The organism is Pseudomonas sp. AC083, assembly GCF_979253165.1.
The window spans coordinates 228,814-458,441 of record NZ_CEEDDH010000001.1 but is presented as its reverse complement, the minus strand read 5'-3'; the positions used below and the strand labels follow the sequence as shown (position 1 = coordinate 458,441).

195 protein-coding genes and 4 pseudogenes (1 of these 199 running past the window's edge) are annotated in these 229,628 nt (G+C 60.1%); 106 read left to right on the top strand and 93 right to left on the bottom strand.

Annotated features, from left to right (window positions below):
• Positions 1-13, bottom strand: partial view of a response regulator transcription factor gene (locus AC0IXA_RS01955; RefSeq protein WP_323165275.1) — the 5' portion only. 389 nt of this gene lie to the left of the window's left edge; the window shows 13 of its 402 coding nt (coding positions 1-13); the start codon lies at positions 11-13; its stop codon lies off the left edge, out of view.
• On the bottom strand, positions 10-999 hold the full coding sequence (locus AC0IXA_RS01950; protein WP_130909862.1) for a response regulator: 990 nt from the start codon (positions 997-999) through the stop codon (positions 10-12). Before AC0IXA_RS01950 ends, AC0IXA_RS01955 begins: the two co-directional genes overlap by 4 nt.
• 352 nt (positions 1,000-1,351) lie before the next feature.
• Between AC0IXA_RS01950 and AC0IXA_RS01945 the strand changes: the two genes are divergently transcribed.
• Positions 1,352-6,511 (top strand): trifunctional serine/threonine-protein kinase/ATP-binding protein/sensor histidine kinase, encoded by a 5,160-nt coding sequence (locus tag AC0IXA_RS01945; protein WP_471811624.1) that lies wholly within the window; start codon positions 1,352-1,354, stop codon positions 6,509-6,511.
• A gap of 110 nt (positions 6,512-6,621) precedes the next feature.
• Here the strand turns inward: AC0IXA_RS01945 and AC0IXA_RS01940 are convergent, their stop codons facing one another.
• The 5 genes from AC0IXA_RS01940 to AC0IXA_RS01920 all read right to left on the bottom strand — a co-directional run bounded on the left by AC0IXA_RS01940 (position 6,622) and on the right by AC0IXA_RS01920 (position 12,650).
• Positions 6,622-7,098 (bottom strand): helix-turn-helix domain-containing protein, encoded by a 477-nt coding sequence (locus AC0IXA_RS01940; RefSeq protein ID WP_016774798.1) that lies wholly within the window; start codon positions 7,096-7,098, stop codon positions 6,622-6,624.
• Positions 7,099-7,186: 88 nt separating this feature from the next.
• Positions 7,187-8,299: an alkene reductase gene (locus tag AC0IXA_RS01935; protein ID WP_341637442.1), complete on the bottom strand. Its 1,113-nt coding sequence runs from the start codon at positions 8,297-8,299 to the stop codon at positions 7,187-7,189.
• A 171-nt stretch (positions 8,300-8,470) separates the two neighbouring features.
• Complete coding sequence (locus AC0IXA_RS01930; protein WP_471811411.1) at positions 8,471-10,705, bottom strand: xanthine dehydrogenase family protein molybdopterin-binding subunit; 2,235 nt, start codon at positions 10,703-10,705, stop codon at positions 8,471-8,473.
• Positions 10,702-11,175, bottom strand: a complete 474-nt coding sequence (locus AC0IXA_RS01925) for a (2Fe-2S)-binding protein (RefSeq protein WP_336352619.1) — start codon at positions 11,173-11,175, stop codon at positions 10,702-10,704. Before AC0IXA_RS01925 ends, AC0IXA_RS01930 begins: the two co-directional genes overlap by 4 nt.
• The gene (locus AC0IXA_RS01920) at positions 11,172-12,650 is read right to left on the bottom strand and encodes a c-type cytochrome (RefSeq protein WP_471811409.1); all 1,479 of its coding nucleotides are present in this window, start codon (positions 12,648-12,650) and stop codon (positions 11,172-11,174) included. The genes AC0IXA_RS01925 and AC0IXA_RS01920 overlap by 4 nt, the downstream gene beginning before the upstream one ends.
• Positions 12,651-12,737: 87 nt before the next feature.
• On the opposite strand from AC0IXA_RS01920, the gene AC0IXA_RS01915 reads away from it, so the two are divergent.
• From AC0IXA_RS01915 to AC0IXA_RS01905, 3 genes are all read left to right on the top strand, one after another.
• Positions 12,738-13,940, top strand: a complete 1,203-nt coding sequence (locus AC0IXA_RS01915) for an MFS transporter (RefSeq protein WP_471811407.1) — start codon at positions 12,738-12,740, stop codon at positions 13,938-13,940.
• Between the two features lie 287 nt (positions 13,941-14,227).
• On the top strand, positions 14,228-15,142 hold the full coding sequence (locus AC0IXA_RS01910) for a LysR family transcriptional regulator (protein ID WP_024013018.1): 915 nt from the start codon (positions 14,228-14,230) through the stop codon (positions 15,140-15,142).
• A 130-nt stretch (positions 15,143-15,272) separates the two neighbouring features.
• On the top strand, positions 15,273-16,775 hold the full coding sequence (locus AC0IXA_RS01905; protein ID WP_471811405.1) for a sensor domain-containing diguanylate cyclase: 1,503 nt from the start codon (positions 15,273-15,275) through the stop codon (positions 16,773-16,775).
• A 6-nt stretch (positions 16,776-16,781) separates the two neighbouring features.
• Here AC0IXA_RS01905 and AC0IXA_RS01900 read toward each other — a convergent pair whose 3' ends face one another.
• The 3 genes from AC0IXA_RS01900 to AC0IXA_RS01890 all read right to left on the bottom strand — a co-directional run bounded on the left by AC0IXA_RS01900 (position 16,782) and on the right by AC0IXA_RS01890 (position 20,417).
• On the bottom strand, positions 16,782-18,320 hold the full coding sequence (locus AC0IXA_RS01900) for a cryptochrome/photolyase family protein (protein WP_471811403.1): 1,539 nt from the start codon (positions 18,318-18,320) through the stop codon (positions 16,782-16,784).
• Positions 18,321-18,515: 195 nt separating this feature from the next.
• Positions 18,516-19,637: an alkene reductase gene (locus tag AC0IXA_RS01895; RefSeq protein ID WP_471811401.1), complete on the bottom strand. Its 1,122-nt coding sequence runs from the start codon at positions 19,635-19,637 to the stop codon at positions 18,516-18,518.
• 102 nt (positions 19,638-19,739) lie between these two features.
• Positions 19,740-20,417, bottom strand: coding sequence for a type 1 glutamine amidotransferase domain-containing protein (locus AC0IXA_RS01890; protein WP_073476243.1), 678 nt, complete (start codon positions 20,415-20,417; stop codon positions 19,740-19,742).
• Positions 20,418-20,629: 212 nt separating this feature from the next.
• Here AC0IXA_RS01890 and AC0IXA_RS01885 point away from each other — a divergent pair, with 212 nt between their 5' ends.
• On the top strand, positions 20,630-21,214 hold the full coding sequence (locus AC0IXA_RS01885; protein ID WP_016770670.1) for a TetR/AcrR family transcriptional regulator: 585 nt from the start codon (positions 20,630-20,632) through the stop codon (positions 21,212-21,214).
• Positions 21,215-21,372: 158 nt separating this feature from the next.
• Here AC0IXA_RS01885 and AC0IXA_RS01880 read toward each other — a convergent pair whose 3' ends face one another.
• Both AC0IXA_RS01880 and paoC read right to left on the bottom strand, forming a co-directional pair.
• Positions 21,373-21,705 (bottom strand): hypothetical protein, encoded by a 333-nt coding sequence (locus tag AC0IXA_RS01880; RefSeq protein ID WP_460095364.1) that lies wholly within the window; start codon positions 21,703-21,705, stop codon positions 21,373-21,375.
• Between the two features lie 25 nt (positions 21,706-21,730).
• The gene (paoC, locus tag AC0IXA_RS01875; protein WP_471811398.1) at positions 21,731-23,941 is read right to left on the bottom strand and encodes an aldehyde oxidoreductase molybdenum-binding subunit PaoC; all 2,211 of its coding nucleotides are present in this window, start codon (positions 23,939-23,941) and stop codon (positions 21,731-21,733) included.
• 265 nt (positions 23,942-24,206) lie between these two features.
• Between paoC and AC0IXA_RS01870 the strand changes: the two genes are divergently transcribed.
• Together AC0IXA_RS01870 and gabP are read left to right on the top strand one after the other, a co-directional pair.
• Positions 24,207-26,333 carry a TonB-dependent siderophore receptor gene (locus AC0IXA_RS01870; protein WP_457263100.1) on the top strand — a complete coding sequence of 709 codons (2,127 nt, stop codon included), beginning with the start codon at positions 24,207-24,209 and terminating at the stop codon, positions 26,331-26,333.
• 235 nt (positions 26,334-26,568) lie between these two features.
• Positions 26,569-27,975: a GABA permease gene (gabP, locus tag AC0IXA_RS01865; RefSeq protein WP_471811396.1), complete on the top strand. Its 1,407-nt coding sequence runs from the start codon at positions 26,569-26,571 to the stop codon at positions 27,973-27,975.
• On the opposite strand, the gene AC0IXA_RS01860 is transcribed toward gabP, so the two are convergent.
• Together AC0IXA_RS01860 and AC0IXA_RS01855 are read right to left on the bottom strand one after the other, a co-directional pair.
• Positions 27,972-28,184, bottom strand: coding sequence for a hypothetical protein (locus AC0IXA_RS01860; RefSeq protein ID WP_471811394.1), 213 nt, complete (start codon positions 28,182-28,184; stop codon positions 27,972-27,974). The two genes, gabP and AC0IXA_RS01860, sit on opposite strands and share 4 nt — an antisense overlap.
• Before the next feature lie 18 nt (positions 28,185-28,202).
• Entirely contained in the window at positions 28,203-30,254 is a 2,052-nt protein-coding gene (locus AC0IXA_RS01855) for a 2Fe-2S iron-sulfur cluster-binding protein (RefSeq protein WP_471811392.1), read from the bottom strand.
• Between the two features lie 285 nt (positions 30,255-30,539).
• On the opposite strand from AC0IXA_RS01855, the gene AC0IXA_RS01850 reads away from it, so the two are divergent.
• Together AC0IXA_RS01850 and AC0IXA_RS01845 are read left to right on the top strand one after the other, a co-directional pair.
• A complete protein-coding gene (locus AC0IXA_RS01850) occupies positions 30,540-31,169 on the top strand; it encodes a glutathione S-transferase family protein (protein WP_024013009.1) in 630 nt (209 codons plus the stop codon).
• A 153-nt stretch (positions 31,170-31,322) separates the two neighbouring features.
• On the top strand, positions 31,323-32,243 hold the full coding sequence (locus tag AC0IXA_RS01845; RefSeq protein WP_016774781.1) for a LysR family transcriptional regulator: 921 nt from the start codon (positions 31,323-31,325) through the stop codon (positions 32,241-32,243).
• 27 nt (positions 32,244-32,270) lie between these two features.
• Here the strand turns inward: AC0IXA_RS01845 and AC0IXA_RS01840 are convergent, their stop codons facing one another.
• The 3 genes from AC0IXA_RS01840 to AC0IXA_RS01830 all read right to left on the bottom strand — a co-directional run bounded on the left by AC0IXA_RS01840 (position 32,271) and on the right by AC0IXA_RS01830 (position 35,687).
• Complete coding sequence (locus AC0IXA_RS01840; RefSeq protein WP_122880600.1) at positions 32,271-33,047, bottom strand: alpha/beta fold hydrolase; 777 nt, start codon at positions 33,045-33,047, stop codon at positions 32,271-32,273.
• Between the two features lie 146 nt (positions 33,048-33,193).
• The gene (locus AC0IXA_RS01835; protein WP_471811389.1) at positions 33,194-34,435 is read right to left on the bottom strand and encodes an MFS transporter; all 1,242 of its coding nucleotides are present in this window, start codon (positions 34,433-34,435) and stop codon (positions 33,194-33,196) included.
• Between the two features lie 118 nt (positions 34,436-34,553).
• The gene (locus tag AC0IXA_RS01830; RefSeq protein WP_471811622.1) at positions 34,554-35,687 is read right to left on the bottom strand and encodes a lactonase family protein; all 1,134 of its coding nucleotides are present in this window, start codon (positions 35,685-35,687) and stop codon (positions 34,554-34,556) included.
• A gap of 274 nt (positions 35,688-35,961) precedes the next feature.
• Here AC0IXA_RS01830 and AC0IXA_RS01825 point away from each other — a divergent pair, with 274 nt between their 5' ends.
• Positions 35,962-37,254 carry an Nramp family divalent metal transporter gene (locus AC0IXA_RS01825; protein WP_371699886.1) on the top strand — a complete coding sequence of 431 codons (1,293 nt, stop codon included), beginning with the start codon at positions 35,962-35,964 and terminating at the stop codon, positions 37,252-37,254.
• A 42-nt stretch (positions 37,255-37,296) separates the two neighbouring features.
• Here the strand turns inward: AC0IXA_RS01825 and AC0IXA_RS01820 are convergent, their stop codons facing one another.
• From AC0IXA_RS01820 to folE, 5 genes are all read right to left on the bottom strand, one after another.
• Positions 37,297-38,100, bottom strand: coding sequence for a DUF1206 domain-containing protein (locus AC0IXA_RS01820; protein WP_110600551.1), 804 nt, complete (start codon positions 38,098-38,100; stop codon positions 37,297-37,299).
• A gap of 126 nt (positions 38,101-38,226) precedes the next feature.
• Entirely contained in the window at positions 38,227-38,532 is a 306-nt protein-coding gene (locus AC0IXA_RS01815; protein ID WP_016774774.1) for a DUF6482 family protein, read from the bottom strand.
• A gap of 14 nt (positions 38,533-38,546) precedes the next feature.
• Positions 38,547-39,257: an SDR family oxidoreductase gene (locus AC0IXA_RS01810; protein WP_471811387.1), complete on the bottom strand. Its 711-nt coding sequence runs from the start codon at positions 39,255-39,257 to the stop codon at positions 38,547-38,549.
• A complete protein-coding gene (locus tag AC0IXA_RS01805) occupies positions 39,254-39,796 on the bottom strand; it encodes a DUF3833 domain-containing protein (protein WP_471811385.1) in 543 nt (180 codons plus the stop codon). Before AC0IXA_RS01805 ends, AC0IXA_RS01810 begins: the two co-directional genes overlap by 4 nt.
• A 45-nt stretch (positions 39,797-39,841) precedes the next feature.
• Positions 39,842-40,399 (bottom strand): GTP cyclohydrolase I FolE, encoded by a 558-nt coding sequence (folE, locus tag AC0IXA_RS01800; protein ID WP_136493318.1) that lies wholly within the window; start codon positions 40,397-40,399, stop codon positions 39,842-39,844.
• 638 nt (positions 40,400-41,037) lie between these two features.
• On the opposite strand from folE, the gene AC0IXA_RS01795 reads away from it, so the two are divergent.
• The gene (locus AC0IXA_RS01795; protein WP_471811383.1) at positions 41,038-41,973 is read left to right on the top strand and encodes a LysR family transcriptional regulator; all 936 of its coding nucleotides are present in this window, start codon (positions 41,038-41,040) and stop codon (positions 41,971-41,973) included.
• Here the strand turns inward: AC0IXA_RS01795 and AC0IXA_RS01790 are convergent.
• The 4 genes from AC0IXA_RS01790 to AC0IXA_RS01775 form a co-directional block, all read right to left on the bottom strand.
• On the bottom strand, positions 41,958-42,404 hold the full coding sequence (locus tag AC0IXA_RS01790) for a GlcG/HbpS family heme-binding protein (protein WP_471811381.1): 447 nt from the start codon (positions 42,402-42,404) through the stop codon (positions 41,958-41,960). The two genes, AC0IXA_RS01795 and AC0IXA_RS01790, sit on opposite strands and share 16 nt — an antisense overlap.
• Positions 42,405-42,415: 11 nt before the next feature.
• On the bottom strand, positions 42,416-43,765 hold the full coding sequence (locus AC0IXA_RS01785) for a metal-dependent hydrolase family protein (protein WP_471811379.1): 1,350 nt from the start codon (positions 43,763-43,765) through the stop codon (positions 42,416-42,418).
• A gap of 188 nt (positions 43,766-43,953) precedes the next feature.
• The gene (locus AC0IXA_RS01780; protein ID WP_471811377.1) at positions 43,954-45,111 is read right to left on the bottom strand and encodes an alpha/beta hydrolase family protein; all 1,158 of its coding nucleotides are present in this window, start codon (positions 45,109-45,111) and stop codon (positions 43,954-43,956) included.
• A 59-nt stretch (positions 45,112-45,170) separates the two neighbouring features.
• Entirely contained in the window at positions 45,171-46,133 is a 963-nt protein-coding gene (locus AC0IXA_RS01775; RefSeq protein WP_122507406.1) for a LysR family transcriptional regulator, read from the bottom strand.
• A gap of 257 nt (positions 46,134-46,390) precedes the next feature.
• Between AC0IXA_RS01775 and AC0IXA_RS01770 the strand changes: the two genes are divergently transcribed.
• The 13 genes from AC0IXA_RS01770 (at position 46,391) to AC0IXA_RS01710 (ending at position 62,043) form a co-directional block, all read left to right on the top strand.
• Entirely contained in the window at positions 46,391-47,332 is a 942-nt protein-coding gene (locus AC0IXA_RS01770; protein WP_471811375.1) for a VOC family protein, read from the top strand.
• Between the two features lie 14 nt (positions 47,333-47,346).
• Positions 47,347-47,709 carry a Rieske (2Fe-2S) protein gene (locus AC0IXA_RS01765; RefSeq protein WP_122746190.1) on the top strand — a complete coding sequence of 121 codons (363 nt, stop codon included), beginning with the start codon at positions 47,347-47,349 and terminating at the stop codon, positions 47,707-47,709.
• Positions 47,710-47,843: 134 nt separating this feature from the next.
• Entirely contained in the window at positions 47,844-48,980 is a 1,137-nt protein-coding gene (locus AC0IXA_RS01760) for an FAD-dependent oxidoreductase (protein WP_471811373.1), read from the top strand.
• Positions 48,981-49,036: 56 nt separating this feature from the next.
• A complete protein-coding gene (locus AC0IXA_RS01755) occupies positions 49,037-50,734 on the top strand; it encodes a DUF1302 domain-containing protein (protein WP_471811371.1) in 1,698 nt (565 codons plus the stop codon).
• A 12-nt stretch (positions 50,735-50,746) separates the two neighbouring features.
• A complete protein-coding gene (locus AC0IXA_RS01750) occupies positions 50,747-52,135 on the top strand; it encodes a DUF1329 domain-containing protein (protein WP_471811369.1) in 1,389 nt (462 codons plus the stop codon).
• Between the two features lie 60 nt (positions 52,136-52,195).
• The gene (locus AC0IXA_RS01745; protein WP_471811367.1) at positions 52,196-53,299 is read left to right on the top strand and encodes a WD40/YVTN/BNR-like repeat-containing protein; all 1,104 of its coding nucleotides are present in this window, start codon (positions 52,196-52,198) and stop codon (positions 53,297-53,299) included.
• A 4-nt stretch (positions 53,300-53,303) separates the two neighbouring features.
• Positions 53,304-55,778, top strand: a complete 2,475-nt coding sequence (locus tag AC0IXA_RS01740; RefSeq protein WP_471811365.1) for an efflux RND transporter permease subunit — start codon at positions 53,304-53,306, stop codon at positions 55,776-55,778.
• Positions 55,768-57,015 carry an MFS transporter gene (locus tag AC0IXA_RS01735; RefSeq protein WP_471811363.1) on the top strand — a complete coding sequence of 416 codons (1,248 nt, stop codon included), beginning with the start codon at positions 55,768-55,770 and terminating at the stop codon, positions 57,013-57,015. Before AC0IXA_RS01740 ends, AC0IXA_RS01735 begins: the two co-directional genes overlap by 11 nt.
• 13 nt (positions 57,016-57,028) lie before the next feature.
• Complete coding sequence (locus tag AC0IXA_RS01730; protein ID WP_471811361.1) at positions 57,029-57,610, top strand: cupin domain-containing protein; 582 nt, start codon at positions 57,029-57,031, stop codon at positions 57,608-57,610.
• Complete coding sequence (locus AC0IXA_RS01725; RefSeq protein WP_471811359.1) at positions 57,607-58,590, top strand: fumarylacetoacetate hydrolase family protein; 984 nt, start codon at positions 57,607-57,609, stop codon at positions 58,588-58,590. Before AC0IXA_RS01730 ends, AC0IXA_RS01725 begins: the two co-directional genes overlap by 4 nt.
• Before the next feature lie 9 nt (positions 58,591-58,599).
• The gene (locus AC0IXA_RS01720; protein ID WP_471811357.1) at positions 58,600-59,601 is read left to right on the top strand and encodes an NAD-dependent epimerase/dehydratase family protein; all 1,002 of its coding nucleotides are present in this window, start codon (positions 58,600-58,602) and stop codon (positions 59,599-59,601) included.
• Positions 59,579-60,373 carry a cyclase family protein gene (locus tag AC0IXA_RS01715; RefSeq protein WP_341637468.1) on the top strand — a complete coding sequence of 265 codons (795 nt, stop codon included), beginning with the start codon at positions 59,579-59,581 and terminating at the stop codon, positions 60,371-60,373. The genes AC0IXA_RS01720 and AC0IXA_RS01715 overlap by 23 nt, the downstream gene beginning before the upstream one ends.
• Positions 60,374-60,411: 38 nt before the next feature.
• Positions 60,412-62,043 (top strand): arylsulfatase, encoded by a 1,632-nt coding sequence (locus tag AC0IXA_RS01710; protein WP_471811355.1) that lies wholly within the window; start codon positions 60,412-60,414, stop codon positions 62,041-62,043.
• A 59-nt stretch (positions 62,044-62,102) separates the two neighbouring features.
• On the opposite strand, the gene AC0IXA_RS01705 is transcribed toward AC0IXA_RS01710, so the two are convergent.
• Together AC0IXA_RS01705 and AC0IXA_RS01700 are read right to left on the bottom strand one after the other, a co-directional pair.
• Positions 62,103-63,176, bottom strand: coding sequence for a Rieske 2Fe-2S domain-containing protein (locus AC0IXA_RS01705; protein ID WP_471811353.1), 1,074 nt, complete (start codon positions 63,174-63,176; stop codon positions 62,103-62,105).
• A 36-nt stretch (positions 63,177-63,212) separates the two neighbouring features.
• Complete coding sequence (locus tag AC0IXA_RS01700) at positions 63,213-64,166, bottom strand: PDR/VanB family oxidoreductase (RefSeq protein WP_471811351.1); 954 nt, start codon at positions 64,164-64,166, stop codon at positions 63,213-63,215.
• A gap of 293 nt (positions 64,167-64,459) precedes the next feature.
• Here AC0IXA_RS01700 and AC0IXA_RS01695 point away from each other — a divergent pair, with 293 nt between their 5' ends.
• Positions 64,460-64,930, top strand: a complete 471-nt coding sequence (locus AC0IXA_RS01695; RefSeq protein WP_122692564.1) for a MarR family winged helix-turn-helix transcriptional regulator — start codon at positions 64,460-64,462, stop codon at positions 64,928-64,930.
• Between the two features lie 182 nt (positions 64,931-65,112).
• On the opposite strand, the gene AC0IXA_RS01690 is transcribed toward AC0IXA_RS01695, so the two are convergent.
• Positions 65,113-65,505 (bottom strand): MerR family transcriptional regulator, encoded by a 393-nt coding sequence (locus AC0IXA_RS01690; protein ID WP_471811349.1) that lies wholly within the window; start codon positions 65,503-65,505, stop codon positions 65,113-65,115.
• Positions 65,506-65,579: 74 nt separating this feature from the next.
• Here AC0IXA_RS01690 and AC0IXA_RS01685 point away from each other — a divergent pair, with 74 nt between their 5' ends.
• On the top strand, positions 65,580-66,659 hold the full coding sequence (locus AC0IXA_RS01685; protein WP_122692566.1) for an SDR family oxidoreductase: 1,080 nt from the start codon (positions 65,580-65,582) through the stop codon (positions 66,657-66,659).
• A gap of 226 nt (positions 66,660-66,885) precedes the next feature.
• Entirely contained in the window at positions 66,886-68,340 is a 1,455-nt protein-coding gene (locus AC0IXA_RS01680) for a TrkH family potassium uptake protein (protein WP_212616354.1), read from the top strand.
• Positions 68,341-68,398: 58 nt separating this feature from the next.
• Here the strand turns inward: AC0IXA_RS01680 and AC0IXA_RS01675 are convergent, their stop codons facing one another.
• The 4 genes from AC0IXA_RS01675 to AC0IXA_RS01660 all read right to left on the bottom strand — a co-directional run bounded on the left by AC0IXA_RS01675 (position 68,399) and on the right by AC0IXA_RS01660 (position 73,004).
• A complete protein-coding gene (locus AC0IXA_RS01675) occupies positions 68,399-68,884 on the bottom strand; it encodes a DUF6130 family protein (protein ID WP_471811619.1) in 486 nt (161 codons plus the stop codon).
• A gap of 122 nt (positions 68,885-69,006) precedes the next feature.
• Positions 69,007-71,397 carry a TonB-dependent siderophore receptor gene (locus tag AC0IXA_RS01670; protein WP_471811346.1) on the bottom strand — a complete coding sequence of 797 codons (2,391 nt, stop codon included), beginning with the start codon at positions 71,395-71,397 and terminating at the stop codon, positions 69,007-69,009.
• Positions 71,398-71,518: 121 nt separating this feature from the next.
• Complete coding sequence (locus AC0IXA_RS01665; protein WP_471811344.1) at positions 71,519-72,499, bottom strand: FecR domain-containing protein; 981 nt, start codon at positions 72,497-72,499, stop codon at positions 71,519-71,521.
• Positions 72,486-73,004, bottom strand: coding sequence for a sigma-70 family RNA polymerase sigma factor (locus tag AC0IXA_RS01660; RefSeq protein ID WP_038862146.1), 519 nt, complete (start codon positions 73,002-73,004; stop codon positions 72,486-72,488). The genes AC0IXA_RS01665 and AC0IXA_RS01660 overlap by 14 nt, the downstream gene beginning before the upstream one ends.
• 282 nt (positions 73,005-73,286) lie before the next feature.
• Between AC0IXA_RS01660 and AC0IXA_RS01655 the strand changes: the two genes are divergently transcribed.
• The 5 genes and pseudogenes from AC0IXA_RS01655 (at position 73,287) to leuD (ending at position 77,068) form a co-directional block, all read left to right on the top strand.
• Positions 73,287-74,162 (top strand): alpha/beta fold hydrolase, encoded by an 876-nt coding sequence (locus AC0IXA_RS01655; RefSeq protein WP_471811342.1) that lies wholly within the window; start codon positions 73,287-73,289, stop codon positions 74,160-74,162.
• Between the two features lie 67 nt (positions 74,163-74,229).
• Positions 74,230-74,448: a cation:dicarboxylate symporter family transporter gene (locus tag AC0IXA_RS01650; RefSeq protein ID WP_471811340.1), complete on the top strand. Its 219-nt coding sequence runs from the start codon at positions 74,230-74,232 to the stop codon at positions 74,446-74,448.
• Positions 74,421-74,777 (top strand): annotated as a pseudogene (locus AC0IXA_RS01645) (cation:dicarboxylate symporter family transporter); the annotation flags it as partial. The gene AC0IXA_RS01650 and the pseudogene AC0IXA_RS01645, both read left to right, overlap by 28 nt.
• A gap of 261 nt (positions 74,778-75,038) precedes the next feature.
• Positions 75,039-76,460, top strand: a complete 1,422-nt coding sequence (gene leuC, locus AC0IXA_RS01640; protein ID WP_341637480.1) for a 3-isopropylmalate dehydratase large subunit — start codon at positions 75,039-75,041, stop codon at positions 76,458-76,460.
• 2 nt (positions 76,461-76,462) lie between these two features.
• Entirely contained in the window at positions 76,463-77,068 is a 606-nt protein-coding gene (leuD, locus tag AC0IXA_RS01635) for a 3-isopropylmalate dehydratase small subunit (protein WP_471811338.1), read from the top strand.
• 56 nt (positions 77,069-77,124) lie between these two features.
• On the opposite strand, the gene AC0IXA_RS01630 is transcribed toward leuD, so the two are convergent.
• Complete coding sequence (locus tag AC0IXA_RS01630) at positions 77,125-78,042, bottom strand: LysR substrate-binding domain-containing protein (RefSeq protein WP_110645311.1); 918 nt, start codon at positions 78,040-78,042, stop codon at positions 77,125-77,127.
• A 130-nt stretch (positions 78,043-78,172) separates the two neighbouring features.
• On the bottom strand, positions 78,173-79,174 hold the full coding sequence (locus AC0IXA_RS01625) for a zinc-dependent alcohol dehydrogenase family protein (protein WP_471811336.1): 1,002 nt from the start codon (positions 79,172-79,174) through the stop codon (positions 78,173-78,175).
• A gap of 108 nt (positions 79,175-79,282) precedes the next feature.
• Between AC0IXA_RS01625 and AC0IXA_RS01620 the strand changes: the two genes are divergently transcribed.
• Positions 79,283-80,164 carry a LysR family transcriptional regulator gene (locus tag AC0IXA_RS01620; protein WP_282382907.1) on the top strand — a complete coding sequence of 294 codons (882 nt, stop codon included), beginning with the start codon at positions 79,283-79,285 and terminating at the stop codon, positions 80,162-80,164.
• 154 nt (positions 80,165-80,318) lie between these two features.
• On the opposite strand, the gene AC0IXA_RS01615 is transcribed toward AC0IXA_RS01620, so the two are convergent.
• The 5 genes from AC0IXA_RS01615 to AC0IXA_RS01595 all read right to left on the bottom strand — a co-directional run bounded on the left by AC0IXA_RS01615 (position 80,319) and on the right by AC0IXA_RS01595 (position 85,638).
• Entirely contained in the window at positions 80,319-81,749 is a 1,431-nt protein-coding gene (locus AC0IXA_RS01615) for an amidohydrolase family protein (protein ID WP_471811334.1), read from the bottom strand.
• 40 nt (positions 81,750-81,789) lie between these two features.
• On the bottom strand, positions 81,790-82,593 hold the full coding sequence (locus tag AC0IXA_RS01610; protein ID WP_471811332.1) for an ABC transporter permease: 804 nt from the start codon (positions 82,591-82,593) through the stop codon (positions 81,790-81,792).
• A gap of 19 nt (positions 82,594-82,612) precedes the next feature.
• Positions 82,613-83,455 carry an ABC transporter ATP-binding protein gene (locus AC0IXA_RS01605; protein ID WP_471811330.1) on the bottom strand — a complete coding sequence of 281 codons (843 nt, stop codon included), beginning with the start codon at positions 83,453-83,455 and terminating at the stop codon, positions 82,613-82,615.
• Between the two features lie 60 nt (positions 83,456-83,515).
• Positions 83,516-84,541: an aromatic ring-hydroxylating dioxygenase subunit alpha gene (locus tag AC0IXA_RS01600; RefSeq protein WP_016774747.1), complete on the bottom strand. Its 1,026-nt coding sequence runs from the start codon at positions 84,539-84,541 to the stop codon at positions 83,516-83,518.
• A gap of 74 nt (positions 84,542-84,615) precedes the next feature.
• A complete protein-coding gene (locus AC0IXA_RS01595) occupies positions 84,616-85,638 on the bottom strand; it encodes an ABC transporter substrate-binding protein (RefSeq protein WP_122881104.1) in 1,023 nt (340 codons plus the stop codon).
• A gap of 667 nt (positions 85,639-86,305) precedes the next feature.
• Between AC0IXA_RS01595 and AC0IXA_RS01590 the strand changes: the two genes are divergently transcribed.
• The gene (locus tag AC0IXA_RS01590) at positions 86,306-87,127 is read left to right on the top strand and encodes an outer membrane protein OmpK (RefSeq protein WP_471811327.1); all 822 of its coding nucleotides are present in this window, start codon (positions 86,306-86,308) and stop codon (positions 87,125-87,127) included.
• A gap of 81 nt (positions 87,128-87,208) precedes the next feature.
• On the opposite strand, the gene AC0IXA_RS01585 is transcribed toward AC0IXA_RS01590, so the two are convergent.
• From AC0IXA_RS01585 to AC0IXA_RS01545, 9 genes are all read right to left on the bottom strand, one after another.
• On the bottom strand, positions 87,209-87,838 hold the full coding sequence (locus AC0IXA_RS01585; protein WP_471811326.1) for a cysteine hydrolase family protein: 630 nt from the start codon (positions 87,836-87,838) through the stop codon (positions 87,209-87,211).
• A gap of 74 nt (positions 87,839-87,912) precedes the next feature.
• Positions 87,913-88,569: a DsbA family oxidoreductase gene (locus AC0IXA_RS01580; RefSeq protein WP_471811324.1), complete on the bottom strand. Its 657-nt coding sequence runs from the start codon at positions 88,567-88,569 to the stop codon at positions 87,913-87,915.
• Positions 88,566-88,781, bottom strand: coding sequence for a tautomerase family protein (locus tag AC0IXA_RS01575; RefSeq protein WP_471811322.1), 216 nt, complete (start codon positions 88,779-88,781; stop codon positions 88,566-88,568). The genes AC0IXA_RS01580 and AC0IXA_RS01575 overlap by 4 nt, the downstream gene beginning before the upstream one ends.
• Before the next feature lie 204 nt (positions 88,782-88,985).
• A complete protein-coding gene (locus AC0IXA_RS01570; RefSeq protein WP_471811321.1) occupies positions 88,986-89,468 on the bottom strand; it encodes an HvfA family oxazolone/thioamide-modified RiPP metallophore in 483 nt (160 codons plus the stop codon).
• A gap of 251 nt (positions 89,469-89,719) precedes the next feature.
• Positions 89,720-90,511, bottom strand: coding sequence for an HvfC family RiPP maturation protein (locus tag AC0IXA_RS01565; RefSeq protein WP_471811319.1), 792 nt, complete (start codon positions 90,509-90,511; stop codon positions 89,720-89,722).
• Positions 90,504-91,388: an HvfB family MNIO-type RiPP peptide maturase gene (locus tag AC0IXA_RS01560; protein WP_471811317.1), complete on the bottom strand. Its 885-nt coding sequence runs from the start codon at positions 91,386-91,388 to the stop codon at positions 90,504-90,506. The genes AC0IXA_RS01565 and AC0IXA_RS01560 overlap by 8 nt, the downstream gene beginning before the upstream one ends.
• A 112-nt stretch (positions 91,389-91,500) precedes the next feature.
• Positions 91,501-91,920, bottom strand: a complete 420-nt coding sequence (locus AC0IXA_RS01555) for an organic hydroperoxide resistance protein (RefSeq protein ID WP_024012970.1) — start codon at positions 91,918-91,920, stop codon at positions 91,501-91,503.
• A 61-nt stretch (positions 91,921-91,981) separates the two neighbouring features.
• The gene (locus AC0IXA_RS01550; protein ID WP_471811315.1) at positions 91,982-92,497 is read right to left on the bottom strand and encodes an HvfX family Cu-binding RiPP maturation protein; all 516 of its coding nucleotides are present in this window, start codon (positions 92,495-92,497) and stop codon (positions 91,982-91,984) included.
• A gap of 377 nt (positions 92,498-92,874) precedes the next feature.
• Positions 92,875-93,936, bottom strand: a complete 1,062-nt coding sequence (locus AC0IXA_RS01545) for an SDR family oxidoreductase (protein ID WP_471811313.1) — start codon at positions 93,934-93,936, stop codon at positions 92,875-92,877.
• 104 nt (positions 93,937-94,040) lie between these two features.
• Here AC0IXA_RS01545 and AC0IXA_RS01540 point away from each other — a divergent pair, with 104 nt between their 5' ends.
• Both AC0IXA_RS01540 and AC0IXA_RS01535 read left to right on the top strand, forming a co-directional pair.
• Complete coding sequence (locus AC0IXA_RS01540; RefSeq protein WP_471811311.1) at positions 94,041-94,673, top strand: dTMP kinase; 633 nt, start codon at positions 94,041-94,043, stop codon at positions 94,671-94,673.
• A 108-nt stretch (positions 94,674-94,781) separates the two neighbouring features.
• Positions 94,782-95,147: a low affinity iron permease family protein gene (locus AC0IXA_RS01535; protein ID WP_150742172.1), complete on the top strand. Its 366-nt coding sequence runs from the start codon at positions 94,782-94,784 to the stop codon at positions 95,145-95,147.
• 74 nt (positions 95,148-95,221) lie between these two features.
• On the opposite strand, the gene AC0IXA_RS01530 is transcribed toward AC0IXA_RS01535, so the two are convergent.
• From AC0IXA_RS01530 to AC0IXA_RS01500, 7 genes and pseudogenes are all read right to left on the bottom strand, one after another.
• Positions 95,222-96,334 carry a hypothetical protein gene (locus AC0IXA_RS01530; protein WP_252867610.1) on the bottom strand — a complete coding sequence of 371 codons (1,113 nt, stop codon included), beginning with the start codon at positions 96,332-96,334 and terminating at the stop codon, positions 95,222-95,224.
• A gap of 126 nt (positions 96,335-96,460) precedes the next feature.
• Positions 96,461-96,808 carry a helix-turn-helix domain-containing protein gene (locus tag AC0IXA_RS01525; RefSeq protein ID WP_095180026.1) on the bottom strand — a complete coding sequence of 116 codons (348 nt, stop codon included), beginning with the start codon at positions 96,806-96,808 and terminating at the stop codon, positions 96,461-96,463.
• A gap of 417 nt (positions 96,809-97,225) precedes the next feature.
• Positions 97,226-97,741: pseudogene (locus tag AC0IXA_RS01520) on the bottom strand (cupin domain-containing protein).
• A 104-nt stretch (positions 97,742-97,845) separates the two neighbouring features.
• Complete coding sequence (locus tag AC0IXA_RS01515) at positions 97,846-100,248, bottom strand: TonB-dependent receptor (protein ID WP_471811308.1); 2,403 nt, start codon at positions 100,246-100,248, stop codon at positions 97,846-97,848.
• A gap of 67 nt (positions 100,249-100,315) precedes the next feature.
• Positions 100,316-101,266 carry a FecR domain-containing protein gene (locus tag AC0IXA_RS01510; RefSeq protein ID WP_471811306.1) on the bottom strand — a complete coding sequence of 317 codons (951 nt, stop codon included), beginning with the start codon at positions 101,264-101,266 and terminating at the stop codon, positions 100,316-100,318.
• On the bottom strand, positions 101,266-101,775 hold the full coding sequence (locus AC0IXA_RS01505; protein WP_471811304.1) for a sigma-70 family RNA polymerase sigma factor: 510 nt from the start codon (positions 101,773-101,775) through the stop codon (positions 101,266-101,268). The genes AC0IXA_RS01510 and AC0IXA_RS01505 overlap by 1 nt, the downstream gene beginning before the upstream one ends.
• A gap of 81 nt (positions 101,776-101,856) precedes the next feature.
• Positions 101,857-102,753: a helix-turn-helix domain-containing protein gene (locus AC0IXA_RS01500; protein WP_471811302.1), complete on the bottom strand. Its 897-nt coding sequence runs from the start codon at positions 102,751-102,753 to the stop codon at positions 101,857-101,859.
• 162 nt (positions 102,754-102,915) lie between these two features.
• Between AC0IXA_RS01500 and AC0IXA_RS01495 the strand changes: the two genes are divergently transcribed.
• From AC0IXA_RS01495 to AC0IXA_RS01475, 5 genes are all read left to right on the top strand, one after another.
• Positions 102,916-104,274 carry a glutamine synthetase family protein gene (locus AC0IXA_RS01495; RefSeq protein ID WP_016774729.1) on the top strand — a complete coding sequence of 453 codons (1,359 nt, stop codon included), beginning with the start codon at positions 102,916-102,918 and terminating at the stop codon, positions 104,272-104,274.
• Between the two features lie 190 nt (positions 104,275-104,464).
• Positions 104,465-105,553, top strand: coding sequence for a polyamine ABC transporter substrate-binding protein (locus tag AC0IXA_RS01490; RefSeq protein WP_471811300.1), 1,089 nt, complete (start codon positions 104,465-104,467; stop codon positions 105,551-105,553).
• Complete coding sequence (locus tag AC0IXA_RS01485) at positions 105,550-106,851, top strand: NAD(P)/FAD-dependent oxidoreductase (protein ID WP_471811298.1); 1,302 nt, start codon at positions 105,550-105,552, stop codon at positions 106,849-106,851. Before AC0IXA_RS01490 ends, AC0IXA_RS01485 begins: the two co-directional genes overlap by 4 nt.
• 245 nt (positions 106,852-107,096) lie before the next feature.
• Positions 107,097-108,752 (top strand): PqiB family protein, encoded by a 1,656-nt coding sequence (locus AC0IXA_RS01480; RefSeq protein WP_016774726.1) that lies wholly within the window; start codon positions 107,097-107,099, stop codon positions 108,750-108,752.
• Positions 108,753-108,769: 17 nt separating this feature from the next.
• Positions 108,770-109,321, top strand: coding sequence for a PqiC family protein (locus AC0IXA_RS01475; RefSeq protein WP_471811296.1), 552 nt, complete (start codon positions 108,770-108,772; stop codon positions 109,319-109,321).
• A gap of 5 nt (positions 109,322-109,326) precedes the next feature.
• Here the strand turns inward: AC0IXA_RS01475 and AC0IXA_RS01470 are convergent, their stop codons facing one another.
• Positions 109,327-110,265 (bottom strand): site-specific integrase, encoded by a 939-nt coding sequence (locus AC0IXA_RS01470; RefSeq protein ID WP_307845070.1) that lies wholly within the window; start codon positions 110,263-110,265, stop codon positions 109,327-109,329.
• Positions 110,266-110,508: 243 nt separating this feature from the next.
• Here AC0IXA_RS01470 and AC0IXA_RS01465 point away from each other — a divergent pair, with 243 nt between their 5' ends.
• The 5 genes from AC0IXA_RS01465 (at position 110,509) to AC0IXA_RS01445 (ending at position 116,654) form a co-directional block, all read left to right on the top strand.
• Positions 110,509-111,888 (top strand): UDP-glucose dehydrogenase family protein, encoded by a 1,380-nt coding sequence (locus AC0IXA_RS01465; RefSeq protein ID WP_471811294.1) that lies wholly within the window; start codon positions 110,509-110,511, stop codon positions 111,886-111,888.
• A 242-nt stretch (positions 111,889-112,130) separates the two neighbouring features.
• Positions 112,131-113,309 (top strand): MFS transporter, encoded by a 1,179-nt coding sequence (locus AC0IXA_RS01460; RefSeq protein ID WP_471811292.1) that lies wholly within the window; start codon positions 112,131-112,133, stop codon positions 113,307-113,309.
• A 156-nt stretch (positions 113,310-113,465) separates the two neighbouring features.
• Complete coding sequence (locus AC0IXA_RS01455; RefSeq protein WP_471811290.1) at positions 113,466-114,152, top strand: HPP family protein; 687 nt, start codon at positions 113,466-113,468, stop codon at positions 114,150-114,152.
• 240 nt (positions 114,153-114,392) lie between these two features.
• The gene (locus AC0IXA_RS01450) at positions 114,393-115,499 is read left to right on the top strand and encodes an enoyl-CoA hydratase/isomerase family protein (RefSeq protein WP_110600601.1); all 1,107 of its coding nucleotides are present in this window, start codon (positions 114,393-114,395) and stop codon (positions 115,497-115,499) included.
• Positions 115,500-115,502: 3 nt separating this feature from the next.
• Entirely contained in the window at positions 115,503-116,654 is a 1,152-nt protein-coding gene (locus AC0IXA_RS01445; protein ID WP_471811288.1) for an acyl-CoA dehydrogenase family protein, read from the top strand.
• Positions 116,655-116,827: 173 nt separating this feature from the next.
• Here AC0IXA_RS01445 and AC0IXA_RS01440 read toward each other — a convergent pair whose 3' ends face one another.
• The 6 genes from AC0IXA_RS01440 to AC0IXA_RS01415 form a co-directional block, all read right to left on the bottom strand.
• The gene (locus tag AC0IXA_RS01440; RefSeq protein ID WP_471811286.1) at positions 116,828-117,601 is read right to left on the bottom strand and encodes an enoyl-CoA hydratase; all 774 of its coding nucleotides are present in this window, start codon (positions 117,599-117,601) and stop codon (positions 116,828-116,830) included.
• A 15-nt stretch (positions 117,602-117,616) separates the two neighbouring features.
• Entirely contained in the window at positions 117,617-118,744 is a 1,128-nt protein-coding gene (locus AC0IXA_RS01435; protein ID WP_024012949.1) for an acyl-CoA dehydrogenase, read from the bottom strand.
• 142 nt (positions 118,745-118,886) lie between these two features.
• Positions 118,887-120,080, bottom strand: a complete 1,194-nt coding sequence (locus AC0IXA_RS01430) for an acetyl-CoA C-acyltransferase (RefSeq protein WP_281121235.1) — start codon at positions 120,078-120,080, stop codon at positions 118,887-118,889.
• A gap of 12 nt (positions 120,081-120,092) precedes the next feature.
• Positions 120,093-120,854, bottom strand: a complete 762-nt coding sequence (locus AC0IXA_RS01425) for an SDR family NAD(P)-dependent oxidoreductase (protein ID WP_471811284.1) — start codon at positions 120,852-120,854, stop codon at positions 120,093-120,095.
• Positions 120,855-120,872: 18 nt separating this feature from the next.
• Positions 120,873-122,537 (bottom strand): AMP-binding protein, encoded by a 1,665-nt coding sequence (locus AC0IXA_RS01420; protein ID WP_471811282.1) that lies wholly within the window; start codon positions 122,535-122,537, stop codon positions 120,873-120,875.
• A gap of 291 nt (positions 122,538-122,828) precedes the next feature.
• Positions 122,829-123,845 (bottom strand): AraC family transcriptional regulator, encoded by a 1,017-nt coding sequence (locus tag AC0IXA_RS01415; protein ID WP_471811280.1) that lies wholly within the window; start codon positions 123,843-123,845, stop codon positions 122,829-122,831.
• A gap of 259 nt (positions 123,846-124,104) precedes the next feature.
• Here AC0IXA_RS01415 and efeU point away from each other — a divergent pair, with 259 nt between their 5' ends.
• The 4 genes from efeU to efeO (AC0IXA_RS01395) are packed head-to-tail and all read left to right on the top strand — an operon-like array spanning position 124,105 to position 128,304.
• The gene (efeU, locus tag AC0IXA_RS01410; protein ID WP_041480384.1) at positions 124,105-124,944 is read left to right on the top strand and encodes an iron uptake transporter permease EfeU; all 840 of its coding nucleotides are present in this window, start codon (positions 124,105-124,107) and stop codon (positions 124,942-124,944) included.
• 8 nt (positions 124,945-124,952) lie between these two features.
• Positions 124,953-126,137 (top strand): iron uptake system protein EfeO, encoded by a 1,185-nt coding sequence (gene efeO / locus AC0IXA_RS01405; RefSeq protein WP_471811278.1) that lies wholly within the window; start codon positions 124,953-124,955, stop codon positions 126,135-126,137.
• Between the two features lie 17 nt (positions 126,138-126,154).
• Positions 126,155-127,453, top strand: a complete 1,299-nt coding sequence (efeB, locus tag AC0IXA_RS01400) for an iron uptake transporter deferrochelatase/peroxidase subunit (protein WP_471811276.1) — start codon at positions 126,155-126,157, stop codon at positions 127,451-127,453.
• 26 nt (positions 127,454-127,479) lie between these two features.
• Positions 127,480-128,304: an iron uptake system protein EfeO gene (gene efeO / locus AC0IXA_RS01395; protein WP_471811274.1), complete on the top strand. Its 825-nt coding sequence runs from the start codon at positions 127,480-127,482 to the stop codon at positions 128,302-128,304.
• A gap of 105 nt (positions 128,305-128,409) precedes the next feature.
• Here efeO (AC0IXA_RS01395) and pssA read toward each other — a convergent pair whose 3' ends face one another.
• Complete coding sequence (pssA, locus tag AC0IXA_RS01390) at positions 128,410-129,753, bottom strand: CDP-diacylglycerol--serine O-phosphatidyltransferase (protein WP_471811272.1); 1,344 nt, start codon at positions 129,751-129,753, stop codon at positions 128,410-128,412.
• A gap of 215 nt (positions 129,754-129,968) precedes the next feature.
• On the opposite strand from pssA, the gene AC0IXA_RS01385 reads away from it, so the two are divergent.
• The 3 genes from AC0IXA_RS01385 to AC0IXA_RS01375 all read left to right on the top strand — a co-directional run bounded on the left by AC0IXA_RS01385 (position 129,969) and on the right by AC0IXA_RS01375 (position 132,098).
• Positions 129,969-130,532, top strand: a complete 564-nt coding sequence (locus AC0IXA_RS01385) for a TetR/AcrR family transcriptional regulator (RefSeq protein WP_471811270.1) — start codon at positions 129,969-129,971, stop codon at positions 130,530-130,532.
• Between the two features lie 54 nt (positions 130,533-130,586).
• Positions 130,587-131,066 (top strand): nuclear transport factor 2 family protein, encoded by a 480-nt coding sequence (locus tag AC0IXA_RS01380; protein WP_305380774.1) that lies wholly within the window; start codon positions 130,587-130,589, stop codon positions 131,064-131,066.
• Positions 131,067-131,318: 252 nt separating this feature from the next.
• A complete protein-coding gene (locus tag AC0IXA_RS01375; protein ID WP_016774706.1) occupies positions 131,319-132,098 on the top strand; it encodes a TSUP family transporter in 780 nt (259 codons plus the stop codon).
• Here AC0IXA_RS01375 and nudC read toward each other — a convergent pair.
• The 4 genes from nudC to AC0IXA_RS01355 all read right to left on the bottom strand — a co-directional run bounded on the left by nudC (position 132,066) and on the right by AC0IXA_RS01355 (position 135,422).
• Positions 132,066-132,896 carry an NAD(+) diphosphatase gene (gene nudC, locus AC0IXA_RS01370; RefSeq protein ID WP_471811268.1) on the bottom strand — a complete coding sequence of 277 codons (831 nt, stop codon included), beginning with the start codon at positions 132,894-132,896 and terminating at the stop codon, positions 132,066-132,068. The two genes, AC0IXA_RS01375 and nudC, sit on opposite strands and share 33 nt — an antisense overlap.
• 7 nt (positions 132,897-132,903) lie before the next feature.
• Positions 132,904-133,716: a crotonase/enoyl-CoA hydratase family protein gene (locus tag AC0IXA_RS01365; protein ID WP_122612736.1), complete on the bottom strand. Its 813-nt coding sequence runs from the start codon at positions 133,714-133,716 to the stop codon at positions 132,904-132,906.
• A gap of 187 nt (positions 133,717-133,903) precedes the next feature.
• Entirely contained in the window at positions 133,904-135,049 is a 1,146-nt protein-coding gene (locus AC0IXA_RS01360) for a PQQ-dependent sugar dehydrogenase (RefSeq protein ID WP_133337823.1), read from the bottom strand.
• A 52-nt stretch (positions 135,050-135,101) separates the two neighbouring features.
• A complete protein-coding gene (locus AC0IXA_RS01355) occupies positions 135,102-135,422 on the bottom strand; it encodes a hypothetical protein (protein ID WP_471811266.1) in 321 nt (106 codons plus the stop codon).
• Between the two features lie 189 nt (positions 135,423-135,611).
• On the opposite strand from AC0IXA_RS01355, the gene ku reads away from it, so the two are divergent.
• Positions 135,612-136,478 (top strand): non-homologous end joining protein Ku, encoded by an 867-nt coding sequence (ku, locus tag AC0IXA_RS01350; RefSeq protein ID WP_039762960.1) that lies wholly within the window; start codon positions 135,612-135,614, stop codon positions 136,476-136,478.
• Between the two features lie 132 nt (positions 136,479-136,610).
• Here the strand turns inward: ku and lpxO are convergent, their stop codons facing one another.
• On the bottom strand, positions 136,611-137,510 hold the full coding sequence (gene lpxO, locus AC0IXA_RS01345; RefSeq protein WP_471811264.1) for a lipid A hydroxylase LpxO: 900 nt from the start codon (positions 137,508-137,510) through the stop codon (positions 136,611-136,613).
• A gap of 309 nt (positions 137,511-137,819) precedes the next feature.
• Here lpxO and AC0IXA_RS01340 point away from each other — a divergent pair, with 309 nt between their 5' ends.
• Positions 137,820-138,254, top strand: coding sequence for a short chain dehydrogenase (locus AC0IXA_RS01340; RefSeq protein WP_206420296.1), 435 nt, complete (start codon positions 137,820-137,822; stop codon positions 138,252-138,254).
• Positions 138,255-138,287: 33 nt separating this feature from the next.
• On the opposite strand, the gene AC0IXA_RS01335 is transcribed toward AC0IXA_RS01340, so the two are convergent.
• The 4 genes from AC0IXA_RS01335 to AC0IXA_RS01320 all read right to left on the bottom strand — a co-directional run bounded on the left by AC0IXA_RS01335 (position 138,288) and on the right by AC0IXA_RS01320 (position 142,896).
• Positions 138,288-139,232 carry a methyltransferase gene (locus tag AC0IXA_RS01335; RefSeq protein WP_122507330.1) on the bottom strand — a complete coding sequence of 315 codons (945 nt, stop codon included), beginning with the start codon at positions 139,230-139,232 and terminating at the stop codon, positions 138,288-138,290.
• A 14-nt stretch (positions 139,233-139,246) separates the two neighbouring features.
• Complete coding sequence (locus AC0IXA_RS01330) at positions 139,247-140,614, bottom strand: iron-containing redox enzyme family protein (protein ID WP_471811262.1); 1,368 nt, start codon at positions 140,612-140,614, stop codon at positions 139,247-139,249.
• A gap of 110 nt (positions 140,615-140,724) precedes the next feature.
• The gene (locus AC0IXA_RS01325) at positions 140,725-141,654 is read right to left on the bottom strand and encodes a ZIP family metal transporter (protein ID WP_122698304.1); all 930 of its coding nucleotides are present in this window, start codon (positions 141,652-141,654) and stop codon (positions 140,725-140,727) included.
• Between the two features lie 15 nt (positions 141,655-141,669).
• Positions 141,670-142,896 carry a zinc-dependent alcohol dehydrogenase gene (locus AC0IXA_RS01320; RefSeq protein ID WP_471811260.1) on the bottom strand — a complete coding sequence of 409 codons (1,227 nt, stop codon included), beginning with the start codon at positions 142,894-142,896 and terminating at the stop codon, positions 141,670-141,672.
• 375 nt (positions 142,897-143,271) lie between these two features.
• Here AC0IXA_RS01320 and AC0IXA_RS01315 point away from each other — a divergent pair, with 375 nt between their 5' ends.
• Both AC0IXA_RS01315 and AC0IXA_RS01310 read left to right on the top strand, forming a co-directional pair.
• The gene (locus tag AC0IXA_RS01315) at positions 143,272-144,858 is read left to right on the top strand and encodes an ABC-F family ATPase (RefSeq protein ID WP_016774693.1); all 1,587 of its coding nucleotides are present in this window, start codon (positions 143,272-143,274) and stop codon (positions 144,856-144,858) included.
• Positions 144,859-145,140: 282 nt separating this feature from the next.
• Positions 145,141-146,328: an MFS transporter gene (locus tag AC0IXA_RS01310; RefSeq protein WP_471811258.1), complete on the top strand. Its 1,188-nt coding sequence runs from the start codon at positions 145,141-145,143 to the stop codon at positions 146,326-146,328.
• A gap of 130 nt (positions 146,329-146,458) precedes the next feature.
• Here AC0IXA_RS01310 and AC0IXA_RS01305 read toward each other — a convergent pair whose 3' ends face one another.
• Positions 146,459-147,496: an alpha/beta hydrolase family protein gene (locus AC0IXA_RS01305; RefSeq protein ID WP_341637566.1), complete on the bottom strand. Its 1,038-nt coding sequence runs from the start codon at positions 147,494-147,496 to the stop codon at positions 146,459-146,461.
• A gap of 167 nt (positions 147,497-147,663) precedes the next feature.
• Positions 147,664-148,275: an FMN-dependent NADH-azoreductase gene (locus tag AC0IXA_RS01300; protein ID WP_016774691.1), complete on the bottom strand. Its 612-nt coding sequence runs from the start codon at positions 148,273-148,275 to the stop codon at positions 147,664-147,666.
• A 126-nt stretch (positions 148,276-148,401) separates the two neighbouring features.
• Here AC0IXA_RS01300 and AC0IXA_RS01295 point away from each other — a divergent pair, with 126 nt between their 5' ends.
• Positions 148,402-149,310 carry a LysR substrate-binding domain-containing protein gene (locus tag AC0IXA_RS01295; protein WP_122507325.1) on the top strand — a complete coding sequence of 303 codons (909 nt, stop codon included), beginning with the start codon at positions 148,402-148,404 and terminating at the stop codon, positions 149,308-149,310.
• Positions 149,307-149,666, top strand: coding sequence for an MmcQ/YjbR family DNA-binding protein (locus tag AC0IXA_RS01290; RefSeq protein ID WP_471811256.1), 360 nt, complete (start codon positions 149,307-149,309; stop codon positions 149,664-149,666). The genes AC0IXA_RS01295 and AC0IXA_RS01290 overlap by 4 nt, the downstream gene beginning before the upstream one ends.
• Positions 149,667-149,784: 118 nt before the next feature.
• On the opposite strand, the gene AC0IXA_RS01285 is transcribed toward AC0IXA_RS01290, so the two are convergent.
• Positions 149,785-150,213 carry a DUF1294 domain-containing protein gene (locus AC0IXA_RS01285; protein ID WP_217863418.1) on the bottom strand — a complete coding sequence of 143 codons (429 nt, stop codon included), beginning with the start codon at positions 150,211-150,213 and terminating at the stop codon, positions 149,785-149,787.
• Positions 150,210-151,040, bottom strand: coding sequence for an undecaprenyl-diphosphate phosphatase (locus AC0IXA_RS01280; RefSeq protein WP_471811254.1), 831 nt, complete (start codon positions 151,038-151,040; stop codon positions 150,210-150,212). Before AC0IXA_RS01280 ends, AC0IXA_RS01285 begins: the two co-directional genes overlap by 4 nt.
• Positions 151,041-151,342: 302 nt before the next feature.
• Between AC0IXA_RS01280 and AC0IXA_RS01275 the strand changes: the two genes are divergently transcribed.
• The 10 genes from AC0IXA_RS01275 (at position 151,343) to AC0IXA_RS01230 (ending at position 162,034) form a co-directional block, all read left to right on the top strand.
• Positions 151,343-152,977 (top strand): methyl-accepting chemotaxis protein, encoded by a 1,635-nt coding sequence (locus AC0IXA_RS01275; RefSeq protein ID WP_471811252.1) that lies wholly within the window; start codon positions 151,343-151,345, stop codon positions 152,975-152,977.
• Positions 152,978-153,207: 230 nt separating this feature from the next.
• Positions 153,208-153,771 (top strand): nicotinamide riboside transporter PnuC, encoded by a 564-nt coding sequence (gene pnuC, locus AC0IXA_RS01270; protein ID WP_471811250.1) that lies wholly within the window; start codon positions 153,208-153,210, stop codon positions 153,769-153,771.
• A complete protein-coding gene (locus AC0IXA_RS01265) occupies positions 153,768-154,292 on the top strand; it encodes an AAA family ATPase (RefSeq protein WP_471811248.1) in 525 nt (174 codons plus the stop codon). The genes pnuC and AC0IXA_RS01265 overlap by 4 nt, the downstream gene beginning before the upstream one ends.
• A gap of 322 nt (positions 154,293-154,614) precedes the next feature.
• Positions 154,615-155,064 carry a hypothetical protein gene (locus tag AC0IXA_RS01260; protein WP_024012918.1) on the top strand — a complete coding sequence of 150 codons (450 nt, stop codon included), beginning with the start codon at positions 154,615-154,617 and terminating at the stop codon, positions 155,062-155,064.
• 1 nt (position 155,065) lies between these two features.
• Positions 155,066-155,638, top strand: a complete 573-nt coding sequence (locus AC0IXA_RS01255; protein WP_073474513.1) for an adhesin — start codon at positions 155,066-155,068, stop codon at positions 155,636-155,638.
• A 73-nt stretch (positions 155,639-155,711) separates the two neighbouring features.
• Positions 155,712-156,695, top strand: coding sequence for a heme utilization protein (locus AC0IXA_RS01250; protein ID WP_341637572.1), 984 nt, complete (start codon positions 155,712-155,714; stop codon positions 156,693-156,695).
• A 66-nt stretch (positions 156,696-156,761) separates the two neighbouring features.
• On the top strand, positions 156,762-157,442 hold the full coding sequence (locus AC0IXA_RS01245; RefSeq protein ID WP_024012915.1) for a C39 family peptidase: 681 nt from the start codon (positions 156,762-156,764) through the stop codon (positions 157,440-157,442).
• Between the two features lie 43 nt (positions 157,443-157,485).
• Positions 157,486-158,232, top strand: a complete 747-nt coding sequence (locus AC0IXA_RS01240; protein ID WP_073474520.1) for a hypothetical protein — start codon at positions 157,486-157,488, stop codon at positions 158,230-158,232.
• A 45-nt stretch (positions 158,233-158,277) separates the two neighbouring features.
• The gene (locus AC0IXA_RS01235; protein ID WP_471811245.1) at positions 158,278-159,594 is read left to right on the top strand and encodes a hypothetical protein; all 1,317 of its coding nucleotides are present in this window, start codon (positions 158,278-158,280) and stop codon (positions 159,592-159,594) included.
• 232 nt (positions 159,595-159,826) lie between these two features.
• The gene (locus AC0IXA_RS01230) at positions 159,827-162,034 is read left to right on the top strand and encodes a hypothetical protein (RefSeq protein WP_471811243.1); all 2,208 of its coding nucleotides are present in this window, start codon (positions 159,827-159,829) and stop codon (positions 162,032-162,034) included.
• 99 nt (positions 162,035-162,133) lie between these two features.
• Here AC0IXA_RS01230 and AC0IXA_RS01225 read toward each other — a convergent pair whose 3' ends face one another.
• A complete protein-coding gene (locus AC0IXA_RS01225) occupies positions 162,134-163,459 on the bottom strand; it encodes a sigma-54 dependent transcriptional regulator (protein WP_016774678.1) in 1,326 nt (441 codons plus the stop codon).
• A 523-nt stretch (positions 163,460-163,982) separates the two neighbouring features.
• On the opposite strand from AC0IXA_RS01225, the gene AC0IXA_RS01220 reads away from it, so the two are divergent.
• From AC0IXA_RS01220 to nhaB, 3 genes are all read left to right on the top strand, one after another.
• Positions 163,983-164,249, top strand: a complete 267-nt coding sequence (locus AC0IXA_RS01220; protein WP_016774677.1) for a hypothetical protein — start codon at positions 163,983-163,985, stop codon at positions 164,247-164,249.
• 264 nt (positions 164,250-164,513) lie between these two features.
• Positions 164,514-165,803 carry a hypothetical protein gene (locus AC0IXA_RS01215; RefSeq protein WP_471811240.1) on the top strand — a complete coding sequence of 430 codons (1,290 nt, stop codon included), beginning with the start codon at positions 164,514-164,516 and terminating at the stop codon, positions 165,801-165,803.
• 88 nt (positions 165,804-165,891) lie between these two features.
• Positions 165,892-167,394, top strand: a complete 1,503-nt coding sequence (nhaB, locus tag AC0IXA_RS01210) for a sodium/proton antiporter NhaB (protein WP_341637577.1) — start codon at positions 165,892-165,894, stop codon at positions 167,392-167,394.
• Between the two features lie 160 nt (positions 167,395-167,554).
• On the opposite strand, the gene AC0IXA_RS01205 is transcribed toward nhaB, so the two are convergent.
• Genes AC0IXA_RS01205 through gnd form a run of 3 tightly spaced genes read right to left on the bottom strand, consistent with a single transcriptional unit; the run spans position 167,555 to position 170,870 of the window.
• Positions 167,555-168,376, bottom strand: coding sequence for an HAD family hydrolase (locus AC0IXA_RS01205; RefSeq protein WP_471811238.1), 822 nt, complete (start codon positions 168,374-168,376; stop codon positions 167,555-167,557).
• The gene (gene zwf, locus AC0IXA_RS01200) at positions 168,373-169,893 is read right to left on the bottom strand and encodes a glucose-6-phosphate dehydrogenase (RefSeq protein WP_341637579.1); all 1,521 of its coding nucleotides are present in this window, start codon (positions 169,891-169,893) and stop codon (positions 168,373-168,375) included. The genes AC0IXA_RS01205 and zwf overlap by 4 nt, the downstream gene beginning before the upstream one ends.
• Positions 169,890-170,870, bottom strand: coding sequence for a phosphogluconate dehydrogenase (NAD(+)-dependent, decarboxylating) (gene gnd, locus AC0IXA_RS01195; RefSeq protein WP_042609899.1), 981 nt, complete (start codon positions 170,868-170,870; stop codon positions 169,890-169,892). The genes zwf and gnd overlap by 4 nt, the downstream gene beginning before the upstream one ends.
• A gap of 275 nt (positions 170,871-171,145) precedes the next feature.
• Between gnd and AC0IXA_RS01190 the strand changes: the two genes are divergently transcribed.
• From AC0IXA_RS01190 to AC0IXA_RS01180, 3 genes are all read left to right on the top strand, one after another.
• A complete protein-coding gene (locus AC0IXA_RS01190) occupies positions 171,146-171,328 on the top strand; it encodes a DUF6026 family protein (protein WP_341637580.1) in 183 nt (60 codons plus the stop codon).
• A 210-nt stretch (positions 171,329-171,538) separates the two neighbouring features.
• Positions 171,539-173,281 carry a phosphoethanolamine transferase CptA gene (locus tag AC0IXA_RS01185; protein WP_341637581.1) on the top strand — a complete coding sequence of 581 codons (1,743 nt, stop codon included), beginning with the start codon at positions 171,539-171,541 and terminating at the stop codon, positions 173,279-173,281.
• A 193-nt stretch (positions 173,282-173,474) separates the two neighbouring features.
• Entirely contained in the window at positions 173,475-173,684 is a 210-nt protein-coding gene (locus AC0IXA_RS01180; protein ID WP_122507310.1) for a hypothetical protein, read from the top strand.
• A 115-nt stretch (positions 173,685-173,799) separates the two neighbouring features.
• Here AC0IXA_RS01180 and AC0IXA_RS01175 read toward each other — a convergent pair whose 3' ends face one another.
• The 3 genes from AC0IXA_RS01175 to zapE all read right to left on the bottom strand — a co-directional run bounded on the left by AC0IXA_RS01175 (position 173,800) and on the right by zapE (position 176,212).
• Positions 173,800-174,297 (bottom strand): GNAT family N-acetyltransferase, encoded by a 498-nt coding sequence (locus tag AC0IXA_RS01175; RefSeq protein ID WP_341637582.1) that lies wholly within the window; start codon positions 174,295-174,297, stop codon positions 173,800-173,802.
• Between the two features lie 197 nt (positions 174,298-174,494).
• On the bottom strand, positions 174,495-175,076 hold the full coding sequence (locus tag AC0IXA_RS01170; protein WP_341637583.1) for a DinB family protein: 582 nt from the start codon (positions 175,074-175,076) through the stop codon (positions 174,495-174,497).
• A gap of 17 nt (positions 175,077-175,093) precedes the next feature.
• On the bottom strand, positions 175,094-176,212 hold the full coding sequence (gene zapE, locus AC0IXA_RS01165; protein WP_471811235.1) for a cell division protein ZapE: 1,119 nt from the start codon (positions 176,210-176,212) through the stop codon (positions 175,094-175,096).
• A gap of 262 nt (positions 176,213-176,474) precedes the next feature.
• Here zapE and AC0IXA_RS01160 point away from each other — a divergent pair, with 262 nt between their 5' ends.
• Positions 176,475-177,941 (top strand): nucleobase:cation symporter-2 family protein, encoded by a 1,467-nt coding sequence (locus AC0IXA_RS01160; protein ID WP_341637585.1) that lies wholly within the window; start codon positions 176,475-176,477, stop codon positions 177,939-177,941.
• 66 nt (positions 177,942-178,007) lie between these two features.
• Positions 178,008-178,481 carry an LEA/WHy family protein gene (locus tag AC0IXA_RS01155; protein ID WP_073474543.1) on the top strand — a complete coding sequence of 158 codons (474 nt, stop codon included), beginning with the start codon at positions 178,008-178,010 and terminating at the stop codon, positions 178,479-178,481.
• A gap of 147 nt (positions 178,482-178,628) precedes the next feature.
• Here the strand turns inward: AC0IXA_RS01155 and AC0IXA_RS01150 are convergent, their stop codons facing one another.
• On the bottom strand, positions 178,629-179,552 hold the full coding sequence (locus AC0IXA_RS01150; protein WP_471811233.1) for a carbon-nitrogen hydrolase family protein: 924 nt from the start codon (positions 179,550-179,552) through the stop codon (positions 178,629-178,631).
• Positions 179,553-179,636: 84 nt separating this feature from the next.
• On the opposite strand from AC0IXA_RS01150, the gene AC0IXA_RS01145 reads away from it, so the two are divergent.
• The gene (locus AC0IXA_RS01145) at positions 179,637-180,551 is read left to right on the top strand and encodes a LysR family transcriptional regulator (protein ID WP_471811231.1); all 915 of its coding nucleotides are present in this window, start codon (positions 179,637-179,639) and stop codon (positions 180,549-180,551) included.
• A gap of 6 nt (positions 180,552-180,557) precedes the next feature.
• On the opposite strand, the gene AC0IXA_RS01140 is transcribed toward AC0IXA_RS01145, so the two are convergent.
• Positions 180,558-180,812 (bottom strand): hypothetical protein, encoded by a 255-nt coding sequence (locus AC0IXA_RS01140; protein ID WP_003224595.1) that lies wholly within the window; start codon positions 180,810-180,812, stop codon positions 180,558-180,560.
• A 154-nt stretch (positions 180,813-180,966) separates the two neighbouring features.
• On the opposite strand from AC0IXA_RS01140, the gene AC0IXA_RS01135 reads away from it, so the two are divergent.
• Positions 180,967-181,284 (top strand): ElaB/YgaM/YqjD family protein, encoded by a 318-nt coding sequence (locus tag AC0IXA_RS01135; RefSeq protein ID WP_024012897.1) that lies wholly within the window; start codon positions 180,967-180,969, stop codon positions 181,282-181,284.
• A gap of 201 nt (positions 181,285-181,485) precedes the next feature.
• On the opposite strand, the gene AC0IXA_RS01130 is transcribed toward AC0IXA_RS01135, so the two are convergent.
• Positions 181,486-182,514 carry an Ldh family oxidoreductase gene (locus AC0IXA_RS01130; protein WP_471811229.1) on the bottom strand — a complete coding sequence of 343 codons (1,029 nt, stop codon included), beginning with the start codon at positions 182,512-182,514 and terminating at the stop codon, positions 181,486-181,488.
• Positions 182,515-182,746: 232 nt separating this feature from the next.
• Here AC0IXA_RS01130 and AC0IXA_RS01125 point away from each other — a divergent pair, with 232 nt between their 5' ends.
• Positions 182,747-187,585, top strand: coding sequence for a dermonecrotic toxin domain-containing protein (locus AC0IXA_RS01125; protein WP_471811227.1), 4,839 nt, complete (start codon positions 182,747-182,749; stop codon positions 187,583-187,585).
• 71 nt (positions 187,586-187,656) lie between these two features.
• Here AC0IXA_RS01125 and AC0IXA_RS01120 read toward each other — a convergent pair whose 3' ends face one another.
• Positions 187,657-187,926 (bottom strand): PepSY domain-containing protein, encoded by a 270-nt coding sequence (locus tag AC0IXA_RS01120; protein WP_341637590.1) that lies wholly within the window; start codon positions 187,924-187,926, stop codon positions 187,657-187,659.
• Positions 187,927-188,079: 153 nt separating this feature from the next.
• On the opposite strand from AC0IXA_RS01120, the gene AC0IXA_RS01115 reads away from it, so the two are divergent.
• Positions 188,080-189,081, top strand: coding sequence for a FecR family protein (locus tag AC0IXA_RS01115; protein WP_281881338.1), 1,002 nt, complete (start codon positions 188,080-188,082; stop codon positions 189,079-189,081).
• A gap of 52 nt (positions 189,082-189,133) precedes the next feature.
• On the opposite strand, the gene pvdQ is transcribed toward AC0IXA_RS01115, so the two are convergent.
• Positions 189,134-191,473: a bifunctional acylase PvdQ gene (gene pvdQ, locus AC0IXA_RS01110; protein WP_471811225.1), complete on the bottom strand. Its 2,340-nt coding sequence runs from the start codon at positions 191,471-191,473 to the stop codon at positions 189,134-189,136.
• Positions 191,474-191,716: 243 nt separating this feature from the next.
• Here pvdQ and AC0IXA_RS01105 point away from each other — a divergent pair, with 243 nt between their 5' ends.
• The gene (locus tag AC0IXA_RS01105) at positions 191,717-192,094 is read left to right on the top strand and encodes a fe2+ zn2+ uptake regulation protein (protein WP_341637593.1); all 378 of its coding nucleotides are present in this window, start codon (positions 191,717-191,719) and stop codon (positions 192,092-192,094) included.
• A gap of 18 nt (positions 192,095-192,112) precedes the next feature.
• On the opposite strand, the gene AC0IXA_RS01100 is transcribed toward AC0IXA_RS01105, so the two are convergent.
• Positions 192,113-192,301 (bottom strand): hypothetical protein, encoded by a 189-nt coding sequence (locus tag AC0IXA_RS01100; RefSeq protein WP_016770563.1) that lies wholly within the window; start codon positions 192,299-192,301, stop codon positions 192,113-192,115.
• Positions 192,302-192,658: 357 nt separating this feature from the next.
• Here AC0IXA_RS01100 and AC0IXA_RS01095 point away from each other — a divergent pair, with 357 nt between their 5' ends.
• The 5 genes from AC0IXA_RS01095 to AC0IXA_RS01075 are packed head-to-tail and all read left to right on the top strand — an operon-like array spanning position 192,659 to position 199,708.
• Positions 192,659-193,906: an MFS transporter gene (locus AC0IXA_RS01095; RefSeq protein WP_471811223.1), complete on the top strand. Its 1,248-nt coding sequence runs from the start codon at positions 192,659-192,661 to the stop codon at positions 193,904-193,906.
• Between the two features lie 9 nt (positions 193,907-193,915).
• Entirely contained in the window at positions 193,916-195,046 is a 1,131-nt protein-coding gene (locus AC0IXA_RS01090) for a LuxE/PaaK family acyltransferase (RefSeq protein WP_471811221.1), read from the top strand.
• A 1-nt stretch (position 195,047) separates the two neighbouring features.
• Positions 195,048-197,450, top strand: coding sequence for an acyl-CoA reductase (locus AC0IXA_RS01085; protein WP_471811219.1), 2,403 nt, complete (start codon positions 195,048-195,050; stop codon positions 197,448-197,450).
• 43 nt (positions 197,451-197,493) lie between these two features.
• The gene (locus tag AC0IXA_RS01080) at positions 197,494-198,804 is read left to right on the top strand and encodes a phenylacetate--CoA ligase family protein (protein WP_471811217.1); all 1,311 of its coding nucleotides are present in this window, start codon (positions 197,494-197,496) and stop codon (positions 198,802-198,804) included.
• On the top strand, positions 198,773-199,708 hold the full coding sequence (locus tag AC0IXA_RS01075) for a GNAT family N-acetyltransferase (protein WP_341637598.1): 936 nt from the start codon (positions 198,773-198,775) through the stop codon (positions 199,706-199,708). Before AC0IXA_RS01080 ends, AC0IXA_RS01075 begins: the two co-directional genes overlap by 32 nt.
• Before the next feature lie 45 nt (positions 199,709-199,753).
• On the opposite strand, the gene AC0IXA_RS01070 is transcribed toward AC0IXA_RS01075, so the two are convergent.
• Positions 199,754-200,281: a hypothetical protein gene (locus AC0IXA_RS01070; RefSeq protein ID WP_024012886.1), complete on the bottom strand. Its 528-nt coding sequence runs from the start codon at positions 200,279-200,281 to the stop codon at positions 199,754-199,756.
• A gap of 353 nt (positions 200,282-200,634) precedes the next feature.
• On the opposite strand from AC0IXA_RS01070, the pseudogene AC0IXA_RS01065 reads away from it, so the two are divergent.
• The 19 genes and pseudogenes from AC0IXA_RS01065 to AC0IXA_RS00975 form a co-directional block, all read left to right on the top strand.
• Positions 200,635-201,765, top strand: a pseudogene (locus tag AC0IXA_RS01065) (HAMP domain-containing protein); the annotation flags it as partial.
• A 333-nt stretch (positions 201,766-202,098) separates the two neighbouring features.
• A pseudogene (locus AC0IXA_RS01060) lies at positions 202,099-202,626 on the top strand (methyl-accepting chemotaxis protein); the annotation flags it as partial.
• Positions 202,627-202,867: 241 nt separating this feature from the next.
• Positions 202,868-203,314: a DUF411 domain-containing protein gene (locus tag AC0IXA_RS01055; RefSeq protein ID WP_041480975.1), complete on the top strand. Its 447-nt coding sequence runs from the start codon at positions 202,868-202,870 to the stop codon at positions 203,312-203,314.
• The gene (locus AC0IXA_RS01050; RefSeq protein ID WP_471811215.1) at positions 203,314-203,748 is read left to right on the top strand and encodes a YqaA family protein; all 435 of its coding nucleotides are present in this window, start codon (positions 203,314-203,316) and stop codon (positions 203,746-203,748) included. Before AC0IXA_RS01055 ends, AC0IXA_RS01050 begins: the two co-directional genes overlap by 1 nt.
• A gap of 86 nt (positions 203,749-203,834) precedes the next feature.
• On the top strand, positions 203,835-204,881 hold the full coding sequence (locus tag AC0IXA_RS01045; RefSeq protein WP_122612246.1) for an alpha/beta fold hydrolase: 1,047 nt from the start codon (positions 203,835-203,837) through the stop codon (positions 204,879-204,881).
• 12 nt (positions 204,882-204,893) lie between these two features.
• Positions 204,894-205,847: a D-2-hydroxyacid dehydrogenase family protein gene (locus AC0IXA_RS01040; RefSeq protein WP_471811213.1), complete on the top strand. Its 954-nt coding sequence runs from the start codon at positions 204,894-204,896 to the stop codon at positions 205,845-205,847.
• A gap of 590 nt (positions 205,848-206,437) precedes the next feature.
• Positions 206,438-208,024, top strand: coding sequence for a glycogen synthase GlgA (glgA, locus tag AC0IXA_RS01035; protein ID WP_016774645.1), 1,587 nt, complete (start codon positions 206,438-206,440; stop codon positions 208,022-208,024).
• Between the two features lie 17 nt (positions 208,025-208,041).
• Positions 208,042-209,844 (top strand): malto-oligosyltrehalose trehalohydrolase, encoded by a 1,803-nt coding sequence (treZ, locus tag AC0IXA_RS01030; RefSeq protein ID WP_471811211.1) that lies wholly within the window; start codon positions 208,042-208,044, stop codon positions 209,842-209,844.
• A complete protein-coding gene (gene malQ, locus AC0IXA_RS01025; RefSeq protein ID WP_341637603.1) occupies positions 209,841-211,919 on the top strand; it encodes a 4-alpha-glucanotransferase in 2,079 nt (692 codons plus the stop codon). The genes treZ and malQ overlap by 4 nt, the downstream gene beginning before the upstream one ends.
• Complete coding sequence (locus tag AC0IXA_RS01020) at positions 211,916-214,690, top strand: malto-oligosyltrehalose synthase (protein WP_471811209.1); 2,775 nt, start codon at positions 211,916-211,918, stop codon at positions 214,688-214,690. Before malQ ends, AC0IXA_RS01020 begins: the two co-directional genes overlap by 4 nt.
• Before the next feature lie 21 nt (positions 214,691-214,711).
• Positions 214,712-215,050: a DUF2934 domain-containing protein gene (locus tag AC0IXA_RS01015; protein WP_471811207.1), complete on the top strand. Its 339-nt coding sequence runs from the start codon at positions 214,712-214,714 to the stop codon at positions 215,048-215,050.
• 237 nt (positions 215,051-215,287) lie between these two features.
• Positions 215,288-217,447, top strand: coding sequence for a glycogen debranching protein GlgX (glgX, locus tag AC0IXA_RS01010; protein WP_471811205.1), 2,160 nt, complete (start codon positions 215,288-215,290; stop codon positions 217,445-217,447).
• 1 nt (position 217,448) lies between these two features.
• The gene (locus AC0IXA_RS01005) at positions 217,449-218,447 is read left to right on the top strand and encodes an acyl-CoA dehydrogenase family protein (RefSeq protein ID WP_136493399.1); all 999 of its coding nucleotides are present in this window, start codon (positions 217,449-217,451) and stop codon (positions 218,445-218,447) included.
• Complete coding sequence (locus tag AC0IXA_RS01000; RefSeq protein ID WP_016774641.1) at positions 218,444-219,202, top strand: PIG-L deacetylase family protein; 759 nt, start codon at positions 218,444-218,446, stop codon at positions 219,200-219,202. The genes AC0IXA_RS01005 and AC0IXA_RS01000 overlap by 4 nt, the downstream gene beginning before the upstream one ends.
• A complete protein-coding gene (locus tag AC0IXA_RS00995) occupies positions 219,199-219,798 on the top strand; it encodes a class I SAM-dependent DNA methyltransferase (RefSeq protein ID WP_123442546.1) in 600 nt (199 codons plus the stop codon). Before AC0IXA_RS01000 ends, AC0IXA_RS00995 begins: the two co-directional genes overlap by 4 nt.
• Positions 219,795-220,454: a glycosyltransferase family 2 protein gene (locus tag AC0IXA_RS00990; RefSeq protein ID WP_016774639.1), complete on the top strand. Its 660-nt coding sequence runs from the start codon at positions 219,795-219,797 to the stop codon at positions 220,452-220,454. Before AC0IXA_RS00995 ends, AC0IXA_RS00990 begins: the two co-directional genes overlap by 4 nt.
• A 178-nt stretch (positions 220,455-220,632) precedes the next feature.
• Complete coding sequence (locus AC0IXA_RS00985; RefSeq protein ID WP_122601767.1) at positions 220,633-221,391, top strand: PIG-L deacetylase family protein; 759 nt, start codon at positions 220,633-220,635, stop codon at positions 221,389-221,391.
• 198 nt (positions 221,392-221,589) lie between these two features.
• A complete protein-coding gene (locus AC0IXA_RS00980) occupies positions 221,590-222,372 on the top strand; it encodes an endonuclease/exonuclease/phosphatase family protein (protein ID WP_471811202.1) in 783 nt (260 codons plus the stop codon).
• A 379-nt stretch (positions 222,373-222,751) separates the two neighbouring features.
• A complete protein-coding gene (locus AC0IXA_RS00975) occupies positions 222,752-223,804 on the top strand; it encodes an autotransporter domain-containing protein (protein ID WP_471811200.1) in 1,053 nt (350 codons plus the stop codon).
• Between the two features lie 129 nt (positions 223,805-223,933).
• Here the strand turns inward: AC0IXA_RS00975 and glgB are convergent, their stop codons facing one another.
• Both glgB and treS read right to left on the bottom strand, forming a co-directional pair.
• Positions 223,934-226,165: a 1,4-alpha-glucan branching protein GlgB gene (glgB, locus tag AC0IXA_RS00970; protein WP_016774635.1), complete on the bottom strand. Its 2,232-nt coding sequence runs from the start codon at positions 226,163-226,165 to the stop codon at positions 223,934-223,936.
• A gap of 2 nt (positions 226,166-226,167) precedes the next feature.
• Positions 226,168-229,509: a maltose alpha-D-glucosyltransferase gene (gene treS / locus AC0IXA_RS00965; RefSeq protein ID WP_471811198.1), complete on the bottom strand. Its 3,342-nt coding sequence runs from the start codon at positions 229,507-229,509 to the stop codon at positions 226,168-226,170.
• Positions 229,510-229,628: the final 119 nt, after the last annotated feature.

Genomic DNA, 229,628 nt, shown 5'->3' with positions numbered 1-229,628 from the left:
CCGGGGCGCTCACGACAGGCTCGATGGGCCAGGCGAAGGCGCAGCGCTGATCAGTCCGTAGAGTTCGACGAGGTTGACCAGCGAGCGGGTCTGCATCTTCGCCATGATGTGTTTGCGATGAACCTTGGCGGTCACTTCACTGGTGCCCAACTGGTTGGCGATCTGTTTGTTCGACAGACCGCCGACGATCAGCGGCAGCACCTCGCGCTCACGCGGTGTCAGTTGCGCCGCCAGCTGCCGCACGTGCTGAACCCGTTGCCATTGATTGAACGCAGTCGCGGCGTGTTGACGGGTGCTGCGCAGAATGCCGAGCAGTTCATCGTCATTGAATGGCTTGGTCAGGAACTCCACCGCGCCGGCCTTCATCGCCTGCACCGACATCGGAATCGTGCCGTGGCCGGTCATGAAGATCACCGGCCACGGCAAGCCGCGCTCGTTCAGCGCTGCCTGCAATTGCAGGCCTGTGGTTTCGGGCAGGCTGACGTCGAGCAACAGGCACGCCGGGCCGCTGGCGATGTCGGCCTCGAGCAGTTCTTCGGCGGACTGGAAAATCCGGTGTTCGATGCCTTCGGCGCGCAACAAACGGCTCAAGGCGCTGCGCACGCAGGCCTCATCGTCGACGATAAATACCGGCACCGAGTGCGCATCGACCGCCGGCGGCTGCGCCACCATCGGCGCCGAGGCCAGTGCGTTGAACACGGGCAGTTTGGGTTCGCGGTCTTTCAATAATCGGTAACCTCGACGGGCAACCGTCTGGATGATTTCTTTTTCCCCGAGCAGTTTGCGCAGCGAGGAAATCTGCACTTGCAGATTGTTCTCTTCGACGACGATGTCCGGCCACACCTGATTGATCAGCTCGTCCTTGCTGACGATGCGCCCATCGGCCTGCATCAGTACCGAAAGTATTTCGAACGCCCGCCCGCCCATGCGCAAGGGCCGGCCATCGAGAAAGGCTTCGCGCCGTTCCAAAGAAATCGTGGCTTGGCCGAGTCGGATCATGCGGGCCTCTGCGTTGCGGTGAGAAGGACAGGGCGCGGGCGCCGGGTTATCAGGTTCGTACGCTAGGGGACGGCCTGGCATAAAGCAATTATCCCGAGGGATAAGACGTGCGCTTCTATAGCGCAAGAAACAGCAGCGCAAGGCTCTGGACGGCCATCTTGAGGCTGCGGACGGACATCAGCGCAGCGGCTGGCCCTCTGGCAAAAAAACGCTGGGTATACTTCGCCACCAGCCTGAATCCCATTTCCAGCGGTGAATGCGTATGCCCGGCCAGCCATCTTCATCTGCAATTTCCTGCGCGGCCGATGCGCCGATACTCGATGAAGCATGGCTGGAGAACTGTCGGTTCAGTTTGCTGCGCCGTGACCATGAACTGACCTGGTTCAGCCTTGAAGACGGCCGCTCGGGCCAGAGCTGGTTCGCTGTGCGTGCGCCGATCCAGCGTCCGGCGCTGTGCCAGCGGCTGGAGCGCGATTTCCATATGCAGTTGCCTTCGCAGTGGGCGCTCAACCCGCTCGCGCTGATTCGCTCGGCGGACGGGCCGGTGTTGGTCTACCCGCAACGGGGCGCGCCGCTGGCTGGACTGATCGACGCCGCCGGCTTACCACTCGGACGGGTGCTGAATATCGCCGTCGCCGCTGCCAATGCGCTGGTCCACTCTCGCCATCCGGAAACAGCGCAAAACCCTGTGGGAGCGAGCCTGCTCGCGAAAGCGTCACTCCAGCCGACATCACCCTTGACTGACCCACCGCTTTCGCGAGCAGGCTCGCTCCCACAGTGTTCTTTATTGCCTTGGCATCTGCTGGTCGATGCTGACGACAGCGTCAGGCTGATGGGCTTCCACACCCACGCGCAGGAAACGCCGGCGACTGAACTGCCGAGCCTGGAACACTGGCCTTATCTGGCGCCGGAACAGCTGCAGCACGACGGCGTCGATTCCGATGAGCGCAGCGACGTCTATGCGCTGTCGGCAATCATCTATGAGGCGCTGACCGGGCGCCCGCCGCTGATCGCTCGCGACGCCTCGCAATGGTTGCATGTGCACGCCGCCGTCCAGCCTTTGTCGCCAGCGCAATACCAACCCGACCTGCCGCAAGGCATTTGCCATGTGCTGCTCAAGGGCCTGGCCAAGGAGCCGGACGCGCGCTATCAAAGCATCGAATCGCTGGCCGCCGATCTGACCTGGTGCCTGCGCCAATGGCAGAAAAAAGGCCAGATCGAAGCGTTCCGCCTCGGTGCATTCGATGCTCGCGCAACGGCCACGCGCGGCGATGTGCTGTTTGGTCGTGACGACGAACGTCAGCAACTGCTTGAACAGATCCAGCGCGTGCGCAGCGACGGCATCGCTCGCGTGCTGCTGGTTGCCGGCGCACCGGGAGCGGGGAAGTCGACGCTGATCCAGCAAGTCCTGCGTAGCCAGGCACCCGGTTATTGGGCCAGCGGCAAGATCGAACTGCTGAACAATGACCGGCCCTTCGCGCCGTTGGCGCAGATTTTTCAGTCTCTGATCAGCCAAGTGTTGACCAAGCCCACGCTGGCCTTGCAGGCCTTGGCCGAGCAACTGCGCGAAACCCTAAAGGGCCGTGGCCGCTTGCTGCTGGACCTGGCACCGGAAGCCGAACTGCTGATCGGCGCCACCGCCGAACTGCCGAACATGCCGGCGCGCCACGCCCTGGATCGGGTCAATCGGGCGCTGCTCGATGTGCTCGAAGTCTTTGCGCAACCGGGGCATCCGCTGCTGCTGTTTATCGACGACTTGCAGTGGGCTGACGACTCGACGCAGGCGTTTCTCAAAGCCTTTATCGCCCGACCGACGCGGCACCTGCTGCTGGTCCTGGCCTATCGCGAGGGCGAGTTGACGGAGCATCCGGGCGCCTGGCTCGATGAGATGCGCAGAGCACCCGCGCTGCCAGTCAGTGACCTTCGACTAGGGCCGCTGTCGGAGCAGGCCGTTGCGCAACTGGTGGCGGTCGAACTCGATGCTGACGTCGACAACCTCGAGGCGCTGGCCCGCGTCGTGCACTTCAAAACCGCCGGCAATCCGTTGTTCGTCAGCCAGGTGGCGCGCGCGCTGGTGGACGAGCGTCTGCTGCGTTTCGACGCGACGACGCGGCGCTGGGTGTGGAATCAGGCCGAAGTGAACGGCTATCGCTACGCCGACAACGTGGCCGAATTGATGGTGCAACGCTTGCAGCGTCTGCCGGCCGGTGCCCGTGAAGTGTTGCGTACCGCGGGTTACGTCGGTGGCCGCTGTGACGAAACGCTGTTGGGCGATTTGCTGGGGGACGATCCGGCGCAATTGCTGCGGGACGTGGATTATCTGGTCAGCGCCGGATTTCTTCTGCGCGAGCCGGGCCAACTGGTGTTTCCCCACGATCGGGTGTTGGAAGCCGCCGCTGCGCTGACCGCACCGGCCGGGCGTTCCGCTGAGCATGCGCGCATCGCTGCCGCCATGCTCGATCAATGCGGCGAGCAGCGGCAGGCGCGGGTCTTCGACATCGCCAGTCAGATTCAGCGCAGCGCCGGCAATGCGCTGCAAGCGCCTCGACGCGCTGAATTCATCCAGTTATTGCTCGAAGCTGCCGAGCGCGCCCGCGATAGCGCCGCTGTCGAGCAGGCCGTGGATTATCTGCGCAGCGCCGAGGTATTACTCGGCGACAACGGCTGGACGCAGCTCTACCCGCAAGCCTTCGCGGCGCGCTGGCTGGCAGCCGACTGCGCGATGTTGCTGGCGGATCTGCCCGGCGCGCAACAGCGTCTCGACGATTGCCTGGAACACGCTGCCACCGTGCTGGACCGTGCGAAAACCTACCGCCTGCGCGCCAGCCTGCGCACCTTGCATTCCGATTACCACGGCGCGATCGGCGAAGCGCTGGCCGGTCTTGCGTTGCTCGACATCGACCTGCAGCGACAACCCTCGAAGGCGCAACTGGGCGAAGCGTTCGAACGGGTTCGGCAATTGGTCGGTGCGCGACGGATTGCTGAGTTGACGGCATTGCCCAAAACCAACGAGCCGCGAATCGAAGTGGCCATGGAACTGCTGAGCACGCTGATCGCCTCGTTCTTCGTACAGGACGACATTGCTTTTCTGCACCTGGCGAAGATGGTCGAACTGACTTTGCTCCATGGCACCACGCCGAGCAGCGGCTACGGTTTCGCCTGGTACGGCGTGATGATTGCCGACCGTTATGGCGAATATCTGGACGGTGTTGCTTTCGCCGAACTGGCGCTGGAACTGACTGATCTGCACGGCTATGAGGCGGGGCGCACCGGCACGCTGGTGGCGCTGGATCAGGTCAGCGCGTGGACCCGGCCGATGGCTTACGCGCGGCAGAAGGCTTTCGCCGCGTTTGAGTGCGGTCAGGCCGGCGGCGATCTGGGCATGTCGTGTTACGCCTGCAACCACATCGGCTCCGATCTGCTGTTCATGGGCGAGCCGCTGCCAAACGTGTTGAACGAGCTGGACGTCGGCCTGAGTTGGGTGCGGCAGTTTCACTACATCGACATCGAGCGCATTCTGCTGGCGCAACAGGCGTTTGCCAGCGATTTGCGCAATGGGCCTGAGCCTCGTTCGATCGCAATGCTGGATGCTTTGGAACATGACCGTTTTGGCCCGCTGCATCGCGACCGTGTTTCACAGCCGACGCTGTTGTGGATGTGGTTGTATTCGGGCATGTCGGCGTTGTATTTCGGCGAAGTGCGTTACGCGTTGCGCCGTTTCGAAGACGCCGAGGCGTTGACCTGGTCGCTGCCGGCGCACATTGATCTGGCGCATTACTACCTGTTCTACAGCTTGGCACTGGCCAGTCCCGAGGCGCCGGGCTCTGTTGCCGAAAAACTGCAGAAACTGGAGCAGCAACGGCAGCGTTTTCTGCCATGGGTCGAGCTCAATCCTTCGACCTTCAGCAACAAACTGCTGCTGATCGAAGGCGCGATGGCCCGCGTGCGCGGCGAAGGGCTGGCCGCCATTCGCTGCTTCGACCAAGCGCAAATCGCGGCGGCCGCTGCCGGATTTATCCATGAGCAAGCACTGGCACATGAACAACTGGCCGAGGTCTGTCTGGCCAACGGCCTGGTCTCCGGCACGCATCATCACCTGCGTGTTGCGCGCGACTGCTATGTGCTGTGGGGCGCTGAAGCCAAGGCGCGCCAGCTCGAAGCGCAGCATCCGTTTCTCGCCCACGAGCATTCCCTGGAAGCGGGAACGCCGGTGACGCGGGTGCGCCTTGATCTGGAAGTCGGCATTGAAGCGGCACGCGCGGTCTCGCAAGAGGTGTTGCTTGATCGGCTGGTGGAGACCTTGATGAATCACTTGATGATTCAGGCGGGTGCCGATCGCGGCGCGCTGCTGTTGGTCGCCGAGGGTGAGTTGCAATTGGCCGCTGCCGCGCATGTCGAGGCGGGCAACGTGCGGGTCAGTCAGGACAACGATCGCTCGCTGGAGCAGATCGCGCCGGTTTCAGTACTCAATTCGACCATGCGCACGCGCACGCCGCTGGTGCTCGACGATGCCCGCGCCGACTGCCCGCAAGCCTACAGCGCCGACCTGCGCGAGCGGCAGACGCGCTCGCTGATGTGCCTGCCGTTGCTCAAGCAGGGCGCGCTGATCGGTCTGGTGTATCTGGAAAACAGCCTGGTACCGAAGCTGTTCAGCGCCGAACGCCTGACCATGCTGGAAATCCTCGCCTCGCAGGCAGCGGTGTCGCTGCAGACCGCGCGGCTGTATGCGCAACTGGTCGAAGACAACCGCTTGCGCGCGCAGATGGAAGCCGACTTGCGTAGTTCGCGGGCGGAACTGGCGCGCAACTCGCACCTGAAAATGATGGGTGAACTGTCGGCCTCGATCGCCCACGAAATCAGCCAGCCATTGCTGGGGATTTCATCGAACGCCTCGGCCAGTCTGCGCTGGCTCAAGCGCGACACGCCTGATCTCGACGAGGCTATTCAGGGACTGGAAGACATTCGCTCCGACAGCGCCCGTGCCACCGAGATCGTCCAGGCCTTGCGCGCATTGGCCAGGCAGGCGCCGTTGCAACGATTGCCGGTGTCGATTGACGCGTTGATCGGTGAGGTCGTGCAACTGACGGCCAGCGATATGCACAATCGCGGGGTGAGCTTGCGCACGCAACTCAACGCTGCTGACCCGGTGCTGGGGGATCGGGTGCAGATCCAGCAGGTGATCTACAACCTGATCGTCAACGCGCTGGAAGCAATGGCTGGGCAGGGCGTGACTGACGGGCGCCTGGTGATTGAGTCGACGCTGTCCGATGGGCAGGTCTGCGTGGCTTTTCAAGACAACGGGCCGGGGATCGCCGAGCATCAGCGTGAAGAAATTTTCGATGCGTTCTTCACCACCAAGGGCAGCGGCATGGGCATGGGCCTGGCGATTTGCCGAACGGTGATAGGCGCCCATGGTGGGACTTTGCGCGTGGAAGACAGCGAAGAGGGCGCGCGGATCTGCTTCAGACTGCCGCTGGCGCCGGACGCCAGGATCAAAAGCCCCTCACCCTAACCCTCTCCCGGAGGGAGAGGGGACTGACCGAGGTGTTTGGTCGAGCTAAAAAAAGCCGCGAAAAATCGCGGCCAAAAGGGAGGAGTGAACAAAACCCTTTGAAATTCCACTCAGGGCCGCAGTTCCGTCAAGCGCTGGCCCATCGTCGAATTCAGCAACCCATCGCTGAGCCGCCAGACATCCGCATCCACCAGCGCCACCCGCGCTCCGCACATCAGTTGGCGCCAGACCTTCGGCGGCATGCCCACCATGCGCCCGAACGTGCGGGTGAAGTGCGAGTGATCGGAAAATCCGCATTCATAAACAATCTCGGTAATCGCCATCGAGGTCAGCAACAGCCCTTTGGCCTTGTCGATCTTCATCTTCAGCATCCATTCCTGAGGCGAGCAGCCGGTGACGATCTTGAACGCCCGGGAAAAGTGGCTGCGTGACAGATTGCAATGTTCGGCAATCTCGCTGACGCGCAGGCTGCGGCTCAGATCGTGCAGCATGTAGGCCTTGGCGCGGCGTTCCTGCCAGCCGGACAGTGCGCCCAGTGGGCGAGCCAGGTGGCAGGAAGGGTCTGACTTCACCGATTGCGGGTTCATGGCGGCTCTCCTGATCGATGGGCAAAGTCTGGCCGCAGGCTTTATTTAAAGTCCTTAAACAAACCTTAAAAGTTATGAAGCCCAAGCCTCAGGCGTGAAACGGATAATCGACGTAACCACGCTGATCGCCGCCGAAGAAACTGCTCGGATCCGGCGCGTTCAGTTCAAGCCCGTCGTGCAGCCGACGCGGCAGATCCGGGTTGGCCAAAAATGGCCGGCCAAAGGCAATGATGTCGGCGCGATCGGCGTTCAGCGCCTGTTCGGCGGACTCGGCGTCGTAACCGCCAGCGAGGATCAGCACGCCGTTCCAGGTCTGGCGCAACTGGGCGATGATCGCGTCCCAGCGCGGGTCGAAGTTTTCGTCCTTGACCGTGCCGACCATGGCCGGCTCGACCAGGTGCAGGTAGGCCAGATTCCACTGGTTGAGCGCCTCGACCAGATAACCGAAGGTCGCTTCAGGCGTGTCATCGCCCATGCCCATGAAGCGGCCCATTGGCGTCAGCCGCACGCCAACGCGCTCGGCACCGACTTCATCAGCGACGGCGGCGACCACTTCGAGCAGAAACCGCGCACGGTTTTCCACACTGCCGCCATAGGCGTCATCACGCTGGTTGCTGTTGCTGTTGAGGAACTGGTCGAGCAGATAACCGTTGCCGGCATGGATCTCCACGCCGTCCATGCCAGCGTCCAACGCGTTGCGCGCGGCGCGGCGATAGTCTTCGACGATGTCGGCGATCTCCGCCGTTTCGAGGGCGCGCGGCACTGGCACATCACCCCACACGCCATTGCCTTGTTCATCGACGATAAAGGTCTTGCCCGGCACTGGCAGGGCGCTTGGCGCCACTGGCAAACCGGCGTCAGGCTGAAAGCTCGGATGCGAGACCCGGCCGACGTGCCACAGCTGCATGAAGATCAGACCGTCGGCCTCGTGCACCGCCGTGCTGACTTCGCGCCAGGCCTGCACTTGCGCATCGGTGTAGATCCCCGGCGTCCACGCATAGCCCTGGCCTTGCTGAGAAATCTGCGTGGCCTCGGTGATGATCAGCGCGGCACTGGCGCGTTGGCGGTAGTACTCGGCGTTCATTGCGGTCGGCACGTCGCCCGGCTGGCCAGCGCGCGAGCGGGTCAGGGGCGCCATCGCCACGCGATGGGCAAGGGTGTAAGGGCCGAGTGCGATAGGTTGGAACAGGCGACGGGTCATGGGTAGCTCCGGATTTCGATGAGTAGGGTTCAAGCGCGGCAGCCAGGTGCCGCGCGCTGTGCAGGTAACTTAACCGGGGGTGGCGGGGCTGATAATCCGTGGCCGGCGCTACGCAGTTTTGCGCGCAACGCAACGGCGCCCGCGCTCATCGCTGATGAACGCGGGCGTGGTTCAGGCGGGTTGGCTCGAGCGAGTCAGCGGCAGATTCAGCCAGCGCCGGCCGGTGGCATTGCTGACCGCGTCGCCGAGGGCGGCTGCCATTGGCCCTTGGACGATTTCGGCAGCACCGAGGAAGGGTTCGCCCGGTTGATCAAGCAAATGCACGTCGACTTTTTTTGGCAATTGCGTAAAGCGCAGAATCGGATAACCGCTCCAGTCATAGCTGCGAATGCCGCCGGCGTCGTAGGCGACTTTTTCGTAGAGCGTCCAGCTTGTCGACTGGACGATGCCGCCCTCGACCTGATTGCGCAGGCCATCGGGGCTGACAATCTGGCCAACATCGACTGCCGTCACCACATGATCGACACGGATTTCGCCGGTCTGCGGATGCACCCGCAGTTTCACCGCAAGGGCGCAGTAACCCATGATGTTTTTGTAGCGGGCGAAGGCAAAACCGATCCCCACGCCGGGTTCGCTGCTCTTGTGCGGCCAGCCGATTTCGTCACGCACGCGCTCAATCACAGCCCGGGCACGTGGGTCGCTCAGATGCGCCAGGCGCAACGCCAGCGGATCGAGCCCGGCCTTGATCGCCAACTCATCGATACTCGCCTCGATGGCGAAGATGTTGATGTGCGCACCCAGCGAGCGCATGGCCGAAGTGCGGAACGGCATGGTGGTGACGAAATTCATGTTGATCCGCGTCGCGCCCAGCTCGTACAGCGGCACCGCGTTGCGATCGCCATCACCTTCGGGCTGGGCGATTGGCACCGACGGCGCCGAGGCGAAGGGTTTCGCCAACAGGCGTGCCGGCAGCAGGCGCCCGGCATTGACGATGCGTTCGTTGTGCGGCGTGGTCCACAGCTCGTAGTTCCAGTCCTGCAAACGGCCCTGACTGAGGCCGGCATCGACTTCGGTGACCATCGCCGAACTGTACGGCTCCCAGAGATTTTCCTGCTCGCGCATCCATTGCACCCTGACCGGCGAGCCCGGCAGGCGCATGGCGATCAGCGCGGCATCGGCGGCGGCATCATCGGCGCCGTTGTGGCCGTAGCAACCCGAGCCTTCGGTATGAATGCAGCGCACGCGGTCCGGCGGCAGACGCAGCATTTCGGCGATGCCTGCGCGCAGCGGATAGACGCCCTGAGTGTGGGTCCACACCGTGAGCACGCCATCGTTGAACCAGGCCACCGCACAGGACGGGCCGATCGAACCGTGCATCAAGTACTGCTTGGTCACCCGCGCCTTGAAGCGCGTTTCGGTCGAGCCGCCGGGATTGCCGTTGTTGCTGATCGGATAGCGCTTGGAGGGCAATTGCTTGAGCAAATCGTGAATCCCGGCGGCTTCGGGAATCGCCTCGCCGCCACTCCACTTGGCACTCTCAATGCCGCTGCGCATGGCCTTGATCGCTTGCCACTCATCACCGGCGACCACGGCCAGATAGTTGCCGTCGCGAATCACTTTGACCACGCCGCTCAACGCCTCGATGGACGCGGCATCGAACGCCTGAAGCGTGCAGCCGGGACGCGGCGGGCGAATCACCCGCGCGTGCAGCATGCCCGGCAGGCGTATGTCCTGGACGAATGCCGCGCCGCCGCTGACCTTGGCCGGAATGTCCAGGCGCGGGAGGTTGTGGCCGATCAGTTTGAAGTCGGCCGCCGCCATCGCCGGTGATTGCGCCTTGGCGTACTGGTGCACATCGACATGCTTGACCGCGTCGGCATATGCCATGCGCTGACCATTCGGCCCTTCGATGATGCCGTCGCGAGTGCTCAGTTGCGCAGCATCGACTTGCCAACTGCGCGCGGCGGCATCGACGAGCATTTCCCGCACTTGCGCGGCGGCGTTGTACAGCGCGGTGCCGCTGTCGAAAATGCTGTGGCTGCCGGCGGTGTAGCCTTCGTTGGGCGTCAGCGCGGTGTCGGCGGTGAGCAAGTTGATCGCGCTGGCCGGCACCTGCAAACGCTCGGCAGCGATTTGCAGTAACGCGGTTTTCACCCCGGTGCCCAGCTCGACTTTGCCGGTGTACACGGTGATGCCGTCGGCGCCGATGCGAATCCACGCGTCCAGGTAAGGGTTGGTGCGCAGGCTGCCGGGCAGATCGGGGGCCAGCACTACGGTGCCGAGGGTGTCGACTTCGGTGTCGGCCAAGACACGCCGCGCTACCGGCATCAGCGTAAAAGCCATGAGCAACGCGCCGCCACGCAGGAAGGCCCGGCGGCTGGGGTTCAAGCCGTTTGCTTCGCTCATGTCAGGCTCCCGTTGTGCCCAGCCACCTGTTTGATCGCCTCGATAATGCGCAAGTGCGTGCCGCAACGGCACAGATTGCCGGCCATGTGTTCGCGGATGGTTTGTTCGTCCGGGTGCGGATCGCGTTCGAGCAACGCCTGCGCGCGCATCAGCATGCCGGCGATGCAGTAACCGCATTGCGCGGCCTGCTTGTCGATGAATGCCGCTTGCAACGGGCCGGGTTTGTCTGCGCTGCCGAGGCTTTCCACGGTGCGGATTTTTTTCCCTTCAAGGCCTGCGCACGGCGTGAGGCAGGCGAACACCGGTTGGTCGTCGACGATCACCGTGCACGCGCCGCACTGGCCCAGGCCGCAGCCGTACTTGGCGCCGTTGAGGTTCAAGTGGTTGCGCAGCGCATACAGCAGCGGCATGTCCGCTTCCAGCTCCAGCGCTTGGGCGGCTCCATTGACGGTGAGAGTGATCTGGCTCATTTCGGCTCCTGACGTAACGCTTCAATAGTGGAAGAAAGGTCGGTCCATGGCTGCTCGGGTTTGGCTTGCTCGCGCAGATACGCGGCGAGTGCGCCGAGTTGGGCGTTGTCGAGGCTGGCGGCGAACGGCGGCATCACCGGGCCGGGGGCGCCGGGAATGGCGGGCACGCCTTCGAGCACGGTCTTGAGAAAGTTGCGCGGGCTGGCCGCTTGCAGCGCCGAAGTGCTTTGCAGGCCTGGGCGGCCGTCGATTTCGCGCATCGGCGCGGCGGGTGCGTGACATCCGGCGCAGGCGCTGCTGAAGAGCAGGGCGCCGGTTGTGTGATCCGCTGGAATACCTGGCTGCTTTTTCGCGGTGGTTTCGCTCACCGCGTGCGGGTTTTGCAGGCTCAGCAGGTAGTCGGCAATCGCCTCGGCTTCGCTGGCCGGCAAGCGCGCCAGACTCAGGCTGACCGGGCGCATCGGGCCGGCGGGTGTGCCGTGACCATCGACCACGTCAGCGCGCAGGTAGCCGACCAATTGCTCGCGATTCCATGGATTGGCGCGCTGCCCGAGGCCGACCAGGGCCGGCGCTTCCCAGCCATCGACGCTGCCGCCCTTCAAATACTCGGAGGATTTCTCCGCGCCGATCAGGTTCAGCGGTGAATGGCAGCCGGCGCAATGGCCCGGGCCGTCGACCAGATAGCGTCCGCGATTCCATGCCGCGCTGTGTTCGGCCAGCGGCGTCAGTGACTCGCCATGCAGAAACAGCAGATTCCAGAACGACACCAGCGGGCGGATGTTCATCGGGAAGTTCATCTGGTTCTGCCGCGCCGGGGCGTGTACGGCGGGGCCGCTCATCAAGTAGGCATAGGCGTCGGCGATATCTTCGGAGCTCATGCGCCGGTAGTGCACGTAGGGAAAGGCCGGGTAGAGAAAGTGGCCGTCGCGGGCAATGCCTTCACGCATCGCCCGCTCGAAGGCCGGCAGTGACCATTCGCCGATGCCGGTCTGCGCATCCGGGGTGATGTTGGTGCTGTACAGCGTGCCGAACGGCGTCACCAGCGGCAGCCCGCCGGCCAGGTATTCGCCGCCGGGGCGGGTATGGCACACCGCGCAGTCGCCGGCCTCGACCACCCGTGCGCCGCGTTGCAACTGCGCAGTATCGAATGACGTCGGCCGTTTGATTGGTGCGATCGCTGGGCGCCACATCAGCGCGACGGCGACGATCAGACCGATCACCGCGAGCACGCCGACGCTGATCCACAGGGTTCTGGATTTGAGCAAATGGCTGTTCATGGTCGGCAGAAAAACGCGGCGGACAGTGGCAGGACGAGTGCAGTGCGGGTCATGGAAACGCTCCTTGTAGCAGCCGGGGAAGGGCGCCGATGCGGACGTCAGCGCCAGGGCCAAAGCGTAGAGAAGACCCTTGCAGCGGAGAATCACCGGCCCGCGCAACAGCGCGTTGCGCCACAAGCAACGTTGCGCACGGCGCATCAGTGCGTTGCCAGTGGCACGGATTCTCGCGGCCGCCGGCTGACCGTAGCCTTGGCACAACTTTCCCGAACTCAACGAGGTGTCACCATGCTTACGGGCAACCCTGCCGTTGCGGCCCCGGCCGAACAGCCTGCTTCACTCTCCGGCCTGATGGTCGCGTTTCTGGCATTTTGCTGCGGCGCGGTCGTCGCCAACCTGTATTACGCGCAGCCCATCGTCGAACTGATCGCGCCGCAGATCGGCCTGTCCAGCGCCAATGCCAGCCTGATCGTGTCGCTGACGCAGTTCGGTTACGCGCTGGGTTTGTTGCTGCTGGTGCCGCTGGCTGACCTGATGGAAAACCGCCGTCTGGTGGTGGGCTTCACCCTCGCTGCGAGTGTCACGCTGCTGTGTGCTGGCCTGACTCATTCGCCGTCGCTGTTCCTGCTGCTCTCTTTGCTGATCGGCCTGACCTCGGTGGCGGTGCAGATTCTCGTGCCGCTGGCCGCGCACCTGGCGCCGGAAGCCAGCCGGGGGCGCGTGGTCGGCAATATCATGAGCGGCCTGCTCTTGGGGATTCTGCTGTCGCGGCCGCTGTCGAGTCTGTTGGTTGAAGTGTTCGGCTGGCGCGGGGTGTTTTACAGCGCGGCGGCACTGATGGCGGTGATCGCGCTGATTACCGCTGTGGCACTGCCGCGCCGGGTACCGACGCACAAAGCCACTTATGTCGCGTTGATCGGTTCGGTGTTTGCCCTGGCCCGGCGCTTTCCTGTGTTGCGCCAGCGTTCGCTGTATCAGGGTTTGCTGTTCGCCAGTTTCAGCCTGTTCTGGACCCTCGCGCCGATTGAGTTGATGCGTCACCACGGTTTCAGCCAGGCGCAAGTGGCGATCTTCGCCCTGGTCGGTGCGGTGGGTGCGATTGCCGCGCCAATTGCCGGGCGTCTGGCCGATGCCGGCCACGGTCGTCGCGGTACCTTGGTGGCGTTGTTGCTGGCGCCGCTGTCGCTGTTGATCGCCGCGTTGCCGGGCAGTGGTTACGTGTGGCTGGTGGTGTGTGCGGTGCTGCTGGATTTTGCCGTGCAACTGAACATGGTCCTCGGCCAGCGTGAGGTCTACGCCCTCGACCCGCACAGCCGCGCCCGCCTGAATGCGGTGTACATGACCAGCATCTTCGTCGGTGGCGCCCTCGGTTCACTGGTCGCCAGCCCGCTGTACGAACACTTCGGCTGGAACCTCTCGGCCGTCGCCGTGGCGGTGTTGCCGGCGCTGGCGCTGGCGTTGTTCCTGAGTCGCAAGGCTGAGCGCAGCTGAATCAAAAGAACCCCACAAATCCCCCCTGTGGGAGTGAGCCTGCTCACGAAAGCGGTGGGTCAGCCTGCCCATCAATCGCCTGATCCGACGCCTTCGCGAGCAGGCTCGCTCCCACAGGGTCTTGGGTATACAGGCCGAGCGCTGACCCGTCATAAAGCCATTGTGGCAACGAGGTACTCGAGATGGACTTGTTTCCCGCACCAGGCGCCCTCAAGCACGACGATACAAGACGTGTGGCGAGCGCTGATGCACAATCAGCGGCGTTCCCTCACCACCGGACCCCGCTTATGGACAAGTTGCTGGCATTGAAGATGTTTGTTGAAACCGTGCGCTGCGGGGGCTATTCCTCGGCGGCGCGCAAGCTTGGGATTTCGACGTCTTCGGTGACACGGCAAGTGGCGGGGCTGGAAAACGAGTTGGGCGCCAGCCTGCTCAATCGCACCACGCGCAATACCAGCGTGACCGTCGCCGGCCAGACCTATTTCGAGAAGGCCGTGGCCATTCTCGATGCCATCGACGAAGCCGATGCGGTGGTCGCCGATCGTGGCAGTGATGCCCAAGGCCGCTTGCGCATCAGCGTGCCGGTGGAGTTTGGCCGGCGGCTGATCGCGCCGCACCTGAGCCGCCTGCTTGAACGCCATCCCGGGCTAGAGATCAGCCTGTCGCTGAGCGATCAGGTCAGCGATTTGCTCAGCGAGCAGATCGACGTTTCAGTGCGGCTCGGCTCGACGGTGGTCAGCGAGGACATCGTCAGCAAACGCGTCGGCCACTTTCAGCGTTGGATTGTCGCCAGCCCGGATTATCTGGCGCGCAGCGGCGTGCTGGAGCATCCGCGGGATCTGCTCGAGCACCAGTGCCTGCGCTTCGACTACGGCGGCAGCCATCACCACTGGACCTTTCAGGGCGACGAAGAGCCGATTCAGCTCAACGTCCAGGGTCGCCTGCAAAGCAACAACGCCGACATCCTGCGCGAAGCGGCGATTGGCGGTGGCGGGGTGGCGCTGCTGGCCGACTGGCTGGTGCGCGACGACGTCGCCGCCGGACGCCTGACGCGCTTGCTTGAGCACTACGAGGTCAATCCCGGCAGTGCCAGCAGTTGCATCAACGCGCTGTACCTGCCCAACCACCGTGGATCGAGCCGGATCAACGTGTTCATCGATTTTCTCGTGGAAATCCTCAAACCCGCCGCACCTGCCGCTTAGCGCTGCACACTCTGTTGCTGCAGCCGCTGCACACTGCTTGTATGCTTGCGCCCCGGAACACGTGGCCGCCGTGAGTGCCGACGTTCGAATGATGGCTGGAATGGATACCGGACTTCCTTAAGGTACTGACGTGAAGCGTGATACTCGCCTTGTAATGCTCCTGCTGCTGGTGATCGGCTGTTCCCTGACTTCGCTGACGATCTGGAAAGTCTGGTCTTCGCGCGAGCGTGCGCTGGCGGAAGTCGACGTGCATGGCCTGAACCTGACCCAGGCGCTCAACACCTACACCGAAGGCATCGTCCGGCAAAGCTCGCTGCTCTTGCTCGGGCTGGTCGAACGTCTGGAAACCGAGGGCAACGGCCCAGCGCAGATTCAGCGCATCCAGAGCCTGATCGACCGCCAGCAGGCGTTGATGCCCCAGCTCAGCGGCATCATCATCTATGACCGGAACGGGCATTGGCTGATGTCCTCCAACCGGCCGATTCCGGAGGGCGCCAACAGCAGCGACCGCGCCTATTTCATTCACCACCGTGACAGCCCGAGCCGCGAGCCGTTCATTGGCCCGCCGATCCAGAGCCGTGCCAATCACGAATGGGTGGTGACTATCAGTCGGCGCTTCAACGACGACGGTGGTCAGTTCGCTGGCGTGGTAGCGGTGACGCTGGGGGTGGAGAACTTCCTGCGCGTGTTCGGCAAACTCGACGTTGGCCAGGATGGCGCGATCGGTCTGTCTTACACCGATGGCACGCTGCTGGTGCGCTACCCGTTTCGCGAGCAGGACATGGGCCGCAACTTCTCCAAATCGCCGATCTACGCCAAATACCTCGTCGACCGTTCGGTCGGCACTGCCTCCTACACCTCCAGCCTCGACGGTGTCGAGCGGCTGTACGCGTTCCGCAAAAGCGAAACGCTGCCGCTGATCACCACGGTGGCCCTGGGCAAGGATGAAGCGCTAGCGGCGTGGCGCATCGAAGCGGCATTGTCGGCGGTGGTAGTGATCGGGCTGCTGGGGCTGACCGGATTGATCGGCTGGTTCCTGATTCTCGATATCCGCCGCCGCACTGCGGCTGAAGAGGCGTTGCGCGATGCCCAACAGCAGTTGCTTGCGTCCAATCGGCAGCTGGAATTACTGGCGCTGAAGGACGCGCTGACCGGCCTGGCCAACCGCCGCTGCTTCGATGAAACGCTGACGGTGGAAGCGCGGCGCGCGCAGCGTGACGGGACCTCGCTGGCCTTGCTGATGATCGATATCGATCACTTCAAATTGTTCAACGATGCCTTGGGCCACGTCGCCGGCGATGCCTGCCTGCAAGCGGTCAGCAAGATTCTTGAAGGCTGCGTGCGACGCCCCTCGGATCTGGTCGCGCGCTACGGTGGCGAGGAAATGGCGGTGATCATGCCGGCCACCGACAGCGCCGGTGCGACCGTGGTGGCGCAACTGATGCTCGAGCGTTTGCAGCAGGCGAACATCGCCCACCCGGGCAGTCCGTTTGCTCGGATTACGGTGAGTATCGGTATGGCGGTGGGGACGGGCGCGCAGCTGGATTCGCTGCCGGCGTTGATCCAGACCGCCGATCAGGCGCTGTACCGCGCGAAAGCGGCGGGGCGCAACGGGATGGCCGGGCAGGCCTGAGGCGCGCTAGAAAGCTTCGCCCTTATCCAGTTTGGCCAACAGCGTCTGCCCGCGTTGCCACAGTGCATCCTGCTTGGCCAGCGGCATGCGGTCGAGGTTCTTGTACATCATGCCCATGCGCTGATTGCCGCGCAGGATGTCGCCGTGGCGCATGAGGAAATGCCAGTACAGCGCATTGAACGGGCAGGCATCGTCCGCGCTGCTTTCCTTGACCTTGTAGGCGCAGTCGCCGCAGTAATCCGACATTCGATTGATGTACTGGCCGCTGGCGCAGTAAGGCTTGGAGCCGAGATAACCGCCGTCGGCATGCATGACCATGCCCAGGGTGTTGGGTAGTTCGACCCAGTCGAAGGCGTCCATGTAGATCGCCAGATACCACTCACAGATTTCCTTCGGCGCAATCCCGGCGAGCAAGGCAAAGTTGCCGGTGACCATCAGACGCTGGATGTGGTGCGCGTAGGCATGTTGCAGACTTTGGCCGATGGCCTGGCGCATGCAGTTCATCTGTGTCTGCCCGGTCCAGTAGAACTCCGGCAGCGGACGCGAGTTGCCGAACACGTTGCCCTCGGCGTAACCCGGCATCTTCAGCCAATACACACCGCGCACGTATTCGCGCCAGCCGATCAGCTGCCGAATGAAGCCTTCGGCAGCGTTGAGGCCGATGCTCCCTGACCAGTAAGCCGCCTCGACATCGCTGCACAGCTGACGCAGATCGAGCAGGCCGATGTTCAGCGCCGCGCTGATCCGCGCGTGAAACAGGAACGGCTCGTCGCTGGCCATGGCGTCCTGGTAATCACCGAAGCCGGCCAGCGCATAGTCGAGAAAGTATTGCCACAGGGCCTGGGCATCGGCGTGCGTCACCGGGTAATTGAAGTCATCCAGCGTGCCGTAATGGCTGGCGAAGCGCTCGCCGACCAATGCCAGCACCTCTTGGGTGATTGCGTCATTGGCGAAACGTGCCGGGTAGGGCGGTTTGGCGTGTTTGGGCAGGGCCTTGCGATTCTCCGCATCGAAATTCCACGCACCGCCGACCGGCGTGCCGTCGCCATTGAGCAGCAGCCGACTCTTGCGCCGCATCTCGCGGTAGAAGAACTCCATGCGCAGCTGTTTTTTGCCGCTGGCCCAATTGGAGAACTCTTCGCGGGAGCAGAGGAAACGGCGGTCTGAGTGCCAATGCACGGGCAAGCCCGAATCTTTGATTGACTGCTCAAGACGCCAGTCGCCGCATTCGGTGATATGAATCTCTTCGGCCCCGGTGAGGGTTTGCCAGCGCTGTAGTTCGCCGGGAATTGAGCCGCTGTTGTCCGGGTCGTCGAGGCTGACGTACTGGACGCGGTAGCCTTTATCGCGCAACGCCTCGGCAAAGTGGCGCATTGCGCTGAAGATCAGAGCGATCTTTTGCGGATGATGGGCGACGTGGGTCGCTTCCTCCATGACCTCGACCATCAGCAGCAGGTCGTGCTGGGGATCGAGTGGCTGCAGGGAGGCCAGGTCGAATGACAGCTGGTCGCCGAGAATCAGGAGCAAGCGGTGGGCAGGGGGCATGGAGCGAAGTCCGGTCAGAGATTCGAACTCCAATAGTTATACAGATTGTTTGTTATGTATAGGTTTTAGCGGCCACTGACATCCGGTAGTGGGAGCGAGCCTGCTCGCGAAAGCGTCCTGTCAGTCAATACAAATGCTGACTGACCCACCGCCTTCGCGAGCAGGCTCGCTCCCACAGGGATTTGGGTGGGGTTCTTAGGCGGGGTAGGTCGGATAGTCGATATAACCCTCGGCACCGCCGCCATACACTGTCGCCGGATTCAACTGATTCAACGGCCAGTCATGGGCAATCCGCGCCGGCAGGTCCGGGTTGGCCATGAACGGTCTGCCAAACGCAACGAGATCGGCCAGCCCCGACTCAAGCAATTGCGCGCCGGTTTTGGCGGTGTAGCGGCCGGCATAAATGATCGCGCCGCTGAACGTGTCGCGCACGGCCTGGCGAAAGGTCTGCGGCATGGCTGGCGCGTTGTCCCAGTCGGCTTCGGCGATCGACAGGTAGGCGATGCCGACGTCTTGGAGAATCTTGATCGCGGCAATGTAAGTTGTGTGCGGATCTTCCTCGACCAGGCCCAGATACGTCCGCGCTTCATCGGTGGTAGTGAACAACGGCGCGAAACGCACACCGACCTTGTCCTTGCCGATGCATTCGGCAACACCGGCCACCACTTCGCGCAAAAAGCGCAAGCGATTGTCCAGCGAGCCGCCGTACTGGTCGGTGCGCAGGTTGCTGTGGGCGGAGATGAACTGGTTGACCAGATAACCGTTGGCGCAGTGCAGTTCGATGCCATCGAAACCCGCATCCATCGCGTTGCGCGCGGCCTGGATGTACAGCTGAATCAGTTCCTGCACTTCATCGGTGCTCAGCGCGCGCGGAGCGGACGGCGGCACCAGTTCACCGACACCGGGCGCGGTTTCGATGAACACGCTGACGCGGTCCGTCGCCACCGCAGAGGCCGACACGGGCGCATCACCATTAGGCTGCAACGCCGTGTGCGAGACCCGACCGACATGCCAGAGCTGGGCGAAGATCACGCCATCCACGGCGTGCACCGCCTCGGTGACTTTGCGCCAACCGGCGATCTGCTCCGGCGTGTGAATGCCCGGCGTCCACGCATAACCCTGGCCGCGCGGTTCGATCTGCGTGCCTTCGGTGACCAGCAAACCGGCACCGGCGCGCTGCTGGTAATACTCGACCATCAACTCGTTGGCGACATTGCCCGGCTGCGTGCTGCGCTGGCGGGTGAGAGGCGGCAGGACGATGCGGTTTTTCAGGGTGTGGTTGCCCAATTTAGCGGGCGTGAAAAAAGCGTTATTCATGGAGTAAGCCTGGAATCTGATTAGACCAGTCGACTAGTGACTGGGCAAAAAAACAACGCCGGGCGGTACGCACACGGCGTTGATCGGGTTGGAGCGATGGATTCAGCCGAGCATCTTCAACAGCTTTTCGGCAACGGCGGCGGAGCTGGCCGGGTTCTGGCCGGTGACCAGTTGACCGTCAGCCACCACGTGAACCTGCCAGTCGGCGACTTTCGAGTAACGCCCGCCAAGGCGCTGAAACTCGTCTTCGATGAGGAACGGTACCACGTCAGTCAGGCCGACTGCAGCCTCTTCGGCATTGGTGAAACCGGTGACATCACGGCCCTTGACGATCGGCTGGCCGTCAGCGCGGACCACATGACGCAACACACCCGGTGCGTGGCAGACAAAACCGTGAGGTTTGTTGGCGCGGTCGAAGGCTTCGATCAGTGCAATAGAGGCCTTGTCTTCGGCCAGATCCCACAGCGGGCCGTGGCCACCTGGGTAGAACACTGCGTCGAAATCTTCGGCCTTCACGTCAGCCAAACGGCCAGTGGTGGCGAGTGCCTGTTGTGCGGCCGGATCGGCGCGGAAGCGATCGGTTTCGGCAGTCTGCGCGCTTGGCTCATCGCTTTTCGGATCGAGCGGCGGCTGGCCGCCGGCAGGCGATACCAGGGTGACGTCGGCGCCGGCGTCCTTGAAGGCAAAGTAGGGCGCGGCGAACTCTTCCAGCCAGAAGCCGGTTTTCTTGCCGGTGTTGCCGAGTTGATCGTGGGAAGTCAGAACCATCAAGATTTTCATAGAGCACCCTTGGGTTGGTCTGGCATCGGCAGGAGGCGAGGGATTCGCTTGTTGTCGGTGCCGCATGAATTTGTGTGTCGGGGCGCAGCATAGTTTCCAATTAGACCAGTCGTCTAGTAATTTTTTCAGAAAATGTTTTTGCCCGTCGGTTATGGCAAACTCCCGGTCCTGAAAACTATACGACTGGTCTATTGTCTGGAATTTTGCGCACCATGAAGCCGACCTTTGACGACACCCGCCAACACTTGCTCGACACCGGCCACCGGATGATGGCCGAGAAGGGCTTCACCAGCGTCGGCCTCAACGAGATCCTGCAGACCGCCGGCGTGCCCAAGGGCTCGTTTTATCACTACTTCAAATCCAAGGAGTTGTACGGCCAGGCGCTGCTCGAGGATTACTTCGTCGACTACCTCGCCGACATGGAGCGCCGCTTGACGCTGCCGGGGCTGACTGCTTTCGAGCGTTTGATGGATTACTGGCAGGGCTGGCAGAACCGCTGCACCCTCGAAGGCCACGGCGATGAATGCCTGGTGGTGAAACTCAGCGCCGAAGTCGCCGACCTGTCCGAATCAATGCGCCTGACCCTGCGCGACGGCGCCGAACGCATCGTCGCGCGCATCACCGAGTGCATCGAACAAGGCCAGACCGACAAAAGCCTGCCGGAGGGCGATGCGCGGAAGTTGGCGGAGACGCTGTATCAGCTCTGGCTCGGCGCGAGTCTGCTGAACAAACTGCAGCGCACCGGGCAGTCGCTGGAGACCTCAATGGCGATGACCCGGCAGTTGTTGCAAGTCTGAGCCTCGCCGCAGATCCCTTGTAGGAGCGAGCCTGCTCGCGAAGACGGCGGCACATTCAACATCTTCATCGCCTGACCCAACGCCTTCGCGAGCAGGCTCGCTCCCACAGGAGATCTGTGTTGATTGGTGGGATTGGAGATCAGCAGGCCATTCAAAACTCAGGCAGAACTGCTGTCCTCTTCAGGCAGTTGGGCAAACCACTGCGCATACGGTGTATTGCTCACTTTGAAACGGTTGAAATCCGGGCTGCCGTCATCCCACCACACCGGCCCGCGCTCACCCAGCGCGACTTTGGCGTCGTTGACGCGAGCTCTCGCTGACTTCAACGCCTGTGCATCCTCCGCTCGTTTCGCCTCTTTGACCGCACGCCGCGCTGACATGAGTTCGGCTACAAATGCCTCACGCTCGGCGGCTGGCAGCGATGGATTGCTGCAACGCCATAGCTGTTGCTTGACCACAAAATAGCGGCCATCGGGGGTGGTGGGGTACATGGGCGATATCCTGCGTGATCCAGTCTCAGACCGGGTAGGACAACTCGCCGATGAGTTTATCCAGCGTAATCGGATAATCGCGCACCCGCACGCCGCAAGCGTTATAGATCGCATTGGCGATCGCCGCCGCCGCGCCGCTGATACCCAACTCGCCAACGCCTTTGGCCTTCAGCGGGGTGGCATACGGGTCGACTTCATCGAGAAAGATCACTTCCTGATGGGGAATGTCGGCGTGCACCGGCACCTCGTATCCGGCCAGATCGTGATTGACGAAAAAACCGATTCGATGATCCACCGCCAGCTCTTCCATCAATGCCGCGCCGGCGCCCATGGTCATGCCGCCGATGATCTGGCTGCGCGCAGTTTTCGGGTTGAGGATGCGCCCGGCGGCGCACACGGCCAGTTGCCGACGCAGGCGAATTTCGCCGGTCGCCGCATTGACCGCGACCTCGGCGAAATGCGCGCCGAAGGTCTGCTGGGCGAAGCGCTGGGCAAGGTCACCGTATTCCATGCGGTCCTCGCCCGTCAGCTCGCCATTGGCTGCGGCCTGAGCCAAGCCAACCTGCTGCGAGCCTGCGCGAATTTGCCCGTCGACAAACTCGGCTTGCTGCGGGTCAATCCCGACGGCGCGAGCGGCGGCCTCACGCAGTTTCACGCACGCGGCATACACGCCGGCAGTGGAGGAGGCGGCGCCCCACTGGCCGCCGGAGCCCGACGATTCCGGAAACCGCGAATCGCCCAAGTGCACCACGACACGGTCCAGCGGCACGCCCATCATTTCGGCAGCGGTCTGGGCGATGATGGTGTAACTGCCGGTGCCGATGTCGGTCATGTCGGTTTCCACGGTGATGACGCCTTGACGATCGAGACGCACCCGCGCCGCCGAAGCGGTCGTCGGTGCGCCGCGAATCGCCGAGGCCAGCCCGATGCCGATCAGCCAACCGCCCTCACGGCGCTGACCGGGTTGAGGGTTGCGCTGACGCCAGCCAAAGCGTTCGGCGCCAGTGTTCAGGCATTCCACCAACTGTCGTTTGGAGAACGGCCGCGCCGGTTGCTCCGGATCGACCTGCGAGTCGTTGAGGATGCGCAACTGCAGCGGATCCATCTGCAGCTTTTCGGCCAGTTCATCCATGGCGATTTCCAGCGCCATCATCCCCGGTGCCTCGCCCGGCGCGCGCATCGCCGAACCCTCGGCGAGATCGAGCACGGCGAGATTCAAACGGGTCATGCGATTGGCTCCGGCGTAAAGCAAGCGGGTTGACGCGGTAGCCGCTTCGGCGCGTCCGCCGCGCAGATTGCCCGACCAGCTCTCGTGGCCGATCGCCGTGATCACGCCGTCATGGTTGGCACCGATGCGCAGGCGCTGAAGCGTCGCCGGACGATGGGTCAGGTTGTTGAACATCAGCGGCCGCGGCAGCGCGACTTTCACCGGTCGCCCGGCATGTCGAGCGGCCAGGGATGCCAACACTGCGTCGCAAAGAATCGTGCCCTTACCGCCGAAACCACCGCCGATATACGGTGAGATCAGGCGCACATCTTCCTTGGCGATGCCGAGGGTTTTCGCCAGATCGCGCACGCCCCAGTTGATCTGTTGGATCGATGTCCACAAGGTCAACTGCGTGCCGCTCCAGCGGGCAATGGTTGCGTGCGGTTCCATCATCGCGTGGGCCTGGTCAGGCGTGCTGTAGTGCTGATCGACTTGCACGGGCGCAGCGTTGAAGGCGCCTTCGAAGTCACCGACGCTGGTCTGCGGCGGCGGGCCGAAGCCGGCCGGTGGCGGTGGGGTTGCGGAGTCTTTCGCAGCCGCCAGATCGAAGGAACCTGGTTCGGCCACGTAGCGGATGTCGAGCAAGCCGGCGGCCGCGCGGGCCTGTTCGAAGGTGTCCGCGACGACAATCGCCACGGCCTGGTGATAGTGATCGACCTGCGGCCCGGCCAAGGCCCTGGCTACGTAAAACTCGCCTTTGGCCAATGGCCCGGCGTTTTCGTAAGTGACTATGGCAATCACCCCGGACGCCTCCCGCGCTTGCGTCGAATCGATCGAGGCAATGCGCCCCTTGCCGATCCCGGCGCCGACGATATAGCCATAGGCGGCGTCCGGCACCGCTGCGTTTTGCTCGTAGGCATAGGGGGCGGTGCCGGTGGTTTTCAGCTTGCCGTCGATGCGGTCGGCAGGTTGGCCGATGACGTTCAGCTGGTCGATCGGATTGGAGCCGGCCGGGGTGTCGAATTTCATCTGCAAATTCCTTTCAGACAGGCTGGCGGCGCCCACGTAGCGCGGCGCAGCCATCGATTGACGTCGGATCTCTACGAGCCTAGGCCATCGACGCGCTGCTGATAATGCGCGGTTTCAGGATGGAGTGATGAATCCCGCTCACCAATCCTGATCAACATGACAAATAGGAATACGTTTCAATTACTAATGCGACCGTATACCATGCGCCGCGTTTTATTGGCGGTTTTGCCCTTCGTTCTGGCCTATTCGTAAAGGTTTTCACCTCATGCGTCGAACTCTGCTTTCCATTTGTGTGCTGCAGGCGTTGTCTTCTTCCTCGTGGGCTGAGTCAGCCGAACCGACTTCTTCAACGCTTGAGCTGGAAGCCACCGATGTGGTCGGCACAGCGGATTACGAAAGGGCAGACGGCCCGGTGCAAGGCTACCGCGCGACGCGTTCGGCCAGCGCCACGCGCACCGACACTTCGATTCATGAAACCCCGCAGTCGATCAGCGTGGTGACCAAGGATGCCGTCGAAGACCTCGGCGCGACGCGTTTGCAGGATGCGCTGGATTACGCCGGTGGCGTCGGTCGGGCGAACAATTTCGGGGGGCAGGGCCTGACCACCTTCACCGTGCGCGGTTTTACCACCGGTGAGTTCTACCGCAACGGTTTCCCGATCAACCGTGGCTACCCGAACATGCCTGACGCCAATACCATCGAGCGTCTGGAAGTGCTGCGCGGTCCGGCGACCATGCTCTATGGCCGTGGCGATCCCGGCGGTACCTTCAACGTAGTGTCGAAACAGCCATTGCCCGAGCGCACCGTCACCTTGGGCAGTCAGTTGAATGACCAAGGCATGAAGCGCGGCACCCTCGACGCTTCCGGGCCACTCGATGAAGAAGGGCGTTTGGCCTATCGCTTGAATGTGGTGGGCGAGGGCGGTGACACCTTCCGCGATCATGTCGAGAACGAGCGCTACGGCATCACGCCGGTACTGACCTGGCAGGCCACCGACGCGACCAAGCTGATTTTCGAAGGCGATTTCATGCGCAACAACGCGCCGCTCGATCGCGGCGTGACGCGCTACCCGGCGCAGATCGGCACTGCCTCGCGCGATACCTTCTTTGGCGAGAAGGACGTCGGCAAGCTGCACAACGACAACAACATGGCGCAGTTGCGTTTCGAGCACATGCTCAACGACGACTGGACCTTGGGCGGAGGTTTCCAGTGGCTCGACGGCTCGCTCAAGGGCAACGCGATCGAGGCCAACGGCATTGCCGCTGACGGCCGCACGCTGGGGCGCAACTTCAACTACCGCAAGCTGGAATGGACCGACAAGGACACCCAGCTCAACCTCACCGGGCATTTCGACACTGGCGGTCTGCAGCACACCTTGCTCACCGGCATCGAGTACGAAGATTACGACTACAAGTCGATCATCCAGCGCTCCAGCGGCGCGGTCAGTGCCTACCCGATCGACATCTTCAATCCGGTTTACGGCCAACCACGCCCGGCGCTGACCCGCACACCGACCCACGACAAAGAAAACCTCAAGACCTACGCCGCGTTCGTGCAGGATCAGGTCGCCCTGACCGACAAGCTCAAAGTCCTGGCCGGCGCGCGTTTCGAGCGCTTTGAGCACGACTATGAAACCTACGTGCCGGGCGGCAAGAGCTGGCAGGCCAGCGACAATGCCGTCACCCCGCGTATCGGCGTGACCTACGATTTGACCGAAACCCTGGCGGTGTACGCCAACACCGCGCGCTCGTTCAAGCCCAACACCGGCGCCAGCCGCGAAGGCGGCGGTTTCGCCCCGGAGAAAGGCAAGTCCTACGAGATGGGCGTGAAGTGGGAAGCGCTGGATCAGCAGTTGAGCGTCGACGCGGCGATCTACCAGATCGAAAAACGCAACGTGCTGACCACCGACCCGGTGGATTCGACCTTCAGCGTCGCCGCCGGTGAAGTACGCAGCCGTGGTTTCGACGTCAACGTCACCGGCAACCTCACCCCGGAGTGGCGAGTGGTCGGCGGTTACGCTTACGTCGACGCCGAGGTGACCAAGGACAACACGCTGCGCTCCGGCACGCGCCTGCTGAACATCCCGAAGAACAGCTTCAGCCTGCTCAATATGTACGAATTCCAGGACGGCACGCTCAAAGGCCTTGGCCTTGGCACCGGCCTGAAATACGTCGACGAGCGCGCCGGGCAGACCGCCAACACCGCGTTTTCCATGGGCAGTTACACCGTGGTCGACCTGCTGAGCTTCTACAAGGTGAACGACAAAGTGCGCCTCAATCTCGATGTGAAAAACATCTTTGATCGCGACTACGAAGAAGGCGCCTTCGGCAACGTTTACGCCTACCCGGGGGCGCCGCGAACCGTGCAGGTGGGGATTTCCTACACGCTGTAAATCGCCGCAGCGGTTGCCGCCGACCCATGCTGGCCTGAGAGTGGCATGTCGAAATCAGACATCGGCATGCCGCACTCAGGCTAGTTGTGCGGCGGTCGGGCCACGTAAGGTGAAGCATCATTTCGTCGGCAAAGCGTCTGCGTCGCAGCTTTCGCCTGATGCCGACACCGGAAATGATGATCGCCTGACGCTCAGTCAGTGGCCCAAACGTCGATCATGAGAACAATAAGAACCCATGACTAGCCTGAACCCCAAGGACTCCAACGGTCAGTTGGCGCAAGGTTTCAAACCGCGTCACGTCACCATGCTTTCCATTGCCGGCATCATCGGCGCAGGACTTTTCGTTGGCTCAGGCCACGCCATCGCCGCCGCAGGACCTGCGGTGCTGCTCGCTTATCTGTTCTCCGGTCTGCTGGTCGTGCTGGTCATGCGCATGCTCGGCGAAATGGCCGTGGCGCATCCCGACACCGGCTCGTTTTCCACCTACGCCGATCAAGCCATTGGCCGCTGGGCCGGCTTCACCATCGGCTGGCTCTACTGGTGGTTCTGGGTGCTGGTGATTCCGATCGAAGCGCTGGCCGCCGGGCACGTGCTCAACCAGTGGTTTCCCCAGGTCGATGCGTGGTTGTTCGCCTTGCTGTCGATCGTGCTGCTGGTGATCACCAACCTGTTCAGCGTGTCGAAATACGGCGAGTTCGAATTTTGGTTCGCCATGGCCAAGGTCATCGCGATCATCGGTTTCATCGGCCTGGGTTTTGCGGTGCTGATGGGCTGGATTCCCGAGCGTGAAGCCAGTGGCTTGAGCACGCTGATGGCCGAGCACGGCGGCTTTGCGCCGAACGGTATGTCGGCGGTGGTCGGCGCGTTCATCACCATCATGTTCAGTTTCATCGGCACCGAAGCGGTGACCATCGCCGCTGCGGAATCGAACAATCCGGCGCAGAACATCGCCAAGGCCACGCGCTCGGTGATCTGGCGCATCGGCATTTTCTATCTGCTGTCGATCTTCGTGGTGATTTCCGTGGTGCCGTGGAACGACCCGCAACTCGCCTCGGTCGGTTCCTACCAGCGCGCACTGGAACTGATGAACATCCCCAACGCTAAATTCTTTGTTGACGTGGTGGTGTTGATCGCGGTGGCCAGTTGCATGAACTCGTCGATCTACATTTCCTCGCGCATGCTCTATTCGCTGGGCCGACGCGGCGATGCGCCGCCGGCATTGAAGGTGACTTCGGCGGCCGGCGTGCCACGCGCGGCGGTCATTGCCAGCACGGTGATCGGCGCAGGCGTGACGTTACTCAGCTATTTCATGCCGGCCGGGCTGTTCCAGTTCCTGCTCGCCAGCTCCGGCGCAATTGCCTTGCTGGTGTATCTGGTGATCGCCATTTCGCAGTTGCGCATGCGCCGCCGACTGGAACGGGAAAAGGTCGAAATGACCTTGCGCATGTGGCTGTTTCCCTGGCTCACCTGGCTGGTTATTGCCTTCATCTGCGCGGCGTTGGCAGTGATGATGATCACCCCTGAACATCGCCTGGAAGTGACCTCGACCATTGGCCTGGCGCTGCTGATCTCGTTCATTGGCCTGGTCACCAGCCGCCAGCACCGGCCGGCGGGCAGGGTGGCGGCTGTCAGCAAAGCCTAAGCAAACAACGCCTTGAGCCCGCGGGAAAACCAGCCGTTCGGGCTTGAAGGCAGATGCTCACGTTGATTGAATGAGCCCGTCAACGCGCAGGTTTCACCGGCGAGCGAGCCCATCAGTTGCGGCAGTAAATAACTGCGTTCGCATTCACTGGCGGACAGTCCGGTGTTCTCTTGCGGCCAAACCACGTTGGTTTCTGCATACGGCTTCATGGCGCACCTCCTCAACATTCAAACGTCCAGCACCAGGGTTTCGCTGCCCTGCGCCGGGGCGGCGCAGCAGATCAGCACTTCGTCGTCCGCCAGGCGCATGGCCGGCGGGGTGAGGTAATGCACCTGGCCGCTGGTAAGGCGGGTTTTGCAGGTGCCGCACGAGCCGCCGCGACAGCTGAACTCCGGATTCAAGCCACGCGCCTCGGCCAGTTCCAGCAAGGTGCCGCTGCCCGGTTCCCAGCGTGCTTCCTTGCCGGACGTGGCGAACAACACCTTGACCGGTTCTTCGGCGACCGGCACCTGCGGCGGCGCCGGGGTACTGATTTCGACATCGCGGATCAGCGTCGACGGGCCGAAGGTTTCGGCGTGGATGCGATCGTCGGGAATACGCATTTTGCGCAGGCCGTCGTACAGCGCCTGGGTAAAACTGCCCGGGCCGCACAGGTAGAAATCGTAGTCATCCAGCGGCAGCAGGCTCTTCAGCAAGGCAATGTCGATGCGCCCGGCATGATCGTAACCCTGCGCTGTTGCTTCCAGCGGCGGCTGGCTGACCACGCGCAGCACCTTGACCTTGTCACCGGCGCGCGCAGCCAAGGCGTCGACTTCTTCGCGAAAGGCCAGATCCTCGACGGTGCGACTGCTTTGCACCACCCAGGTCGGGCGCATGCGGCTGATGCGTCTGCCCTGATAGACCACCTCGCGCAGCATCGACAGCAGCGGCGTTACCCCAACCCCTGCGGCCAACAGCACCAGTGGCCGGCGTTCGGTGGCGTCGACGGTGAAATCGCCTTGCGGCGCGCGGGCTTCGATCAAGTCCAATGCCTGAACCCGATCATGCAGATGCGAAGACACCGAGCCGTCGCGTTTGACGCTGATGCGCAGGAACTCGTCCGACGGCGCGCTGGACACGCTGTAGGTGCGGATCGACGCGGCATCCTGACCGTCGAGCAAGACCTTGATCGGCAAGTGCTGGCCCGGTTCGAAGCGCGGCAGGCCGAAGCCATCGTTGGCTTGCAGGTAAAAAGAACGGATCTGCGGACTCTCATCGACCACCCGCGTGACGTGCAGCGCGCGCCATTGATTGCGCAGCGCCTCGGCCTGCAAACGCTCGCGGGTCTGTTCCCAGCTGCCGGTCATTTGCGAATTGGGTGAATCGCCTTCCGGTTGCTCGGCCCAGCGCAGTGGCAGCGCGGCCTGACGGTAAACGATGCGCTGCGGCTTGAAGCGCCACAGGCGCTCGGCGCCTTGAAACGCGGCGATTTGCGGATCGTCGAGCAGCACTTCCGCGCTGCCGGTCATCTGCAACAGATCGCCGCTTTCAAAATCGATGAAGGTCAGCCCGGCGCGCGGGTTGAGCAGGATGTTGCCCAGGGTGTTGAAGAACAGATTGCCGGAGAAATCCGGGATGGTCAGGGTGCCGTCTTCGTCCATATGCACGAAACCGGATTTGCCGCCGCGATGGGACACATCGACTTGGCGCTCACCGTCGCGCACCACGTAAGTGGCCACGTAGAACGAGTCAGCGGCGGTGATCATGTCGCGCACCAAGGGTTCGCTGACCGGCAAGTCGAGCGCGTTGTCGGTGGTCTCATCGACGAAGGCGTAATGGCGCAGGTTGATATAGCGCGGGCAGTTGCCGTAAGCCTGGGTCACGCTGATCTCGAGGCTGTCGTCCTCGCGGCGGCTGATATTGCCATTCATGCGATTGCGCCGACGGGTGTGCAGCTCGATGCCGAGCATGCCGATCGCATCGCCGGGTTGCAGGCCTTGATTGGCCGGGTCGTTGGGCTGCGCGTCGAGTTTGATCTTCAGAACCTGTGGTGACGGCGAATCCATGAACCCCGGTTGACCGGTGCGCAGCGTCGCCCACGGATCGCCCTGGCTGTCGACAGCGCCGAGTACGACAAAGGGCAGTTGCGCATAGAACTCGCGGTGCTGGTCCGGCATCCAGTCGCGGGCCAGTTGCCGCTGGCCGACACCGACCATCATCTCCACCGCGCCGACGGCACGTTGCAGGGTCAGCTCACCTTCATGCCAGGGCGAGGGCTGCGGTTTCGACGCTGTGTCCATTTCGATTCTCCTCGGGTACAAACGGGCCGGTGAGCCGCCAGGGGCTGAAGCTCAAGTGGGCTCATGTTCGCCCTCGGCCGGTTGCGAGGGAATGGCCAGAAACTGCAATCCACTGTTTCACTCGGTGAAATGATCCCTGCGCGCGCCTAAGGAGGCGGGTGATTATTTCACTGGCTGAAATGCTCGATTGTATTTGCTGAGGATTCCGCGATTTGCGGCAGGGGAGCAGGATGAGCCCCATCGACACGATCAGCGGGTCGACCTCAAATAATCCAGGAGCACGTCATGTCCCAGTCAGCCGTCAAACTGTACCGCCATCCGTTGTCCGGCCACTCGCATCGCGTCGAGTTGATGTTGTCCCTGCTGGATGTGCCGACCGAACTGGTGTTCGTCGACCTGATGAAGGGCGCCCACAAAACCCCTGAATTCCTCGCCCTCAACCGTTTCGGCCAGGTGCCGGTGATTGATGACAACGGCACGGTGCTCGCGGATTCCAACGGCATTCTGGTTTATCTGGCGAGCAAATACGGCAACGGCCAGTGGCTGCCGAGCGATCCGGTCGAGCAAGCCAAGGTGCAGCGCTGGTTATCGGTGGCCGCCGGGCAGATCAGCTCCGGCCCGGCCACGGCGCGCTTGATCACTGTATTCGGCGCCGGTTACGACGCGGCTGATGCGATCAAGCGTTCCCATGCGTTGTTGCAGGTGATGGAGGACGAGTTGGCCAACAGCGCATTCCTTGCCGGCGACAAGGCAACCGTTGCCGATGTGGCCGCCTACACTTACGTCGCCCACGCGCCGGAAGGCAACGTCTCGCTGGAGGATTATCCGAATGTGCGGGCGTGGCTGGCGCGGGTCGAGGCGCTGCCGAAATTCGTCGGCATGCAGCGCACAGCGGTGGGCCTGCAAACAGCTTGACTCACAACGATGCACATCCCCTGTGGGAGCGAGCCTGCTCGCGAAAGCGGTGTGTCATTCAACGGTGATGTTGACTGACAGAATGCCTTCGCGAGCAGGCTCGCTCCCACATGATTTCACTGTGTTTTCGAGGTTTTTTACAGGTTCCCGCCTATGGATCGTTTTCAGGAAATGCGCATGTTCCTGGCCGTGGCCGAGGAGGGTGGCTTTGCGGCGGCGGCCCGGCGTTTGAACACCTCGCCCCCCAGCGTCACCCGCGCCATTGCGGCGCTGGAACAACGCATCGGCACGCGCCTGTTGTCGCGCACCACGCGCAGCCTGCACCTGACCGAAGCCGGGCATCGTTATCTGGACGATTGCCGAAGAATTCTGTGCGACGTCGACGAAGCCGAAGAGGCGGCCGCCGGCAGTTATCGGGTGCCGTGCGGGCACTTGAGCGTGACCGCGTCGGTGTTGTTTGGCGAGCTGTTCATCGCGCCGTTGCTGGCGCAATACGTCGACGCGTTTCCTTCAGTGCATCTGAAGGCGTTGCTGGTCGATCGCGTGGTGAACATGGCGGAAGAGGGTATCGATGTCGCCGTGCGCATCGGCCATTTGCACGAGAACAATCAGCATGCAATCAAGGTCGGCGAGGTCCGGCAGGTCATCTGCGGCACGCCGGATTACTTCGCCCGCTATGGCCGACCGCAACATCCGAACGAGTTGAGCCGCGCCAATATCGTCATGTCGTCCGCCAGTCATTTGCTCAGCGATTGGCAATTCGCCCATGCCGACGGGCCGTTGAGCTTTCGCTTCGAACCGCGTCTGGTGGTCACCGCGAATCAGGCGGCAATCAACATCGCCAGTTCCGGTTGGGGCATTACCCGGGTGCTGTCTTATCAAGTCGCCAGCCAGGTTGCGGCCGGTGAACTGGAATTGGTGTTGCAGGCCTTTGAGCCACCGGCGTTACCGGTGCAACTGGTCTATCTGAAACATCCGCGCGTACCGGCGAAGGTGCGCACGTTTGTCGATTTCCTCAGCGAACGTCTACAACATCATCCAGCGCTGAAAGCCGTGAACAGGGTTCACGGCTAAGGCTTCAAGGTTCAACTCAGCAATGGATCACTTCCCGGTCGCAGCGGTTTCGATCAGGCTGGCAACGGCTTTCGGGTTGGACACCATCACCACGTGCGACGCGCCTTTGACCACGACGGTCTGCTTGGAGTGCGCGCGCTCGGCCATGAACGCCAGGGCTTGCGCCGGGATGTTCTTGTCCTGGTCACCGTAGACGAAGTACGACGGCACGGTTTTCCATGCAGGCTCGGTGGCGGCTTCGTTGAGCGCGGCGACGGTCACCGGGCGCTGGGTGGCGGCCATCAACTTCGCATCTGCCGGGGAAACATCAGCTGCGAACTGCTCATGGAATTTGTCCTGCTGAATGTACAAATCCTTGCCACCATCGGCCAGCTCAACCGGGGCCGACAGGGTCGGGCCAAGGGTGCTGCCAGGGAAGCGGCCGGACAATTCGGCTGCGGTTTCACCCTTTTCCGGGGCGAACGCGGCGACGTACACCAGCGCTTTGACATTGGCATTGCCGTAAGCGGCTTCGCTGATCACCGGGCCACCGTAAGAGTGGCCGACCAGGACCACCGGAGTTTTCACGCTGGCCAGCACATCCGCCACCGATTGCGCATCACTCTTGACCGAGCGCAGCGGGTTGGCCGCAGCGATCACCGGATAGCCATCCTTCTCGAGAATCTTGACCACGCCGTTCCAGCTGCTCGAATCGGCGAATGCGCCGTGTACCAGCACCACGGTAGGTTTGACCGGCGCGGCGAACGCAGCGGTGGCGCCGAACATGGCAGCGGTGAGGGCGAGGGTAGCGAAGACTTTGTTCATGGTGATGTCCTGTCGATTGGTTAAGGTAGGAATTGAAGCGACAGTGGTATTTAGCGCGCTAAATGTGTCAGTTGTGTGTGCGCACGGCCGAACTTCGCATGCGTATGTATCTGTGTCGGCAAAAGCTACATGCTGATACAAACCGATCAGTTTTGGCTGAGCAGTGCAGCGGAATCGAACTTTTCAGTCCGCTGCAGCGTTTCCGGAACAGCGATCAACAGCAGCAGGAATGCTGCCGCTGCAACTCCGGCGAGAGTCAGGAATGCCGCGCTGTAACCGGCGGCCTCGACGACAAATCCGGCCAGCCCATTGCTCAGCGCCGCGCCCAGACCAAACGCTGTGGTCAGCGCGCCGAGGCTGACATTGAAATGCCCGGAGCCGAGGGTCAGATCCTTGACCATCACCGGGAACAGCGCGCCGAACAGCCCAGCGCCGACGCCGTCGAGCAGCTGCACGGCGACCAGCCAGTACGGATCATCCGAGAAGGTGTAGAGCAAGCCACGCAGCGGCAGGATCAGAAAACCCGCCAGCAATAACGGTTTGCGCCCCCAGACATCCGCTTTCGCGCCGGCCAGCAGCGCCATCGGCACCATCACCAGTTGCGCGGCGACGATGCACGCCGACGTCAGCGGTGTGGCCATGTGCAAGTTGGCTTGGGCGAGTTTCTGGCTCACCAGCGGCAGCATCGCCGCGTTGGCCAAGTGAAACAGCGCGCAGCACAGGGCAAACATCAGTAACGGGCGATTGCTCAGCAGTACCTTGAATCCGGACGGCTGATGGCTTTGATCGCCAGGCTGCAAACCGCGCGCGACGTCGTGATCTATCGCTTCGGCCGAAACGAACAGCACGGCAATCACACTGGCCAGCGCCATGACCGCCATCAGATAAAACACCGCCACCGGACCGAACAGATACGCAAACAAACCGGCCAACAACGCTGCGCACGCGTTGCCGGCGTGGTTGAACGTCTCGTTGCGACCGGTACGCCGGGTGAATGCTCGCGGGCCGGTGATGCCCAGGGTGATCGCGGAAATCGCCGGGGCGAAAATTGACGCTGCCGCCGCGCTCAAGGCTTGAGTCAATGCCACCAGACTGAATGACGAAATGAACGGCAGGAGCAGACAACTCACCGTGACCAACAGCGCGGCGATGATGACCAGCGCCCGTTTCGCCCGGCTGCTGTCAACCAGCGCACCAGCGGGCGTCTGCGTGACCAGCGCGGCAATGCCGGCGAGGGTCATGACCACGCCGATGCTCGCCGGGTCCCAGTGGTGCACGGCGAGCAAGTAGATGGCGAGGTACGGCCCGAGGCCGTCGCGGACATCGGCGAGAAAGAAATTCAGACTGTCCAGCGAGCGGTTGTTGCGGCGATCGAGATGGCTGATCACGGGGGGCAGTCTCTTGAAAGTGAGGTCTGCGTAAATGTATCAACCTCGGCAAACCTAATGACCGAAGCGGCGGGGGATTAGTTGCAGAACGGCGGAGCAGTTGCTGCTCCGCAGATATTCAAGCGTCAGGCGTTTGCAGTATCTCGATCCACAATGCGCCTTTGCCGGAGGCCGCTTCACCGACACGCTTCAGCGCGCCATCCTTGCTCACCGCATACGTACCGACCTTGGCGCTTTTCTCGCCCGTCACCAGCAGCCAGTGGCCATCGGGGGAGAAGGCGATATTGCGTGGTTGTTGTTCTTGCACCGGGTAGTTATCGAGGAACTTCAGTCCTCCGGTTGCCGGATCCACGGCAAATGCCGAAACGCTGCTGCTGGTGCGCTCACTCATCAGCAGCAGTTTTCCATCCGGCGACATGCGTAGGTCGGCAGCCCAGATGCGCGGGGTCGGGTCGTCTTTCAAATCGTTGTTGCGCGCATCACGGACTTCGCCGTGGGCCAGTTGCAAGCGTTCGGGAATGCCGTTGGCCACAGCGATTTGCGTTAACGCGCCGCTGGCGTCGTTGATTGAAAACGCAGTCACGGTGCCGCTCATTTCACCGACGACGTAAAGGAATTTGCCGTTGGGCGAGAACGCCAGGTGCCGAGGCCCGGTTTTCGCCGGAACACTGACCGAGCCGCTGCCGATCGGGCTGAGCTCGCCAGTCTCGGCATCCAGGCGATATTGCAGCACCTTGTCGGTGCCCAGGTTGCCGGCGTAGGCAAAACGATTGCTCGGCTCGGTGCGAATCGAATGCGCGTGCAGGCCGGTCGGGTAACGCAGGATGTTGGCGGAAGGCTGATGATCCTCGCCGATCTTTTGAACGCTGAGTGCATCGGCGCCGTAGGACGCGGCGAGCAGGTAGCGACCTTTTCGATCGGTCGACAGATAAGCCATGCTCTCTGCCAGGGGCGCTTGGGTGAATTTTGTCAGGTGCCCGCTTTTGGAGTCGATCTGATAGCCCAAAACCTGGAAAGGCTTGACCCGCAACGCTGCAAACAGCACTTTGCCGTCCGGGGTGAGCGCCATGGGATTGACCTGGTCGCCGGCCTGGATTTGTTCAATGAGGGTGAGCGCGCCGTTGCTCTGATCAAGGCGGTATTGCGAGATCAGACCGTCGCCGGGGCTTGAGATGTAAGCGTAAGTAGCGGCGTTAGCCGTCACGCTCAATGTGGAGGCGAGCGCAGCGATCAAGAGGGTTCTTTTCATTATTCCCAGCCTTATTGTTGTTGTGATCAGTCATCCTATGAGTGATTGGCTGGGCCATCAATGGCTATTTCGTCGGCCTGTAACGTCGCTACGCTTATTTCACATGCTTGTTCTAGATGATGTTGATCAGCAGAAATGACCGGAGAGGGTCGTCGTCATTGAGGTTTGACACATTTCTACATACTCTCCCGTTAGCGTTGTTGTACGACATCCTACCTAATGTGCGCAGTGCAACAACTCTCACAAAAACAATAACGGAGATACCCCTATGACGAGCATGGCTCCACTCGATCATCAGGCCGCTGCGAAACCGCAAAACCTGTTCCTGCGTACGCTGAAACTGCTCGGCCCCGGCATTATCGCCGTGCTGTCGTGGCTCGGTGCGGGCGATCTCATCACGTCTTCAGTGGCCGGTGCGAACTACGGCTACGCCATGATGTGGGTGCTGGCGGTCTCTTTGCTGTTGAGATACTTGATCGTCAACATCATTGCCCGGTTCCAGCTGTGCAATAACCAGGGCATGACCATCCTGCAGGGCTACGCCCAGCTCAACCCGGTGTTTGCCTGGTTCATGCTGGTTTATGCCCTGTTGATGGGGCACTTGATGAACGCCTACATGATCAAGGGGGCAGGGGAGTCGCTGGCGATGCTGTTCAAGATCGATCAGCCATTGCTGTGCTCGGTGGCGGTGGTGCTGGCGGTCTGGATGCTGGTCGGGCGCAACATCTACACGATGATCGAAGGCGTGATGAAGCTGCTGCTGGCGATCATGACCCTGGCGTTCATCGCCCTGGCAGTGATGTCCGGTCCGGATGTCAGCGGCATCATCAAAGGCACCATCGGCTTCAGCATTCCACCGGACGAAGGCGTGCATGGCGCGTTGCTGGTGGCGGTTTCAGTGATCGGCGCGGTTGCCGGCTCGATCGCCAACTTCGTGCACCCCTATGTCATGCGCCAGAAAGGCTGGACCGGGCCGCAGCACAAGCGCATTCAGCGTAACGATCTGCTGTTTGCGGTGTTCGTCGGGATCATCATCAACCTGGCGATCTGGATCGTCGGTGCGGAAATCCTCCGTCCCAACGGCATCGAGGTGAAAACCTTGGGCGATCTGGGCAAGGCGCTGGAAATCTTCTTCGGCCCGATCGGCTGGTACGTGTTCTTCATCGGCGTGTTCGCAACGCTGTTCGCCAGCATTTCAGGCAAGACCACGGCGTTTCCGATGCTGATTACCGATGCCTTCCAGCATGTTCGCCCTGAGCGTCGCGAGAAGTACGGCAAAGAGTTCCATCATGACCCGATGCACAAGTGGTTCATGCTGTTCATCCTGGTCACGCCGCTGATCTGGTCGATGCCGGGCATGCCGGATTTCGTGACTCTGACCATTGGTGTCAGCGCATTGAACATCATTGGTTTGCCGGTGATTTCCCTGGGCTTGCTGATCATGTCCAACCAGAAATCGCTGCTGGACAAGCAGTACCGCAACAACCTGTTTGAAAACATCGCGCTGATGTTTGCTACAGGTCTGGCGCTATGGGTAGCGTTCCAGTTGGGCGTTGATCTGTTTACTTGACGGGAAGCAGTCGAGGGGGCACACGCCCCCTCGAATCGCCGCTTACAGCGGCACATCCATTTCGATCCGGCGCCAGGCCGCTTCGGAAAAGCTGTACACCGAAAATGCTATCAGCCCCAACGCCATCAGCATCAACAGCACGCCACCTGCCGGCAGATTCTGCAAAGCATCCAGCGCTTCCTTCATGCCGGGTGGATTGGTTGCCTGGTAAACCGAGCCGCTGACCGCCATCAACACTGCAATCTCGATAAACACCACGCCTCGGGCGATCAGGCCAAAGCGCGACACCGGGCGCACGTAGCGCATCACTTCGTCATCCGCTTCGAAGTATTTCTCGAACGTGGCCTTCCAGCCTTTGATGATGTGGGCGATACCGACACCCAGCGGGATCAGCGCAATCAGGTAGATCAACAGGTTCGAGTGCTCGAATGACAGCAGCTGCGCGAGCAGATCCTTGGTCTTGCCATCGCCGGAACCCCCCGAACTCCTGAGGCCACTCACCAACAGGCCCAAGGCAAAGAAGGCCAGCGCCGCGTTGACCAGACCGCCGGCGAGCAGACCTGCGCGAATGACCAGGCCTTTGAACTCGGTGCCGTGGTGGTCGACATCGCGGATCGCTTGCAGCGCACGCCAGGCGGCGAAGGCCAGCAGGCCGGCGACCACAACACCGATCAGCACGTAGCCGAACGGCTGGCTGAGCAATGCTTCAAGGCTCTTGTGGCTGTCTTTCGGTTTGGTGGAATCGTGCGCTGCCAACAGCGCGAAGATGCCGATGATCAGATACAGAACGCCGCGCGCGGCGTATCCGCCTCGGGCAAGCAGGACAAGCGTATGTTGAGTGGACATGGGTTTTACTTCCAGGGAATCGATGTGAAGCAGACCCGTGGACGGGGCAGGGGTTCGATAAATGCGTCGCCCTTGGGCGACGCGCGCCTTATCAGCCTGCCATGCAGCGCTTGCCTCGCTTCGGCGTCATAACGGCGTGGTCAGCGAAAATGGAATGCGCAGCTCTTCGACCGGCCCTGAATCCCGGCCGCACATTTCGTCGTGCACGCATTGTTGCACCAGTACGCAGGGAAACGCCGGCACGGTCTGCAGCAAGTCGCGCAGGTGGGTGATTGAACGCAGATGCATTGGCTTGGCCGCATCATCGAGCAAGGTGAACTGGCCCTGATCTACGCGAATTCTCGCCAGATAAAATCCACCTTCGAGTGACAGCAGCTCCAGTTCGCGAACTTCACTGTTGGCCGCACGTTCGGTGAGGGTTTGCAGATTCATGCTTCACTCCTTGCCTACCAGGGCAGGCGTTCTCCATCGTAGGCGAAGAAATGGCCGCTATCGGCCGGCGTCAGCGTGTCAATCAGACTCAGTAATTGCGCAGCGGCAATGTCTGCCGGGCGGGCGCTTGCGGCTCCGCGAAAAGGTTGCGACAACGGCGAGACCACCGTGCCCGGGTGCAGGCTGAGCAAGCGACTCTGCGGTCGCGTGCGCGAAAGCTCGATGGCGGCGGTCTTGATCAGCATGTTCAGCGCAGCCTTGGAGGCGCGATAGGCGTACCAGCCACCCAGACGGTTGTCGCCGATGCTGCCGACTTTCGCCGACAGCATTGCCATCGCGCCTTGAGGCGCAAGCAATGGCAGAAAGTCGCGCAGCAGCAATGCCGGCCCCAGCGTGTTGACCTGGAACACGGCCTGCAGCGACTCGGCTTCGATCGCGCTGTAACTTTTTTCCGGCTTGATCTGGTCGCGATGGAGCAGGCCGGCCGCGTGGATGATCAGGTGAAAGGGCGCTTCGCCTGCCAGTTCGGCGGCGGCGCTGGCGATCGTTTCGGGCTGCTCGAGGTCGAGCTTCGGCACAGTTTTGCGTCCCAGCGTACGGACGCTGGCGCAGCGTGGATCCTGGTTCAAATGTTGGCAGAACGCCGTGCCGAGGGCGCCACTGGCGCCGATCACCAGAGCGCGATAACCGTCGCCGAACGAGGCCAGGGTCAACCCACTGCTCATGGGTTCGCTCCAGCGTTCTGGCGCCGGAAGAACACCGTCACCTGACCGACTTGGAAACCCCACTTGGACATACGGGTGCGGTTGATCAACGTGTCTTCGTCGACCAGGTACATCCAGTCGTCCATGCTCATCTCGTAGGTCGAGTCGTCGACTGGCAGGTTCAGGCGATAACGCCAGTGGAAGGTGTTGCCTGCGATCTGGCCCTGCGCAACCCCGACCACATCGTGCGCGCGACCGCTCCACTGACCATTGCCCCCGGGAGTGAGGGTCCAGACCCGACGCTCACGGGTGCCGTCGCTGTAACGGAAGCGCTCGTCGAGGATCAGGTTTTCACCCTCACGACGGCTGGCGATATCGACCTCGAAACGCTTGACCACTTCGCCGTTGCGCTTCTGAAACATCCCCCAGGCTTTGACGGGCTGACTGAAAAACTGCTCCAGATTCAAAGCCGGTTGCTGATCCGCGTAACGAGCAACATCGACACTGCCGCAGCTTGCAATGCTGAGCGCCAGTCCTAACAGCAGCAGAAATCGGGTCATCTTCCTACTCCTTGAGCTTGTACAGTTAACAGGCTGTGTATAGGCCTAGCGCCGGCCGATCAGCTGGAGAAATTCCTGCCGCGTAGTCGAGCTGTCGCGAAAGGCACCGAGCATCACCGAGGAGGTCATGATCGAATTCTGCTTCTCGACGCCGCGCATCATCATGCACATGTGCCTGGCTTCAATAACCACCGCGACACCGGCAGCATCGGTGATCTGCTGGATCGCCTGAGCAATCTGCCGAGTAAGGTTTTCCTGGATCTGCAGGCGCCGCGCGAACATGTCGACCACCCGCGCCACCTTCGAAAGCCCCAACACCCGGCCAGTGGGGATATACGCCACATGCGCCTTGCCGATAAACGGCAGCATATGGTGCTCACACAGCGAATAGAGCTCGATGTCGCTGACGATCACCATCTCATCGCCCTGCGACTCGAACAGCGCACCGTTGGTGACGTCTTCCAGGCTCATCGCGTAACCGTTGCACAGGTATTGCATCGCCTTGGCGGCGCGCTGGGGCGTGTCCAGCAAACCCTCGCGTTCCGGGTTCTCACCGACGCCAACGAGGATTTCACGGTAATGGCTGGCTAGTAGTGGGCTCATTCGGGTTACTCGTGGCGGTGCGGGTTAAGGACACAGTCGGGTGAAAAGGTTGTACGCATACAGGTTGGCTGTATAGGTTTTATTCAAGATAGGCCGAAAAAAATCAACTGACAATGAATCGGTGATTTTTTTGTGCGGGTTTGGGATTTCAGGCAGGACAAACCTGCGGACAGGTGTTGTGAGTGGCTTGCTTGGGCCAGATGTAAGGGCGTCTCAGCTGATAGCTGCCGGTGGCGGATGGCAGCTATCGGCCAGAAGTTACCAGACCAGGTTTTCATGTTTTCGAGCGGCCACCTGCCTTGGTCGGAAGCTAGCGCTCACGAGCGACCGCTAGTGGCCGATTACCGTCCACGAGCATCAATTTTCGAGCAACCTATAAGTTACTTTCGATCAAAAGTGATCGCAGGGCTTTTGCTTACCTGCTGGATCCTCGATGGCGCGTGTTGACCTTTCTGCTAGTGGCGTCCCTTGAGTAACTAATTCACGCGCAGTGGCGCCTGGTATCTGCGTAAACGATACCTTCCCACCAAACACGCGATTGGTGCATTGCGACACAGCTCGCTAAGGTCATGATTCGTTTTTGATCCTGCCCGCAACCCGGGCGCAAAGACGTCACCATCACCTGCAGCGGAACCCACATGCGATATCGACGCCTTGACCTTAATTTGTTGGTTGCGCTGGACGCCTTGTTAAGCGAATGCAGCGTCAGCCGGGCGGCCGAGCGTCTGTGCCTGGGGCAGTCAGCAGCCAGTTCGGCACTGGGCCGCTTGCGTGAATATTTCAACGACCCGTTACTGGTGCAAGTCGGGCGCCGCCTGGAACCCACAGCGCTGGGTCTGGAGTTGCTGCCAAAGGTACGTGCTGCGTTGGCACTGACCCGGGAGATCGTCGATGCACCCCTGAATTTTGACCCGGCGAACTGCGACCGACACATCACTCTGGTAGCCTCCGATTATGTCGCCGATGTGCTGCTCCCTGCGGTCAGCCATGCATTGGCGCGTATCGCTCCGGGTATTCGCTTGAGCCTGCGCGACATGCCTGTCCCGCGCGACGGTGATGTCGTCAGCGAAGCGCTCGATTATCGGCGCAGTGATTGCGTAATCGTGCCGCAGCGACGGGTGAACCCGGCCTATCCCCATGTGCCGCTCATGACGGACCAGCTCTGTTGTATCGTCTGCGCCCAGCAGCCAGAGTTTACCGAGCAACTGAGCATGGCCGACTATCGCGCCGCAGCGCACGTGGTGCGCGAGTTTGCCGACGGGCACAACCTGGCGATGGATGCCATGCACCTGCATGAACTCGGCATTGAGCGGCGAGTGGCGGTGACCGTTGAAAGCTTTGTGCTGATGCCGCAGTTCATTGTCGGCACCGCGCGCATTGCCACGGTGTTTCAACGACAGGCGCAACGCTTCGCCCAGTGTTATCCAATACGCGTCCACCCCGCGCCGCTGGAATTCCCAGAGGCCGTTCAAGTCTTGCAATGGCATCCCTATCAAGAACATGACCCGGTCATGCAGTGGTTTCGCGGCCTGCTTCTGGAACAGGCCGCGTTACTCGATCAGCCCTCTGTCTGATCGCCGCTGTCGGCGACCAATCCAGCCTTGGCGATGGCCAGCAATGCGCAACGTTCGTCGTTGTCCGAGGTATCGCCGCTGATGCCGATTGCCCCGAGCACCACGCCCTCGGCATTTCGAATCAGCACGCCGCCCGCCACCGGAATCACCTCGCCGCCGGTCAAACTGTTGATCGCATCGAAAAACGCCGGCATGGCCTGCGCGCGCCGCGCCAGCTCACGTCCGCCAAAACCCATGCTCAGGCAGCCACGCGCCTTGCCGGTGGCGATTTGCGTGCGCAGGAAAGTGGCGTGTTCGTCGCGCAATATCGCCAAGGGATGACCGGCGGCGTCCAGTACTGCGACGCCCAAGGGTTTGATCCCGGTTTTCCGAGCGATGCGGATGGCATCGCTCGCCATGTTCGTGGCGGTCAGCAAGTCGAGTCGTTGCATGATCTCAGTCCTCATACGGCCCACTTGCCCAGTTGGGCCACGCGGTCGCGGGTGTAAAGATCGGTCCATTTCAGCGAGTTGAAATCGGACACTTGCTTGGGGTTGTAGGGGCAGCGATCCATGCGTACCGGATGGCCGGCCTTGTACACCGCTTTGAGGCGCGAACGATCTTGGAGGATGCGAATGTCGTTCAGCGGTGAACCCTCGAGCAGCAGAAAATCCGCCTGCTTGCCCACTTGCAGCGAGCCGAGTGTTTCACCGCGCGGCATACAGCGCGCACCAACAGCGGTCGCGGCGTATAACGCTTCGGCCGGTGTGAATCCAAGCCGAGTCACCAGCAACTCCAGCTCACGAGCATGCCACTCTCCGTAAGGCGTCACCGCGAAGCCGCTGTCGCTGCCGCAGGCAAAGGGTACGCCAGCCGCTTTGGCCCGTTTGAGTACCGCCGAACCGACCTCCAATGTGCGAGCACAATAACCGGCATAACCCGTGCTGATCGCCGGGTCATGGGGCTGACAGAAATCCACGGTGTTCTGCGGGAATGTCATGGTCGGGGCAAGGATGCTGCCGGCCTCAAGCAACGCTTCGATGCACGCGTCGTCCATGTAAAAGGCATGGAAAACCAGATCAACCCCCGCGCGCGCCGCGTACATCACCGCTTCGCGACCGTAGGCATGCGTGGCGACCTTGCAGCCCAGACGATGCGCTTCCTCAACCATTTCGAAGGTTTCGTCGGCGGTAAAGGCCGCAATGATTTCGCCGTTGGGGCGACGGTGCGTGCCGTCCATGGCGATCTTGATCAGATCAACGCCGTCCTTGGCCTGCTTGCGGATCTCCGCGAGGGCGTCGCTACGGCTGGTGACCAACTGCGCCGTGAAGTATTCCGGGGCGCCGACCCGACTCGGGAACCAGTCATTAAGACTCTGGCGATTGGTGATGACGCGGCTGCTCGCCGCGATCCTCGGCCCTTCGAATAAACCTGCGGTGACGGCATTGCGCACGGCGATGCTGAGCTGGCCGCTGTCGCCGGGGCAGACCATGCTGGTGACGCCGGCGGCCAGCACGTGTTGCGCGAAGAACATCCCGCGCAACGCGCGAAATTCGTCACTGGTCCATAGATCTATGTCTTCTTCGCTCTGCGCGTTACCGAAGGCCAGATGCGTGTGCACATCCACCAGCCCCGGCATGACGAAATCATCCTCTGCATCCACTAGGGTATCGCCGGGTTTGGGAGCAGGTGCCAGCGCGGTGGGCCCGACGTAACTGAGCAGGCCGTTTTCAACGATCAATGTCTGTTGTTGGCGGGTTTGCAGTCCGGTGCCGTCAAACAGGGTCTGGCATTTCAGGTGCAGGGCAGTCATGGCGTCTTCGCTCTGTGATTGTTATGCAAAGAGAGGCTAGAGAGCAGGCGAGGGGACGACCAACAGATTGCATCGATGCCTGCGTATTGACGGCGTCAATAGGTGCGCCAGCGCTTGAATCCGTTAATGCAAAACGCCGGACAATCGAAAGATTATCCGGCGTTTTTTTGGCGTGTTTTTTCAGTGGATCAAGCGGTGTGGCCGCCCAGAGTTTCGGCGACCCAGTCGGCAATGTAATGCCCGGCATTGATGCTGTTGTCGAAGCTCGAATGCTGCACGCCGCCTTCACGTTCGGTGAATATTTTCAGTTCACACTTTGGACTGTTGACCAGTTGTTCGTAGGTGCGATGCGCCCACTTCAACGGAATCTGCGAATCCTGCTCACCATGGGTCACCAGGAACGGCACCTTGATCCGGTCGAGCACGCCATCGAGGTGGACGTTTTCGGCGATGGTCATGAACTCTTCGACGTCCTTGGCGCCCCAGACCCAGCACACGTGCGCCCAATAATGCGGCACCGGGAAGCTGCCTTCCTTTTCCAGTCGACGCTTTTGCACATCACGCCAGTCATGGTTGGCGCCCCACACGACGCCGCAAGCGAAGCGTGGTTCGAAGGCAACCGCGCGCGGGCAGTAATAACCGCCCAACGAGACACCTTCGAGTCCAATGCGTGCAGCATCAACGTCGCTTCGGGTTTCCAGCCAGTCAACTACGCGACTGGCCCAGTGCTCACTGTCGAATCGTGCGGTCAGGCCATGCAGGCGCAGCGCTTCGCCGGTGCCGGGCTGGTCGATGATCAGCGAAGAGATGCCGCGTTTCGCCAGCCAGGCTGGCAGACCCACGCGGTATTTCATTTCTTTGGTCGAGTCCAGACCGTTGACTTGCACCAGTATCGGCGCAGGCCCCTCGACGCCTTCGGCGCGTATGAGCAAGCCGGAAAGATGTTTGCCCTCGTAGGGGATTTCTACCCGCTCACAGTTTTCACGCGACAGTTCGATGCCGCGCTTGAAGGTTTGCAGGAAGCGTTGATAGAGCTCGGTACGGCCCGGCGCGCCGTGCGCTTGCAGGCGCTCGCAGGTCAGATAATAGGTGGCGGCGCGGTTGTATTTTTCGCCAGCTGAGAGCATCCGGCCGTTGCCTTCGTCTTCTTCGGCCAGACCGCAGAGCTTGTCAGCCATTTTCGCCCACGTTTCGCGAAAGGCGCGGGTGCCGGCCGCGTCCGGCTGCTTGGCCGCCTCTTGCAGCGGGGCGCACATCTCTTCGATTTCGCCCATGCGGGCGCCCATTTCAATGGCCAGGTCGACAGAGAGATTCCAAACGTAGTTGGTCGGGAAATAGCGAAACATGATTATTGTTGTCCTTATGGTTGCCTTGGCATTTCCAAGGCACGTTAAGGATCACCCGACTAATTGGCCAATCGTGACGGCGGATACGAGGTATCGCGAGATACGATGGGCACGTGTTGCAGGTGCTGGATGGATTCGCTGATGCGTTCGCGCAGCCAGCGGTGCATCGGGTCGCCGTCAACGCTGCGGTGCCACAACATGTACTCGCGCATGACCGGAATTTTCACCGGCGGTGGCAGGATGCGCAGTGGCAGATAGTGCGCGTAGAGGTTCGCCAGACGTTGGTGCATCGTGGCGATGCGCTGCGTGCCGACAATCAGTTGCGGCAGGGTATTGAAGTCGCTGGTGATCACTTCAATGCGCCGATTGAAGCCGTATTGATTCATGAACCATTCTTCGATGCTCATATGCCGGGTACGGCCGAAGCCCACGGAGACATGGCCCATCTCCATGTATTGCTCAAGGGTCAGGGTGTCGCCGACTTGCGTATTGCCTTGCCACACCACGCACACATGTTCTTCCTCGAACAGCAGGCGCGAAGGGTGGCCGTCAATGATATAGCGCTCGGGAACAATCATCAGATCGACCTCGCCACGCACCAGCAACTCGCCGGAATTGTCGCTGGGGCCAAGCATTTCGAAGGTGATGTTGGGCGCTTGCTGATGAATGTTCTGGATCACCTGGGCGAACAGCACGCTGATCAGATAGTCCGAGGTCACCAAGCGAAAATGTCGCTTGCTGGTGGCCGGGTCGAACACCGGTTTGGCGGTAATCGAGGACTGAATCGTCAAAAGGACTTCACGCACCGGTTTGGCCAGTTCCGTGGCGTAGGGCGTGGGCTGCATCTTGCGCCCCACCTGAACCAGCAACTCATCCTCAAAGTAGGTGCGCAAACGCGCGAGCACGCCGCTGGTGGCCGATTGGGTCATGTGCAGGCGTTCGGCAGCGCGGGTGATGTTCTGCTCTTCGAGCAATACATCGAGCGCGACCAGCAGGTTCAGGTCCAGATGGTTGAAACGCATGGGCAGGTCCGTTCTTGTATTTATTTTCGCAATACATTCGAACGAATCCATCGGCGCGTCAACCTTCGTCGCAGGTATCGCGTTTGCCGATAGGTCGCATCCCGACTCGCGATTAGTCAGCTGCCAGCCCTTGCGCCAATCTTCGCCGCAGTCGGCCCTGCTGCCGACACCACCACCGGTTTCCAGTCAGGCCCGGCGCGCTGCAAGGCGTCCATGGCGGCAGTCACCGGATCATAATTTCAATGGAGTGGTAAGCCATGAACATCATTGGCCTTGATGCCCTGATTTTTGGCGTCGATGACATTCAAGCCTGCACCGATTGCCTGAGCGACTACGGCCTTGCGCCCGTCGGCGTTGACAGCAACGGCGGGCGTTTCGAAGCGCTGGACGGCACCGCCGTGATTATCCGTCGAGCCGACGATCCTGACTTGCCGGCGGCAATCGGCCCGGCGCCGTCGATTCGCGAGACGGTCTACGGGGTCGGCGCGATCAGCGATCTGGATGCCATCGAAGATGAGCTGGCCCGTGATCGTAGTGTCAGTCGTGATCAACACGGCGTGCTGCACAGCGTTGACGACATGGGTTTCGCGATCGCGTTTCAGGTTAGCGTACGCAAGCCGTACAGCGCACCGGAAGACCTGACCAACGCCGCCGGCCATGCGCCACAGCGGCCGCTCAACCAGCCGGGCATTACCCTCGATATGGGGGCTGTTCCGCGCACTTTGTCGCACGTGGTGTATTTCGTACCCGACGCAGCCAAAGCAGAAGCTTTCTACGCCGAGCGCCTCGGCTTTCGCACCACAGACACCTTCATTGGCGCCGGGCCGTTCATGCGTCCGGCAGGCTCTGATGATCACCATTGCCTGTTCATGATCCAGACCCCGCCGCACATGAAGGGCTGCGAACACTTCACCTTCCACATGGGCAGTGGCACCGAAGTGCTGCTGGCCGGGACGCGATTCGAGCAAAAGGGCTGGACCAGTTTCTGGGGCCCGGGCCGTCACCTGTTTGGCTCCAACTGGTTCTGGTACTTCAACAGTCCGCTGGGCTGCCACATCGAATACGACGCCGACATGGACAGGCATGATGACGCCTGGGAGGCCCGTCGCGCGCCGCTGTCGGCGGATAATTCGCAGCTGTTCCTGTTCAGCGCCAAAGAAAAATGGGCCCCGGGCGGACCACCGCCAAAACTCGGTTGAGGCCGGCGCTGATCATGAGCGGTATTGCGCAGCCACTGTGTCGGCTGGACGAACTGGAGGAGGGCCGGGCGCGCGGGTTCGACCCGTTGGCGCAGGGACGCGACAGCGTGTTTGCCTTGCGTCATGACAATCAGGTGCGGGTCTATCGCAACCGTTGTCCGCATCTGGACGTGCGCTTGGAGTATCGCAAGGACCGCTTCATGTCCGCCGATGGCCAGTTGATCGTCTGCTACGCCCACGGTGCGCAATTTCTGCCGGCAACGGGCGAGTGCATCTACGGCCCTTGCCTGGGCCAGACGCTGGAGGCGCTGCCGAGTTGCGAGAAGGACGGCTGGCTGCTGGTGCAAATGCCTGAAGAGTTGCCGCTGCCGGGATAAATCGAGGTATCGCGTACGGCGATACATCGCATCCTTACTCGCGATTAGTCAAATCCCTGCATTGCCGGGAAGCTTCACCCAACGATGCCGTGCCCGACGCAGCATCGATCACAAGAATAAAAAGAGAGAACACCATGAGTGCAGTGAACAACGTTCTGATCGTGGGCGGTGGTATCGGCGGCTTGTGTGCGGCCATCGCCTTGCGGCGTAAAGGTATCGAGGTCGATCTGATCGAGCTCAAGTCCGAATGGACAGTCTACGGCGTCGGGATTATTCAACAGAGCAACGTCGTCCGAGAAATGGCCAAGCTGGGCGTTCTCGACGGCTATCTCGATGCTGCTTATGCCTTCGAAGACGTCGCCATCTACGGGCCCGGCGGACAGCAACTGGCGCGCATTCCGGGTCAGCGACTGGCCGGCCCGCAATACCCTGCCAACGTCGGCATTTCCCGCTTGGCGCTGCACAAAGTCCTCAGCGAAACCGCCCTGCAACTCGGTGCCAACGTGCGTTTGGGCCTGAGTGTGGAAACGCTGCACGACGACGGCACAGAGGTGGACGTGTTGTTTACCGATGGCAGTCAAGGCAGCTACGACCTGGTGGTCGGCGCCGATGGTCTGTTCTCGAAAGTCCGCAGCCTGGTTTTTGGCGATGCCTACACCCCGCGTTTCACTGGTCAGTCGGTGTGGCGCTACAACTTTCCCCGCGCACCACAAATCGATCATCTGGCCAACTATCAAAGCGCTGACGGCAACGCCGGGCTGGTGCCGCTGGCCGGTAATTTGATGTACCTGTTTCTGACGTCCCACGAACCGTCCAATCCGTGGATGGATCCTGCCGAGCTGGCTGCGCAGATGCGCCAGCGCCTGCAAGGCTTTACCGGGCTGATCGGCGAACTGCGCGAGCAAATCACCGACAACAGCCAGGTCGTCTACAAGCCGATGGAAGTGGTGTTCGTCGATGAGCCGTGGCATCGCGGACGCGTCCTGCTGATCGGCGATGCGGCCCATGCCACCACGCCGCACCTCGGTCAAGGCGCCGGCATGGCCATCGAAGACGCGATTGTGCTCAGCGAAGAACTGACTCGCGAGCAGTCCGCCTCCACCAGCGTCGGACAGCAGCTGCAGCGCTTCATGGCGCGGCGCTTCGAACGTTGCAAATACATCAGCGAAAGCTCGGTGCTGGCCGGCGACAAGGAAATGCAACACGACCGCGCCTTCGATCGCATTGGTCTGGTCAAGCAAATGCTCGCGCGCACTGCCGAGCCAATCTAAGCCCATCTGCAACGCATCCACAGCAGTTACCACTATAAAAACAAGAGGTTAACGCGATGGTTAGTTCTACGACTGCGGCGCTCGCGCGTCGCCCGGTCTGCTCGTCTGCACCCTTTGGTTTGAGCGTTGCTGCGCTGCTGGTGCTGTGCAGCCAGGCCGCTCAGGCTTTCGACATCGATACCGGCAACCCGGATTTCAAGCTGCGCTGGGACAACACGATCAAGTACAGCGCTGCCTGGCGCACGCAGAATCCGAGCAGCAAGTTGACCGAGGGTCAGGTGGCGCTCAATCAGGACGATGGCGATCGTGCCTTTAAAAAGGGCCTGATCTCCAATCGCACCGACATCCTCTCGGAGCTGGATCTGTCGTTTCAGGATTTCGGCGCACGTTTGAGCGGCGCAGCGTGGTACGACAGCGAGTACCAGGGCAACAACGACAATAACGATCCCTCCCGCGCCAACGCACGTTCGGAGGGCTACGACGAGTTCACCGACGACACCCGTCATTTGCACGGTGGTGACGGCGAAATCCTCGACGCGTTCGTCTACTGGAACGGTGAACTGGCCGACCGCGCAACGTCGGTGCGCGCCGGCCGTCATGGTCTGATCTGGGGCGAGAGCCTGTTCTTCGGCGCCAACGGCATTGCCGGTGGCATGGCCCCGGTGGACGTGGTCAAGGCGCAGTCGGTGCCGAACACGCAGTTCAAGGAAATCACCCGTCCGGTCAATCAACTGTCGGGCACCTTCCAACTGACTGACGACGTATCGCTCGGCGCGTACTACCAACTCGAATGGGAAGAAACCCGCCTGCCTGCCGCTGGCAGTTATTTCTCCACTAGCGACACCATTGGCGAAGGCAATGAGCGCTTGATCGTCGGTGCGCCGTTTCCGGCATTCCTTGGCGGCAACCCGGCCAGTCCCGCCGCGTTTTTCCACGGTAATGACAAGGAAGCGCGCAGTTCGGGGCAGGGCGGTTTGCAGCTGAAATACAGCGCTGAGACCGTCGAGTACGGTCTCTATGCCATCCAGTACCACGACAAGACGCCGAAGCTGTATCTGAAACCGTCGACGGCGGCGCCGAACTTCAGCACCGGCCAGATCGGCGAGTACTACTGGGTTTACCCCGAAGATATTCGCGCGCTGGGCGCGAGTTTTTCCACCACCGTGGACGAATACAGCTTCGCCGGTGAAGCGTCGATGCGCTGGAACATGCCGCTGGTTTCGAACGGTCAGACCGTGCTGCCCGGCGTCATTGCCGACAACGATGATGACGCGCTCTACGCCGTGGGTCGCACCGCTCACGTCAACTTGAACGTGTTGGCATCGTTTGGTCCCAACTTCATCGCCCGTGAGTCCGGACTGGTTGGCGAAGTGGCGTGGAACCGCCTGCTCAGCGTCACCAAAAATCGCGCCGCGCTGGACCCGAACGCCACCGATGATGGCCTGGGTTTCAAAGTCGTCTACACGCCGACGTACCGCCAGTTGTTCTCCGGCATCGATATCAGCATTCCGGTCGGCGTCAGTTATTTCCCGCTGGGCAAATCAGCGGTGGTCAGCTCGTTCGGCCCGGACAACGGTGGCGACATCAACATCGGCATCACCGCCACTTACCTCGATCGCGTCACGGCCGGCCTGACCTACACGCATTACTACGGCGCCGAGGACACCAATCTCAACGGCCTCAGCCAGTTCAATTACAAGCAATCGCTGAAGGATCGGGATTACCTCGCCTTCTCCGTCAAGACCACGTTTTAAGAGGACTTGCGCATGACTTCTCACCACCACAATCGCTTCCCACGGATGAAGGCCCTGTGCTTTGCCTTGCTCGGAACGCTGACTGTCCTGAGTCAGGTTGCAACTGCGGCCACCGCAGAAGAGGCGGCCAAACTGTCGAGCAGTCTCACGCCAATGGGTGCCGAGCGCGCAGGCAATGCCGACGGCAGCATTCCAGCCTGGCAGGGCGGTTACACCAAGGTCGACCCCGCGTACAAACCGGGCGGCAAACGCAGCGATCCGTTTGCGGCCGACAAGCCGCTGTTCAGCATCACCTCGAAAAACCTGGCGCAATACGCTGGCAAGCTCAGCGATGGCACCAAGGAAATGTTCAAGCGTTTTCCCGACACCTATCGCATCGACGTCTATCCGACTCGTCGCTCGGCCGCCGCGCCGCAATGGGTGTACGACAACACTCTGAAAAACGCGACCCGCGCCAAACTGGTCGACAGCAGCGCTGGACCGGTGCCCGAAGGTGCGTTTGGCGGTATTCCATTCCCGATTCCGCATAACGGCGCCGAAGCCATGTGGAACCACATCCTCAACTGGCGCGGCACGTCACTGGCCATGCACTTTCGCCATTACCTGATGACTGCAGACGGCAAACAGGTGATGACCACCGACGGCCAGGCGATCCAGGACATGCCGTATTACTACCAGGACGGCACGCCGGAAAGCTTCGCCGGTGATTACTGGCTGTTCCGCCTGCTGAACGTCGGCCCGCCGTTGCGTGCCGGGGAGCAAATCATGGGGCGCACCAATATCAACGGCGACAAGTCCCAGGCCCACGTCTATCTGACCGGCCAGCGCCGCGTGCGCAAGTTGCCGAATGCCTGCTGCGACACACCGACACCGGCAACCGCCGGGGTGATGTCGTTCGACGAGTTGAGCGTGTTCCAGGGGCGCATCGATCGCTTCGACTGGAAACTGGTCGGCAAGCAGGAAATGTATATCCCCTACAACACCAACAAAGTCCTGACCGCCGGCAAACCGGAAGACCTGTTTCTGGCCCATCACATGAATCCCGATTACGTGCGCTGGGAATTGCACCGCGTGTGGGTAGTAGACGCCGAACTCGCGCCGGGCAAACGTCACCAACTGCCGAAGGGCCGTTACTACCTCGACGAAGATACCTGGCAAGCCATGCTCGGCGATCGCTGGGACGCCAACGGCCAACTCGCCAAAACCTTGTGGTCGCTACCGGCCGTGCTGCCGGATCTGCCAGCGCAGGCGCAGCTGTCTTCGGGTTTCTACGACCTGACCTCCGGCGCCTGGTTTATCCAGAACGTCTACACCGGCCTGCCTGAGCAGTACGGCGTGGTCGATCGCTACAAAGCGTCTGAATTCTCGCCGGCGGCGATGGCGGGTGCCGGGGTTCGTTGAATCGGGCCGGATCGCGACACGCGGTGGCGATCCGGTTTCACAGGTGGTTTCGAGGTCGGTATGAACAGAATCTGTCAGGTGCTCGGGCGGTTGTTAGCGTTACTGGCGCTGTCTTGCGTATTACCCGTGAGCCAGGCTCAGGCTGCTGTTGTCGGTGATGTATTGCACACCCCGGCGATGCGCGCGCCGCAGGCCCGGCAAGCGGTCTTGCTTGATCTGGCGCGGGCAGGTGCGCGGTTGGTGGCGGTCGGCGAGCGAGGCATCGTCTTGCTCTCCGATGACAACGGTATCAATTGGCGGCAGGCGCAGGTGCCGGTCTCCGTCAGCCTTACGGCGGTGCAATTTGTCGATGCGAACACGGGCTGGGCGGTCGGCCATGCCGGTGCGGTGCTGGTCTCCCATGACGGTGGCGAAAACTGGGCTGTGCAGATGGACGGTAACCACGCTGCGCAACTGGAGTTGGACGCCGCACAAGAGCAACTGCCGACAGCCACTGACCCCGACGCAGCGGCGGCGCGCGTGCAAACCGCCGAACGGATGGTCAGCGAAGGCGCGGACAAACCGTTTCTGAGTCTCAAGTTCACCGATGCGCGTCACGGCCTGATCGTCGGCGCCTACGGCCTCGCGTTTACCACCGAGGACGGCGGGGTGAGCTGGCAGTCGCTGATGGGCCATATCGACAATCCGATGGGCGCGCACCTGTATGCCATCGCGCAACAAGGCGAGCGTTGGTTCATCGCCGGCGAGCAAGGCTACGTGGCGCGTTCCGAGGACGGTGGACAATCTTTCGTCGCGCTCGACAGCCCGTACAGCGGCAGTTTCTTCGCCCTGCAAGTACGCGATGACGGCGCGCTGCTGGCGGCAGGACTGAAAGGCAACGCGTTCATTTCCACCGACGACGGCAACAGCTTCGTGCCCGCGCCCGTACCGATGCCGGTGTCCTTCAGTGAAGCGATTCGCACCGCCGACGGCCAGCTGTTGTTGGTCAATCAGGCGGGCGCAATGTTTCGCACCTCGGGTGATGCACCCACCCTGCAGCCTTTCGGCAAACCGCTGGGCAAACCGATTGCCAGTGTCGTGCAGGCCGCCGATGGCAGCCTGGTGCTGGCCGGTTTCACCGGGTTGACGCGGCTTGCATCGCCCACTGCTACAGCTTCGGAGTGAGGTTATGAAACCATTCGACAACGCCACGGCCAGCCTGGCGAGTTTCGACCCGCGCTCCGGCTCGGTCGTGGAACGCACTTTGTTCAATCACCGGTTGTGGGTGTTGCTGGTGTGCCTGGTGACCACGCTGTTCTTGGGCTATCAGGCCACGCGTGTCGAGCTGAACGCCAGTTTCGAAAAGATGATTCCCACGCAACAACCTTACATCGCCAATTATCTGCAACATCAAAAGCAGCTCAGCGGTCTGGGCAACTCCTTGCGCATCGTTGTCGCCAATCGCCAAGGCGATATCTACAACGCTGACTATCTGAAAACCTTGCAGGCCTTGAGCGACAAGCTTTACCTGCTGCCGGGCGTTGATCGCGCCTACATGAAGTCGCTGTGGACGCCGGCAACGCGTTGGGTCGCAGTGACTGAAGACGGGCTGGATGGCGGCCCGGTGATTCCGGACGATTACGCTGGCACCCCGGCCAGTCTCGAGGCCTTGCGCCGCAACGTGCAGCGCTCAAACGAGCTCGGCCAACTGGTGGCGTTCGATCAAACCTCGAGCATCATTTACGTGCCGTTACTGGCGACGACTGCAGACGGCCAGGCGCTGAATTACTCGGTGCTGTCGGAGCAACTGGAGGCGTTGCGCAGCGAGTACCAGAACGACAGGATCGACATTCACATCACCGGTTTCGCGAAAAAGGTCGGCGACCTGATTGCCGGGCTCAAGCAGATCCTGTTGTTTTTCGCCGTCGCGATCCTGATCACCACCGCTGTGCTGTTCTGGTACACACGCTGCCTGCGCAGCACGGTGCTGGTGGTGTTCTGCTCATTGGTAGCGGTGGTCTGGCAGCTGGGTCTGTTGCCGTTGCTCGACTATCAGCTGGATCCGTATTCGGTACTGGTGCCGTTTCTGGTGTTCGCCATCGGCATGAGCCACGGCGCGCAGAAAATGAACGGCATCATGCAGGACATCGGTCGCGGCATGCACCGGGTCGTTGCCGCACGTTTCACCTTTCGCCGGCTGTTCCTGGCCGGGCTGACGGCATTGTTGTGCGACGCAGTGGGTTTTGCCGTGCTGATGCTGATCAAGATCCAGGTTATTCAGGATCTGGCTGTGATCGCCAGCATCGGTGTGGCGGTGCTGATTTTCACCAACCTGATTCTGCTGCCGGTGTTGCTGTCCTATGTCGGCGTAACGCCGCGCGCGGCGCAACTGAGCCTCAAAAGCGAGCAGAACGATCAGGCCGGCGCGCGGCGTCATGGCTTCTGGCGTTTTCTCGATCTGTTTACCCGACGTCGCTGGGCCAGCCTGTGCATTGCCATCAGCCTGGCGTTGGCGGCATTGGGTTTTGTGGTCAGCCTGCAATTGAAGATCGGTGATCTGGATGCCGGTGCACCGGAGCTGCGTGCTGACTCGCGCTACAACCAGGACGATGCGTTTCTGACCCGGCATTACGGTGCCAGCAGTGATTTGTTCGCGGTGATGGTCAAGACCCCGGCCGGGCAATGTGCGCGTTACGACATCCTTGCCAAGGTCGATGCGCTGGACTGGCAACTGCGCGCGCTGCCGGGGGTGGATTCGACCAACTCGCTGGCCTTGCTCAACCGGCGCATGCTGGTTGGCCTCAGCGAAGGCAGCGCCAAGTGGTACGAGCTGCAGAACAATCAGGCGATGCTCAACATGATCACCGCCAGTGCGCCACGCGGCTTGTACAACGAGGATTGCAGCCTGCTGACGCTGTACGCCTATCTCACCGACCACAAGGCTGAAACGCTGACGCGGCTGGTCGAGCACGTCGAGCAATTCGCCGCTGCCAATAACAACAATGATGTGCAATTCCTCCTGGCAGCGGGCAATGCCGGCATCGAAGCGGCGACCAATATCGTGGTCAAACAAGCCAATCGCGAGATGCTGTTCTGGGTCTACGGGGCGGTGATCGTCCTGTGCCTGATCACCTTTCGTTCGTGGCGCGCCACGCTGTGCGCGGTGATTCCACTGATGGTCACCTCGATCCTCTGCGAAGCATTGATGGTCTGGCTGAACATCGGCGTGAAGGTCGCGACGTTGCCGGTGATCGCGTTGGGTGTTGGCATTGGCGTCGACTATGCGTTGTACGTGATGAGCATCCTGCTCGGTCATTTGCGCCAGGGCGCGAGCCTGTCAGAAGCCTATTACCGCGCACTGGTGTCCACCGGCAAAGTGGTGATGCTCACTGGCATCACACTCGCGATTGGCGTGGCCACGTGGATTTTCTCGCCAATCAAATTCCAGGCTGACATGGGCGTGCTGCTGGCGTTCATGTTCGTCTGGAACATGGTCGGCGCGCTGCTGCTGTTGCCAGCGCTGGCGTACTTCCTGCTGCCTGCTCGGCGCACGAACACTGACGCAGAAACGCCGGCGGAGGCAATCAATCAGGCCGTGCCGTCGCGAGCCGTCGCGCTAGGTGTTCATCAGTCGCGTCATCGGGAGACCTGTCATGGCCGTTGAGTCTTCATTTGAAAACAGCGGCCGTCGCGCCGGTTTGACGCAATCGTTGCTGTTGCTGCTCGGCAGCTGTCTGCCCGTGCTTGGCGCGGTATTGCTTGCACCGGTATTACCGCGCATGCAGGCACATTTTGCCGATGTCGCGGGCAGCACCGTGCTGGTGCCGATCGTGCTGACCCTGCCGGCATTGATGATTGCGCTACTGGCGCCGTTTGCCGGGGTCATCGCTGATCGGCTCGGACGCAAACCGCTGTTGTTGGCGAGCATGGCCCTGTACACGCTCTGCGGTGTGCTTCCACTTTGGCTGGATTCGCTGCCGGCGATTGTCGCCAGCCGGGCCGGGATCGGTCTGGCGGAGGCGGGGATCATGACCTGCTGCACGACGCTTATGGGCGACTACTACAGCGGCGCCCGACGCGAGCGCCTGTTTGCACTGCAAATGGTCGCGACGTCGCTCTCTGCTGCGGTGTTTATCGCGCTGGGTGGTTTTCTCGGACAGGACGACTGGCGCACGCCGTTTGCGCTGTACGCGGTCGGGCTGATTTTCCTGCCGCTGATGGCGTGGAAACTCTGGGAACCGCAACCCCTCGTGCAATCGGCGGCAACGGCATCTGTGTCAGCCCCGCGCGCATTTCCATGGCGGGCACTGACGCCCCTGTATGCATTGTCGCTGCTCGCGGGCCTGAGCCTGTTCATCGTGCCGGTGCAGGCTGGCTACTTGCTCAACTTGTTGCACGTGGATGCGCCGCAGCAGATCGGCATGACCATGGGCGCCAATCAACTCGGTGTCCTCGCCGGGGCCTTGAGTTTTCGCCTGTTGAGCGGTCTGCGCAGCCAGCATGTGTTGCTGATTGCCTATGGCCTGGCCGGTATTGGCGGCTTGTTGATGGCCGCCGCCGGCAGTCACGCGCAAGTAGTGGTCGCAGTCTTGGTGAACGGGCTGGGCATCGGCCTGATGTTGCCGACTTTGATCACCTGGATCATGGCGCAAGTCGGCTTTGATCAGCGCGGGCGAGCGGCGGGGTGCTTCACCGCGGCGATTTTTGCCGGCGAGTTCATCAGCCCGCTGGTGGTACTCGCCATCACTTCCGGGGCTTCCACGGCGTTGCCTCAAGCACTCGCCATGATCGGTTGGCTGCAATTGGTCGTGGCGCTGTTTTGTCTGTCCGTGCCGAGGCTCGGTGGACTGTTGACCCACAGCCATGTCGGCGGTCACGACTCCATCGGCAACGGCCACTGAACGAGGATTTTCCATGCAAGCGCTTCCCCAATTCAAACGCGTGGTCACCGGGCATGATGCCCATGGCCGCGCGGTCGTCGCCAGTCTCGGAGCAACCGCCAACGTCTTCGCACTGCAAGCGGTGCCAGGCACTGTGTTTCATGAAATATGGAACAGCAGCGGCAGTCCGGCACTGCTCGACAATGCCGATGACCCAACCAGCAAACCCTTACAACTGAGCCCCGGCCCGCTGGGCAGTGTGATTCGTGTCGTCGACATTCCGCCAGACAGCGTGCAAAACCAGGTCAGCGATGCCGCTGCTGCGGCCGCGTTTGCCGAGATTGGCCAGGCGCGTGCCGGCACCGGCCAAGCGAACTCGCGGCACAAACTGATGCACCGCACTGAAACCCTCGATTACGGCATCGTCACTGAAGGCGAGGTCTGGCTGGTGCTCGACGATACCGAAGTCCATCTCAAACGCGGCGATGTGGTGGTTCAGCGCGGCACCAATCACGCGTGGAGCAACCGTACCGAGGCCATGGCGCGCATGGTCTTTATCCTGCTGGACGGGCGTTTCGCTGCGCAATTGCAAAACTGCCCGGGAGAAAAATCATGAAGCTCGCAACCTTGAAAAACGGTAGCCGTGACGGCCAGTTGGTGGTGGTTTCGCGCGACATGGCCCGGGCGGTGGACGCCCGTTCGGTAGCGCCGACCTTGCAGCAAGCCATCGAAAACTGGGCTGAAGCCGAGCCGCGTTTGCAAGCCCTGGCGCGTGAGCTTGAAAACCATGATTGCCGCGAGGCCTTTGCCTTCGACCCCGCGCAGGCGATGGCACCGTTGCCGCGCGCTTATCAATGGTGCGATGGCTCGGCGTTTCTCAGTCACGGCGCACTGATGCAGAAAGCGTTCAACCTCGACCCGATTGAAGGCGCCGACCGCACGCCGTTGATGTACCAGGGCGCCGGTGATGACTTCATCGGCGCACACGATGACATCGAACTGCCGAGCGAAAGCCAGGGCATCGATTTCGAAGGCGAATTTGTCGTGCTGGTCGATGATGTGCCGATGGGGTGTTCGGCGGAAAACGCGTTGCAGCACATCAAGCTGATCCTGCAGATCAATGATGTCAGCCTGCGTGCACTGGCGCCGCGAGAAATGCGCACCGGGTTCGGTTTCCTGCAAGCGAAACCGTCCTCCAGCTTTGCCCCGCTGGCGATTACCCCGGATGAACTCGGTGAAGCCTGGCGTGATGGGCGTGTGAATTTGCCGCTGCAAGTGCAATGGAACGGCGAGTGGTTTGGCCAGCCGCACGGCGCGCAAATGAACTTTCACTTTGGCGAGCTGATCGCTCACGCGGCCCTGACCCGTCGCTTGCGCGCCGGCACGCTGATCGGTTCCGGCACGGTGTCGAACGCCGAGCGCAACGTCGGCTCGGCGTGCATCGCCGAACGTAGGGCCATTGAGATGATCGAGCAGGGCGCGCCGGTGACAGGCTTCATGCGTTTCGGTGATCGCGTGCGCATGGACGTCACCGGCAGCGATGGCCAGTCACTGTTTGGTGCAATCGATCAACGCGTCGTCAAGGCCCACGGCTAAGGAACGCCCATGCGTGTACTGATTACCGGAGCCAATGGCTTTGTCGGTCGCGAACTGCTGCGTTGTCTGCTCGCACGCGGCAGTTTGCGCGGGCAAGTCATTCGTTCGTTGCTGGTGCTGGACACTGACGTCCAAGGCCTGCCCGACGACCCGCGCCTGCGTCGGCACAGCGGCAGCGTGAAGGATGCAGCGTTGATGCGCCGGGTCTTGGCCGATGGCATTGATGTGGTGTTTCACCTGGTCAGCATTCCCGGCGGAGCAGCGGAGGCGCATTACGAATCGGGTTATCAGGTCAACCTGCTGGCCAGCCTCGAACTGCTTGATCAACTGCGCAACAAGGCGCGACCTCCGGTGTTGGTGTATACCAGCAGCGTTGCGGTGTACGGCGCCGATCTGCCGGCAAAGATGAACGAACAGGCTGAACTGCAACCGCAATTGTCATACGGCGCACACAAGATGATGGTCGAGCGGGCGCTGATCGATCTGGGTCGGCGCGCTGAAATCGACAGCCGTGCGGTGCGCCTGCCGGGCATTGTCGCGCGCCCGCGCGAACCTAACGGCTTGCGCTCGGCCTTCATGAGCGACTTGATGCGTGCGTTTGCCGAGGGCGCTGACTATTGCTGCCCGGTATCACCGCAAGCGACGGCGTGGTGGATGTCGGCGCGCTGTTGCGTGAACAACCTGATCCACGCCGCCGAACTGGACGCCGCCGCCGCGCAACAGCGGGTCTGGCAGCTGCCGGTGCTGCATTTGTCCATCGCCCAAGTCATCGATGCACTAGCGGCAACTTACGGCGAGCAACGCCGTGCGCTGATCAGTTTCGCCGCTGATCTTGAGCTCGAAACCCTGTTCGGGCGCATGCCGCCCTTGAAAACCCCGCAGGCCCGCGCTGCCGGTTTCTGCCATGACGGCAACGTCGCCACGCTTATTCGCAACGCCCTCAATCCAGCCCCTTTTCGGCATCTGCCGTTGAACGGAGACACGCCTCATGTCACAGCCCATCCAGCGTAAACGTCGTTTGGTCGACCTTTCGGTGACCCTCGATAACAACCCGTACACGGATCCGCCGCCGCTGTTGCCGAAAATCGATTACATGGATCACCAGCAAGGCTGGCCCGAGATGGCGGCGATGTTCCCGGGGTTGCAGCTTGAGCAGATGCCCGGCAATGAATCATGGGCCGCCGAGCGTTTGCAGATCACCACTCACAGCGGCACCCACATGGATGCGCCGTGGCACTACGCCTCGACCACCGATGGCGGCGAGCCGGCGTTTGGCATTGATGAGTTGCCGCTTGACTGGTGTTTGCAGCCGGGGGTCAAACTGGATTTTCGCCACTTGCCTGACGGTCACGTGGTGACGGCAGAAGAGGTCGAAGCGGAACTGGCGCGCATCGAGCACACGTTGCAACCGCTGGATATCGTGCTGGTCAACACACGCGCCGGGGCACTGTTTGGCCAGCCGGGTTACCTCGATGCCGGCATCGGCATGGGGCGCGAAGCGACGATGTATCTGCTGGAGCGTGGCGTGCGCGTGGTCGGCACGGATGCCTGGAGCTGGGACGCGCCGTTCAAATACACGCGTGAGCGTTTTGCTGCCAGCGGCGATGCCTCGATCATCTGGGAAGGGCACAAGGCCGGGCGCGATATCGGCTACGGGCAAATGGAAAAACTGGCCAACCTCGAGTCCCTGCCAGCGAGCGGCTTCACGGTGTCGTGCTTTCCTTACAAGATCCGCCATGCGTCTGCAGGTTTCGTGCGTGCGGTGGCTATTTTCGAAGAGTGAGTTCCGGACACTCCTTCAACAACAATAAGAGAAAAACGATGGCTCTATCGCGATTACCGCTGACGGCACTTTTTTGCGCCCTGACAATGGGCGGCGGCATGGCCATGGCGGCCAGCCAACCGAATATTCTGCTGATCGTGGCGGACGATCTCGGATATTCGGATCTGGGCAGCTATGGCGGAGAGATTCACACCCCCAGGCTGGATGAACTGGCTCAACAGGGCGTGCAATTCACCAGCATGTACGCGGCGCCGACCTGTTCCATCACTCGATCGATGTTGCTGTCCGGCACTGACAATCACTTGGTCGGACTGGGCACCATGGCCGAAGCCTTGCAACCGTTTCAACAGGGTAAACCGGGGTATGAAGGGTTCCTGAACGGGCGCGCCTACTCGGTTGCCGAGCTGCTCAAAACGGGCGGCTACAACACGCTGATGGTCGGCAAATGGCATCTGGGTCTGGAAACTGATCAAGGCCCGGACCGACGCGGTTTCGAGCAGTCGTTCACCTTGCTGGAAGGCGGGGCGACGCACTTCAAACCCGCCAGCGTTGCACCGACGCCTTTGGAGCAAGTGCATTACCGTGAAAACGGCCAGTCGGTAGAGGTTCCCGAGACGTTCTACTCCACAGACTTTTACACCGACAAGCTGATTAGCTACCTGCAAAACACCCAACGCCAGGGCAAACCGTTTTTTGCCTATGCCGCCTACACGTCACCGCACTGGCCGTTGCAAGCGCCTAAGGAGTACCTGGACAAATACCGCGGCCGCTTCGACCAGGGCTACGACACGGTGCGTTCGTCGCGCATTGAGCGGCTGAAAAAACTCGGCCTGGTGGACAAGGACTTTCAGCCGGCGCAACCGTTGCCCGTAAACCCGAGACTGCCCGGTTGGCAGCAGCTCACGGCTGAGCAGCAGAAAATCGAAGCGCGGAAAATGGAGATCTACGCGGCAATGGTCGACAACCTCGACCACAACATTGGCCGGGTTATGGACTACCTGCGCCAAAGCGGCCAGTACGACAACACGGTGATCGTCTTCATGTCCGACAACGGCGCAGCGGCGGAAAATCATGCGCAGTTCTATCCGCCCGGGGTGAACACCGATAACAGCCTGGCCAATCTGGGCCAGCGAGGCTCGCAGATCGACTATGGGTTGCGTTGGGCGGAAGTCAGTGCCGCGCCTTTTCACTTGTTCAAGGGCACCACGGCCGAAGGCGGAATCAGTGTGCCGGCGATCATTCAACTGCCCAAGACACTGCGTCGTCAGGGCGTAGAAAGGGGCTTGGCACGGGTGGATGATCTGGCACCGACATTCCTTGATTTGGCGGGCATCGCCTTGCCGAGCGAAGCGGACAAACACCCGATCACCGGCCGATCCATCCTGCCAATGCTTGTAGGCAAGGGCAGCCCTCACGACGCTGAGAGTCTGGCCGGAGAGTTGTTCGGCAATGCTTATTATCGTGAGGGCAACCTCAAATTGTTGGGCATGCGCCCGCAAGCGGGGTTCGGTGACCATGCGCAGCCGCCGCAATGGCAGTTGTTTGATGTTGCCCAGGATCGTGGTGAAACCCATGACCTGGCGGCGGCTCAACCGCAGACGGTCGAACGGCTCAAAGCCGCATGGCTCAAGTATGCCGAGCGGGTCGGCGTAGCTTTTCCGCCGCGTTAGTACGGCAGAGGCTTTGAACACAGTGGACGGCATTTGCCGCCGCCACTGTGTTGCGGCCATCAACTTGTCGGATTGCGCAGTCGCTCGATGATTCTACGAGCACGATTGGCTCCGACGTCGACGTGAATATCAATCATCGGGCGAGTACCGAACCGGCACATGTTCTGGTATTGCGCTTCGATCACCACTTTGTCTTCGTCGAACGTCAATCGCGTCTGATGCAGAACTTTGGCTGTGACGGCCTCGGGATCATGTTCAGGGTTGGTGGCCATGGTCCAGAAGTAGTGGCTTGTGGTGTCTGTTTCCGGTGTTACGCCGTGAAAGCCGCGCATATGAAACCCACCTCGATCCGGGTTGTTCAGATCGTCCGTGCCCGTGTCTATCGCGCCGGTCCAGATGCGCAGGTGATTGAAGTGAAATTCGATCTCCTGCCAGCGGTCGATGTTGCCTTTGAACGGGTAGGCCGCGGTGTAGGTCGGCGGCGGAACGGAATCGGGCATGTGACGAACCACGCGAACCATTGAGTCGTCGCCGTCCACACTCATCTGCGCGTTCATGTGAATACTGGCGTTGCCGCCAATGGTGTGCAGATGGACATAGCCCAGGTGACTGAGGTCCATGAGGTTGTCGTGGATGAGTTGATAGGGCGCGTCGTAGTGATAGACATCACCGTCGAACAGGTACTTACCGCTGCTGTGCACATCGTAGACCGGTGGCGCGAATGTCGGCTGCGGATGCTCAGCGCTGCCAAACCAGATCCAGATGATCTGATCCTGCTCCCGGACAGGGTAGGCAGGCACTTTGGCTTTGCTCGGGATCTTGTCCTGTCCCGGAATTTCGATGCATTTCCCGCCTTCATTGAATAGCAGACCGTGATATCCGCAGCGCAACCCGCGTGCTTCCACCGTGCCGCCGGACAGAGGCAATGCACGATGGCAGCATCGGTCTTCCAGCGCGGCGACCTGGTTATCCTCCGTGCGAAAAAGCACCACCGGTTTGTTCAGTAACGTGCGGCCAAGAGGCTGGTCTTTCAGTTCCCGGCTCAAGGCCGCGACATACCATTGATCTAAGGGGAAGCTCGGCGCAGTAGCTGGGGCAATTTCATGTGCGAGGGGTTGGGCAGCGGTTGTCATGATGTTCTCCGGCGAGCGGTCGATGCTCGGTTCAGGTCAAAGATCCAATACCAGACGGGGCGATTTGGCACGTGAGCAGCAGGGGGTGAAACGGTCGTTGGCAGCGTGTTCGGCGGCGGTCATGAACTGGTCACGGTGATCGCCAATGCCTTCGAGCAAGCCCGTGACACAGGTGCCGCAGACGCCTTGCTCGCACGATGACTCGATGGCAATCCCGGCTTCATCGAGCACTTCGAAAACAGTGCGATCGGCGGGGATGTAAAAAATCTGCCCTGTGCTCGCAAGCTGGACTTCGAAAGGCGAATCAGCGCTTGCATCTACAGGTGCGGCGGCGAAAAACTCTCTGTGCACACGATCTTCGGGCCAGCCAGCGGCCTGCGCGGTGTCGAGGATGAAATTCATGAAGCCGGCCGGACCGCACACGTAGAGGTGAGTTGTAGTGTCTGGCGCGGCGAGGAGGGTGGTCGCATCGAGTTTCTGTTCGGGCGCGCCGCTGTCGTCATGCATATACACGTGGTTTGCGAATGGCGCTTGCCGCAGGTATTGGATAAACGCGGCACGCTCGCTGGATCGAAAGCAGTAACGCAGCTCGAAATCCGCACCTTGATGATGCAGTTCATGAGCCATTGCCAACATCGGCGTAACGCCGATACCGCCGCCAAACAGCAGGTGACGCTTCGCCGATTCGGCGAGTGGGAAGAGGTTGCGTGGTTCGCTGATGCTGAGTGTCTGTCCCTGACTGATGGTGTCGTGCATCGCGTTGGAACCGCCGCGTGAGGCAGGATCCTTCAGCACACTGATTACGTAGCGATGACGTTCTTTGGAATCATTGCACAGCGAGTATTGCCGGGTGAGGCCGCCGGCAATGTGGATGTCGATGTGAGCGCCGGCGTTGAATGGTGGTAACGGCCGACCGTCCGCTGCGCACAGCTCGAAACTGCAAATACCCTCGACCTCGACGACCTTGCGGGTGACGTTGACTTGAAGCATGACTTCTCCCTCCACATTGAAGTGGCTGCTGAAAAACGAGCGGTAAAAAAGGGGGCGAGCGGGTGACGAATCAGCCGGGCGCGAAGAAGTAGAAACGGTGGGAAATCATGGGCGCCACGGAAGGGCAAGGCTGGCGAGAGTTCATAAGCAAGACCTGTTAATTATTTTTTTGAGGTTGTGCTACGGCGTATCATGCGGCGCATTGTCCGCAATGTTTGGCTGAGTAAATCCTCAGATAAATTGGTTGCGGTGTCAACCAAATTACAAGATCTTCGATCTACGGTGTTTTCTCGATGGCTACCGATACACAACTGAACCTGTCGCGTTATGTACCTGGCCTGGTGACGTTCCTGGCGAACAAACTCGCCACCGGGGCTTCCCAGTGCTATCGCAAACACTTCGGGATTGGCGTGGTTGAATGGCGGATGCTTTCAATGCTGGCCGTGGAATCCGACATCACCGCCAATCGAATCTGTCAGGCGATCGGTCTCGACAAGAGCGCTGTCAGTCGTTCATTGCAAACGCTGGAAGCAGCGGGGCGGATCACCAGTCAGCTGGATCCCAAGGATGCACGGCGTTACACCGTGCGATTGACGGCCAGCGGCAAAGAACTGCATGACCGTGTACTCAAAGTTGCGTTGGAGCGAGAGTCGCGCCTGCTCAGCGGACTGACCCCGGCTGAGGTCGACACGTTGATTGACTTGCTTGGGCGCCTGCATCTGCAAGTGCCCAATGTGAACAGTTACGACCCGAGTGAGGAGTGAGTCTCGGCAGACAGCAGCGTGGAATTGGCGTTGAAAGCTGCTGCGCGGTGCGAGTTGCCGGACTGCTGATATCTGCTGTGCATGGGTGTACACGTCTAGCCGAACGCCTGAATTCCGCCCATCGTGACTCAAAGAAACCGGCCAGCAATGATCACCATGATGCACCTGGAAAACGTGCTGATTTAATGATTGGAGGAGTTGCTCAGTCGCTGAAGCTCAAGTTGCCTGGCGGCACTGGCTTCCAGGGTTGCACGCTCTTCATCCAGATACCGATAAATGCTTTGGAGGTTGCCGATTTTCTGTTTGATGTCTGCCATCTTCTTTTCAATCAGCTTCGCACCTTCAGCACAATCGATCAGCTTGTTCCGCTGCGCATCCAGAATCTCGCCTATTTCCCCCAGAGAAAACCCCATGCTTTGCGCCCGCTGGATAAAGTCCAGATCCTGCAGAGTTTGCTCGTTGTAAACGCGATAGTTGTTGGTTTGCCGCAGCGGTGAGATCAGGCCGATTTGCTCGTAGTAACGCAACGTATGGCGGCTGGTGACGCTGCGCGCTTCGAGTTCGCCGATTTTCATGCAAACACCGCTTGACTGTAGAGTAGGGTCGATACTTTACGCTTGATTTCTCACCTTCAACAAGGAACAGGGAAATGAGCGTGGAGTGCTTTGTCACAGGAGGGACTGGTTTCATCGGTCAACATTTAGTGGCGAACCTGAGTGCGAAAGGTCACATCATTCGGGTATTGATGCGTCGCCCGGAGCGACTGGCCGCCTTGCGCGAGCAAGTTGATAATTTGGGTGGGTGCGCAAACCAGGTATTCGCCGTAGCTGGCGATCTGGAACAAGACAACCTCGGGCTGAGTGTTGCTGACCGAGAAGTGCTGAGGCGCGCCAGCGTCATATTCCACTTGGGTGCCCACTTCGCATGGGGGCTTTCAGTGGAACACTCTCGAGCGGTGAACGTAGAAGGGGCAAAGCGGGTGGCGCTGTTGGCGGCTGAGCAAAAAAGCCGTTTAGTGATGATCGGCGGCTACATGCTGAAAAATCATGAACACCTGCAACGCATCGGAATTGACGCTCGTTATCCGCAACGGACGAATTGGCCTGCCGTCTACCGGCGTGTCGGTGGTTACGAAGGAAGCAAGCTGGAAGCGCATTTTGCGACCCTGGAGGTCATGGCAGCCAAGGGCGGGGAATTTACTGTTGTCCATCCTGCGACGGTCTGTGGCCACAGCCGCACAGGGCATATCCTTGACGGTCAGCCGCTGGTGGAGCTGATACGCAACCTTGTGCAGGGCAAGTTGACTGCGGTGCCCGGCACCGCCAAGCACTGGCTTCCACTGGTCACCGTGGACTACCTGGTTGAACTGGTGGCAGTTTGTGCGTTTGATCCTGCCATGGTGGGTCAGGAACTGCTGGCGCTTGATGACCAGACGCCAAACTTGCGAGATCTCCTGAAACAGGTTGCACAACCTTTGGGATTAAAGTCTCCCAAGCATCACATTTCACTTCGATTGTTGAAGCTGCTACTGAGTATTCCTCCCGTCGCGTGGTTCTTGAATACAAAACCCGAAGCTTTGGACTTTATCCAGACCACTCGTTTTAGTACGGCGGCGGTTGAGCAATTTGCCAACAGGCATGGAATAGCTAAACCGGATATACGACAGTCTTTGCAGCACACTGCAATGTTCGTCAACACGTATTGCATAGCCAAGGGCCAGCCCCTCTGACCTCTGGCGACACAAAGGCGAATAGCGCTGTATCGTCAAAGGGAGTCTGCTACACGTGCAGTACTGCGCGCTCAAGCCCTTCTCTGATTACGAGAGACTCGTTTCCTCCTGATCAGCGCAGATCCCGCAGCCTGCCTGATTGCAGGTCAAAATTTTACGGAGAATTTACGCAGTCTTTATTGAGGGCATCCGATACTGCGCGGCGCTAATTTGGAACGGTATCGTGATGTCCCTCGCAGCAATTCGGCTTATCGGCTTCATCTTGGGTATTTTTCTGATCACCCTGGCGGTAAGCATGGCTATACCCATGATGACGCTGGTGGTCTATGAGCATAGCGACGATCTGTCGGCCTTTCTCTGGTCGAGTCTGATTACCTTCATCTGTGGTCTGCTGTTGATCGTGCGAGGGCGTCCGGAGACCGGCAATCTTCGGCCCAGGGACATGTACCTGCTGACTACCGCGAGCTGGGTTGTTGTGTGCGCCTTCGCAGCGTTACCCATGGTTTTCATCAGCGATATCAGCTACACCGATGCGTTCTTTGAAACGATGTCGGGCATCACAACCACTGGCTCGACGGTACTCACCGGTCTGGATAGCGCCTCTCCCGGCTTGTTGATCTGGCGTTCCATGCTGCATTGGTTAGGCGGCATCGGTTTTATCGGCATGGCCGTCGCGATTCTTCCGCTCTTGCGAGTCGGCGGCATGCGTCTTTTCCAGACAGAGTCCTCGGACTGGTCGGAGAAAGTGACACCACGTTCTCATGTCGCAGCCAAGTACATCCTTTTGCTCTATCTGGGCCTGACGGGTGTCGGCACTTTGGCGCTCTGGCTCGCAGGAATGACCCCATTCGAAGCGATCAACCACGCAATGTCGTTGATCTCTACCGGCGGGTTCTCGACGTCGGACTCCTCCCTCGGGCACTGGGAGCAGCCAGCAATTCACTGGGTGGCGGTAGTCATCATGATTCTGGGCAGCCTGCCATTCACCTTGTACGTCGCAACCTGTCGCGGCAATCGGCGTGCGCTGATCAGGGACCACCAGGTACGCGGGTTTATTGGATTCCTGCTGGTCACATCGTTGGCGGTAGGTACCTGGCTGTATTTGCACAGCGACTACGGATGGTGGGACGCGTTTCGTATCGTAGCGGTCAATGTGACCTCGGTGGTCACGACCACCGGAGTTGCGGTTGGCGATTACACCTTGTGGGGCAGCTTTGCTGTTTTGCTGTTTTTCTATCTGACCTTCGTCGGTGGCTGTTCCGGCTCAACGGCAGGCGGGCTGAAAATCTTCCGTTTTCAGGTGGCTGCCGCGCTCCTGGTCAGCAGTTTGAAGCAGTTGATCCATCCCCGAGCCGTGATTCAGAAAAAATACAACGGCCATCCCATCGACGAGGAAATCGTCCGTTCGCTGCTGACCTTCTCGTTTTTTTTCACCATCACGATTGCCGCCATCGCTTTGGGCCTGGCGCTGATCGGGCTTGATTGGATTACCGCCCTGAGCGGCGCCGCTACGGCGGTGTGTAACGTCGGCCCCGGCCTGGGCACAATCATCGGCCCGGCAGGTAATTTCTCGTCACTGCCGGATGCGGCCAAATGGCTACTCACCGTTGGCATGCTGCTAGGCAGGTTGGAAATCCTGACGGTGTTGGTGCTCGTGACCCCGGTCTTCTGGAGATATTGAGCCAGGTAGTCGTTGGCAGAGACGCCGGTCGTTGCCTGTTACGGTGATAGCACGGCGGTCATGGTTTTACCGCGTGATCATCGTCAGTACGGGGAGCGTCCATCGGTTTCTTCTCCGGTACTGTAAAACTCACTGTCGTACTGGTGATGATCTGGTGCGTCGGGTCGGCCACTTCCATGAGAACCTTGTGAGGACCGGGCGTTAGCCCGACCAGGATAATCGGGTCTCCACTGGTGTGCGCCCACGTACCTTTCCAGTCATCGACGGTCACGTGAAGGTGACCTAAGCGTGGCGATACCTCAGCAGCCACTTTGCCAAATACCGGCATGATCCTGGCGTGCTCTGTTCGAAACTGGATGATGACCACTCCACGGGCGAGCGGCTCGGCAAGCGGCGGGTAGGCAATGAGTCTGGGCGCACTCTCGGATGCCAAGGGCAGTATCGCCGGTGGAGAATCGCTGTCTTCTGCCCCTTGTCCGAGCACGGATGTGCAAACGAAGACACCCAAAAGCAGGGCTAATAGATTTCCGGGAGCGAGGGACATGATCTGGTTCTCCACGTGATTTCATTCAAGCGTAGATCAACCTGAGTATTGCCCGTAGTTAACGGTGCCCGCGGTAACGCGGGCACCGTTTTCTGTGTGGGGAAAAACGCTGACCCGCCTGCTTACCAGTTGTAGCTCAGCTTGGCGGTAATCTCGCGGCCCGGGTTGTAGAAGTTCGCGGTGCCGGAGCCGACCACGTGCTGCTCGTCCAGCAGGTTGCTGACGTTCACCGCCAAATCGGTGCCCTTGGCGATCTTGTAGTTGAAGGCAGCGTCGAACAGGGTAGTGCCATCGCTTTTGCCGGAGTTGGCTGCATCGAAGTAATAAGCGCCGACGTAGCGCGCACCCAGGCCCACGCTGACATCAGTAGCGGGTACGTCGTAGTAACTCCAGAGCGAGGCTGAATGCTTGGGTGCCGTGGCGAACTCGTTGCCCTTCAGGGAACTGCCGTCATACAACGAGCCGCGCAATACCTCGGACTCCATATAGGAATAGCCACCGATCAGGCTGAGGTTCTGCGTCACCTGTGCTTTGGCCTCCAGGTCGAGGCCGCGTGCACGTGATCCACCCACCGTCTGCTGCTCGATGATGCCGCTCGGCAGCACCACGGCGATGGTGACGTTTTCCTGGGTCAGGTCATACACCGCGGCGGAGAACAGTGCGTCCATCCCCATCGGCGCATACTTCACGCCCACTTCGTACTGCCTGCCTGTCTGCGGTGTTACGCCAACCTGCGGCGGCGAGACGGATTCGACCATGCTCACGTAGGTTGATACTTCATCGTTGACGATATAGGTCAAAGCACCTCGGTAGGAGGTTTCGGAGAAGGTGTCTTTCTCAGTGGATTGCAAGCCTTTGCTGGTCAGGTCCATCGAGTCGTTGCGCACGCCACCGGTGACGATGAAACGCTCGTAGAACGACAGGTTCTGCTGAAGGAAGACGGCCTTGGTGGTCGCGTCTCGCTTGTTGACGGCATACGGCGCGATTGAGCGTGGAACGCCAGTAAACACCGGGTTGGCAATGTCGATCGGGGTCGTCAGGGCGTAGACCGAGCTTTCCTTGGTGGTCGAATCGAGGTACTCCACGCCCACCAGACTGCTGCTGTCGATGTTCTCGAAACGGGCATCGTATTGCAGCATCAGATTGCCGTTGAACTGATCGGCTTCAGTGTCCGTGCCAAACAGGTATCGATCGACGGTGGTACCGACACGTGCGGCGCTGTCGCTGAGGTACACGTAGCCGAAATCATCGGTCAACTTGCTGTAACGCAGATTGCTGCGCAGTACGAAACCGTTGTCGAAATCATGGGTGACGTTACCGCTGAGGCTGGTGCGCTCGACATCGTGGAAGTTGTAGCTGGGCTCGCCATAAAACTTGCTGCGGTCGTATTCCCGATCCAGTGGATAGCCGCCGCTGTTGGGCGAGCTTTCGGTTTTCAGGTAGTCCAGAATCATCGTGGCCGACGTGTAATCCGTCGGTGCCCAGGTGAGGCCACCCATAAACAGCTGGTTGTCGTCCTGCGAGTGGTCGTACTCGCGATCGCTGTTCTGGCCTTTGGCAGTAAAGCGGCCGGCCAGGGTTTTCTCGTCGTTCAGCGCATCGCCGACATCGATGCCGGTCTCGACATGGTCAAACGAACCGTAGGTCACATAGCCTTGGCCAAACTTCTCGAAGCGCGGCTGTTTGGTCACGAAATTTACCGAACCGCCCGGGTCCGCAGGGCCAAACAGGGTGGAGTTGGCGCCACGCAGAATCTCGATGCGCTCATAGGCGAATGGGTCTTCGCGTACGCCGCGCATTGAGCTGAGGGTCAAGCCGTCACGGTAGGTGGTGGCCTGGAAGCCGCGGATCTGGAAATAGTCGTTGCGATCATCAGTACCATAAAAGTCGCTGACCACGCCCGGCGTGTATTGCAGCGCTTCTTCCGTGGTGCTGACGCTGCGTTGCTGCATTTCCTTGTTGGTCACCACCGACACCGATGCCGGTGTATTAAGAATGCTGGTCGCCACCTTGCCGCCCACCCAGAGCTCCTTGGCAACCACCGAGTTGGCGTCGTCGTCGGCACTGACCCGGACCTTGGCATTGATGATGAGCGGGGCGAGGCGGTAGTCCTCAACAGCCGTTGCGTCGAGTTCCAGCGGGCCGGCGGTTTTTGCTTGAGGGGTCAGCAGGTAAGCATTTGGGCCTTGCTGTTCGATCTGCAATTCGCTGCCCTGGAGCAAGGATGACAGCGCTGCCGATGTATCGAGCGTGCCATTCACGCCAGCCGTGGTGCGGTTCGCCACACTCGAGGCGTCGAAGGAAAGGCTGATGCCAGCCTCGCGCGCAAAGCGGTCAAGCGCTGGCGCCAGTGGCCCGGGGGCGATATTCCACTGTTTGACTTGATTGCTGTGATCAGCGCCCGAGGTTTGCGCCAGCGATGGCAATGCGTAGCTGCTCACGATCAAACCCAGGATCGCACCGTGCATGGCACGACTTAATGGATGGCGCTGTGAAACCGGGGACGAACTCATTTTCTCGCTCCAAGAAAGGACATCGGCAGACTGGCCTGTATTCCGGCCTTCCTTACAGGTCGAACGAGAATGAGAAACCACCTCATTATTTTTCAGGTAGCGAAAAAATATTCGGGTGGAGTCAGGTGGCAGCGGTTACGGTGACCCAATAACGGGTTCGGTAATCAATGTGCAGGCGCAGTGACTGCGCGATCAATGCCAGGACCCGATCGTTGTCGGCGAGCTGGAAAGTGCCGGAAACGCGACGATCAGCGACCTCTTCGGCGCAGCGCAAGACTCCTGGGCGATAACGCGACAACTCTGCGATGAAGTCACCAAGGCGCATATGGTTCGCACTGATCACACCGTCACCCCAACCCCATAGATCAAGGCCGTTGTCCCTGAACCTTCGGGCGTCACTTGAGGTGAACAGCAGTTGGTTTCCTGCCAGGACGTTGCGGCTCGCAGACGCTTGACCGGAACCGGGGAAAACCGTGACTGATCCTTCCTGAGCGGCGACCAGAGTGCCGTCGTCACGCTCGCGCACCAGAAAGCGCGAGCTGTGGGCTCGCATGATCCCGTCGCGTGATTGCACCCACAACGGTCGCGCTTGCGGCGAGTGTTGATCCGCACCGACATTCACGATGATTTCACCACGGCGCAGGATGATCAGGCGCCGCTGGGCGTCGAAATCGCTGTCGACGGCGCTATCGCTATTGAGCTGGATAAGGCTGCCATCATCGAGTTGGAAACGTCGTTGCTCGCCGGTGCTGCTGCGCTGCTGTGCAAGCATGGAGGGCAGGGGGGTGTAGTCGCGGCCGAGCCAGGCTGCCGTGCCAACGGTCGCCAATACGCCCAGTAGCTTCAGGCTCTCCCGCCGGCGCATTCCATGTTGGGCGCCCTTAAGGGTTTGTCGAGCCAGCTGAGCTGGTACGCCTTCAAATTCATCGCCAAGCGTTTCCACACGCTGCCACGCCAATCCATGCTCCGGGCGCTGCTGCAGCCAGTGCTCGAACGTGCGCTGTGTCTGTTCATCGGCTTGATTGAAGCGAAGGCGCACCAGCCATTGGATCGCCTGCTCGACAATGGCCGGATCCAGCGCCTCGGGCTCAGGCCTCGACATAACGCAAGCGATAGCAGTGTTGCAGGGCCGTGGCCAGATCGCGCTCCACCGTCGCGCGGGAAACACCGAGCTTTTCGGCGATTTGCGCGCAGGTCAAACCGTCGAGTCGGGCAAATAAAAACGCCTGGCGAACTCTTGGTTTAAGCGAGTCGAGCAGACGGTCTATGCGCTCGAGGGCATCAAGAATCATCAACCGGCTTTCTTCCGAGGGAACCTCGTGTTGCGGCAGCAAGGTGATGCTTTCCAGGTAGGCACGTTCGAGTTCGCGACGACGATACTGATCAATCATCAACCCGCGGGCAATGCTGCTCAAATAGGCGCGTGGCTCGCGCAGGGCGCCGGACTGATGGCGGTGTTTGAGCACACGCACAAAGGTGTCCTGCGCCAGATCTGCGGCGTTATCGCGACAGCCAATGCGACGGACCAGCCAGCCCTGTAACCACGAGAAGTGGGTGCGATAGAGCAGCCCTGGATCTGCAGTACCTAGTGTTTCGTCGCTACGCATCGGCATCCCGGGACATACATGATTGATAATGAATCGCATTCTACTCAGGCGATGGGCGTCAAGCAAATACGCGTATGAAGCGGTTAATGCAATAAGCCACGCATAAGAGGGGCTTATTAAAAAAGGGATGTCAGATATTCTTTAAATACTGCAGTTTGTTCGCCAAGTGATGGATCGAGCGTTCTTTGAACACGGTTCATGAATAAACGCACCACGGTTTGCGACTTTTTCTTTAGCGCCAACGATTTCAGGATGTAGGCAACTACAACAAGGAGTCACCTCATGTTTGCCGGATTCCTCAAAGACCAGCGTCATGTCAACGGTGTGGACATTGCCTATCGCATTGGCGGGAGCGGGCCGGGCCTGCTGTTGCTGCACGGTCACCCTCAGACCCATGTCATTTGGCACAAGGTCGCCGAACAACTGGCCGAGCATTTCACCGTGATTGCCGCCGACCTGCGCGGTTATGGTGATAGCGGTAAGCCTCTAGCCAACGAAAATCACACCAACTACTCCAAACGCGAAATGGCCAAGGACGGTGTCGAGCTGATGAATTCCTTGGGCTTCGAACGCTTCTCTCTGCTGGCCCACGACCGTGGCGCCCGCGTTGCCCATCGCCTGGCGTTGGATCATCCCGCTGCAGTGCAACGCATGGTGCTGCTCGACATCGCGCCAACCTTGTCGATGTACGCCCAAACCAACGAAGCGTTTGCCCGCGCGTACTGGCACTGGTTTTTCCTGATTCGCCCGGCACCATTGCCGGAAACCCTGATCGAAGCCGACCCCGAAGCCTATCTGCGCAGTGTGATGGGCAGTCGTAGTGCGGGGCTCAAACCGTTTACTCACGAAGCTTTCGGCGAATACCTGCGCTGCCTGAAACTTCCGGGCGCCGCCCGGGGTATCTGCGAGGACTACCGCGCCAGCGCCAGCATAGATCTTGAGCATGACCGTGCCGACATCCAATCCGGTCGTCACCTGAGTCTTCCATTGCTGGTTTTATGGGGCGCCGAAGGCACGGTCGGTCGTTGCTTCGAACCGCTCAAGGAATGGCAGCAGGTCGCCACAGATGTTCGTGGCAAGGCGTTGTCCGCCGGCCATTACCTTGCTGAAGAAGTCCCAGAGGTATTGCTCGCCGAGGCAATGGCTTTCCTGCGTTGACACCCGCCTTTCACTGATATGAACCAGCCTTGCGCCGCAGGACATCATTGGCCTGCGCGCAATAGTCATGCCCGAAACACGCCTGGAGTTAATAACAATGACAATCAGAAAACTGCTGGGAACGCTCTATGTGCAGGTCGTCATAGCAATCGCCATGGGCATCGTGGTCGGCCACTACTGGCCCCAGATTGGCGTCGACTTCAAGCCATTGGGTGACGGATTCATCAAGCTGATCAAGATGATTATCGGCCCGATCACCTGGCTCAGGCGACCAACATCGATTTGAGTCTTGAGCAACAACTGACTTTGCTGGCGGTGGCCATGCTCACCTCCAAGGGTGCGGGCGCAGTGGTCGGTGCGGGTTTCGTCGCGCTGGCCGCGAGCCTGGCGGTAGTGCCTACCGTACCTGTGGCGGCGATGGTGTTGATCCTCGGGGTCGACCGTTTTATGGCGGAATGCCGATCCCTGACCAATATCATCGGGAATGCCGTCGCAGCCCTTGTAGTGGCGGCTTGGGAGGGTGAACTGGATCGCAGCAAGATGGCACCGATCGCCCTCAAGCGCGGCCGTCGTTCACGAGCAGCCGCAGCGGCAGCCAAGCTTTCCACCGAATAAGTCGCCCCTGACGCAGATTCCATTCTGTTGGCTCATGGCGCCAGTACTACGCCGCATTGGATCGCAACACAGTGCCTTGGCGTTGTTCTGCTCAAAATATGACCTCCCCACAAATGGATGTCCTAAAAAAGCACTTACGATTATTCACGCATCGTGCACAACGCCTTCACCTTATCGCTATTGATAGAGAATCTGCGGCAAAAATAAGCTGTTGACATACCGCACCCATATTCATGCTTAGACCGGAAAAGAGCCCATTCAATGAATAAGCCAAGAACGCTCTACCAGAAACACATCGACAGCCACACTGTTTGTGTTCTCGATGATCAGGGCCATGTCCTTTTATACATTGACCGCCAGGTCGCTAATGAATACACAAGTCCACAGGCTTTTAGCGGTATGCGCGAAGCAGGTCGCCAGGTCTGGCGCCCGAGCGCGACTTTGGCGGTGGTAGACCACGTTAACCCGACTGCTCCAGTTCGTATTTCTACAATGCCAGATGCAGGTGGCGCACAGCAGGTCTCTTACTTCGAAGAAAACTGCCGAGACTTCGGAATTGAACTGTTCGATATTCTCGATAAACGTCAGGGTATTGAGCACGTCGTAGCGCCCGAGCAAGGCTTCATACTGCCGGGCATGATCGTCGCAGCCGGTGACAGTCATACCACGACCTATGGTGCATTGGGCGCGTTTGGTTTCGGCATCGGTACCTCCGAAATAGAACACTTGCTGGCATCACAGACACTGGTCTACAAACGCTTGAAGACCATGCGTGTAACGGTGAACGGTTTACTTGCAACCGGCGTCACCTCCAAGGACATCATCATGGCTCTGATCGAAAAGATCGGAGCTTCGGGCGCCACAGGTTACGCAATTGAGTTTGCGGGGCCGACAATCAATGACCTCAGCGTTGAAGCCAGGATGACCATCTGCAACATGGCTGTAGAAGCGGGTGCGAGAGGCGCCTTCATGGCACCGGACGAAAAAGTCTTTGCCTACCTGCAATCCAGGCCCCGCGCACCTCAAGGCGAGATGTGGGAGCAGGCAGTCTCGAAATGGAGAGGACTGCATAGCGACGAAGGTGCTCTGTTTGATTGTGAAGTCACTCTCGATGTTGGTGCGCTGGAACCCATGGTCACCTGGGGGACGAGCCCTGATCAGGCGGCGCCGGTTGGAAGTCGTGTACCAGATCCCGCTAGTCAGACAGACCTGATATTGCGTCAGGGCATGCAACGAGCCTTGGACTACATGGGCCTGGTACCCGGAATGCCGCTCAGCGACGTGATGATCAGCCATGCGTTCATTGGTTCCTGCACCAATGCCAGGATTGAAGACTTGCGTGATGTTGCACGAGTGGTGCGCGGTAAACGAGTCGCTGCCCATGTGCGAGCAATGATCGTCCCGGGATCGACCCTGGTGCGTAGCCAGGCGGAAGAGGAGGGGCTCGCGCAGATTTTCCTGGATGCGGGTTTTGAGTGGCGGCAATCAGGCTGCTCGATGTGCCTGGCCATGAATGATGACGTGCTCGCACCCGGTGACCGGTGTGCATCCAGTACCAATCGCAATTTTGAAGGCCGTCAGGGCGCCGGTGCGCGCACCCATCTGATGAGCCCCGCGATGGTCGCTGCGGCGGCGATTACCGGGCATTTGACTGACGTTCGATCTTTCGCTCTGGAGGCGTGAACATGCAACCTTTCACCACGGTAATCGGCAGTGCAGCACCGTTTTTGGCTTCCAACATCGACACCGACGTCATCATGCCCAAGCAGTTCCTCAAGGGGATCGATCGCAAGGGGCTGGACCAAGGCCTGTTCTTCGATCTGCGATTCCTTGAGTCCGGCGAACCCAATCCAGCTTTCATTCTCAATCAGCCCGCCTGGAACGAAGCCGCTTTTCTGGTGGTCGGGCCAAACTTTGGTTGTGGATCAAGCCGCGAGCATGCCGTCTGGGGCTTGAAGCAAGTCGGTATCAGAGCGCTCATTGGAACCAGCTTCGCCGGTATTTTTTTTGACAACTGCCAGCGAAATGGCGTGCTGGCCATCCAGGTGTCCGAAGCGCAACTGAAACAAATTGCAGGCGTTATCAGCAACGCAGCAACAGCGAAGATCAACGTGAATCTGCCAGAGCAAACGATCGAATTAGCTGACGGTGCAGTTATTCACTTTGAGATTGATCAATTGCGTAAGCAGTCGCTGTTACTCGGCCTGGATGCCATTGGCACCACGCTTCAGCGTACCGAACAGATTCGCAGCTTTGAAACTCGGTATCTGTCGGAGCATCCGTGGTTGTGAACCAGATGGAAACAGTGTCGACGGTAGATCGCATGCTGGGATCTACCGCCAGGGCATCACTCAACCGATAGATGGCGAAAATACTCTTCGAGAAACTCGACACAAACCCTCAATTTTGCCGACTCGCTAAGTCGGGTGGGGTACACAGCCCATACGTTCGCACTTTGAGTGTATTGGTGAAGGACTTGCACCAGTCGTCCTTGTTCCAGCATCGGTTTAACGTCCCACATCGACCGCAACAAGATCCCTCCACCGCTCAATGCCCACTCCAGAACAATCTCACCGTTGTTGGAGGACAAAGGGCCGCTTACGCGCACCGACTCTTCGTGTCCGTCCTTTGTCAGGTTCCAGACTCCGAATGCGTTATTTCGCTCTTTCAGTACCAAGCAATCATGGGCGGTCAGGTCATCTAATGAGTGAGGCATGCCTCGCCGCTCCAGATACTCCGTAGTTGCACACAGCACTCGTCGATTGCTCACAAGTTTTCGGCCCAGGTGCTGACCAGGCAGGTCATCCCCGACACGTATCTCAAGGTCAAACCCTTCGCCGACGATATCGACTACACGGTCAAACACGTCCAGTCGGATATCGAGTTTCGGGTAGGTCTGCGATAGTTTGCAAATCGCTGGTGCTACGTGGTTACGTCCAAAACCGAAACTGCTGCAAATATGCAGCGACCCTGTAGGTTGATGCCGCGCTTCGGATATTTCACCAAGAAATTCCTGGAGGTCTCCCAGCAGTTTTTCTGCCCATTGCCGGGCTCGTTCGCCGTCGTCGGTCAGCGCAATACGTCTTGTTGTGCGGTGCAGCAGCTTTGTGGCTAGAGTCGACTCAAGTACGGAAATGCGTTTGCTTATGTAGGCAGGTGAATAACCCAACTCTTCAGCGGCATTCGCGAAGCCGTTTTTTCGGATAACAGTCAGGAAGACCTTTAAATCTTCCGGCAACGGAAACTGCTCACGATTCGTGTTCATATACCGAATAAAGCCGCCATTTATCTGTAGTGCGGGAATAATAACAGCGATTCAGGTCATTAGCGTTCTATGGCTCTGAGTCTCTATAAGACGCTTTTGGCCGAGTGCGCTCTAAAGAGATTACAAGGAACTATGCACCCACAAACTCGATCACCGTCTTGCCCTTGCCGCGGCCTTCGGCGACTTGGCGAAATGCCTCGTTGACGTCTTGCGGCGCAAAGTGCTGTTGATCCACGCGGATCGTCAGTTGACCCGCATTGGCCAGCGCAGCGGCCTCGCGCAGGATAGCGCCGTGATGTTCGCGTCCTTTGCCGGTGAGCAGTGGCGCCAGGGTGAAGACGCCCGAGTAGGTGGCACTTTTGAACGATAACGGTGCCAGGCTGTGCTGGCCCCAACCCAGGCAGCTCAGCACGTGCCCGGTATAGGCTTTCACGGCTTTGAATGATGCATCCAGCGTGCTGCCGCCGACGGTGTCGTAGACAATGTCGAACCCTTCTCCGGCGGTGTAGTGCTCGACATAATCCTCAACGCTCTGTGCCTGATAGTCGATCGCCGTGGCCCCCAGCGAGCGTATGAAGTCGAAACTGCCCGCCGAACCGGTGGCGTAGACATCGGCACCGCGAGCCTTGGCCAGTTGCACAGCCACTTGGCCGACCCCACCCGCGCCCCCATGAATCAGGACACGCTGACCAGAGCGGACATTGGCGCGATCGACCAGACCTTCCCACGCGGTGATGAATACCAAAGGCAATGCAGCCGCCTCACGCATGCTGAGGGTGTGTGGCTTGACCGCGATCAGGCGGGCATCCACGGCAATGTACTCGGCCATGGTGCCTTGGGCACCGCCGATCCCGCCGGGCATGCCGAAGACTTCCTGACCCGGGGTGAACCCCTCGACCGCTTCGCCCGTTTCGACCACCGTACCGGCAAGATCAAGGCCGAGCACGGCCGGCAGCGTTTGGCGGGCGTGAGCCCCTGCGCCGGCGGCAATTTTGGTATCGAGCGGATTGACCCCTGCGGCGTGAACCTTGACCAGTACTTGCCCCTTACCGGGAACAGGGCGGTCGATGTGACGGATGGCCAGCGGGGATTGAGCGGACTCGGCGATGGCGGCAAGCATGGAATGTTTCATGACGGGAACCTGTGTTGGGATGGACGCTTACAGATTGCCGCGCTTTAATCATTCCGATAAGAAACCCAATTTGCATATGACTTATTCCGCAAAGAGAACCAATCGTCGATGGATCTGTTCGACAGCATGCATGTCTTTGTCCGCGTCGTGGAGCGCGGGTCTTTCTCGGCGGTCGCCCGTGAACTGAACATGGGGCAGCCGGCGGTGAGTAAACAAGTGCGCGCGCTGGAGCAGTACCTGGGTGGGCCATTGTTCGCACGCAGCACTCGGCACCTGGCCCTGACCGACCAAGGTCAACGCTTCTACGACCACTGCCAGGAAATTCTCGGCCACGTCGAAACTGCCACGCGAAGCTTCACCAGTGGCCAGGAGCAGATTGCCGGCCCTTTACGAGTCGCCGCCCCGGTCAGTTATGGAAGGTTATGCATCGCACCGCTCATAGGGATTTTCCTGCAACGCCATCCTGATGTGCGGATTGACCTGCGGCTGAGTGACCACAATGAAGACCTGCTCAAGGAAAACATCGATCTGGCGATCCGCATTGGTGTAGTGAAGAGCGAGGGATTGGTGGCACTGCCACTGGGCAATAGCCCACGGCGTGTCTATGCGGCGCCCGGTTATCTGGATCTACACGGCGTGCCACGTGAGCCCAGCGAACTGTCAGGACACAACTGCATCGGCTTCACGTTGCTGGAGCATTACGACCGTTGGCACTTTACGCACCTCGGCCAAGCGTTCGATGTAGGTATCCAGGGCAACGTCACCAGCAACAGCAGCGAGGCCATCCGCGAAATGGTGCTCTCCGGGCTGGGTATTTCCCTCTCACCGCAATGGCTGTTCACAGCTGACGTCGAGCAGGGCAGGGTGAGTACCGTACTCGACAACTATCAGACCAGCGCGCTGCCTGTCAGCGCCGTACTCAGCCGCGAGCGACGACGTTCAGCGCGGACGATGGCGTTCGTCGATTTTCTACGCGAGCAATTGTTGTAGCAGCGCCTTGTGATACGCCGTCCGCTGCTTTCTTCTCCGGGACCCTGAAACTATCTGATGACAGTCCCAAGTCGATTACTGGCGTATTTTTCCATCTACCAGACATTTGATACGGCCGAGTATTGGCACGGCAGCACGTGCCGGGGAGATCAGCTCATGAGCGTACGCCTGTGGCCTGCTGCAACCGCCGCACCGCGTCCCGGGCCTGGGCGCCGAGTTCGGCCAGGTCGAAGTCAGGCAACTGGTCGTCGTGTACGGTCAACCGGCCACCGACCAGCAAGGCGCGTAACGTCGGGCGTCCTCCGCCCACCACCGGCCCGATCGCCGGGTCATGCAGGCCGAAGTATCGCGGCTGGTCCAGGCGATAGATCGCCAGGTCGGCCGCCATGCCCACTTGCACGCTGCCCACGGCGTCCAGCCCCAGCACCCGAGCCCCGCCAGACGTACCCCAGCGCACCACGTCTTCCACCGTGGCGGCGCTGGCACCGCCTTCCTCGTCACCGCCGGCATAACGCGGGCGGGCCCGTTCGCCAAGTCTGGCCCGTTGCATCAGCCAGGCGGCGTGGGTTTCGCTGATCATGTCGCAGGCCTCGTTGGAGGCGGCGCCATCCACGCCAATCGACACCGGCATTCCCGCAGCTTCCATGGCCACCACATCGGCAATGCCACTGCCCAGGCGGCCATTGCTTTGCGGGCAATGGGCAATGCCCGTACCGCTGGCCCCGAGCATGCGGATTTCCTCGGCGTCGAGTTTCACCAGATGCGCGAACCACACGTCCGGCCCCAGCCACTCGTGCTCGGCACAGAACGCCACTGGCGACATGCCGTGGCGTTGCTGCACCTCATTTTGATATTCGACGGTTTCGCTCAGATGGCTGTGCAGGCGAATGCCCAGTCGCCGGGCGACCCGGGCGGTTTCGCGCAGGTGTTCGGCAGGCATGGAGTAGGGCGGGCTGGTGGGCGCCATCACCACCCGCCGCCAGGCATCGGCGGCCGGGTCGTGGTAGCGCCGCACCAGACGCTCGACGTCGTCCAGGTATTGCTCCAGGGTCTCCGGCCCGGCCATGGACTTGCCTTCGGCTTGTCGTGCTTGCGTGGCGCCGCCACGGCAGAGGACAAACCGCAGCCCCAGCCGTTCGGCTTCCTCGAACAGCACCTCGGCACTGTCAAAGTCCATGCCCGGCAAGTACAGGTAATGATGGTCTGCGACGGTGGCGCAGCCGGATCGTGCCAATTCGACCAGGCCAATGCGCGCGGCGAGGCGAAAGCTTTGCTCGTCAAACGCGCCGCGATAGCGATAGGGCACGGCACCCAGCCAGGCTCCCAGGCTCTGGTCGATACCTGCAGGAATGCCTTTGAGCAGCGACTGAAACAGGTGATGGTGGGTATTGACCCACGCCGGGTAAACCACGCAATCGGTGGCATCCAGCACTCGCTCGCCGGGCTGGGGTTGCAGGGCGCCGATGGCGCTGATGCGGCCGTCGACGATACGGATATCAGGCCCGGCGTGGCGCGCCGCTGCACCGGACAAGCCGGTGAGGATGGCGCTGGCGTTACGTACCAGCCAGCTGTTTTGAAATTTCATGTGAGGCTCCATACGCCGCATCTGCGGCGGATTCAAAGGGTCAGCCGAGTTCGCTTTCATGCCAGTTGCGCAGGCTCAACCGGGCCAGCACGGCCATCAGGCTGAATAACGCGACACCGGTCAAGGCGATCAGCAGCAGGGCAGCGAACAGCCTTGGAATATTCAGTTGAAAGCCGGCCTGGAGGATCTGATACGCCAGCCCTGCACCGGTGCCCCCGGTGCCGGCAACGAACTCCGCCACCACCGCGCCGATCAACGCCAGCCCGCTGGCAATGCGCAGCCCGGCAAAAAAACACGGCAGGGCGCTGGGAATGCGCAGGCGAAACAGCACCTGCCAGCGGCTGGCGCGGTTCAGGCGGAACAGATTGAGCAGGCCGGGGTTGACGCTGCGCAAGCCGAGTACGGTGTTGGCGATGATCGGGAAAATCGCCACCAGGGTCGCGCAAATAATCAACGCCAGCGTGGTGTTGCTGCACCAGATGATGATCAGCGGTGCCACGGCCACCACCGGCGTCACCTGCAACAGGATGGCGTAGGGAAACAGGCTGGCTTCCAGCACGCGGCTCTGCACAAACACAAACGCCGCCAGGGTGCCGATAAGCACCGCCAGGGCAAACGAGAAAAAAGTGATCTTCAAGGTCATCCACAATGCACCGAACAGCATCGGGCCATCGCTGATCAGGGTACGGCCGATATCGACCGGGGAGGGCACCAGATACACCGGCACCTTCCAGGCCACACATGCCAATTGCCACAGACCCAGCAATACCGCGCCGAGCAGCAGCGGCGAGACGATGCGCAACACCGTGGGATGACGTAACCAGGGAGTAAAGGACGGGTTCATGAGCGGGCTCTCAATAAAGTCAGCAAGAATCGCCATTGGCCTCGGCCAGCAGCCGGGACAGGCGTGCGCACTGCGCGATAAAGGCCGGGGAGGTGCGGTAGGCCTCGTCTCGTTCCAACGGGCCGTCGATTTCGATGTCGGCGATTACTCGGCCCGGGCGCGCACCCATCACCACCACCCGCGATGACAGGTAGACGGCCTCGAAAATGCTGTGGGTGACGAACACCACGGTCAGGTCGCGGCTAGCCCACAGCTGACGCAGGTCGCTGTCGAGCTTGTTGCGGGTGAACTCATCCAGGGCGCCGAAGGGCTCGTCCATCAGCAGCAGATTGGGCTCGGTGGCCAAGGCCCGGGCGATGGACGCGCGCATTTGCATGCCGCCGGACAGTTCCCGCGGGTACACCTGGCTGAAGCGGTCCAAGCCGACAAGGGCAAGGGCGGCGTCGACCTTTGGCTGGCTCTGGGCTTTGGGCACATTGGCGAGATCCAGCGGCAGGCGCACGTTGTCGCTGACCTTCGCCCAAGGCATCAGGGTCGCCTCCTGGAACACCATCGCGAGGCTTTGCCCTTGGGTCGGGCTCGCCGGGCTGTCCTTGCCCCACCAGCGCACGTGGCCGGCGGAGGGCTTTTCGAGGCCGGCGAACATTTTCAGCAGGGTGCTCTTGCCGCAGCCCGAAGGGCCGAGCAATGAAACGAACTCGCCGCGCTGAATGGCCAGCTTCACCCGGCTCAAGGCTTGGGTGCCATTGCTGTATGTTTTTTCCACCTGATTGGCGAACAGCGGTGTTTGCACGCCGACGCTGTCGGCCCGGGGCAACGCCTGTGGCAGGGCATTGGTCCCAGTTATGGCTTGCATCAACATAGCGCTCTCCCGTTAGGTCATGAGCGACCGGTAAAGCCCCGGCGCACCGGGGCGCTGACTTCAATGGCTGAGGAACACTTCACTTTCACCGTGGGCTTCGAGCAGGCCCAGCAGTTGCCGGCGAATCACCAGGCCAGGCTTGTCCGACGGCATGTGCAGTTCCACTCGCCGGCGAGTATCGACACAGGCGTCGTAATCGGTGGCTTCGAGGATGTCGCGGTCTTCGGCGGTGATCGCTGCGTCCCAGTCGATCAGTTCCTGGGTCGAGCATTGCTCTTCGCTGTCATTGCGATACAACCACTGGACCAGCATCAGGCGCCCGTCTTCCATGGGTGTCGCGCAGTTGTAGATGATGTGGTGGATGCCGCTGTCCGGGTACATGCAGCCAAAGCGCCGGGAGAAGGGCAGGTAATAGCGGTTGATCAGGTGGCGCTGGGTGATCGGCTCGCGAGTGCCGGTGATGCGATAGCTTTCCTCAGGATTGCGGATCGGCACCCGCGTCTCCGCCTCGAAGCCGTAGTCGGTTTCGCGAAACTCGTAGCCGGCCGGCGCGGGCTGGTCGAAAAGGCCGAAATTGGCTTTGTGGACGAAGGAAAAATGCGAGTTGTCAAAGGAGTTTTCCATGACCCGCAGCGGGCTGGTTTTCCACTCTTCATAAAACTGGAAGATGCGCCGGTAGCCCGGGGCGCCATCCTCGGGAAACTCAGGGATTGGTTGCAGAGGATCGTCGAGGGCGACCCAGGCGTAGCCGTATTTTTCCTGGCAGTGAAAGGCCTGGACCGAGGCGCCCGGCGGAATCATGCCAGCGGGATTTTGCGGGATCTTTACGCAGGTGCCGGTGCAGTCGTATTCCCAGCCGTGATAGCCGCAGGCGATGTTGCCGTCCTCGCTGACAAAACCTTTCGAGAGCTTGGCGGTGCGGTGGCAGCAACGGTCGCGCATGGCCACCGGGGTGCCGTCGGGGCGCTTCCACAGCACCAGCGCCTCACCCAGTAAAGTGAAGGGCTGCGGGCCGGCATCCAGCGCGGTCATGGGCAGCAGGGCATACCAGAAGCGGCGCAATACGGGTTGTTTGGTGACCAACATAACAAGTTCCTCACGGTATTCGTTCAGCCGGCTCTTGGGCTCGGGCTCTGGGTTCAGCAGTCTTGCAATCAGGCTCAGCGGCTGGCGGACTGTTCGGCGCCAGGCAGCACCTTCAGGTCCTGCACGAAGCGCGTGGTGTAGGCCTTCTGCCAAGGCGCATCGGCACCGAGCAGGCCGGCGTCGACCATGAAATTGCGGGTGGCCTGCCAGCGCGCATCGCTCATCACGCCGATGCCTTGGGTGGCGGCATCACCGCCGGTGACCAGGCGATATTGCTTGAGCGTCGACAACCCCCAGGCGAGCAATTCATCGCTCATGTTCGGGTTATCAGCCTTGATCAGGTGGTTGGCGCTCGGGTTGTCGAGGTAGCGCTTCCAGCCCTCCATCGAGGCGCGAACGAAGCGCTGGACTCGCTCAGGATGCTGATCGATCACGTCCTGGCGAGTGGCCAGCGTCGAGCCGTAGGGCGGGTAACCAGCGTCGGCGAACAGGAAGAAGTTGGCTTTTTCCCCGGCCTTCAACGCCTGGAACAACTCGGAGCTGGCATAGGCCTGCTGCGTGGTGTTGGCGTTCGCGAGGAAGGGTTGCAGGTTGAAGGTGTAGGGGCGGGCCTGGCTGTCCTTGAGCTGGTATTTTTCCTTGAGCCACGGCCACCACGTTTGCTGGCCGGAGGTGGACACCAGCACCTGTTTGTTCTGCAAAGCATCCAGGCCGCTCACATCGGCATGGGTCAGCAGCCCCTGAGGATCACCTTGAAAGGGCGCGGCCACGGCCACCACCGGCAGGCCTTGCTCCACACTTTTGAGAATCTGCAAGTCGTAGTTGACGATGAAATCGGCCTGCTTGTTGAGCAGAAGCTGCATGCCATTGACCTGCGGCCCACCCATGCGGATGGTCACGTCCAGGCCTTCTTTTTCATACAGTCCATCCGCCAGGGCCTGGTAGAAACCGCCCTGTTCAGCTTGGGCATACCAGGAAGTGAGCAGCACCACCTTGTCATTGGCCAAAGCCAGTGGAGACGCGATCAGGGCGGCGGGCACAAGCGCCATGGCCAGTAGCGAGCGAAGCGGTTGACCCAAGGCAAAGCGAATTTTCATGATGTGTTCTCCACAACGATTCGAAAACCGCCGCGCGCCAATCGGCACGCCAGCGAGGGACCGATTGGAGAGAACAAGGGGAGGAGAGAGGGCGTATATGCGTAGTTACACGGCTGACACTTCTCTCTTGCCCGGGGCGCTGGCGCCGCGTTCAAGCATCCAATCGGACGTACGCCCACAGGGAGGGGCGCAAGAGCAATGCCCGGTGCCATTGCTGGCACTGACCGCTTCTACTCGAAAGCAGTCATAGCCAAAAGTGTGCCAAGCCGTCGCAGGCCCGCCCTCACGGGATCCGGCGGGCGAGGCAATCAGCAGGAGGTGGGCAGGCGATTCGCAACGGTGCGAATTCAAGTGGGCGCGCCTCAATCTGGTGCGCAACCGATGGCTGCAAAGTATTCAGTTTTACGCATCGATTGTGCTGAATGAGGGTTGCAGATTGTATTCGCTCATTTGGCACAACACCTGCTTAGCCCTCATTCGAGTAGAAGCGGTCAGCACAAAGGGCTCTCAACAGAACCCGAGGTGCAGGGCATTGCTCTGGCGGCATTACGCCGCGCACCCGGCAAGGGTCGCCCCTCGTTAATTTGAGGGCCAGAGCAGCTGCTTGATCCGCAGCTCGGGCATGCCTTGCCGGTGATATCCGCCAATCACCTGACAAGGGCAGCCCATGAACGCATCGCGTATTCCATTACTTGCACCTTCACTGCTGCGTCGCAGTCTGGCGCCGCTGTTAGCTCTGGCCAGCGCCGGCGCCGAAGCTGGCCCTCTGTTGTGGAACGACAACAGCTTGAGCTACCTCTACGGCCAGCATTTCAAAGTCGACGGCACTGGCGACGATACTCAGCACACGCTGAGCTTCGAACACGCCAGCGGCTGGACGTGGGGCGATATCTTCATGTTCGTCGACAACAAATGGTCCAGCGGACTCTCGGGTGCCGACGGCCATTCCTACTACGGTGAATTCTCCCCACGGCTGTCGCTGGGCAAAATCAGTGACCGCTCCCTGAGCTATGGCATCGTCAAGGACGTCCTCATCGCCGCCACTTACGAGCGCGGTGAGAACCGCAATCGCAAATACCTGCTGGGGCCTGCTGTCGACCTCGTGCTTCCAGGCTTCGATCGCTTTTCCCTTAATACCTACTACCGCAAACCCGACGGCATCACCGGTAAGGCCTCAGGTCAATGGCAGATCAACCCGACCTGGTCCATGACCCTCCCGGTGGGTCGCTCCGATAGTCTTTTCGACGGTTATCTGGAGTGGTACGTCAACGACGTCGGCAACAAAGGCACCTCCAACTATGTGGCCAGGAGCTTTCACTTCAACCCACAAGTCAAATACGACGTGGGCAAGGCGCTGGGGCAACAGCAAAAACGTTTTTATGCGGGACTTGAGTGGGATTACTGGTCGAATAAATACGGGATTGAAGACACGAGCGGATTCCCTACCGACCAGAACGCGTTGAGTCTCTTGCTCAAGGTGCATTTTTGACGGGGGCCGATCGCCCATTGCAGAAAGCGGCCTTGACGCACCACCCCGGCAAACTGGCGAAATCGGTGAGGTTCATCGCCGCTACCCCTGCACTGCCAGCGCTTCAATCAGTTCCTGGGTGGTGACGATTGAGTGAGCGAAAGTCGGCCCGTTCAACTCGTGGGCGGCGTGCATCATTTCCGCGCGGAAAGCGGCGGTCGCATCGCGCACCAGCGTGACGTGGTAGCCCAATTCCGAGGCGTAGCGGGCGGTCGCTTCGATGCAGGTGTTTGCGAGCAGGCCGACGATGATGACGTGGGTGATGCCTTTCTGCTTCAGGCGAAAATCAAGGTCGGTATTGGCAAAGCCGCTGGAGCCCCAATGTTCCTGCACGACAATGTCGCCGTCCTTCGGCGCAAAATCGGGATGCCATTCGCCGCCCCATTCACCGCGTGCGAAGTGGTGCATGTGCATGATTTTGCACTGGGTCGGTGTTGGATGATCCCAGCCTTCGTAGTCGCCGTGTTCCCAGCGGTGGTGCGGCACGATGACCACCGGAATGTTCTGCGCTCGTACGGCGTGATCGAGGGCCCGCAGGTTGTCGAGCAGCCCGACCTGTTCGGCAATCGGCTTGATCAAGGGGAAGACCTTGCCGTTTTCCGAGAGAAAATCGTTGTACGGATCGACCAGCAGATAAGCGGTGCGGTTCAGCGGATAAGGGGCTTTCGACATGACGATGTACTCCACGCAAGTTGAGTGACCGATGCCGCGGGCTCGCCCGGGCATCGTGCTGGTAAATCGCTTTGTCAGGCTACGGCGGACTCTCGTGCCACTTGCCTGAGGATTTGCTCGTATTCCTTGACTGATAGCGATCCGGACACCAACTGACGACCGTTCAGCACCATGGCCGGGACCGAGTTAATCCCGCGCTCAAGGTAAAAGCTCTCAAGTTCACGGACTTCGAGAGCGAACGCCTCGCTGGCCAAAATCTCGCGGGCGCGGGTGGTAGAAAGTCCCGCTTCACCGGCTAGGCGCACCAGTGTTTCGTGGTCGCTGGGGTTCTCGCCATTGGTGAAATAAGCCTCGATCAGGATTTTCTTCAGCGCGACCTGGCGGCCTTCCTGCACGGCCCAGAGCAGAAGGCGATGGGCATCGAAGGTGTTGTAGAAATGGCTGCGCTTGTCCAGGTCGAACTGAAAACCTATGGCCTTGCCACGCGCGACGATCATTTCATTGCGCGAGGCGACTTCTTCGGCGCTGCGCCCGTATTTGCGCATCATGTGCTTGATGGCGTGCTCGCCCTCGGCCGGCATGTCCGGGTTCAGTTCGAAGGGCTTGAAGGTCAGCTCCACGGTAACCTCGCCGGCAACATTCGCGATGGCTTGTTCCAGCGCCCTGGCGCCGAGTGCGCACCAGGGGCACACCACATCCGACACAAAGTCGATACTGACGGGGAAAGTCATTTCTTCGACTCCGTCAGTTGTTGGCGGTACTGGGTGGTGGTAATTCCGGCATAGCCCCAGTTGTCGGTGTCGACCTCTTCAATAACGATATGGGTGAGGTGCGGGTCCTTGTTGAGGACGGTTTGCATGGTTTTGGTGATCTCGGCGATGACTTGGGATTTCTGTTCTTTGGTAACGCCGTCGCGAGTGATACGAACGCTGATGAAAGGCATGGAATAAGTCTCCAGTAGGCGCCCCATCGACATGATGAGGGGAGCAGTGGGATGGACTTTAGAGTGTTGCGTTCAGGGGATAAATCAGCGGCGGAGAACATCACTTATAACGCGATGTAATCAATACAACGGGGGGCTTTGCAGAAGGTAAATCGCCCTCCCTGGCTGCAGGCGTGGGGAGGGCGAATGCTACGGCGGGAGGAATCAGTTCTGCGCTTTGCTCATGCGGGTAAATAGCTCGGTTGGGACTTTCTTGCCGTTGGAAATGTACTGGTTGGTTCTGAACTTGTAGATCTCACCTTCCGAAAGAAAACCATCGTGGTTGGTGTCCATCGCTTTGAATTCTTCACCGCCCTGAGGTGCTACAGCCAGCAGTTCTTTAAGAGAGACGAGGCCATCATGGTCGGTGTCTGTGCGAGCGAATGAGTCGTCGCCACATTTGCCTTCACCGCACTTGCCTTCGGCAGTAGCGGACTTGTCGCTGGCTTCGCTGGTCCCGCATTTGTCTTCTCCACATTTGCCCTCGCCGCACTTGCCTTCGCCGGTTTTATCGGCCGATGCCAGTTGGTAGCCTTGGGACAAAGGCTCAACAGCAAAAGCCGCAGACGATGCCAGGCTCATGCCACCGGCTAAAGCAATTGCGGCCAGGCCAAGACTGGTTTTGTTCGACATTGGTTTACGGTACATAGTGCTTCTCCAGATGCTTTGCGCGGCGAGGCCGCGGTTCATGCCACAGGGCGGATAGACCCTCAAGGAAGCTCGAGGCGAAGGGCGCAAGCGTCGCCACTTCGACAGAGCGTCCTAGTTCGGGTAGGCCTATTGAGCGGGAGTCATGTATCGGCGATGTATCGGCGAGAGGAGCATTTGTAAGCCAATCCCAAGACTTCGCGTTTGGGTACATAGAGATACAAAAACCGACCTCAGCCTTTGCTCGTCAGTCAGGACAACAGCTTTAAAACGGGGGTCGCGGCTATGCCCACGGCGGCTTGCGCATGCAGCTTGCGCAGCAGCACCAGTGCGTCAGCGACGAAGCCGGTCACGTCTGTTGCACCAGCCTCCGCAGCCAAAGCGTGCAACTGCGCTCGACCATCCATGTCAGGGAACTGCTCGATCCGCTGCAACAAACGGAACGCGAGAGGGCTGACCTGGGAGAATTGCACTTGGCCACTCGGCACACGGCTGATCAGCAGCAACGTTGGTTGTTCTGGCGGTTCAGAAGGCAGGTGGCCCGGCCCGAGACGATGTACGGCCCAGGTGTAAGCCAGCGGCCAGACGAGCGGGGAAAGCCTGAGGGGACGGTCGAGTAGCTGTTCTGCATCACTGACTTTTAACGGCGCAGCGTCCAACTGTTGCAGCGCCATTTCCACCCACTCGTAGTGAGCCAATTCAGGCAAGAACGGGTACCAGGGGTGTTCGTGATCGGGCGAGTCCTCCAGGCTCGCTACGAAGTCTACAAACTCACGAGCAATTTCTCCGAAGCGTGGTGTCTGCGCTCGGTAATCACGCAAAAAACGTCGTACCAGTGCACGCCAACCGGCGTCACCCAGCACGGCCACCAGCACCGGAAACGTTCCACCCAGCAACCCCAACAGATTGTTCAACACCAGGTTGAGATAGACCTGCGCTCTTGCGGGATTCATCTGCGCAGGCGGCGCATAACTGTCCGGGTCACGCAGGTACCGTGTCAGCGCGAGCTGCTGACTGTGCAAACTTGAAGTGGAGTCAGCCATCGACAGTCACCCGCACCAAAGCATTGGCGTCGCGTTGCAAGCGCCTGATGGTGTTCAGCTCAGCCACCAGTTCGTCGTAGGACGGAAAGTTGAAATCGCGCTCCAGTAGGGTTGGCTTCACGCCAAAGAGGCCATAAGCCTGGCCCAGCAATGACCAGACTACCGGTTTGACCGAAGCACCATGGGTGTCGATGATCAGGTCCTCGGCTTGGTCATAATGGCCAGCCACATGCATGGCGACTACGCGTTCTGGTTCCAGGCCGGCGAGGAAAACCGCTGGATCGAAGCGGTGGTTCACCGAGTTGACGTACACATTGTTAACGTCGAGCAACAGGTCGCAATCGGCCTCGCGGAGCACTGCATTGGTGAACGTCAGTTCGTCCATGTCCTGATGAGCAGCGGCGTAGTAAGAGACGTTCTCTACAGCAAGACGACGACCGAGAATGTCCTGTGCACGGCGGATGCGCGCAGCAACGTGATGAACGGCCTCCTCAGTGAATGGCAACGGCAGCAGGTCGTATAAATGGCCATCGTCACTGCAGTAACTGAGGTGTTCGCTATAGAACGGCACGTTGAAGCGATCGAGGAACCCGCGTACCTGCTCAAGAAAAGATTCGTCCAGCGGCGCACTGCCACCCAGCGACAGTGACAGGCCATGGCATGACAGCGGGTAGCGTTCAGCCAGCAACTGCAAGGCCTCACCATGAGCGCCACCGATGCCGATCCAGTTCTCTGGAGCAACCTCTAGAAAATCGAAATCCCCGACTGGAGCGTCGCGAAGCGTGTTGAGCAGCGCACGGCGCAACCCGAGCCCTACATTCGCTTCAAGGGTGAGCGGTGGATCTAAATGTGCTGGTGACGAAATGTTCGTTTGCATGAGCTCAATACTCCGATTCGACGTCTGGAACCCCCGACCCACAGCACCTCCACGGCTACCGCTGGCAGCCGGGGGGTATGAATCGGGTGATTGAAACCCGCCACGATTCTGCTCAAACGAGGTTGATCACCACGTTGATGTTGTTCCGCGTCGCTTTGGAGTACGGGCATGTCTGGTGTGCGGTATCGATCAGGTCTTGAGCAACGTTGCGATCCAGCCCGGGAAGGGAGACGTTGAGGCGAGCCTGGAGGAAATAAGCGCCATCGGTTGTGCCTAGATCGACTTCGGCGTCGACGGCAAGGTCAACCGGGAGGGTGACTTTCAGCTTGCTCGCCGCTAGTCCCATTGCACCGATAAAACAAGCCGACCAACCTGCGGCGAACAACTGCTCTGGGTTGGTACCGGCGCCAGAGGTGCCAGGCGATGACAGCTTTATATCCAGTCGGCCATCGTCACTGAGAGCGGTGCCATTACGACCACCCGAGGAGGTATGGACTTTGCCGGTGTACAGCACTTTATCAATATGGGTCATGATGAAACTCCTGATTAACTAGCGGGGGTTGAGAGCGATAACCTTGGTGACGCGATAACACTCAGCGCGCATTCAAGCGCTTGAGATACCGACCGATGAATGCATCCAGGCTCAGCTTGCCGGCGCCTGTAAACACCAGTGGCAGAAGGGCTACGAGGTAGATCAAAGGAAGCTTGAAATTGCCGTAGCCTTTGTTGCTGATGGAGTACCCCATAGCCAGTTCGCTCAACGTCGACCAGTGCGCCGGCCAGTGAACTGCGGCAGTTGCCACGACGGTTACCACTATGAGGATCAGTGCCGAAAGACGTGTTCCCAGGCCTACAAGCAAAGCAATGGAACAGAGCAGCTCTGCCCACATGGATAACTGCCAGTTGAACGTAGCCGGCAGCTGATTAAAGGGAAAAGGAAAGGCCCCTTGAATGCTTGGGAACCAGTTCTCACCGTTCCACTTTTCCCATCCCGCTTCAAAAAACTCCCAGGCCAGAAAAACGCGCAGGCTCAAAGGGGCGATCCAGTCCCCAGCGCGATCAAGGTTAAGTTGCAGCCGATTCAAGACCGATAACGCGTTTGTTTGCATGGGTTTAATCCTCCGACTTGTCGTCAAGAAAGTGGAAGCCGTTCCGGTGCTCCCACTGACAGGTGTCAGGCACAGGAGCACTGCGCTGGCCGTGAGCGCAGTTCATCGTGCTGGTGTATCTCGCTTGTGTCTGGGCGGGCGGGAAGATCAATGTTGTGTAACGTGTTTGCGTCCGTACACACTTGGATACAGAGCGATACCTGTCGAAGGCGCTATTTTGGAGTTGGGATATACGATCGGCTGCGTTCTGCCGGTGACTGGCGGGAGGATTTCGCAGGGCGAATGAACGTCGCAGATGAGGGGAGGGGCGAGGGCGTGGAAAGTACTGTTGAATGAGGGGGGCACGCCAGGTGCCCACCTTATCTGTCTGGAACCGCCTAAGGTATCAAGCGCATCTCCCGCAGCCTGTCGAACACGTCGAAAAATGCCTGATCACTCGCCTGATAGGCAGCGAAGCCCATCAGGCGGCTTTTCGACATGTCCGTGACCACTTCGATGGGCCGGCCAAGGTCTGCATCTGTATGCCATGGGGAAATCAGGCGTCCAATGTCGGACTCTTTCAAACCGTGATCGGCGACTATTTGCGTCCATACGGCTTGATCGTCCGCCATCTGCTTTTCTAGAGGCGAGGGTGACGCGGGATAGTCAGCAGCAGGCAGGTCGAAGTATTCGGCAATTCGGCTCCACATCCATTTCCACCGGAATACATCGCCATTGGTGATATTGAATGCCTGATTTGCCGCAGCCGGCGTGGTGGCCGCCCACAGTTGCTGTTTCGCCAATTGCCGCGCATCGGTCATGTCGGTGAGGCTATCCCACTGCACCTTGGATCCGGGAAACACAAACGGACGATTGGTTTTTTTGCAAATCGAGGCATAGACGGCGAGGGTGGTCGCCATGTTCATCGCATTGCCCACGGCCACCCCCGTGACGGTATGCGGGCGATGCACGCTCCAGGTGAAACCGTCCTTTTCAGCTGCGGCGAAGAGTTCGTCTTCCTGAGCGTAATAGAAATTCTCGACATCCAGACGACCCTGTTCTTCGCGAAACGGTGTCTGTGGCAGGCTGCCCTTACCGTAGGCTTCGAACGGGCCGAGGTAGTGTTTCAGGCCGGTAACCAGTGCTACGTGTTTGACGCTTTTCGCTGGGCGAATGGCGGCGAGGACGTTGCGCACCATGGCTGCATTGACGCGAATGTTCTCGGCCTCCGTGGCTTGCCGCGACCATGTGGTAATGAACACATGCGTGGGTTTCACATCCCTTAGCGCATGTTCCAGAGAAGCAGGATCCTGAAGGTCTGCCGCGACAGGAATCACGCCGTGCGCTTGCGATGGATGTCTCGACAGCGCGGCAACGTGCCACTGGTTGTCGATGAGTAACTGGGTGATGGCGCTGCCGACAATGCCGCTGGCGCCCACGACTAGAGCTGTCTGGGTCATAGGTTTCTCCTAGATTTGAGTTTGGGAGTCCTGCTGAGCAGCAGAGGTTCAACCTGAAAATCCGTTAGAGTGCGCGCTACTCCCCGTTAAAGCCTGTGAGAAAAATGACTCGTCCGCTGTTTGTCGCTCTGGATGGCCCCAAAGGCGTCGGCAAAACCTCGCTATTGGAGGCCATCACTGAAGTCCTGAGGGCAAACAACCAGAAAGTCATCCGACTGTGCGAGAAAAAAAGCGACCCGTTCAGGGGCGAGACAATGCATCTGGTGAATCGACTCGTCCGACATCCCGACCGGAATCTGGAACTGGAAGTTTGCCAACGCCTGGCTGATAGCCGCAGTTGGATTTCCCAGCACGTGCTGACCAAACAACCCGCCGACAGCATCATCCTCATCGATCGCTGGTACCCGTCCGATGCCGCGTTTCGCCGGATAGTCCCGTTTGCTGAAATACTGCAATTGAACATTGACCGCAACGTACAGGTGCCAGACCTGCATGTCGGGGTGGTTACAGCGGCGGAGATTTCGTGGGAGAGGGCAGGTTCACGCCGGCGCGGCTTGAGCAGTACTGTGCTTCGCGGTCTGGAGGAGCATGTCGACAGTACCCAGGCTTTTGAGCAAGCCGCTGCCGAACAGGGTTGGTTTATATGCCGCAATGAGGGAGCAATCGAGGAGGCGACGGGGCGGGTGGTAGGGGAGATTAATCGGGTGGTGAGCCGCCGGTGCAGCCGCTCCATCTGACGCCTGAGCAATCGTGCGAATCTGCGCCACCGACGAGCGGCGCAAATATGACAAAGTATTTCGCCACCAAACGAGGTCAAGTGATTAGGTTTATTCAGAGGTTTCAAGATGAGATTTGCACGCTTTTGCCAGACACTGTCCAACTGGGCGGGTAGCCCGAAGACCTTTTTGACAGCGATTGTTCTGATCGTCGCCTGGGCTGGCACAGGGCCGTACTTTCATTACAACGACACTTGGCAGCTGATCATCAACACCTCGACAACGATCATCACCTTCCTGATGGTATTCCTCATTCAAAACACCCAGAACCGCGACAATGACATTCTGCATCTGAAGATCGATGAGCTGATACGAGCTACCCACGAGGCACAGAATGCTACGCTGGGGCTGGAGCAAATGGGCTCGAGTGAGCTGCGAAAACTTCGTGAACAATACCGCATGCTGGGTGAGTCAGGGCAGATCAAGTTTGACTGAAACTGGCGAAGCACCCACAAAGCTACGGGGCCCCAGCATTGCGAGCATTGCTGGAGCCCCGCATCGATCGGCTATCAGTCGAAACTCAGTTCCTGAGTCTTGATGTGATTGGCCACTGCGCCGGAGATGGCGTCGAAGATTGCTTTTTCATTGTTGCTGTAGACCTCCATGTCGAGATCCAGGGTAATGGCAGCGCTGCGGATCATTACACCTTCATGGTGGTAGCTGACAAACAGTGAGTGCCAGTCTGTGAATTCCACATCCAACACGAGGTAAACCACTGTCACCGAAGCCATGCCCTGGTCGTTCTTGATGGGGCCAAAGGCGACAGTTGTGCGGCCGTCCTTAGTGCTTGCCTTGTTCCACCAGAAGGTCATGAAGTCGTGGGTGCCCGAATCGTTGGGGTCCTTGGCCAAGAGCGTCGCGAGCTGCTTGAAACTCTCGAGTTCCGTCGCTCCCAGATACGTGCCAACGATGGTGGTCAGCAAACTACCGATGTCCACGTCACCTGAAGAGACATCCTGCCTGACCTGGCCGCCACTCGCTGCCTTCACGGTGAAGCCCAGATCGGTCAGTTGGTAAACCACAGCATCGAACCATTGCTTCGTCTGCAGATAGTCCGTATTGGTGATGTCCACGCCCTTGCTTTTCAGGACAGCACGCGCAGCCCCCTGTGCGTAGAGGTTCAGGTGAGAGTATGCGCTGACCTGCTCCGGGGTAGCATCGGTCATGGCATAAACCAACTGCGAGTCGATGGCTGTGGCGTCGATTGTCGTCGTAGTTCCACCGGTTACCACGCTGCCCAGCTTAGGCGGCGCAAGGGCAGGCCATGCGCAGGTGATGATCCTGCTCGTAAATCCCACACCATCGCGAAGATAGGCTTGACGAGAGCGCCAGTCGGGATGGGATGTGCGGTCGATAGTGAAAGGGACGTCACGCAAGCCTTCGGGAGGGTTACCTATGGACTTGTCGATTGCCACGTTGAGCCTCTTCAGAAGCCCGTCGCACTCGCATTTCGCGAAAACATTCAGATGGTAGTTCAGGCCTTCTGTGTTGGTGACTTGCACGTGAGCACCAGCCCCCAGGGCCGCTTGGCAAGTTGAGATATTCCGACCGAAAAGGCTGAACGTTTTCTGGGACTCGAACTTCACTTCTACATCAGCTTTTGCAGATTCCTTAGTGCACATGATGATCTCCAGCTCATACCCAGGCGTCATTGCTTGGGCATCTAGAAGTTATCAATATCGGACCCTTCGTGAAGCTCAGTCGGTTGAGCAGTGCTCACGAATTGCCCTGAAAATTTTGCGTGGCGCTCAAGGTGCTGGAGTGGTCACTTCATCAAGAAACTTGGCGAGGTTACGAACGTCGTTGTCGGCCATTCTTTCAATCACGTCCGCGAGCGCTTTGCGATGCGGCGCGTCATGCATTGCGCCGAGCGTGTGCTGCCCACGGCCGAGCAGAAGCCAATCGGCATTGACGTTCAACTCGACGCACAGCTTGGCGAAGTTCTCCATACTGATTGGCTCTGAACGAAACCACCGACTGAGGGCGCTGTCCGTCACACCGATTCGGTGTGACAGCGCGTAGAGTTTTGGAAACCCACGAAGGGTATATGCGAACTGAAGTCTCTCGCCGTAGCTTTTGATGCCATGCATTTCCATATCTATCTTCGTCCTTTACTCGGAGAGGCATCGAAAGCTTCAGAAGTCCGCAGCCTCTCCGGGTTTAAGGCGGGTGAAGCCCCCAAGAGCGAATCGAGTGTGGTAACTGGCGGCCGGCAGCGCGCCAAAGATTGCTCTCGGCCATGCTAAAGACGAACTCATGTGCAGTGATATGAACTTTGCCGACGGAGAGCTCAGGTAGGTGTCCGGCCAAGGTGGTTAGAGGTCAAGATGGGAGGAAAACGACGCTGGATAAGTTTGAGTCCAGACGATGCTGCATACATCATTTAACATAATATACATTACACGTAACAAAGTATTACAAGGTTAGCGTGGTCGCCCAGGAGATTTGAAACTGCGTTGGCCGCTTCAAGACCAGCTTTCCCTACAAACTGCATTCTTCCCAATCTACAGTCCTCATCCATCATCCCGCGTCAGCTTTTCAATCAGCGCACCATGCTGCGGAAACTGTGCCGTGAGTTTTGCGCGATTACCGATTTCCATGTCTGCGAAATCAAACCCAGGCGAAACCGCCTCGCTGATCAAGCCAAAGCCATTTGAGCCTTCCAGTAATCGAGAGGCTTTCCAAATTCCACCCGGTACGTGCAACTGCAGTTGCTGACCAGCCAAAACATCGCTGCCCATTACCAGCGTTTGCAATGAGCCGTCGGCGTGGATCAGGTTGTATTCGATGGCGTCGCCCAACTAGAAATAATGCAGGATGTCGGACTGGTTGAAATGAAACTGGCCCACTGGCGATTGCTCAGTAAGCAGATAGTAGATCGAGGTCAGCAGATATCGCGGGCCTTGCTGCGTTTCGAGGCAGTCACGGTGATCGGCTTGATAGGTTCTGCGGTAATACCCGCCCTCGACATGAGGCTGTAGATTCAGCGCAGCAATCACATCAGTTGCGTTCGGCTTGCGCTGAATCATGGTCATCTCCTTTATCGCTAATGATTTTTTGTTAGCTCAACTAAACGGTCATTTAGTGTAGTTAACGTATTTTCGACGACGATCGACGCACTTACCCTGCTCCATTAAAAGTCTACCGTCGCCGACAGCAGATACGTTCGCGGCGTAGAAAGCGTCAATCCCGGCTCACTATCATCCGACGCACCCGCTGAGCTCCAGTAGCGTTTATCCAGCACGTTTTCGATATTGGCGCGCAAGGTGATCGTCTTATCGTCCAGCTTGAAAGCATAGCGTGTGCCTACATCGAGCCGCTCCCAGGAGTCGATTTCCTTGCCGTTTGCCTGATCCAGATACTGCGAACTCGAATAGATTCCACGACTGGTCAGTGTCAAACCCTGCACAGTCGGCACGTCCCACTCCGCGCCGAGGTTGACGTTGTATTTCGGTGTCGCCGGTGCGCGGTTGCCGTCGAATGTGCCGTTGGTGGTGTGGGTCAGTTCGCTGTCGATGTACATCACACCGCCGAGCAATCTGAAGCCTTTGAGCGGTTCGCCGAACACGCTCAGTTCTACCCCATTGTTCTCGCGCTTTCCGTTTGGGCCGAAGACTCGCGTGGTAGCGTTGGTTTCGTACGCAGGCTGTTTGATGCGAAACACCGCTGCTGTCAGCGCGTATGAGCCTGCGTCGTACTTGGCGCCGACTTCGACCTGGCGACTGATGAATGGCGGGAAGATTTCGTCTTCGTTGATGGATGTCGATGGCGCGATCTTGCCTTGGCTCAGACCTTCCATGTAGTTGGCGTATAGCGAAAGTTTGTCCGTCGCCTTGAACAGAATGCCGCCCGACGGTGAGACTTTTTCCTCATCGTAAGCCGTGTCGCCCTTGATGCCGTCGCTCCAGTCATCGACTTTGACTCGCTGCCAGCGCGCCCCCAAAGTCAGCAACAGGCGATCGTCGAAGAAGCCGAGTGTGTCCGACAGCGCCACGCCGCTGAAGCGGTTCTCTGTGTAGACCTTTGCGTCATTGCGAGTCGGCGTGCCGGGTCTGGCGATTTCCACCGGGTCGTAGAGATTGCTGCGCCCGGCCGCGTAACGGGCGCCGCCGTTTTCGAAGTCCATATAAAAGTAGTTGGCCGCCAGGTTCACTTCATGGCTGACCGGCCCGGTCTGGAACCAGTTACGAACGCCAGCGGTAGCCGTGCGGACGTTCTCGTCGCGAGTGAAGTCGCGCGGCTGAACGCTGAAATCACCGGCATCGTTGGTCACCGAAACTGCATGGCGCAAGAAGTCATGATTGCTTTTGCGTGCGCCGACGCCGCCATACAGCATGACCGAATCGCTGACATCGAACTCGCCGTTCACCGTGCCGAAAGTGTCTTTAGTGCGCGCCCGGCTCCAGGGTTGCGCATAGTTGTCGCGCACATCATTGGCGTTCGGCACTTTGGCATTGGCGGCGACTTGCACGCGTTCCTGCGGTGCGTCGGTGTCGCGTTCGGTGTGGCCGATATCGGTGGAAAGTCGCAAGCGTTCACCACGAAAGTCCAGACCGAGCACCGCCATGTCGCGATCGACGCTCTGGTGATCCCATTCCGTATCTCCGGACTGTTTGACCCCGTTGAAGCGCAGACCGAATTGGTTTTCGTCACCAAAACGCCGTCCGACATCCACCGCGCCGCCGACTTGGTTGTTCGAGGCGTAATTGGCTGTCAGCGAGGTGATCGGCTTGTCGGTCGCGCGTTTCGGCACGACGTTGATCCCCCCTCCTACACTGCCCCGAGGCGAAATCCCGTTGATCAATTGGCTCGGGCCTTTGAGGATGTCGACGCGATCAGCCATTTCCATATCAATGGTGTACGTCGGCAAGATTCCGTAGAGGCCGTTGTAGGCAACGTCACTGTTGAACAGGCTGAAACCACGGATGGTGAATTGCTCGTAGCGGCCACCGGCCGGGTTGGTTGCGCGTACCGAAGGGTCGCTGCCGATCAGGTCGCCGAGGGTGCGCGCCTGTTGGTTTTTCACCGTTTCGCTGGTGTAGGTGGTCATGCTGAACGGGGTTTCCATGAAATCCTTGGAGCCCAACAGCCCTTGCGAGCCACGCCGCGCAACCTGACCGCCAGCAAACACGTCGGCATCCGCTGAACCGCTCGCGCCGAGAATCGATGTCGGTGCCAGTTGCAAGGTGCTGCCTTGCGCTGCGGGCACTAGCGTATAAGCCTGATCACCGACCGGTTGCAGCTGCAAACCGGAACCCAGCAACAACTGGCTGAACCCCTCCTCCACACCGAACTCGCCGGACAATCCATTGCTGTTGCGGCCACTGACCAGCGCCGGATCCACCGAAAGATTGACTCCAGCGAGACCGGCGAACCGCGTCAGCGCCGCACTCAGACTACCGGCCGGCACCTGATAACTGCGGCGGCTGCCGTCGTCGGCCCAGCTCGATTGGATCAACACGGGGCTGGCACTCAGGCTCAGCAACAGACTCAACTGCAACAACGGACGCAAACGACCTGGAAATACTGCGGGCATTGGAAGAAGCTCTCGATTTTGTTCACTTGCCTGGAATGACCAGCGAGGCGAAAAAAAGGGACAGGCTTCAGCCAGTTTTTTCTGCGCGCGTTACCAGTGACACCCAAAATCGCGTTCGCCTGTGCACGTCGACGGGCAAACTGGCTGCCAGCAGTGCCAGCACTTGATCGGTATCGTCGAGGCGGAAACTGCCGGTGATACGCAGTGATTCCAGCGCCGGATCCCAACGCAGCACGCCCGAGCGGTAGCGACTCAGCTCGCGGAGGAAATCACCCAGCGCCTGGTTTTGCGCCATCAACACGCCGTCGCGCCAGCCGGGCATCAACGCATCGAATGCCGTCACCGCCCCCACGCCCGAAGCTTGCAGACTGACTTGCTGGCCCTGCTGCAATACCAGCGCCGGGCCGTGCAGTGGCTGCAATTGCACCGAACCACGCAATACGCAGACCTGGCAATCGCGTGCATTGAGGCGCACCGAGATGTCGCTGTGATTGACGATCATCCGCACATAAGGCGCGTTGACGATAAAAGCCGAATCGCCCGCCACGTTGAGCGCCATCTCGCCACGAATCAGTGTCAGCTGACGTGCAGGCAGATCGACATTCACCGCGCTGTCGGTGTTGAGTTGCAATGAAGAATCCTGGGCCAACTGCACTTTGCGCCGCTCGCCAGTGCGGGTGTGCAAATCGGCGCGCCAGACCTCCAGCGGCAGCTCCCGGCTGATCAACCAAACCGCCGGCACTAGCGCCGCTACGCCCAAGGCACGCTTGAGAGCAGCGCGCCGCGCCGGATCAGGCCGATCCAGCGTGGCCATGGCCAGTGTCGGCGGCAAACCTGCGAAACGCTGGCGAAGCTGCTGGATTTTCTGCCAAGCGTTCTCGTGGCGACTGTCACTGGTGCGCCAATGCTGCAATCGGGCGTGATCTTCATCACTGGCGCCGCCGGACTCGAGCAGTGCCAGCCATTGCGCTGCGGCCCGTGCCACTTCCCGCGTTTCATCGCTGGGGGCAACGCGCATCACAGCTCCACCAGCAAGCAATGCTCGTACGCCTGGGCCATGTAGCGTTTCACCGTGCGTTCGGAAACCTGCAAGCGCTCGGCAATCTCGCGGTAGCCGATGCCTTCGAGCTGGCTCCAAAGAAATGCCCGCCGCACCGCACGCGGCAAGCCATCGAGCAACTCATCCAGCGCCTGCAAGGTTTCCAGCAGCAACCAGCGCTGTTCCGGCGAGGGCGCGCACACTTCCGGCAATTGCGCCAAGGCGTCGAGGTAGGCTTTTTCCAGATGGCGCCGCGTGTAGAAATTGCTCAGCAGGCGTTTGCCGACGGTGAGCAAATACGCGCGCGGCTCGCGCAACTCGGCCAGTGGCGGCGCGTTACACAGGACGCGTAGAAAGGTGTCCTGACTGAGGTCCGCCGCATCCCACGCATTGCCCATGCGCCGGCGCAGCCAGGTTTCCAGCCAGCCGCGGTGCTCGCGATACAACTGTTGCAGGCTCTGCTCCGACGGTGACGTGGCTTCAATCATCTCAAGAGACCCTGCGCGAAGGTAGATTCAAATGAGACTGATTCTATTTAACTTCTCGATGGACACAAAGCCTTTTTCTGCTCAGCGCTTGAGCGTTTCGCTCGGCAGCTCCTTGAACAGCGCGCGGTAACTGCTGGAAAACCGTCCCAGATGCCAGAACGACCAGCGCATCGCCACTTCGGCAACTGTGGTTTCCGTGGGCCTGCGCTTGAGCAATTCACGGTGCGCACTGTTCAGCCGCCGCAGGCGTAACCAGTGACTCGGGGTCATTCCGGTGTAGGCCTTGAAAGCCTGTTGCAGCTGGCGCAGCGGTACGCCGGCAACGTGAGAAAGTTCGAGCAGATTGACCGTGTCTTCCGGCGAATCAGCCGCCCACTCCCCTACTCTTTTGATGATTTGGCGTTCGTTATTGCGCCGCTGCAATCCGCTGTGATCAAGGCTGGTGTGAGCGTTATCCAGGATGAACAGGCAGTCCTCAAGCAACTGTTGAGTCAGGCGATCTTTATCCAGTGGATCAGCAGTTTGCGCCAACTTCGTGAGAATCGAGCTTAACCAGCCGCTGAACAAAGCGTTCTGGCCGCAGTTCAGCGGCGCCATGAACAAACCCTCGAGCTTTGCCACTTGCAAACCATGCTCGCGGACGAAATCCGGACCGAACACCACGGCGATTTCCCGGTAGTTCTCCGGGGTGATCCAGATGTTGCGGCTCTCTTCGTTGAGCAGGTACAGCGCGTTGTCGCTGCGATCGAAACAGAACGCCAGAGCCCCGGATGGCGCACTGAAATTCTGCTCGACACGGGTGTTCATCTGTTCTTCGTAGACCTCGACGCCCTGCAGATCGAGATAGCGAATCTGCCCGGCGAAATGTCCCGGCGACATCTGCTGGTAATGCTGGACCCAGCCCGGTGTAGCGCGGATTTGCTCGGCCACGTCGGCGGTATTGAACGCTTGTACCTGAAGCGGATTGCACGTTGTCATGGGGTGACCTTGCGCACTCTTTTGGTGCGCTTTGGTGCTGCTGAAAGTGGATAGATGGAATCGCAAGCCGCGCCCAAGATAGTCGCCAACGCGCCACAGGGGAAGGGGCGGAAGATGAAACCCGCCCTCCCCGGCGTCTACAAAACCAATAACGAGGTCTTTATGAACGCCCCTTTCGATCAGCTGTTCACCTGGCTGAAAGATCACAAGATTACCGAAGTCGAATGCGTGGTCAGCGACCTGACCGGCATCGCCCGCGGCAAGATTGCACCGACCAACAAGTTCCTGCATGAGCGCGGCATGCGCCTGCCGGAAAGCGTGCTGCTGCAAACGGTAACCGGGGATTTTGTCGACGACGACATCTACTACGACCTGCTCGATCCGGCCGACATCGACATGGTCTGCAAACCGGTTTCCGACGCCGTCTACGTTATTCCGTGGGCGATAGAGCCGACCGCCATCGTCATCCACGACACCTTCGACAAGTTTGGCAATCCGATCGAACTGTCGCCGCGCAACGTGCTGAAAAAAGTTCTGCAGCTCTACACCGACAAGGGCTGGAAGCCGATTGTCGCGCCGGAAATGGAGTTCTACCTGACCCAGCGCTGTGAAGATCCGGACCTGCCGCTCAAGGCACCACTGGGTCGTTCGGGTCGTGCGGAAAGCGGTCGCCAGTCGTTCTCGATCGATGCCGCCAACGAATTCGATCCGTTGTTCGAAGACGTCTACGACTGGTGCGAACTGCAAGGCCTGGATCTCGACACGCTGATCCACGAAGACGGCCCGGCGCAGATGGAAATCAACTTCCGCCATGGCGATGCATTGGATCTGGCCGACCAGATCACCGTGTTCAAGCGCACCCTGCGCGAGGCGGCGCTCAAGCACAACGTCACCGCGACGTTCATGGCCAAGCCGATCGGCGACGAGCCGGGCAGCGCCATGCACTTGCACCAGAGCGTGGTCGAGATCGCGACGGGTCAGCCGATCTTTGCCGATGCCGAGGGCAACATGAGCGAACTGTTCCGTCATCACATCGGTGGCTTGCAGAAATACATCCCGAAAGTGCTGCCGATGTTCGCGCCCAACGTCAATTCGTTCCGCCGCTTCCTGCCGGACACCTCGGCACCGGTCAACGTCGAATGGGGCGAAGAGAACCGCACGGTCGGCCTGCGAGTGCCGACATCGGGGCCTGAATCGATGCGCGTGGAAAACCGCTTGCCCGGCGCCGACGCCAACCCGTATCTGGCGATTGCCGCGAGTCTGCTCTGCGGCTACATCGGCATGGTCGAGAAGATCGAGCCGAGCGCGGCGGTCGAAGGCCGGGCCTATGAACGCCGCAACCTGCGCCTGCCCATCACCATCGAAGAAGCCCTGACGCAGATGGAAGAGTGCCCGAAAGTCGCCGAATACCTGGGCAGCAAATTCGTCCGCGGTTACGTCGCGGTCAAACGCGCCGAGCACGAAAACTTCAAGCGCGTGATCAGCTCGTGGGAGCGGGAGTTCCTGCTGCTCAGCGTCTGACCGCGCCCCGTTACTGTGGGAGCGAGCCTGCTCGCGAAGACGTCGGCACACTCACCATAGATGTCGACTGAAACACCGCTTTCGCGAGCAGGCTCGCTCCCACATTGGATCTGTGATGTACCAAGGAGTGATAACCCCATAGAAGAATGTGCAGCGCCTGAGAATTCCAATAAATCCAAGAGGTGTCGATATGCGTCTATTGAAATCCGTACTCCCGGTCGCAATGAGCGTGCTGTTCAGTGCCCTAGCCCACGCCGAGCCCCAAGTGAGCGTTTACAACTGGACCGACTACATCGGCGAAACCACCCTCGCCGACTTCCAGAACAAGACCGGGATCAAGGTGATCTACGACGTCTTCGACTCCAACGAAACCCTTGAAGGCAAACTCCTCGCCGGTCGCACCGGATACGACGTGGTAGTCCCGTCCAACCATTTCCTCGCCCGCCAGGTAAAGGCCGGCGCGTTCATGAAGCTCGATCGTTCACAGTTACCAAACTGGAAGAACCTGGACCCGAAACTGCTTGAATTACTTGAGAAAAATGATCCCGGCAATGCGCACTCGGTGCCTTACCTGTGGGGCACCAACGGCATCGGTTATAACGTCGACAAGGTCAAGCAAGTGCTCGGCATCGACCACATCGATTCCTGGGCCGTGCTGTTCGAACCCGAGAATCTGAAGAAGCTGAGCCAGTGCGGTGTGTCGATGATGGACTCCGCTGACGAAGTCTTCCCGGCCATCCTCAACTACATGGGCATGGACCCGCGCAGTGAAAACCCTGAAGACTATAAAAAGGCCGAAGCCAAGCTCCTGAGCATCCGCCCGTACATCACCTATTTTCATTCTTCCAAGTACGTGTCGGACCTGGCCAATGGCGACATCTGCGTCGCGTTCGGTTACTCCGGCGATGTGTTTCAGGCGGCCAACCGCGCCAAGGAAGCCAAGAACGGTGTGAATATCGCTTACGCCATCCCCAAGGAAGGCGCCAACCTGTGGTTCGATCTGCTGGCGATCCCAGCCGACGCGAGCAACGCCAAAGAGGCGCACGCCTTCATCAATTACCTGCTCGATCCGCAGGTGATCGCCAAGGTCAGCGCCACCGTCGGCTACGCCAACCCGAATCCGGCGGCCAAGCCGTTCATGGATGAGGAACTGGTCAACAATCCTGAGGTTTACCCGCCGCAGTCGGTGCTCGAAAAACTCTACATTTCCTCGACCCCACCCCAGGCGATCATGCGTCTGATGACCCGGTCGTGGAGCAAAGTGAAGTCGAACAAATGAATCAGCACAGCGCACAACACACCGGCTCTTATTACGCCGCTTCTGCGCGGGCGAGCACGCCCTACCCTGCGCTGGATGGTGATTTGCTTGCTGATGTCTGCGTAATCGGTGGCGGCTTCACTGGCGTCAATACCGCGATTGAGCTGGCGCAGCGCGGTTTGTCGGTGGTGTTGCTCGAGGCGCGACGTATCGGCTGGGGCGCCAGCGGGCGCAATGGCGGTCAGCTGATTCGCGGTATCGGCCATGAAGTCGAGGGGTTCGCTCGCTACGTCGGCCAGGACGGCGTGCGCTATCTGCAGCGCGCCGGCATCGATTCGGTGGAGCTGGTGCGCCAGCGCATCACTGAAAACGCCATCGCCTGTGATCTGCGCTGGGGCTTTTGCGAACTGGCCAACACCGCCGCGCAATTCGCCGCGTTCAAGCAGGAACAGGACAGCCTCGCCGAACTCGACTATGCCCACGCAACGAGGCTGGTCGGGCCGGAACAGATCCGGCAGCAAGTGGTCGACGCTGGTGTGTACGCCGGCGGATTGATCGACATGGGTTCGGGGCACTTGCATCCGCTTGATCTGGTGCAAGGTGAGGCGCGTCTCGCGGCATCGCTGGGCGTGCGGATCTTTGAGCAGAGTCCGGTGCTGGAAATCCTCCATGGCCCGACCGTCGAGGTGCGCTGCGCCACGGGTTCAGTGCGCGCCGGCAGCCTGGTGCTTGGCTGCAACGCGCATCTGGATGAACTGGAACCCAAGCTCAGCGGCAAAGTGCTGCCCGCCGGCAGTTACATCATCGCCACCGAGCCGTTGGACGAAAGCCGCGCCGCCCAGTTGATTCCGCAGAACCTGGCGCTGTGCGATCAAAAAGTCGGGCTGGACTATTACCGACTCTCGGCTGATCGACGGTTGCTGTTTGGCGGCGCTTGTCATTATTCCGGGCGCGATCCGGCGGACATCGCCGCCTATATGCGCCCGAAAATGCTCAAGGTGTTCCCGCAACTGGCCGATGTGCGAATCGACTACCAATGGGGCGGCAAGATCGGCATTACCGCCAATCGCTTCCCCCAGGTTGGCCGACTCAAACAGCACCCGAACGTGTTTTACGCGCAGGGTTATTCCGGCCATGGCCTCAACGTCACCCATTGGTGCGCGAAACTGTTGGGCGAAGCCATTCATGCCGGGCACAGCCAGGGCATGGACGTGTTCAGCGGCGTGCCGCACATGACCTTCCCCGGTGGCCCGGCCTTGCGTTCACCGCTGCTGGCGCTGGGCATGTTCTGGTATCGCTTGCGCGAAATGCTCGGCTGAGCCCGCCACGACTCTGGCCCCTGTAGGAGCTGCCGAAGGCTGCGATCTTGGGACGCAGAGCGTCCCGGGCTGCATTCCCACGCAGAGCATGGGAACGATCAGGTCGCAGTGTTCGGCAACTCCTTGCACCGCAATCGCGTCCTAGGCCAGCTATACACATTTGCTCTATCGCCAAGCACTTCTATATTGATGAAGTGCTTTTGCGTTCCTGACGCTCAGTGCCCGATTAAATGAGGAGGACATGGATGAAGTCGTCAGCCAGCGATGAGCCGCGAGCACCCGGTCAAGCGCCGATCAAAACCCGCCGTTTCGCTATTTCACTGGTATGGATCGTACCGATTGTGGCGGTGCTGGTGGGCATTTCGCTGGTGATTCACAACATCCTTCAGGAAGGCCCGGTCATCACCGTTACCTTCAAGACCGGCGATGGCCTGACCGCTAACAAGACCGAAGTCCGGTACCGCAACGTGGTCATTGGCCATGTCTCCGACGTCGAACTGGCCAACGACCATAGACACGTCAACGCCACAATCAAACTCGCCAAGCAAGCCGAAGCCTTTACCCGCGAGGACTCGCAATTCTGGGTGGTGCGTCCGCGTATCGGCGCCGGCGGTGTATCGGGCATCGATACGCTGCTGTCGGGTGACTACATCGGTGCCGACATAGGTCAGGCCAATACCCGCTCAAAAAACTTCAAAGGTCTGGAGAACCCGCCGCCGATCACCTACGGCGAACCGGGCAAACGCTTTACGCTGCACACCGCGGACCTTGGCTCGCTGGACATCGGCTCCCCCGTTTATTACCGCAAGATTCCTGTTGGCCAGGTGGTGTCCTACGCGCTGGACCCGGACGGCAAAGGCGTCAACATCGAAGTCTTCGTGCATTCGCCCAACGATGCCTACGTCACCGAAAACACCCGCTTCTGGAACGCCAGTGGCATCGACATCAATGTCGGCGCCAACGGCTTCGCGGTGAAAACCGAATCGCTGTCGACCCTGCTGGTCGGCGGCATCGCTTTCCGCGCCCCGGACTACAGCCCCGACGATAAGCCGGCCAGCGACGACAAGAGTTTCGAGCTGTTTGCCAACCAGACCGCCGCCCTCGCCCCGCCCGACGGCAAGGCGCAATACCTGGCGCTGCGGTTTGATCAGGCCTTGCGCGGCCTCAAGGTGGATGCGCCCGTGGAGTTTCTCGGTATCGAAATCGGCCGGGTGGTGGCGGTCAATCTCGATTTCGACGAGGTCAAGCGCACCTTCCCGGTGAATGTCGGCATCGTCATCTATCCGCAGCGCCTGGGTCGCGCCCACGCGAAGATTCTCAAGACCTACCATGGCGACGAAAACGACGAGGCCACCGGCGCGCGCCTGATCGGCACATTCATTGAAAACGGTCTGCGCGCCCAAGCCCGCAATGGCAACCTGCTCACCGGTCAGTTGTATATCTCGCTGGATTTCTACCCCAAAGCGCCGAAAGTCGCGTTCGACCCTAAGGCACGGCCGGTCACCATTCCGACGATCCCTGGCAGCCTCGAACAGTTGCAGGAGAAACTCGAGGCGATGGTCAACAAGATCAACGCGCTGCCGGTGGAACGCATCGCCAGCAACCTCGACGGCAATCTGGTCGAGCTGCGCAAGGGCCTGAAGCAGTTCAACGCCAGGACTCTGCCGGGGGTACAGAGCACCCTCGCCGATGTCAGCAAGACGTTGCAGTCGGCCAATTCGACCCTCGCCGAGGATTCGCCGCAACGTGAGCAACTCACCGAGACCCTCGACGAACTCGGGCGCATGTCGCGCTCGTTGCGAGAGCTGTCGGATTACCTCGGCCGCCACCCTGAGTCGCTGATTCGCGGACGCCCCGACAACGCCGCGCCGCTGGACCTTAAAGGACCGCCACGCAATTGAGCACAGGAGCTGCATCCATGGCTTTACCGTTGAAGATCACCGTGCTCGCTGCCTTCGTGCTGCTGACTGCGTGCCGTAGCGACCCGATCAGCTTTCACACACTGACTCCGGCGCAACCGGGTGCCAGCCGCAACGGCGCCGACATCGCCATCGAAAGCATCAGCGTGCCGCCGCAGGTCGATCGCGCGCAAATCGTGATTCGCCAAGGCAACAGCGGCGTGGCGATTCTGGAAACCGATTGGTGGAGCGCCACTCTTGCCGATGAGTTGCGCGGCGCGCTGATCGACCAATTGAGCAGCGGTGTCGGCCAACAGCGCGCCTCCGTGCGCATCGACGTGCAGCGCTTCGATTCGATTCCCGGCCAGTACGCCTTGATCGACGTGAAATGGCGAGTGCGCCCGCTGGGTGCGGCGGACGCGGCGCTACTGAGCTGTCGCTCGGTGTTGCAGACGCCTTCAGGGCCAAGTATCGAAGAGCTGGTGACTGCGCAACAGAACAACGTCAAACGGCTTGCTGCACAAATCACTCAGGCTGCGATGGCCGCGCGCAATTGCCCTTCATCGGGCTAAACGCGTCACAAATCGAAGCGATCCACCGCCCGCCGCCGCTCGTTGTCATCGCGCACATCGTAGTTGGCGGTCGTCTGGATATTGCTGTGATGCGCCAGTTTTTGCGCGATCGACAGGTCGTGCTCTTCGATCACCCGGGTGATGAATGAACGCCGAAAATCGTGGGGCATGATTTTCACCCCGACCTGCGTACCGCGCTGGCGGGCGATGTAGTAAATCGCGTGTTTGGTAATGCGTTCGCGGGTGATGTGGCTGCCCCGGCGAATGCGGTTGAACAGAAATGCATCGTCGCTCTCGCCTTCCTTGAGCTGTGAACGACGCAGTTCCAGCCAGGCGTCGAGCTTGGCAAAGGCCCAGGCCGGCGCGTACTTGATCAACTGCTTGTTGCCCTTGCCGGTGACGGTCAGGCTGCGCTCTTTGAAGTCGACCTGACTCAGATCCAGATCCACCGATTCCGACTTGCGCATGCCGGTGCCATACAGCAACGCAATCACCGCCGCATCACGCAAGCCCTGCGGGCGCGGGTCGGCAGCGCAGACTTCCATCAGTTCATGAATCAGCGTGCGCTTGAGGTTGCGCCCCTGGGACAGCCGTGTGCCGGCTATGCCCTTGACCGAACGCATCTTCAGCAGGTGATCCTGGCTGATCAGGCTCATGCGCCACGCCTCGTTCATCACCCCGCGCACGGCATTGACGTACAGCGACGAGGTGTTCGGTGCATAACCGTCGGCACGCAAAGCGGCGACCAGCGCCACCACGTCTTCCGGTTGCAGACCGTGCCACGGGATCTCTTCGATATCGACGTCCTCGAAACCGAGGCGGTCAGCGGCATCTTGCAGCACATAGCGCATGGTCAACTGGCTGGAAGGTGCCAGTCGCGCCAGGTAAACGGTCAGCGGATTGCTGGTGGACGGTGCAGGTTGGGTACTCGACAAATCACTCAAACGAAACGGCCTTGAAATAAAAAACGATTCAACAAAAACAATAAATGCATGAAATGAAATGCAAAAAAACGGCGTGACTCAATGACAGGGGTTGCCGCGAAAGGCCGACAACCTGCCGTTCGAGGCCGTAAAAGTCAATCGGGCATTCCCCGAACGGTCTGTTTGCTGCTTCATCAGCACTGTAGGCGAACTGAAACATCGCGCTCTTATGTTCAATGCAGGGACTGCGAACAGGAGTGCGGCATGAAGATCACGGTGTTTGGCAGTGGATATGTCGGTCTGGTGCAAGCGGCGGTGCTGGCCGAGGTCGGTCACGACGTTGTATGCATGGATGTCGACGCGCAGAAGATCGAGCAATTACGGCAAGGCCACGTCAGTATTTTCGAGCCGGGGCTGGCCAGCCTGGTGCGCGAGGGCCTGGATTCGCAGCGCCTGCAATTCATCACTGATGAGCGGCTTGCGGTGTTGCATGGGCGGGTGGCGTTCATCGCGGTGGGCACTCCGTCACGGGAGGACGGCTCGGCGGACCTGCGCTACGTGCTGTCGGTTGGCGACGCGATTGCCCGGCATCGTGAGCAGCCATTGATCGTGGTGGAAAAGTCCACGGTGCCGGTGGGCACGGGCGACGCTTTGCGCAGCCACATCGAAAAAGCCCTGATCAAGATTGGCCGCCTGCTGCAGTTCGATATTGTCTCCAACCCGGAATTTCTCAAGGAAGGTTCAGCGGTTGCTGATTGCCGGCGGCCGGATCGGATCGTCATCGGTTGCGAAGGCGCTGAAGTGCGCGATGTGATGCGCGACCTGTACGCGCCGTTCAACCGCAACCATGACCGCATCATGTTCATGGACCTGCGCAGCGCCGAGCTGACCAAATACGCCGCCAACTGCATGCTGGCGACCAAGATCAGCTTCATCAACCAGATCGCCGAACTCGCCGAGCACCTCGGCGCGGATATTGAATCAGTGCGCCAGGGCATCGGTGCCGATACGCGGATTGGCTATCACTTTATCTATCCGGGTTGCGGCTACGGCGGTTCGTGTTTTCCCAAAGACATGCGCGCCTTGATTCACAGTGCCGAGCAGGCGCATTGCTCCAGTGATCTGTTGCAAGCGGTAGAAGCGATCAACCAGCGGCAGAAGCACAAGCTGTTTGAACGCATCAACGCGTTCTACCGGGGCGATTTGCGCGGCAAGGCCTTTGCCCTGTGGGGCCTCGCGTTCAAGCCCAACACCGACGACATGCGCGACGCGCCGAGCCGGGTTCTGCTCGAAGATTTATGGGCTGCCGGGGCCAGCGTGCGCGCGTTTGATCCGGAGGCCATGGTCGAAACCCAGAATCTCTATCCAAACGAATCAAAACTGATGTTGATGGGCACGCCGGAATCGGTACTGGGCGGCGCCGATGCGCTGATCATCTGCACCGAATGGCAACAGTTCAAGGCCCCGGATTTCGAGCTGATCAAACAGCGCCTCAACAGCCCGGTCATCTTCGACGGCCGCAACCTGTACGACGCCGGACGCCTGGCGCGCAATGGTTTCCAGTATTTCCCGATGGGGCGCGGTGAATCGTGCAAGTTGCCGATCACCTTGCGGCAGAGGCCGGCGGAGTCGGATGTGGCTTGAACTGGCCCTGTGGGAGTCATTGCAAATTGTGAGCTACACAGATCCCGTGGGAGCGAGCCTGCTCGCGAATACGGTATGTCAGCGACATCGCAGGTGACGGATCCGCCGCCTTCGCGAGCAGGCTCGCTCCCACAGGGAAGTCATGTGCGCCGAAGGACGCTGGTGTATCAGCTTGACCGGTGGCGGCTGCCCAGAGAGGATGGCGTTCGCCCAGGCTTCCCGAATAAGGACATTCCCCTTCCGTGGCCATGTACTCGCCGTTCATTCGCCGATTGATGATCAGCTCGCTGACCGTGGTCATCAGCCGCGCCCTGGTCAGTCCGTTGCTGACGCTGTTCCTCAGCAACAAGCTTGGCCTCAATCCGCAGGATGTCGGCTTGCTGCTCGGCATCGCCGTGTTCAGCGCCACGCTGCTGTCGCTGTACGGCGGCTACATCATCGACAAGCTGGACAAGCGCCAGTTGCTGATTGTGGCCATGCTCTCCAGCGGTATCGGCCTGATCCTGCTGACCTTCGCGCAGAACCTGTATCTGGTCACCCTGGTGCTGATCATCAGCGAAACCGCGTCGGCGCTGTTCCTCATCGGCTCCAAGGCGATCCTCAGTGAAAACCTGCCGGTGGGCCAGCGGGTCAAGGCGTTTTCCCTGAATTACACGCTGACCAATATCGGCTACGCCGTCGGCCCGATGATTGGCGTGGTGATTGCCGGGGTGCAGCCGTCCGCGCCGTTCATCGTTGCCGGTGCGATCGCCATTGGCAGTATTTTTCTGCTGCTCGGCGCGACCCGGGATGCCAGTCCGAGAACTTCCGGCAGTGCGCCGCAAAGCTTCCTCAACACGCTGATGATCCTGAAAAACGATCGCACCATGGTTCTGTTCACCCTTGGCTGCCTGCTCAGCACGTTGGTGCACGGACGCTTCACCCTGTACCTGTCGCAATACCTGCTGGTCACCCACACCCAGCAACAGACCCTGGACACCATGGCCGCCCTGCTCGCCTGCAACGCAATCACAGTGATCCTGCTGCAATACCAGGTCGGTCGCTGGCTCAGCCGCGAACACCTGCGTCACTGGATTGCTGGCGGCACTGCGCTGTTCATCGTCGGGTTGATTGGCTTCAGTGTGGCGGACAGCGTGCTCGGCTGGTGCGTGGCGATGTTCATCTTCACCTTGGGCGAAATGATCATTTACCCGGCAGACTTCCTCTTCGTCGACACTCTCGCCCCGGAAACACTGCGCGGCAGCTACTACGGCGCGCAGAACCTGGCGGCACTCGGCGGTGGGGCGAGCCCGGTGCTGTGCGGGTTTCTGCTGATGCACACGCCGGCGCCGAGCATGTTCTACGCCCTGAGCGGCTTGGCGGCGCTGGGTGGCTATCTATGCTTCGTCAGCGCGCGGCGCACCAGTTCAATGCAAAAATAGTGCACTAAAACTGCATTTATATGAATTTGTCAGCATCGAGTTTGATCGGCAAACTACGCGCGTTCCTCCCCCAATGTTGGAACGCTTCGAGGGCTTTCCGGATATGCCGGACAAGTCCTTTTTTTTGCCCCGGATTTTGTAAAGGATCAGTTCTACATGCTTGCTCGCTGGTTGCCCGCTGCCATCAACACCCGCCCCACTGAATGGAGCCGTGCCGCGATCGGCATGGCCCTGGGCACGCTGTTCAGCGTATGGATGTGCGCGCAGGTGTTCGGCCATGACGTTGCGTTTCACCTGATCGGCCCGCTCGGCGCTTCGGCGGTGCTGCTGTTCGCCGTGTCCTCGGGCGCCCTCGCCCAGCCATGGTCGATTCTCGGCGGCTACCTGTGTGCTGGCGTGGTCGCCCTGCTGGTCGCTCACGTGCTCGGCCGAACACTGGGCAGCGCCTGCCTTGCCGCCGGCATGGCGGTGATTCTGATGTGCTGGCTGCGTTGCCTGCACCCACCGGCCGGCGCATTGGCATTGACACTGGTGCTCGCCGACCCTGCGACCATCGCCATGGACTGGAAAGCCATGGAGCCGGTGATGCTCGGCGCCCTATGCATGCTCGTCAGCGCGCTGGCCTATAACAACCTGACCCGCATCCGTTATCCGAAACGCGCTGCCGACCCGGCACCGCCAGTGGTCCCGGTCGACCGCCAGGCGATTACCGCCGAAGACTTGAAACTGGCGCTGGCCGACATGGAAGCCTTCATCGACGTCACCCCCGAAGACCTCGAACGCCTGATCCACGCTAGCGAACTGCACGCCAAGCGCCGCAGCATTACCGAAACGTTCAGATGATCCGTTTGTAGGAGCTGACGAGTGCAACGAGGCTGCGATCTTTTGATCTTGTTTTTTGAAATCAACAGATCGCAGCCTCGTTGCACTCGTCAGCTCCTACACGGACAGCGGCGCTAAGATAAAAACGCAGATTCCCCCTGCACATATCCCCGTTGTACACGACAAATTTGCACTGTTACGATCCGCTAACGCCCGCGCGCGGGCTTTTCGAATAAAGACAATAAAAGCAGGGAGTTACTGATGACAGCTCAGGCTTCATCCCGGCGGACCCCGTCCATGGATGCCATACCAAACGACGTGCTGGCCGAGGTGCGCAATCATATCGGCCACCTGACCCTCAACCGCCCTGCGGGCCTTAATGCAATCACTCTGGACATGGTGCGCCTGCTGCAACAGCAGCTCGATGCCTGGGCGTCTGACGCCGATGTTCACGCCGTGGTATTGCGCGGTGCCGGGGAAAAGGCTTTCTGCGCCGGCGGTGATATTCGTTCGCTGTACGACAGCTACAAGAGCGGCGACACGCTGCACGAAGATTTCTTCGTCGAGGAATACGCCCTCGACCTGACCATTCATCACTACCGCAAACCGGTGCTGGCCTTGATGGACGGTTTTGTCCTAGGCGGCGGCATGGGCCTGGTGCAAGGCGCCGATCTGCGCGTGGTCACCGAGAAGAGCCGTCTGGCGATGCCGGAAGTGGCCATCGGTTATTTCCCTGACGTCGGCGGCAGTTATTTCCTGCCACGCATTCCCGGTGAACTGGGGATTTATCTGGGGGTCAGCGGCGTGCAGATTCGCGCGGCCGATGCGCTGTACTGCGGCCTCGCCGACTGGTATCTGGACAGCAGCAAACTGGCCCTGCTCGACGAAAAACTCGATCAGATGGAGTGGCAGGACACGCCGCTGAAGTCGCTGCAGAACCTGCTGGCCAAGCACGCCGTGCAAACCCTGCCCGATGCGCCCCTCCAAGCGTTGCGCCCGGCCATCGACCACTTCTTCGCCCTGCCCGACGTGCCGAGCATGATCGAGCAATTGCGCGCCGTCACTGTCGCCGACAGCCACGAATGGGCGGTCACCACGGCGGATCTGCTGGAAACCCGCTCGCCGCTGGCCATGGCCGTAACCCTGGAAATGCTCCGTCGCGGCAGACATTTGAGTCTGGAGAATTGCTTTGCGCTGGAGCTGCATCTGGACCGCCAGTGGTTTGCCCGTGGCGACCTGATCGAAGGCGTGCGCGCCCTGTTGATCGACAAGGACAAGTCACCGCGCTGGAACCCGCCGACCGTCGCTGAGCTGGACGCTGCGCAGGTTGCGAGCTTCTTCCATGGTTTTGATGAGAGCGGGAGCTGAGTCATGCACGATCTCGAACTGACTGAAGAACAAGTGATGATCCGCGACATGGCCCGGGATTTTGCCCGTGGCGAAATCGCGCCCCACGCCCAGGCCTGGGAAAAGGCTGGCTGGATCGACGACGCCCTGGTGGCGAAGATGGGCGAGCTGGGCCTGCTCGGCATGGTCGTGCCCGAGGAATGGGGCGGCACCTACGTCGATTACGTCGCTTATGCGCTTGCGGTTGAGGAAATCTCTGCCGGCGATGGCGCGACCGGCGCGTTCATGAGCATTCACAACTCGGTAGGCTGCGGCCCTGTGCTCAACTACGGCAGCGCCGAACAGAAACAGACCTGGCTGGCCGATCTGGCCAGTGGGCAGACCATCGGTTGCTTCTGCCTGACTGAACCCCAGGCCGGTTCCGAAGCGCACAACCTGCGCACCCGTGCCGAATTGCGCGACGGCCAGTGGGTGATCAACGGCGCCAAGCAATTTGTCAGCAATGGCAAACGGGCAAAACTGGCGATCGTCTTTGCGGTGACCGACCCGGAGCAGGGCAAGAAAGGCCTTTCGGCGTTTCTGGTGCCGACCGACACGCCGGGTTTCATCGTCGATCGCACCGAACACAAGATGGGCATCCGTGCTTCCGACACCTGCGCGGTGACGCTGAACAACTGCAGCATCCCCGAGGCCAATCTGCTCGGCGAGCGTGGCAAAGGCCTGGCGATTGCCCTGTCCAACCTTGAAGGCGGACGCATCGGCATCGCCGCGCAGGCATTGGGCATCGCTCGGGCAGCGTTTGAAGCGGCGCTGGCCTACTCGAAAGACCGGGTGCAATTCGACAAGCCGATCATCGAGCACCAGAGCATTGCCAATCTGCTGGCTGACATGCACATGCAAATCAACGCCGCACGGTTGCTGATCCTCCATGCGGCGCGGCTGAGGACGGCGGGCAAACCATGCTTGTCCGAGGCTTCGCAGGCCAAGCTGTTTGCTTCGGAAATGGCCGAGAAGGTCTGTTCGTCGGCGATCCAGATCCATGGCGGCTATGGCTATCTGGAGGATTACCCGGTCGAGAAGTACTACCGCGATGCGCGGATTACCCAGATTTATGAAGGATCGAGCGAGATACAGCGGATGGTGATTGCGCGGGATTTGAAGAACTACCAGTTGTAATGGCGTTGGCCCTTCCCCTCACCCCAGCCCTCTCCCCAGGGAGAGGGAGCCGACCGAGTCGGTTACGGATTCAGCGGCAACCTTTCAGGTCGGCGTAATTCGCCCATATCACGCGGTCAGTCCCCTCTCCCTCCGGGAGAGGGCTAGGGTGAGGGGCTTTTGAAGGTCATACACTATTTACCTTGGAATGCAGCCTCACGCTTGGAAATAAACGCCGCCATCCCTTCCTTCTGATCCTGCGTCGCAAACGCCGCATGAAACACTCGACGCTCGAAACGCACGCCTTCGGTCAGGTTGACCTCGAACGCGCGGTTGACACTCTCCTTGATCATCATCGCAATCGGCAGTGACTTGCCAGCGATCACCGCTGCGACTTTCAGCGCTTCATCAAGCAGCTCATCGCTCGGCACGATCCGCGCGACGATGCCGCAACGCTCGGCTTCCACCGCATCGATCATGCGCCCGCTCAGGCACATTTCCATGGCTTTGGCTTTGCCCACGGCGCGGGTCAGGCGCTGGGTGCCGCCCATGCCCGGCAGCACGCCGAGGTTGATTTCCGGCTGGCCGAACTTGGCGTTGTCGCCAGCCAGAATGAAGTCGCACATCAGCGCCAGTTCACAGCCGCCGCCGAGGGCGAAACCATTGACCGCGGCGATGATCGGCTTGCGCCGGTTGGCCACTCGATCGCTGTCGCTGAACAGGTCGTCCATGTAGATCTGCGGATAGGTCAGCTCAGCCATTTCCTTGATGTCGGCGCCGGCAGCGAAAGCTTTTTTCGAACCGGTGAGGACGATGCAGCCAATGTGCGCATCGGCTTCCAGCGTATCGAGCGCGTGGTTCACTTCGCTAACCAGTTGCGCATTGAGCGCGTTCAGCGCCTGCGGCCGGTTGAGGGTGATCAGGCCGACGCGGTCGCGGGTTTCCAGCAGAATCGTTTCGTAAGTCATGAATATAATTCCTTGTCAGAGATTGCGCGAAATGACCATGCGCTGAATGTCGCTGGTGCCTTCGTAGATCTGGCAGACGCGCACGTCGCGGTAGATGCGTTCCAGCGGGAAGTCGTTGAGGTAACCGTAACCGCCGAGGGTTTGCAAGGCCATGGAACAGACCTTCTCGGCCATTTCCGAGGCGAACAGCTTGGCCATCGACGCCTCGACCAGCGCCGGTTGGCCGCTGTCTCGCAAGGCTGCGGCGTAATGCACCATTTGCCGGGCAACGGCAATTTGCGTGGCCATGTCCGCCAGGCGGAACGCCACGGCCTGATGCTCGATGATCGGCTTGCCGAAGGTGTCTCGCTCGCGGGCGTAATCACGGGCGGCTTCGAACGCGGCGCGGGCCATACCGACAGCTTGTGAGGCGATACCGACGCGGCCGCCTTCGAGGTTGGCCAAGGCGATCTTGTAGCCCTCGCCCTCCTCGCCCAGCCGATTGGCGACCGGCACTTTCACATCTTCGAAGAGGATCTGGCAGGTGTCGGAGGCGTGCTGGCCGAGTTTGTCTTCGACCCGCGCGACTTTGTAGCCGGGCGAGTCGGTCGGCACGATAAACGCGCTGATCCCGCGCTTGCCGGCGCTCGGGTCGGTCACGGCAAACACGATCACGATGCCGGCGTTCTGCCCGGAGGTGATGAACTGTTTGCAGCCGTTGAGCACGTAGTGATCGCCTTCCAGGCGGGCGCGGGTTTTCAGGCTGCTGGCATCGGAACCGGCCTGCGGTTCGGTCAGCGCGAACGCACCGAGCATGGCGCCGCTGGCCAATGGTTTGAGGAAGCGCTCGCGCTGGTCGTCATTGCCGAACTTGAGAATCGGCACACAGCCGACCGAGTTGTGCACGCTCATGATCGTCGAGCAGGCACCGTCGCCGGCGGCGATTTCTTCCAGGGCCATGGCGTACGCGAGGTAGCCGGTGTCACAGCCGCCCCACTGCTCCGGCACGAGCATGCCGAAAAAGCCCAGCTCGGCCATCTCGGCGATGGCTTCCTTGGGGAAACGGTGTTCGCGATCCCACTCGGCGGCGAACGGCTTGAGCCGTTCCTCGGCAAACTGCCGGGCCATTTCGCGGATCTGGGTTTGGTCTTCGTTGGGGATCATGGTGAGTCCTTGAAATCTGAGTACGACATAGAACCCTGTGGGAGCGAGCCTGCTCGCGAAAGCGGTGTATCAGTCACGCATGTGCCGGCTGAAACGACGTCTTCGCGAGCAGGCTCGCTCCCACAGTTGATCGGCGATGCCTTCAGTAAACGCATTCCACAGCCATGGCCGTAGCTTCGCCACCGCCAATGCAGATCGCTGCAATGCCGCGCTTGAGCTGTTTCTGCCGCAGCGCTGCGAGCAACGTCACCAGAATCCGCGCCCCCGACGCACCGATCGGATGCCCCAGCGCGCAGGCGCCGCCATGCACATTGAGCTTGTCGTGGGGAATCTCCAGGTGCGTCATCGCCGCCATGCCGACCACGGCAAACGCTTCGTTCACTTCAAACAGATCCACTTGATCCAGCGTCCAACCGGTCTTCTTCACCAGTTTCTTTATCGCGCCAATCGGTGCGGTGGGAAACAAGCCCGGTGTATCAGCGAACGCAGCATGCCCATGGATCACCGCCAGCGGCTTGAGGCCCAGTTGCTGCGCGTGGGACTGGCGCATCAGCACCAGCGCCGCCGCGCCGTCGGAGATCGAGCTGGAGTTGGCTGCGGTGACCGTGCCGCCCTCGCGGAACGCCGGTTTCAGCGAGGCAACCTTGTCGAGTTTGGCTTTCGGCGGCTGTTCATCGTTGCTGATCACTACCTGCTCTTTGCCGACGGTCACCGTCAGCGGGACGATTTCGTCCTTGAAGCTGCCATCCTTGATCGCCTGTTGCGCGCGGGTGGTCGAGGCAATGGCGAAAGCATCCTGCGCTTCGCGGCTGAAGCCGTTGGTTTCGGCGCAATCCTCGGCGAAGGTGCCCATCAGGCGGCCCTTGTCGTAGGCGTCTTCGAGGCCGTCGAGGAACATCGAATCGAGCACGCGGCCATGGCCCATGCGATAGCCGGCGCGGGCGCGATCGAGCAGGTACGGCGAGTTGGACATGCTTTCCATGCCGCCCGCGATCACCACATCGGCACTGCCGGCAAGCAGCATGTCGTGAGCCATGATGGTGGTCTGCATGCCCGAGCCGCACATCTTGTTGACCGTGGTGCAGCGCGTCGATTTATCCAGCCCGGCGCCCAGCGCAGCCTGACGTGCCGGCGCCTGGCCGAGGCCGGCGGGCAGTACGCAGCCGAACAGCACTTCATCAACCGCATCGCTGGCAACACCGGCGCGTTCGACCGCAGCCTTGATCGCCGCCGCGCCGAGTTGCGGTGCGCTGAGGCTTTTCAGTTCACCTTGAAAACCGCCCATCGGTGTGCGGACGGCGCTGACGATAACAATCGGATCATTGGACATAGTCATGACTAATCCTCCTTACTTGGCGGCCATGCGCAAGGCGCCGTCGAGACGGATCACCTCGCCGTTGAGCATGCTGTTTTCGATGATGTGGCGCACCAGCGCGGCGTATTCGGCAGGCTTGCCCAGACGCGGCGGGAATGGCACACCCGCGGCCAGCGAGTCGCGCACTTCCGGGGTCATGCCGGCCATCATCGGCGTTTCGAAAATGCCCGGTGCGATGGTCATCACGCGGATGCCGAAGCGCGCCAGTTCGCGGGCGGCCGGCAGGGTCAGGCTGGCGATCGCGCCTTTGGATGCCGAGTACGCGGCCTGGCCAATCTGGCCGTCGAACGCTGCGACCGAGGCGGTGTTGATGATTACTCCGCGCTCACCGCCAGCATTGGCTTCGCTTTCGGCAATCGCCGCAGCGGCCAGGCGCAGCATGTTGAAACTGCCTATCAGGTTGACGTTGATCACTTGCGCGAAGCTGCTGAGTGCGTGCGGGCCGTTCTTGCCGAGGATTTTTTCGCCACGGACGATGCCGGCGCAATTGACCAGGCCATTGACGCTGCCAAACGCGGCGATCGTCGCTTGGACCGCCGCTTCGGCAGCCGCCTCATTGCTAATGTCGGCAACCACGCTTTGCGCACCAAGGCGCTGAGCCTGAGCGGCGACGGCTTCGGCGTTCATGTCGACCAGCATGACTTTGGCGCCGGCACTGACCAGCAATTCAGCGCTGGCGGCACCGAGGCCTGACGCGCCGCCGGTGACGATAAAAACCTTGTTCTCGATCTGCATGACGGTGTTTCCTTGGATTCAAGCTGAAACGTTGTGCGCCGCGGCCTCTTGAGCCTTGGCGATTTCCTGGTTGCGCAAGATAAAGCGCTGCAATTTGCCACTCGGGGTTTTGGGCAATTCGCTGACAAATTCGATTTCACGTGGGTACGAATGCGCGGCCAGACGCTTGCGCACGTGTTGGCGCAGTTCTTCGGCCAGCTCCGGCGCGGCGCGGTACTGCGCGCTCAGCACGACGAAGGCTTTGACCAGTTCGGTGCGTTCCGGGTCGGGCTTGCCGACGACCGCCGCTTCGACCACGGCCGGGTGTTCGATCAGGGCACTTTCCACGTCGAACGGGCCGACGCGGTAGCCCGAAGTAGTGATCACATCATCACTGCGGCCGACGAAGCTGATGCTGCCGTCCGGGTTCCACTCCACGGTGTCGCCGCTCAGGTAGTAGTTGCCGACGAAGGCCTTGGTCGGCGCGCCTTCGTAGCCGCCGAACCAGCACATCGGCGACTGCGGACGGTCGATGGCAAGAATGCCGGGTTGACCGACGCCGAGTTCGTTGTACTGCTCATCGAGCACGACGATGCGATGGCCCGGCGAAGCGAAACCGGCCGCGCCGACATGCACCGGGTGCTCGAGGCCGTGGTGGTTGCACAGCACCATGCCCAGTTCGGTCTGGCCGTAATGATCGTGAATGACCACGTCGAGGTTGTCGGCGAACCAGCGGATCACTTCCGGGTTCAGCGGCTCGCCTGCGCTGCTGACGATGCGCAGTTTGCCCTTGATCGATTTGGCGAAATCCTCGCCACCGGCAATCAGCAAACGATAGGCAGTGGGCGAGCCGGTGAGATTGGTGATGCCGTATTTGTTGATCACCCGGCAGGTGCTTTCGAGGGTGAACGGGCCATCGTAGAAGGTGATCGGGTGTCCGAGCGCCAACGGCCCGGTGACGCCGAAATAAATGCCGTAGGCCCATCCCGGATCGGCGACATTCCAGAACGCGTCTTCAGGGCGCAGGTCCACCGCATCACGGGTGTAGCTCTGGAAGGCGACGATGGCTTTGAGCGGCACTGACAGCGCTTTCGCCGGCCCCGTGGTGCCCGAGGTGAACATCAACAGGAACGGGTCTTCGCCGGTCAGCAATACCGGCTCGCAAACATTGGAATGGTTCGCCAGCTCAGCCCAGAAACTGAAATCACCGCGAACAATGCCCTGACCTTTGGCGCCGGCCACGGTGACGATGGTCGGGCATGCGCTGACTTCATTGAGCTTGGGGCGATTGACCGCATCGGTGATCACGACTTTCGCCCCGGAACTGTTCAGGCGATGTTCGAGGGCTTTGGGGCCGAACGCGGTGAATAGCGGTTGGTACACCGCGCCGATGCGCCAGGTGGCGAGCACGGTGATGAGCAATTCGATATTGCGTGGCAGCAGGCCAGCGACTTTATCGCCCTTCTGCACGCCCTGGGCGAGAAGGAAGTTGGCGAAACGCGCGGCTTTGTCTTGCAGATCAGTGAAGGTGTAAGTCGCACTTGAGCCGTCGCGACCTTCCCAGAACAACGCAATGCGCCCGGGCAAGGCATGGCGGTCGCAACACTCGACGCAGGCGTTGAGTGCCGCAAGCGTGCCGCGCAGTGACGCGTCGACGGTGTGCTGATAATCGAACTGTTCGGTGGCAGACAAGTAATCGCGCATTGCCAGAATCCCTCGGTGTTTTTATTAGGCTGGGAACCGTAAACAACACAGGGATAGTCGCGCCGCGCGGGGCTCGGGGCAATGGTCAAAGTTATCAAAGTGGCTGACTGGTTTGGCCAAGAGGTTGGGGCCGCATGCCCTGTAGGAGCTGACGAGTGCAACGAGGCTGCGATCTTTTGATCTTGATTTTTACCATCAAGTACAAGATCAAAAGATCGCAGCCTTCGGCAGCTCCTACAGGAGACCGCATTTCAAAAATGTGGGAGCGAGCCTGCTCGCGGAGGCGTCGGGTCAGACCACCTCATTGAGGATCAGGGTGCGGTAATGCCCCGGGTTCGACCCGGACCATTTGCGAAACGCCTTGTAGAACGAACTGGCATCAGCAAAACCCAGCCGTGCAGCAATCTCGACGAAACTGATCGAGGGCTCTGCCAGCCAGGTGATCGCCAGCTCTTTGCGCACACTGTCCTTGAGGCCCTGATAGGTCTGCCCTTCCTCAGCCAGACGCCGGCGTAATGTCGACGCGGACATGCACAGTTGCTGGGCCAGCGCCTCGGTTTCCGGCCAATGCTCCGCGGGCACTTGCCGCAGATCCTGCTTGATCCGGCTGGCGAGGCTGTCGGGGTCGCGGTACTTGACCAGAATGTTCGCCGGAGCCTGGGCCAGGAAGCGCTTGAGTTCTTCGGCACTGCGCTTGACCGGCAGATCGAGGCAATCAGCGGAAAAGATCATTCGTGTGCGCGGACGTTCGAAGCGCAGGTTTTCCGAAAACATCACCCGATAGTCGTCAGTGAAATCAGGTTCGGCGCAGCGCAGTTCAATCGCCAGAATCGGAATCCGCCGCCCGGCCAGCCAGCACGCCACGCCGTGCACGATCATCCAGTAAGTGAAATAGGTAAAGGCGCGGCGCGGTTCGGCGTCGTCTTCGAGCAGGACGATTTCCGCCAGGCTCTGCTGATGCACCAGTTGCGCCGGCAGTTTTTCCAGCATCAGCGAAAGGAACGTCAAACCGGTATCCAGCGCCGCCGCCAGCGTCGGTTGCGCCATGGCGCTGCGACACAGAAACGCCAGGCTGCCGGACTTGAGCGGGCGTGGGTCCATGCCGAAGAACTCGTCATCACCGCGTCGTGCCAGCAGGCGCCAGAGTCTGGCGTATTGCGAGGCCGGCACCCTGCCCTCATCGGCCGCTAACAAAGCCGGATCGATGCCGACCTTGGTCAACGCCTCATCCGTCGCCGCGCCCGGGGCGCAACTTTGCAGCAGCGCTTCGCGCACCAGTTGAATGGCAATGGTGTCTTTTTCTGCCATGGAGCGAGGTGAGCCTTATTGTTTTTTGGGTGGTGGGCATCTTAACCCAGCTGCTGAAGTCACCGCAGGGCCAATGTGGGAGCGAGCCTGCTCGCGAACGCGGTGTGTCAGATAAACAAATGTCACAGGCATACCGCATTCGCGAGCAGGAATGACAGTTGTTCAGCTAAGGTTCAGCTAAATGTCAATGAATGCCATTTGGGAATGAGTGTCATTATGTTACAACTTAGCCTCCTATCTAAATCGCTGTGGCTCGCCAATGCTCGTTCCCTTTTTGATCATGTTGCGCGAAGGCATCGAGGCCGCGCTCATCGTCGGCATCATTGCCAGTTACCTGCAACAGACCGGCCGCGGTCAATGGATGCCAGCGGTATGGATCGGCGTCTTCCTCGCCGCCGCCCTTGCCCTGCTGGTCGGCGGTGGTCTGGAGCTGGTCAGTGCTGAATTCCCGCAAAAGCAGCAGGAGTTGTTCGAAGGCGTGGTCGGTCTGGTCGCCGTGGGCATTCTCAGTTCGATGGTGTTCTGGATGCGCAAGGTCGCGCGGTCGATCAAGCACTCGCTGCAAGCCTCGCTGGATCAGGCGCTGACGCAATCCAGGCATCAGGTGATTGCATTGATCGCCATGGTCTTCTTCGCCGTCGCTCGCGAAGGCCTGGAAACGGTGTTCTTCCTGCTCGCCGTGTTCCAGCAAAGCGAAGGCCCGGGTGCGCCGATTGGCGCCCTGCTCGGCCTGATCCTGGCGGTGATCGTCGGTTTCCTGATCTACAGCGGCAGCATGCGCCTCAATCTTTCGGCGTTCTTCAAGTGGACCGGATTGTTCATCCTTGTGGTCGCCGCCGGGATTCTCGCCAACTCGGTGCAGGCGCTGCATGAAGCCGGGCTGTGGAATCACCTGCAAACGGTGCTGTTCGACTTCAGCGCGACGCTGCCGATGGACGGCCCGCTGGGCTCGGTGCTGGCCGGCATGTTCGGTTATCAGGATGCGCCGACCGTCAGCACCTTGGGCGCGTACCTGATTTATCTGCTGCTGGCACTGGTGATGTTCTTCATGCCCGCGCCTCGCCAGGCGACGCCAACCACTTCCGTTTCCAGCCAATAAGGCCCTTCATGTCTACAACCCAAACCCCTCCGGCCCTGCGTTGGGCGCTGGCCGGCTCGGTGCTGCTGATGATCGCCGCCGGCGGGCTGTTCTGGTACGCCTCGAACATGGCCGCCGCCAAGCGTCAGCACAACCACGACGAAATCGTCGTCAACATCCACCCGCACAGTTGCGAGCCGAATGCCCTGACGGTGCCCGCCGGCCGCGCCAGTTTCCGCATCGTCAACCGCTCCGAGCGTGCGGTCGAGTGGGAAATTCTCGACGGCGTGCTGGTGGTCGAAGAGCGGGAAAACATCGCGCCGGGCCTGAGCCAGGTGATCAACGCCAACCTGCAACCGGGCGACTATGCGATCACTTGCGGCTTGCTCAGCAACCCGCGCGGCACTTTGCACGTCACACCGACGGCCGCTTCCGATGCCGCCGCCAAGGCCAAGCCGTCGATGGTGGCTTTCGTCGGGCCGCTGTCGGAATTTCGCGTGTATCTGGCCGTTCAGGGCAGCGCGTTGATCAAAGCGGCGACGGCGCTGAATCAGGCGGTCGCCAGTGGTGATCTGGCGCAGGCGCAAGCGTTGTACCTGCCGGCGCGTGCTGCCTATCAGCGTCTGGCGCCGGCGGCGCAGCGCCTGGCCGAGCTGGACAATCAGATCAATGCCCGCGCCGATTATTTCGAAAAGCGCGAGCAGGATCCGGCCTTTGTCGGTTTCCATCGCCTCGAATACGCGCTGTTCCAGCAGCGCAATCTCGACGATGTCACGCCGATTGCCCAGCGCTTGCTCGCAGATGTCACCACCCTCAAGCAACAGTTGCTCGCGCAGTCACTGCCGCCGGAGCAACTGGTGGGCATCCTCGTGCGCAACCTCAACAGCCTCGCCGAGGTGCGCGCCGGCAGCGGCGAGGAAGAACGCTACAGCCACAGCGATCTCAACGGTTTCGCCGCCAACGCGCAGACCGCGCGCAAGGTCGTCGACCTGTTGCGCCCGATGCTGAGCAAATCCTCCGCTGACGTGTTGGCGAATGTCGACCAGGCCATGAGTGACTTCGACAACCAGCTCAACGCGTTCAAATCCGCCGATGGCTACGTCAGTTACGACGCCGTGACCGCCGCGCAACGCCAGCAGATTGCCGCCAAAGCCAAGGCTCTGGCCACGGCAATGGATGGCATCGACCCCGCCCTCGGCCTTTCCGGCCTGTAAGCAGAAGACCACGACAGATGAACGATTCAGAACCTCTCAACCTGCAACGACGTCGCGTGCTGATGGGCATGGGCGCCGCCGGTGTCGCCCTTGCCGGATCGGCGCTGAGCTGCCCGGCCATGGCCGCGCAGCCTGCGCAAGTCACCGAAGCGCCGAGCAGCGACAAGACCGAAGACCGCCACGACTTCCACGGTGTGCACCAGGCCGGCATCGTCACCCCGCGCCCGGCCTCCGGGATGCTGGTGGCGTTCGATGTGCTGGCCAGCGATCGCGAAGACCTCGAGCGGCTGTTCCGCACCTTGAACGAACGCATCGCGTTTTTGATGAAAGGCGGCCCGGTCGCGCAGGTCGACCCGAAACTGCCACCGCTGGACTCCGGCATCCTCGGCCCGGTGGTCACCCCGGACAACCTGACCATCACCGTTTCCGTCGGCGATTCGCTGTTCGACGAGCGCTTCGGTCTGGCGGCGGCAAAGCCCAGGCGTCTGCAACGCATGGTCGGCTTTCCCAATGATGCGCTGGACGCCGATTGCTGCCATGGCGACCTGAGCCTGCAGTTCTGCGCCAACACCGCCGACACCAACATTCACGCCCTGCGCGACATCGTCAAGAATCTTCCTGACCTGCTGCTGGTGCGCTGGAAACAGGAAGGCAGCGTCCCGCCGCAAGCGCCGGCCAAACCCGGTGTACCGGCGCAGTCGGCACGCAACTTTCTCGGTTTTCGCGATGGCTCGGCCAACCCTGATTCCAACGACGCCAAGGCCATGGAGCGGATTGTCTGGGTACAACCGGACAGTGACGAACCGGCCTGGGCTGCTCACGGCAGTTATCAAGCGGTGCGCATCATCCGCAACTTCGTCGAGCGCTGGGATCGCACGCCCTTGCAGGAGCAGGAAAGCATTCTCGGCCGGGTCAAGAGCAGCGGCGCGCCCATCGGCGGCCACAAGGAAAGCGAAGTGCCGGATTACAGCAAGGATCCGGCCGGCAAGCTGACCAGGCTCGATGCGCACATTCGTCTGGCCAACCCGCGCACCGCCGCGACCCAGGCCAATTTGATCCTGCGGCGGCCGTTCAACTACTCCAACGGCGTCAACAAGAACGGCCAGCTCGACATGGGCCTGCTGTTCATCTGCTATCAGGCCGATCTGGAAAAAGGCTTTATCACCGTGCAAACCCGACTCAATGGCGAGCCGCTTGAGGAATATCTCAAACCGGTCGGCGGCGGTTATTTCTTCACCCTGCCCGGCGCTACCGGCGATGACGATTTCATCGGTCGCACGTTACTCGCTGCCACCTCCCAAAACAAAACCGCATGACACCCAACCGACACTGGAGCCGCCCCATGAAAAAGACGCCACTCGCGTTATTGCTGACCCTTGGTTTGCTCAACACCCCTCTGTCGGCGTTTGCCGCGACTGCACCGCTGGATCTGGTGGGACCGGTGTCGGACTACAAGATTTACGTCACCGAAAAGCTCGATGAACTGGCCAGCCACACCCAGCAGTTCACCGACGCAGTGAAGAAAGGCGACTTGGCGACCGCGCAGAAGCTCTACGCGCCGACGCGGGTGTATTACGAGTCGATCGAGCCGATTGCCGAGCTGTTCAGCGATCTCGATGCGTCCATCGATTCTCGCGTCGACGATCACGAAAAAGGCGTAAAGGCCGAGGACTTCACTGGCTTTCACCGCATCGAATATTCGTTGTTCGCGGAGAAATCCACCAAAGGCCTGAACGCATTGGCCGACGGTTTGAACAAAGACGTGCAGGATCTGCAAACCCGTGTGGCCGGTCTGACCTTCCCGCCGGAAAAAGTCGTTGGCGGCGCTGCCGCACTGTTGGAAGAAGTGGCGGCGACGAAGATTTCCGGCGAGGAGGACCGCTACAGCCACACCGACCTGTATGACTTCCAGGGCAATATCGACGGCGCCAAGAAGATCGTCGATCTGTTCCGCCCGCAGATCGAACAGCAGGACAAGGCATTCGTAGCGAAAGTCGACAAGAACTTCGCCACGGTCGACAGGATTCTGGCCAAGTACAAGACTTCGGATGGCGGATTTGAGACCTATGACAAGGTCAAGGACAACGACCGCAAAGCGCTGGTCGGGCCGGTGAATACGCTGGCGGAAGATTTGTCGATGATGCGCGGGAAGTTGGGTCTGAACTGATTTTTTAGCCTCTGGTCTGGCCCCTTCGCGAGCAGGCTCGCTCCCACAGTTGGAATGCATTTCCCTGTGGGAGCGAGCCTGCTCGCGAAAGCAATTTCGGACGCGCTAGAGAATCCTGTAAAGCAACCGCTCAATCCTCACCCGACTCACTCGCTTGAGAAACTTCGCCACCCCTGCCGGGTAATCCGGCAGCGTTTCTAGCGCCTGGAAACTGTCGATCCGCGTGGTATGGCGGAAGATGTTTTCCAGCTCTTTCGCCCGTGGCTCCAGCCACTCGCCTTTCGGGTCTTCGATCAGCAGCGCGTTTTCCAGGTCGAGGCGAAACGCCCGTGGGTTGAGGTTGTTGCCGGTCAGCAAGGTGTAGCGCTGATCGATCCACATGCCTTTGAGGTGATAGGTGTTGTCACCGTCGCGCCACAAGTGCAGGTTCAATTGGCCGCTGTCGATGCTGTGCTGATGGCGTTTGGCGAAGCGGCGCAGGCTGATCTCGTACAGATACGGCAGCGCGGCGATCACCTTGAACGGCTCGCTCGGCGGAATGTAGAAATCGTTGGCGGTCTTGTCGCCGACCACAATGTCGATCTTCACGCCACGGGCCAGCGCGCGGTTGATCTCACGGATCACGCCCAGTGGCAGGTTGAAGTATGGCGTACAGATGGTCAGCTGCTTTTGCGCGCTAGCGATCAGTTCGAGAATCGCCCGGTTCAGCGGGTTGTTCTTGCCGACGCCGAGCAGTGGCGTGACCGACAGACCTTCTCGGCTGGTGCTGCCGGCGCCGGTGTCATAGGTCGCATACTTGAGGCGACTGCGCAGGTCACCGATGTCGTTGCGCAGGCTGCGGGTAGTCGGCAGGTTGGGCAGGTCGAGGCGGTGCACGGCTTTCGATTCGATCAGGCCATGCTTGACCAGGTGATGCATCGAATCCGCCAGCTCGCGACTGTGCAGCACGTGGTAACGGTCGAAACGGTACTTGTCGAGTTTGTGCAGGTAGACGTTGTTCAGGCTCGCGCCGCTGTAGACCACCTTGTCGTCGATCACGAAGCCTTTGAGGTGCAGCACGCCGAACAGCTCGCGGGTCTGCACCGGCACGCCGTAGATCGGCACTTCGCTCTGATGCGTGCGGGTCATGTCCTGATACCAGGCGGCGTTGCCCGGCTGCTTGCCGGCACCAATCAAACCGCGCTGGGCACGCAACCAGTCGACCACCACGGCGATTTCCAGCTCGGGACGCTTGAGCTTGGCTGCGTGCAGGGCATCGAGGATTTCCTGACCGGCTTCGTCCTGCTGCAGATACAGCGCAACGATGTATATGCGCTGCGTCGCTGCGGCGATTTGCTCGAGCAGGCAGCGTCGGAATTCGGCAGCACTGGACAGAATGCTCACCGCCTCGGCGGTCAGCGCGAAGCTGCGCAGTTTGGGCAGCAGAGAACGTTTGAAAAGCAACGGCATAAGGCTCGCAAGGTTCGATTCCGAAGAGTTTGAGAGCTTACACCATCGTCTGCGCCGGGTCTTGTCAGTGTCCGTAATGGCCCCTTCGCGAGCAGGCTCGCTCCCACCGTTGAAATGCATTCCCCTGTGGGAGCGAGCGTGCTCGCGAAAGCGTTTTCACACACGCTGAAGAAATTCGCTTGACCAAGGAGAACAGTCGTTCTACTGTTCGCCACATGAACGAATCAATCAGCAATGACACACGCGACATCATTCTGGATGTCACCGAAAAGTTGATCTACAAAAGTGGCATCGCTGCCACCAGCATGGATCTTCTGGTGAAGACCGCCGGCGTCTCCAGAAAAAGCATCTACCGTTACTTTGCCGACAAGGACGCACTGGTTGTCGCAGCCCTTCAGCGACGCGATATTCGCTGGATGCACTGGTTCACAAGTGCTGTCCGCCAGGCCGAAACCCCGGCCGATCGCCTGCTCAACCTGTTTACCGTGCTCAAGGGCTGGTTCGACTCGGAAGGCTTTCGCGGCTGCGCCTTCATCAACACCAGCGGCGAAACCGGTGATCCACAGGATCCAGTGCGACTGGTGGCCAAAGAACACAAACAGAAGCTGCTCGACTACGTGTGCGAGCTATGTACCGAATATGGCGCCGAGGATCCGCAACTGCTGGCCAGACAGTTGCTGATCCTGATTGAAGGCGCCATTACCGTAGCGCTTGTGATGGGTGATCACAGTGCCGCCGATAATGCGCAATGCATGGCGCGAAAGTTATTGGGCCTGTAACTCTTAGCAAGCCGGACTTGTTGTTCAAACATTAAATGAATCAGGAGATTGAACATGTCGACTGCAGCCCAGATACGTCCGCCATTGCCCCCGTTCAACCATGCTTCAGCCATCGAGAAAGTGCGTCTGGCCGAGGATGGCTGGAACAGCCGCGATCCGGAAAAGGTTTCGCTCGCTTACACCCTCGACACCAAATGGCGCAATCGCGCCGAGTTCGCCAACAACCGCGAAGAGGCCAAGGCGTTTCTGACGCGCAAATGGGCGAAGGAACTGGATTATCGTTTGATCAAAGAACTCTGGGCCTACTCCGATACGCGTATCGCGGTGCGTTATGCCTATGAATGGCACGACGATTCCGGCAACTGGTTCCGCTCGTACGGCAACGAGAACTGGGAGTTCGATGACAACGGCCTGATGTTCCAGCGCTATGCCTGCATCAATGACATGCCGATCAAGGAAAGCGAGCGCAAATTCCACTGGCCGCTGGGGCGCCGGCCGGATGATCATCCGGGGCTGAGTGAACTCGGTCTCTAAAGCCAACCCACCCCTGTGTAGGAGCTGCCGAAGGCTGCGATCTTTTGATCTTGATTTGATCGTTCCCACGCGCAGCAGCCGGAACGCTCTGCGTCCCGGAAGATCGCAGCCTTCGGCAGCTCCTACACAGGAACGTATTCCAGAGCGTAGTTGACGACGGCATGCTCTGGCTCGCCGCCGCAGTTCGATACAGGTAACATAATCGCCCTCCCCGCAGCCTACTTTCTGCGCCTTGCCGAATAAGCCGACTCCATGCCTTTCGAACTCAGCGTTGACCTCACCACCCTGGCCATTCTGGCTGCTGTTGCTTTCCTTGCCGGTTTCATCGATGCCATCGCGGGCGGTGGCGGTCTGTTGACCACGCCGGCGCTGCTGACGGCGGGCCTGCCGCCGCATCTGGTGCTGGGCACCAACAAGCTGAGCTCGACCTTCGGTTCGGCGACCGCCAGCTTCACCTTCTACAAACGCAAACTGTTTCATCCACGCCAGTGGACCCACGCCATTGTCGGCACCTTGGTCGGCGCGCTGACTGGCGCGGTGGTTGCGCATTACCTGCCGGCCGAATGGCTGAACAAGATGCTGCCGGTGATCGTTTTCGCCTGTGGCCTGTATTTGCTGTTTGGCGGCACGCCGAAAGCGCCGCTCGACAGCGACGCGCCGATCAAAAAGAAATGGCAATCGACCCAAGGCTTCAGCCTCGGTTTCTACGATGGCGTGGCCGGCCCCGGCACGGGCGCATTCTGGACCGTGAGCAGTCTGCTGCTGTACCCGATCGATCTGGTCAAGGCCAGCGGCGTGGCGCGGAGCATGAACTTCGTCAGCAACATCGCGGCGCTGTCGGTGTTCATCTTCTCCGGACAAGTCGACTGGATCATCGGCCTGTGCATGGGCCTGTCGGTGATGGTCGGGGCTTTCTTTGGCGCGCGCACCGCGATCAGCGGCGGCGCCAAATTCATTCGTCCGGTGTTCATCACCGTCGTGCTCGGGCTGACTGTGCGCCTAGCCTGGCAACACTGGTTCAGCGTGGCCTAAGCGCCGCGCCACATAGACGTCGATCAGGTAACGGGCAATCGAACGCGACGCTGGCAACGGCGGCAACTCGTGCACGTTGAACCACTGGGCGTCTTCGATCTCGTCTTCCTGACAGACAATTTCGCCACCGGCATATTCGGCATGGAAGCCGAGCATCATCGAATGCGGGAACGGCCAGCACTGGCTGCCGATGTACTGGATGTTCTTCACTTCGATCTGCACTTCCTCGCGAACTTCGCGAATCAGGCAATCCTCGGCTGATTCCCCCGGCTCGGCGAAGCCGGCCAGCGTGCTGTAAACCCCGGTGACGAAACGCGGCGAGCGCGCCAGAAGAATTTCGTCGCCACGGGTGATCAGCACGATCATGCTCGGTGAAATGCGCGGATAACTGCGCAGCTCGCACGGCTGGCAATACATCGCTCGTTCACGCGGCACTTGCGTCATCGGCTGCCCGCAGTTGCCGCAGAAGCGGTGTTCGCGAGCCCAAGTGCCGATCTGTGCGGCATAACCGAGCACTTTGTACAGCGTGTGATCGCCTTCGAGCATGAACGCTCGCAGGCCTTTCCAGCCGCATCCGGGCACTTCGCTGACACTGCGCAACTCAAGCAGATAGACCGGTTCGCCATCCAGATGACCAATCCCATGCTCGGCGAGGACTGGAAGGTCCTGGCGCTTGAGCCATTCGCGCGGGAACAGTGCGCCATTGTCATCGAACAGAAAGCCTTCCGGGCTGCGCGCTACGGCCCAGCCGCCGGGTTGATCAGTGTCGAGTACTGCAGTGGTCCAGCGAGAGGTCATGGTTAACTCAATCCAGAAATTCGGGTTTCTGTTTGCTCATGTGGGCGGCCATGGCCACGCGCAGATCGTTAGATTGCAGCATGGCGGCGTTCCAGGTGGCAACGTATTCGAGACCATCGTCGATTCGGTGGTCGCGCATGTAGCTGATCATTTCCTTGGTGCCGGTCACGGCAATCGGCGACTTCGCCGCGATGTCGCGGGCAATGTCGAACACGCCTTCGAGCAGTGTGTCTTTGTCGCTGTAGACGCGATTGACCAAGCCCATGCTGCGTGCTTCCTCGGCGCCAAAGGTGCGACCGGTGTAAGCCAGCTCACGCAGCATGCCGTCTCCGATGATTCGCGGCAACCGTTGCAGCGTACCGACGTCAGCGGCCATGCCGATGTCAATTTCCTTGATGGAAAATTGCGCGTCCTCGGCGGCATAACGCATATCACAAGCCGAGATCAGATCGATCGCCCCGCCCAGGCAATAGCCCTGAATCGCAGCAAGCACCGGTTTGCGGCAGTTGTCGACAGCGTTGAACGAGGCTTGCAGATTGAGGATCTTGCGCCGCAACAGGCGCGCATTGCGGCCCACGTCCTTGCCCAGTTCATTGGCGACACCGGCAAGCATCATCAGGTCAATGCCGGAAGAAAAATGTTTGCCATTACCGCTGAGCACCACCACGCGGACTTCGTCGGTATCGTCGATCCATTGGAAGATCTCGATGATCTCGCTCCAGAACGCCGCGTTCATTGCGTTGATCTTTTCCGGGCGATTGATCTGCACATGCGCGATGTTATCGGCCAGTTCGACGCTGAAGGCGGAGTATTGAGTCATGGCAGTGATCCTTTACCGGGCTGGGAAATAAGGCCCGAACTATAACAAGGCAACGGGGCGGCGGTTCGGCCAAATGCGGGACTGACGGGCGCGGCTCATTGGGGAGCAGCCGAAGGCTGCGATCTTTTTGGGACGCAGAGCGTCCCGGGCTGCATTCCCACGCAGAGCGTGGGAACGATCGATTGGCTTATTTCAGCCCCAGCCTGTACAGCGAGCCATTCTCTTCATCCGTCAGCACATACAGATAGCCATCCGGCCCTTGGCGCACATCGCGGATGCGCTGATTCAATTCACCCAGCAAACGCTCCTCATGCACCACCTTGTCACCATCGAACTGCAGGCGAATCAGTTCCTGGGTCACCAGTGCGCCGATGAACGCGTTGTGCTGCCACGGGGTGAAGCGATCGGCGTCGTAGAACGCCATGCCGGTAACCCCCGGGGATTTTTCCCAGACATGATGCGGCGCCACGGTGCCTTCAGCAGTTTTGCCCTTGGCCTCTGGAATGGGCTGCATCGAGTAATTGATGCCATGGGTCGCCAACGGCCAGCCGTAGTTTTTGCCGCGCTCGATGATGTTCACTTCATCACCGCCACGTGGCCCGTGTTCGTTCTCCCACAGCGTGCCGGTCCACGGATTGAGCGCCGCGCCCTGCGGGTTGCGCAGGCCATAGGACCAGATTTCAGGCCGGACACCGGATTGGCCAACGAAAGGGTTATCGTCCGGCACTTTGCCGTCCGGGAAGATGCGTACGACTTTGCCTTGCAACTTGTCGAGGTCCTGCGCAGTCGGCCGATCATTGTTTTCGCCGAGGGTGATGAACAGATACCCGTCGCGATCGAACACCAGCCGCGAACCGAAGTGGTTGCTCACTGAGAGTTTCGGTTCCTGACGGAAGATCACGTTGAAGTCCTTCAACGTCTTCAGGTCATCGGAAAGCCGTCCGCGCCCTACCGCCGTACCAGCCTTGCCGCCCTCACCGCCGCCTTCTGCATACGACAGGTAGACCATGCGGTCCTGCTTGAAGTCCGGCGACAGTGCCACATCAAGCAAACCGCCCTGCCCTTTGGCCCAGACTTGCGGCACGCCACTGATCGGCTCCGACAGTTTGCCGTCCTTGCTCACGACGCGCAGATGCCCCGGGCGCTCGGTCACCAGCATGCCCTTCTGATCAGGCAGAAATGCCAGCGCCCACGGATGTTCCAGGCCCTGGGCAACGGTGGTGACTTCAAGAATGCCCTGTTCGCTTTTAAGCTCTTTAGGCGCGGCGGCGAAGGCCGGGGCACTGATCAGCGCGGCGGCGCAACAGGTGGCTAGAAGGGTTTTACGCAACATGCACGATTCCTTTTGTTCGTGTGAAAGGCTGACAGGACCTCAGTCCTGCCGTTCAACGGTTGCTGCCGGTGCCCCGTGGGGGCGGGTTGGGAATGAAGGTTGGCGGATTGCTCGGCACCGAGCGAATGGGCTGGCCATTGCCGATACCGCGATTTTCAAGGGTTGGCTGACGTGGCACGGGAACGGTGTTCGGCCCGCGAAGGGGCGGAGCACTGGGCTGGGTGCCCTGCATGCTGTTGGGGTTGGCCCGGCGGATCGGGCTGTTGTAAGGGTTATTGCTGTTGCCGGTGGGGCTTTGCGCCAGCACGACATCGGCATGCACCAGACCGCCACTGAGGGCCAGGACGGCGATGCCAATCAGAAAACGATTCATGAGGAATACCTCTCGATGTGCGTGGACTAGAGCCTTGGAGCCCACGCTACGCCGTGGGTTCGGATTTGTTAACCCTCGCGTCTTAAACAACATGTAACACGGCTTGACCGTACCGCTGGACGCTGCGCAATCACTGGAAACTTTCTCACCGCGCCACGGGTCACCTGATCATCACTCGGAGGACAAGTCATGGCTCGGGCAATCTGGAAAGGCGCAATCAGTTTTGGACTGGTACACATCCCCGTGGCGCTGGTTTCAGCGACGTCGTCCCAAGGCGTGGACTTCGACTGGCTCGACAGCCGCAGCATGGACCCGGTGGGCTATAAACGCATCAACAAGGTCACCGGCAAGGAAGTCACCAAAGAGAACATCGTCAAAGGCGTGGCCTACGAAAAGGGCCGATATGTGGTGCTCAGCGAGGAAGAAATCCGCTCGGCGCACCCGGTTTCCACGCAGACCATCGACATTTTCTCGTTCGTCGATGCCGAGCAGATTCCGCTGCAGAACATCGATACGCCCTACTACCTGGCACCGGACAAGCGCGGCGGCAAGGTCTACGCGTTGCTGCGCGAAACCCTGAGCAAAACCAACAAGGTCGCCCTCGCCCGCGTTGTCCTGCATACCCGTCAATACCTGGCCGCGTTGATGCCGCTGGAGTCGGCGCTGGTTCTGGTGAAACTGCGCTGGCCGCAGGAAGTGCGCAGCCTCGATGAGCTGGCGCTGGGCAGCGAAGTGACCAAACCGCAACTGGCCAAGGGCGAATTGGACATGGCTAAACGTCTGGTTGAAGACATGACCTCGGAGTGGTCGCCGGAGGACTACAAGGACGAGTTCGAAGACAAGATCATGGCGCTGGTCGAGAAGAAAGCCCACGAAGGCAAGATCGAGGACGTCGAGACCGCCACTGGCGAGGAAGAGCGCAAGACTGCCGATGTTATCGACTTGACCGAACTGCTCAAGCGCAGCCTCGGTGGCAAGGCACCGGCCAAGCCCAAGGCTAAATCAACCAGTAAGGCGGCGCCGGCGAAGAAGACTCGGAAAGCGTCCGGGGAGTAAGCTTTGGGCCAGCTAGAGGTATGTTTGAAGTGAAGCCGCCTTCGCGAGCAGGCTCGCTCCCACAGGGGAACGCATTCCAGATTGTGGGAGCGAGCCTGCTCGCGAAGAGGCCGGTACCGACGCCGCAAGCCTTCAGATCAGAATGAAGATCGCCAGCAACGCGGCAAAAATCGCCCATTTCTCGAGGTAATACCGCGTACGGTTGCGCTTCTTCAACTCTTTGCCGCGCAAACGGATCTTGTAGATCTTGGTAAACAAGCGGTTGATACCACCGGTCTTGTCCCCCGCATCATTTGGCGCGCCCGCCGCTGACATCACCGTGCGGCTGAACCAGCGGTTGAACGCCGCCGCCCAGCGGTACTTCAACGGCCGCTCAATATCACAGAACAGAATGATGCGATTCTGATCCGTGGTGTTCTCTGCGTAATGAATAAACGTCTCGTCGAACATCACCGCTTCGCCATCGCGCCAGTGATAGTTCTCGCCGTCGACGTTGATATAGCAGCCAGGATCGTTCGGCGTATCCAGGCCCAGGTGATAACGGTAGGACCCCGCGTACGGATCGCGATGGCGCACCAGCTTGGAGCCCGGTGGCAGCTCGGCAAACATCGCCGCTTTGATCGACCCGATGCTCTGCACCAGTTCGGTGGTGCGTGGGCACAGCTTCATCGCCGATGGGTGACTGTCGCCGTACCACTTGAGGTAGAAGCGCTTCCAGCCGGTCTTGAAGAAGGAGTTGAAGCCGACATCGTCATACTGATTCGAGCGCTTGATCTCGCCGGCACGCAACAGATTCTGGCCTTCCTCGCGAATCTCTTCCCAGTTCGCCTGCAACGGGCTCAGATCGGGGAAATCCGCCGGATTCAGATACGGCTTGTTGGGCATCCTGGAAAACAGATAGAGGAAGCAGTTGATCGGCGCGAGGAACGTCGAGTGGTCGCTCAATTGCCGCCCCAGCTTGTGGCGCACGCGTCCACGCAAGTGAACGTAAGCAATGGAGATGACATAAACAGCGGCAATGATGAGTTTCACGGAAAAGGGTCACACGTCAAAAGTGAACAAACTGCGCGCGTGGCGACCTGAGGCCCAGCGTCTTATGCAGCGGTCTTGATGCACAGGGCGCGTCCATGGCCCGCGCCGTTTCCGGGCGCTCGGTGAAAGGGTGGCATTTTAGCCACAGTTCGTAACCGATAGTGAACCCTCAACTGTGAAAAACTGTCTTGCGCGTTTGCGTGTAAAGCTATAGCACACTTGAATCCATACAAACGCCCGTTGCTCATTTCAATGGAACCACGCTTGGCACGCGCTCCTCTATCGCTTACCAATAACGGAGGAACCCCCATGATCGCCCCAGAAACCGGTATGAAACCAGGTCAGCGCTATCGAATTGAAAGCGTCGAGCGCGCGCCGCAATTCTCTGGCTTTTTTCTCGATGGAAAGTATTACCTGGGACCCGAGTTGCAGACCGCCATCGGCTGGCTTGAAGGGCAAATATTCTTCTACGACCAGCTCGACCCGACCGGTGAGCCGGTTTATCCGGGCCGAATTGCCGGCACGATCGAAGGGCTGACGCTGGTAATGCCGGACGGCTTACGGCTGGAGATTGAAGAAGCGCCTTATCTGGCGGAACCTGCTGCGCCAGTGCGCGCTTCCCTCGCCGGGCGCATCGAGCGTATCTCGCGGCAGCCAATTCGCCCTTCACCGCTTCTGGTGGCCGGGGCTGCGATGCTGGTAGGGGTTTGCCTGCTGACGATCTCGCGCATCAGAAATCGCTGAAGGCCACCGCGCGAGCAGTGGCCCAACTATCGGTCACTGCTCGCGGGTTACCGTCAGTGCGACCACGGCGATTCGCTCGGCGCGCTCATATTCAGGCTTGAGCAGTTCCTCGCTGAACACATCCGGATCGAGTTCGCGATAAGTCCAGCCAAAACGCTCGCCCTTGAGCAGAGGCGCCACGGCCTCGCGGAACGGATCCTGCCCGGCGACGATCGCCACGCCGGTGTACACCAGCAACGTGCCGCCTACCTCCAGTCGTGGCAACGCCTCACGCACGATCCGCACCGACAAACCCTCACCCAGCGCCCCGCCGCCGTGGCGATAGGCGCGCTGTTGCTCGTCGTTCATGTACGGCGGATTGGCGATGATCAAATCGAACTGCCCTTCGACACTGGCGAGCAGATCGCTGTGATACACCGACACATTGTTTGCGCCCGCCAGCTCGGCGTTAACCGCACTCATGCGCAGCGCCCGCGGATTGATGTCGACCGCCAGCACGTCGGCATCAGGACGTGCCTTGGCCATGACCACCGCGCCGGCGCCGCTTCCGCAGCCGATGTCCACCGCGCGCCTGATCGGCGAAAAGCGCTGCTGCAATTGCGCTTCGATGGCCTGAGCAAAGCGGTAAGTGTCGGGGCCGAAGAACACCGCGTCGCTCGCCGTCGTCGGAAACGCCGAGTGGGCGAACAAGCGGTCATTCAGCGTCGACCAGCGCACATGGCTGCGCCACACGGCGCCATCGCGTTCGACTGCGCCGGCCTGCTCCAGCGTGGCCAGTTCCTCTGCGCGAAATAGCTCTGAAGGAAACGGCATCGACCAACCAAACACATCGCGCAGATCCTTGGCCAGCGGCGTGGCAAAGCGTTGGAGATAACGTTCGTGGGTCAATGGCGTTGGGGTAATGAAGTGATAACCACTGTCGAGCAGGCGCTTGCCCAACTCGAACAGGGCTCTATCGGATGTTTCTTGTGCCGACATGAAGCCTCCTTGTTTCAACGCAAGCGGGCGCGCAATTGGATGAAGCGACGCGTCGCGAAAAGTCCGGCCGGGCGCCAGTGTCGCTGCGGTTGCAGCCAAGGCATCAACAACGCCATTTGCTCGGCGGCAGGTTTGTCAGCCAGTGCCGCTTCCAGATTGAGCAGATCGGCATCATCGTCAAAGGTTTCCTCTACCGCAGCTTCGCGGCGCACATAAGGCCGAGGCCGGGATGCAGGGCAATCCTGAGTGATCCAGTCGCGCAGCAGCTGTTTTTCATAGCCGTTGAACACACCGAACATCGCCGCGTCGCTGCCGTCAATCAACCGCCAGAAACGACTTTCTTCCACCGCCTCGCCGCGCTTGATCCAGCTCTTGCGCTCCAGCGCCGAAAGAAACTCGCCCATTTGCCCCGGCGTGGCCAGCCATTGATTGATGGTGCGGTTTTCGATGCGGCAGTAATCGGAATGCATGTGACGGCCAAACACAGCCTTGCGCTCAAGCATGGCGATGACTTCATGGTCCAGATCGAACTCTGTAATCACGGCGGTTGTGCCCTTGCCAATGTCATTGAGGCGATAACCGACGGCCATGCGCCGATAGAACTCATCGCGCTCTTCGCCCAGCGGCATCAGTTCGAGCATTGATTGCACAGCCTTGCGCGCGTGGCCGGTGCTGGCGTTGTCGATGGTCACATGCAGGCGAAAATAGTGCGGATCGATGCCCAGCTCTGCCAATTCATAAGCACTGATCAGCAGATGCAGAGGCAGTTGTTCGTAGCCGAGATTGAAACCGATAACTTCAGGCAAAAACTGCCCGCCGAAACGTCCCAGCGCCAACTGCACCGCGCCTTGCAGAAAATACTCGTCGGCAAGACCGCTCAGATCGGAGCAGTCATGCTCGGCGAGCAGCTTGCGATAGATCACCACATGATTCTGCCGTGGCACGCCCTCGCCCAGCTCTTCCAGATAGGTATCGAGTAAATCGTCGAAACGCGGGTCCTGCCACTGCGGCAGTAACCCGGCCAGCCAGGCGCCATCGACCTCTTTGGTCGGTGCCACATGCAAAATGAAATACAACGCGTGGGATTTGTTGCGGAAATAGCGGCGCGGCGCGCCCTGCTGACGTTGCTCGAGGTAATCGGCGTACTCGGCCGCCACGCTGGCGCAGCGGGTTTCCGACCATTGCAGCAGTTCTTCGGCGCTGGCCGGCAAATCGTCAGACAGCGCAGCCGCCTTGCTCAGTTGCCGGCGCAGGAAGTCCAGTGCCGCGCGATCGACCGTGGAGTCTTCCGCCAGCAATCGGTCATAGAGCCGGCGCTCGGTATCCGCCGGCATGGATGTTTTACCCGAAGACTTCCTGGTCGGGATTTCGATCAGCGACATGACTCATTCCCCTGCGTTATTGGCATTGCCTATAAACGAAAGAGTGATTGGCGCTGAAAAAAATTCCTTTTTTGTGCGGGGCGATGCGCTCAGTGGTGTGCGTCGGGTGGCTAACCCAAAGCCGTGTCGAGAAACATCATCACGCCAAAGCCGAGCATCAGTCCGAGCGTGGCCGGTGTTTCGTGGCCGTTGCGGTGAGTTTCCGGAATGACCTCGTGGGACACCACGAAGATCATCGCACCGGCGGCCAGGCCCATCGCCACCGGGAAGCCCAGCGCAAAGCTGTTAGTGATGCCCAATCCGATAATCGCGCCCAACGGTTCCATCAATCCTGACGCAGCGGCAATCAACGCTGCACGTACTGCGGAAATGCCGGTCACGCGCAGCGCCAACGCCACGGCCAGTCCTTCTGGAATGTCCTGAATGGCGATCGCAGTGGTCAGCGGCAAGCCGATTTTCATGTCGCCGGTGGCGAAGCTGACGCCGATCGCCATGCCTTCCGGCAGGTTGTGCAGGGTGATCGCCAGCACGAACAGCCAGACCCGATTGAAGCGCTTGGCTTCCGGGCCGCGCCGGCCGCTTTTTTCATGTTCGTGAGGAACGAAACGGTCGAGGCCGACCATCAACGCCACGCCCAAGGCCATGCCGGCCACAACGACGGCAGCGGCGAGCATGGGACTGCTCACCGCCTCCTTCGCCGCCGCAATGCCCGGCAGGATCAATGAAAAGGAACTGGCTGCCAGCATCATCCCCGCCGCGAAACCGAGCATGGTGTCCTGGGTTCGCGAAGTAATCGCCCGCAACGCCAGGGCCAATAACGCACCGACTGCCGTGGCGGCAAAACCCGACAGCCCGCCAAGTGTGGCGAGGCGCAAGGTGTCGCGGCCCGTGCTGACCAAACCGGTGTAGCCACTGATCAACAGCAACACGGTTACACCGACCAGGGTCAGCCAGAAAATGCGCCCTCCCCAGCCCGTACGCGAAAGGTTCACGAACCATGCGCGTACGGGAGCTGCGAATGAAGATGACGGTAGCGCCATGAAAACTCCTCGGTTTCAGGTGGCCGGTGCGAACGGCGTGGTTTCATCCAACTGCGCCAGCGGAACATCGCTGCCACCCGGGGTCAGAATCACCTTGCGGCATTCTTCCTGCTTTTTATTGAAGATCTTGTAACCCTCGGCAGCCTGCTCCAACGACAGCCTGTGAGTGATGATCGCTTCGGGCTGCAACTTGCCGGTTTCAATGTAGCCAAGCAGCTCCGGCAGAAAACGCTGTACGTGAGTCTGGCCCATTTTGAAGGTCAGGCCCTTGTCAAAAGCGTCGCCGAACATAAAGCCATGGATAAACCCGGCATACACCCCCGGAACGCTGACCACGCCGCCACGGCGTACAGCGGCGATGCACTGGCGCAAGGCCTTGCCGCTGCTGCCTTCAAGCTTGAGTGTAGCCATCACCGTTTCGGTGGTGCTGCCCTTGGCTTCAAGGCCCACGGCATCGACCACGGCATCGACGCCGCGATGGCCGGGAGTCTGGCCGGTAATGGTGTCGGCCGGGTCATCGTCTTGATCGAAGTTGATCGGAATCACGCCGTAGGTGCGCTGGGCATAATCGAGGCGGTACTGGTGATGGTCGACCATGAAGATCAGCTCAGCACCGAGCATTCTCGCGCAGGCTGCGGTGAGCAACCCGACCGGGCCGGCGCCGTAAATGGCCAGACTCGAACCCTGTTTGACGCCGGCGTTGATCACGGCTTGCCAGGCAGTCGGTAGGATGTCAGACAGAAACAGCACTTTCTCGTCCGACAGCGTGCCCGGCACCTTGAACGGCCCGGTATTGGCTTTCGGCACGCGCACCAGTTCCGCCTGGCCACCGGGAATTCCGCCATACAGACGGCTGTAGCCGAACAGCGCTGCTGGCGGCGGAATCATTTTCTTGTTCAGCGCCGCGCCAGGGCCCTCATTGGTGGTCTCGCAGGCGGCGTAAAGCTCTTGCTGGCAGAAGAAGCAATCGCCACAGGCGATCACGAACGGAATCACCACACGGTCGCCGCGCTGCACCGCCGTAACGGCTGGCCCGGTTTCTTCGACGATGCCCATGAACTCATGGCCAAAGATATCGCCGTGCTCGACGGTGGGTATTTTGCCTCGGTACAGGTGCAGGTCCGAACCGCAGATGGCGGTAGCGGTGACGCGCAGGATGATGTCGTCGGCGGCTTCAAGTTTCGGGTCCGGTACGGTTTCGACGCGCACGTCATGGGCGCCGTGATAGGTCATTGCTCGCATGGCTTGGTCCTCACTCGTTTGAACGAAAATGGCTACTGCTCCACTTTCCGAAGTGAAAATGGTCGAGTGAGTTCATTCGGGTTTTCGAGATTTTGATCAGCGGATATCGATCGCTTCTCGGACGAGCCGATGCGTACGTCCATTTGCCTGCCATATAACTGCCGTCTGAGTTATGCGACAATGCGCGCCAATGTCCAACAAGAACCCCGCACTCGTCGCTCAGCAGCTTGCCTTCAACGGCCCCAGTTGCGGACGGCTTATGCGCGTTGGCTCAACTCAAGCACAGACTGGGGGGAGCTGGAAAAGCTCCAGATTGGTACTCAAGTTTGTACCAGGCACCACAGACCAGCTCTAACCCATTGATAGGTAAGGTAATTGATCTCCACAGCTAACATCACGATGCAGTTTGGCGCCAAGCCGCTGTTCGAAAACGTTTCGGTCAAATTCGGCGCAGGCAATCGCTACGGCCTGATCGGTGCCAACGGTTGCGGCAAGTCGACCTTCATGAAAATCCTCGGCGGCGACCTTGATCCGTCCGGTGGCCAGGTCATGCTCGAACCGAACGTGCGTCTGGGTAAGCTGCGCCAGGATCAGTTCGCCTACGAAGAATTCACCGTGATCGACACCGTGATCATGGGTCACGAAGAGCTGTGGAAGGTCAAGGCCGAGCGCGATCGCATCTATTCGCTGGCTGAAATGTCCGAAGAAGACGGCATGGCCGTCGCCGAACTGGAAACCGAGTTCGCCGAGATGGACGGTTACACCGCCGAATCCCGCGCCGGCGAATTGTTGCTGGGCCTAGGCATTCCGCTGGAACAGCATTTCGGCCCGATGAGCGAAGTCTCGCCAGGCTGGAAGCTGCGCGTGTTGCTGGCGCAGGCACTGTTCTCCGATCCGGAAGTGCTGTTGCTCGACGAACCGACCAACCACCTGGACATCAACACCATTCGCTGGCTGGAAAACATCCTGACCCAGCGTAACAGCCTGATGATCATCATCTCCCACGACCGTCACTTCCTGAACAGCGTGTGCACGCACATGGCTGACCTGGATTACGGCGAGCTGCGCCTGTTCCCGGGCAACTACGACGAATACATGACGGTGGCGACCCAGTCCCGCGAGCAGTTGCTGTCGGACAACGCCAAGAAGAAAGCGCAGATTTCCGAACTGCAATCGTTCGTCAGCCGCTTCTCGGCCAACGCCTCGAAAGCCAAGCAGGCCACCTCCCGCGCCAAAGCGATCGACAAGATCCAGCTGGCCGAGGTCAAGCCTTCCAGCCGCGTCAGCCCGTTCATTCGTTTCGAGCAGAACAAGAAGCTGCACCGTCAGGCGGTCATGGTCGAGAAAATGGCCAAGGGTTTCGATGGCAAGCCACTGTTCAAGGACTTCAGCTTCCAGGTTGAAGCCGGCGAGCGCGTCGCGATCATCGGCCCGAACGGTATCGGCAAGACCACCCTGCTGCGCACCCTGGTCAACGAACTGACCCCGGACGCCGGTAGCGTGAAATGGACCGACGCCGCTGAGCTGGGCTACTACGCTCAGGATCACGCTCACGACTTCGAAGACGACGTTACCCTGTTCGATTGGATGGGTCAGTGGACCCAGGGCGAGCAGATGATTCGCGGTACTTTGGGCCGCATGCTGTTCTCCAACGACGAGATCCTCAAGTCGGTAAAGGTTATCTCCGGTGGTGAGCAAGGTCGCATGCTGTTCGGCAAGCTGATCCTGCAAAAGCCGAACGTGCTGATCATGGACGAACCGACCAACCACTTGGACATGGAATCGATCGAGGCGCTGAACCTGGCGCTGGAAAACTACCCGGGCACGCTGATCTTCGTCAGCCACGACCGTGAGTTCGTATCGTCCCTAGCCACGCGCATCATCGAGCTGAGCCCGAACGGCGTGACCGACTTCAGCGGCACTTATGACGACTACCTGCGTAGCCAGGGCGTTGTTTTCTAAGGGCAGCTTTTAGTTTCAAGCTGCAAGCTGCAAGTTAAAAGCCCTGTCCGTGTGACGGGGCTTTTTGCATTTGGCGCTTGGGAATTGTGGGTGCGCAGATATTCGCGAGCAGGCTCGCTCCCACAGGGGAATGCATTTCAAATGTGGGAGCGAGCCTGCTCGCGAAGGGGCCCTCAGCAGCTCCATCAATCCCAAGGGAAAGTAGTTAGCCTGCTTTCTTTTATCCCGGCCCCGCGCCATGATGTCGGCAACTCTCCCACCGCCGCCCGCGAACGAGTGCTCATGTCTGCGCAGCCACTGCCACCGCAAAGCTCCCTGGCGATCACCCTGCAGATCGTCTCCATCGTTTTCTACACTTTCATTGCCTTTCTCTGTATCGGTTTGCCGATTGCGGTATTGCCCGGTTACGTCCATGAGCAACTGGGTTTCAGCGCGATCATTGCCGGTCTGGTGATCGGTTCGCAGTATCTGGCCACCCTGCTCAGCCGGCCAATGGCCGGCCGCATGTCGGATACCCTCGGCACCAAGCGGGCGATCATTTATGGCTTGTGGGGGATTGTCCTCAGTGGCGCGCTGACGTTGCTGTCGACCTTGCTGCAAAGTTTTCCGCTGACCAGCCTGTTGATCCTGATTGCCGGGCGCTTGTTGCTCGGTATCGCCCAAGGCCTGATCGGCGTCGGCACCATCAGTTGGTGCATGGGCCAGGTCGGTGTCGAGCACACCGCGAAATCCATCGGCTGGAACGGCATCGCCTCTTACGGCGCGATCGCCATTGGTGCGCCGCTAGGCGTGGTGATGGTTGCCGAATATGGTTTTGTCAGCCTTGGCCTCGCGCTGTCGGCGTTGGCGGCAGGTGCGCTGTGGTTGATCCGCAACAAGCCTTCGGTGCCGGTGATTCGTGGTGAGCGCCTGTCGTTCTGGGCGGTGTTCGGCAAGATTGCGCCGTACGGCACCAGCCTGACGCTGGCCTCGATCGGCTACGGCACGCTGACCACCTTCATCACCCTTTATTATCTCAACCGAGGCTGGACCGGCGCGGCGTACTGCCTGACCGTGTTTGGCGTGTGTTTCATTCTGTCGCGGCTGTTGTTCATCTCGGCGATTGCCCGGTTTGGCGGGTTTGCCTCGGCCATCGTTTGCATGTCGGTTGAAACTGTCGGCCTGGTGATGTTGTGGCTGGCGCCCTCCACTGCGTATGCGTTGATTGGCGCAGGGCTGGCGGGGTTTGGGCTGTCACTGGTGTATCCGGCGCTGGGCGTTGAGGCGATCAAACAGGTGCCGAGTTCCAGTCGCGGATCGGGGCTGGGAGCTTATGCGGTGTTCTTCGATCTGGCACTGGCGATTGCCGGGCCATTGATGGGCGCCGTGGCATTGAATATGGGCTATTCGTGGATCTTCTTCAGCGCGGCATTGTTGTCGGTGACCGGGTTGGGCTTGACCCTGCTGCTCAAGCGTCGCGCGACCTCATGAAACACCGATCCCCTTGTAGGAGCTGATGAGTGCAACGAAGCTGCGATCTTTTGATTTTGCTTTGAAGATCAAGAGATCGCAGCCTCGTTGCACTCGTCAGCTCCTACAGGAATTGGTGGCGGTGATGAAGTTATTGATCCGCCGTCTGCATCCCCGCCCGTGTCGATCTGCCCAGCGCATGGGCAAAAAACCGTCCGGCCTCGGAGATCAGGTTGCGGTGAATATCCTCGCGATCCACACCGTCGGCATCGGTGCACAATGCCGGCATGGCGCGGATCTGCTCTTCGGTGCAGGGCGCCATGAACACGAAGTGCCCTGCCCCGGCCAGCAGTTTGAAGTCCGGCGCGGTGGGCAGTTTGCGCGCCAGGGCCGCAGCGTTTTTATCGAAGGCCACCAGTTTGTCGCCGTCGCCGCTGTAGAGCAGCACCGGTACGTGCACATCGGCGAGGGTATGACGGCCGAACTTCAGGCTCAGCGGCGCCATGAGCAATAAAGCGTGAACCCGTGGATCGGCCACCGGCTGCAAGTCATCGCGATCGACAATCAACTCACCCTGGGTGTTGCAGGCGTCGTGATCGTCCGGGCGTTCCTGACAATAGCGGCGCAGACGATCCAGATCCGGTTGCGCCCCGGAAAGAATCAACGCGGTCTCGCCACCGGCCGAATAACCGATCACACCAACCTGATCAGCATTGACGAACGGTGCCAGCATGTTGTCGCCGAGCGTCGCGGTGATCGCTTGGGAAATCTGGATTGGCCGGCCGTAGAGATTGCTCAACGTGCCGAGTCGGCTGTGGTCGCGCCAGTTGTCGCCGGGATGAATCACCGCCACCACGACAAAGCCTTTGCGCGCCAGTGAAGTCGCCAGGTCATGCAGCGCCAACGGCGTACCGGTGTTGCCGTGGGACAGCATCAACATGGGAAAGCGGCCGATCGCGACCTTGGTGTCTTCACCGGCCTCGACCGAGTAACCCTCAAGCAAACTCATGTGCTCGCGGTCACTGGACGGATAAAAAGCGATGGCGCGCATCGGTTGCAGATCGAGCGGGTCGAGAAAGGTCATCTCGTGATAACCGACGCTCCAGACAGGGTGGCGCCCCGGTGCGGCCTGCACTGAATTCAGGCTGGCCAGCAGGCAAATCAGCAACAGTGCACAAAGATGCCTCATGAATGCCCTACCCTCTTGGACCACATCGTCGGATGTGCTGAAACTGCATAACCCGGGCCAGATTATGTAACAGGCAGAAACAAAAAACTCCGTATTCGGCCCTTGCGGAACCAGAATACAGAGTTTTTCGGGGATTACCTGAACATCAGCTGTTCTTTACGCAGGCCTTATGCGGCGGCGAACAGTTGCTCGCTGATCTTCGCTTGCGCAGCGCTCATGGCGTTGTTGCGCACTTCTTCGCCATAGGCCAGACCTTCAGCGCGGACGATTTCGATATCGGTGATGCCGAGGAAGCCCAGTACCAGCTTCAGATATTCTTCATGAGCGATGCCGCTGGCCTGACCGGCATGAATGCCACCGGAAGTCGACACGATCACCACTTTCTTGCCGCCGCAGAGGCCTTCAGGGCCGGCTTCGGTGTAGCGGAACGTCTGGCCGGCGACGGCGACGCGGTCGATCCACGCTTTCAGTTGGGTTGGAACGGTGAAGTTGTACATCGGCGCGGCAATCACCACGGCGTCGGCAGCGATGAATTCGGCCAGGGTCGAAGCGCTCAGCTCGGCTTCGTGCTGTTGCGCAGCGTCGCGCAGTTCGGCGGTGGTGCCGGCGGCAACCAGTGTGGTCGACGAGAAGTGGCTGATCGCGTCGGCGGCCAGGTCGCGGTAGGTGACCACGGCGCTCGGCTCGGCGGCTTGCCAGGCGTCGACGACTTGACGGCTCAACTGACGGGAAGCCGAGTTGTCGCCGAGAATGCTCGAATCGATGTGCAACAGTTTCATGTGGGTTCTCCTGAAAGAATCGCCGGCGGCGACGGAATGGAGACAATCCTACGCAACAAACCAATAGCTGATTAGTCGCCGACAATGCGATAGTTCGTCCCATTGATAGAACGACTGGGAAAGCGCATGCAGGACCTTAACGATCTCTACTATTTCGCCAAAGTGGTCGAAGCCGGCGGATTCGCTGCCGCCGGGCGCCTGCTCGGTATTCCCAAGTCACGGCTTTCAAGAAGAATTGCCGAACTGGAAGAGCGCCTTGGCGCACGTCTGCTGCAACGCACCACCCGCCAACTCAATCTCACTGCCGTCGGTGAACGCTATTTGCGCCACTGTCAGGCGATGTTGCTGGAAGCGGAGATGGCTGACGAAGCGGTTGCGAGCATGTCCAGCGAACCGCGCGGGCGCTTGCGGGTGTCATGCCCGACCGGTCTGGCCCATGAAATGCTGCCGACGGTGATCAGCGACTTTCTCGGCAAGTTTCCGCAGGTGCAGCTGGAGGTCGTGCTGCTCAATCGCCGGGTCGATCTGGTCACCGAAGGCATCGATGTTGCTTTGCGTGTGCGCGATCACGGTGATGAAGACCCGTTGCTGGTCACCCGGCGCTTGCGTCAGGCCCAGGCGGTGGTGATCGCCAGCCCGGCGTTCATGCAAGGCAAGACCATCAATCATCCGCAGGACCTTAAAACCCTGCCGGTGCTCGGCGCGCTGGAAGCCGATCGCATGGTGCATGTGCGTCTGCTCGATCAGCAGGGCAAAAGCGTCGATCTCAGTATGGAAGCGCGACTGGGCATCGATGATTTCGTGGTGCGCAAGGCCTGCGTCCTGGCCGGTCAGGGCTTTACCGTGCTGCCGATGATGTTCTGCGAAACCGAATTGCGTAACGGCACACTAGTGCAAGTGCTACCGCAATGGTCATTGCCTGGCGGCTGGCTGCAAGCGGTGTATCCGCATCGGCGCGGGGTAATGCCGGCGGTGCGCGCATGGATTGATCACCTGGTCGAATCGTTCAATGCCTGCGGGGATAGATTTCTATGAAACAAGGAAGAATGAGCGAAGCCGAGGTCGCCGAGTTTTGTCTGGCCCTGCCCGGCGCCCGGGAAGATTACAAATGGGGCGGCGTGCGGGTGTTCTCGATTGCCGGCACCAAGATGTTTGCTTTGCAGGGATTACGTGGTGATTCGCTGGCGTTCAAGGTCGACAAGGACTTGTTTCTCGGCCATTGCGACCGCCCGGGCATTCATCCGGCGCCGTATCTGGCGCGGGCGCAGTGGATCATCATGCACCCGCCCTACCCGCTGGGTGCCGAGGAATTGCGGGGACTGTTGCAGCGATCGCATCAACTGGTGGTGAGCAAGTTGCCTAAGAAAACCCAAATCGGCCTGCTTTTGTAAGCACGCAGACTCTGTGGGAGCGAGCCTGCTCGCGAAGGCGGTTTGTCAGGCGACTCATCAGCGACGATGAGATTGCTTTCGCGAGCGGGCTCGCTCCCACAGGGATTTTCGGTGGACGTTAAATCAGCGACAGCAAGTTCGATCCGAGGAAAATCTGGTCAATCCAGAACACCTGATGCAACAGCACGATCGCCCAGAACAGAATCTGAAACGACACCTTGCGCGTTTTGTGCCGGAATACCTGCTGCGCGATCAAAGCTCCCGGCCAGCCGCCCGCCAGTTCTACCGCATGCAGGATGTTTTCCGGGGTGCGCCAGGCATCGGTGCGGGCCTTGCGTTTGTCGGCCCAGTACAGAAAGAACGCCAGCACACTGACAATCCCATACGCCGCCAACGGCACCCGCGAGATGCCGCTGAGCCACATCGACAGCGAGCCGAACAGCGGCAGCGCGCAGATGATCACCAACACCGCAAGCTTCAATTTCAGATGCTGAACGCGCCCGCCTGAAGGTCGCCCCTCAGGGCGGCGCGTGCGGGAATCGTTCATGCCTTGGCCGCCGACCAGTCCACCCAGCCGAACTGCCAGGTCGCCAGAATGAACAGGCCGAAGGCAATCCGGTACCAGGCAAAGGCTGCGTAGCTGTGGCTGCCAATGAACTTGAGCAGGCCGCGCACAGCGATCATGGCGAAGATGAACGCCGTGACGAAACCAATGGCGAACACCGGAAAATCCGCCGGCACGAACAGGTCGCGGTATTTGTAACCCGAATACACTGCCGCACCGACCATGGTCGGCATGGCGAGGAAGAACGAGAACTCGGTTGCTGTCTTGCGCGACAGGCCGAACAGCAAGCCGCCAATGATCGTCGAGCCGGAGCGCGAGGTGCCCGGAATCATCGCCAGGCACTGCGCGAAGCCGATTTTCAGCGCGTCGGTCCAGCGGATCTCGTCGACGGTTTCGGCGTGGACTTCATGCTGACGCTGTTCGGCCCACAGCATGATGATCCCGCCGATGACCAGCGCCGCCGCCACGGTGATCGGGTTGAACAGGTATTCGTGAATCAGATCGGCAAAGATCACCCCCAGTACCACCGCCGGGAGAAAAGCGATCAGCAGGTTGGCGGTGAAACTCCGGGCGCTCGGCTGGGTCGGCAGGCCGATCACCACGTCGAGGATCTTGCGGCGAAACTCCCAGACCACGGCGAGGATCGCGCCGAGCTGGATGATGATGTTGAACGCCATGGCCCGTTCGCCGCCGAAGTTGAGCAAGTCGGCGACGATGATCTGGTGTCCGGTACTCGAAATGGGCAAAAACTCCGTCAGCCCTTCTACAACTCCTAGAATCAGTGCCTGCAAGGCGGTCCAAAGATCCATCAATCCCCCAGAGAGCGATGCGCGCCGGCATGCCCCGATAGTATTTTTTCGTTCACTGCGTCCAGCGTAGCCGGTAAAAGCTGTAGCGATTGCGCGCACAGGATCCACACGAAACGGTAAAAATTCCGTGAAATATCAAAACCGGATTCAGGTTTTCGCGCGCGGGGCCGAAATCCTAACAGACAAGCCTTAATAGCGCTCCCCGCGTTAGGCGGCTCAAGTCGCGCAATCGCAAGCCCACAGCGGTGGCTGGATGCTGGCGATCGTTTATTACAAGAACAAGAATCCGGAGTGACAGCGTTATGAACAGCTTGCGCAGTGTGTCGATCAGCCGACGCTTGTGGCTCATCTTGATCGTGGCGGTGGTCATGTTGCTGACCTTGGGCGTGCTGATGCTCAAGCAGATCCACGACGACCTCTACCACGCCAAGGCGCAGAAAACCCAGCATGTGGTGCAGACCGCCAGTGGCCTGCTGACTTATTACCACGGCCTGGAAACCGCCGGCACCCTGACCAGGGACGCGGCGCAAAAGCAGGCGCTGACCGCGATCCGTGGCCTGCGCTATGACCAGAGCGACTACTTCTGGATCAACGACCTCACGCCCGTGATGGTCATGCACCCGACCAACCCCAAGCTCGAAGGCCAGAACCTCTCGGCGATCCGCGATCCGGACGGCTTTGCGGTGTTCAACGAGATGGTCGCCATTGCCAAGGCCAAAGGCGCGGGCATGGTCAATTATCGCTGGCCGAAACCGGGGGCGACCGATCCTGTCGCCAAGACCTCGTATGTGAAGCTTTTTGAGCCGTGGGGCTGGGTAATCGGTTCCGGTGTTTACGTCGACGATGTTCAGGCGGAATTTCAGGGACAAATGATCAAGGCGTCGGCGATCGGCCTGGCGATTGCGCTGATCATGGCGCTGTTGGTGATTCTGATCGCCCGCAGCATCGTCCGCCCGCTACAGGAAACCGTGAATGCCATGGCCAACATCGCCAGTGGCGAAAGCGACTTGACCCGCAGCCTCGATACCCATGGCAAGGATGAAGTCACCGAACTGGCCCATCACTTCAATGCCTTTACGGCCAAACTGCGCCGGGTGATTGGTGAGCTGCAGGTGTCGGCCAGCGCTCTGGGCCAGTCTTCCAGCGAGCTGGGCAATGACGCCTCGCAGGCACAGCAGCGCAGTCAGCAGCAATCGCAGCAGATGGAACTGGTGGCCACGGCGATCAACGAAGTCACCTACGGCGTGCAGGACGTGGCGAAAAACGCCGAACACGCCGCCGCGGAAATGCGTGATGCCGAAGCGCAGGCGCAACAGGGTCAGATCAACATTGACGGCAGCCTGCAACAGATCGACAAGCTCTCCGGCACGATCGATCAGGCGGTGGAAGTGATCCGCACCCTGGCGGCGGAGAGCACGCAGATTGGCAGCGTTTTGGAGGTGATTCGCTCGATAGCCGAGCAGACTAATCTGTTGGCACTCAACGCGGCGATCGAGGCGGCGCGTGCGGGTGAACAGGGTCGCGGGTTCGCCGTGGTGGCCGATGAGGTGCGCTTGCTGGCCCAGCGTACGCAGAAATCGACCGCTGAAATTCAGTCGATGATCGAGCGCCTGCAGAATCACTCGGAGGCTGCGGTGAAGGTGATTGGCGACAGCAGCAAGGCATCGCAACTGACCATTGAACAGGCGGGACTGGCCGGGGCGAGCCTTAATGCGATTGGCCAGGCGTTGCGTAATCTCAACGGACTGAATGCATCGATCGCCAGCGCGACGTTGCAACAGGCCCATGTGGTTGAGGACATCAACCAGAACGTTACCCAGGCGGCCGGGCTTTCCCATAGCACTGCGTTGGCGGCTGAGCAGTCCAGTGCAGCCAGCCTGCGGCTTGGGCAACTGAGCGAACAGCTCAATGGGTTGCTGCGCCAGTTTCGGGTCTGACCGGTCACCGAGGTGAGCCCACCCCTCACCCCAGCCCTCTCCCCGAGGAGAGGGAGCAGATAACTGCGCTTTTCATGATCTGCATTCGACGCGATATTCCAGGTCGGCGTACCTCGACCAAACAACGCGCTCAGTTCCCTCTCCCTCCGGGAGAGGGTTAGGGTGAGGGGCTTTTGACCTGACTAATGCAGTACAATCCGCCCCCTTCTCAACTCCCCCAAGGATCCGCCATGTCCGGGCTTGAACTGTTTGCCGCTGCCCTCGGTGTCATCGCCGTGTGGCTGACGGTCAAGCAGAATCCGTGGTGCTGGCCGATCGGGCTGGTCATGGTGTTGCTCTACAGCTGGATCTTCTTTGAGGTGAAGCTGTATTCGGACATGTTGCTGCAAGTGATCTACGCCGCGCTGCAGATCTACGGCTGGTGGCAATGGACCCGCGCCGGGACGATGCATGACGGTCGCCAGGTTACCCGCCTCGATGCACGCTCGATTCTGCTAGGCCTCAGCGTCGGGGCGATCGGCAGCCTGTCGCTGGGCGCGGCGATGGCGCACTGGACCGACGCCGCACAGCCGTGGCTCGATGCCGCGCTCACTGGTTTCAGTCTGGTCGCGCAACTGTGGATGGCGCAGAAACGCCTGCAATGCTGGGCGTTGTGGTTCGTCCTCGATGTGATCTTTGTCGGCCTGTTCATCTACAAAGACCTGTACCTGACCGCCGCGCTCTACGCGCTGTTTACCTTGCTCGCGGTGCAAGGCTGGCGGGAATGGCGTGCCGATCCGGCGTTGCGTACATGAAAGTCGTTGTTCTCACCGGCCCGGAATCCACCGGCAAGAGTTGGCTGGCGGCAGGGTTGGAGCAGCGTTTCGGCGGCGTGCGCGTTGATGAATATGTTCGTCGGTTCATCGAAGACAACCCGCGCGACACTTGCCTCGCGGATATCCCTGATATCGCCCGGGGCCAGTTGCAATGGGAAGATCAGGCACGGGCGAAACAACCCGAACTGCTGATTCTCGACACCCATCTGCTGAGCAACATCCTCTGGAGCCAGACCCTGTTCGGCGATTATCCGGACTGGCTGCAAAGCGAATTGCTCACGCGCCATTACGACCTGCACCTGCTGCTATCGCCGCAACAGGTCGACTGGGCCGAAGACGGCCAGCGCTGCCAACCGGATCTTTCGGATCGCATGGCATTTTTCGAAGCCACGCGCGCCTGGTTGATTGAGCATCAACAGCCATTGCAAGTTATCGAGGGCAATTGGGCCGAACGCCAAGCGCAAGCCTTTGCGGCGGTCGAGCTTCTGCTGTCCAGCTGAGCCGCCTTGGGACGAAACTGTCCGTTTTTGAAACACTCCTAACCGCGCCAAGCCCCCATCCAAACGCTGTTCATCACTCCGTCACGTCACCTGTTACGCCGATGAAACACATCGGCGCAAACCCTTGTTCCAGAGCTTTCCGACGTCAAGTACCGTTCAAGCACCCCTGCATGTGTCTCAGCGCTGAAACAGTGCCCACACTGGGCAATCCTCGAAAACACCTAACCCATTGAAATAACGAGACAATTCAAAACCGGCACAGCTTTCGCTCTCTCCTTCACAACGCTGAATAACCCAGCCCACTGAAGAAGGAATTGCAGCCGTGGGGAATTTCAATAAAAGCCTGACCTGCCTACTGCTGATCGGATCAGCCGCCAGCGCACTGATCAGTGTCAGCGCCCAGGCCGAAGGCAATGGAGTGATCGTCCTCAACCGCGACGTTCAGCCAATTCCGATCGGCCGCAACGGCGGCAAAGATCCCTATCCAACCACGGTCAACGCCAACCCTTCGGCGCGGATCAACCAGACCCTCAGCAGTACCGAACTGACTGACGGTGATTTCGCCAGTGTCGCCAGCGGCTCATCGATTCGCGGCAACATGACCACGCCCAGTTCCAACCTGCCCGGCATGAACACCCTGACCAACCAGAACGGCCTGCCCGGTATGCGCACGGGTAGCGGCGGCGGTTCCGGTGCCTCGATCTCAAACACGGTCAACCGGGCGATGAGCACCGGCCTGGCGCCTCTGACTCGCATGGCCGGAGGCCAATGACATGAATCGCACCCTGCTGCTTCTCGCCCTGCTCGGCTGCACCAGCGCCATGGCCGATTCGGCTTCAGTCAACAAGGCCAATATTCAGGATTCCGGCGCGCAGTATCGCGGCAACTTCAATGTCAACCAGGCTGCCGGTGACCAGATGCAACAAGCCAACACCAAGGCGATTGCCATCGGCACCGAAGCCCATGCCACCACCAACGTCAGGCAGACCATCGACACGCCCGCCAGCCGCGCCATCGACGCGAGCGCCAATATCGGCGGCAACTCTTTCAGCAACGGCAACGGCATCCTCGGTGTGAACCAGGGCGCCGGTGCCAACAATCAAATGGCCAACGTTACGCGCGTCAGCATCAGTGCCGGCCCGCAGAGCGTTGACGACAGCGCCCTTTCGCAACAGAACGTGGCGTTTTTACCGAGCTCAGGAGCAACTGGTACCGCAATCGGCAGTCGCCAGGTCACGACCAGTGATCAGGCCTTCACCGGCAGCCGCGGGGTAATCCAGGTGAACCAGAGTGCCGGGGTGGGGAACCGAATGGCTAACACCCTGAGCATCCGGGTCGCAGACTGACCCAAACAAAAAGCAGTGCAATTAGAAAAGTCCCAACACTTAACCAACTAATAAGCACGACGGAGAAACAACCATGAAACCTACAATGGCTCTCAAACCACTGGTTTTCGCACTCGCAGCAGTGATGGCAATGGCAGCACAGGCCGACGGTCGTGGTAACGGGCATGGCAATGGACACGGCAACGGTCACGGCCAGCCACAAGGTCCGAATCTTGAACAACTGCTGCAGATCACCGCTGGCGCCGGCGCCGCTGTCCTCGACGCACAAAACAGCGACGGCAACGTGGTGAAAAACCAGGGCACCCTGAACAACGCCAATGCCAGCGACTCGCTCAACGGCTCCAACGGCAACATGGGCGCCAACGTCGCCGCCGGCGACGGCAACCAGCAGGACAACGCTGCTGCGCTGGCCACCGCTGACGAAAGTTTCATCTTCGGCAATGCTGTTGCCGCCTCGAGCGCGACTCAGGTGAACAACAACAACTACGTTAAAAACTCGTCCACCTTCAACAACGCCACGCTCAACAATGCAGGCAACAACGGTTCCGGCAACATCGGCATCAACGTGAGCTCGGGCAACTTCAACCAACAGAAAAACAACCTCGCCATCGCCGTTTCCGGTGGTCGTGTAGCGCAGGCTGCCGCCTCTGCCAACCAGTCCTCGACTGGCCTGGTCGTGGAAAACAAAGGCGTGCAGGCTTACAAAACCGACACCCTTACCGGCACTTATGCAGCCGCTGGCACATTCAAAGCCAAAGGTACTGCAACCATCGAGGACGACAACCACGGCGGTTGGGGCAACCGTGGCGGCGGCCATGGCGGCAACGATGATCAGAAAGCCAAGTTCGAAGCCGTGGGTACTTTTGGCCTCGCTGGCGTCACCACCCAACAAGTGCTGACCAAAGATGGCTGGAAAACTCCAGTCGTCAACAACGCCAACATGACCAACTCGATGAACAACTTCTCCGGCAACGGCGGAGCCAACGTCTCGGCGGGTGTGGGCAACCAACAAAGCAACTCGCTGTCCATCGCCGCAGGTTGCAAAGCCTGCATGTAATCGCGATCGAAACGAAAGCCCCGGCAACGGGGCTTTTTTCCCAGGTTCCACAAGGCGTATTCGATCATGCGGACTCCTGCCCTCCTCGCTCTGCTTTGTCTGTGCGGCCTGACTCAGGCGGCACAGATGCCCGTGGCCGCCCTGCCGGGTGGCGTGCTGGTCTACAAGGACGTGCAAAGCATTCGTGAGCGCAAGTTTGCCGACATCGTCGAACAGAAAACCGATTTCAGCTGCGGCGCTGCTGCACTGGCAACGGTTCTGCGCCAGGCCTATTGGCTCGACGTCGATGAGGAGCACATCATCAAAGGCATGCTGGTCAACGCTGACCAGGACCTGGTGCGAACCCAGGGTTTCTCCATGCTCGACATGAAGCGCTACGTAGAAAGCATCGGCATGCGCGCCCGTGGCTACCGGATCCCGCCCGAGAAACTCGAAGCGGTGACCATTCCGGTGGTGGTTCTGATGGACATTCGTGGCTACAAGCATTTCGTCGTCCTGCAGCGTTCGGACAAGGATTGGGTCTACATCGGTGACCCGGTTCTCGGCCACAAACGCTACAAGCACGACGACTTTGTCAAAGGTTGGAACGGCATTGTCTTTGCCATCGTCGGCCCCGGTTACGACAAGGCCAATGCCTTGCGCAGCCCTCCCGTGCCGCTGACGGCGAAGAACTCGCTGGACAGTTTCAACCCGGTCAAAGATGCGGAATTGATGGATTTCGGGTTCATTCAGAGCGACTTCTTTTAATCGCCGAGTTAGAGAATGGGACTGGATGTCCCGGGAGCAGCAGATGAAAAGCTCATACTGGCTGGCCGCCGCCTGCCTGGCAGCGAGTGCGTCAGGTTTAGCCCATGCCGGATTCAAACCCATCGAAATCAAGGACCAGGAGCTCGCCGAGCTGCGCGGTCGTTACGTCATGCCGGGGCGGATCATCAGCTTCGGCATTGTCATGAGCAGCACCTGGCGCAACGCCAGCGGCGATTTGATCGGGGCCGCGACCTCGATGCAGATCCAGGCTGCAACCGTCAAACCGGAATTCTATGTCTCGACCATCAAGGAGTCGGGCAACGGCAGCACCCCCACCTTGGGCACCGGCACTGTCATCGGTGGCGCCGGCCTCAACAGCAGCCAGGGTGTGACGCAAAGCGTACGCGCCGCCGGCGACGGCAATACCGCCAACAACAACGTCGCGATCAACGTCAGCGAAGCCAGTCAGGCCCCGGCACTGGTGCCGTCGCAGGGCCAGGCGCTCATCGCCGGGCAGACCATCAGCGGCAGCAACGGCGCCGGCAGTGTCGCGGTTTCGGCCAATGGCGGTGGCGTGCAAATGGCCATTCAGGCCAGCGGCAATCAAGGCACGGCGCTGCAACAGGTCGCCCAGGGCGGGCTGCTGCAGAACACCCGTTTGCTGGGCAGCGCCAACGTGGTCAACAACCTTACGCAACTCAACGTCGTACTTAACAATAACGGCAGAAGCGCCGGTGCACTGGATTGCAACCTGACCCAACTCGGGGCCCTACGCAATATCGGATATTGAACTACGCTGAGTCTCGATCATTGGGCTTAAAGGGACGGCTTATTCATGTATCGATCAGTATCACTGCGTGCTGCAGTGTGTTTGAGTACCCTTCTCCCGGCGGCAATGCTGCAAGCAGCACCCGACGCCGATGTAGAAGCCCTGAAACGGGAACTTCTGGAACTGAGACAACGATACGAACAACAACAACAAGCGCTGGCGGTACTTGAACAACGGGTCCGCCAGGTAGAAGAAACACCCGCCGCCCCACCGCCAAAACGGCTGGCCAAATCGCCGTCCGACATGAAAGGCAATCGCGTCGCCGCCGGAGCCGCCACAGGCACCGGTGCGGCCGCTGCATCGGGAGGCGCCGCCGGGGGCAGTGGCGCTTCTTACGGTCAATCGCTGGCTGATGATTCGCAACCGGCGCAAAGTGTTTCCAACCTGTACGACGAGGCCAGCGGCTTTTTCGGTGGCGGCAAGTTCAGTTTCGAAACCGGTGTCACCTATTCACGCTATGACACCCGCCAGTTGATCCTGAACGGGTTCCTTGCGCTGGATTCGATCTTCCTGGGCAACATCAACCTCGACCGGATCAAGGCTGACACCTGGACCCTGGACCTCACCGGCCGCTACAACTTCGACAACCGCTGGCAGTTCGACCTGAACGTGCCGGTGGTGTATCGCGAGTCGACGTATCAGTCCGGCGGCGGCAACCAGGGCGCGGCTGGCGTAACAACAGAAGAAACCGTGACCAAGGATCCAACCATCGGCGACGTCAACTTCGGTATCGCCTACAAGTTCCTCGACGAGTCGGTCAACACCCCGGACGCCGTCGTCACCTTGCGCGTCAAGGCGCCGACCGGCAAAGACCCGTTCGGCATCAAACTGCGCCAGACCGACGCCAACTCCAACCTGTTCGTCCCCGACACCCTGCCCACCGGCAACGGCGTCTGGTCGATCACGCCGGGCATCTCGCTGGTCAAGACGTTTGACCCGGCGGTGCTGTTCGGCAGCCTCTCCTACACCCACAACCTCGAGGAGTCGTTTGACGACATCAGCTCCACGGTCAACCAGAAAACCCCAGGCAAAGTGCGCATCGGCGACAGCTTCCAGATCGGCGCCGGTATCGCCTTCGCGCTTAACGAGAAGATGAGTATGTCGTTCTCGGTCTCCGACCTGGTGCAACGCAAGAGCAAGCTGAAACAGGACGGCGGCGATTGGGAATCGGTGGTGTCCAGTGATGCCAACGCCGGTTACTTCAACGTCGGCATGACGATTGCTGCAACCGACAATCTGACGATCGTGCCGAACCTGTCGATCGGCATGACCGATGATGCGCCGGACTTTTCGTTCAGCCTGAAATTCCCGTATTACTTCTAAGCAAAAGCAAAAGATCGCAGCCTTCGGCGGCTCCTACAGTCTGGATTGAGTGAATCCATGTACGAGCCGCCGAAGGCTGCGATCTTTTGATCTTCAGGCTCTTTGCTCGCGACCCTTCATCGGAAACAGGTCTGCACCTGTCAGATCTGACAGGTGCGCTTTTTGCCTAAATAACTTCTGATAGCTCGAGCGTCTGGTCGCCCGCGGCCAGCCCATATTCAGGAGCATCGCCATGGATATTCTTACCACCGCCAATTTGTATCCGCCCCGTATTCCCTCGGCCACCAACCTCGAAACGCCGGAGCATTATCACGGCGGCATCGCCATTGATTCCATTGAAAAGGGAGTATTGAAAATCGTCGTGGACGCCTGGCTGAACATGGCCCTTGACGATAAATGTGAGCTGTATTGGGATGACGATGATAACCCGGTGGATTTTACTGTAATCGATGATCTCAGCACTCAAAAAGTGGAGTTTTACGTCCCCGTCGGATTCATCACCAATGGCTCCGCCAAAGTGTTTTATCGAGTCACTCGTTTTCCTCAGGAACCGGTCAAATCCACTGAGCTACTGATGTGGGTGAAGCTCACCCGGCCCGCAGATGTTGACGACGACGGCGAACCGGGGCACTCCGGCCTCAGCTACACCTTGGTCCCGGATCCGTCGAACGGAGTCGATAGCGAGATGGCCAAGGGAGGGATCCGAATGTACATCGATCACTACCGATACATCGCCACCTACGACCAAATCATTGGCAAGTGGGGAGACCAGGTCGTGTTTTTCTATCCGGTGACGCAGCAGCAGATTGATGATCCGCACAACAATCGGATCTTCGTCACCTTCACCGAGGACGTCATCAGGAAACAGGGTAGCGGCCGCGATATACCGGTGTCCTTCCGCGTGGTTGACCGTGTAGGCAATCTAACTGACCCAAAAGATCCTTGGGCGCGGCTCACTGAAGTCCACGTCGACCTGAGCATCAGCCGCCTGCCAGCACCAACAATCTGGGTCAACAACCAAAACGTCACCACCATCGACCTGAAGGTGCTGGGCACGAGCGATGCTGCTGCCCGGGTGTACTTCACAGCCCCGGACTACCAGCCCGGTGACAAGGTTGTCTTGACCTGGGCTGGCACGACATCAGCGGGAGCGCCCGTCATCGTCGGTCCTTTGGAAAAAACCATCGACAGCGTGCCCGGCCACCACGACTTCCCGATCCCGAACGGCAAGATCGCAGCAATCGCCAACGGTTCGGCCAAGATCGACTATCAGCTGCTAAGCGCCAACGTGCCCGCGCGCCCGTCCAATAACGTTGTCGTCACGGTCACTGGCGAAGTCAGTCAGTTGAAACCGCCAACGGTTGTCGAGGCGCCGGATTACAAACTTGACCCGAACCGGCATCAGAATGGATTTACCGTGGTGTTTGACACCGCCGCGTTTGGCGCAAATCACGAGGTGAACCTGGAAATCGCCGGCAGACCCGGCGCCGGCTCAGTACCTCCCCAGCAAAAACCGGTGGCGGGACAGTCGAAAGTGCAATTCGACATTGATTTCTCCGTCACGGGGGCAAATCTGCAGCGCAGTGTGGAGTTGATATACAGCCTGATCGTTAATGGACAGCCGACGCCTGTGCAGAGTGTGACGTTGATGATTGGTGAGTTGCTGCAGTCGAGCATGCCAATGCCGAAGCTTGAGGGGTTTGATGACGAAGTGCTGGATGTTGGGTTGATCAAGGATGATACGAAGGTGCTGTGCGGAGCTTGGCCGTTTCAGTGCGCCGGGTGTCCGATTTGGTTGGAGTATGTGGAGACGTTTGCGGGTGGTGGGGAGCGGGTGAAGCGGCAGTTTGTGGGGGCAGTGCATGATCAGGGGGTGGGGTTAAGTTATCTGGCTGAGGTGGAGTGGTTGCGGGGGTGTAAGGCGGATTCGACGTTGGCTGTTGTTTTGAAGGTTGGGTTGTATGAGGGGGCGGTTGAGAGTGAGGCGGTTGGGTGTCGGGTGAGGAGTTATGGGGTTAAGGCTGGGTTGGATGATTTGACTACGTTTGAGAACTATGACTGGAATCATTGGGCAGTCCAAGATGCAGAGGTCTCCCATCCAAAAATTTCCTTTATTGAAAACGAGTATTTTCTTGAATCAGTACCTGGCCCACAGGTGCGCAGTGCCATTCAGATCGTCAAAAGTTTCCAAAAAATTGAAGAGGGCGACCAATATGAGTTGAGTTTTGATTATAAAAACACAGAACTGTGCGTTGTAATATTCAAGCAGAATAACGAAAGAACGCAGCTCAACCTACCCGGCTCTATGCTTTGGCAGTCTCAAAATTTTCGTTTTAATGCCGCAAAATACGAGACGCCAAAAACATTAATGTTATACCTTTATGTGGGGGGAGCTGTGGTGCAAACACGTATCAAAAATATAAGGTTGCGGAAATTATAAAATCCAATCCTATTATGGAGCAAGATCAAACGCACTATATTGGATGTTTTGTGTGACTCCCTAATAAAAACAACTGCATTTATATTCAAAATCTTGCACTCACCTAATCTGATGCTTATGCAACAACCGATAAAAAGTAGGCCGCGAAACCCCTAAGACTTTCGCGGCCACACTCAAATTATCACTGTGCCGATTCAACACATCGCACAACGCCTGCCGTTCCGCTCGGGTCTTGTAATCCTCCAGCGTGCCCATCGGCGTGGCAATCGAATGCTGGCTGATCAACCCCAAATCCCGTGCCTCAATCTGGCGCCCCTCCGCCAACACCAACCCGCGTCTGACCCGGTTGGCCAGCTCGCGCACATTGCCCGGCCAGTCGTGCTTGCCCATCGCGATCAGCGCATCCTCGCTAAAACTACGAGGCCGGCGCCCGGTTTCGTGGCTGTAGAAGTGCGAAAAATGGTTGGCCAGCATCGACAGATCGCCATGGCGTTCGCGTAGCGGTGCGGTGACCACTTGCAGAACGTTGAGCCGGTAATACAGGTCTTCACGAAAGCGCTTCTTCTCGATGGCTGCTTCCAGGTCAACGTGGGTTGCCGCGAGCACTCGCACATCTACGGGGATCGGCTGACTGCCCCCTACCCGCTCAATATGCTTTTCCTGAAGAAAGCGCAGCAGATTGGCCTGCAATTCCAGCGGCAGGTCGCCGATTTCATCGAGGAACAATGTGCCGCCATTGGCCGCTTCGATGCGTCCGACCTTACGCTGATGAGCGCCAGTGAACGCGCCTTTCTCGTGACCAAACAGTTCGGATTGAATCAAATGCTCTGGAATTGCCCCGCAGTTGATCGCCACGAATGGTTTGTTGTGGCGCTGGGATTGTCGGTGCAGGGTGCGCGCGACGAGCTCCTTGCCGGTGCCGCTTTCGCCGCGAATCAGCACGGGCGATTCGGTCGGCGCCAGTTTGCTCAGCAGTTTGCGCAGTTCGCGGATCGGTTTGCTGTCGCCGAGCAGTTCGTGCTCCGGCTGATCGACGTGAATCGTGCCTTGCCCGCGCAGGCGCGCCATGCCGAAGGCGCGGCCGAGGGTGACCTGGACGCGGGAGACGTCGAACGGCAAGGTGTGGAAGTCGAAGAACCATTCACAAACGAAATCACCGACGTTCTGTAAGCGCAGGACTTCCTGATTGAGCACGGCAATCCATTCGGTGCCGCTGCGGCTGATCAGTTCTTTGACCGCTTCTGGACGTTCCAGGTGGTAAGGCTGCAAGCGCAGCAGGCCGACGTCACAGGCACGGGATGCGGCGTTCTCCAGATTACAGCTGTCGACATCCCAACCGACGGCGCGCAATCCCGGCAACAGGCGATGGCAGTCGTCGCAGGGATCGACCACCAGTAAACGTCTCGACGCAGGCGCTTCGCTCATGACTGTTCCTTGGCGCCAAATTTGATAAATGATCGTAAAAACAGTCATTTGGCAGACCCGGTTGTAACACTAGCAAGATTTTGACAGGGGCTTGTACCGATTGCTTATAGGGCGGTTATTAAAAGAGTTATAAGAACGTTGGTTGTTAGTTAGCTATCGACTATTTGCGCTGAGTCAAAGAGCGGCCCCTCACCCTAGCCCTCTCCCGAGGGAGAGGGGACTGACCGCGGTGTTTACGCGAGGTCAGCCGATCTGAAAGACCGAGCCGAACTCGAGTTTGAAAAGCCCTCAACTCGGCTCCCTCTCCTCGGGGAGAGGGCTGGGGTGAGGGGTGAATTCAGCGCGGTGTTCGGACGGGTGCAGGATTAACGAAACGAACTTACGTTATGTAAAGAACCTGAAATTTCTTTGTTTCACTTGTGACCCGCCCCCCGGTTGCGTGCATCAGTACAAGTAACCAGCCGCACGGTAAGCCCAACCGACGGCACATCATTTGATTGGGCGCCAATAGAGAGACGACCCCATGACTGCCCCGCTGCGTATCAACGAAGCACTTTTGATTGCCAACCACGCCTTCAAGCCTTTTCAATGCGTGGCCTGGGCGCCACAAGACGGCAATGGCGAACTGAGCCTGACCGTCGTCGACCGCACCAACTCACACATCGGTCGCAAACAGATCCCGAGCAGCGCCTACTCTGACCCGGCGCAACTCGAACAACTGCTGCAACAGGCCCGCGCCGAGCTGAGCGAAGACGGCCACAAGTTGCAATCGTGGTCGATGCCACACTGATAATCGAACAAGGGCGGATGACGTTAAAGTCATCCGCCCTTGTTGTATGCGTAGTCGAATAAGCCACGTACTTGCAGCGCAGATTCATCCAAACTACTTGGCTCGCTTGCGAGTGGTTCAACAAGACACTGTTCTGGCACAGTGCGACCGTCCTTCTGTTAACTCTCCCCGTTGTACTTATCGCGTTTCAGGGATTGAATGTTTCGCTCGTGCAGTCAGCCTCCCAACCACTGGGTATCGGCTCACGCACAAGGAGACGCGTGCATGTCCACCCTGAGCACTTATGCGCTGCCTGTTGCATGGAACAAACCCGGTCTGCTCGACTCGACATTCGCCATTGGCGGTGTTGCGCAGGTGTACTTTGCCGGCAGTTTGTCCAGCCAGACGCAACATGTCGCGCTCGATGCGCAGGGTCGGATTCTGGTCGCCGCCAAGGTCGGTACATCCAAGGGAAGTCGTTTTGGCTTGGCACGGCTGCTGGGTGATGGTTCGGCGGATTTGTCGTTCGGCATTCACGGCAGCGTGATCGGCAGTTTCGTCGAGGATTTCGAAGCCAAGGCCGGCAAGGTTCAGGTGCTAGCTGACGGCAGGATTCTGCTGGCCGGGCTGCATTATGAAGATACCCAACGCACCCTGCCCGCCCTCGCCCTGTTCGATGCCAACGGCCAGCCAGACCGCACCTTCGGTGATGACGGTTTCCAGATTGTGCGCCTGCCCGGCGACCTGTCCATGGGTACCCGCGACAACTGGCTGCCGCCGGGTGTGCCTGGTGTGGAAGCCTGTGACTTCGCGGTGCAGGAGGACGGTCGCATTCTGCTGATCGCCAACCATCATTTCAGCCTCGCCGACCACGCCGGGATGCTGATTCGCCTGCATCCTGATGGCCGGCTCGACGAATCCTTCAATGGACGCGGATTCGTCGTGGTCCGCCACCTGCTGCTCAATACCTGGCTGAGTACGCTGCTGTTGAAGAAGGATGGGCGCGTCGTGGTCGCAGGCTCCATCGACTTTCCTCAGCAAGGCCTGCTGGCGGTTTATCGGCCCGATGGCAGCCTGGACGAGCGCTTCGCCGTCGATGGCTTCATGGCCTTCAAGGCTCACGGCAACAGCGCTCAGGTCAGCCGGATCATTGAGTCCGATGACAGACTTTATTGCTTGGGCAGCAGCCGCGATCCAATCCGCTGTTTGACGTTTGTCCTGCACGCCAACGGTCGACCGGACCTGCACTGTCATCATGGCCAGCCACAGGTGTTGGACATCGGCCCCAGCGGATGCCAATGGAACGCCGCCCAGCTAATGAGCGACGGCCGCATCGTCGCCGTGGGCGCGACCATCGGCGGGGTTGACGCGGACTTCATGGTCGCCCGCTATCAGGCTGATGGCAGCCTCGATCCAGCGTTCGGCCAGGGCCACGGTTGGTTGCGCACGCGACTGGGGCGAAGTCTCGATACAGCCAATTCTCTGGCCGTACAAACTGACGGGGCTATCGTGGTGGGGGGCTATTCACTGGATGGCAACTACCGGGCAATGGTTGCGCGTTATCTGAATCCATAGCGCATTCAACAGGATCGGGGTTATCGGCGACTTGATCTTCCTTGAAACATCCGGCAACTTTCGCGCTTCTAAATAAAAGGAGCAGCCGATGTCCGGTTCAATCGCCCAGGCGTTCGCGCACAACTTCCTCGGGCAATCGCCACGCTGGTACAAGGCGACCATCGTCGGTTTTCTCATTCTCAACGCCGTGGTGCTATTCACCATCGGCCCGGTCGCCGCAGGCTGGTTGCTGGTGATCGAATTCATCTTCACCCTAGCCATGGCGCTCAAGTGTTATCCGTTGATGCCCGGCGGCCTGCTGTTGATTGAAGCGTTGCTGTTGAAGATGACCACGCCGCAAGCGCTGTACGATGAGTTGCTGCACAACTTTCCGGTGATCCTGCTGCTGATGTTCATGGTTGCCGGCATCTACTTCATGAAAGATCTGCTGCTGTTTCTATTCTCGCGGCTGCTGTTGGGCGTGCGCTCGAAAGCGATTCTGGCGCTGATGTTCTGCTTCTTGTCGGCGTTCCTCTCTGCGTTCCTTGATGCGCTGACCGTGACGGCGGTGATCATCAGTGCGGCTGTCGGCTTTTACTCGGTGTATCACCGGGTCGCGTCTGGCAATGATCCACGTAAGGACAGCGAATTCGCTGACGATGAGCATTTACCGTCGCGACACCATGAGGACTTGAATCAATTCCGCGCTTTCCTGCGCAGCCTGTTGATGCACGGCGCGGTCGGCACGGCGCTCGGTGGCGTCTGCACCTTGGTCGGTGAGCCGCAGAACCTGTTGATCGGCCATGAGATGGGCTGGCATTTCGGCGAGTTCTTCCAGAAGGTAGCCCCGGTGTCGCTGCCGGTACTGGTCGCGGGTCTGGTTACTTGCGTGCTGTTGGAGAAGCTGCGCTGGTTCGGATACGGCACGCTGCTGCCGGACAACGTCCGCGCTGTGTTGGCCAACTACGCTGCCGAGGACAACGCCAAACGCACGCCTCGTCAGACGGCGGCGCTGCTGGTGCAAGGCGCGGCGGCACTGATTCTGATTGGTTGCCTGGCGTTTCACCTGGCTGAGGTCGGCCTGATCGGATTGATGGTGATCATATTGATCACCGCGTTTACCGGCATCACCGACGAGCATCGCCTGGGCAGCGCGTTCAAGGACGCCATGCCGTTTACCGCGCTGCTGGTGGTGTTTTTTGCCGTAGTGGCAGTCATTCACGATCAGCATCTGTTCGTTCCACTCATCGAGTGGGTCTTGGCGCTGCCGATGGATCAACAGCCGGGCATGTTGTTCATCGCCAATGGTCTGCTCTCGGCGATCAGCGACAACGTATTTGTCGCGACCATTTACATCACTGAGGTGAAACAGGCTTTTCTGGCCGGGCACATGACTCGCGAGCACTTCGAAACGCTGGCGATTGCGATCAACACCGGCACCAATCTGCCGAGTGTGGCGACACCGAATGGTCAGGCAGCGTTTCTGTTCCTGCTGACCTCAGCGATCGCGCCGCTGGTACGTTTGTCGTACGGGCGCATGGTGTGGATGGCGGTGCCGTATACCGTGGTGATGGGTTTGTTGGGCTGGTATGCGGTGAGCTATTGGCTCTAAGCAACACTGAATAAACCTGTGGGTTACCGGGGTTTGCACGCGCCGCGAAAACCTGTGGGAGCGAGCCTGCTCGCGAAGAGGTCGTGTCAGGCAACGAATCTGTTGAATGACACACCGCCTTCGCGAGCAGGCTCGCTCCCACATTGGTTTTGGTGTTGGGTCAGTGCGTGAGGATATATTTCTTGATCGCCAGGACCACACCGTCTTCGGTGTTTGACGCTGTAACGACATCGGCCTGACGCTTCACCGCCTCTTCCGCCTGCCCCATGGCAATCGACAAACCTGCGCATTTGAACATCGCCGGGTCGTTGCCGCCGTCGCCGATGACAGCGGTTTGCTCAAGCGGCACACCGAGGTATTCGGCAATCGTTGTCAACGCGGTGCCTTTGTTGGCCTCAAGCGCAGTAACGTCGAGATACACCGGCTGCGAGCGCGACACTTGCGCCATGCCGTTGACCTTGGGCAACAGCTGCGCCTCCAGCTCAATCAACAAATCTGTGTTGTTGCTGGTGGCGACGATCTTGTCGATGCGCTCCAGATACGGTTCAAAACTCTCGACCACCACTGGCGGGTAACCGAGGCCACTTTGCTCACGCGGGACCATCGGCCCGTGCGGGTCCTTGAGCAGCCAGTCGCCGCCACTGAACACCCAGATTTCCACCTCCGGTTGATCGGCAAACTGCGCCAGAGCAATCAGCGCGGTCGTGGCCGGCAGATAATGCGCGGCCAACAGTGTGCCGTCCGGTTTGACGATGGTGCCGCCATTGAACGCCGCTGTCGGCAGATCAACGCCCAGCGCCTCGACCTGCTGCAACATGGCTTTCGGCGGGCGGCCGCTGGCGAGGCTGAACAGCACGCCGGCATCGCGCAGCGAGCGCACGGCTTCGATGGTGCGTTGGTTCAGCGTGTGATCCGGCAGCAACAGCGTGCCGTCCATGTCGCTGAGCAGAAAACGTATCGGTTGTTTCGGCAAATCAGTCATCCCAGGCTGTGCCAGACGCGACCATCGCGAGTCAGCAGATCTTCGGCAGCTTGCGGGCCATCTTCGCCGGCCGCATACGTTTCGACGCTGGCATCCTGCTGCCAGGCATCAAGGAAAGGCTGCACGGCTCGCCAGCCGTTCTCGATGTTGTCGGCACGCTGGAACAGTGTCTGATCGCCGGTCAGGCAGTCGTAGATCAAGGTTTCGTAGCCAGTCGACGGCTGCATCTCGAAAAAATCCTTGTAGGCAAAGCCCAGTTCGATGTTGGCCATGTTCAGCGCCGGCCCCGGGCGCTTGGCCAGGAGGTCGAACCACATGCCTTCATTTGGCTGGATCTGAATACGCAGATAAGTCGGCTGCAACTCGTCGACTTCGGTGTCGCGGAACTGCGCGTACGGCGCCGGTTTGAAGCAGATGACGATCTCGGTGTCGCGCACGCTCATGCGCTTGCCGGTGCGCAGATAGAACGGCACGCCGACCCAGCGCCAGTTATCGATCATCACCTTGAGCGCCACGTAGGTTTCCGTGGTGCTGTCGGGCGACACGTTGGCTTCTTCGCGATAACCCTTCAACGGCTGGCCGCGCTCGCCAGCGCTGTACTGGCCGCGCACCGAGTTGGCCCGGGCTTCTTCCGTCGACCAGGGACGAATCGCCCCCACCACTTTGGCTTTCTCGCCGCGCACCGCGTCAGCGCCGAAAGCAGCCGGCGGCTCCATCGCGACCATGGCCAGCAGCTGGAACAGGTGATTGGGCACCATGTCGCGCAGTGCGCCGGTGTGTTCGTAAAAACTGCCACGGGTTTCGACACCGACGGTTTCCGCCGCGGTGATTTGCACGTGGTCGATGTAATGGTTGTTCCAGAACGCTTCGAACAGGCTGTTGGAGAACCGGCTGACCAGGATGTTCTGCACGGTTTCCTTGCCCAGATAGTGGTCGATGCGATAGATCTGCTTCTCGCTCATGACCTTGAGCAGACAAGCGTTCAGGGCTTCGGCGGTGTGCAGGTCGGAGCCGAACGGCTTCTCGATCACCACCCTTCTGAACGCTTCCGGGGTTTCTTCAAGCAAACCGGCGCTGCCGAGACGGCGCACCACTTCACTGAAGAAGCGCGGCGCGGTGGCCAGATAGAACACCGCATTGCCAGTGCCGCTGTCGGCGATTTTCGCCGCCAGGGCTGAATAAGTGCTGTCGTCGAGGAAATCGCCCTGGACGTAGCTGATGCCTTTGGCGAGCTTGGCCCACAAGACCGGATCAAGCATCTGATCGCCCTTGCCGACCTTCGCCGCCACTTCGGTGCGGATGAAGTCTTCGAGCTTTTGCGCGAAGGCTTCATCGGTAATGGCGTTGTGATCAACGCCGACGATCCGCAGATTCTCGTCGAGCAGGCCGTCGCGACTGAGGTTGTACAGCGCCGGCATGAGCAAGCGCTTGACCAGGTCGCCGTGGGCACCGAACAAAAAAAGCGTGGTCGGTGGTGCGGGTTCTGCCTTGGATTTTCTGCGGATCGTACGGGTCATTTTTTCGCGGTCTCCACGTGGCCGCCGAAGCCGAAGCGTTGTGCCGACAGGATCTTGTCACCAAAGGTGCCCTGCCCGCGCGAGCGGTAACGGGAGAACAGCGAGTTGGACAGCACCGGTACTGGCACTGCTTGCTCCATGGCCGCTTCGATGGTCCATTGACCCTCGCCACTGTCGGCGACCGAGCCGGAGAAACCGTCAAGCTTCGGATCGCTGGCCAGCGCATCGGCAGTCAGGTCCAGCAGCCACGACGAAACCACGCTGCCACGACGCCAGACCTCAGCGATATCGGCCACGTTCAGATCAAATCGCTGATCTTCCGGCAGGCGTTCGCTGGATTTGGTCTTGAGAATGTCGAAGCCCTCGGCAAACGCGGCCATCATGCCGTACTCGATGCCGTTGTGAATCATCTTCACGAAGTGCCCGGCACCGGCGGGACCGGCGTGGATGTAGCCGTGCTCGGCACGGTGGTCATCGGACTTGCGATCCCTGGTGCGCGGAATGTCGCCCATGCCGGGCGCCAGTGCGGCAAACAGCGGGTCGAGACGCTGCACGGTTTCAGCGTCGCCACCGATCATCATGCAATAACCACGTTCCAGGCCCCAGACGCCGCCGGAGGTGCCAACGTCGATGTAGTGCAGGCCCTTCTCGTTCAGCGTCTTTGCGCGGCGAATGTCGTCCTTGTAGTTGGTGTTGCCGCCGTCGATGATCGTATCGCCGGGTTCAAGCAGTTCGCTCAGGGTGTTGATGGTGTCTTCGGTCGGTGCGCCGGCCGGCAGCATGACCCAGACAGCGCGCGGCTTGTCGAGGCCGGCAACCAGTGCAGGCAAGTCGGCGACGCCGGTGGAGCCCTCGGCGACCAGGTTATCGATGAAAGCGGTATTGCGGTCGTAAACAACGGTGGTGTGCCCGTTGAGCATCAGACGTCGCGCAATATTGCCGCCCATGCGGCCCAGTCCAATAATCCCGAGTTGCATGTGCTGATGCTCCTTACTACAAATAAATGTGTGTCATTGGTTATAGCCCAACGCGACTGATGGAGGTTAGTCCAGAGCGTTGCGATGAAGTTTCCGGGCATTGTGCCCGATCCAGAGTGATAACGCCCCGAATCCTGCCGAAGACACACCGACCATGAAAAATAAAAAAGTTCCCTTCCAGGGCAAAAGAAATCAAAATTGGCGCCGATAGTAAGTCAAGCGCCTCAAAACGAGGAGTGACTTACAGTTGATGCACGCCATTTGCGAGGTGAGCAATGGGCACAGTACACACAGCAATGCCGCCACAAACCCTCTACGTTACGGTCCGTCGCGATGAATTGCGCCAGTTGAAAGACGAGCGCGACCAGTTGAAGCACGAATTGGCGCAATTGCGCGCATTGACCCAAGGCTCGCAGCCGCAACCGCGTCCGGTTGTGCAGCGCGCACCCCACGCCTGATCCCCGCCTGCTTCGGGAACGGCCCCCGTCGTTCCCGACACGTTGCACCTCTGACCGCCCGATACTCATCAAACGCGGCGCTTAACAAATCTTTCACATGCCCTTGGGGATACTCCGCCCCATTCTGGCCGTACCTGCGCGTACGGCCTCTGTTCGTCGGTGTCATGGAAGCGTTCCGGCGTGGGATTGATGATTGAGCTGGAGCACTGAATGGCATTGTTCAAACGCAGCAAAACGACTGCGACGGGTTTTGACTGGGCTGGATTTATCTGGCTGTTCGTTTTCTTCTGGTACTTCTCGGGTATCACCCAACTGCTGATCCAGCTGACCGGCACATCCGGCTTCACCGGATTCCGCCAAGCCTTCGTCATGAGCGCGCTGTGGCTGGCGCCGATGCTGCTGTTCCCCAAACAGACCCGCCTGCTCGCCGCCATCATCGGCGTGGTGCTGTGGGCCTGCTCGATGGCCAGCCTCGGCTACTTCTTCATTTATCAGCAGGAATTCTCGCAGAGCGTCATCTTCATCATGTTCGAATCGAACGTGTCGGAAGCCGGCGAGTACATGACGCAGTATTTCGCCTGGTGGATGATCCCGGCGTTCCTCGCCCATACCGCGTTCGCTTACTTTTTATGGACGCGTCTGCGCCCGGTTTACATGCCACGTGGTCGCGCGCTGGTAGCGGCGACGGCAATTGTCGTCGCCGTGGTCGGCTATCCGCTGGTCAAGCAAACCATGCGCATGGGCACCTTCGCCCAAGGCTTCGAGAAATTCGAAACCCGTATCGAGCCCGCCGTCCCTTGGCAGATGGCTGTGGCCTATCACCGCTATCAGGAAACCCTCGCCGACATGCAAGGCATGCTCGACAGTGCCAGCAAGATCCCGCCGCTGAAAAACCTCAAGGACGCCTCGGCCGGGCAACCGGCGACTTTGGTGCTGGTGATTGGCGAGTCGACCAACCGCCAGCGCATGAGTCTGTACGGATACCCGCGCAACACCACGCCGGAACTGGACAAGCTCAAGGATCAACTGGCGATTTTCGACAACGTCATCACTCCGCGCCCCTACACTATCGAAGCGTTGCAGCAAGTGCTGACCTTCGCCGATGAGCAGAACCCGGATCTGTACCTGTCGACGCCGTCGCTGGTCAGCGTGATGAAACAAGCGGGTTACAAGACCTTCTGGATCACCAACCAGCAGACCATGACCAAGCGCAACACCATGCTCACGACCTTCTCCGAACAGGCTGACGAGCAGGTGTACCTGAACAACAACCGCAACCAGAACGCCGCGCAGTACGACGGTGACGTTATCGAGCCGTTCAACAAGGCTCTGACTGACCCGGCTGAACGCAAACTGATTGTCGTGCATCTGCTCGGCACGCATATGAGCTACCAGTACCGTTATCCGCCGACGTTCGACAAGTTCCAGGATCGCCAGGGTGTCCCTGCCGGAGTGCGCGATGACCAATTGCCGACTTACAACAGCTACGACAACGCGGTGCTGTACAACGATTTCGTGGTTTCAAGCCTGATCAAGGACTACGCCAAATCCGACCCGAACGGCTTTTTGCTGTACCTGTCCGACCACGGCGAAGACGTCTTTGACTCGGCCGGCCACAGCACCTTGGGCCGCAACGAGAACAAACCGACCGCGCCGATGTACACCATCCCGTTCATGGCCTGGGCCTCGCCGAAGTGGAAGCAAAACCACGACTGGAATTTCGCTGGCGACCTCAGCCGCCCGTACAGTAGCTCGCAGTTCATCCACACCTGGGCGGATCTGGTCGGATTGAGCTCGGATGAACTGGATCGCAGCAAGAGTCTGGTCAGCGACAGCTTTGTGCCGCGCAAACTGCTGATTGGTGATCCGTATCAGACGGCGAAACGGTCACTGATCGATTTCAGCTTGATGAAACCCAAACAGCCTGCCTCGGCAGAGGTGGCGAAGAAGTAAGACGACAAAGGGCCTGCGAGGGCCCTTTTTTGTGCCTGCTGATTGGTGTGCTGCTGCGGTAATCCGCTCTGAAATACCCAGCAATAGTTGCCCTGAACCAGCGTTAACCCATTGTTAATGGCGGCGACACAGACTCTTTTCTGCGGTCTGCTTCACGGACGAACCGACTCCCACTTGTTCAGTAGGAGGCACCATGAAAACCACCACTATCATCCTCACCACTCTGCTCGCCCTCGGCTCCACCAGCGCCTTCGCTGAAGGTGGTGCCGAACGTATGCGTTATTACTACGACAACTTCCCAGTCCAGCACGCGCAAAGCGAGCAAAAGGCCGACTCCAGTGCGAAAGAAATTCGCGTCCCTGCTGACCAGACGGCGCAGGTGACCGAGTCTTATCGCGACTGAGCTTTACCGAGCAACCGATGGACCTTCCGTGGCTCCGCTCTGGCCCGGGAGATGACAGTTAGGCGCCCTGCTTGGGGCGCCTTTTTTTATGTTGGTGATTTGCGGTGAGAAGCCTTCAGGCCTGAAAATCCTTTATCCAGAACAACATCCGCCCGTGATCTGGATTGAACATCCCCGGTGCAAAGCCGAATTTGCGATACGAACCCTGCGCCACCGCATTGCCTTCCAGCACTTCCAGGGTGATCTTGCAGCAACCGCGCTGACGGGCGATGTCTTCTACCTTCTGCAGCATTTTCTGACTGAGCCCCAGGCCGCGAAATTTGCCGACCACGGCGACATCGTGGACGTTGACCAGCGGTTTGCAAGCGAAGGTCGAGAAGCCTTCGAAACAGTTAACCAGCCCGGCCGGTTCGCCGCCGACGAAGGCCAGCACACTGAAAGCATGCGGGCGGCGGGCGAGTTCTTCGGGCAGGCGTTGCAGCAGTTCGGGCGCGATCGGGTGACCACCGCCCATGGGATCTTCGGCGTAGTGGTTGAGCACGATGCCGATGGCTTCGGCGTGCACCGGGTTGCTGTAACTGGCCTGAAGCACAAGTATTTCTGCGAAATCCATTTCCATCCCCGATAAACAAAAAGCCCCGGCACGCAAGGTGCTTGCTGGAAGGCCTGGGGACATTAGCTTGGGTGTGCCGGAGAGGGCAACTTGAAAAGCTGAAGATCAAAAGATCGCAGCCTCGTTGCACTCGTCAGCTCCTACGGTCCGATATGTGTAGGAGTTGACGAGTGCAACGAGGCTGCGATCTTTCGCGGTCAGTGGCCCCAGATGAGCTCTTCGGTCCAGCCAAGTTCGGCGAAGTCTTCAGCACGCAATGCGCTTTCGCCGACACAGAAAAATTCATCCAGTTGCGGTGGCTTCACCGTCGTGCCGCTGAGCATGGCGTGCACCTGGCCGCGATGATGGATCTGGTGTTCGAACAGGTGCGAGAGCATGCGCAGTCGACTTTCATGTTGCGGTGTGTCGCGGGCGATGGTGACGATTCTCGGCAGATCGGCATCGCGCAGTTGCTCGCAATAAGCAATCAGCCGGCGATCGACGCGGGCCTGTTCTGCACGCAGCGCCGCAGCATCGGTAAAAGGCTCGTCTGCATTGAAGAATACGTAGCAATCCGGGTGCGGCTCGTCCCCGCGCAATTCGCGCTCCAGCGCGTCGACGTAGAACCAGTCGCAAGTGAGGATGTGATTAAGCGTGAGGCGGATGCCGGGGAAAAAGCTCACCCGTGGCGCGGCCAACTCAGTGGCGTCGAGCCGGGTCCAGGCCTTGGCCAGGCGGTGGTTGGCCCAGGCGTTCTGGTAAGCCATGGTCAGCAAATGATGGGACAACGGTTGACTCATGTCGGCGCCCTCTTTTTTCAGGCTTCAGCGAAGCGCTGCAATTGCATCTCCTGCAAACGGCTGAGGGTGCGGCGGAACGGGAATTCCAGATAACCCTCGGTGTACAAGGCCTCCATCGGTACAGCCGCCTCGACGTACAGCGGCACCTTGCGGTCGTAGCATTCGTCGACCAGCGCGATAAAGCGGCGAACGCCGTCGTCGTGCACCGATAACTGCGGCAGTTCGCGGTCGCCGGCGACCACGCGCTCAGGACCGTCTTCGGTACCGCGTGCAATACGTCCTTCGCGTTTTTGTGCGCTGAGGTTCGGCACTTCGCTCAACAGAATAGCCCGGTAGCGATCACACAGGGCAATGAAGTCCATGGCGGAGAAAGGTTGCTCGCACAGATCGCTGTAGCGGCACCACAGCACGGATTCGCTGGCTTGCACCACGTTGAGCGTGCGGTGGCCCACGGCCACTGGCTCCTCGCTGACAGTCTCATCTGCAGCCAGCGATTTGAACACGGCCTCCAGTGCGCTCAGTAAATCATCCGCGCGAACAAAATAACGCTGCTCGATCGTGCCCGGATGCAAGCGATGATCCTCGGCGCCATTCACCGCGACCACGGTCATATGCGCCTTGATCGCCGCAATCGCCGGCGTGAAACGGTCGCGGTTGAAGCCGTCGGCGTATAGATCATCGGGCGGCAGATTGGAGGTGCAGACGATCACCACACCTTCATCGAACATCACCTGAAACAGCCGGCCGAGAATAATCGCGTCGCCGATGTCATTGACGAACAGCTCATCGAAGCACAGCACGCGCACTTCGTCGGCCAGCTCTTTCGCCAAGGCGCGCAACGGATCGGCGATGCCACTGAGTTGAAACGAACGCTGATGCACCCAGCCCATGAAGTGATGAAAGTGTTGACGCCGCGCCGGCACGCGCAGGCTCTGATAGAACTGATCCATCAGCCAGGTCTTGCCACGACCGACCGGCCCCCACAGGTACACGCCGCTGACCGAACGGGCGCCGGCGTGCAAGGCTTCATGGCATTTTTGCAAGGCCCAGACTGCGTGCTCCTGGGCTTCATCCTGGATGAAACCCTTGTGGTCGACCGCGTATTGCCAGGCACTGAGGGGGGAGTCGAAAGTCATGCGCGGTAGTATGCCACGGGCGATTGGCCATTGTTGATTAACGCGCGTGGACGATCACTGTGGGAGCGAGCCTGCTCGCGAAGGCGGCTCGTCAGTGACCGAGATGCAGACTGAGCCGCCGCTTTCTCGAGCAGTCTCGCTCCCACAGAGCCCAAAAACCTGACCTTTCAGGCAGTTATTGCTCGTTGCCCTCGCCGCCCGCTTGCGGCATTCTGCGCACCCATTTTCTGACCCGGCCCCGCCTTGCGGCGCGCACCTCACCATGACCGCCTCTGAAAAAACCCCGCGCAACAATGACCTGATCTACGGCCTCAACGACCGTCCGCACCTCACCGCCACGGTGTTCGCCGCGTTGCAGCACGTGCTGGCGAGTTTCGTCGGCATCATCACCCCGACCCTGATCATGGGCGGCGCCCTCGGTCTGCACAGTGAAATCCCCTACCTGATCAGCATGGCGCTGTTCGTCTCCGGCCTCGGCACCTTTGTCCAGGCCAAGCGCTTCGGTCCGGTGGGTTCCGGTCTGCTTTGTCTGCAAGGCACCAGTTTCTCCTTTATCAGTGTGATTCTCAGCGCCGGGTTCATGGTCAAGGCGCGCGGCGGCGGCACTGATGAAATCCTCTCGACGATCTTCGGCGTGTGCTTCTTCGCCGCGTTCATCGAAGTGGTGCTCAGCCAGTTCATCGGCAAACTGCGCATGCTGATCACGCCGGTGGTGACCGGCACGATCATCACGCTGATGGGCCTGTCGCTGATCAAAGTGGCGATGACCGACATCGCCGGCGGCTTCGGTGCGCCAGATCTTGGCGCGGCCAGCCATGTGTTTCTCGCGGCGCTGGTGATCGGCACCATCGTTGTGCTGAACCGTGTCGACGTGCCGTTTCTGCGCCTGGGCGCGATCGTCATCGGCCTGACCCTCGGCTACGTGGTGGCCTGGCTGATGGGCACGGTGGATTTCGCTTCGATGCCCGAGGTGCCGCTGGTCAGCGTGCCGGTGCCGTTCAAGTACGGTTTCAACTTCGATTGGGTGGCGTTCGTGCCGGTGGCGGTGATTTTCCTCGTGTCGCCACTGGAAGCTGCCGGTGACCTGACCGCCAACTCAATGATCTCGCGACAACCGGTGAAAGGCCCGCTGTACATCCGCCGAATCAAATCCGGCCTGCTCGCCGATGGTCTCAACTCGGCCATGGCGGCAGTGTTCAACAGCATGCCGATGGTGACCTTTGCGCAGAACAACGGCGTGATCCAGTTGACCGGGGTGGCCAGCCGTTACGTGGCGTTTTTTATCGCCGGGCTGCTGGTGTTGCTCGGTTTGTTCCCGATGATCGGCGCGGTGCTGCAATTGATGCCGAAACCGGTGCTGGGCGGCGCCGAGCTGGTGATGTTCGGCACCGTCGCCGTGGCCGGAATCAAGATCCTCGCCGAGGCCGGCCTGCATCGACGCAACATGCTGATCGTGGCGATCTCGCTGGGCATGGGCCTGGGCATCGCAGCGGTGCCGGAAGTCCTGCGCGAACTGCCGCAAGCGCTGCGCAACATCTTCGAATCGCCAATCACTGTCGGTGCGTTGTGCGCTATCGTGCTGAACATCTTCCTGCCGGAAGAATTCATCGAGCTGGAAGAAGATGATTTCGACCCGGAAGCTTCGATTCTGCAGGTCATGGAAAACCCCGACGTCGCCGCCAAAGGTGAACCCGGCCAAGCGGCGGCTGTCGCACAGTTGAACCGCTGACGTCACGCCTCGAAAAAAAGGGCTGCACCGGCGACGGTTCAGCCCTTTTTTTCTCGAGAGATTTTTATGCGCCGCGTCCACGCCGTCATCCTGTCGCTTCTGCTGTTGTCGCTCAGCGCCTGCGCACTGTTTCCCAACCGCGATCCGGTGAACATCAACGTGGTCGGCCTCGAACCGTTGCCCAGTCAGGAGCTGGAAGTACGCTTCGCGATCAAGCTGCGCGTGCAGAACCCCAATGAAACGGCGATCGATTACAACGGCATCGCCCTGGATCTGGAGGTCAATGGTCATTCGCTGGCTTCGGGTGTGAGCGATCAGAGCGGCTCGATCCCGCGTTTCTCTGAAGCCATTGTCACGGTACCGGTCAGCGTCTCGGCGTTCTCGTTCCTGCGCCAGACCTTGGGCCTGAGCCAGACGCAAAGCCTCGATAACCTGCCCTACGTGCTGCGCGGCAAACTCGCCGGTGGACTGTTTGGCACGATGCGCTTTACCGACAGCGGCAAGTTGAGCCTGCCCAAGGCGAGCGCGGCGACCTGGTAGTCAGCGGTCTCAATCGGCAGAACAACACACAACCCCTGTGGGAGCGAGCCTGCTCGCGAAGGCGGTGCTTCAGGCAACTGCGATATTCATGGTGCCTACGTCTTCGCGAGCAGGCTCGCTCCCACAGGTTCTCTACAAGTTTCAAGGTCAGGAGTTGAACCGCACCCCCGGCTTCGCGCGCTCATCAACGGTCAACTCGAACACATCCGGCCGCGCATAGTGGCCGACCACATCGTAGTCATACCGCGCGCGGATCAGTTCATCGGTGTCGATCTGCGCCGTAAGCAAGCCCGCTCCCCCACGCAACGGTCCAGCCAGCACATCGCCCATCGGTCCGACGATCACGCTGCCACCGGCAATCAACGGCCGATCACTTGGCCAATTGGCAATCTCCACACCCAAATCATCCGGCGAGGCCTGCACCTGACAAGCACTGACCACGAAGCAGCGGCCTTCATGGGCGATGTGGCGCATGCTGACCTGCCACATCTCACGCTCGTCCACGGTCGGCGCGCACCAGACCTCTACGCCCTTGGCATACATCGCCGTGCGCAGCAGCGGCATCATGTTTTCCCAGCAGACCACCGCGCCAAGCTTGCCGACCTGGGTGTCGAACACTGGCAGCGTCGAGCCGTCACCCTTGCCCCAGATCAGTCGCTCGGTGCCGGTGGGCATGAGCTTACGGTGTTTGCCAATCAGCCCGGCCTGCGGATCGAAATACAGCACCGTGCAATACAACGTGCTGCCGGCGCGCTCGATCACGCCGATCACCAGATTGGCCCCGGTGCGCGCTGACAATCCGGCCAGGGCGTCGGTTTCGGCGCCGGGCACATCAATGGCGTTGGCAAAATACCGCGCAAAGGCCTCACGCCCCTCGGGCAGTCGATAACCCAACTGGGTGCCGAAACCTTCGCCTTTCGGATAACCACCGAGCAAGGCTTCCGGCATCACCACCAGCGCAGCACCGGATTCGCTGATTGCGTCTTCCCAGCTCAGGATCTGTTCAAGGGTTTCGTCTTTGCCACCGGGCAAGGCGCCGATCTGCAACGCCGCCACTATGGATTTAGCCATCGTATTTACTCCATCAGGTTCAGGTGTTGCCGATTCTCCGGCGTCACGCGATCATGAATAAAGCCCTGCCCACTGCTGAATGATATGAGCCAAATGAATATCGCCGACATCGACCTCAATCTGCTGAAAGTCTTCGAAGCGCTGCACGACGAATCCAGCGCCAGCCGCGCCGCCCTGCGTCTTGGCGTAACGCAATCGGCAGTCAGCGCGGCATTGCGCCGCTTGCGCGAAGTGTATGGCGATCAGTTGTTCGTGCGCACCGGGCGTGGTCTGGCGCCGACGCTGCAAGCCAATCAGCTGAAACCGGTGATCAGCGATGCCCTGAACAAATGCCGGCAAAGTCTGGCCATGCTTGATCCTGCGGCCAATCAATACGACGGTCGCTCGGTAGCGATCGGTCTGTCAGATGATTTTGAAATTGCCTACGGCCGCCGCCTGATAGAGGAAATCGCCCGTCGTGCGCCGAAGCTGCGGCTGATCTTTCGCCAGACCCATAGCCAGATCGTCGCTCGCGCGTTGATGGAGCGCAGCATTGACCTGGCGATCACTGCCGGAGGATTTGCCGAGCGCCTGCTCAGTCGTCAGGTTTTGGGCGAAGGCGGCTATGCGTGTCTGGTAGACGCAGCCAGTCTCGCCCCGGGCCAACAGCAGATCGCGTTGCAGGAGTTCGTTGAACGCGAGCACATTCTGGTGTCGTCGGGCGGTTTTATCGGCATTACCGACGAAGGATTGGCGGCAGTGGGTTTGAGCCGCCGAGTCTGCGCGTCGACCACGCATTTTGCTGCACTGCCGTTTTTGCTCAAGGGCAGTCAGGCGGTGGCGACGATCCCGGCCCACGCCGCCGCAAGTATCGCGGCGCTGAGCGGGCTGGCGTTGCTGCCCTGCCCTCTGGCTCTGCCGCGCTACCCGGTGGAGCTGGGCTGGCGTACCAGCACACAGATCGATCCGGTGCTGGTCAAGGTTCGTGAGGCGATTGCCGCCACGTTCAGCCAGGGGTGAAACGGATTATTTGTTCGCCGCCATCAGGCGATTGACTTCACTGCGCACCATGTTGGCGAACTCCGGCGGCGACATGCCGTCCAGCTCGGCGCGGACCCACTCGGCCCATTTGCCCTTGCGCTTGGAGCGCTCCCCAAACAGGCGCGCGGCTTCGCCTTTGGCTTTGCCCAGATTGTTCTGCCAGAGTTCGAACAGACGGGATTTCTCGTCTTCCAGCGCTGCGCGCTCTGCGAGGGATTTGTCGGCCAGATTGAAACTCATGGGGATATATCCTGCTGCGTAAAATGGCGACATCTTACACGCTCGACACAAATCTCCGGTGCAGGTTTTTCCCTTGTCCACGAATGACATGCAACTTTTCGCCTGCCGCTACACTCCATTGGTCACTGTCCATTCACCTGCAAGGAGTCACCCAATGGCCCGTAAAACCGCCTCGCAAGCTGCCGAAGAGCAAATCAAGGATCAAGCTTTCAGCGAGCTTCAGGCTCTGATCGAAGAATCGGACAAACTGCTCAAGAGCAGCGCTTCACTGGTAGGCGAAGAAGCAGAAACGCTGCGCGCACAAATCGCCCAGAAGCTGCAGCTGGCACTGGATTCGGTGTCCAGCGTGCGCGACCGTACCAAACCCGCCGTTGAAGCCACCGAGAACTACATCGGTGGCCACCCTTGGCAAACCGTGGCAGTCTCCGCCGGTTTCGGCCTGGTGGTGGGCCTGCTGCTCGGTCGTCGCTGAGTCAGGCGCACAGAAAAAGGCGAACCTCAGGGTTCGCTTTTTTTATGCCCACCGCTTTGCTTTTCCATTACTGAATTCACCTGGGTATCCCAAGTCGGCGTACCTCGCCCAAACCACGCGGTCAGTCCCCTCTCCCCCCGGGAGAGGGCTAGGGTGAGGGGCTTTTGACCTTGTCACTGCAATGTCAGAACAACAAAAGACTCACTCCCCCGCCAACTCCCGCAACTGCCCCAGCGCCTGTTCATCCAGCGTGATGCCCTGCGCTAATGAGCGGGCACGCTGCAAATGCCGCCGATCCCCCGGCAAACGCTTGAGCCCGACTCCGTGCATCTGCCGCACCAGTTCCTCGCTGCGCTGGGCGAAGTTCTGCCCCGCCGCTTTGCTCGGATCGATGACGATCAACAGCTGACCGGTCCATGGCGTCTTCGCGCCAGGATGGTTGGACCAGTCGAACTCGAATGAGAAATTGCCGCCGGTCAATGCCGCCGCCAGCAACTCGACCATCATCGACAGCGCCGAGCCTTTGTGCCCGCCGAACGGCAACAATGCGCCGCCTTCCAGAATCGCCTTGGGGTCCTGGGTCGGTTGGCCGAGGCTGTCCACCCCCATGCCGACCGGGAGTTTTTCACCTTTGCGCGCGGCGATCTGCACATCGCCATGGGCGATGGCGCTGGTGGCAAGGTCGAACACAATCGGCGCGGCGTTGGCTCTTGGTGCGGCGAAGGCAATCGGATTGGTGCCGAACAATGGCCGATCAGCGCCATGGGGCACCACGCAGGTCATGCTGTTGACCACGCTCAGCGCGACCAGACCCTCGTCGGCGAAGGGCTCGACATCCGGCCACAAAGCGGCGAAATGATGCGAGTTGCGTATCGCCAGCACCGCGATCCCGGCATGACGCGCCTTCTCGATCAGCAAAGGTCGGGCCGCTGCCAACGCTGGCTGGGCAAAACCGTTGCCGGCGTCAACCCGGACAAACCCCGGCGCGACGTCTTCAACCTGGGGCACCGCATGGCCATTGACCCAACCACTTTTCAGCGTCGAGACATAACCGGGGATGCGAAACACGCCATGACTGTGAGCGCCGTCGCGTTCGGCGTTGGCGCAGTTGGCGGCCAGCACCCGGGCGACTTCGCTGGACGTGCCGTGGCGCAGAAAAATCGTTTCAAGCAGTTGCGTCAGTGCCTCGAGGGACACTGTGGACGAAGCATGATCGTGTGGCGCAGACATCTGAAGCTCCAGAATGATTATTGGAGGGAACAACAGCGTACGGTCGATTTTGCCCACCGATTAACCGCGCCCGAGCTGCCAGCTGTCAACCCTTCGATTGATGGGCATCCGCTGGCGCGCCCTGATGCACATTTCACGGTCAGCGTGTGCGGTAACTATCTACCGCAAGTGCTCCAGCCTGCGCATCTACTGTTGAGTTCCAGCCCGATGGCGCCCGTTCAGAGTTGCAATGATGTCCACCCCGACTGCCCCGCTGTTGTTTCCAGTGATATTCGATTCACCCGGCCTGCACGTTGACCTCGGCCCAGCACACGGTCTCAACAGCAAAGACTTCGACTGGCTTGCCCATGCGCAACTGGCGACGCAATCGCTGCGCAACAAGCAGACCCCGCCGATGCTGGCCGAACGCATCCTGCTCAACGCCGACAAGCAACAGGCCGTGCCGCTGGCGGGCAGCTTCATGCTCAGCGCAGGGCCGGATGACAACGGCGTGTTTCTCTATACGCCCTACGATGGCCTGAAAAAATTCGCTGACCGCCAAGCACTGACGGACGCACTGCAGACACGCCTCGACAATGCCGGGGAAGCTGATGATCTGCTGGCTTTCCTCTCGGTTTCGCTGCGCAAGGAACTGGTGGAAAAACGCGGGATTACCCTGACCTGCGAAACCATCGAAGGTGATGTGTTCGAGGACCAGCAAGCGGCAATCGGCGAATCCCTGGACAGGTGCGCCCGTGACCTGCTGGACGAGCTCAAACGCCTGCCATCCCTTGCAACGTTGCTGGAAAAGATTCTCGATGAACTGCTCGAACCACATTTTGCCGCGTTGCAACAGTCGCTTACCCGGGTCGGTTTCTATTCGGCGACCTCCTCTGAGGGCAAACAGTGGGTCGACTCGCTATCGCTGACTCAAGCGCTGCTGCTGCACTTTCATCGCCAGGGCTGGCCGCACGGTCAGACCGTGGAATTTACCCATCCCGCTCGTTCGGTAAGCGAGGACGATCAGTCTGCCTGGACAAATGCGATCAAGTCCGCATCGGGAAAGTTGACCATGCTGTTGTTTCGGCAGCTTGAGATCTACTGGAATGGCGCTTCATTCGAGGGTTCGCCCAGACGTACTTTCTTCAGCCAGACGCTACAGGATCAAGCGCGAGCGGATCTGATGATCAAGCGCGAAACGCAGATCCTCACCGCCAGCGAGTTCGACGCCCTGCACAGCCTGGTACGTGAGCCAACCGTTGCGGTACGGCGGCCAACGTTCGAAACCGTGTGCCTGAGCGAAGAGACAGCCTGTGTCGAGCTGGCCGGCTCGCTGATGATCAATCATGACAAGGCTTATCTCTATACGCCCAGCCAGGGCCTGCAGGTGCTCACCGACTACGCCGACCTCAAACAGACACTGACCGCCAAGCTGAGGGCTGCCGGGCACGAAGATGAACTCTACGGGCTGATGAATCTGCAAGAGCGCAATCGTTACCTCGGCTTCGCTAATGCCCAGGTATCTGGCGAAAACATCGGCGGTGAGATCATGACGACGCTGTTCGAGGCGATCCTCACCAAGCAACGTCAGAACATTGAATTCGTTCTGCAGCGTTTTCGCCAGAGCGCGCGCAGCACCGACGTCCATGCGCTCTTCGACAAGGCGTTGGATATCCGCTCGATGATTCATGAACGGTTGCTCAAGCTCGACGTCAATCAGCGCTGGAGCACGCGGCCGCTATTTACCAGTACGCCGCCATCGTCACTCGTGCAGGCGGACAAGGCTGCGCAGCAGGCGACTCGTCTGGGGCGAACGCTGGATAATCTGACCAGCCACTTCAAAGATCAACCGACCGGTAACGGCGCCGAACAGCGCGCTTTTCTCGAAGGCATTCTGTGGAAACTGGCGCAGGCGTTCGAAGATGGCCTGCGTGGTGAGGCGTACATGCGCAGTCTCAGCGGCTCATGGCTGGAGGCGGAACGCAAGATCGTCGACACCGTGTTCGATTCCAGGCATCCCACACGCAGGGACCGTCACTCACTCAATGGTTTTCGCCCCGATGCCTGGTCCCTCACCCTCAATGGTGCCAAGTTCAAAGGTGCGCTGCCGCTCGCTCACTGCGTGCTGCTGACCGAGCGCGGCGGCATGGACGTGAAACATTCAGGGCGCGCCATCCTCTGGACACCGGCCATGGGGCTGGAACTGTTCGACGATATCGACAATGTGCAAAAGCAACTGCAACAAAGGCTGGACGACAATAACCAGAGTTACGCGCTGCTGGAAAATCTGCCAAAGGCGCAACATCGATTCGACCAGCAATACACCTTGGGCGAGTTTCAATTGATTGACGGCAGTGTCTCCCGAGACCGCATGCAATCGACCATTGAGCAGTTCCTCGCTGAATGCGCAGTGCTGCGAGTGTGTATCAAGGAACCGAAGACATTGGCGACGTTCCTTGGTGAAATGAAAAACGCTGTCATCGATACCAATCTGCAACGCGCGATTGATCTTGCACGAACTCTTTCGCGTCATCTGGACTATCCCGACTGGTTGCGCATGGCCTCGGCGACGGAGCAACGCACGCAACTCGCTCTGCTGGATGAACTGCGGCACGCGTTCATCAATGGCAAGGATTTCCTCGATGACGTCCCGGCGCTGGCCACTCATATCGAGCAGACCCTCAAGACACTGCTCGACGCCCGATTTCCAGGCAACGGGCTCAAGCCACAGGACATCCGGATTACCCCCAACCTGACACTGGCAGGCCCTGCCTGCAACCTGCTGGAGTTTGCCTTGCATCACTACAACGTCGTGCAGGGCACCGGTTTCAAAGTCGCATCGACAACAGCCACAGCATTGCCAAAGGATTTTGCCCAGTCCGCGGTACGGCAATTACTGCAATCTCTTGACGTCACCACCACCTACACGGAGAAAGTGACCGAAGCGCTGTCCGCCGACAGCGCGTCCGCACGTGCCAGCAAAAAGCGTTTTTTACGCCAATTACCCTGGCAATTGATGCAACACGCCCACTCGATGAAATTGCAACAGCAGCTTTCGGATACCGGTTATGACTACATTTGCCAGGTCCTCGACATGCCGGACGGGATAGCGCGGGCTATGGTCGAGGGTGCCGATGCCATCGCTTGTCCGCTATCGTTGATCAAGACTGCAGGCGCTGATTGCGTTGACGCGCTCGGATTGTATGTCCTCGGTCCGGGCGCAGGGCGAACAGGCCCCCGGGTTATCTATGCGCCTTACTCCAGGTATGTATTTCGCGAGTTCGAAAACGAAGCGCAGTTGATCGAAGCACTGAATACCTCCGGGCACTTCCAGGATTTGATCATCCGGCGTCTGCCTGAGGCCCAGCAGGCGGTCTTCAAGAGTCTGTTGAAAACAACGATTGGTAAAAAAAGTGAAATCACCCTTCATGACACGCCCATCAATGACAACCTGCTTGAACGGTTTCACCAGGATACTCTGAGCCTTCTGCCGCAACTGCTGCGTAGCCAGCCACAGATCGACGCCCAAGCGGATTGGGAAGCGGTGAAGTCTCTGTTCAGTCACGGCGTGCGTCTGGTGCCACATTTGCTACCGGGCAAACTCGCATCCGTTTTTTTCCTCTGGCGAAGCTACCAGGACTTCAAGGCGTCCGCCGAAGGCCTTCAGGATCACCACTGGGCAAACGCCCTGAAAAGCTTCATCGCAGGGGCAATTACACTCTTCAGCCTGGGACGTCTGTCCTGGGAAAGCGAGGCAGAAACGGCCAGTTCCGAATTCGCCGCAGAGGCGCACGCACCAGCCTCTACAGCCACGACGGTGCAAGTAGCCTCTCGCTGGGCAAAAGTGCCACCCGTCACCCCCGCTCGTATCGACTTGCAAACCTTTGAAACCAGCACTGCGCTGCAAAGCCTCAAGCTCGATGCCAATAAGCTGGTCTACGGAGATTCTTCGACGACGCAGAAATACGCCGCCATTGCCGGCAAGGTGTATCCGGCGGTGCAGATCGAAAAAGCCTGGTATTTGCGCAAAGAAGACGGCAGCCAGGGGCCGTCACTCGAGGAGAAGAATTCCCGTCTGGTCGTTGCGAGCACCAGCCAGCCGGTTTATCGCTGCCGATCAAAACAACGTGACGCCGCTCAACACGAAGTGGAGGAAAACCGTTCAATCGAGATGTACGTCCAAGCGAGAGGCATGACCCAGATCAACCGTCGCTATCCCGCCAGAGCGTTTGTGATACAGCAAGCCGTAAATCGTGCCAGGGAATACGCAGTCAATTGTCTGCATAACTACGTTACACAGCGCGACAACTTCGAGGGCAAACGATTGGAGACGGTATTAAAGAATTTCTTCGAGGTGACTGACATAACGCCCTCGCTGCTCAGCAAGCTCGAGAAGGTGATAATTCCTGTTTGCCAGGAACTGACGAACCCTAAAGATGATTTGCTCTACACCGAACGCTTTTTGGCGGGTCTGAACGCGAAAGGTCGGGCGAATGTCGTTGCATTCGTTTTCAAACAGGACAAACAAAAAATAATTCATCTTACTGAGGTATTTTTCAATCCCGGAATGGACAGATACACCGCCCATTTGCCTCCTCGGTTCAATGTCGATTCTCACGCACGTGCTGTAACGCTTATCCATGAGCTCTCGCATCTGGTTTGCGACAGCGATGATCTTGAGGTCGTGCAAGCCATGGCGCCTTATCTGGACCTCATCGATACGGCGACGGACGCGGGGAAACATGCCAAGGAATCCCTTGAGCGTCATCGCAGCTTGTTGTCGCGCTACGGCCAGCACTTGTTTGCAGTGAAGACCGGCCATCAGGTCTGGACCGACCTGGATCAGATGCCGACGCATGCAGGGAATTACAACAAAATACTCAGCCTTACCAAAACCACAAACCTTGCCGATGCACGCCTGGCGTTTTGCAGCTCTCAGTCTGCGGATGCGCGGATTGACGTCATGCTCGCCAACGCCGACTCGATCGCGTTGCTTATCAGCGAAATGGGCCGCCAGCTCGACCCGCTTCCCGCCCTTTCATCATCGGGTTCGAGTTCGGATCAGGCAGGATCCTCGCAAGCGCTGCCGTGAAGACAAAAAAATGCGCTGACGTCGCGCCAGCGCATTGCTCAACACAAGAATCAGTGAGTGCTTAAAGTGGGTTAGTCCTTCTGGTCCCGCAGCACATTGCCGGAAGCGCCATCAATGCGAAATTCGTAAACAGCGCCGTCGGCCTTGCGCCCTTCGCCTTCCCAGTAGCCGTCATTGTCGGCGCCAATCTCATAGACCTCGACATAACCGGCTTTGGTCTTGGCGACCTCGATGGCTTTCTCGATGGTGATCCAGCCTGCGCCTGGCTTGTCCGCCAGAGCGGCACCGGCGCTGAGCAAACCAGCAGTGGCGATCAGGGCTGCGAATGTCTTTTTGATCATTTTTTCACTCCATTTATGGATAGTAGGCAGTTGCTTCCTGTTTTTTTGGGCGCCACAGGGAAAAATAAGTTCCACGTTGATGGGTAAATGCCATGACGGATGTTCTCGGCAGCCTGCCGGCGAGGTTAGAATGAGCGAAATCAGGACGAGTCAATGACCCAAGACACTCTCTCGGAAGCCGAATACGATGCGATCACCGATGCCGCCGCGCACTGGTGCATGCGTTTGCACGCCGCCGACTGCACGGACGAGGAGCGTCGCGCATTTGAAATCTGGCACGCTGCGCATCCTTTGCACGCTTTCGAATACGAAGCCATGCAGGAGATCTGGGAGGTCGCCGGAGATTTGCCTCGAACCGAGCCCGAAGCACTCGCGGCGCAGCGCAAACCCTTGCGTTCGTGGCGCAAGTTCGCAGTCATTGCCGGTGCCTGCGCCCTCGCCTTGCCGCTCGCGGCTTACAGCGGCTGGAGTATGGGCTGGGTGCCCAACAGTTATCAGCATTACGCCGCCGCCGACACTGTGCGTCAGATCACCCTGAGTGACGGCAGCCAACTCGAACTCAACCTGCACACCGACCTGACCTTCAGCAACTACAAACATGAACGTCGCGTAACCCTGAACAAGGGCGAGGCGTTTTTTAATGTCAGCCATGACGCGTCTCATCCGTTTGTGGTTCGCGCCGGCGACGGCAAAATCCGCGTGACCGGTACGCGGTTCAATGTGTGGATGTACGAGGACCAGGTGCGGGTCAATCTGGTCGAAGGTTCGGTGTTGGTCAGCAGCAATCGCGATCTGCCGGGCGACGGCCTGCGTCTGGGTCCATCGATGCAGGCACGCTACCGGCAGGGCGATTACACCCCGCAAATCAGTCAGACCTACCCTGGTGACACCTCGCTGGCCTGGCGCAGCGGCCGTTTGGTGCTCGACAACCTCGCGCTGCACGACGCCCTGCCCCTGATCAATCGTTACCTGGACAAGCCGTTGATGCTGGCCGACACCAGTACCGGCGCGATCCGCGTGGGCGGTGTCTACAACATCAAAGAGATGAACAACCTCGCCAACAGCCTGCCCAAAGTGCTGCCGGTCTACCTGACCCGGAACAAGGAAGGCAATCCGGTGATCAATTCGATGCCGCAACGCCCGCCGAAAAGCTGAAGGCCGCGTCCCTTGCGGGAGGCGGCCTTCATTTGTTTCAGGGGGTGACTGTTTACTGCGCTGCCACCTTCCCTGCCTGATCCTGCTTGATCGTCTGCACCTGATATTGCGGATCCGCCTGGATCTGCTGTTCGGTGAACGGCAGGACACTCCACTGTTTCTTCGAAAACGCTGCAGTCTGATCCCGCGAGTACCTTGACATCGGATCACTGGATAACGAGAACGCCAGCAGCCCTTGGGCATGCGGGCCTTGTTCGTCGAAGCTCACCACTTGCAGATAGCTGGTGCCGCTGACCACTTCAAGTTTGCCATCCTCACGGGGCACGCTCTGCATCGCGTTGTAAATGCCCAGCGTCCCCAGCCCGCCATGAATCGGCGTTTGCTGCCCGCCACTGCTGACTACCTGGATGTCACCCCAGCGCGTGTCGGGTTTCAGGCCCATTTTGCCGACCCGCTCGACCGACGCCAGCATCGCTTCACGCAGTGCTTTGGCGACGGCAGGCTGCTCGATGGCCAGGCCGCGAGGAGTGTTTTGCGCATCTGCCGGATTGAATGCAACACGCCAGATATCGGCTGATTCAAGCAGCGCCTGCATGATGTTCTGAAAATGCACCAGACCGAGCCCGGAATCCAGATTGGCGCGGCCGTCCCACGCCTTGAGGCTGGCGCACGCAGACTTGAGTGACGCGGTATCGCTGCCCAGGTCGGCGCCGCAGAACTTCAGCAGATCGGGCATGACCTGCGTGGCCAGATAGACCTGATCGTCCATGACCATGCGCTGCAGATCCTTGATCGCCAGTGGGCCTTTTTTGCTCAGCTCACCCAAACGATCAAGCGCGAACCGTGAGCGCAGGCCCAGCGGTTGTCCTTCCTGACTGATCAGCGGTGAATAGCCGGTGAGCGGTTGAGCCGGATTGGCCAGCCATGCCGAGTCGTTGGAGTGCTGAACGAAATCCCTGCGCAGCAATTGCGGCAACTGGCTGGAGGCGAAGATGCCCTGCTGCGCGGCTTGCGGATCGACATCCCAGGCACAGCCGCTGTTGGCACCGTCCAGGACAATCATGCGCAGACCGAGGCGTGGGTCGCTGCACTTGGCCAGTTTTTCCGCGCTGACATTCGGCACCACCGACAGGTTCATGTAAAGCGTCTGGCCCTTGTCATCCACCGCCAGAGTATTGACCCACGGGATGCCCTGAATCTTGTGCACTGCGTCTTGCAAATCCTTGAGACTGCCGGCCCGGTTCATTGCGTACCACTGTTTGAGCACGCGATCGTTGTCGAGGTTGGCATCGCGCAAGCTGTAGGCGTATTGCTTGTCCCAGTCGAGCTTGCCCGGCCATTGCACGATCGGACCGAACTGCGAGCTGTAGATGTCGCGCGCAACCGGTACGACCTGTCCGTCAGCCTGCTTGACCTGCACGGTAACCGTCTGTTTGCTCAGTGGCAGCGACTTGCCGTCGAGCAGGTAGCGGGTCGGATCCTTTGGATCGAGTTGCAGGCGATACAAGGTGAAGTGTTTCGACGAGTCGACAGTGTGGGTCCAGGCCAGATGCTGGTTGAAACCGATGTTGATCATTGGCAGACCCGGCAAAGCCGCGCCCATCACATCGAGCTTGCCGGGGATGGTCAGGTGCATCTGATAGAAACGCATGCCGCCGACCCACGGGAAATGCGGGTTGGCCAGCAACATGCCACGGCCGTTGAACGAACGCTCGCTGCCGACTGCCACGGCATTGCTGCCGCGATCCAGGGCGAAACGTTGCTGGCGGGCGTCGGCCAACTGGAACGCCTCGGCATCGTGCTTGACCTGTGCGGTGGCTTGCGGCGGCGTGGCGCCGGCCAGAGCCTCGGCGAACTGCCCTACCCCGCCTTCCACCAACAGGCGCCGCGTCAGTTTGACCAGATCCTCGGCACTGATACCACGTACCCACTCGCCCTGGCATTGCTGCGGCAATCCTTGCTGGCGCCGTTCGGCCAGATAGCGGTTGTATCCGGCGGCATAACCCTCGACCAGCTCGCGGATCTGCGTCGGTTGCGCCTGCCAGAAGGTTTCGACCGCTTCTGGAGTGTTGAGCCAGGTGAAAAACACATCACTGACGCGGTTTTCCCGTTGTTCGACAGTGAACTGCTCCGGGCCGAAGTAGCGTGAGCGCTCGCCGTTGACCGTGACAATCTCGTTGGCCAGCAAGCACAGGTTGTCCTGGGCGTAGGCGTAACCGATGCCGAAGCCCAGCCCGCGTTCGTTCTCGGCACGAATGTGCGGCACGCCGAAACTGGTGCGGCGAATGTCCGCGCTGGTTTGTGCAGCCGGACTGAGTGCATGGGCCGACAGGCTCAGTCCGAACAAGGTGCTGGCGAGGGCCAGCCCGGTGAGTTGCCTGGAAATAATCACGCTTGCTCCTGATCGAAAGGTCGATTGCCCCTGCGTCCACGCGCAATGAGCCTGTCGAAGAAACGAAGCTGAGGAAAAAAATTTAGCGGGCAATCCTTCGGGACGAGGCCGGCATCACAAGGCCGAGACGAATTTGCGACGAAATTTCTACATCTTTTCTTTCATGATTTGTCGTGCTGAAACGTCTTGTTTAGAGAGCGCAACAAAACCTTTCCCGATCTGGCTCTGAAAAGGAGTAATCGCATGTACAACTCGCAACTACCATCGGACGGTAGCCAGACGCCACAGGGCGTATCCATGAGTTCGCACAACGGCAATTTCACCCAGCGCGGCGAGCGTCCGGGCAATGAGCGCATTCGTGTGCTACTGAAGAGTTTCGGCCTGCGCACCAGCCTGATTCGCCTGAAAGTCATCGACGCCCTGCTGGTGGCGGCACAAAGCAATCGCCGCCTGGGCGTACGTGGCGTGCACAGCCAGTTGCTCGATCTGGACGTGCCGTTGTCGTTTCTCAGCGTGCGCGAAGTACTGAAACGCTTGTGCGCCGAAGGCGTGATCACCTTCAACGCCGACAAGAGTTACAGCCTGCATCCACAGGCTGCGGCGGTCCTCAACCACGAATGAGGCACCGGGTGCTCGCCGTTACGGCTTGACCTTGCGGCGCATCACGCCATTGATCACCACCACAACCACCGCCACGCCGATCGCGACATACTGGAAAGTTTTCTCGGTGATCATGCCGGCGTTTTGCAGCCAGGACAGGCCCAGCATGATCGCCAGTACGGACAGGGCGATCAGAATCGAATAAATCAAGCGTTGCTTCTGGGTCATTGCGGTTTCCTGAAACGTTGGAATGTATGCGTTTGCAAGCCATACGCTTGCCGAATTACGGGGACGTGCCGGGGCGAACGGAGTGCCATGTTACAGCTGCGGAAGATTTTTCGCTGCATGGCCGCCCAACCCGGAAGCGCGGCCCGCCCGGTCGATTTACCGCAAACAATGCCCGCCCTGTCGCGGGCATTGTTGTTTCTGCCGCAATGGCAGCCAGGTAAACATGTTTGCCTTCCGCCCGCCCTTTAAACATGCCGTAAGTTTTTGAAATCTGCTGACGCAGCAAACGGCTAGGTCGGCTGTGCGTCTGCGCCTAGGCTCTGCGAACTTCCTACCACTCTTAAAACAGGGATGTTCATGCAGAGAACACTTATAGATATCGGCCCCAGGCAGGTTGCGGGTTTCTGTCTGGCGCTGACCGCTTTCGAACTGCTCACTTACATGGCCAGCGACGTGATCATGCCAGCGATGCTGGACGTCACTACCGACCTCGAAGCGGACGCGCGGCATGTACCCCATGCATTCAATCTTTATCTGTTGGGTGGCGTCTGCCTGCAATGGCTACTGGGTCCCTTGTCCGATCAATTCGGGCGAAGGCCACTGTTATTGATCGGTAGTGCGCTGTTCGGTGTGTCGTGCGCGGCAGCTTTCAGCACCGACAGCATTGAAGCGTTCAACCTGTTGCGTCTGTTGCAGGGCATGGGGCTGGGATTCGTCGTCGCCGTGAGCTACCCGGCATTGCAGGAGGTTTTTTGCGAAGCCGACGCCGTCAGGCTGATGGCGTTGCTCGGCAATGTTGCGTTGTTATCGCCGTTGCTCGGGCCGCTGCTTGGCATCCTGCTGCTGGAATGGCTGAGCTGGCGGGAAATTTTTCTGCTGCTGGGATGCACAGCAGCGCTGGTCTGGCTCGGCCTGTTGCTGTGGATGCCGGAAACCGTGGGCGTCGAGCGCCGCGACGGTCAACAAACTCGCCGGGTGCCCTTCTCCTGGCGCCTCACTTGTCGGCGCTACGGTGCGCTGTTGGGCAATCCGCGTTTCCTCTGTGCCAGCCTGGCGCTCGGCCTGATGAGTCTGCCGCTGATCGCCTGGATAGGCCTGGCGCCATTGCTGCTGGTGCGGGTGCTGGACATGCCGCCGCTGGAATATGGCCTGTGGCAGATACCGGTGTTCTCGGCAGTCATCGCCGGCAATCTGATTCTTGACCGCTTGCTGCAGACTCATTCGCTGACGCAATTGATTCAACTGGCGCTCTGGCCGTTCTGTCTGGGCCTTCTGTTTCTGGCCGCGTGCGCATTGCTCGGTGCGGGGCTTGGACCGGTGGTGGCGAGTCTGTCGCTGTACGCCGTCGGGCTGGGCATGAGCAATGCGGCGGTGTATCGCCTGGCGCTGTTTTCCAGTGACGACAGCAAAGGCCTGGTATCGGCGCTGACCGGCATGATTTCGATCGCCGTCATGGGCCTTGGCGGTTCGCTGATTGCTGCCATCGGTGGCGGCAGCCGTCTTGAATACTTCGCTATCTGGGCCGCATTCGGCGGGCTGATGTGCCTGCCCATGGTTTACCGGCTCCTGCAAACCACCACCGCTGATGTGGCCTCGCCTCAATAAGGAACATGGATGACTCACCTACCCTATGCCGACGCGCTGTGCGCGTTGACGCAACCCTATTGCCTGAATTCAGCCCCGCTCGATCTGTTTGATCGGGCGATGACCGAAATCAGCCGCTTTCACTGCGATCACACCCCGGGTTACGCCCATTGGCTCAACGCCTATGGACTGACGCCGCAGGACCTCGACAATCTCAATGACTGGTCGCGTCTGCCGCCGATCTTTGCCAGTTTCTTCAAGCAACACCTTCTGCTCAGCAGCACGGGGACGAACGCCCTGGAACTGACTTCGTCGGGCACCAGCGGGCAGAAAAGCCGGATGCGTTACGACGAACGCAGCCTGGCTCGCGCGCAGTTCATGGTTGCGCAGATCTTCCGCCATTACGCCTGGGACACTCCCGATAGTCCGTGCAACTACCTGCTGTTGAGCTACGAACCCGAAGGATGCATCACCTTGGGCACCTCGTTTACCGACCAGTTTCTCTGTCGGTTTGCCCCGGTCAATCGCGTGGTCTACGCCTTGCGTAACACTGGTCGCGGCCATCAGTTCGATGTATTCGGCGTGATCGCCGCGTTGCAGTCTTTCGCTGAAGAAGGCTTGCCAGTACGGATTTTCGGCTTCCCGGCGTTTCTCTGGCAGACCCTGCAACGCATGCAGGCTACCGCTGTGCAGGATGTGCAATTGCCCGCCGGTTCGCTGGCCTTTTTTGGCGGTGGCTGGAAAACCCAGGCTGCGCAGGAAATTCCCAAACAACAGTTTTACGCCCATATCCATCGGCAACTGGGCATCGAACCGGCCCGCTGCCGCGATGGTTACGGTGCTGTCGAGCACGCCGTGCCTTACATCGAATGCGCCCGTCACCGCTTTCATGTGCCGGTGTATTCGCGAGTGCTGATTCGCGATCCGGCGGATTTTTCCCTGCTGCCCTATGGCCAACAAGGCCTGCTCGGCTTCGTCTCGCCTTACATCTCATCGAGCCCGGCCCACGCCGTGGTCATGAGCGACCTTGCCACGCTGCACCCGGGCGCAAGTTGCGGCTGTGGATTGACCAGCGACTGGTTCGAACTGCACGGCCGCGCCGGGACCACAGCGGGCAGAAGCTGCGCAATGGCCGCCGCCGAATTACTGGGAAGTCACTGATATGTATTTGATCAATGGACAACTGCACCACGCTTATAGCCTCGACCAAGCGCTGCAAGACCTACAACAGGCGTTGCCGCAACACTTGGCGAGGGCACTCGACAGCCGCACAGTCATCGATGCAGTCGCGAGATTTGCCCGGCAACTGCATGACGCGCACTCGGATCTGCCCCTCGACAACGAGCAGCGGCAGGCCCTGATCGATTTCTGTCAACCCGAAGCGCTAGCCTACAAACGCGAGCGGGAATTGGGCGCCGAAGCCGATTGCCTGCGTCGTTTCGATTATCGCCAGCCACGCTTCGAAGCCTGGCATCCGCTCGGTCTGGTGGTGCACATCACTCCGGCCAACGCGCCGCTGCTGGCCTTTTGCGCGGTGGTGGAAAGTCTGCTCGCCGGCAACGTCAACTGGTTGCGCCCCAGCCGCAGCGATCAAGGCCTGACGGCGCAACTGTTGCACGCGTTGGTCGACTGCGATGCCAGCGGACAACTGGCCGGACATGTGGCGGTGATTCCAGCGAGCACCGAGCAGATCGGCAAGCTGTGCAAACCCGCGAACGGGGTTGCAGCGTGGGGTGGCGAAGCGGCCCTGCAAGCGATTCGGCAACAGTTGGTGCCGGGTTGTCGCTGGATCGATTGGGGGCACCGCATCAGCTTCGTCTATCTCACCCCGGAATCGTCTACGCCGGAGGCGCTTGATGCCGTCGCCGACGAAGTCTGCCGACTGGATCAGCAGGCCTGCTCCAGCCCGCAATGGCTGCTGGTGGACAGCGATGATCCGCAGGTTTTGTGCGATATCGGTGAACGCCTGGCGCAGGCCCTGCAACGACGCGCCGCGCAAGGGCCGGCTCTGGTACCGACAATCCAGGAAGCCTCGCAAATTACCACGCACACGCAGATGGCCCGCCTCGGCCAGAGTTTCGCCGGTCACACCGGGCAAGTCTGGAACGGCCCGGGCTGGCGGGTGATGTGGACCCATGATCGGCAACTCGCGCCTTCACCGCTGTTTCGCAGCGTACTGCTGCACCCGCTGCCGCAAGCGCTGCTCACTGCCGCCCTGTTGCCGTGGCGCAACGTCCTGCAAAGCTGCGCGCTGATGTGTGCGCAATCGCGCATTGCCGAGCTTACTCATGCGCTGATCGCCGCCGGGGTCACGCGTATCGCACCGATCGGCAGCATTCACGACGGTTACGCCGGCGAACCCCATGACGGCGTCTATGCGCTGCAACGTTTGAGTCGGCGGGTATCGGTGAGTCTGGCGGCCACGCAGCTGCCGAATCAGGCCAGTCTCGATTCACCGCCACTCGCGGCGAAATCGTGCGCTGCAATCATGAACAAAGAGGCCTTCGTCGCCCAGCCCATCAACGATCAGGCGCAGTTGTATTTCCGCTCCGGAGGCAGCAGCGGCACCCCTGCTCTGGCCGGCTACAGCTATCGCGATTTCGATCGGCAGATGCGCGCAACCGCTGACGGCCTGTTCGCCGCTGGTCTTGATCCGGCGCGGGATCGGGTCATGAACCTGTTCTTCTGTGGCGGGCTGTACGGCGGTTTTCTCAGTTTCAGCAAAGCGCTGGAATTGCTTGAGGTGACGCACCTGCCCATGGCCGCCCCTACAGATGACGACTACCGCGAGATTGCCCAACTGATCATCGACCAACGGGTCAACGTGCTGGTGGGAATGCCCGCCACACTGCATCGCCTGTTTTTGAACGAGCAGCAGCGGCTGCGCGCTTATGGCGGGGTTGAAAAAGTCTTTCTGGGTGGCGAGCACCTGAGCGAGCAGAACCGTGCATTACTGCGCAGTTGTGGCGTCGCGAGCATTCGCTCGGCGATCTATGGCAGCGTCGATGCCGGCCCGCTAGGCCATGCCTGCAAGGCTTCGGCGGATGGGGTTTTCCATCTGATGAACGCAATCCAGCACTTGGAAATCGTCGCGTTCGATGAGGATGTGCCGGTGATCGACGATCAAGTGGGACGGCTGCTGGTGACCTCGCTCGCCCGTGAAGGGGGCCAGCGCGTGCAGCGTTATGAGATTGGCGACACCGGGCGCTGGCTGCCGGGCGTCTGCGCCTGCGGGCTGAAGTCGCCACGCTTCGAGCTGTTGCAACGCCACGGCAAGCTGTTGCGCATCGGCACTGACTTCATCTCCCTGAGCGAATTGGCGTCGCGGCTGCAAGTGCCGTTTCAGTTGCAGCTGGACCACAGCGCCGAGGGCGTCGAGCGCATGCAACTGCACTGTGAACTTGCGGCCGACATCGCTAAACCCCGTCTCGCCGATTACCTGACCCTGATGACCGTGGTCGACAGCGGATTGCTGGTGCTGCAGATCGAACAATGCCCGCCCGAGCACTTCGTTCAAAACAAACACAGCGGCAAGACGCCGCTGGTCATTGACTCCCGCCGCTGACGCTTGCCGTGAGCTGGCTCATTCGAATCAAGAAGAACACACCGTGAAAACAACCGACCCGATTAGCGAATTGATGGGTTTTGCCCGCAAGCATTCGCCCTACTACAGGAACAGCCTCGCCGATATTCCCGAGGCAATAAGCTCGCTGCGCGAACTGCCACTACTTGATCCGGCAGACTTCTGGAAAGACAGCGCGGATCTGGCGCAATGGCCGGTTCTGACTGCCCCGATTGCCCACGCCCTGGTCTTCAAGACCGGTGGCTCAACCGGCGGCGGCAGGCTCTCCGTATATGCCCGCACGGAATGGCAACGCACAGTGGAAGCTTTCGGCCGCAGTCTGAGCGAGCAATTCAGCTCCGGCGACCGTGTCGCCAACCTGTTCTTCGCTGGCGACCTCTACGCCAGTTTTTTGTTTATCCACGATTCACTGGCCCATGTTGAAACAGCGATCACCGAGTTTCCGTTTACCGGCGAAGTCGACCCGCCAATGCTGGCCGATGCCATCGTGCAACACCGGATCAACGTGTTGGCTGGCGTGCCTGCGCAACTTTTGACCTTCGCCAGTTGGCTCCAACAACGCGGCCTTGCGCTGCCCTTGGTTGATACCGTGCTTTACGGCGGGGAGAGCCTGTTTGCCTCGCAACGCCAGCTCCTTGAGCAAGTGCTGCCAAACGCGCGCCTTGCCTCGATCGGCTACGCCAGCGTCGATGGCGGATTCATTGGTGCCAGTCATCCTGACTGCATCGAAGGAGAACATCGCACACCTGACGGTCACGTGCTGTTGGAGATTGTCGATCAGCACAGCGGCGCAACGATCGAGGCCTGCGATCAAACCGGACTGCTCGTACTGACCAACCTGAACCGGCGCTTGATGCCGCTGATCCGCTATCCCGTCGGAGATCTTGCGTGCTGGCGCGAACCGCCGGGCACTGCACGACGCAAATTCGCCCTGAGAGGACGCAGCGGCAATAGCCAGCGGGTGCGGGTCGGCATTCTGTCGCTGATGACCGATGAAATCAGCGAAAGCGTACGGAGCATCACTGGCAGCGACGATTGGCAATTGCTGATCGAACAAGCCAACAGCGCAGATGTGTTGACGTTGAAATACGCAGTCATGGAACGATCGGCGCTCATCGACGAGAAACTTGAGGCCCGCTTGATCGAACTGTACCCGCCGATCGCGCAACTGCGGGGTGAGCGGTTATTGGAGCTGCGCATCCAGAGTTGCCGGTTTGAGGACTTGGCGCGCCATCCTCGCGCAGGAAAAAGCCTGCGGATCGTCGACTTGCGCTGCTATGGCCCGGACGAGAGGGAGGTGCGTGATGGAGTCGTTGATTCTGCGCAATTACCGTGACACCGACGCAAAGGCCGTCAGCCAGCTGTTTCGCGAGGTCTACGGTGATCATTACGTGCAAACCGACGTTTACATGCCCTGCCTGATCAATCAGAACCACGCCGACAAACGCTGGCATTCACTGGTTGCAGTGGAGGGTGAGCGGGTTCTTGGCCATGCCACTTTGTATCGGCAGAGCGAAAGCTCGCACGATGCCGAACTGGCCTTGAGCGTCGTACATCCCGATACCCGTGGAAAGAACATTGCCACGCGGCTGGGCGGACAACTGCTGACTCATGCGCAGGCGTTGGGTTGTCGCAGCGTATCGATCAAACAGGTCACCCATCACCCTTACACCCAACGCATGGCTATCAACCTCGGTTTTCACAACACTGGATTGTTGCCGGACTATGTCCGCTCACCCTTTGGTTGTAAAAAACCGGAGTCGATCGTATTGGGTGTACGTGCTATCGATGGCTATCAACGGCCATTGCCAGAACAGGCATGGCCAGCCAGTTGCCGCCCCTTGATGGTGCGTCTGAGCGCTGTGTTCGGCGTCGGGGCTGATGCAGGACGCTGGCGCGGAGCTTCGGTTCAGGTCCAGCAGCACGGCAGCCGCCATGAAATGTGGCTGGAAAAACTCAATCCGGAACTGCTCGACCAGTTGCGATCACTGCCCGGGCATTGGCTGGTTTCGATTCGTCTACAGCTTTCGCGACAGTTTGCCGTGGATCTGCACAGTCTTAACGCCATCGGTTTTGCTTTCACCGGTCTGGCGCCTGCGCAAGACAATCGAGGAGGCTGGCTGACGTTGTTTCATCGCGGCTACCGCAAGCGCAAGCTGACATTGCATTGTCCGCACATGCAGCAGTTGCATGACCAGGCACAACGTCACATCACTCGGCAAGCCGTGCCGGCGGCGTAAACAGCATGAGCCCGCACACGGATGAGCGGGCATCATCAGCAGACGTTACGCCTTTGCCTTCAGGCCTTTGTCGGACGGAACTGCCGCATTGCCTTCGCCATAGGTCTTGAGATTCTGCAGGACGTAAATGGCTTTTTTGAATTCGGGAATCAGGCTCTTGCCGTAGTAATTGCCATTGAGACTGTTGGTCTGGATGGCATCGAGTTGCGTGGCGAAATATTCCAGCGCGTTGAACTTCGCCTCCGGGTCTTTCTGCACGCCGAAACGGTCGAATTTGTCGCCGGCATTGAGCAAGGTGATCGAGGTGATCTCGGAAATCAGGCCGCGCCCGCGCAGGAACTCGCTGAGGTTGCCCAACTGCTTTACGGAGACGTTGGCCGGGTCGAAGCCCTTGATCTGCTTGCGCAAACCCTGCTTATCCATCTCCGCCACATTCAGCGCATTCGGATCATTGCCGACCAGCGTCAGCATCTGCTGCACCTTGACGCTCTGCGAAACCTGCTTTTTCGCGCCGGTATCACGAACCATTACGCCTGCCTTGCTTTCCCAGGCGCCGGTATAGCCGATCGTCATGCGGGGATTCCTTGTGCAATGAGCATGAAATGTCCTTGTTCCAACCAATTGAATGGGCGCGAGTATCGGCCGCTTCGCCTGATCCAACCAACCCTTTTGTGCGCTTTTTTACAAATCTCGTACATTCATGACACCGAGCTTTAGGCCCGCAAACATTGCTTCAGAGCCGTCATCAGGATGTAACAAATGTGGCGATTGCTGGAGATGTACCAATCCCGATACCAACCGGTCATCGCCCTGAGTTCTTTCGGCACGCAAGTACCTAAAGCTTCCGCCGGGAACGACGATACGCTGTGATACCCGCCCTGTTTTATTCCTGCCCTCCAACAAAAAGCCGCTCAAGGATCAGTTCCATGCCCGCACTGCGCACTATTCAGGCTCGCTACACGCTGTTTCTGATTCTGTTCATCCTGTTGTTGTCCGTGCTGACCGTGGTCGGCATCAGCCAACTGGTCGCACCGACCCTGCGCGATACCGAAGAGAAGGTCGTGCTCAACCGCATCGCCGAAGTCGCCGTGCAGATTCAGGGCGAACTGAACAAGGTGCAGGCGCAGCAACGCAGCATCACCCAGACCATCCCCCTGCTCGACAGCGCCGCCATCGACGTGGTGCTGCCAGGGCTGGTGGATCAGTACGGCGAACTGAAAGTCTTTGGCGGCGGTATCTGGCCATTGCCCGGCCAGCGCGAAGCCGGGCGCAACAAGTTCAGCACCTTCTGGCACCGGGATGCCTCGGGTCAGCTCAAGGTCAATACGTTCTGGAACAGCGACGCCGCACCGAACTACTACGACCAGAGCTGGCACAAGGGCGGCATGGCCACCCCGCGCGGTCAGTGCGCGTGGGCCGCTGCCTATAAGGACGACGCCAGTGCCGAGCCGCGCACCAATTGCGCCATGGCCATCTACAAGAACGGCAGTGCCTGGGGCGTTTCGACCATCGACGTGACCCTGGGCTTCTTCAACGACCTGGTGGCGCGCAAGGAAAAAGACCTCAACGCCGAAATGCTCATCGTCGAGGCTGACGGCAAGATCATCAGTAACAGTTCGCGCATCAGCGGCCCGATCGTGTTGAAGAACATCAGCGAACTGGCGGCCAGCTCGACCTTCATCAATCAGATCAAGACCGGCCTGCAGAACCGCGATAAAGCGCAACGCGTCGAGTTCGACAACAACGGTGAAGACGCCACATTCTTCATGCGCCCTATCGAGGGCACACCGTGGTTCCTCGCCACTGCCCTGCCGACCAAAATGCTCACCGCCCAGCGTGACGATGTGCTCAACAGTCTCAGCCTGATCCAGATTCCGCTGGTGATCCTGCTGGTGCTGTTGCAGGTTTACGCGATTCGCAAACTGGTACAGCGCATGAAGGCTCTGAAAGCCAACATCGATTCACTGTCCAGCGGTGACGCCGACCTGACCCGCCGCATCACCATTCGCGCTGAGGACGAACTGGGCGCCATCGGCCATTCGGTCAACACCTTCATCGTCTATTTGCAGAACATGATCGGCGAAGTCACCCAGGCCACCGGTGCCATGGCGTCCAGCCTCGACAATCTGCAGCGCACTTCGGCGCACACCAGCCAGATTCTGCTGCGTCACGCCTCGGAAACCGACCAGACTGTCACCGCCATTACCGAAATGAGCTCCACCGCTGAAAGCGTGGCGCAGAATGCCGCTGAAACCGCTGCGTTCACCCAGCGCGCCAATGAAAACGCCGATCGCTCGCGCGTCGTGGTGGGTGAAGCGACCAACAGCGTGGTCGCGCTGATCGACGAAGTGGCCAGTGCTACACACAAAGTTGAAAACATGCAGCAGGACGCCCAGCGCATTACCGAAATCCTCGGTGTTATCGGTGCGATTGCCGGGCAGACCAACCTGCTCGCCCTCAACGCCGCGATCGAAGCGGCCCGGGCCGGTGAACAGGGTCGTGGCTTTGCGGTGGTAGCGGATGAAGTCCGCGCCCTCGCCGCCCGCACTCAGGCCAGCACTTCGGAAATCAACGAGATGTTGACCCGTCTGACCCAAGGCGTCAGTTCCTCGGTCAGTGCCATGGAAAACACCCAGGCCAGTTGCCAGTCCGCCGCTGACGCCACCGCTCGAGTCAACTCGGGGCTGGACGAAATGGCCGGTTCGGTCAGCCACATCAACAGCCTCAGCACGCAGATCGCCACCGCCGCCGAACAGCAAAGCGCAGTGACCGAAGAGATCAACCGCAGCATGGTGCAGATCCGCCACATGGTCGATGAACTGGTGCAGAGCGGCCAGGCCAGCGAGCTGAATACCCGCCAGTTGCTCGAAGCCAATAGCCGTGTGAGCGCGATCATGGGGCGGTTCAAGGTCAGTTAAGCCAACCGCGACCACGGGGATGTTGGCCTTTACGCCAATCCCCTGTGGGAGCGTGCCTGCTCGCGAAAGCGATTTTTCCGGCACCTGGATTTGCGTCTGATCCAGCGCATTCGCGAGCAGGCTCCCTCCTACAATGGTTCGGCTGTCTTGTAGCAACTGGAAACACTCAGTTGATGCCGGGATGGAAAAACCGGTCAAAATGCGTTCTTGCTGACCTTCACCGAGTCGAGAGCCCATTCCCATGCGAAGCCAACTGCGTCTGCTCGCCCTGAGCGCCCTGTTTATCTCCTCCCTGGCGCAAGCCGCCGAACTGATCCCGATCGAAGTGCACCGCGATGCCAATTGCGGCTGCTGCAAAAAGTGGATCAGCCATCTCGAAGCCAATGGCTTCAAAGTCGAAGATCACGTCGAAAGCGACATGAGCAGCTTTAAACAGCAGCACGGCGTACCACCGCGTCTGGCGTCCTGCCACACGGCGATCATCAATGGCAAATTCGTCGAAGGCCATGTGCCGGCCGATCAGGTGCTTGCGTTGAGCAAGCGCGACGATCTGCTGGGTGTGGCTGCACCGGGCATGCCAATGGGCTCGCCGGGCATGGAAATGGACGGCATGAGCGACGCGTATCAGGTCATCGGCCTGAAGAAGGACGGCGCTGATGTGGTAGTGGCGGACTACCCGGCCCGTTGATGGGGGCAGCCTACCTCGGCCTGTTCTTTGCTGCGTTTGGCGCGGCGACATTGTTGCCGTTGCAGTCCGAGGCGCTGCTGGTCGGCCTGATCGTCAGCGAGCGTTACTGGCTGTGGGGTTTGCTCGCGGTAGCGACGCTGGGCAACGTGCTCGGTTCACTGGTCAACTGGTGGCTGGGCCGTGGCATCGAGCGGTTTCAGGATCGACGCTGGTTCCCGGTCAGCCCTGAGCACATGGCCAAGGCGCGCAAGCACTACGAGCGCTATGGGCATTGGTCGCTGCTGCTCAGTTGGCTGCCGGTGATTGGCGATCCGCTGACCTTGATTGCCGGCGTCATGCGCGAACCGCTCGGGCGCTTTCTGTTGATCGTCACCCTGGCCAAAGGCGCGCGCTATGGCGTGCTGGCCTTGCTGACACTGGGCTGGCTCGGTTGAACCAACCCTTCCTGTGATTGCCTTTGTTTAACGTCGGCGTAATCCCGACCTTCCAGAGTCGGCCAATTTTCAAGGAGTTAGTGCTTATGTCCGTCACGCTTTCCCGCTGGCTGCCCGGCCTCGTCCTCAGCGCTGCCCTGCCATTAATGGCGCAAGCGGCCACTGAAACCGCCCCCGCCGAAGGGCCTGCCTACGGCCCGGAGCTGCAGGGTTTCCAATATCCCTACACGCTTAAACACTTCGCCTTCGAATCCCAGGGTCAGAAGCTGCAAATGGGTTACATGGACGTCGCCGCCAATGGCAAGGCCAACGGCCGCACCGTGGTGCTGATGCACGGCAAGAATTTCTGCGCGGCGACCTGGGACAGTTCGATCAAGGCCTTGAGCGATGCCGGCTACCGCGTGATTGCGCCGGATCAGATCGGCTTCTGCACCTCCAGCAAACCTGCGCACTATCAATACAGTTTCCAGCAACTGGCGACCAACACCCAGCAATTGCTCAAGGCGTTGGGCATTCAGAAAGCCACTGTGCTCGGCCACTCCACCGGCGGCATGCTCGCCACCCGTTATGCGCTGCTGTTCCCGGAGCAGGTCGATCAATTGGCGATGGTCAACCCGATCGGTCTGGAAGACTGGAAAGCCCTCGGCGTTCCGTATCGCACCGTCGATCAGTGGTATCAGCGTGAGTTGAAGGTCACGGCCAAGGGCATTCGCGACTATGAGCGCACCACCTATTACGATGGCCGCTGGAAGCCCGAATTCGATCGCTGGGTCGACATGCTCGCCGGTCTGAGCAAAGGTCCGGGCAAGACCCAGGTCGCGTGGAACTCGGCGCTGATCTACGACATGATCTTCACCCAGCCGGTGTACTACGAGTTCAAGGACCTGAAGATGCCGACCCTGTTGCTGATCGGCACCTCCGACACCACCGCCATCGGCAAGGACCTCGCACCGCCGGAAGTCAAAGCGAAAATCGGCCACTACGAGGTGCTCGGCAAACAGGTCGCCAAGCTGATTCCGCAGTCGACGCTGATTGAATTCCCGGGCATGGGTCATGCGCCGCAAATGGAAGAACCGGAAAAATTCCATCAGGCGCTGCTCGGCTGGCTGGGCAAGACTCCTTCCGCTCCATGATGAGGTAAGCCGATGACGGTGCAGATTGCAGTGATCGATGACTGGCAGGACGTGGCTCGCGACGTGGTCGACTGGTCCGTGCTGGAGAGCATCGGTGAAGTGACCTTTGTGCATGATTACCCGGCCGACAACGCGACACTGGCCGAGCGCCTCGGCCAGTACGAGGTGATCTGCGTGATGCGCGAACGCACGCGCTTCGACGCCGACTTGCTCGGGCGCTTGCCCAATCTGAAGTTGCTGGTCACCGGCGGCATGCGCAATGCGGCGCTGGACATGCCGGCCGCTGCAGCGCTGGGCATCAAGGTCTGCGGCACCGACAGTTACAAACATGCCGCGCCGGAACTGACCTGGGCGCTGATCATGGCGGCCACCCGTGATCTTGTGAAGGAAGCCAATGCCTTGCGCGCCGGCCAGTGGCAACAGGGCCTCGGCGGCGATCTGCACGGCAAGACCCTGGGAATCCTGGGTTTGGGCAGCATCGGCCAGCGGGTCGCGCAGTTCGGCCAGGTGTTCGGCATGCGGGTGATTGCCTGGAGCGAGAACCTCACCGCCGAACGCGCCGAACAGGCCGGCGTGACGTATGTCAGCAAGCAGCAATTGTTCGAGCAGGCCGACGTGCTGTCGGTGCATCTGGTGCTCAGCGAGCGCAGTCGCGGTCTGGTCGATGCCCAGGCGCTGAACTGGATGAAACCGAGCGCGCTGTTGGTCAACACTGCTCGCGGGCCGATCGTCGATGAAGCGGCGTTGATCAAGGCGCTACAGAAACGGCGAATTGCCGGGGCAGCGCTGGATGTGTTCGAGCAAGAGCCTTTGCCGGCCCTGCACCCATTTCGCACGCTGGACAATGTCCTCGCCACGCCGCATGTGGGGTATGTCAGTCGGCAGAATTACGAGCAGTTCTTCCGGCAGATGATCGAGGATATTCAGGGTTGGGCAGCTGGGGAGCCGGTGCGTCTGTTGAATTGACTCTTTGACTCGAGAGTCGTAGTGCTTCAACCGGCCCCTTCGCGAGCAAGCTCGCTCCCACATTGGAATGCATTCATCCTTTGGGAGCGAGCTTGCTCGCGAAGGGTCCAACTCGCCACCCCCTCCTCAACGCCACCGCACCAAATCGGTGCGCGCAGCCCATCCCCTAGCACAAAACCGTGACTACCCAGTCACCGTTTTGGCCCACTCCGACCGAAAAACATGCCCTTCGTCGGAGCGTTTCCCCTCCTGAACCCTCGCTAACATCCCGACACAACCGATTGTCGAACAATTTACCCATTTGCACCGACCCGCTCTAGGATCTGGCCTAGACTCATTTTTCAGTGGCCAAACCACTCGGTCATACCGACGAAAAAAAGTCGAAACTTTTGCTTCACGCCACAGGTCATCAGAACAACTGGGCGAAAGCGACTGGTGTAATCCTTGCAACGGCCTCACCACCCATTCTGCTTGCGCGTGTTGGGTCAGCATTTGCTCACCGATGCGTGGCGCCTTTGCGCCCGGCCACAGGACTTGGCCATGAAACAGCTTGTTCGAGACAAGAATCAGATCACACACGGGAGATACATATGATCAGTGCGGCATTGGATATTCAGGGAGAGCGTGCTCACCAGTCGCTTGGAGAATCGAGCACCATCAGTGTTCCCGGCAGCCGACAGATCAACGTACCCGGCACCAAGACGCTTGCTCCGGTAGCAAGCCAGAATCCCAACAAGAAAAAAGTGTTGTTTGTGACTTCGGAAATCGCCGATCTGGTCAAGACCGGCGGCCTCGGTGACGTCTCCGCCGCCCTGCCCCGGGCGATGGCCCATCTGCATGATGTGCGGGTGCTGATTCCCGGTTATCCGCAGGTGGTGCACAGCGAAAACCCGATTCACATCATCGGCGAGCTGGGTGGCCACGCTGCGCTGCCACCTTGCAAGATCGGTCGTATGGACATGCCCGATGGTCTGGTGATCTACGTGTTGATCTGCCCTGAACTCTACGAGCGTGAAGGTGGCCCTTACGGCGCCAACAACGGTCGCGACTGGCCGGACAACCATATCCGCTTCGCCCGTCTCGGCCTGGCCGCTGCCGACATCGCCGCCAATCTTGCGCAAATTCACTGGCGCCCGGATCTGGTGCACGCCCATGACTGGCCGGCTGGCCTCGCGCCCGCTTACATGCACTGGCGCGGGCAGCGCACGCCGACCCTGTTCACCATTCACAACCTTGCCTACCAGGGCGTGACCAGCCTTGGTTCCTGCCCGGAGCTGGGGATTCCCACCCATGCCCTGCAACAGGAAGGCATGGAGTTCTACGGCAAGATGTCGTTCCTCAAGGCCGGCATGGCCTATTCGAGCCACATCACCACGGTCAGCGCCACTTACGCGCAGGAAATCACCACCCCGGACTTCGGCTGCGGCCTCGACGGTTTCCTTGCCGCCAAGACCCAGCAAGGCCTGCTCAGCGGCATCCCGAACGGCATCGACGAGAGCTGGGATTCGGCGACCGACCCGCATCTATTTGCCCCGTTCGCCATCGGCGACTGGGAAGGCAAAGCGGTCAACGCCGCCCACGTCCGTGAGCTGTTCGGCCTGAATGACTCTACCGGCCCACTGTTCGCCGTGGTTTCGCGCCTGGTCTATCAGAAAGGTCTCGACCTCACCGAAGCGGTGTCCGAGTTCATCGTGCAGAACGGTGGTCAGATCGCGATCATTGGTCGCGGCGAGCCGGAAGAAGAGCAAGCCATGCGCGAATTGGCTCTGCGCTTCCCAGGCCAGATCGGCGTGCGCATCGGCTTCAACGAAACCGATGCCCGACGCATGTTCGCCGGCAGCGATTTCCTCCTGATGCCGTCGCGTTACGAGCCTTGCGGCCTGAGCCAGATGTACGCCCAGCGTTTCGGCTCGCTGCCGGTCGCGCGCAACACCGGCGGTCTGGCCGACACCATTGAAAACGGCGTCACCGGTTTCCTCTTCGATGAGTCCACCGTTGATAGCTACAAGGAAGCCCTGAGCCGCGCGTTCAAGGTCTTCGCCTTCCCGGAACTGCTCAACGCCATGCGTTGCCGTGCCATGGCTGCACCGTTCAACTGGAGCAAGGCAGTTGAACCGTACGCCGAACTATATGAACAACTGGTCGCCAAGGCGTTGGGTAAAGCCAGCCACAAATAACCAGGGAGTTGCAGAAAATGCCGTCAAGGACCCAAGAAACCTGGCCCCACGGCGCGATCATGCTGGATGCCGAGCACACGCAATTTGCGTTGTGGGCGCCTGACGCGTTCTACGTCAGTGTGGAACTGGAAGATGGAAAATCGTTGCCCATGCTGCCTCAGGGCGACGGTTGGTTTGTAATCAAGGCCAATTGCCCGGCGGGCAGTCGCTACCGTTACTGCATCGATGGCGAACTGGAGGTGCCGGACCCGGCCTCCAGGGCGCAGGATGGTGACCTCGACCGCCACAGTGTGGTGGTCGATCCCCATTCCTACCAATGGCGGCACACGACCTGGAATGGTCGGCCGTGGAATGAAGCGGTGATTTACGAGCTGCACGTCGGTGCGCTCGGTGGATTTGCCGAAGTGGAACAGCATCTGGCGCGCTTGGTGGCGCTGGGCATTACCGCCATCGAACTGATGCCGCTGGCGCAATTCCCCGGTGATCGCAACTGGGGCTACGACGGAGTACTGCCCTATGCACCGCAAGCCTCCTACGGCACACCGGAACAACTCAAACACCTGATCGACACCGCCCACGGCCATGGCCTGGCGGTGATTCTCGACGTCGTCTACAACCACTTCGGCCCCGACGGCAACTATCTGTATCGTTACGCCAAGGGCTTTTTCCGCGAGGACAAGCACACGCCCTGGGGCGCGGCGATCGATTTCCGCCGTCCGGAAGTGCGTGAGTTCTTCATCGAAAACGCGTTGATGTGGCTGCTCGAATACCGCTTCGACGGCCTGCGCCTGGATGCGGTGCACGCGATTGAAGACCCGGATTTCCTCAGCGATCTGGCTCGACGCATTCGCCAGCAGATCGACCCGACCCGGCACGTCTGGTTGACCGTCGAGAACGAGCTGAACCAGTCGAGCCTGCTGGAAAACGATTACGACGCGCAGTGGAACGACGACGGTCATAACGCGTTGCACGTGCTGCTGACCGGCGAAACCGACGCCTATTACGCCGACTATGCCGCGCAGCCCACCGAGCAACTGGTGCGCTGCCTGAGTCAGGGCTTCGTGTTCCAGGGCCACATCACTCGCCATGGCGAACCTCGCGGCGAGCCGAGCGAACATCTGCCCTCCACTGCTTTCGTGCTGTTCCTGCAGAACCATGACCAGATCGGCAACCGTGCCTTTGGCGAACGCCTGCATCAGCTCGCCGACCCGCGTGCGGTACAAGCGGCGACGGTGTTGTTGCTGCTGTCGCCGATGATTCCGCTGATGTTCATGGGCGATGAATTTGCCGCTGAGCAACCGTTCCTGTTTTTTACCAGCCACCACGGTGAACTCGCGGAACTGGTGCGTGAAGGTCGGCGCAACGAGTTCGCCGCATTCAGTGCCTTTACCGATCCGCACAAGCGCGAACAGATCCCCGATCCGAATGCCGAAAGCACTTTCCACGCTTCGCAGCCGCGATTGTCCGGCAGCGGCACGCCATTGCAACAGCAGACCCAAGAGCTGTATCGGCAACTGCTGAAGTTGCGGCACCAATACATCATTCCCAACCTCTCCGGGACCCAGGCTCTGGGCGCGCAGATGCTCGGCCATGGCGCGGTCAGCGCACGCTGGCGGCTGGGCAACGGCAGTGAGCTGCGAATTGACCTGAACCTCAGTGACACGCCAGTGGTCAACCCTGCACAGACCGATACCGAGTGGCTGTTTCAACAGCCAGCCGCGATCGAACTGTCGGACCCGAACCAACTGCCGGCGTACACCGCGCTCGTCAGCCTCACGGCCGCACCCGTTATGCACCCCCTGGATGGAGAGCGCCTATGAGCGATGCGCAACTGGAAATACTCGCCAGTCGAGCCGGCCTTGCCGTCGACTGGATCGACGCCAACGGGCGTCAGCAAAAAGTCGCTCCTGCTGTGTTGCGCAATGTCCTGATCGGACTCGGCCACCCCGCCAGCACCGCGCAAGAAATCGATGCCAGCCTGCTGGAATTGCAAGAAGTCCAGCAAGACCGCCATTTGCCACCCCTGCTGACCTGCGACGTGGGCATCGCCCTCGACCTTAGTCGCTATTTCTCACCGGAAACCCCCTGCGAAATCCATCTTGAAGACGGTTCGCAGATGAATCTGAAGCTGGACAACGAAGCCATGTTGCCCGGCTTGATTCCGGTCGGTTACCAGCAAGTGCATATCGCCGATCAGTATTTCACGCTCGCCGTGGCGCCTGAACGCTGCTTCAGCGTCGCCGATGCGGTCGATAGCCCGATCCCGCGCGCTTGGGGTCTGAGCGCCCAGTTGTATTCGCTACGCCGTCCGGGTGACGGTGGTTTTGGCGATACGCAGGCGCTGGAGGAACTGGTTCGTGTAGCGGGTGAACGCGGCGCCGATGCGCTGGCGATCAGTCCGATGCACGCGATGTTCAGCGCCGACAATGGCCGCTACAGCCCTTATTCGCCGTCCAGCCGCTTGTTTCTCAATTCACTGTATGCCGCGCCGGGGAGCATTCTCGGCGAACGCGCGTTGCGTGATGCAATTGATGCCAGTGGCCTGGCCGCGCAGTTCGAGCAGCTGGAAAATCTCAAGCTGATCGACTGGCCGACCGCTGCCGAAGCCAAGCAGAAACTGCTGCAAGCGTTGTATGACGGTTTCGTCGCTGGTGAGCATCCGCTGCACGCCGACTTCGCCAGTTTCCGCCATGCCGGTGGCGAAGCGCTGGAAAACCATTGCCGCTTTGAAGCCATTCAGGAAATGCGCGCCGCCCGTGGCGAAAGCCTCGACTGGCGCGAATGGCCGGAGCACTGGCACGACCCACGCGGCGCGGCGCTCGGCGCGTTTGCCGAGGAATATGCCGAGCGCATCGGTTATTTCGCCTTCTGCCAATGGCTGATCCATCGCTGCCTCGAGCGTGCGCAAACTGCTGCGCGCAGTGCCGGCATGGGCATTGGCCTGATCGCCGACCTCGCGGTCGGTGCTGACGGTGCCGGCAGTCAGGCCTGGAGTTTTCAGGATGAATTGCTCGCCTCGCTGACCGTAGGCGCGCCGCCGGACATCCTCAATCGCAGCGGCCAGGGCTGGGGCATTTCCGCATTCTCGCCGGAAGGGCTGATCCGCAACGGTTTCCGTGCCTTCATCGACATGCTGCGCGCCAACTTCGCCCACGCCGGAGGCCTGCGCATCGACCATGTCATGGGCCTGCAACGCCTGTGGGTGATTCCCAACGGCGCCGCCCCGGCGGATGGCGCCTATCTGTATTACCCGTTCGACGACATGCTGCGCCTGCTGACCCTGGAATCCCATCGGCATCAGGCCATCGTGCTCGGCGAAGACCTCGGCACCGTGCCGGAAGGCCTGCGGGAAAAACTCGCCGCGCGCTCGATTCTGGGCATGCGCGTGCTGTTGTTCGAACAGGACAATACCCGTTTCAAACCGATTCTCGACTGGCCGGATGATGCCCTGGCGACCACCAGCACCCATGACCTGCCGACACTTAATGGTTGGTGGCATGGTCGTGACATTGACTGGAACGCACGCCTCGGTCTGGTCGATGCCAATGGCGAAATCGACTGGCGCCGGCACCGTGAGCGTGAACGCGAAGGCCTGCGCGATGCGCTGCGCCAGGATCCGCAGAACTTCCGCGAAGAGTCCCACGAAGCCGATCAAGTGGTCGATGCCAGTGTGCGTTTCCTCGGCCACACCCGCGCGCCGCTGGTGCTGCTGCCGCTGGAAGATGCCTTGGGTATTGATGAACAGCCGAATCTGCCTGGCACCACCGATTCACATCCGAACTGGTCGCGACGTTTGCCCGGTCCCAGCGAAGCGTTGCTGGACGGCCCCGATGCCGCCCGCCGCCTGGAACTGCTGGCCTGCGCGCGCCTTCAAGCCTCTGAGCGTGACCAATGAATCAACAGCAAATCCAGCCACTGCGCGCCACCTTGCGCCTGCAATTTCATAAAGGTTTTACCCTCGAACAAGCGGTGCCACTGGTGCCGTACTTTGCCCGACTCGGCATCAGCCATATCTACGCCTCGCCATTGCTGGCGGCGCGCGCCGGTTCCATGCATGGCTACGACGTGGTCGACCCGACCCAGGTCAATCCGGAGCTGGGCGGCGAGCCGGCATTGCGCCAACTGGTCAGCACCCTGCGTGAACACAACATGGGGCTGATTCTCGACATCGTTTCCAACCACATGGCCGTGGGCGGCAATGACAACCCGTGGTGGCTCGACCTGCTGGAATGGGGACGCCTGAGTCCGTATGGCGAATTCTTCGACATTCAGTGGCACTCGCCGGACCCGTTGATGGAAGGCCAGTTGCTGCTGCCGTTCCTTGGCAGTGATTACGGCGTGGCGTTGCAGGAAGGCACGCTGAAGCTCAAATTCAACGCGCAGACCGGGACTTTTTACGTCGAGCATTACGACCACCACTTCCCGATCTGCCCGAACAACTATGGCGAGCTGCTCAAGTCCGACGACACGCTGAAGTCTCTGGCAGATCGCTTCAGCACACTCAGCTACCAGACCGACGCACATTCGCTGGCGATGCCACTCAAGCAAGAGTTGCGCGAGCTGGCAAGCGATCCGCGTGTTCTGGCCACCATCGAAAGCAATGTCGCCCAATACGATTCGACCACCGACGAGGGCTTCCACAAGCTCCACGAGTTGCTCGAGCGGCAAAGCTATCGCCTGGCCAGTTGGCGCACGGCGGCGGACGACATCAACTGGCGGCGCTTCTTCGACATCAACGAGCTTGGCGGCCTGCGCGTCGAACGTCCGGCGGTGTTCGAAGCGACCCACGGCAAAATCTTCCAATTGGTCGAAGAAGGTCTGGTCGACGGCTTGCGCATCGACCATATCGACGGCCTCGCCGACCCGCGTGGCTACTGCCGCAAATTGCGCCGTCGCCTTGATCACTTGGCGCCGGGACGTCACCTGCCCATCTATGTCGAGAAGATCCTCGGCGAGGGCGAAACCCTGCGCCGCGACTGGAGCGTCGACGGCACCACCGGTTACGAGTTCATGAACCAGCTGTCGCTGCTGCAACACGACCCGGACGGCGAACATGTGCTCGGCGAGCTCTGGCAGCGCCGCACCGAGCGCCCGGCTGCGTTCATGGAAGAAGCGCAACTGGCCCGTCAGCAGATCCTCAACGGCTCGCTGGCAAGCGACTTTGAAAGTGTCGCGCAGGCCCTGCATCAAGTCGCGCGTGATGACCTGATGACCCGCGACCTGACCTTGGGCGCGATTCGCCGCGTGCTGCATGCGCTGATCGTGCACTTCCCGGTTTATCGCACTTACATCAGCGCGATGGGCCGCTCGGAACAGGACGAAGCGATTTTCCAGCATGCCATGGATGGGGCGCGGCAGACTCTCAGCGAAGCTGACTGGCCAGTGCTCGACTCGGTTGCCAGCTGGCTTGGCGGCACGCCGTGGCGCCGCAAGCCACGGGGGCGCTCGCGCAAGATCCTCAAGCATGCCTGCGTGCGTTTCCAGCAACTGACTTCGCCGGCAGCTGCCAAAGCCGTGGAAGATACCGCGCTGTATCGCTCGGCGGTGCTGCTGTCGCGCAATGATGTCGGTTACAACACCGAGCAGTTCAGCGCGCCGGTCAGTGAGTTCCACGAAGTCAATCAACAGCGCATGGCCGAGTTTCCTGACAACCTGCTCGCGACTGCTACCCATGACCATAAGCGCGGCGAAGACACCCGCGCCCGGCTGGCCGTACTCAGCGAGCGCAGCCATTGGTACGCCGATCAGGTCGAACTGTGGCGCGCCCTCGCCCGCCCGGTGCGCATTGAAGATGACGCGCCTTCCGCTGGCGACGAACTGATCCTCTATCAGGCATTGCTCGGCAGTTGGCCGCTGGACCTGCAGGACGATGACCAGGCCGGTTTCGCCGATTACGCCAAGCGCATCTGGCAGTGGCAACAGAAAGCCCTGCGTGAAGCCAAGCTGCAAAGCAGCTGGAGCGCGCCGAACGAAGCGTATGAAAACGCGGCCCAGGCGTTCACGGAAAAGCTGCTGACCGGTGAAGAAGGCGAGTTGCTGCGTGCGGCGCTGAGCAAGACCGTCACCAGCATCGCCGCTGCCGGCGCGCTCAACGGGCTGGCGCAAACCTTGCTGCGCATGACTGTGCCGGGTGTGCCGGATCTGTACCAGGGCAACGAGTACTGGGACTTCAGTCTGGTCGACCCGGACAACCGCCGGCCGGTGGATTACGCCGCCCGCGAGCAAGCGTTGCAGGCATGCGTGCCGGGTACAGAACTGCTCCAGGATTGGCGTGACGGGCGCATCAAACAGGCGCTGATCAGTGAGGTGTTGAACCTGCGCAAGGAACACAGCGAGCTGTTCCGTCGTGGCGATTACCAGCCATTGGAAGTGCTGGGCAGTCAGGCGCACAACGTCTTGGCATTCGCGCGTGAACACGAAGGCGTGCGGGCCATTGTCGTAGTGCCGGTGCGTTGCGCGACGTTGCTGGAAAACAGTGCCATCCCGCAGGTCGATGCGCTGCGCTGGGGCGATACGCGGGTGGTTTTACCGTCTGCCGCTTCGGATGCAAACCTGAAGGGACTTTTTGCCAGCAGCGTAGTCACAGAAAACAGGGAGCTGAATGTCAGCGAAGCGCTGGGGGATGTCCCGGTCAATCTCTTTATCCAACACTTAACACAAGCATGAGTTCAGTTCAGGAGCATTGCGATGAGCACCGACGATAAACGCATTCGCGAATTCGCCTATCAGATCTGGGAGTCGGAAGGGAAACCTGAAGGCCACGAGGAACGTCATTGGGAAATGGCGCGCAAGCTGGCCGAGGCCGAAGCGCTGGCACCCAAGAAGCCACCGAAAGCGGCGGGCAGCAAGGTGGCTGGCAAGGCTACAGCCGCAGCAGCGAAAAGCACCGACGGCAAGACTCCGGCAACCGCCAAAGCCAAACCGGCAGCGAAAGCCAAGCCGGCGGCCACGCCCAAAGTAGTCCCGCCGGGCGAAAAGGCTGCCGAGAAAAAGCCGCGAGCAGCGAAGAAGCCTCCGGCGAACTGATCCGATCCATTTTTGAACTGAATGACTGTGTGGCGAGCGTGCTCGCCACAGGGGTTCTTGCGCCCCGAAGAAAGCCCATTTTTGGGAACAACACACAACCCTGTGGGAGCGAGCCTGCTCGCGAAAGCGCTAGGTCAGTTGGTGAAAATGTCGAATGTACCGACGCTTTCGCGAGCAGGCTCGCTCCCACAAGGAAATCTCATTGCCTGAACTGTCTCGTTTTTTGCAGGAGCAATCATGACCCGTCCAAAGAAAGCCGAACCCGCTGCGCACGCCGAGCCGTCGAGAATCCGTGAAGGCCTGCCCTTCCCGCTTGGTGCGACCTGGGATGGTCTGGGGGTGAACTTTGCTCTGTTTTCCGCCAATGCCACCAAGGTCGAGCTGTGCATTTTCGACGATGCCGGCGAGGTCGAACTCGAACGCATCGAGCTGCCGGAATACACCGATGAGATCTACCACGGCTACCTGCCGGATGCGCATCCCGGCTTGATCTACGGCTACCGCGTTTATGGTCCTTATGACCCGGCCAATGGTCACCGCTTCAACCACAACAAACTGCTGATCGACCCGTACGCCAAGCAATTGGTCGGCGAGCTGAAATGGTCGGAGGCGCTGTTCGGCTACACCATCGGCCACCCCGACGCCGACCTCAGTTTCGACGAGCGTGACAGCGCGCCATTCGTGCCCAAGTGCAAGGTCATCGACCCGGCCCACACCTGGGGCAACGACCATCGCGTCAGCGTGCCGTGGGACAAGACCATCATCTATGAAACCCACGTGCGCGGCATCAGCATGCGGCACCCGTTGGTGCCGGAAAACCTGCGTGGCACCTTCGGCGGTCTGATGGTCGACGACGTGCTCGAGCACATTCGCAAGCTCGGTGTTTCGTCTGTCGAATTGCTGCCGATCCATGCTTTCGTCAACGATCAGCATCTGCTGCAAAAGGGCATGACCAACTACTGGGGCTACAACAGCATCGCGTTCTTCGCCCCGGACCCGCGTTATTTGGCCAGTGGCAAGATTGCCGAATTCAAGGAAATGGTCGCGCATCTGCACGATGCCAACCTCGAAGTGATTCTCGACGTGGTCTACAACCACACCGCCGAAGGCAACGAGCAAGGCCCGACCCTGTCGATGCGCGGTATCGACAACGCCTCCTACTACCGCTTGATGCCCGACGACAAGCGCTACTACATCAACGATTCCGGCACCGGTAACACGCTGGACCTGAGCCACCCGTGCGTGCTGCAAATGGTCACTGACTCTCTGCGCTACTGGGCCAGTGAGATGCACGTCGATGGCTTCCGTTTCGACCTGGCAACCATTCTTGGCCGCTACCACGATGGTTTCGACGAGCGCCACAGCTTCCTCGTCGCCTGCCGTCAGGACCCGGTGCTGCGTCAGGTGAAGATGATCGCTGAGCCGTGGGACTGCGGTCCCGGCGGTTATCAGGTCGGCAACTTTCCGCCGGGCTGGGTTGAGTGGAACGACAAGTTCCGCGACACCGTGCGCGCGTTCTGGAAAGGTGACGACGCTCAGCTTGCCGATTTCGCCAGCCGCATGACCGCTTCCGGCGAAATGTTCAACCAGCGCGGGCGCCGGCCGTATTCGTCGGTGAACTTCATCACCGCCCACGACGGTTTCACCCTCAACGATCTGGTGTCGTACAACGACAAGCACAACGAAGCCAACGACGAGAACAACCAGGACGGCAGTAACAACAACCTGTCGTGGAACCACGGCGTCGAAGGCCCGACCGACGATCCGGAAATCAACGCTTTGCGCCATCGGCAGATGCGCAATTTCTTCGCCACCCTGCTGCTGGCCCAGGGCACACCGATGATCGTTGCCGGCGACGAGTTCGCCCGCACCCAAGACGGCAACAACAACGCCTATTGCCAGGACAGCGAGATCGGCTGGGTCAATTGGGATCTGAGCGAGGACGGCAAGGCCCTGCTCAAGTTCGTCAAACGCCTGATCAAGCTGCGCCTGACTTATCCGATCCTGCGTCGCGGACGCTTCCTGGTCGGCGAATACAACGAGGACATCGGCGTCAAGGACGTGACCTGGCTGGCACCGGACGCCACCGAGATGACCACCGAGCACTGGCACGATGCGCACAACCGCTGCCTCGGCATGCTGCTCGACGGTCGCGCGCAGGAAACCGGCATCCGCCGCAAAGGTGCCGACGCGACGCTGTTGCTGGTGGTCAACGCCCACCACGACATCGTCAACTTCACCCTGCCGGAAGTACCGGATGGTGGCTTCTGGACGTGCATGATCGACACCAATCAGCCGTCGATTCGCGGTCAGGAACGCTTTGAATTCGGCCATGAATATTCGGTGACCGGGCGTTCGTTGCTGCTGTTCGAACTGCAACGCGACGAAGAAGATTGATATGGACTTTCAACATTATCTGGCCCGCCGTCCGCCAGATTACGCCGACACCAATGCCCTCGGCCGTTGCCTGCGGGCAATGGTCGAGGCCGGCCTTGACCGCTTGCCGTTGCCCGGCAGCGGTCACACCCTGGAGCGCTTTCAGCGTCTTTCGGAAGTCGGCGGACATGATTTAGGCCTGTGCAAACTCTATGAAGGCCACACGGATGCGCTGGCGATCATCGAGCAATTGGGCGGTACGCCAACCCCGGGCAGCACGTGGGGCATGTGGGCCGCCGAACCGCCGCAGGCGCGGGTGAAAGTCACGCCGTCCGGGCACATGGTGACGCTGAACGGGCGCAAGGCTTGGTGCTCTGGCGCTGCGGTGCTCAGCCACGCCTTGCTCACCGCATGGGACGCGGACGGTCAGCAGCAACTGGTTGCAGTCGCACTCGATCAACCTGGCGTGACCATCACCGATCAAGGCTGGCAAGCGGTGGGCATGGCGGCCACCGGCAGCGTTGAAGTGCTGTTCGACAACGCTGAAGCGCAGGCCATTGGCAACCCCGGTGATTACCTGCAACGACCGGGGTTCTGGCAGGGCGGGATCGGTATCGCGGCTTGCTGGTACGGCGCTTCACGGCGGATTGCCGAAGGGCTGCGTCAGCATTGCGCGCAACGCGATGAACCGCACGCCCTCGCCCATCTCGGTGCGACTGACACAGCACTGCAAGCGGCAGCCGATGTGTTGCGCTTCAGCGCGCTGCAAATCGATGCGCAGCCCGAGGCCGACGCTGAATTGCTCGCCCGCCGCGCCCGCGCCGTGGTTGAACAGTCTGCTGAACAGGTGATGCGTGAAGTCGGTCGTGCGCTGGGTGCCGGGCCGTTTTGTCAGGATCGGCATTTCGCCCGGTTGAGTGCCGACCTGCCGGTGTTTCTGCGCCAGAGTCACGCTGAACGCGACCTTGCTGCACTGGGCCAGCAGATTGCTGGTCAGTCCTGCGAGGTCTGGGCGTTATGAAAGCCAACCCGATCGTTGGCCAGGGCACTTCATTGCAGCAATGGCAGGCTTCGCGCCGTCTGGCCGAGCTGCCGGCCATCGACATTCTTGACTTGGTACCGCTGGGCTCGCGAGCGGTGATCATCGCGCCGCACCCGGATGACGAAGTGCTCGGTTGCGGCGGCATCATGCAGTTGCTGGCGGCAGCCGGACGGCCGTTGCAGTTGATCTCTGTTACCGATGGCAGCGCCAGTCACCCCGGCTCGCAGCGCTGGACAGTCGAGCGATTGAGCGTGGTGCGTCCGCAGGAGTCTGCCGAAGCCTTGCGTCGTCTCGGTCTGCCGATGCATAGCCTGAAATGGCTGCGCGGAGGCTTTACCGATACGCAAGTGGCGGCGCAGGAAACCGAGTTGAGCGAATTCATCGCCGGTTATCTGCACGCCAGTGATGTGGTTTTCACTACCTGGCGCCAGGACGGTCACAGCGATCACGAGGCCGTCGGCCGCGCCAGTGTCGAAGCGGCGCGACGCGTTGGTGCGACCTGCCATGAACTTCCGGTCTGGACCTGGCACTGGGCAACCCCGGAAGACGCTTCGGTGCCATGGGAGCGTGCGCGCAAGATTCTCCTTTCACCGACGCACATCGCACGTAAACGCCACGCCGCGCACGCGTTCGCCAGCCAGTTGGAAGGCGACCGCGACGTCGGCCTCGGGCCGGTGCTCGCGCCCTATGTGCTCGATCGTTTGCTGCAACCTTTTGAAGTGGTGTTCCTGTGAGCGTCGATGACCGCTATTTCGACGGCCTGTTCGCGGGCAATGACGACCCATGGGCGTTTCGCCAGCGCTGGTACGAACAGCGCAAGCGCGCGATCACCCTCGCCGCCCTGCCCCGTCCGCGCTACAGGTCGGTGTTCGAGCCGGGTTGCGCCAACGGCGAACTGAGTGCAGAACTGGCCCCGCGCTGCGACCGCCTGTTGTGTTGTGACACGGCGAGCGCGGCGGTGAAGCTGGCGCGCACTCGCTTGAGCATTTTCGAGCATGCAGAAGTCCGTCAGGGCCGCCTTCCGGCCGACTGGCCGAAGGAAAAATTCGACCTGATTGTATTCAGCGAAGTCGGCTACTACCTCGACGAAAAAGATCTGACAGAAATGATCCGCCGGATCAGTGAGTCACTGACCGCCGACGGCCAATTGCTGGCCTGCCACTGGCGCCCGCCGATCGAGGGCTGCCCGCTGAATGCGCGTCAGGTCCACGATCAGATCCACGATCAGTTGGCTTTGCCGCGTCTGGTGCTGCATCAGGAAGCGGATTTCATTCTTGAACTGTGGAGCCGCGAGCCACGCTCGGTGGCGGCCCTGGAGGGCTTGCGTTGATCGGTATCGTGATTCCGGCGCACAATGAAGAGGCGCTGCTTGATGAATGCCTGCGTGCAGCGTTGCGTGCCAGCCAGCATGCACAACTGGCCGGCGAGCCGGTGGAAATACTGGTCGTGCTCGACAGTTGCAGCGATGGCTCGGCGCAGATCGTCAGCGCTTATCCAGTGCTCAGCTTGCAGATCGATGCACGCAACGTTGGCGAAGCCCGCGCCACCGGTGCGCGCCTGCTGCTCGAGCGCGGTGCCCGCTGGATCGCCTGCACCGACGCCGACAGCCGCGTCGCCGATGACTGGCTGGCGGCGCAACTGGGGCTGGAGGCTGACGCAGTGTGCGGCACGGTAACGGTCGAACACTGGCACGAATCGATCGATGAGGCGGCGCAGATTCGCTATCACCGCCATTATCAGGCCCGTGAGGGGCATCGACACATTCACGGCGCCAACCTCGGTGTCAGCGCCGAGGCTTATCGTCTGGCCGGCGGTTTCAAGTCGCTGACCTGTGACGAGGATGTGCAACTGGTGCGTGCGCTGGAGCGCAGCGGCGCCAATATCGCCTGGAGTCACCGCCCGCAAGTGCATACCAGCGCCCGTCTCGACAGTCGGGCCAAGGGCGGGTTCGGTGATTTTCTGCGCAATCTGGCACAGCTGGAATAAAAAATTACGGATCAGATTGATCTGTGACGCGACGAATCGGCTGTCTTGAGCAATACTCTGCCTCGCAGTAATCCAAGGGTTGGAGCACTGCACCGTTGCTATTCATTTGCCTTCACGGGCCGCGATCAGCGTTGGCTGCTCACGACTGAGGGCGAGATACCACAAGGACGTCGCACTCATGAAATCGTCATTGCTCAACGAACACGGCCTGCCGGCACAGATCTGGAACAGCGCGCCGCAACTCGACAATATTCCCGTCATCAACACCCACAGCCTGGTACCCGCCGGCGCCCGCGCCGTGGTCATCGCCCCGCATCCGGGCGACGAAGTGGTCACTTGCGGCGGTCTGCTGCAATTGCTCTCCAGCCTTGGCCATCCCCTGCAATTGCTCTCGATTACCGACGGTAGCGCCAGCCACCCCGGCTCGCGCCAGTGGTCGGAACAGCGCCTGAGCGTATTCCGTCCGCAGGAAAGCGTTGAAGCCCTGCGCCGCCTCGGCCTGCCCATGCACAGCCTGAAGTGGGTGCGCGGCGGCTTTACCGACAACGCACTGAGTGATCAGCAAAGCCAGCTCACCGAGTTCATCGGCCGTTACCTGCGACCGGGCGACGTAGTGTTCAGTACCTGGCGCAAGGATGGCCCACCGGACCATGAAGTGGTTGGCCGGGCCAGTTTCGACGCGGCGCAGAAAGCCGGGGCGACCTACCACGATGTGCCGGTGTGGGCCTGGCACTGGCCGGAGCGCGAGCAGCAAATGATTCCCTGGGAACGCGCGCGCAAGCTGCGTCTCGACACCTGGACAGTCGCGCGCAAGAGCCACGCCACCCACGCCTATGCCAGCCAGCTCAAAGGCGAACCGGCCATCGGCATCGCCCCGCTGCTGCCACCGGTGCTGCTGGAGCGGATGCGCCTGCCGTATGAAATCGTCTTCCTCTGAACGGCGGAAGTTCACCATACCTGTGGGAGCGAGCCTGCTCGCGAAAGCGGTGTGTCATGTGTCAGATGTATTGAATGTGATGAAGTCTTCGCGAGCAGGCTCGCTCCCACACTAGCCCAGCAGTGAATCATCGGAAGGAACTGCCACCCCCTCAAACCAGTCGCATGAACAGGCATGGCCCAATTCAGAGGAGTGAACGTGTCCAGCGATCCCAAGCGTCAAGCGGTCGACGCGCCAGTCATTCATCGCCTGCGGGTACTCACGGTCAACACCCATAAGGGCTTCACCGCGCTGAATCGGCGGTTCGTTCTCCCGGAACTGCGCGAAGCGATGCGCAGTACCTCGGCCGATCTGGTGTTCCTGCAGGAAGTGGTGGGTGAGCACGAACGCCATTCCAGTCGTTACAACGACTGGCCGCAGACGTCGCAGTACGAATTCCTCGCCGACAGTATGTGGAGCGATTTTGCCTACGGGCGCAACGCCGTTTACCCCGACGGCCATCATGGCAACGCGCTGCTGTCGAAATACCCGATCCGCGCATATCGCAACCTCGACGTGTCGATCACCGGGCCTGAACGGCGCGGGCTGTTGCACTGCATCCTTGATGTGCCGGGGCATGCCGAAGTGCATGCGATCTGTGTGCATTTGAGCCTGCTGGAAAGCCATCGGCAATTGCAGTTGCAACTGCTCTGCCAGTTGCTTGAATCACTGCCCGACGATGCGCCGGTGATCATCGCCGGCGATTTCAATGACTGGCAGTTGCAAGGCAACGCCGCCCTTGCCCGTCGCGATTATCTGCATGAAGCCTTTGAGCGCCATCATGGGCGCCCGGCGAAAACCTATCCCGCGCGGTTTCCCTTGCTGAGGCTTGACCGGATCTACTTGCGCAATGCCAGCAGCCACGACCCACGCATTCTTGGCAACAAGCCGTGGACGCATCTTTCCGATCACCTCCCGCTGGCGGTCGAAGTGCATCTGTAAGGGCATTTTTGACAGCAATTAAATGACAGGCCTTCCCGGCAACTAACGATGGAAAGGACCTTTCGTCGGCGGCAAAAAACCGCCAGCCGCCTGCTTCGCAAGCGTTTTTCCATGCAAACAAACACTTAGTTATGTTCTGAAAAACAAACGCTTGCAAATGCTGATTTAAGCGCGCCATTCATCGTGCATTTTCTTGACGCGCAGGCGTCACTCTTCTTATCTCTACCTTACTACCCCCGGAATCACTACTGGGGCTGACCTTCCGGCACTCGCGAAATCGAGCAGCCGCGGTTCGCCCCGCTCTATTCGGTCGCCCCTCGTTCGGGGTAGGAGAGACGCCAAACACGAGATGACGCATGCGCTTGCAAGGTAGACCCCCATGAAAACTTCACTGACCCCAAACGAACTGAAAATCACCCTTTGCACAGTGTCAGGTTCGCTGTTGCTGTGCTCGTCCATGGAGGCTCATGCGGGATCTGCGGCGGATGAACCCGCGTGGTATCGCGCCGACGTACCGGTGCTGACCCTGCCAGTAACCGTGATAACACCCGGAACGCTGCCATTGAGTCAGCAGAGTTCGCGCCTGATCACTGAGGATCTTGCCCCATCTGCCTGGGACGAGCTGTACGGCAAAAGCGCTCGGCAAGCACAGACCGACGCACTTTCATCCGGTTATGCGATGGCCGCTGGCGAGTTCAAAGGTCCGGCCGTAGTCACGTTGAAAAGCGCTAACGGGACCACTCAGACCCTTGGTCTTATAGGTGGCGACAATCAGGTCCAGCTGAATGCCGATGGTGCGCTGACCCGACGTGCCCTCGCCGACCGCAACACTGACAGCCTCAACCTGCAAGGCCAGAGCCTCGGCGCCTATTACAGTCTGGTGGGTGCGCAAGGCTGGCACGTCGACCTGTCGGCCAGCGGCGGTCGGGTCAGCGGCTTCAGTCGCACTGCGCAAGGTAATCGGCAAGCCACCGAAGGCAATGCGATGACCTTTTCCGTCGAAGGCGGTTACCCGATCGGCTTGAGTGAAAACTGGGTGGTCGAGCCGCAGGCACAACTGATCAACCAGCGCATCAGTCTCGACGCTCCGTACGCCGGCTCGGGCAATGCCTCTTCCACCGACCTGACCGCGTGGAGTGGCCGCGTCGGTGCGCGGTTGAAAGGCAGTTATGACTTGAACGGGTTGCCTGTCGAACCCTACGTGCGCACCAACCTTTGGCACACCGTTTACACAGGCAGCACGGTGACGCTCGATCAGGTCGACAAGATCAGCAGCAGCCGCAAGTCTTCAACAGTGGAATTGGGTTTGGGTCTGGTGGCGCGGGTCACACCGGCGGTAAGCCTGTACATGAGCGCCGATTACAGCAGCGATGTGGATGACAATGACTTGAACGGGATCATCGGCAGCCTCGGCGTGCGGATGCGCTGGTGATCTGCTGATCACTGAAAAACCTTGTGGGAGCTGGCTTGCCAGCAATGGCGGCATCTCAGTCAACAGAGATGCTGAATGTGACGGCCTCATCGCGGGCAAGCCCGCTCCCACAGTTTTACTGTTCCTGGATCAGCCCTGCGGCTTGAGAATCAACACCGCCAAAGGCGGTAGATTCAGTTCCAGCGACAAGGATTGACCATGACTCGGTACTTCATCGGTCAACGCTCCGCCGCCATTGCCATAGTTGGAGCCGGCATAAATGTCGGCGTCACTGTTGAACAGCTCGGTCCAGCGTCCGGCAAACGGCACGCCGACGCGATACGACTGGCGCGGTACCGGTGTGAAGTTGGCGACGACCAAAACCGGCGAGCCGTCCTTGCTCCAGCGTAGCCATGCGTAAACGCTGTTGATCGCATCATCGCCAATCAACCACTGGAAGCCTTGCGGCGCGTCGTCCTGATCGTGCAGCGCCGGCTCTTCGCGATACAGCCGGTTGAGATCGCCAACCAGTTTCTGCACACCTTTGTGCTCGGAGTACTGCAGCAGGTACCAGTCCAGTTGCTGATCGTGGTTCCACTCGCGCCACTGGCCAAACTCGCAGCCCATGAACAACAGCTTCTTGCCCGGGTGCGTCCACATGAAGCTCAGATAGGCGCGCAGGTTGGCGAACTTCTGCCAGCGGTCGCCGGGCATCTTGTCGATCAGCGAGTGCTTGCCGTGCACCACTTCGTCGTGGGAAATCGGCAGGATGAAGCGCTCGGACCAGGCGTAGACCAGACCAAAGCTCAACTCGTTGTGGTGATGGGCGCGGTACACCGGGTCCTGCTGGATGTAGTGCAGCGAATCGTGCATCCAGCCCATGTTCCATTTGTAGGAAAAGCCCAGGCCGCCCTGCTGGGTGCTCTGGCTGACGCCCGGCCATGCGGTGGACTCTTCGGCGATCACCAGCGCACCCGGCGCTTCCAGTTCAACCACGTCGTTCAAATGACGCAGGAAGTCGATGGCCTCCAGGTTCTCCCGACCGCCGTGGCGGTTCGGCACCCATTCGCCAGCCTTGCGCGAATAATCGCGGTATAGCATCGAGGCCACGGCATCGACACGCAGGCCGTCGATGTGGAAGTGTTTCAGCCAGTGCAGCGCCGAGGCCAGCATGTAACCGTGCACTTCGGTGCGACCGAGGTTGTAGATCAGCGTGTCCCAATCCTGATGGAAGCCTTCCAGTGGGTTGCCGTATTCGTACAGCGCGGTGCCGTCGAACTGGGCCAGGCCGTGGGTATCGGTGGGGAAATGCGCCGGTACCCAGTCGAGGATCACACCGATGTCGGCCTGGTGACAGGCGTTGACGAACGCGGCGAACTGATCCGGCGTGCCGTAACGCGCACTCGGCGCGAATTGCGAAAGCAACTGATAGCCCCAGGAACCGCCGAACGGGTGCTCCATGATCGGCATCAGTTCGATGTGGGTGAATCCCAGCTCTTTGACATAAGGAATCAGCCGCTCGGCCAGTTCCGGCCAGGTGTACTGGCGCGCGACTTCGCCGAGATCATCCAGCTCGCACTGCCAGGAACCGGCGTGCAACTCATAGATCGACAGAGGCTTGGAGCGCTGCTGGCGATCCTGACGGGAGTTCATCCACTCGTGATCCTGCCAGTCGATCTGTAATGGCGAGGCGACTTTCGAGGCGGTGTCCGGTGGCAGGCTGGTGGCCAGCGCCATCGGGTCGGCCTTGAGCGGCAGAATGCCGTGGGCGCCGAGGATTTCGTACTTGTACAACTCCCCCGCTTGCAAACGCGGAATGAACAACTCCCACACGCCCGAAGGATGGCGCAGGCGCATCGGGTGACGACGACCGTCCCAGACGTTGAAATCGCCAACCACCGAGACACGGCGGGCATTCGGTGCCCACACGGCAAAGCGCACACCGTCGACACCATCAACGGTTTTCAGCTGCGCACCGAGGCAAGCGCTGAGGTCACGGTGATTGCCTTCGGCGAACAGATACAAATCCATTTCGCCCAGCAGCTGGCCAAAGCTGTACGGATCTTCGGCGACCTGCTCGCCACCGGCCCAGCGCGTGCGCAACAGGTACGGTCGCGCCTGATCGAAATGGCCGACAAACAGCCCCGGCGTCTCGGTCATCTCCAGCGGGCCAAGCTCTTCGCCGCTGTCCTTGTCCAGCACCGCGACACTCAGCGCACCCGGCAGATAAGCGCGGATGAACTGCCCGCCAGCGCCATCGCCGTGCGGGCCGAGAATGGAAAACGGGTCCTGATGTTCGGCGCGTACCAAGGCATCAATGTCGCGTGCCGAGGGTAACAATGCTTCCTTTACCACACCCTGTTCCTTGTTCGAGAAACTCATGACTACTCTCCACCAAGATCGGAAAAGGGTTTAAGCCCTGTCAATAATCCATACAAGCCGTGCAATGGCACGGGCAGCCACGTTGGGCGGTTTTCCGCCTCGTAGGCCACTTCATAAGCGGCTTTTTCCAGGCCGAACAACGCCAGCGCGGCGTCGGCACCCTGAGGATCCTGCCAAGCATGCTCAAGACTAGCTGCTGCCTCGCGGTATGCCTGGACAAATGCCTCGCGTGCTTCGCGCAGATAACGCTCGGCGACCCGTTTACGCGCCGCTTCGGCTTCGGTGCTGTTATCAACGTTGTGTACGTTGATGGTCATCGCCGCTGCGTAATCGAACGAACGCAGTACGCCGCTGACATCCTTGTACGGGCTGTGCTTGCCGCGACGCTCACTCAACGGCCGCGCCGGTTCGCCCTCGAAGTCGATCAGGTAGGCATCGCCCTTGATCACCAGCACCTGACCCAAATGCAAGTCGCCATGCACCCGGATGCGCAAGCCGCCAGTGGCTTTCTTCGCCAGATCCTGCACATGGGCAAGAATGGTTTTCTTCCCGTCGAGCAGACGCTTGACCAGTTTCTGGTCCGCCGCGTTCAACTCGCCTTGATGCTGCTTGAGCAATTTCAAGGCATGTTCGACCTGGGCGGTGACATCCTTGGCCGTCGCGGCCATGTCCTTGCTCGACGACACTTGCGGCGCAAAGTCGGCGTTGTCGGTTGGCGCAGCGAGCACCTGATGCATCTCGCCCAGACGTTGGCCGAGCATGCCGGCGAAGTCCTTCAGCTCGCCGAGCGCGTTGTAATGCTGCTCCTGCTCGGACATGGCGTCGGCCAGTTCATCACGGAGCGCCCGTTCCAGGTTGTTCTGCGTCCATTCCCATGCATCGCCCTGATTGCTCAGATAGCCCTGAGCGATCATCAGCAAGTTGTCTTCACCCTGCGCGTCGCGGCGAATCACCGAACCGAGCAGTGGCGAGATATTGGCAAACCCGGCCTCGGTCAGGTAAGCGCTCATCTCCAGTTCCGGGTGTACGCCAGAAGCCACTTTGCGTATCAGCTTAAGCACCAGGCTGTTGCCGACAACCACGGAGCTGTTCGATTGCTCGGCCGACAGGTAGCGCACATCCGACTCGGCGCCGAGGCCGAGTTTTTCCAGATGATCTGTCTGTTCGAAGCGGATTTCGCCTTCGATCGACTCCAGTACGGTGTTGTTCTGCATTCCTTGCAGAACGGCGCGGACGAAGGTTTCCAGACTGAACGCATCGGTAATCAGGCCGACCTGACGCACACGGCGTACACGCGATAGCGCCAATTGCTGCGGCAACGGCGGGCCGACATGGTCTTCGGCAATGAAGCCGAACGGCAGTTGATAACGGTTGGTCTGGCCACCGCTGGTGACTTCGATTTCGCTGAGCAGCACTGGATGCTGGGCATCACCGAAACGCACGCCGTAAGCCAGATTGACCTTCTCGATCGCCGCGTCCTTGCCGGCGAACCAGCGACGGTTCTGCAGCCAGCTCGGCAGAATGCTTTGCTCCAGCGTCGTACGCGACGGCGCTTCGAGCAGCTCTTCCATGCGTTTTTTCAGCACCAGCGTGGTGAAGTCCGGCAGGCTCTGCGCCGGTTCGACGTGCCAGCTTGGCATCTGGTTCTCCGCTGCCAGCGCGAACCAATAGAAGCCGTACGGCGCCAGGGTCAGAAGGAAATTCAACTGGCCAATCGGCGGGAACGCATTACCGCCGAGCATTTCCACCGGCACCATGCCGACGTACGCCGACAGATCCAGCTCCACTGCTTGCGCACTGCGCGAAACGTTGGCCACACACAGGATGATTTCGTGCTTGCCATCGACATCGGTGTATTCGCGCGTATAAGCCAGCACGCGACGGTTGGCCGGCGAGAGCATTTTCAACGTGCCACGGCCGAAGGCTTTCGATTGCTTGCGCACGGCCAGCAGGCGCCGCGTCCAGTTCAACAGCGAATGCGGATCGCCGGACTGGGTTTCGACGTTGACCGACTGATAGCCATACTGCGGATCCATGATCGGCGGCAGTACCAGACTGGCCGGATCGGCGCGGGAGAAACCGCCGTTGCGGTCGATCGACCACTGCATCGGCGTACGCACGCCGTCCCGGTCGCCAAGGTAGATATTGTCGCCCATGCCGATTTCGTCGCCGTAATACAGGGTCGGCGTGCCGGGCATCGACAGCAGCAGGCTGTTGAGCAGTTCGATGCGGCGACGATCGCGTTCCATCAACGGTGCGAGTCGGCGGCGAATACCGAGGTTGATCCGCGCGCGACGGTCAGCCGCGTAATAATTCCACAGGTAATCGCGCTCACGGTCGGTGACCATTTCCAGGGTCAGCTCATCGTGGTTACGCAGGAAAATCGCCCACTGGCAATTCGCCGGAATTTCCGGGGTCTGCCGAAGAATGTCGGTGATCGGGAAGCGATCTTCCTGCGCCAGGGCCATGTACATGCGCGGCATCAGCGGGAAGTGGAAGGCCATGTGGCATTCGTCGCCATTGACGCCAGCGGCATCGGTGTCACCGAAATACAGCTGAGTGTCTTCCGGCCACTGATTGGCCTCGGCCAGCAGCATGCGGTCGGGATAGTTGGCGTCGATCTCGGCACGGATCTGCTTGAGGACGTCGTGGGTCTCGGGCAGGTTTTCGTTGTTGGTGCCGTCGCGCTCGATCAGGTACGGAATCGCGTCGAGACGCAGACCGTCGATGCCCATGTCCAGCCAGTAGCGCATCACCGACAGCACGGCTTTCATCACTTGCGGGTTGTCGAAGTTCAGATCCGGCTGGTGCGAGTAGAAACGGTGCCAGAAGTACTGGCCGGCGACCGGGTCCCAGGTCCAGTTGGACTTTTCGGTATCGAGGAAGATGATCCGCGTGCCGTCGTATTTCTGATCGTCATCGGACCAGACGTAGAAATCCCGCGCTGCCGAACCGGGTTTGGCCTTGCGCGCACGCTGGAACCACGGGTGCTGGTCGGAGGTGTGGTTGATGACCAGTTCGGTAATCACCCGCAGACCGCGCTTGTGCGCTTCGGCAATGAAGCGCTTGGCGTCGGCCATGGTCCCGTAGTCGCTGTGCACGCCACGGTATTCGGCGATGTCGTAACCGTCGTCGCGACGTGGCGAGGGATAGAACGGCAGCAGCCAGATGGTGTTGACGCCGAGGTCGGCAATGTAATCGAGTTTGGCGATAAGCCCGGGAAAGTCGCCGATCCCGTCATTGTTGGAGTCGAAAAACGATTTGACGTGAACCTGATAGATCACCGCGTCCTTGTACCAGAGCGGGTCTTTGATGAAGGCGGCTGCCTTGGGTTTCTTCGCCATGTGGAACTCCTGAAAAATTCTCTGATACACCGAGGGACTCGCAGTGATGAGCCCCTGTGGCGAGGGGATTTATCCCCGTTCGGCTGCGCAGCAGTCGCAAATTGTTAACGCGGTGCAGC

What these genes read in the sequence shown, in the direction of transcription:
- AC0IXA_RS01925 (WP_336352619.1), bottom strand. Translation starts at nt 11,175, where the DNA reads ATGAGCCAGATCACTCTCACCGTCAATGGAGCCGCCCAAGCGCTGGAG.
- folE (WP_136493318.1), bottom strand. Translation starts at nt 40,399, where the DNA reads ATGAGCCCACTACTAGCCAGCCATTACCGTGAAATCCTCGTTGGCGTC.
- AC0IXA_RS01665 (WP_471811344.1), bottom strand. Translation starts at nt 72,499, where the DNA reads ATGTCGAGGCCTGAGCCCGAGGCGCTGGATCCGGCCATTGTCGAGCAG.
- AC0IXA_RS01335 (WP_122507330.1), bottom strand. Translation starts at nt 139,232, where the DNA reads ATGTCGGCACAAGAAACATCCGATAGAGCCCTGTTCGAGTTGGGCAAG.
- nhaB (WP_341637577.1), top strand. Translation starts at nt 165,892, where the DNA reads ATGTCCGGTTCAATCGCCCAGGCGTTCGCGCACAACTTCCTCGGGCAA.
- AC0IXA_RS01235 (WP_471811245.1), top strand. Translation starts at nt 158,278, where the DNA reads ATGTATCGATCAGTATCACTGCGTGCTGCAGTGTGTTTGAGTACCCTT.
- AC0IXA_RS01255 (WP_073474513.1), top strand. Translation starts at nt 155,066, where the DNA reads ATGAATCGCACCCTGCTGCTTCTCGCCCTGCTCGGCTGCACCAGCGCC.
- AC0IXA_RS01565 (WP_471811319.1), bottom strand. Translation starts at nt 90,511, where the DNA reads ATGGCTGACTCCACTTCAAGTTTGCACAGTCAGCAGCTCGCGCTGACA.
- AC0IXA_RS01525 (WP_095180026.1), bottom strand. Translation starts at nt 96,808, where the DNA reads ATGGAAATGCATGGCATCAAAAGCTACGGCGAGAGACTTCAGTTCGCA.
- AC0IXA_RS01250 (WP_341637572.1), top strand. Translation starts at nt 155,712, where the DNA reads ATGAAACCTACAATGGCTCTCAAACCACTGGTTTTCGCACTCGCAGCA.
- AC0IXA_RS01190 (WP_341637580.1), top strand. Translation starts at nt 171,146, where the DNA reads ATGGGCACAGTACACACAGCAATGCCGCCACAAACCCTCTACGTTACG.
- AC0IXA_RS01105 (WP_341637593.1), top strand. Translation starts at nt 191,717, where the DNA reads ATGTACAACTCGCAACTACCATCGGACGGTAGCCAGACGCCACAGGGC.
- AC0IXA_RS01825 (WP_371699886.1), top strand. Translation starts at nt 35,962, where the DNA reads ATGGCTCCACTCGATCATCAGGCCGCTGCGAAACCGCAAAACCTGTTC.
- AC0IXA_RS01005 (WP_136493399.1), top strand. Translation starts at nt 217,449, where the DNA reads ATGGACTTTCAACATTATCTGGCCCGCCGTCCGCCAGATTACGCCGAC.
- AC0IXA_RS01750 (WP_471811369.1), top strand. Translation starts at nt 50,747, where the DNA reads ATGACTTCTCACCACCACAATCGCTTCCCACGGATGAAGGCCCTGTGC.
- AC0IXA_RS01100 (WP_016770563.1), bottom strand. Translation starts at nt 192,301, where the DNA reads ATGACCCAGAAGCAACGCTTGATTTATTCGATTCTGATCGCCCTGTCC.
- AC0IXA_RS01840 (WP_122880600.1), bottom strand. Translation starts at nt 33,047, where the DNA reads ATGAACAAAGTCTTCGCTACCCTCGCCCTCACCGCTGCCATGTTCGGC.
- AC0IXA_RS01670 (WP_471811346.1), bottom strand. Translation starts at nt 71,397, where the DNA reads ATGAGTTCGTCCCCGGTTTCACAGCGCCATCCATTAAGTCGTGCCATG.
- AC0IXA_RS01650 (WP_471811340.1), top strand. Translation starts at nt 74,230, where the DNA reads ATGCCCGAAACACGCCTGGAGTTAATAACAATGACAATCAGAAAACTG.
- AC0IXA_RS01040 (WP_471811213.1), top strand. Translation starts at nt 204,894, where the DNA reads ATGACGGTGCAGATTGCAGTGATCGATGACTGGCAGGACGTGGCTCGC.
- AC0IXA_RS01490 (WP_471811300.1), top strand. Translation starts at nt 104,465, where the DNA reads ATGCGTCTATTGAAATCCGTACTCCCGGTCGCAATGAGCGTGCTGTTC.
- efeB (WP_471811276.1), top strand. Translation starts at nt 126,155, where the DNA reads ATGAACGATTCAGAACCTCTCAACCTGCAACGACGTCGCGTGCTGATG.
- AC0IXA_RS01045 (WP_122612246.1), top strand. Translation starts at nt 203,835, where the DNA reads ATGTCCGTCACGCTTTCCCGCTGGCTGCCCGGCCTCGTCCTCAGCGCT.
- AC0IXA_RS01700 (WP_471811351.1), bottom strand. Translation starts at nt 64,166, where the DNA reads ATGCTTCAAGTCAACGTCACCCGCAAGGTCGTCGAGGTCGAGGGTATT.
- AC0IXA_RS01365 (WP_122612736.1), bottom strand. Translation starts at nt 133,716, where the DNA reads ATGACTCAATACTCCGCCTTCAGCGTCGAACTGGCCGATAACATCGCG.
- AC0IXA_RS01155 (WP_073474543.1), top strand. Translation starts at nt 178,008, where the DNA reads ATGCGCCGCGTCCACGCCGTCATCCTGTCGCTTCTGCTGTTGTCGCTC.
- AC0IXA_RS01605 (WP_471811330.1), bottom strand. Translation starts at nt 83,455, where the DNA reads ATGTTGATGCAAGCCATAACTGGGACCAATGCCCTGCCACAGGCGTTG.
- AC0IXA_RS01305 (WP_341637566.1), bottom strand. Translation starts at nt 147,496, where the DNA reads ATGAGGCATCTTTGTGCACTGTTGCTGATTTGCCTGCTGGCCAGCCTG.
- AC0IXA_RS01765 (WP_122746190.1), top strand. Translation starts at nt 47,347, where the DNA reads ATGAGCGGTATTGCGCAGCCACTGTGTCGGCTGGACGAACTGGAGGAG.
- AC0IXA_RS01340 (WP_206420296.1), top strand. Translation starts at nt 137,820, where the DNA reads ATGATCGCCCCAGAAACCGGTATGAAACCAGGTCAGCGCTATCGAATT.
- AC0IXA_RS01275 (WP_471811252.1), top strand. Translation starts at nt 151,343, where the DNA reads ATGAACAGCTTGCGCAGTGTGTCGATCAGCCGACGCTTGTGGCTCATC.
- AC0IXA_RS01375 (WP_016774706.1), top strand. Translation starts at nt 131,319, where the DNA reads ATGCCTTTCGAACTCAGCGTTGACCTCACCACCCTGGCCATTCTGGCT.
- AC0IXA_RS01150 (WP_471811233.1), bottom strand. Translation starts at nt 179,552, where the DNA reads ATGGCTAAATCCATAGTGGCGGCGTTGCAGATCGGCGCCTTGCCCGGT.
- AC0IXA_RS01785 (WP_471811379.1), bottom strand. Translation starts at nt 43,765, where the DNA reads ATGACTGCCCTGCACCTGAAATGCCAGACCCTGTTTGACGGCACCGGA.
- AC0IXA_RS01500 (WP_471811302.1), bottom strand. Translation starts at nt 102,753, where the DNA reads ATGACAACGTGCAATCCGCTTCAGGTACAAGCGTTCAATACCGCCGAC.
- AC0IXA_RS01720 (WP_471811357.1), top strand. Translation starts at nt 58,600, where the DNA reads ATGCGTGTACTGATTACCGGAGCCAATGGCTTTGTCGGTCGCGAACTG.
- AC0IXA_RS01755 (WP_471811371.1), top strand. Translation starts at nt 49,037, where the DNA reads ATGGTTAGTTCTACGACTGCGGCGCTCGCGCGTCGCCCGGTCTGCTCG.
- AC0IXA_RS01880 (WP_460095364.1), bottom strand. Translation starts at nt 21,705, where the DNA reads ATGTACCCCACCACCCCCGATGGCCGCTATTTTGTGGTCAAGCAACAG.
- AC0IXA_RS01820 (WP_110600551.1), bottom strand. Translation starts at nt 38,100, where the DNA reads ATGTCCACTCAACATACGCTTGTCCTGCTTGCCCGAGGCGGATACGCC.
- AC0IXA_RS01330 (WP_471811262.1), bottom strand. Translation starts at nt 140,614, where the DNA reads ATGTCGCTGATCGAAATCCCGACCAGGAAGTCTTCGGGTAAAACATCC.
- AC0IXA_RS01915 (WP_471811407.1), top strand. Translation starts at nt 12,738, where the DNA reads ATGCTTACGGGCAACCCTGCCGTTGCGGCCCCGGCCGAACAGCCTGCT.
- AC0IXA_RS01815 (WP_016774774.1), bottom strand. Translation starts at nt 38,532, where the DNA reads ATGAATCTGCAAACCCTCACCGAACGTGCGGCCAACAGTGAAGTTCGC.
- AC0IXA_RS01015 (WP_471811207.1), top strand. Translation starts at nt 214,712, where the DNA reads ATGAGCACCGACGATAAACGCATTCGCGAATTCGCCTATCAGATCTGG.
- AC0IXA_RS01600 (WP_016774747.1), bottom strand. Translation starts at nt 84,541, where the DNA reads ATGTTGGTCACCAAACAACCCGTATTGCGCCGCTTCTGGTATGCCCTG.
- AC0IXA_RS01180 (WP_122507310.1), top strand. Translation starts at nt 173,475, where the DNA reads ATGAAAACCACCACTATCATCCTCACCACTCTGCTCGCCCTCGGCTCC.
- AC0IXA_RS01725 (WP_471811359.1), top strand. Translation starts at nt 57,607, where the DNA reads ATGAAGCTCGCAACCTTGAAAAACGGTAGCCGTGACGGCCAGTTGGTG.
- AC0IXA_RS01555 (WP_024012970.1), bottom strand. Translation starts at nt 91,920, where the DNA reads ATGACCCATATTGATAAAGTGCTGTACACCGGCAAAGTCCATACCTCC.
- AC0IXA_RS01435 (WP_024012949.1), bottom strand. Translation starts at nt 118,744, where the DNA reads ATGATCCCCAACGAAGACCAAACCCAGATCCGCGAAATGGCCCGGCAG.
- AC0IXA_RS01740 (WP_471811365.1), top strand. Translation starts at nt 53,304, where the DNA reads ATGAAACCATTCGACAACGCCACGGCCAGCCTGGCGAGTTTCGACCCG.
- AC0IXA_RS01895 (WP_471811401.1), bottom strand. Translation starts at nt 19,637, where the DNA reads ATGAATAACGCTTTTTTCACGCCCGCTAAATTGGGCAACCACACCCTG.
- AC0IXA_RS01455 (WP_471811290.1), top strand. Translation starts at nt 113,466, where the DNA reads ATGCTTGCTCGCTGGTTGCCCGCTGCCATCAACACCCGCCCCACTGAA.
- AC0IXA_RS01185 (WP_341637581.1), top strand. Translation starts at nt 171,539, where the DNA reads ATGGCATTGTTCAAACGCAGCAAAACGACTGCGACGGGTTTTGACTGG.
- efeU (WP_041480384.1), top strand. Translation starts at nt 124,105, where the DNA reads ATGCTCGTTCCCTTTTTGATCATGTTGCGCGAAGGCATCGAGGCCGCG.
- AC0IXA_RS01855 (WP_471811392.1), bottom strand. Translation starts at nt 30,254, where the DNA reads ATGGACACAGCGTCGAAACCGCAGCCCTCGCCCTGGCATGAAGGTGAG.
- AC0IXA_RS01055 (WP_041480975.1), top strand. Translation starts at nt 202,868, where the DNA reads ATGCGAAGCCAACTGCGTCTGCTCGCCCTGAGCGCCCTGTTTATCTCC.
- AC0IXA_RS01615 (WP_471811334.1), bottom strand. Translation starts at nt 81,749, where the DNA reads ATGAAATTTCAAAACAGCTGGCTGGTACGTAACGCCAGCGCCATCCTC.
- AC0IXA_RS01000 (WP_016774641.1), top strand. Translation starts at nt 218,444, where the DNA reads ATGAAAGCCAACCCGATCGTTGGCCAGGGCACTTCATTGCAGCAATGG.
- AC0IXA_RS01085 (WP_471811219.1), top strand. Translation starts at nt 195,048, where the DNA reads ATGTATTTGATCAATGGACAACTGCACCACGCTTATAGCCTCGACCAA.
- AC0IXA_RS01300 (WP_016774691.1), bottom strand. Translation starts at nt 148,275, where the DNA reads ATGAAACTGTTGCACATCGATTCGAGCATTCTCGGCGACAACTCGGCT.
- AC0IXA_RS01355 (WP_471811266.1), bottom strand. Translation starts at nt 135,422, where the DNA reads ATGAATCGTTTTCTGATTGGCATCGCCGTCCTGGCCCTCAGTGGCGGT.
- AC0IXA_RS01655 (WP_471811342.1), top strand. Translation starts at nt 73,287, where the DNA reads ATGTTTGCCGGATTCCTCAAAGACCAGCGTCATGTCAACGGTGTGGAC.
- AC0IXA_RS01245 (WP_024012915.1), top strand. Translation starts at nt 156,762, where the DNA reads ATGCGGACTCCTGCCCTCCTCGCTCTGCTTTGTCTGTGCGGCCTGACT.
- AC0IXA_RS01940 (WP_016774798.1), bottom strand. Translation starts at nt 7,098, where the DNA reads ATGAACCCGCAATCGGTGAAGTCAGACCCTTCCTGCCACCTGGCTCGC.
- AC0IXA_RS01240 (WP_073474520.1), top strand. Translation starts at nt 157,486, where the DNA reads ATGAAAAGCTCATACTGGCTGGCCGCCGCCTGCCTGGCAGCGAGTGCG.
- AC0IXA_RS01420 (WP_471811282.1), bottom strand. Translation starts at nt 122,537, where the DNA reads ATGCGCGATTACTTGTCTGCCACCGAACAGTTCGATTATCAGCACACC.
- AC0IXA_RS01495 (WP_016774729.1), top strand. Translation starts at nt 102,916, where the DNA reads ATGAACGCCCCTTTCGATCAGCTGTTCACCTGGCTGAAAGATCACAAG.
- AC0IXA_RS01380 (WP_305380774.1), top strand. Translation starts at nt 130,587, where the DNA reads ATGTCGACTGCAGCCCAGATACGTCCGCCATTGCCCCCGTTCAACCAT.
- paoC (WP_471811398.1), bottom strand. Translation starts at nt 23,941, where the DNA reads ATGAAATTCGACACCCCGGCCGGCTCCAATCCGATCGACCAGCTGAAC.
- AC0IXA_RS01130 (WP_471811229.1), bottom strand. Translation starts at nt 182,514, where the DNA reads ATGTCTGCGCCACACGATCATGCTTCGTCCACAGTGTCCCTCGAGGCA.
- AC0IXA_RS01950 (WP_130909862.1), bottom strand. Translation starts at nt 999, where the DNA reads ATGATCCGACTCGGCCAAGCCACGATTTCTTTGGAACGGCGCGAAGCC.
- AC0IXA_RS01920 (WP_471811409.1), bottom strand. Translation starts at nt 12,650, where the DNA reads ATGCGCCGTGCGCAACGTTGCTTGTGGCGCAACGCGCTGTTGCGCGGG.
- AC0IXA_RS01445 (WP_471811288.1), top strand. Translation starts at nt 115,503, where the DNA reads ATGCACGATCTCGAACTGACTGAAGAACAAGTGATGATCCGCGACATG.
- AC0IXA_RS01160 (WP_341637585.1), top strand. Translation starts at nt 176,475, where the DNA reads ATGACCGCCTCTGAAAAAACCCCGCGCAACAATGACCTGATCTACGGC.
- AC0IXA_RS01850 (WP_024013009.1), top strand. Translation starts at nt 30,540, where the DNA reads ATGTCCCAGTCAGCCGTCAAACTGTACCGCCATCCGTTGTCCGGCCAC.
- AC0IXA_RS01230 (WP_471811243.1), top strand. Translation starts at nt 159,827, where the DNA reads ATGGATATTCTTACCACCGCCAATTTGTATCCGCCCCGTATTCCCTCG.
- AC0IXA_RS00975 (WP_471811200.1), top strand. Translation starts at nt 222,752, where the DNA reads ATGAAAACTTCACTGACCCCAAACGAACTGAAAATCACCCTTTGCACA.
- gabP (WP_471811396.1), top strand. Translation starts at nt 26,569, where the DNA reads ATGACTAGCCTGAACCCCAAGGACTCCAACGGTCAGTTGGCGCAAGGT.
- AC0IXA_RS01075 (WP_341637598.1), top strand. Translation starts at nt 198,773, where the DNA reads ATGGAGTCGTTGATTCTGCGCAATTACCGTGACACCGACGCAAAGGCC.
- malQ (WP_341637603.1), top strand. Translation starts at nt 209,841, where the DNA reads ATGAGCGATGCGCAACTGGAAATACTCGCCAGTCGAGCCGGCCTTGCC.
- AC0IXA_RS01505 (WP_471811304.1), bottom strand. Translation starts at nt 101,775, where the DNA reads ATGATTGAAGCCACGTCACCGTCGGAGCAGAGCCTGCAACAGTTGTAT.
- AC0IXA_RS01360 (WP_133337823.1), bottom strand. Translation starts at nt 135,049, where the DNA reads ATGTTGCGTAAAACCCTTCTAGCCACCTGTTGCGCCGCCGCGCTGATC.
- zwf (WP_341637579.1), bottom strand. Translation starts at nt 169,893, where the DNA reads ATGACCCGTACGATCCGCAGAAAATCCAAGGCAGAACCCGCACCACCG.
- AC0IXA_RS01760 (WP_471811373.1), top strand. Translation starts at nt 47,844, where the DNA reads ATGAGTGCAGTGAACAACGTTCTGATCGTGGGCGGTGGTATCGGCGGC.
- AC0IXA_RS01090 (WP_471811221.1), top strand. Translation starts at nt 193,916, where the DNA reads ATGACTCACCTACCCTATGCCGACGCGCTGTGCGCGTTGACGCAACCC.
- pssA (WP_471811272.1), bottom strand. Translation starts at nt 129,753, where the DNA reads ATGCCGTTGCTTTTCAAACGTTCTCTGCTGCCCAAACTGCGCAGCTTC.
- AC0IXA_RS01450 (WP_110600601.1), top strand. Translation starts at nt 114,393, where the DNA reads ATGACAGCTCAGGCTTCATCCCGGCGGACCCCGTCCATGGATGCCATA.
- AC0IXA_RS01730 (WP_471811361.1), top strand. Translation starts at nt 57,029, where the DNA reads ATGCAAGCGCTTCCCCAATTCAAACGCGTGGTCACCGGGCATGATGCC.
- AC0IXA_RS01295 (WP_122507325.1), top strand. Translation starts at nt 148,402, where the DNA reads ATGCAGGACCTTAACGATCTCTACTATTTCGCCAAAGTGGTCGAAGCC.
- AC0IXA_RS01485 (WP_471811298.1), top strand. Translation starts at nt 105,550, where the DNA reads ATGAATCAGCACAGCGCACAACACACCGGCTCTTATTACGCCGCTTCT.
- AC0IXA_RS01745 (WP_471811367.1), top strand. Translation starts at nt 52,196, where the DNA reads ATGAACAGAATCTGTCAGGTGCTCGGGCGGTTGTTAGCGTTACTGGCG.
- AC0IXA_RS01510 (WP_471811306.1), bottom strand. Translation starts at nt 101,266, where the DNA reads ATGCGCGTTGCCCCCAGCGATGAAACGCGGGAAGTGGCACGGGCCGCA.
- AC0IXA_RS01775 (WP_122507406.1), bottom strand. Translation starts at nt 46,133, where the DNA reads ATGCGTTTCAACCATCTGGACCTGAACCTGCTGGTCGCGCTCGATGTA.
- AC0IXA_RS01215 (WP_471811240.1), top strand. Translation starts at nt 164,514, where the DNA reads ATGTCCACCCTGAGCACTTATGCGCTGCCTGTTGCATGGAACAAACCC.
- AC0IXA_RS01550 (WP_471811315.1), bottom strand. Translation starts at nt 92,497, where the DNA reads ATGCAAACAAACGCGTTATCGGTCTTGAATCGGCTGCAACTTAACCTT.
- nudC (WP_471811268.1), bottom strand. Translation starts at nt 132,896, where the DNA reads ATGACCTCTCGCTGGACCACTGCAGTACTCGACACTGATCAACCCGGC.
- AC0IXA_RS01115 (WP_281881338.1), top strand. Translation starts at nt 188,080, where the DNA reads ATGACCCAAGACACTCTCTCGGAAGCCGAATACGATGCGATCACCGAT.
- AC0IXA_RS01860 (WP_471811394.1), bottom strand. Translation starts at nt 28,184, where the DNA reads ATGAAGCCGTATGCAGAAACCAACGTGGTTTGGCCGCAAGAGAACACC.
- treS (WP_471811198.1), bottom strand. Translation starts at nt 229,509, where the DNA reads ATGGCGAAGAAACCCAAGGCAGCCGCCTTCATCAAAGACCCGCTCTGG.
- AC0IXA_RS01070 (WP_024012886.1), bottom strand. Translation starts at nt 200,281, where the DNA reads ATGACGATCGGCTATACCGGCGCCTGGGAAAGCAAGGCAGGCGTAATG.
- glgA (WP_016774645.1), top strand. Translation starts at nt 206,438, where the DNA reads ATGATCAGTGCGGCATTGGATATTCAGGGAGAGCGTGCTCACCAGTCG.
- AC0IXA_RS01475 (WP_471811296.1), top strand. Translation starts at nt 108,770, where the DNA reads ATGGCTTTACCGTTGAAGATCACCGTGCTCGCTGCCTTCGTGCTGCTG.
- AC0IXA_RS01415 (WP_471811280.1), bottom strand. Translation starts at nt 123,845, where the DNA reads ATGGCAGAAAAAGACACCATTGCCATTCAACTGGTGCGCGAAGCGCTG.
- AC0IXA_RS00985 (WP_122601767.1), top strand. Translation starts at nt 220,633, where the DNA reads ATGAAATCGTCATTGCTCAACGAACACGGCCTGCCGGCACAGATCTGG.
- AC0IXA_RS01630 (WP_110645311.1), bottom strand. Translation starts at nt 78,042, where the DNA reads ATGAACACGAATCGTGAGCAGTTTCCGTTGCCGGAAGATTTAAAGGTC.
- AC0IXA_RS01935 (WP_341637442.1), bottom strand. Translation starts at nt 8,299, where the DNA reads ATGACCCGTCGCCTGTTCCAACCTATCGCACTCGGCCCTTACACCCTT.
- AC0IXA_RS01320 (WP_471811260.1), bottom strand. Translation starts at nt 142,896, where the DNA reads ATGCGAGCAATGACCTATCACGGCGCCCATGACGTGCGCGTCGAAACC.
- AC0IXA_RS01310 (WP_471811258.1), top strand. Translation starts at nt 145,141, where the DNA reads ATGTCTGCGCAGCCACTGCCACCGCAAAGCTCCCTGGCGATCACCCTG.
- AC0IXA_RS01095 (WP_471811223.1), top strand. Translation starts at nt 192,659, where the DNA reads ATGCAGAGAACACTTATAGATATCGGCCCCAGGCAGGTTGCGGGTTTC.
- leuD (WP_471811338.1), top strand. Translation starts at nt 76,463, where the DNA reads ATGCAACCTTTCACCACGGTAATCGGCAGTGCAGCACCGTTTTTGGCT.
- AC0IXA_RS01170 (WP_341637583.1), bottom strand. Translation starts at nt 175,076, where the DNA reads ATGAGTCAACCGTTGTCCCATCATTTGCTGACCATGGCTTACCAGAAC.
- AC0IXA_RS01385 (WP_471811270.1), top strand. Translation starts at nt 129,969, where the DNA reads ATGAACGAATCAATCAGCAATGACACACGCGACATCATTCTGGATGTC.
- AC0IXA_RS01930 (WP_471811411.1), bottom strand. Translation starts at nt 10,705, where the DNA reads ATGAGCGAAGCAAACGGCTTGAACCCCAGCCGCCGGGCCTTCCTGCGT.
- AC0IXA_RS01685 (WP_122692566.1), top strand. Translation starts at nt 65,580, where the DNA reads ATGAGCGTGGAGTGCTTTGTCACAGGAGGGACTGGTTTCATCGGTCAA.
- AC0IXA_RS01845 (WP_016774781.1), top strand. Translation starts at nt 31,323, where the DNA reads ATGGATCGTTTTCAGGAAATGCGCATGTTCCTGGCCGTGGCCGAGGAG.
- AC0IXA_RS01890 (WP_073476243.1), bottom strand. Translation starts at nt 20,417, where the DNA reads ATGAAAATCTTGATGGTTCTGACTTCCCACGATCAACTCGGCAACACC.
- treZ (WP_471811211.1), top strand. Translation starts at nt 208,042, where the DNA reads ATGCCGTCAAGGACCCAAGAAACCTGGCCCCACGGCGCGATCATGCTG.
- AC0IXA_RS01810 (WP_471811387.1), bottom strand. Translation starts at nt 39,257, where the DNA reads ATGAGCAGTGGGTTGACCCTGGCCTCGTTCGGCGACGGTTATCGCGCT.
- AC0IXA_RS01660 (WP_038862146.1), bottom strand. Translation starts at nt 73,004, where the DNA reads ATGCGTAGCGACGAAACACTAGGTACTGCAGATCCAGGGCTGCTCTAT.
- AC0IXA_RS01135 (WP_024012897.1), top strand. Translation starts at nt 180,967, where the DNA reads ATGGCCCGTAAAACCGCCTCGCAAGCTGCCGAAGAGCAAATCAAGGAT.
- AC0IXA_RS01580 (WP_471811324.1), bottom strand. Translation starts at nt 88,569, where the DNA reads ATGACTTTCCCCGTCAGTATCGACTTTGTGTCGGATGTGGTGTGCCCC.
- zapE (WP_471811235.1), bottom strand. Translation starts at nt 176,212, where the DNA reads ATGACTTTCGACTCCCCCCTCAGTGCCTGGCAATACGCGGTCGACCAC.
- AC0IXA_RS01480 (WP_016774726.1), top strand. Translation starts at nt 107,097, where the DNA reads ATGAAGTCGTCAGCCAGCGATGAGCCGCGAGCACCCGGTCAAGCGCCG.
- AC0IXA_RS01140 (WP_003224595.1), bottom strand. Translation starts at nt 180,812, where the DNA reads ATGAGTTTCAATCTGGCCGACAAATCCCTCGCAGAGCGCGCAGCGCTG.
- AC0IXA_RS01220 (WP_016774677.1), top strand. Translation starts at nt 163,983, where the DNA reads ATGACTGCCCCGCTGCGTATCAACGAAGCACTTTTGATTGCCAACCAC.
- AC0IXA_RS01535 (WP_150742172.1), top strand. Translation starts at nt 94,782, where the DNA reads ATGAGATTTGCACGCTTTTGCCAGACACTGTCCAACTGGGCGGGTAGC.
- AC0IXA_RS01710 (WP_471811355.1), top strand. Translation starts at nt 60,412, where the DNA reads ATGGCTCTATCGCGATTACCGCTGACGGCACTTTTTTGCGCCCTGACA.
- AC0IXA_RS01770 (WP_471811375.1), top strand. Translation starts at nt 46,391, where the DNA reads ATGAACATCATTGGCCTTGATGCCCTGATTTTTGGCGTCGATGACATT.
- AC0IXA_RS01910 (WP_024013018.1), top strand. Translation starts at nt 14,228, where the DNA reads ATGGACAAGTTGCTGGCATTGAAGATGTTTGTTGAAACCGTGCGCTGC.
- AC0IXA_RS01020 (WP_471811209.1), top strand. Translation starts at nt 211,916, where the DNA reads ATGAATCAACAGCAAATCCAGCCACTGCGCGCCACCTTGCGCCTGCAA.
- AC0IXA_RS01705 (WP_471811353.1), bottom strand. Translation starts at nt 63,176, where the DNA reads ATGACAACCGCTGCCCAACCCCTCGCACATGAAATTGCCCCAGCTACT.
- AC0IXA_RS01325 (WP_122698304.1), bottom strand. Translation starts at nt 141,654, where the DNA reads ATGGCGCTACCGTCATCTTCATTCGCAGCTCCCGTACGCGCATGGTTC.
- pnuC (WP_471811250.1), top strand. Translation starts at nt 153,208, where the DNA reads ATGTCCGGGCTTGAACTGTTTGCCGCTGCCCTCGGTGTCATCGCCGTG.
- AC0IXA_RS01425 (WP_471811284.1), bottom strand. Translation starts at nt 120,854, where the DNA reads ATGCAGATCGAGAACAAGGTTTTTATCGTCACCGGCGGCGCGTCAGGC.
- AC0IXA_RS01225 (WP_016774678.1), bottom strand. Translation starts at nt 163,459, where the DNA reads ATGAGCGAAGCGCCTGCGTCGAGACGTTTACTGGTGGTCGATCCCTGC.
- AC0IXA_RS01675 (WP_471811619.1), bottom strand. Translation starts at nt 68,884, where the DNA reads ATGTCCCTCGCTCCCGGAAATCTATTAGCCCTGCTTTTGGGTGTCTTC.
- AC0IXA_RS01205 (WP_471811238.1), bottom strand. Translation starts at nt 168,376, where the DNA reads ATGACTGATTTGCCGAAACAACCGATACGTTTTCTGCTCAGCGACATG.
- AC0IXA_RS01545 (WP_471811313.1), bottom strand. Translation starts at nt 93,936, where the DNA reads ATGACCCAGACAGCTCTAGTCGTGGGCGCCAGCGGCATTGTCGGCAGC.
- AC0IXA_RS01560 (WP_471811317.1), bottom strand. Translation starts at nt 91,388, where the DNA reads ATGCAAACGAACATTTCGTCACCAGCACATTTAGATCCACCGCTCACC.
- AC0IXA_RS01870 (WP_457263100.1), top strand. Translation starts at nt 24,207, where the DNA reads ATGCGTCGAACTCTGCTTTCCATTTGTGTGCTGCAGGCGTTGTCTTCT.
- AC0IXA_RS01575 (WP_471811322.1), bottom strand. Translation starts at nt 88,781, where the DNA reads ATGCCTTTCATCAGCGTTCGTATCACTCGCGACGGCGTTACCAAAGAA.
- AC0IXA_RS01515 (WP_471811308.1), bottom strand. Translation starts at nt 100,248, where the DNA reads ATGCCCGCAGTATTTCCAGGTCGTTTGCGTCCGTTGTTGCAGTTGAGT.
- AC0IXA_RS01265 (WP_471811248.1), top strand. Translation starts at nt 153,768, where the DNA reads ATGAAAGTCGTTGTTCTCACCGGCCCGGAATCCACCGGCAAGAGTTGG.
- AC0IXA_RS01680 (WP_212616354.1), top strand. Translation starts at nt 66,886, where the DNA reads ATGTCCCTCGCAGCAATTCGGCTTATCGGCTTCATCTTGGGTATTTTT.
- AC0IXA_RS01050 (WP_471811215.1), top strand. Translation starts at nt 203,314, where the DNA reads ATGGGGGCAGCCTACCTCGGCCTGTTCTTTGCTGCGTTTGGCGCGGCG.
- AC0IXA_RS01585 (WP_471811326.1), bottom strand. Translation starts at nt 87,838, where the DNA reads ATGTCGAAAGCCCCTTATCCGCTGAACCGCACCGCTTATCTGCTGGTC.
- AC0IXA_RS01530 (WP_252867610.1), bottom strand. Translation starts at nt 96,334, where the DNA reads ATGTGCACTAAGGAATCTGCAAAAGCTGATGTAGAAGTGAAGTTCGAG.
- AC0IXA_RS01120 (WP_341637590.1), bottom strand. Translation starts at nt 187,926, where the DNA reads ATGATCAAAAAGACATTCGCAGCCCTGATCGCCACTGCTGGTTTGCTC.
- AC0IXA_RS01175 (WP_341637582.1), bottom strand. Translation starts at nt 174,297, where the DNA reads ATGGATTTCGCAGAAATACTTGTGCTTCAGGCCAGTTACAGCAACCCG.
- efeO (WP_471811278.1), top strand. Translation starts at nt 124,953, where the DNA reads ATGTCTACAACCCAAACCCCTCCGGCCCTGCGTTGGGCGCTGGCCGGC.
- AC0IXA_RS01690 (WP_471811349.1), bottom strand. Translation starts at nt 65,505, where the DNA reads ATGAAAATCGGCGAACTCGAAGCGCGCAGCGTCACCAGCCGCCATACG.
- AC0IXA_RS01540 (WP_471811311.1), top strand. Translation starts at nt 94,041, where the DNA reads ATGACTCGTCCGCTGTTTGTCGCTCTGGATGGCCCCAAAGGCGTCGGC.
- AC0IXA_RS01595 (WP_122881104.1), bottom strand. Translation starts at nt 85,638, where the DNA reads ATGAAAATTCGCTTTGCCTTGGGTCAACCGCTTCGCTCGCTACTGGCC.
- AC0IXA_RS01805 (WP_471811385.1), bottom strand. Translation starts at nt 39,796, where the DNA reads ATGACCCGATTTCTGCTGCTGTTAGGACTGGCGCTCAGCATTGCAAGC.
- glgB (WP_016774635.1), bottom strand. Translation starts at nt 226,165, where the DNA reads ATGAGTTTCTCGAACAAGGAACAGGGTGTGGTAAAGGAAGCATTGTTA.
- AC0IXA_RS01285 (WP_217863418.1), bottom strand. Translation starts at nt 150,213, where the DNA reads ATGAACGATTCCCGCACGCGCCGCCCTGAGGGGCGACCTTCAGGCGGG.
- AC0IXA_RS01430 (WP_281121235.1), bottom strand. Translation starts at nt 120,080, where the DNA reads ATGACTATGTCCAATGATCCGATTGTTATCGTCAGCGCCGTCCGCACA.
- AC0IXA_RS01590 (WP_471811327.1), top strand. Translation starts at nt 86,306, where the DNA reads ATGAACGCATCGCGTATTCCATTACTTGCACCTTCACTGCTGCGTCGC.
- AC0IXA_RS01280 (WP_471811254.1), bottom strand. Translation starts at nt 151,040, where the DNA reads ATGGATCTTTGGACCGCCTTGCAGGCACTGATTCTAGGAGTTGTAGAA.
- AC0IXA_RS01290 (WP_471811256.1), top strand. Translation starts at nt 149,307, where the DNA reads ATGAAACAAGGAAGAATGAGCGAAGCCGAGGTCGCCGAGTTTTGTCTG.
- efeO (WP_471811274.1), top strand. Translation starts at nt 127,480, where the DNA reads ATGAAAAAGACGCCACTCGCGTTATTGCTGACCCTTGGTTTGCTCAAC.
- gnd (WP_042609899.1), bottom strand. Translation starts at nt 170,870, where the DNA reads ATGCAACTCGGGATTATTGGACTGGGCCGCATGGGCGGCAATATTGCG.
- glgX (WP_471811205.1), top strand. Translation starts at nt 215,288, where the DNA reads ATGACCCGTCCAAAGAAAGCCGAACCCGCTGCGCACGCCGAGCCGTCG.
- AC0IXA_RS01780 (WP_471811377.1), bottom strand. Translation starts at nt 45,111, where the DNA reads ATGTTTCGCTATTTCCCGACCAACTACGTTTGGAATCTCTCTGTCGAC.
- AC0IXA_RS01125 (WP_471811227.1), top strand. Translation starts at nt 182,747, where the DNA reads ATGTCCACCCCGACTGCCCCGCTGTTGTTTCCAGTGATATTCGATTCA.
- AC0IXA_RS01695 (WP_122692564.1), top strand. Translation starts at nt 64,460, where the DNA reads ATGGCTACCGATACACAACTGAACCTGTCGCGTTATGTACCTGGCCTG.
- leuC (WP_341637480.1), top strand. Translation starts at nt 75,039, where the DNA reads ATGAATAAGCCAAGAACGCTCTACCAGAAACACATCGACAGCCACACT.
- AC0IXA_RS01625 (WP_471811336.1), bottom strand. Translation starts at nt 79,174, where the DNA reads ATGAAACATTCCATGCTTGCCGCCATCGCCGAGTCCGCTCAATCCCCG.
- AC0IXA_RS01735 (WP_471811363.1), top strand. Translation starts at nt 55,768, where the DNA reads ATGGCCGTTGAGTCTTCATTTGAAAACAGCGGCCGTCGCGCCGGTTTG.
- AC0IXA_RS01570 (WP_471811321.1), bottom strand. Translation starts at nt 89,468, where the DNA reads ATGTACCGTAAACCAATGTCGAACAAAACCAGTCTTGGCCTGGCCGCA.
- AC0IXA_RS01440 (WP_471811286.1), bottom strand. Translation starts at nt 117,601, where the DNA reads ATGACTTACGAAACGATTCTGCTGGAAACCCGCGACCGCGTCGGCCTG.
- AC0IXA_RS01795 (WP_471811383.1), top strand. Translation starts at nt 41,038, where the DNA reads ATGCGATATCGACGCCTTGACCTTAATTTGTTGGTTGCGCTGGACGCC.
- AC0IXA_RS01610 (WP_471811332.1), bottom strand. Translation starts at nt 82,593, where the DNA reads ATGAACCCGTCCTTTACTCCCTGGTTACGTCATCCCACGGTGTTGCGC.
- AC0IXA_RS01465 (WP_471811294.1), top strand. Translation starts at nt 110,509, where the DNA reads ATGAAGATCACGGTGTTTGGCAGTGGATATGTCGGTCTGGTGCAAGCG.
- AC0IXA_RS01145 (WP_471811231.1), top strand. Translation starts at nt 179,637, where the DNA reads ATGAGCCAAATGAATATCGCCGACATCGACCTCAATCTGCTGAAAGTC.
- ku (WP_039762960.1), top strand. Translation starts at nt 135,612, where the DNA reads ATGGCTCGGGCAATCTGGAAAGGCGCAATCAGTTTTGGACTGGTACAC.
- AC0IXA_RS01790 (WP_471811381.1), bottom strand. Translation starts at nt 42,404, where the DNA reads ATGCAACGACTCGACTTGCTGACCGCCACGAACATGGCGAGCGATGCC.
- AC0IXA_RS01620 (WP_282382907.1), top strand. Translation starts at nt 79,283, where the DNA reads ATGGATCTGTTCGACAGCATGCATGTCTTTGTCCGCGTCGTGGAGCGC.
- AC0IXA_RS01900 (WP_471811403.1), bottom strand. Translation starts at nt 18,320, where the DNA reads ATGCCCCCTGCCCACCGCTTGCTCCTGATTCTCGGCGACCAGCTGTCA.
- AC0IXA_RS01715 (WP_341637468.1), top strand. Translation starts at nt 59,579, where the DNA reads ATGTCACAGCCCATCCAGCGTAAACGTCGTTTGGTCGACCTTTCGGTG.
- AC0IXA_RS01885 (WP_016770670.1), top strand. Translation starts at nt 20,630, where the DNA reads ATGAAGCCGACCTTTGACGACACCCGCCAACACTTGCTCGACACCGGC.